Source organism: Synechococcus sp. LA31, from assembly GCF_018502385.1.
Lineage (GTDB): Bacteria > Cyanobacteriota > Cyanobacteriia > PCC-6307 > Cyanobiaceae > Vulcanococcus.
On sequence record NZ_CP075523.1, the window covers coordinates 926,901 to 1,144,483 of the forward strand.

The window sequence follows — 217,583 nt, forward strand, 5'->3', positions numbered from 1 at the left end:
GGATAAAGCTGGCGGCATGAGCCTGATGCACTGTCCTCTTTGCCTTGGTCTGGCGGTGTTATCCGTTGGCCGAGCTCTGGCACATCTGAGCCTTGTGGTGCTGACTCCCTTGAAGCTGCTGAGCTAAACGTGGAGATGGAGGATGAACCGCATGGCCCAGGTGGATGAGACGCGCGTGGTGGTGCGAACACCGCGGGGATCAAGCATCGAAGCTCTGGAGGGTGGTCTCTACCGCGTATGCACGCCGGAGGGGCAATGCCAGACCGTGACAGGCCTGCACCGAGCCAACGACCTCATGTATTGGAAGGAAAGCCAGCGCGGACACGATCAGCAGAGCTGATTGCGAGAGTGTGAGGATCGATCGAGGCCGCGGTGCTCACACTCAACTGGCAAGATTTTGAGCGAGCCGTGGAGGCGATCGTGGAACGCTGCCGCGGTCGCCAGTTCTGCGGCGTGCACGGCATACCCCGCGGAGGGTTGGTGCTGGCAGTGACCCTGAGCCACAGGCTGGATCTACCTCTGCTCAGCAGCGCAGAACCAGGCTGCCTGTTGGTGGACGATGTGTATGAAACCGGTCTCACCCTCGAGCCTTATCGACACCTGGAGAACAGCACAACGGTGGTTTGGATGAGCAAGGTGGAGCCGCTGTGGTGGCAGGCCGTGGATGTGACGCAGACCCATGAATGGATTGTGTTTCCCTGGGAGAACGCAGCCGCTGCAGAGCTGGATGAACAGCTGTATCGCGCCTCCCGCTGATGGGTCAGCTCAGGTTGTATCTGGCCTCGCCATACGGCTTTTCGCGCCATTGGCGGGAGCGCCTGTTGCCGGATTTCATCACGGCCTTGGAGCAGCTGGGTCTGGAGGTGTGGGAACCATTCAGCCGGAATGGTCAGGTCGATCTCGCCGAGCCGGGATGGGCTTGGCGAGTGGCACAGGCGGATCTGCAGGATGTGCGTGACGCCGATGGTCTCTTGGCGATCGTGAACGGAACACCGCCGGATGAAGGGGTGATGTTGGAACTAGGGGCTGCGATCGCTCTTGGAAAGCCCGTGTTTCTCTACCGCGATGACTTCCGCCGCTGCAGCGACTCAGAGGATTACCCGCTCAACCTGATGGTCTTCAGCGGGTTGCCGCAGGATGGCTGGCAGGAATGGTTCTATGGATCGATCGAGGAGCTCAGCAATCCCAGCAAAGCGTTGATGCGCTGGATCAATGGGAACTGAGCTGGTCAGTCGTCGAAGTCTTGGTCGTGCTTGTTCATAGCCTCCACCACAAGCCCCTTGAGCATCGTGCGGGTTTCATTGCGGCTGTGATGACCAGCCGTGCGTTGAATCGTGTAGTACACGATCAGCAGAATCGGCAGGATCGAGGTGCAGGCGATCAGAAACATAGGGGATGCGGTGATGAGGGGATGGCGAAGGTCTCACCGAGCGTTATTGTTCGCTTGATTCAATTCTCACCCATGCTCACCGGCTCTGAACTGCTGGCCAAGGTCAAAGAACTTGGCGACGTGTCCAAATCTGATCTGGTGCGCAGCTGCGGCTATGTGAGCACCAAGAAAGACGGTGGTGAGCGCCTGAACTTCACCGCCTTCTATGAAGCACTGCTCGAGGCCAAGGGTCTGAGCCTCGGCAATGATGGCGTCGGCCGCGGCAAGGGTGGTCGCAAGCTGAGCTACACCGCCACGGTGCAAGGCAATGGCAACCTGCTGATCGGCAAGGCTTACACCGCCATGCTCGACCTCAAACCCGGCGACGAGTTTGAAATCAAACTCGGGCGCAAGCAGATCAAGCTCATCCCCGTCGGTGGCGAAGAAGAGTGAGCAACCTCCAGGCTCCAACCTGGACTTGATCACAACGACCCCGGCGAGAGCCGGGGTTTTTTATTGACCATCTGCTGGCGTCCGCAATCGACGCCAACAGCTCGTTAACATGTTGTTACATTGCCAGGGCGTCGTGGATCAACTTCCTCTCAGCCGTCAGTTTGCGATTGCGATGCACGAACGCTCCATCGACAGCTGCGACGACATCGAGCAACTGCGCAGTGTGGCCAAAACCCTATTGCGGGCTTGGCAACTGCAGGCCTCATTCAGCGAAGACTATGCGGCTCAGCTCATGGGCATCAAGCCATAAAAAAGCCGCTCCCGAAGGAGCGGCTGCACGAACTGAAGACGCGGGTCACCAACGACCGCCACCACCGCCGGAAGCGGGGCGGGGCTCAGCTTTGTTGACGCGAATCATCCGGCCCATCCACTCCACGTTCTGGAGATCATCAATGGCCTTTTGCTCATCGCCTTCTGTGGCCATCTCCACAAAAGCGAATCCGCGCTTGCGGCCTGTGTCGCGGTCGAGGGGCAGGCTGCACTTACGCACAGCGCCGTACTCGGCGAACAGGCTCTGAAGGTCCTCCACTTCGGCATCGAAGGAGAGGTTGCCTACGTAAATCGTCATGTAATCCGGAAAGGTATGAACCTGATTCGTTGAATGCCCTGAAGAAAGTTGCTGGCCGAGAGGTGAAATCCTTGGAACCCGCCGCCTGGTGAAGAAACCCGCTGAAGAGTGATCGTTGAATCTTCACCATCATAGACCATGGCGGTGGACGGTATGGCAATCGCCCCACCTCAGGGGCCTCAGGCAGCTAGCAGGCTGGGATGGCGCAGGGTGCGCCATCCACCCGCGCGAGTGCTCACTTCGACCCCAATGGCCCGTTGAGAGGACGAAGCCTGCTCTCCCAGCCAGGCTGTTGCATCACTGAGGGCGTCTTCCAGGGAGTCGTAGATGGAATCAAGCTGGGGATGCGCCTCAAAACTGGCATTGATCAGCCGATAGCGCTTGGCAATGGGCTCACGCAACTGAGCAATAAGCGTCCGATGTGCCATCAACGGTCGTTCGAGTCTGATGAACCGTTGCAGAAATGTCAGACATGGATCTGTGTCAAGGGACACCCTGCAGGCATGTGATCGAACGCCCCCCCACCGCGTGTGATCAAGCCATGCGGCTCAGCTGGTAGTGGGCAGCACATGCAACCTGACCCCACACGCGCAACATTGAACCCAATGCCCTCAACCACTCATGGCCACCTACACGATCACACTGGAAGCCGGCATAAGCTTCAGCTGCGCCGATGACGCCTACATCCTCGATGCAGCGGATGAACAGGGAATCGACCTTCCATATTCTTGCCGCGCTGGAGCCTGCAGCAGCTGCGCAGGCAAATTGATCAGCGGCAAGGTGGATCAGCGCGACCAGTCTTACCTCGACGACGATCAGATCAGCCAGGGCTACGCGCTGTTGTGTGTGAGCTACCCACTGGGCGACTGCACCATTCGCCCCAATGCCGAAGAAGAGCTGATCTGAACAACACACGCTTCTGTAACGGTTGCTACGAGCGTTGGGATTAGTCGCTCCATAGGGTCAGTTTCATGCAGACACCCAAGGAACGCTCCCCGGCAGCCTTACCGCGGAGCATCGCCGTCGAAGTGGCACAGTTCATGCAGGCAACGGCCGAGGGGGAGGCCGCGATACGGCTACCGCAGCGGCGAACACACGACCCAAGCTTCGTGGGCTACCGCACAACCAGCTGGTAAGAGGCTGATCAGATTGCAAAGGGCAGCGCTCATCGCAGCAGGATTTAGCGCTCCAATCGACTTCAGTTGCACAAACACGCTGAGCTCGGTGCTAAAGCCAAAGGTCATCAGCACAGCGGTATCGAGCATGGTCATCACTGACGGCTCAGGCTTGACCGTTTGCTGAGCCAGTGCGGAGGAAATCTCCTTGAGCAAACCTTGAGCGTTGTCCACTGATGGACGTGACATGCATACGGTGATCAGAGGCATCGGAGCGAGGTTCTCTTGCTAAAGCTGCTATGAATCAACCGTTGCAGACGCTATTGGGTGTGATGTTGTTGGGCTGGGCACTCCCTCTACGGGCCGACAGCACGCAGGCCTACTGCCAGCTCAGCCGCCACGACCACACGCTCACGGTAGAAGCCGGCCCATGCAATTTCAGCCAGCGGCAAGGCAACGCATCGGTGATGTTGAACGGGATCACCTATCACTTTGCCTCCGATGTGCAAGGCAAAACCTACCAGCGGAGTGCAAGCACAGAAGGCATCCGCTTTAACCGCGAAGGGGAGTACACCCTGACTGTTCTGTGGCGGATCGGCTATGCCTGTGGTGAAGCGATCCAGAAACCTGTATCCGCGGTCTTTTTGAACAACACCCAACCCCCGCGCGTTGATCTAGCCGTGGGCGATCAGCATGTGTTGCTGTTGCGGGCGCTCTCTGGCAGCGGCGCCCGCTATACCGGCCAAGGGGTTGAACTCTGGGAGCACCAGGGCAGCACCCAGATTAACTGGTTTGGAACCAAACTCACCTGCACCAACTAGCAAGCTGGATTGGTGGTTCCTAGACGATTTACAAGGTGAATTCACCTCCCATGGCGAGGATGCTATCAACTGATCGGTCGCCGATGAACTCGAGGTGAGCCATGAACAACGATCCGGTTACCACGGAGTCAACGCCTTCCAGGTAAAGGAGATCTTCAGTGCCATAGAACTGCTGCAACCCCTTTGATGGTCTCGAAAGTTTGTAGTTAGCATCTGGCAGTAGCTCCAGTCGATCGCGTTGACCTGATCCAAAGTCAATCAGGCCATCGCCAGCAAAACTGCCCTGAATGGTGCACACATCAGCGCCCGCACCCAGGTCAATCCGGCCATCGTTACGCACTGCCAGAGCACCTGCAGGTGCCGCTGCTAATAGTTGATCACCCCCACCATTGAGATCGATACGACCGTTTTTCCGATTGATCAGACCGACGACATCAGCATCCGCTTGGTGCATGGAAGCCAACCCATCGCGCATCGCATCGATAAAGCTGCCATACCCAGGAAGGAATGAGAGGCCAGTGAGCTGAAGCTCCGTTGCTTCTGCGTTCGCCTGCAAGGCAGAGGCGATCAGTTGATCAGCGCTGTTGTTCCTGCTGATCAGCCTGCCGCGTTGATCCACTCCAACACGTCCGCCGGCTCCCCACACCAGCAAGCCATCACCAGCACTGCCATTGGAGTGAATCAAGCCTGTATTGAGCAGGCCGGTGACACCCGCAAAAGCCACCACTCGATCATCGACACCAGATCCCATGCTTATCCGACCACCGTTCTGAATGCCGACGCCACCAGCCAGGCCATACTGGCCGTCCGATCCGCCGTTATGACGAACAGAACCAGAAGCCGCTTGCACAAGGCCTGCGACATCGCCAAGGTCGATATAAATCTGGTTGCCATCACCTTCGCTAACCGAGCCACGGTTGAAAGCACCGACCAAAGGCGACTGTTGGGCAAGGGTGGTGCCAATCAAGTTGCCTTCTCCACCATTCAGTCGAAAAGACCTTGGATTGCGAACACCGAACTGAGGATGCTGGCTGTAAAGCTCAGTGGCATAGAGCACACCCAGACGATCAACGCTGCGGGGACTATTTGGATCTGCGTAATACTGGCGAAACTCCTCTGCACCTGCTGAAGCTGGTTGAAATGGCAGCTTGGCTGTCTTCAATCGACCGCCTGCAACTTTGAGTAACGGCATGACGGCAGGAGGCATGAGGTCATCTCAGTTAAGCAGCCGCAGACCGGTCCGGCACACCGGTGAATCTCACCTGGCTCTCCGCTCTGGCACAGGCTGAGTGGCTGAAGCTCAGTTAATCAAGCCGCGAAGCGCGAAATCTGACCAACCACCACCGCAGCGGCTAGCCAAGCCTGAAGCTGTTCAAGGCAATGCACAGCAATGGCTCAGATCCTTGTGGAGTGATGCACCGGTACGCCCCGCTTTTGGATGGATTCATGAGCGATCGCTTCAATCCAGAAGTGGCGTGTTGGCGGGGATGTGAACAGCGGCGGCCAGACTTGGGACAACTGGCCGCGTTCATCCGCGCAGCGAAACGGGTTCTTCAAGATGATGGGAGCAGCACCAGGGCCGAGCCCAATGCCAGCGCAAGCCACCACCAGCTTTGAAGCCTTCACGCAGCGGGTGGATTACTCGTTGCTGGAGTCACTTCGGCAAGATCCCCAAGCCACCACCGACGGCAACGATCACCAGCCTCGCCAGGTGTTCTCGGGCCACTACGTGCCGGTCACTCCCACCCCGCTGCCCGAGCCTGAATATGTCGCCCACAGCAGCAGTCTGTTCGCCGAGCTCGGCCTGAGCGACGACCTGGCCCATGACGAGGCCTTCCAACGCCTGTTTTCAGGTGACAGCACGGCTGCGTCTGGACCCATGCGGCCCTACGGCTGGGCTACCGGTTACGCCCTCTCGATTTATGGCACGGAATACATCCAACAGTGCCCGTTCCGCACCGGCAACGGCTATGGCGATGGACGCGCCATCTCGATCTTCGAGGGGGTGCTCAACGAGCAGCGGTGGGAAATGCAGCTCAAGGGCGGAGGGCCAACGCCCTATTGCCGAGGCGCCGATGGCCGTGCTGTGTTGCGCTCCAGCGTGCGTGAGTTCCTGGCGCAGGAGCTGATGCAGGCCCTGGGAGTGCCGACCTCCCGCTCACTCACGCTCTATATGTCGCGGGCCGAGGGAGTGATGCGGCCTTGGTACAGCGAAGGATCCCGCTCCTTTGATCCCGATGTGATGGTGAGCAACCCCGCGGCGATCACCACACGGGTGGCGCCGTCGTTTCTGCGGGTAGGCCAGCTGGAGCTGTTTGCGCGCCGGACCAGAAGCAACGCCCATGCCGGTGCGAAGCGCGAACTGCAGATGATCGTTGAGCATCTGATCGAGCGAAACTACCGATCCGAGATCAGTGCCGCACTGCCCTTCACTGACCAGGTGCTGGAGCTGGCACGCCTCTTTCGCGGCCGGCTCACATCGTTGGTGGCCCACTGGATGCGCGTGGGCTACTGCCAGGGCAACTTCAACAGCGATAACTGCGCCGCTGGCGGCTACACGCTCGACTATGGCCCCTTCGGCTTCTGCGAGCTGTTTGATCCACGCTTCCAGCCGTGGACCGGTGGTGGCGAACACTTCTGCTTCTTCAACCAGCCAGCGGCAGCAGAAGTGAATTACGGGATGTTCTGGCGATCGCTGCAAACGCTGCTGGAAAGCAACAGCGATGCCCTCGAGCAACTCAATGCCATCAAGGATCACTTTGCTGGGGCGATGGCTGAGGAGCTGGAAACGATGTGGAGCAGCAAGCTCGGGCTTCGCAGTTACGACGCGGAGCTGATGCAGGAGCTGCTGCAACTGCTGGTGAGTTCCAGAGCTGATTACACGATCTTTTTCCGGCGGCTCTCAACCATTCCCCAGAGCGTGGATGATCTTAAAACCAGCTTTTATCTACCGAGCTCCGAAGAGCTGGATCAGCGGTGGCAGGCCTGGCTGCAACGCTGGCGCCAGCAAATCACCAACCCAGCGGAAACAGCGGCGGCCATGCAGCGTGTCAATCCAGCGGTCACCTGGCGTGAATGGATGATTGCTCCGGCATACGAACAAGCAGCCGAAGGTAACTTCAGCCTGATCCGCGAATTGCAGACACTATTCCGCGATCCCTACAACACCCCAGCAGCTGACCTAGCAACCAAATACGACCGTTTGAAGCCGAGGGAATTTTTTAACGCCGGTGGGGTGTCACATTACAGCTGTTCCTCATGAGCAGATTTAGCCTGTGATGGCAGAACTGCTGCTCCGCGGACTTTTCTCATTGCGACTGACCCAATCGGGGACGTTCGAGTTAACGTCTTGGGTCCTGAGGTTAAGGCGAGCGCATAAGATCATCATTGATCTTAGAATCGGCTGTGGTTTTTAATCGCTCTCAAACCAGTTGAGCTGCCCTTGCACGAGCTTTGCGGGCTTCTCTAAACGCGTTGGCCAGATCAGGCTCTTTTCAAGACACGCAAAACCACCAGCAGAAGAACAGCACCAATCGTGGCCACAAGGATGCTGCCAATCAGCCCGCCGCCAAACAGGCTTCCGCCTATCAGCATGCCTCCGATCAAGGCTCCCAGGATGCCCACCACAAGATCACCGATCAGCCCGAAGCCAGCACCTTTAACCAGAAGGCCAGCTAACCATCCGGCGATCACACCAACAACGAGAAACCAGATCACATTCATTGGTGCACCTCTTGATCTTGAAACCATAGGAAGCTCGGGACACCTTGGCAACGAGAACAGCGCGGCTGTGCCAGTCACGATCGCAGCCGATCCGATCAAATAACTGACGCAACCAACAGCACACAAAGCAGCGAGGGTTGGCAATGGCTTCATCGCGCGAACTGACGTTGGCAAGGAGGCTCGAGAGATTCGACGCATCACCGGTTGCCATCACCAGACTCCCGCAGCAGCTGGACGAGAGGGATGGCGACGCAGCTGACCAAGCAGGGCTGAGGATCGCGTGCACCACAAGACGAGCGCGCACTCCTCTGGCTAGGCCGATCAAGACCCTGGAAACCAGGAGCCACAGGCCTCCACCCGACAGGCCCATAATGTTACGAATCCGTTACACAGCTCTCATGACACTGGGTGAGGTCTTTCTGGAATCCCTGACCACAGGGGTGATCACTGAACGGGAAATCGCCTGGATCGCGTCCCGGCAGGATGCCTTTGCACGCCATGAAGAAGCCGTGGCGATCCGGCTTGGGCGCCTCGTGGATGAGGGTGCGATCAACCTCGGCTGCCGACTCCCCACCCGTTTGAGTCGCCAGGGCCAGCAGTTGGCCGTGTGCATTTGAGCGAAACCCTGGAGAATGGAACGGCCTCACACGCCGGCTATGGATCATTCCCTGGTGTTTGTGGTGGCACCAGCCGCATGCCTTCCGGAAGCCAAGGCCACGTGGGAGGAACTCGCTGTAGCCCAGCGCCAGGGACCCGCCGGAGCCTTCGGCTTGCGCATTTACACGGCAGCCACCACAGCAGCGGGCGATCTGGCCAATCTCCCCTGGATCGGCCAGTTAGAGCCCGCAGCTGGTGTTCCAACGCGACGCTGCATTTGCGATGCAGTGATTCCGCAATTTGATCCCCGCAGCAACGCCATTGGCGTGTATCAAAGCGGGGCTGATCCCAACCTGTTCCATTGCCTGGATCGCTTCGAGCTCAGCGAGGCCAGCAACGAAACCTGCTGGTTTTACCCCACCCACGACGGCACCTTTCTGAGCTGGGAGCGTGCCCTCGCCATCGCGCTTGAGCCAGGCATGGTGCCGACAGACGCGCAAAGCCTGCTGCCCGGCTCCTATGAGCGCAACCAGCTCACGCTGCTCTGGAGTCTTCTAGCTGACGACGTAAGCCTCACCTGCGTTGGCCTCACCTACGGCGGACAACGCATCGAATGGCCCCAAGCCCAGAGCGAACCCGAACCCGTGGCCACTTGGAGCCTCTTTACGGTGGATACACAGGCTGATGTGAGCCTGACGGTGGAGGCAGCCCAATCGGTGTTTCCAAACGCATGAGCCAAGCTCCTGAGCATCAGCGTCTTGAGCTCCTGGAGCTGCTGCAACAGGAGCCGCGCGGCAGTGCCAATCGCCATCAAGAGCGGATCAAGACATTGATCTCCGCCCTCGAGCAGGCACAACCGGCGAATCTCTCCTCCACGGAGGACCTGATACGGCTGGAGGGAGTATGGGAGCTGCGCTGGAGCAGTAGCTCCCAGCCTTATCTGGCCGTGGCGCCTTGGCTGGAAAACCTGCAGTGCCTGGCTCCCTCCCAGGGGAGGGGCATGAATCTGTTGCGCCTGAGTGGCCCGATGGCCTCCCTGGCCGGGATCGCGGTAGAGGCGTCGATTGAGGTGATAGCAGCTGAGCAGACACCAACCCAACGGGTGCAAGTGTGCTTTAAACGCGGAGGCTGGCTGGGGCCGCCCTTGGGGGCCGGCCGTTTGCAATGGCTGCGCAGCGTGAACCAGAGCTTTCCTGCCTGGCTCGATATCACCGTGCTCGATCAGCACCTGCGCGTGTGCCGCGGCAATGCCGGCACGCTGTTTGCACTAACCCGCCGCAGCGACCTCAAGCTCGAGGAGCTCCTACTGCCCTGAAGCCGTGGGATCGAGCCGCTCAGCCACAGCAGCCACGGGAATCATCAACAGCATCGGCAGCGCACAAATGGCCAGGTGATGCAGGTCAAGTGGGCTCGTGCCAAAGAAGCTGTTCATCCAACCGCTCTGGCTGAACAGTGTTTGCACCAGCACGGTGGTGGCGATGCCAAGCGGTACCGCCGGGGCGGCCCGAAGGGCAGGCCAGTGCAGGCGGGTCTGGCGCCAGTGGCTGATTCGGCTGAGATACACAAGATGGGCGAGCACGAGCCCCTGCACCGCCATGGTGCGCGCCAGGGCCAGGTTGCCGTCGTGTTGGTTGCTCCAAAGGAATAGCCCAAAAATCACCGCCCAGTTGAACAGCGACACCACGGCCACACGACGGATCAAACCGGGGGTGAGCAAGGGCTGCTCCGGCGGCCGGGGCGGCTGGCGCATCAGGCTTGGATTCGGTGGCTCGAACGCCAACGCGATCGACATCGTGAGCGAGCAAATCATGTTGAGCCAAAGCACCTGCAGCGCCGTGACCGGCAGTGCGGTACCCAAGACGGCGCCGAGCAGGATCGTCATCGAAGCGCCGCCATTCACCGGCAGCACGAAGGCGAGCGTCTTGCGCAGATTCAGATACACAGTGCGGCCCTCTTCAACCGCCGCCTCGATCGTGGCGAAGTTGTCGTCGGTGAGGAGCATGTCGGCCGCTTGGCGTGCAACCTCCGTGCCGCCCTCACCCATCGCAATGCCGATATCGGCCTGCTTCAACGCTGGGGCATCGTTGACGCCATCCCCCGTCATCGCGACCACCTCGCCATTGGCCTGAAGCGCCTGCACCAGTTGCAACTTCTGAGCCGGTGCCACCCGAGCGAACACATCCACTTGGCCCACCAACGCAGCCACCGCGTCAGGGTTCAGCGCCGCCAGCTGCCGACCATCCACCCCCTGCGGCTCCGCTGAACCGATGCCCATCTGGCGAGCAATCGCCAGGGCCGTTTCCAGATGGTCGCCGGTAATCACCTTCACCTGAATCCCGGCAGCCCTACAGGCCGCCACGGCACGAATCGCCTCGGGTCTTGGTGGGTCCTGCATGCCTTGCAGGCCGATGAAACTGAGCGTTCCGGCGAGATGCTGAGGATCGAGCCGCTGTTGGTCTTCAGCGGCCTGGCCGATGGCAAACGCAAGCACCCGCTCTCCCTGCTCCGCCATCGCAGACACCGCGTGCTCAATGGCCTCACGATCCAAAGGCTGGGGCTGCCCTTGGGCATCCAAGGCGCTGCTGCAGCGCTGCAGCACTGCTTCCACCGATCCCTTCAGCAGAATCCGCTGGCTGCCATGCAAGGTGGCCATGAACTGCTGCTCGGACTCAAACGGAATCGCATCCCGGCGGGGATGTTGTTCATGCAAAGAGCGGTGATCTAGGCCCACCGAATGGGCTGCAGCAAGCAAAGCCGTTTCCGTGGGATCACCCACCAAGCCTTCCTGATCGCTGTGGCTGGCGTCATTGCAAAGCAGGCCCGCCAGGAGGGTTTCCTCCAGAGCAAGCGTCCAGCTAGCGCCAGCGCCGTTAGCAGGCCAGAGATCCTCCAGAGCGAGCATCGAGCCCGCGGCATAGAGGTGCTTCACCGTCATCCGGTTCTGGGTGAGGGTGCCGGTTTTGTCTGAACAGATCACCGTGGTACTACCAAGGGCTTCCACCGCTGGCAGCCGGCGGATGATGGCCCGCCGCCGTGCCATGCGATGCACTCCGATGGCAAGCGTGATGGTCACGATGGCGGGCAACTCTTCAGGAATCGCTCCCACCGCCAGTGCCACGGCTCCATCGAACATCTCTTCCACACCGCGGCCGCGGACCAGACCAACCGCAAAGGTGAGGCCCGCCAGTGCCACCACCACCTGCAGCAGCGTGCGGCTGAAGCGCGAAAACTTGCGCGTCAGCGGCGTGGAGAGTGTGGTCTGCTCCTGCAGCGAACTGGAGATCTGGCCGATTTCCGTGGCGTCAGCCGTGGCCACCACCACACCAAAGCCCTGACCCGCCGTCACGAACGTGCCCGCGTAGGCCATCCCGATGCGCTCAGCAAGCGGAGCATCGGCCTCAACCGCCGTGGTGCCCTTCGCCACCGGCAGAGATTCCCCGGTGAGGGCCGCCTCATCGATATGCAAGTTGCGCCCGCTGATCAAACGCAAATCAGCCGGAACCTTGGCGCCAGCCTCCAAGCGCACCAGATCACCGGGCACCAACGCCGTTGACGACAGGCGGTGCAGCACACCACCACGGATCACATCCACCTCGGTGCGCACGCTTTGAGCCAAGGCCGCAATCGCCTGCTCTGCCTTGCTCTCCTGCAGCGTGCCGATCACGGCATTGATCACGGTGACGCTGATGATCACCAGTGCGTCGCGGGGATACCCCAGCCCCGCTTTCACCGCACCCACCACCAACAGAGTGATGAGCAGCGGATTATTGAACTGCTGCAAAAAACGCAACGCCAACGGCAAACCCGGCTGCTCCTGAAGGCGGTTAAGGCCGTAGAGCTCCAACCGTTGGCGCGTCTGCAGCTCTGTGAGGCCAGAGGTCGCATCGCTCTCCAGCGCGCTCAACACCTGGGTAACGCCCTGGGTGTGAGCGGGGATGCGCAAAGGCTGCATGGCCTCAGATCTGGCGGGATCTGTTGATGGTGACGCAGGAATCAGGGCGTGCAGGGCCCATTGGCGGTGATCACCACTTCATCGCCCATTTTGACGGAGCTGAGCAGTGTTTTCAGCACCGGCTCCACCACATTCACGCAGCCACCCGTTACTTTCTTCCCAACACGCGCATCATTATTACTGCCGTGGATAGCAAAGCTATACCAACGGAATTTGCCGTCGTAAGTGTTAAACGCAAAGGGCTGCTTCACGCTGTTGAGCGGTGCCAGGCTCACATAGCCGATGCCATATTCACCAACTTCACCATCACCACTGAAGTCAATTGCGTTCATGTTGCTAAAGAGCATTGCCTTGAGCTCGGCTTCGCTCTTGCCGGATTGCTTAACCAGAGCCGGATCCATCTCGAAGCGATTCTTGCTGAGAATGGCATTCACCTTGAACGTGCCCAATGGCGTGTAGCCCTCTTCAAAGCGGCTGCCGGCGCAAGTGACGCCATAGCGGCCGAAGCCCACCTTGAAGATGGTGCGATCGTTGCCGCGGGGCAACACACCGAAGCTCCTGGATGGATCGTTCAGATCCAGCTCAATCTTGATCGGCCCGGTGATCCTGGAGGGGTCTTGACCCACAGGCTTTTTCGCCGTGCAACTGCTCAACAGCAGGCCAACACTCACCAGGGCAAGCAACGGCAGGCGGCGCATTGAGGCTGAGCAGAGTTGTACCCATGATGCCGAGATCTTCAGCGGTGGCCAGGTCAAGCACCACCTGCTGGAAAAGACCCACAGCCATGAGCCGGATTTTCAGCTCAGCGAGCGCCTGGCCGAGGCACACCCGCTCACCACCGCCAAAGGGCAACAGCGTGAGCCCCTCTCCGCCCTCGAGATGGCGTTCAGGACGCAGGCATCCAAATCAGTGGCTCCGCTACCGCAGCACCACAGCATCCAGTCGTGGGGTGGCTGGAGAGCCAGACGGAGGCCAGGCGAGCCTCAAAATCTCCACCCTCAAGGCCGAGCACTACGGAGGCAATCACGGCAAAGGCGAAACGGCGCATGCGATCCACCAACCGCACAGGATCTCGGGCCGCAAGCAACTCCGCGGCCAGCTGATGCACAATTTCAGGGCTGTAGCGACGCAGGGCCGCCGCGGACAAGAGCTACCCCGCCACCCAGCGCCGAGCCCGGTGATCGGCACCATTGCGATTGGCCAGCGAACGACTGCCCAACAACTGACGCACACTCCGAGGCCACGAGCCCTCGGTGGCATCGCTGCTACCGAGAAGATCGGTCATCGCCCGCTCACCGCGGATGAACACCAGTTGCTGCCTTAGCAGCTTGGTTTCGAACACATCGCCCAGCCGCTCGAACCGCCGCCGCGCACACTCGGGATCAAAAAAATGCCAGGGCCTCCGGCACCCCGCTTAAGGCTCCGCTGCTCGGCAACGGAGGCCCAACAGCAACGGTGAATCTGCCGCCATGGCACTGACCCTAAATGGGGGTAGTGGTAGCGAATGGCTTCAAGGGAGAGTGCACCCACAAGGAAAGGAGGGCCAGGCGATGACCTGCCTCAAACCGGAACATGCCAGAGCCAAATATCGCCAAACATGCCTGGGCTCCACCTGCATGAAGTGGGCGCCAAGCGGCGAACTCTCCGACGTGGACCTCAACATGATCCTCGAGAAGCTCGCCCGCGTGGATCCCAACCTTTCCGGCTCAAAAGATGCCGAGGGTCTTTTTCTTGCAGTAGCCAGCGCCGATATTCATCCAGCCTGATGGGCAAGCCTCACCATCCGTGGGCTGCACCTGGTAGTAGATCGGCGAGTAGCAGCTCTGCTTAAGATCGTTGACGTATCCAAGTGGACACTGGTCATAACCAGGCAGTTTGGGGATCCGGTTCTGCGCCATTGCCGACCCCATCGCGAGGAAAGGCATCGCCAGCCCAGCGGACACCGCAGCAAAAGAGAGTGCGTTCACAAGCGATCATGCAACTGAGTGAACCTTAAGCAGACATGCCGCACAGACCACCATTGCTGACATGAGTTTCAGCGTTTACAGCCATGACGCCTGGGGGACTGCCCATGTCGGTGAGTTCGCCACGCTGGAGCAGGCGCGAGAGGTGTTTACCGCGCTGTGCAGCGATCGGTGGTTTCTCGCCGATGGCACGGTGAAGGGCCTCTCCATCGTGGACAGCAGCAGCAGCGGAGAAGGCCGCACCGTTGAGCGGTTCAGCTTCGGCTCAAGTTAAAGAAGTCTGAAGCAATCCTTAAAACAGTTGGATCGAACACGGCCTTGGTCCAGTTGCTCAGCTGAACATGGCCATCTAGACGATGTTGAGGAGATGGCGATGCAACGGGCCTACAGACTGATCGACGCCTGTTTTGAACCGCATCGCCAGCTCGACGACTGCTACGCCAGCTTGGATGATGCAATCGGAGACGCGGTCGCCTGGTTGGAGCACACCGGCTCCGAGCCACAGCAGCAGTTGATCGGTGTGGAAGTTTGTGCAGCGAATGGAGACTGGCGCACCTACCGCCTGCCAATGCCGCTGCTTTGCCCTCTGCCCCACGAATCGAATCAGGCGGCATCGCTCTTGGTCCAGTAGCGGTAGAGCCACACACCGCCACCACCCCAAATCACTGTCCACACCACAAAAGTGGTTGCGGTGCCCAGCTGGCCTGTTTCTAATGAGTAGAGGCCTGCGTTGATCAGGCCGGCATCGATCAGGGAGCCACCGATGCCCCAACCCAGCACCCAGGTGAGCAGAAAACCGATCGCTTGTACGTTGCCGGTCATGCTGCAGCGTCGTAGCGACGGTTCACTTCGTTCCAGTTCACGAGATCCCACCAGGCCGTGATGTAGTCGGGCCGACGGTTCTGGTACTTGAGGTAGTAGGCGTGCTCCCAGACGTCAAGCCCAAGCAAGGGGGCGCCCCGCTCAACACCAGGCAGATCCATCAGAGGGTTGTCTTGATTCGCCGTGCTGGTGATGGCCAGAGCACCGTCATCGGTGCGGATCAGCCAGGCCCAACCTGAGCCAAAGCGAGCGGCAGCCGCCTGGCCGAACTGGGTCTGCATCGCCTGCAGCGAGCCGAAGCTGGCCTCGATCGCTGCCAACAGTGCAGCCGATGGCTCGCCGCCCTCGCCTGCCGGTGCCATCACTGCCCAGAACTGGGTGTGATTCCAGTGGCCGCCACCGTTGTTGCGCACCGCCACGGGAAAGCGTGAAATCTGCCCCTGAAGCGCGTCAAGGCTGAGCTTGGCTAGCGGCGGATTGCCCTTGATCTGGCCGTTGAGATTGGCCACGTAGGCGCCGTGGTGCTTGTCGTGGTGGATCGTCATCGTGGTGGCATCAATGACCGGCTCGAGCGCATCAGGGGCGTAGGGCAGCGGCGGCAACACGAATTCAGCCCAAGCCGGCACGGCAGAACCGAAGAGAAGCAACACGGTCGCCAGGACGCTGCACAGCAGACGCAGCATGGATGATCCAATCAAGTGGTCCCAGCCTGGCAGCCATCCGCAACCCGCCGCCAACTTCGACAGAGTGAAGAGGCAGACTCTGCGGCCATGCTTCTTCTGAATCCGTTTTGTCCGATCAGCGCAGCGAAGATCGCTGGCCTCAAAGCCACCGTGATGCTTCTGCTGGTGATGTTGATCAAATCCAAGCTGTTGCGCGTGAAGATGTCGCTGCTGGGCTCGTTGATCGGGCTGCTGCTGCTCACTGGCTTCCTGCTCAGCACCGGCATCCTCACGGTGGTGGCCGGAGGGGCCGTGCTCTACGCCGCCAACCAGAAACGCGCATGAGCAACCCCTCTCCCACTCCCCAGCAGATCCTGGCCTCCTCCGCCGGCTGGGTGGCAGCGCTGCTGAATGTGGTGCCCGGGCTGGGTGCCGGCTACCTCTATCAACGCCGCTGGAAGGCTTACTGGATCACATCGGCCCTCGCGACGGCCTGGTTTGTGGCCGGCGCCGCCCTAGGCCAGAACGCCGATGCCGAAACCGCAGTGCAAAACCAGCTGGTGGGCCTGATAGGGCTACTGGTGCTGTCCGCCGTGACCGCAACTGAAGCGGGACTGGCGGTGAAGCGGGTGCGCGAGGAGCGCTGAGCCCAGTCAGGGCTCATGCGCGCGCAGCGCTTCAGCTGGGAGTGTCTCCAACAGCTCAACCCCGCTGATGCCATGGGCCCACACATCAATGCGGCTGCCTGTGGGGCAATCGAAACACCAGCTCTCAAACGGAAAGATTACTTTTTCCTGGAAATGCTGATCAGCTCCCACGCAACGCAGCACCACAAGGCTTTCGCGGCAGTTGCGGTACTGACAGGTGGTCATGAAAACGGAGCCTGCGAAAGGTCCACACTCAACCTGCGGGCGACGCGGCATGGTCTCCGTTGCAACAGGTGAGCGCATTTCCGCCAAAGGGGATGCACAACAGCGCGCTAGGACAGTGACTCCTGCAAATCGCCGTGCTTCCCCCGATTTCCGGCCGGGAGGCCGAGCTGCTGGCCGTGATGCAACGCCCTCCAGTCACCGCAGGCCCGGAGCCTGGCTGGAGGCTCGAGGAGATCAACTCCTGCTTCTGCTGTGCGCTGCATATGCATCAGCCCACCATCCCTGCAGGCGGGGACGGTGGGTTGATCTCCCATCTGCAATACATGGTTGAACATCCCGGTGAGGGGGATAACCACAACGCTGAACCATTCGCCCACTGCTACAAACGCATGGCGGCGTTGATTCCGCAACTGATTCAAGATGGCTGTAGGCCGCGCATCATGCTGGATTACTCCGGCACTCTGCTCTGGGGATTCGAGCAGATGGGCCGGCGCGACATCCTTGATGCCCTGCGCTATCTGACCTGCGATGCAGTGATGCAGCGCCATGTGGAGTGGCTCGGGAGCTTCTGGGGTCATGCCGTGGCGCCCTCCACCCCCATTCCTGATCTCAAGCTACAGATCCAGGCCTGGCAACACCAATTTTCCGCCTTATTCGGCAGCGAAGCCCTCAGCCGCGTGCGGGGATTTTCCCCACCGGAAATGCATCTGCCCAACCACCCCGACACCCTTTATGCCTTCGTGAAGGCCCTGAAGGAGTGCGGTTACCAGTGGCTGCTCGTGCAGGAGCACAGCGTGGAAAACCTCGATGGTTCAGCCCTAAGCCACCAGCAGCGCTACCTCCCCAATCAGCTCGTGGCTCGCAACAGCGATGGGGAGCAGGTGAGCATCACCGCCTTGATCAAAACCCAGGGATCCGACACCAAATTGGTTGGTCAGATGCAACCCTGCTACGAAGCTTTGGGCATGGCCCCTCTGCCCTTGGCCGATCAGATGGTGCCGCCGCTGGTGGCACAGATTGCCGATGGAGAAAACGGAGGCGTGATGATGAATGAATTCCCATCAGCCTTCATCCAGGCCCATCACACGCTGCGCGATCAGCCGCTCACCGTTGCGATGAACGGCAGCGAGTATCTGGAGCTGTTGAACAATTCAGAAAGACACTGGCCTTCGATTCAGGCGGTGCGTCAGCATCAGCTCTGGCAGCAGTTGGAAGGGCGCCAAGGGGCGGCGGCAGTCGAAGCAGCAATCAAAACCTGTACCGCCGCCGACGCAGGCTTTTCCATGGAAGGTGCCTCCTGGACCAACAACCTCAGCTGGGTGGAGGGTTATGACAATGTGCTTGGGCCGATGCAGCAGCTCAGCGCTGCTTTTCATCAAAAATTTGATTCACTGGTCGCCGAGGACGCATCGATAACCCAAACACCCGCATACCAAGAAGCACTGCTACATCTCATGTTGCTAGAAACCAGCTGTTTCCGCTACTGGGGGCAGGGGGTTTGGACCGAGTACGCCCACGAACTTGATCAACGTGGCAGGCTCGCGTTAAGGCAATAGATTATTCACCACCGCCCAGAACCAAGCAATCGAGAGGACGTTTGCGGAAGCGCATTAAGCCCCAGCTGAGCCGGCCCGATTCCCCACCATCAATCCAATGCTGCAGACCAGCGGCCATGCGCTGCATGTAGTCGATGCTGATCACAACCTTCAGCTCAGACGTTCTGCGCAGAAGCTCTTCATGCACCCGTGTGTAATGACGAACCAGCATGGCGGTTTGTTCATCCCACACCTCCCTCTCCAATCCCACCGAAGCACCCCAGCTGCAGTAGCGATCCGGTGATCCCAGATCAGCCAGATGAATCCGCTGCAGAATGGCGGATAAATCCGTTGTGGTCACGCCATCGGCAGCCATCGGATCGGTGAAGACGAGCACCCCCCCCGGCTTGAGTAAGCGTGCAGCTTCACGGAGTACTTGCTGGCGATCCCCAGCATGAAGAATCGCATCCTGACTCCACACCACATCAGCGCAGCCATTCGGCAAAGGAACCGCTTCAAAGGAGGCGTCATGAACTCTAATGAGGCCTTGTAAGCCACTCCTGTGATTAAGCGTTCGGTGGCGATCATTTTCTACCGAGGAGATATTCACAGCTTCCACACGAAGCTGGTGTGTAGATGCCAAATAACGGGCTGCACCGCCATAACCAGATCCCAGATCCACGACCACACTGCCTGGCTCTAGCGGACCGATCAGCCTCGCAAGGGCCTCAACCGTGCGACGACTGGCCGCTGCAATGCACTCATGATCTCCCTCGTAGAGACCGATATGGATGTCCTCACCACCCCAAACGTGGGCATAGAACTGATCAGCATCATCGCTGTTGTAATAGGTGGCAGCTGTTTGCTCAGCCGCCGTGAGATCTGCTGCATCCAACATTCAAATCACCGTTGTGTCACCATCAAAGCGGTACTCCTTCTCAGCCACATGCACGTAGAAGTCTGGATCATCGTTTCCCAGCTGATAGTCTCCATAGCTCGTGATGCGCTGAAAACCAACTTCTCGCATCAGCCTTCTCACATAGCCGTAGCGCAAAGGGAACATATTTAAGTGATAGATACTTCCATCACTGAAGGAATAACGGAAACGCGCCAAACCTTCATCAACACAATCTGGGACAACGCACACATCTTCCCCACAGTAGACATTCCCTTTACCCTGGCGAACCGCAACGCCATTCTCAAGTAAGCGGTCATAATTACGGTGATCGATGATCAGCAAACCATTGTGCTTGAGCACTGCGTAGTACTCAGCAAGCGCCTTGCGCCGATCCCGCTCTCGAAATAAGTGGGTAAACGAATTACCCAAACAGATCACCGCATCAAAGGTGCCATGAATGTCCCTATTGAGAAATCGCCAGTCCGCCTGGGCTGTTCGCAGTAACTGATCACGCTGTCGTGCATTACGAAAGGCACGGGCCAACATGTTGGGGCTGCCGTCAGCACTCACCACATCAAAGCCTTCACTCAGCAAACGAACCGAGTGAAAACCGGTTCCCGTAGCCACATCAAGCACCGATTGAGCCCCATGCTCATGGAGCAGCCGAATAAAAAAGTCGCCTTCCGCCTCAGCCCTGGCTTCCCAATCGATTAATCGATCCCAGCGCTCAGCGAATTGCTCGACATACTCCTGTTGATAGTGGTCGGTCTCCCGCACACTCTCCGGAGCATCACCGAACTTCTGAATATCGCGCTGAGATGGCTGAGTGGATGTCATACATGAGCCCATTGATGCCAACCCTAGTCAGCAGAGCCAAAACGTCATCTCAGCGCCAACCACTATGGCTGCAAGCACATTTACCCAAGCAGCCACATCCAAATGAGAGCAACGGATCGAAGCAGATATATCAAAAACATAAAGCTTCTGATGTGCAACCAACTGCGCATGGCCAGTTCTCACCAACAGAAAGAGCGCTAGCTTGAGCTCAGATGAGACGCTTGCAGGTGAGTGCTGAGATCACACTCCAGGCGGTCTCCAAGGTGTTCCCGGGGGGCAACGCGGCTGTTCGCGAGGTTTCTCTCCAGATCGAAGCCGGTGAGGTCTTCGTGGTGATGGGGCTTTCCGGATCTGGCAAGTCCACGCTTTTGCGGATGATCAATGGTCTGATCCGTCCCAGCTCGGGTGCGGTGGTGGTGCGCGAGCAACCTCTAGATCAACTCTCATCACGCAACCTGCAGAAGCTGCGCCGTTCTGCGATGGCCATGGTGTTCCAGTCGTTTGCCCTATTCCCAAACCGCAACGTGCTCGACAACGCAGCCTTTGGACTGGAAGTGGCCGGCGTACCTCGGCAGGAACGGCAGGCCAAGGCGAAACAGGCGCTCGAGCGAGTGGGACTGGGCGATCAGCACGAGCGCTGGCCCCAACAACTTTCCGGTGGGATGCAACAGCGGGTAGGGCTAGCGAGAGCTCTTGCTTTAGACCCTCCGATCCTGCTGATGGATGAGGCTTTTTCAGCGCTCGATCCACTGATCCGCCGCGACATGCAGACCCTGCTACTCGAGCTGCAAAGCGAGCAACAGCGCACGATTGTCTTCATCTCCCACGACCTTGATGAGGCCATTCGCATCGGCGATCGCATCGCCCTGATGAAAGACGGACAGCTGCTGCAGTGCGGCACTGCCCAAGATCTGCTGCAACAGCCGGCCAATCCTCAGGTGCGTCACTTTTTTCAAGATGTTGATGCAGCCTCCGTGCTGCCAGTGGAACTGATCGTTGATCCAACTCCGCCGACACTGGCACTGCCAGAGGGGGCCAGTAGACCCGATGTGCAAGCCATCCCCAAGCTCAGCTATGTAGTGGATGGTCAGCGCAGATTCCACGGAGTGATCGCAGCTGAAGGTGGATGGATCCCAGCTTCACAGGCGGTCCATCTCCTGGAGGGAACATTGATTCGAGAGGCGATGGATCAGGTTGCCCAGACTCCCTACCCCACCCCTGTGCTGGACAGGGATCAGCGATTGCTTGGCGTGATCACTCCCAGACGATTACTCCAAGCACTCCAACAAGGTTGCCCATGTTGAGCACCCTTGCGGCTGTAAATCAGGCAGGCCCTCTGGGCTTGGCCGTAGATGCGATTGTTGCGTGGCTACTGGAACATGGACAGTGGTTCTTTGGTCTAGTTCAACTCACGGTTGAGCTGCTGGCATCGCTGTTCGAATCCGTACTGAGCCTGCCGCCCGCATGGGTGTTGGCTCCTGTGATCGCGCTGATCGGTTGGCGACTCGTGGGAGGCGGCTTCAGTTTGTTTGCTCTGCTGGGTCTCAACCTGGTTCTAGCCCTAGGGCTCTGGCAGCCCATGATCGCCACTCTGGCACTGGTACTCGCCTCAGCCCTGCTCGCCTTGTTGATCGGCTTACCGCTGGGAATTCTCTCGGCCCGCTTTCCAATGGTGTGGAGCGTGGTGAGGCCCGGCCTTGATCTGATGCAGACGATGCCGGCCTTTGTGTATCTCATTCCGGCGGTGATGCTGTTCAGCACAGGCGCCGTGCCCTCGATCATCGCGACGCTGATCTTCTCCATGCCCCCTGTGGTGCGCCTAACGCATCTCGGCATCACCCAGGTACCAGCAGATCTGATCGAAGCAGGACGCTCCTTTGGCTGCAGTGAACACCAGATGCTGTGGCTAGTGCAAATGCCGAATGCTCTGCCAACGGTGATGACCGGCGTGAATCAAACAATCATGCTGGCCCTTTCCATGGTGGTGATCGCCTCAATGATCGGTGGTGGCGGACTTGGCGATGTGGTGTTAAGAGGCATTCAGCAGCTGGATGTAGGCCTGGGATTTGAAGGTGGGATTGCGGTAGTGATCCTCGCAGTGATCCTCGATCGACTCACCCAAGGCCTCTCGAAAACCCCGCAAAGGAGAACTCGATGAGCAACGACAAACGCTGGAGCCGGCGTGCCGCACTGGTTGGGGGGCTGAGTCTGGCCGGTGCATCGATGGCCAGCATGGTGCAGCTGAGCCAGAAAGACCGGCGTGGTCGATCACAGGAGAACGATCACGGCATCGGTGGCCGCCCCAACGCCATGGGTACGCAAACGAACGACTCGATCCAAACCTTGCGACTCGGCTGGTCACCCTGGGCGGATGCGGATGTGATCAGCCTCATGGCCAAAGAACTGATCGAAACCCAGCTCGAACAACCCGTGCAGCGGGTCATGGCCGACATCGGAATCCAGTACGCCTCTGTCGCACGGGGCGATCTCGACCTCATGCTGATGGCATGGTTACCGCTCACCCATCGCGATTACTGGAAACGGGTTCGGGATCGAGTGGTGGATTTCGGGCCCATGTACTCAGGTCAGCTGGGATGGGTGGTGCCGGATTACGTCGATACCGACGCGGTAAAAAGCATCACCGACCTGCAGCGACCGGAGATCGCCGCACGGTTCAACAATCAGGTGCAGGGCATCGATCCTGGTTCTGGCCTGAACCAGTTATCGGAGGTCGCCCTGCGCGACTACACACTCAACGACATCAAATTGGTGGCCTCCAGCAGTGCGGCGATGACAGCTGTGCTCGATCAAGCGATCCGTGAGCGTCGCTGGATTGTTGTGACCAGCTGGATGCCGCATTGGATGTTTGCGCGCTACAACCTGCGCTTCCTCGATGATCCGCTGTTGGTCTTCGGAGGTGTCGAATGGATCCACGCGCTGGGGCGCAGTGGCCTCAGCAGCGCAGCCCCAAATGTGGCGAACTTTCTCACCCGTTTTCGAATTCCAGACGAGGAACTCACAGCTGTGCTGCTGCAAGCCCATCGCAGCACAGCTGAAGAAGCGGTGCAGACCTATCTCAACAGTCATGCAGAACGTGTGAAGTACTGGACAACGGGCTCAATCTCAGCAGGCTGAGGGGTAGCGAACGCCAGTGCCCAACCATGACCGAGCTCGGGAAGTGCCCCTTCAGCGGCCACAACGCTGCGCCCATGCCCGTGGCCGGCCGTGGGCCTTCAGCCCGCGACTGGTGGCCGCAACAAGTGAACCTGGCGATCCTGCATCAGCACAATCCGTCCGCCAGTCCCCTCGGCGATACGTTCAACTATCGCCAGGCTTTTCAGCAGCTCGACTACCAGGGCCTCAAGCAGGATCTGCTCGCCTTGATGACCGACTCCCAGGAGTGGTGGCCAGCCGACTGGGGCCATTACGGCGGCTTGTTCATCCGCATGGCCTGGCATAGCGCCGGTACCTATCGCACTGCCGATGGCCGTGGTGGTGGTGGCACCGGCAATCAACGCTTTGCCCCGCTCAACAGTTGGCCCGACAACGGCAATCTTGACAAAGCTCGCCGCCTGCTCTGGCCGATCAAGCAGAAGTACGGCAACCGCATTTCCTGGGCCGATCTGATGATCCTGGCCGGCACGTGCGCCCTCGAATCGATGGGCCTACCCACCTTTGGCTTCGCCGGTGGCCGCGCCGACATCTGGCAGCCGGAGGAAGACATCTACTGGGGCAACGAAACCACCTGGCTTGGCGATGAGCGCTACAGCGGCGATCGCCAGCTCGAGAACCCGCTGGCCGCTGTGCAGATGGGCCTCATCTATGTGAACCCTGAAGGCCCCAACGGCGAGCCCGACCCAGTGGCATCCGGCCGCGATGTGCGCGAAACCTTCGCACGCATGGCCATGAATGACGAAGAAACTGTGGCACTCACGGCCGGCGGCCACACCTTCGGCAAGGCCCATGGCGCCGGTCCTGAGGATCTGGTGGGTCCGGCGCCGGAGGGGGCTCCGATGGAGGAGATGGGCCTTGGTTGGCACAACCGCCATGGCAGCGGCAAAGGGGCCGACACCACCACCAGCGGCATCGAGGGGGCCTGGAAGCCCAACCCCACCCGCTGGGACATGGGCTATTTCGACATGCTCTTCGGCTACGAGTGGGAGCTAATCAAGAGCCCCACCGGCGCCTGGCAGTGGCAAGCCAAAGATTGCCGCGAAGAACACATGATCCCCGATGCCCACCGCCCGGGCATCAAGCATCCGCCGATGATGACCACAGCGGACTTGTCGCTGCGTTTCGATCCGATCTACGAGCCGATCTCGCGCCATTTCCATCAGAACCCCGAGGCCTTCGCCGAAGCCTTCTCGCGCGCCTGGTTCAAGCTCACCCATCGCGACATGGGCCCTCGCAGCCTCTACCTAGGGCCCGAGGCGCCCTCCGAGGAGCTGATCTGGCAGGACCCAATCTCCGCCCTCGATCACCCCGTGGTGGATGAGGCAGGCATCGCTGATCTCAAGCAGCGGATCCAGCGCAGCGGCCTGAGCCTGACAGAACTGGTGAGCACCGCTTGGGCCTCCGCTTCAACCTTCCGCGGCTCCGACAAACGCGGTGGTGCCAATGGTGCCAGGGTGCGCCTGGCACCGCAGAGCGCCTGGGCTGTGAACCAGCCACAGCAGCTTCACAAGGTGATCGGCTACCTCGAGAGCATCCAGCAGGCATTCAATGCCTCCTGCAAGGGAGGCATGCGTGTTTCGCTGGCCGACCTGATCGTGCTTGCCGGTGGTGTGGGCGTTGAAATGGCCGCCGCAGCCGCGGGCCATCCCGTGCTGGTGCCCTTCACAGCAGGGCGGATGGATGCCAGCCAGGAGCAGACCGACATCGCCTCCTTCGCCGTGATGGAGCCCCAGGCCGATGGCTTCCGCAACTGGCAGACAGGGCCAATGAGCGTGACCGCTGAGCACCTCCTGATCGACCGAGCCCAGCTGCTCGGCCTCAGTGCGCCGGAGATGACTGTGCTGGTGGGCGGTCTAAGAGTGCTGGGAGGCAACACCGATGGCGTTCGCCATGGCGTTTTCACGGAGCGGATTGGCGTGCTGAGCAACGACTTCTTTGTGAACTTGCTCGATATGGGCACCACCTGGGCACCCAGCGATGAGCACGGTGAGCTGTTTGAAGGGCGACGACGCAGCGATGGCAGCAAGCGCTGGACGGCCACACGCGCCGATCTGGTGTTTGGCTCGAACTCGCAGCTCCGAGCGATCGCCGAGGTGTACGCCCAAAGCGATGGGACTGGGCGATTTGTGGCCGACTTCACAGCAGCGTGGGTGAAGGTGATGAACGCCGATCGCTTTGATCTGTGCACCCCTTGAAGGCATGAACACACCGTTCGGGGTGTGGCTGCCGCAGGTCACGATCGTGCGCTGCCTCACCCTGGCCGATGCCCAACAAGCCGTGGAGGCCGTGCGTGCGCGGCATTGCGTGGTGCTGCAGCTGGAGCAAGTGGACCCAGCGGAAGCTCAGCGGGTGATTGACTTTCTGGCCGGTGCCACCAGCGCCCTTGATGGATCGATCGATCGCATCGGTGACCAGACCTACCTCTGCGCGCCCATGGGCGTGAGCGTGAGCCAGGGTTAAGTCCCAACCCAGCGCACAACACGTTCCTTAACGAGTGCGCAATCTTTCGTTACACTGCGGAAGTTGCTGCCGGGGATGCGTGGTCGCCTTCGTTGTGATCGATGTCGCCAGCCTCCTGTTTGGTTTGCCGCTGCGTCAGCTAGCCACAGGGATGAGGCTGATCACGTCGCTGGTGAGCGCTCCAAGCTTGGACCAGCTCATCCCTGGCTGAAGGCCCCTACGAGTGCCATCACCAGCAGAGCGATCGAACAGAGAAAACTGATCCCAAAACCAGGGCCGCGCTTGTTGGGCGCCAGCCGATAGCCCACGCCGTAGGCCACTCGGCCGCCTACCCAGATAAATCCCAACAACGCTGCCCATGTTTCGCTGCTCATCAGAGCCGCCAACCAGAACACCGGCAAGAAGAACACCAACTGTTCCAGCGTGTTCTGCTGAACCCGCAGTGCGCATTCAAACGGCTCCGGGCCCGTCATCGCCGGGGGCAACACCTTGTGCTTCACCCGCGCCTGACCCACTGCCATCGCTGTGCCCTGGTAGGTGATCAGCGCCACGAGGCTCACCACAGCTGGCAGTGCAGGAACGCTCATCAAGCTTCAGGTTGCAATCCCCCACGTCATAGCGCAGGTGCGATAGGGCTACGGTTTCTGGATCGATCCATTGGTTGTGTTGCTTAGAGCATCCGGCTTTGCCTTGTTGCTGCTGCTGGCTGGGGTGCTTCCGGCAGAAGCTGATATCGATCCTGAACTGCACAAACGGTGCATGGACGCCCGCGACTACGCCGGGTGCATTGAGATCCAACAGCGCCAGGGTTCAGCGCTGCTCAACGCATGTCCCGCAGGTCATGCCTACTCAGGGGCGGGCTACTGCACACGCGTGATCTGCCAATCCCCAAGCGGCGGTGTGCTCACCCGGATGATCCTCAGCTCCGACGGCCATGAACGAGATCTGGCTGGCAAAGGCAACAAGTGCCCCCGCACTGGTCTGTTCTCACGCACAGGATCGCTGCGCTGGGGAACAGATACCGTGCCTGCCTCTCATGATCCGGCTTGCCCCAACGAAAGCCTGGAGGTGGGGTGGCAGAACACCTGCCTGATGAGCTCAAACAACGTCACACCAGCAGCAACGAGCAATCAATAGGTCAAGTGGGATCCATCAGCGAGCGCAGGTCATGCGCATCTCTTGCCAGGCCTCTGTGGCCGTCTGTGGCTGGCGTGAAGTGGAACTGGCCGCGATCATCTCGGCCTCGGCCCCAAGCACGGCGGTGTAGCAACGCCACAGCTTGCGGGCCTCCGCCCAGTTTTTGAGCCGATGGGATTGATCGAGAGCGGCACGGCACGCCGCCGCGCCGCCCGTGTCACGGCATCGTTGCGCCTGCTGGGCAAAGCCAGAGAGGTCTTGTGCCGAGGCCGCAGAGCCAAGCAACAGCACACCCAACACAAGCAGCCGCATCGGCAACACACACGTGGCTAACCCCTAGGACAGAGCTCGAGGAAACACAACAAAGCCCGGAGCGTGCGCCCCGGGCTTTGTCTGCTCAGCTGATGGGCCCGCAGATGTGGGGCCAGCGTTGCGTGAATGATGCGATGAGAACAACCGTGATCCTTGGATCCGGTCTTCACTCTTCAGTTGTAGGGCGGAGCTGCCGGCGCTGGCACCTGGGGCCAGGTGTCGATGGGGACGTCCCACTGAATCCGGGGCACCTGAAACGGCGCGGTGGATGGCGCGAATCAATCGCGCACGGGGGGCGTCAGAGATCCGTTGAGAGTGTTGGAGCAGGGGCCGGATCGTCAGCGCGCTCCTAATTGGTGCTCAGGGGGGGTGTCGTCCATCAATGGCGCCTCCGAATCCCGTTGCCATCACGATGGATCGGCAAAAGGCCAGCGGCAAGGGGCAGCCGCGGATCGACATCGCTCTTCACCCAGCGCAATCGCTGTTCATGAAGTGAGCTTCATCTCGCTCAACCGATACACATCGCCTCGGCGCTGGAGGCTGGTGGGAATGGCCCGGCGCGCCAGGCCCACCTGGCTGAGATCCAGCTCGGCATCGAGCAGCTGCTCTCCCTCTCCAGCTTCAGCAATCACCGTTCCCCATGGATCCACCACCAGGGAATGGCCATAGCTGGGATAGCCATCACCAGCTGGCCTTGCACTGGAGCAGGCCATCACAAAGCACTGGGTATCCACTGCGCGGGCACGCATCACCAGATGCCAGTGGCGGGGGCCCGTGGTGGTGTTAAACGCAGCTGGAACAGCCAAAAGCGAGCAACCATGCCTCTGCTGCATCAGCAGAGCCAGCTCAGGGAAGCGGATGTCGTAACAGATCAGCAGCCCGAGAGCGGGCGGCTCCTCCACGCCGGTGCCAAGCGGATCGCCGCTGCCGCTGAGCACCGTGAGGGCATGCCCTGCCGTAAGGCTGTCGGATTCACGGAAGCAGATCCCGCCCGGCACATCCACATCAAAGAGGTGCAGCTTGCGGTGTTTGGCCAGCAACACACCCTGGGGGTTGATCAGCGTGGCCGTGTTGTAGATCCGCCCGTGCGATCCCTGCTCAGGAATCGAGCCGGCAATCACCGCCACCCCGTGACGCCGGGCGATGCGCGCTACCAGTGCGAGGGAGGGCGACGGGCTCTCCACCAGGTTGGCACCGGGCTGTGGAATCGGCTCGGCATAGGCCTCGAAGCGATCGGCCGCATAGGGCGCGTTCCACACCTCAGGCAGCATCACCAATCGTGGCTTCACGCGGCCTGGGGCGGGCTGCATGGCCCGCTCCAGCCACACTTCGGCTTGGCGGCGATTCAGCTCCGCATCCTCGGTGGCACAGAGCTGCACCAATGCCACCGGCAGGCCCATGTCAGCAACGCTCACGACTGATCCTCCAGCAGCGTCCGTAGGTAGGTGGTCAGGCGAAACGATGGTGCATTGGGGTAGATGATGTCGGCGATACGCCAACCAGCGCTGGGCGATTGGCGAAACACGTAGTGCAGCTGCATCGGCCGCTCAGCCCTGCGACCTACCAGCCCCGCCTGCACAGCCACGCGCGCAGAAAGCAGGTCTACCTGCTCTTGGCGGCACCCCTGCAAGGTGGCGCTGAAGGTGGTCACCTGGGAGCCGCTGAAAAGGTCGAAATCAACAAACCGACCATCGGCGGGCGTGAGGTCATAGGCACGCTGTAGCAGTCGGTAGAGCTGCGGCGTGAAGCGCTGGCGCTGGCTGAAGATCTGGATCGGGCCCGACTGCTGCTGGCGCTCAAGCTGCCAGCGATACAGCGCATCAATCTGGAAGCGAACCTGCTCTGGACATTCAGCGCCTTGTGCAGCCTCTGCCGTCGGCATCGGAAGGGCAACGCTGAACAGCGCCAGGCCTAAAAGCACGGTTGCCGATCCCTTGATCGCGGCGGAACCATTCATAGTGGAGATCTGAACGCTGCCGCCCGTGAAAGAGATCAGCCTGATGGAACTGGTGCTGCGCATGGCAGGTCGGGTGGCGGCCGTGTCCGGCGTGATCGCCCTGCTGGTGTGGCTCACCTGGGTGATGCTCGATTTCAAGAGCATGCAGTCGGGTTTCACCCTGCCCTACTGAGCCTCCTGCTCCAGCTGCTGGTGCTCTTGCCAGGCACGCTGAAGATCAGTGCGGGTGATCTGATAACCAAGGCGCCTAGCCGCCAGGATCAATTGCTTGCGCGACCGGCAGTGCCTAAGGGCCCGCCTACGCCTCTAACACCAGTCGTCCAGCTCAGACCAGCTCATGGGAACCAACGCCAGGGCCTCCCACCATGCCAAGAGCAAACGCCCTGCACCAAGTTCTGCAGAGCACATTCGCCCTGATCCAGCGCCACGCTGCAGGCATGAAGAAGGGGGCACTGGGTTCGCCCCCGTGCCCCTGACGACAGCTGGGATCGAACGCATCAGGCGCTAGATCCGTTGAATGGTTCAGCCCTCGAATGGCAACGAGGAGTGATGCAACACGATCCTGATCGAGCCATCAGGCTCCTTCATGAAGGCCCAGGTTTTATCCACTGTGGTGGTTTTGCCAGCGACATCCTTGAAGCTCACATTGCCCATGGTGTTGGCATAGCTCCCATTCAGTTGGATCACCTGATTGGTGACCTCGCAGGAGCGCCAGGGCTTGATTGCGAAACCCTTGTCGCCAGGGAAATCCGGATTGCCCCCTACGAAATAGGCCAGGGCGCCAGCGCGGGTCGCGCGGAAGGTGTGCGCTCCTGAAGCAAGGGTGGGCTTGAACGCCACAGGACCGAATTGGTAGGCATAGGCCTGATCGATTACAGCCTCTGCAGTGGCTTTAGCCTGGCTGAATCCACCGCTGGCATAGGCAGCACTAATCTTCAATAGGGCCTGGCACCAGCCCTTCTGGGCAGCCACCACTTCGGCCTGCGTGATGTTGCCATTGAGCACTTGAACCGTGGGGGCAGCCTGACCTTGAAGGCTCAGACCAAGCACCAAAGCGGGCGCAGCCTGAAGGAATCTGGAACGCAAAACGGTAACGCAGTTAACCCACCACACACTGAGCCCGCCTGGGTAGGCGGGCAACCAAGCCGCAAAACACCGTCATACCAGTACACTTGTACTTCGGCGCGAATGGCGAATGGATGACCCGCGATTTCTAGCGGTCCGTGTGGGCGATCTGGTTGCCGTGCGCAACACAGGCGACTGGTGGGCGGGCCAGGTGATCCACGCCGAGGGAGGCGCGCGCTGCAGCGCCAACTCGCTGTTTCAGATCGCCTGCGTCGATAGCGGAGCGATCCGCACCGTGAATGCCGACGCCGTGATCGACATCCTTTGTCCGCGCGAACAGCAGAGCTCAGGACCGCTCAAGACGGCGCACAATCACGGCCATCAAGCCGAGCGAACCGGCCAACGCGATCAGAAGAGCAATCGTCATGGAGCGAGCCGGAAACAGCGCTGATTCTGACGCCTTGGTGTTCGTGTACGGCAGCCTCAAACGCCACATGGCCAACCACCGTGAACTACAGGGTGCTGCCTGGCTCTGCGAGGCCCGCATAGAGGGCTTAACGCTGCACGACCTGGGCCCCTTCCCCATGGCGATCCGCAGCAGCGAAGCAGGCTGCACGATTACTGGTGAGGTCTACCGGGTGGGCCCGAAGCTCCTCGCGCACTTGGACCGCTTCGAAGGCGTGCCGAGGCTCTACGAGCGGCAGCTTCACCATCTGACCGATGGCATCGAGGCGTGGGTGTACGTGGGCCACGCGCGGCAGGTGCGTCACAGCCGCCGAATCGCATCAGGGGTGTGGAACGGTCCCGGAAACCGCTTCAAACGTACAACAACACAATCTGTGAAGTCGTCAGAGGATGATTGACAAAGCCCTGGGACATGAGAAAGCTATGGAGAGAAGCTGTCAGCCCCATGCCCAACACCCAATTGCGCGGGAACATCGGCGATGCAGGCATGCAGATCAAACCTTCCAAGGACGTGAAATCGGTCTATAAGCTGCTCCAACAAAAGCAGAGCAAGCTTAACGATCAGGATCTACTCCTAACAAAGGATTATATCAGTGTCGCCAAAGATATCGGCATTAAAACGCTTGATAGCAAAAAGGATATTCGCAGAGCTGCCCGCTCCATTCATCAATCCGAGGAGGCAACAGACCAGCCACAAAACCTTGTGATTTTCATCAGAGATCAGGTCAAACCAGAAGACCTATGGCTGCCGCGCAATTGGGCCAAGGAGAACCTGCCCACACGGCAATGGCTACTCGACAATGGCCTCTCATTCGAAAACTCCTTCACCAATACGGCGATGTGCTCGTCGGCGAGGGCGACTTTCTTTACAGGCAAATATCCAGCTCAGCACGAGCTTGACCTGCTGTTGAGCGATATAGAGAATCCAATTCTAGATTCTGAGGTTCAGCTGAATCCAGACCTACCAACACTCGGCACGGTTCTGGGTGACCTCGGTTATGACGTGTCATTCTTTGGCAAGACACATCTCAGCAAAACATTCACGACGGTTGACGACGAAGTCGTCTACCAGGACATGACTGAGTACGACTTTGAGGGCTGGCAAGGCCCCGATGCCGGGCAAGACATGGATCCGAAGAACGCTGGCGGCGGCTATGCCGATAACGACACGCGTTTCATCAGCGAAGCAACAAGCTGGCTCGATAACCGAATCAACTCTGGCAACACGAAACCGTTTGCCATGGTGGTGTCTCTTGTCAACCCGCACGACGTGCTCTCATACCCACTCAGCTGGGGTGAAGGAGATCCAGAGACCTATTTTGGCTACTCGGAAGACATCATCGAAGGAGATATCAACATCCTACCGCCAACAGTGGATGAACCGATCAGAGGATCAATGAGTGCTAACGGGTACGACTTTTCAGGCAACTACAAACCACAGATTCAGCGAGAGTGGCTGCTTGCTCAAGCGGGAGGGCAACCACTTCCTACCGACGAGCTGAAGCTCAACTATCTAAATTTCTACGGTAATCTGATGAAGATTGCCGACAGTCAGATGGGAGAAGTAATCAATACACTTGCCAAGCAAGGCGAAGTCAACAATACGATGTTTGTAAGCACTGCCGACCATGGCGAGATGGGGATGTCTCACGGCGGCATGGTGCAGAAGATGTTCAACGCCTATGAGGAGTCGATCCGGGTGCCCATGATCTGGTCCAATCCTCGTTATTTCAAAGGTGGGCAGAAATCGAAAGCACTAGTCTCGCTGGTCGATTTTCTGCCAACCGTAGCCAACTTCTACGGATCCAGCGAGGATCAGATCAACAATTATCAGCTGAGTGGCGTCGACTACTCATCCATTCTGAAGCGAGCATCCAGACGATCAAAACTCGATCATGAAGCCAAGGATGTTCAGTCGTCTGTTCTCTACACATACGACGATATTTATGCAGGGCAAGACCCTCGCAACTCCATCCCCCAAGGAGCCTGGGACCACGGACTCCTACCAGGCCCCAACAGACTGCAGGCCGTGCGCACCAAAGACTTTAAGTACGCTAGATATTACTCAGAAGACAAGACTTACGAACCCAAGAACTGGCAAGGGGAGCTTTATGACTTGCGCCCTGGTGGCGGCGACTACTACCCAAACATCGATCCGATTACAGGACAACTGAACCCCTTCAAAGCAGCTCCACTAGAGCTGAAGAATCTGGATCCAAAGGCAGAAGCCTTACGGGTGCTGCAAGGCGAAGAACCCATTGCAACGAGGCGACAGAAAAGGGCGTACAAACAGATGTCCAACCTGCTGGACAGCGAGATCAACGAGAAACTCCAACCGCTGTTGCCGCAAGAATCCAAGGAGCCAACCTTCTTCCGCTATCGCGGCGGTTCATCCCAGAATTCAGCCTACGACTTGGGAGATCCGATCATCAGGCTGATTCCAGCTACCAACGGCAGCCAGAATCTTGAAGTGGCGTTCAACACAAGGGCAGGACAGAGCTACAACATCGTGTCGATCGAACAAGCACTCAACAACGGCGCCGTGACGATTCAGGACACAGGCACGCTTCTCTCGAACATTGTTGGAACCAATGGCCCCACATACCACTACCTAACAGGACTCTCGGGCGATCTCAGCCTCGCGAATTTTGCCATTGAATGGATTGGCGGCTATGTGCCACTGGAGACGATCGGATGAGCGGAGAGGAACAACTCAGGCAGTTCATCACACGATCCAAACAAGATCCTGTGATCAGCCAAGAATTAGCCGATTGCGCCGTTGAGAAATGGGGAGATGCCCATTTACCCCTGGACATTGATCTCAACAAGGTGATTCAGCTAGCCGACCGGTATGGCTATCGCTTCGATCGCTCAGATGTGATCCGCAGTCAATGCCAGCACCTACAGGAGTTTTCCCTGTTCGAAATGAACAATGCATTTGTCGCGAGGCGCTACCTGGCAAGAATTCAATGCACAGTTGAACCAGCCAGCACACGCTGGGCTGCGATCGACTACTACCGGAGCTAGGCGAAGCGGGTCGATACTGGGCCGTTGCGCTGTCTTTCCTCGGATCCATGGCCCTCACCCTGTACGGCGGTGCCCGCAGCCGCGCCTCGATGCCGCGCTGGTACATGGAGGAAAAAGGGATTGCCTACAACTGGCAGCTGCTCGACATGGAAGCCGGAGAGCACCGCCAGGAAGCCTTCACAGCCATCAATCCCTTCGGCAAGGTGCCGGCCCTGGTCGACGACGACCCCGCCCTTCCCGGCGGCCGCCTGCAGCTGTTTGAAAGCGGAGCGATCCTGCTGTATCTGGCCGAGCGCTATGGCGGCGAATGCCAGAACGCGGCTGAGCGGGGGCTAGCGCAGCAGTGGGTGCTGTTTGCCAATGCCACCTTGGCCACGGCGCTGTTCGTGCCCTCCAACCGCGAGCGCGAATTTCCGCGGCTGATGGAGGTGCTGGATCGCAAGCTCGGCGAGGGGCCGCTGATGGGCAACAGCTGGAGCGTGGCCGACTGTGCCGTGAACGCCTACCTCGCCTACCTGCCGATCTTCTTCCCCCAGATCGACCTCAGCCCCTTCCCCCAGGTGCAGGCCACGATCGCGGCCACCCAGCAGCGCCCCGCGTACCAACACGTGATGGGTCAGCGCTGATGCAGCCCACAAGGCTGCACTGGCAAACCTCTGAGCTCGAGCTGTTGCCCCAGCGGGCGCTGTGGCAGGCCGCCACCGGCCTGCTGCTGGTGGCGGATCTGCATCTGGGCAAAGCCGAGAGCTTTCAGGCCAGCGGTATCCCGCTGCCCAGCGACGGAGACCTGAGCAATCTCAACCAACTGCTCGATCTGGCGGCGCAGCTGCAACCGCAGCGGGTGGTGGTGCTAGGGGATCTGATCCACAGCCGGCTGGGGCTCACCGCGGAATTGCGCAGCAAGATCCGGGCCCTACCGGAGTTGCTGGGCTGCCCGCTGGAGCTGATCGGCGGCAACCACGATCAGGGCAGCTGGCTGGAAGGGCTTGCGGCAGGGCCGCCGCGGCGCTGCGGCGATCTCTGGCTGAGCCACGAACCCTGCACCCCGCCGGAGGCCGACCTGCTGAATGTGGCGGGCCATGTGCATCCGGTGGCCGTGCTCGGCCAAGGGAGTGATCGCCTGCGCTTGCCCTGTTTCGCGTTGGAGCGCCAGCAGCGCCAGCTGTTGCTTCCCGCCTTCGGAAGCCTCACCGGCGGCTATGCCGTGTCGCCGGCTTACCAACGCTGGGTGATCGCCGATGCCCAGGTGCTGGCGGTGCCCTGAGGCCTGATCCGGCAACGGCCCGTAGATTTGCAGCAACGGGCCGCAAAACCTGGACACTGCTTCCACGCCACCTTCAGCCGCCCGTCGCAAGGACCCGCGGCCGCAGTGGCAGCGCAAGCGTTGGCTCACGATCGGCGTGCCACTGGCCGGGCTGGCGTTTCTGGTGGCCATTGCGCCGCCGCTGCCCGAACCCCAGCAAGGCTCCGAGATCAGCGTGCCCGCCTCTAGTGGCGAGGCCTTCCGCTACCTACCCAACGACGAGGTTTACGCCCTCGATGTCGATCCCCGCCAGGTGCAGCTCGACCTGCTGGAAGGCTGGGACCGCGAGCAGGACGCCTTTGAAGACAGCGCCGCCCTGGCCTACGTGTCGGGCCCGATGTACGAGCGGCACGTCAACGACAACGGCCAGGAGATCACCGTTCCACTGGGTGACATCAAGCTCGGCGCCCGTGTGTGGCGCGGGCGCAACCGCACCGCTGCCCGCCAGCGGGCGTTCATCGGCATCCGCCGCAACGGCCAGGTGGACTTCGGCTACGGCGAGCTGACCCCTGAACGCGCAGCTGAGTACGACAGCTTCATCGGCGGCCTGCACAGCATCTACAACGACCTCGAAGCCCCCCCCGCCAGCTACCGCGGTGCCTACAGCATCTCGATGGGGCAACAGATTCGCTACTACCTCCCCCGCATCCGCATGGTGATGGGGCTGCGGCGCGATGGACGGCTGGAGGTGTTGATGAGCCGCGATGGGCTCACCCTCGAACAAACCAAAGCGCTGGCGCGGCGGCGTGGCCTGCAGGCCGCCTACCTGCCCGATCATGCCTCTAAGAGCCGCCTGATCATCCCCGGGGTGAAGGGCTTCACCGAGGACGACGCCAACTGGATCAGCGGCGGCGCCACCAGTTTTGTGCACGTGCCCTACCTGCTGCGCATCAGCAAGCGCGCCATGCCGCTGCAGGGCAACCTGATGGAAGCGATCGCCAGCCGCAGCGCCAAACGCAGCTGCGGGAATCCGCTGGAGTGCGGCCAATCGCTGGGTACCCAAATCTTCGATCGCGCCCTGGCGGGCTTCAACCGCCTGATGGAACAGGGCGTCGAGCCCCTGGCGCGTTTGATCTGGGAACCGAAGGGCCAGCGCTCACCCAAACGCGACGGCCTGCAATCGCCGCTGCGGGAACCACCGATCACCGCCGATCCGATGGCACTGCGGCTTCAGGAGAACAACCCCGAAACCATCGCCCCCGACGACAGCGCTCCACTGGCACCCGATCTACCGCCGCCCCTGCTGCTGCAAGACGGCCAGGAACTCCCTGCCGATCCCGATGCCACCACCGCCGACCCCGCGCTGGTCCCCGCCCAGCCGCAGGCCGACGCACTCAACCCAGGGGTGAATCAACCGCCAGGTGCGATGCCCCAGGGGGCACCACCGCCCCCACCGTTACTGCCACCGCTGATGCCGCCGCCAGCGGCACCACCTCCGCTGCCTTAAGCGGCCGCGAGGGCACGCACCACATCCCCGCGGGTGAGCACGCCCACGGGCTTGTTCGCGGCATCGAGAACAAACAGCCGTTGGGTGCTGCGGTCGTGCAGCTGGCGCGCAGCTGCCGGCAGCTGCGTGTCGGGGCTGCAGTGGTGCGGGTGCTTGCTCATCAGCTCGCCCACGGTGCTGCCAAGCACCTGATGCACTTCCTTATCCCAGTTGAGGGGGTTGCGCAGGTAGATCACCGCATCAAGCAGCATCACGTAGGGGCCGGCATCAAAGCCGCTCTCGCGAACCATCAGGTCCTGCTCGGTGAGCTCGCCCACCAGGGCTCCGCTCTCATCCACCACGGGCAAACCACTGATGTGGTGCTCACTCATCAGTTGCACCGCCTCCTGAAGCGGTGTGGTGGTGGAGACACTGCGCACCGGCGTGGTCATCACTTCGGAGACGCGGCGTTCAACGACCATGGCAGGCTCGGGACTGGCGCCATTGTGACCCGCCATGAACGCAGCACAGAGCCGTCGCCTGGCGGATGGCCTCACCGTGGGTCGCGCCGCGATCGGCCTGCCGCTCATCGTGGCCCTCAGCCTTGGCCAGCCGGCCCTGGCCTGGTGGCTGCTGCTTGTGGGTGGCCTGAGCGACGCCGCCGATGGCTGGCTGGCCCGCCGCGCCGGTGGCGGCTCGGTGTGGGGCGCCCGGCTCGATCCCCTCACTGACAAGATCCTGATCCTGGCGCCGCTGCTCTGGCTGGGGGCGGCCGAAAGCCTGCCGCTGTGGGCCATCTGGTTGCTGCTGGCCCGCGAGCTGCTGATCTCCGGCTGGCGGGCAGGCCAGGGCAGCGGCGGGCCTGCCTCCTGGAGCGGCAAAGCGAAAACGATCCTGCAGTTCGCCTCGCTGCTGCTGTTGCTCTGGCCCGATGGCTGGGGTCCCGCCGGCGCAGTGGCTGCACTGCACCTGGCGGGGTTCGGGCTGTTCTGGCCCTCGCTGCTGCTGGCCCTGAGCTCCGCCTGGGGCTATTTGCGCAAGGCCTGAAGAGGCTCAGCCGATCAGGGCCTCATCGCCTGAGAAATCAGGGCTGGTGGGCATCTGCTTGGCGTAATCGTTGCTGTAGCTATCTACCAGGGCCTGCTCCACGCTGTAAGTGGGTGTCCAGGCCAGTTCGCGCTGCACACGGGTCACATCGGTGAGGAAGTGGGCTTGGCGCAGGGGGAAGGCTTTGCGGGCCTTCTTATCGAGCCCGGCGGGATCGAAGCTGCGAATCTCCACCGAGCCGGGATCTTTACCGCAGGCGCGAGCGGCGGCAGCCACCAGCCCTTTAAAGGTGATGCCCTGCACGCTGCTGCAGTTGTAGATGCGGTTGGCGGCGGCATCCACGCCCAGGCTCAAGGCCATGGCCGTGGCCAGGTCGTTCACATGGCCGAGCTGGGTGATCGTGCTGCCATCGCCGGGCAGGGGCACCGGCCGGCCGTGCACGATCCGATCGAAGAACCAGCTCTCCACAGGGTTGTAGTTGCCGGCGCCCACGATGTAGGTGGGGCGGAAACTGGTGAAGGGGATCTTCTCGGCCGTGAGCCAGGCCTCGGTGTCGAGCTTGCCGCTGTGGCGGCTCTGGGGATCGGTGGGGGAGTCTTCGTTGAGGGGCCAGAGCTCGCTATCGGCGTAAACGCCGGCGGAGCTCACATACAGAAAGCGGTGGCTGGGGGCACCGGTGCGCTCGATCACAGCGCGGGTGTCGTCGAGCGTGCGGCCCGAGCTATCCACGATCACATCGAAGCTGCGGCCCTGTAGGGCGGCCAGGCCTTCGGCGGTGCTGCGGTCACCGCAGAGGTGTTCCACACCAGCGGGCACGGGCTTGTTGCCGCGGGTGAACAGGGTGAGCGCATGACCCTCGCTCAGCAGCTGAGCCACCAGGGGCTTACCCACAAAGCGGGTGCCGCCCATCACGAGGATCTTCACGCGCGAACCGTTGAAACTGGCGGCCATTCAAAGCCTTGCCAGCCCACACTGGGGGCCTGGGATAGGGGCGGCCATGGGACGGTTCAACGAGGTGCTGCGGGCGCTCAACAACCTCAAACTGCTGGCCGCCATCGGCCGCAGCGGCGGCGACCTGGCCAGCATCGCTGACCTGGTGGACAGCTTCATCGACAGCCCCCAGATGGCCGATTGCATCCGCCGCTTCCGCGCCACCCCCGGCGGTGCTGAGTTGATGGATCAGCGCTATCCGCCCCTGCAGCCCGACATCGCGCGGCTCAGCCAACTACCCAGCGGCAGCCTCGGGGAGCGCTACGCACGCCTGATCACCAGCCTCGGCTACGACCCGGAGTTCTTCCGCCCGCGGCCCACCGACAGCGAAGCCCAATGGCTCACCCAGCGCATCGCCACCACCCACGACATCCATCACGTGGTGTGCGGGTTCGGCACGGAGCGCCAGGGTGAAAACGGCGTGCTGGCTGTGACCGCCGCCCAGATCGGCTTCCCGGCCTACGTGTTGCTCACCAGCGCTGGGCAACTGGCCAGCTTTCGGTTCCAAATCGAGCGCTTCGAGGCCATCAGTGATGCCGTCTGCCACGGCCAAGCCATCGCCCGCCAGGCCGCCTGCCTGGCGGCCGCCCGTTGGGAAGAGGGCTGGGAGAAACCCGTGAGCCAGTGGCGCAGCGAGCTGGGCATTCGCGATCCAGCCGATGCGAAGGCCTATGGCCTTGCCGCCCAGCTGCCATGAAGCTGCCCCAACGCTGGACCGCCCAACCCGCCAGCCTCGGCCTCACCCAGGGCTACCGCCATTTCCAGCTGCTGGGGGAGCAGGGCAAAGGGGTTGAGCGTGCCGCCCGGCTGGAGGCGGTGCTCGAGCGCAGCTGCCGCCTGCTGATCCCCCTGCGCCAGCTGCGCGATCGGGGCCTCTGGCAGCCTGGCTGGCAATCGTTGAGCCGCCCGGCCGCCATGCAGATCATCCCCGCCATCGACCTGCTCGACGGCCACTGCGTGCGCCTGCACCAGGGCGACTACGACCAGGTGACCCGCTTCAACAATGACCCCGTGGCCCAGGCGCTCGACTGGCAACGCCAGGGGGCCCAGCGGCTGCACCTGGTGGATCTCGATGGAGCCAAAACCGGCCAACCGGTGAACGATCAGGCGGTGAAGGCGATCACCGCAGCGCTCTCCATCCCGGTGCAACTCGGTGGAGGTGTGCGCAGCGCCGAGCGAGCCGAAGAGCTGTTGGCCTGCGGCCTCGACCGGGTGATCCTCGGCACCGTGGCGATCGAGAAGCCCGAGCTGGTGAAGGAGCTGGCAGCGCGGCACCTCGGCAAGGTGGTGGTGGGCATCGACGCCAAGGACGGCCTGGTGGCCACCCGCGGCTGGATTGAAACCAGCACGGTGAAGGCCACCGAGCTGGCCAAAAGCTTCGAGGGCTGCGGCGTGGCGGCGATCATCAGCACCGACATCGCCACCGATGGAACCCTGGCTGGTCCGAACCTGGAAGCCCTGCGGGCCATGGCGGAAGCCAGCTCGATTCCGGTGATTGCCTCAGGAGGCATCGGCAGGCTCGAAGACATCCTGTCGCTGCTCTCGATTGCACCCCTCGGCGTGGAAGGGGTGATCGTGGGCCGAGCCCTCTATGACGGCGCGGTGGATCTGGCCGAAGCGCTTGAAGCAATTGGTCCGGAACGCTTACAAGACGCACCCACTTCGCCTACGGGTTCTATAACGGTTTAAGCAACACACGCCTGTCTTGGCGGCGACAACCACGATTGAGTTAGGCCTTGACGGTGCGATCGCGCGCTGCCGCGATCTCGGCATGCGCTTGTCGCGCCAGCGTCGCATGGTGCTTGAGCTGCTCTGGGACGTGAAAGATCACCTCAGCGCCCGCGACATTTTCGAGAAGCTCAATGCCCGTGGCCGCAACATCGGCCACACCTCGGTGTATCAGAACCTCGAGGCCCTGCAGAGCGCCGGGGTAATCGAATGCCTCGATCGAGCCAGTGGCCGGCTCTACGGCTATCGCAGCGATCCCCACAGCCACATCACCTGCCTCAAAACCGGCGCAATTCAGGATCTGGATGTGGAGCTTCCCCCTGAGCTACTCCAGCGCATCGAGGAGCACACCGGCTACGCAATCGAGAGCTACACCCTCCATCTGAGCGGGCGCCCGCGCTGAGCTGGAGAAGCCTGGCCAGGCCCGTTAACGTGCGCCAAATTGCATCACCTGGCGCACGTGCCTGAGGCCAAGGCCGCACCCCAACTGCTGATCCTGGCCGAGCCATTGCTTCGCGAAGGTCTGATCCGCCTGCTCGAGCCCCAGCACCGCATCGCCACCCAGCCTGAGCAGTTCCAAGGCCGCCTTGGTTTGGTGATCTGGAGCTGCAGCGCAGACCTGCCGCTGGCCAACCTGCAAGGCGAACTCGAGCAACTGCAGGAGCGTTGGCAACCGGCACCGATCCTGCTGCTGCTCCCGGGACAAACTCCATACACCAGCGAAGATCTGCTGCGCTTGCCCTGCGACGGCGTGCTGCAGCAAGCCGAACCCGAAGAGATTCCAGCGGCGGTGGCCACGCTGCTCAGCGGCGGCCGGGTGTTTGAGCTCCGTCCGCTCAGCGCCTCGCTGCCCGCACCAGAGCCCATCGGATTCGGCCAGTGGCTCTTGCGCAGTGGCCTCAGCCAGATCCAGGCCGAACAGAAGCGCTGCCGCTTCTGGCTGGAGCAAAACCCCGGCGGCCTCAGCAGGCTGTTCCTGCTGGGACGGCTCAACGAACTCGCAGCGGCCCGCCGGTTGTTGCTCTGGTTGTGGGGCCCCATCTGCATGGCCCTCGTTGAAGCCAGCCCGCCGGCTGCACCACCACAAAGCACCCATCTCGCCATCACCCTGCGTCAGCGCACGGCCGAAGGGGTATGGCACGCGATCCAGGCGCGACTCACCGCTGCCATCGATTCTGGTGTCACCAACCAGAGCGGCCAGCTGCTGGCCCTTGAGGGCCTCACAGCAGTGCATCGCCGCGATCTGCTTCTGGCGCTGATCAGCCAGCTCGATCTCCTGGTGATCCGCCTCCGCCATGAACAGCTGCGGGGTGAGGCCCTGGAAGAGCGCTGGCTGCAACAGCAGCCCGAACTGCGACGATTGTCTTTGTGCGCCATGGCTGGCGATTACGTGCAATTGCCGCAGCAGGGAGGCTTGCTGCCGGTGGCTGAAAGCTTGAGCAGCGCCTGCCAGCTCAGCGGCTTCGACCCCGACTTACCAGCGGCGCTGCCGATGTTGGCAGCCCTGGTGCAGGCGCAACCTCTGTTGGTGGATGGCCGGCTGCTTGCGCCGGATGAACCCCAAGCTCTGCTCCATCTCGAGAGGCTGATCAGCAACTGGCTGATTCGCAGCGCCGAGCTGATCAGCGCCGAGGTTCTCAGCTGCTGCAGCAGCTGGCCAGAGCTACGCCGCTACCTGCTCAGACCTGATCTCCTAGCCACCCGCAATCTCGAGCGACTTCGCAATCAGCTCAATTCCCAGCAACGCTGGGGCAGCCTGTTTGAACGGCCAGTTCAGCTCTATGAAAGCCGCCGGCTGCTCTACAGCTTCACCGATGGTGCGATCACACCACTGCTGCTCACCGAGCCCCGTGATCAGGAGCTCCGCCAGCTGAGCTGGAGCCAGCAGCTGATCACCCTCAGCCTCGAAGCCCGCGATGCCCTGGCACCTCAAGTGCAGAGCTTTGTGAGCCGACTCGGGGATCTGGTGGTGGTCGTACTCACGCAGGTGATCGGCCGTGCCATCGGTCTGATTGGGCGGGGCATCCTGCAGGGCTTGGGCCGTTCGGTGAGTCGCGGCTGAGCTGGGCCTGAACGGCCGGGGCCGCGGGCCACAATGGCTTCAACCAATTCCCCTTCTGAATGCCCGGCCCCCTGGCCCGGTTGCTGAAACCCTTGGCAGCCCTGGTTCTCATCGCATGGCTGGCGCTCGGCCTGGCACCCGGTGCGGCCTTTGCGGCCCGCGACACCAACAGCTACGACGGCAACATCTATGCCCTTTACGCCGGCAACGGCTCCCTGGTGCCGCCGCGCAGCACCCTTGCCGATGCGATGGCCAACCATCGGCCGATCGTGCTGGGTTATTTCCTCGACGACAGCGCCGCCAGCAAGCAGTACGCCGTTGTGTTCAACGAATTGCAGCGCCTCTGGGGCCGCAGCGTGGAACTGATCCTGCTGTCCACCGATCCGCTCCAGAATCGAGAGACCCACGGCCCCAGCGATCCCGCCAGCTACTGGAAAGGCGTGGTTCCTCAAGTGGTGGTGTTCAACACCGAGGGCCAACCTGTGCTGGATGAGGGCGGCCCCGTGAGCATCGATGCGATCAATGCTGCGCTCACAGAGGTGACGGGCCTCAAGCCCCAGGGCGACGTGACCTTGAGCCTCAGCCGCGATGTGAACGAGCTGAACAGCGAAATCGTGGCCTCACGCTGATCCATCCCACACCGCGCCGCCGATGAGCACCCGCCAGGAAACCGACAGCATGGGCGCCATTGCGGTGCCCGCCGAGCGCTACTGGGGTGCCCAGACCCAGCGCTCGATCAGCAACTTCCCCTTCGGCCAGCGCATGCCTCTGGCGATCGTGCACGCCTTCGGGCAACTGAAGGCGGCCTGCGCGGAAGCGAACCGCGATCTGGGCAAGCTCGATCCACATCTCTGTGGCGCCATCGTGGCGGCGGCGGAGCAGGTGGCTGGCGGTGAGCTGGATGCGGAGTTCCCACTGAAGGTGTGGCAGACGGGCTCGGGCACCCAGAGCAACATGAACGCCAATGAGGTGATCGCTAATCGCGCGGTGGAAGCCCTAGGCGGTGAGCTCGGCAGCAAGAGCCCGGTTCACCCCAACGATCATGTGAACCTCAGCCAGTCGAGCAACGACACCTTCCCGGCGTCGATGCATGTGGCGGTGGTGCTCGAGGTGGAGCAACAGCTCCTGCCGGCGGTGGAGCAGCTCACCGCCGCACTGCAGGCCAAGGCCACCAGCTACGCCGGCCTGGTGAAGATCGGCCGCACCCATTTGCAGGATGCGGTGCCGTTGAGCCTGGGGCAGGAATTCGGCGGCTACGTGGCGCAGCTGCAGCTGGCGCTGGAGGCGATCCGCCAGAGCTTGCCGCGGGTGCGCGAACTCGCCATCGGCGGCACCGCGGTGGGCACCGGCCTCAATGCCCCGAAGGGCTTTGGAGAGGCGGTGGCCACACGGTTGAGCGAACGGCTGGGCACAGCCTTCAGCAGCGCCCCCAACAAATTCCAGGCCCTGGCCGGCCACGAAGCGCTGGCTTCAGCCCATGGCGCGCTCACGGTGCTGGCCGGCAGCCTGATGAAGATCGCCAATGACATCCGCTGGCTGGGCAGCGGCCCCCGCTGCGGCCTGGGCGAACTGGTGCTACCGGAAAACGAACCCGGCAGCTCGATCATGCCGGGCAAGGTGAACCCCACCCAGTGCGAAAGCCTCACGATGGTGGCCGTTCAGGTGATGGGCAACAACACCGCCGTGCAGATAGCGGCCAGCCAAGGCAATTTTGAACTCAACGTGTTCAAACCGCTGATCGCCCACAACGTGCTCGAGAGCATCGAACTGCTGGCCGGCGCCTGCAGGAGCTTCCGTGAGCACTGCATCGAAGGCCTCCGGGCCAACGAACAGCGCATCGAGCGCCTGCTCAACCAGAGCCTGATGCTGGTCACAGCGCTCACCCCCGCCATCGGCTATGACCGCGCCAGCGGCATCGCCAAACACGCCCACAAGCACGGCCTCAGCCTGCGGGAAGCCGCACTGGTGCTGGGCGAAATCAGCGGCGAAGAGTTCGACCAGTGGGTGCGGCCTGAGCGGATGGTGTGAGCCGCTCAAAGCAAGTTCGCCGCCAGCTCCGCCAGCTCGCTTCGCTCACCGCGGATCAAGGTCACGTGGCCGGCAAGGCGTTGCCCTTTAAAGCGCTCCACCAGCCAAGTGAGGCCGTTGCTCTCGGCATCCACATAGGGATTGTCGATCTGATAAGGGTCACCGGTGAACACGATCTTGGTGCCTTCGCCCACCCGGGTCACGATTGTTTTCACCTCATGGGGGGTGAGGTTCTGGGCCTCATCCACCACCATGAACTGCCGCGGAATCGATCGGCCGCGGATGTAGCTGATCGCTTCCACTTCCAGTAAGCCCATGCCCTTGAGGTCGGTCCAGTTGCTGCGGTTGCCACGCTGCGCCCCGGGGCGATTGCTGCCCCCGCTGGGTCGTGGCGAGCGTCCCTCATCGGCATCAGCACCACCAAGCAGGAAATCGAGGTTGTCGATGATCGGCTGCATCCAGGGGCCCATCTTTTCCTCGAGGCTTCCGGGCAGGAAGCCGATCTCTTTGCCCAGGGAAATCACCGGGCGTGTCACCAGCAGGCGCTCGTAGAGATGCTCATCGGCCACCTGGTGCAATCCGGCCGCCAGGGCGAGCAAGGTTTTGCCGGTGCCGGCCTTGCCCACCAGCGTGAGCAACTGCACCGAAGGATCCAGCAGTAAATCGAGGGCGAAGGTTTGCTCGCGGTTGCGGGCGCTCACCTTGCCGAGCCGCACTTTGCCGGCGCGCTGCAGGGGCAATAGGCGAGCACTTCCAGCGTCGAAACGGGCGAGCAGAGTGTGATTGGGCTGGGCTTGATCCACGAGGGTGACCCCCTCATTCGCCTGGAGAGCTGCCCCTTGCGCAGAGGGCAGCTCAACAAGCGCCAGCCCCCCCTCCCCCTTGAGCTGCTCCATCGCCGCAGCGCTGGCCATCAACTCGCACACCCCGGGGTAGAGGTCGGCGATATCGACCTTGTCGGTGGTGTAGTCCTGCGCCGTGAGGCCCACCGCATCGGCCTTGATGCGCAGGTTGGTGTCCTTCGTCACCAGCACCACCGGCGGCTGGTCGCTGATCAGGCCGGAGCGGAGCTGCTCGAGCGCCACCGCCAGGATGTTGTTGTCGCCATTGCCGCCCTTCAGTTCAGGCGGCAACTGAGCCAGGGTTTCACTGCGGCAGAACACCACCTGCAGGGTGCCGCCGCTGGCGTCGTCGATTGGCACGCCATCGGCCAGGTTCCCCTTCTCCCGCAGCGCATCCAGCAGCCGGGAGATCTGGCGGGCATTACGGCCCTTCTCGGAGGGGTCACGCTTGAAGCGGTCGATCTCCTCCACCACCTCGATGGGGATCACCACCGCATTGTCTTCAAAGCGGGTGAGCGCCTGCGGGTCGTGGAGCAACACATTCGTATCGAGAACGAAGGTCTTGCGCATCACGGCCCTCCCATGGAGATGCGCGCACGCTAAGCGGCTTTTTCAGCTGCAAGCTCTACGCTCCCGCAGAACTCAAAGCACTGGCGTTGTCTGCACTGTTGGCTGTCTTGTTGATCGCCGCCCTGGTTTTCGGGCTGGCACTGCTGTGGCTTGAGGCACGCCATCGGCTGCGGCCGGCCTCTCCACTGCGGCTGAGCAGCGCCAATTGGAGCGTGAAGCGCAAGGGCGACGAGCGCCTGGAGGTGAAAGGCACGATCGCGATCCGCAATCCCCATGCCCGCATGGAGGTGTTCGTGCCGGAGATCGAGCTCAAACCCACCCTGCTGGGGCGCGCCGATCTGGCCGATGTGCAGGTGACAACCAGCCTCAAGCCGCAGCACCCGGATGAAGAGGCCAGGGCCGATGGCTACTGGTTCGCCTACATCGTGAAAGGGCACAAAACCACCCAGGCCGAGGTGCGCATCAGCATCAGCGGCCCGGCTGGCTGTGATCTGCGCATGCTGGTTGACACCCTCTGGCTGGAGATCCTCTGGACCAACTACGGCCCCTTCGGCCGGCTCCAGAAGCGTGATGGCGTGCTGATCCCGCTGCGCCGCCCCGCAGCCGCCCAGCCAGATACCGCCAACTGGCGCCAGGGTGATCGCTGCTCGGTGTTGCCGATCCGCACCCATCTGCTCGGCACCCTCGACGATCCCGCCGAGGTGCTGCGCCACTACGCCGGCGCCGTGCTCCAACCGGGTGATGTGCTCACCATCGGCGAAACCCCTCTGGCGGTGATGCAGGGCCGCTACAACCACCCGGCGAATCTGCAGCCTTCGAGCCTGGCGCGGCTGCTCTGCCGGGTGTTCCACCCCACCAGCTCCCTGGCCACCGCCTGCGGCCTGCAAACCCTGATCGACAACGTGGGGCCCGCCCGCGTGCTCTGCGCCTGGCTGCTGGGTACGGCCCTGAAGCTCGTGGGCTCGAAGGGCTGGTTCTACCGCCTGGCGGGCGAACAGGCTCGCCTGATCGACGATGTGACCGGTACCACCCCGCCCTACGACCAGACCATCGTGCTCGGCCCTGCCGACAGTGCTGCCGTATGCAGCCAACTGGCAGCCGAGCTGGGAGTGGCCGTTGCCGTGGTGGATGTCAACGACCTTGGCCGCGTGAAGGTGCTGGCCTCCAGCCCCGGCTGCGATGAAGAGCTGCTGATGCGCGCCCTCAAGCCCAACCCCGCCGGCAATGCCAACGAGCGCACACCGCTGGTGCTGGTACGCCCATAACATTGAGACAGGCCCTGCTCAGGCCGAGCGCCGTGTCTCCAGCCGCCCCAGCCCAGCGATCCGCCCAGGCCAACTCCCTGCACGTACTTCCCCTGCGCGGCTGGCACCTACCGCTGCTGCAAGACCCTTGCTTCAGCGACTTGCTGCCCCTGTTGCAGCGGGCTGTGCTGTTGCAGGGGCCTGAACTGCTGCTCAGCACGCTTACGGCCCGACCGCCCCTCGCTCCTGATGTGCTGCTTGCCTATCGGGAACCCCATCTACCGCTGGGTCTGCTGATCAGCCAGCGGCTCAATCGCAGTGGCACGTGCTGGCAGCTGCTCCAGCTACGCAGCAGCGCGGCGTGTCTGGCCTCAGGAGAAGCAGGGCGGATGGCCATCGAAGCCGCCCTGGTGCGCGAGGCCATCCAACGCAGTCGTGGTGCCGCCAGCTGGATGGCCACCGCCTCCACGAACGACAGCGACCGGCTGGCCTTGCTACGCCAGCAGGGATTCCAGCCACTACGCCGGGAAACCATCTGGCACTGGGAACCCAGCCACGTCACCGCCAACAGAGAGCTCCCGGCCGATCTGCAGCTGCGCCCACTCAACCGGCGCACCGCAGCAGCGATGTGGCAGCTAGAGCAGGCGACCTTGCCGGCCCAGCTGCGCCAACTGCTCGATCGGCGCGTCGACGATCTGCTTGACCAAAGTGAGCAGCCCAGCCTGATGTTGTTTGACAGCAATCGACAGCAGGCGGTGGCCGGTGCGCGACGCCTCAGGCCGAGCAGCCGTGATCTGCCTGAGATCGAATTGAGTGTTCACCCTGGCTGGACGCATCTGCTCGGCGAACCGCTCCAGCTACTGCTCGAGCGCAGCGCCGCTAACTCCAGCGAACTGCTGGTACGCAGTGATGTGCTCGATGGTGAGCGCAGCGCCTGGCTGCAGAGCCTTGGCATGGCTCCCGAGGGCGAGGAGGTGGTGATGGCAAGAAGTGTGTGGCGGCGTCATGCCACCCAGCAAACGGCCCAAGTGGCGCAGCGCATCGAGGCAGTGCTTGGGCGCCTACAACCCGGCCAGCGGCCGATGCCCACCCCGCTTGGCCGCTGAGTGAGAGGTCCAACACCTCGCTCAGTGCTGGCCTTGGACGTCGGCCGCAAGCGCATCGGCCTGGCAGGCTGTGATGCCCTCGGGCTCACGGTGACCCCGCTCACGGCCCTGCGGCGCGGTCGCTATGCGGCGGATCTGGAGCAGCTGCGCACGGTGGTGGTTCAGCGGCGCATCACCGCGCTGGTGGTGGGGCTACCCCTCGATGCTCAGCAGCAGCCCACAGAGCAGGCTGAGCACTGCCGCCGCTACGGCGAACGACTGGCCAGGCACCTCAACCTGCCGCTCGCTCTGGTCAACGAATACGCCAGCAGCTGGGCGGCGGCCGAACGCCATGGCCTGCAAGGCGACCGCAGCGGTGCTCTCGACAGTGCCGCTGCAGCACTGCTGCTGGAGCAATGGTTACAGGAGGGGCCGGAACCGGCGCCGGTGAGCGCGCAGGACCCTGGTCTTGGCTCAGGGTCCGGTTCCCAGGCATCCTGAAAGCAACCAGGATTCACCCATGAGCTCAGACGGTCCCAGCGTGAACGGCGCCGGAGAAGTTCCCACCGTGCTGGTGCGCGACGGAGAGGGTCGTCAGCTGCTTTGTTTCCTCGAGCAGCTCATCCCGCTCGATGGCAACGACTACGCCCTGCTCACCCCTGTCGACACCCCGGTGTGCCTGGTGAAGATCGCCGCCGATGACGACAGCGACGATGAGGTGATCGATGAGCTCGATGGGGCTGAGCCGATCCTCTCGGTCGCGGAGGTGGTGCTGCAGGAGCACGACCTCACCCTGGTGCGCTCCGCCGTGACCCTCACCGTGAGCGGTGAACTGGAAGAGCCCGATCCTGAGGAGCTCGAAGAAGAGATCGCCGAAGAGATCGCCGAGGAGGCAGAAGACGACGAAAGCGACCTCTACGAAATGCTGATCCAGTTCCGCGCAGAAGGACAGGAATACGGCTTGTTCATCCCTCTGGATCCCTTCTTCGTGGTGGCACGCATGCAAAACGGCGAGGGAATCCTGGTGGAAGGTGAGGAATTCGAACGGGTGCAGCCCCGCATCGAAGCGGAACTCGACGAGCGCGAGCTCGGCGAAAGCTGAGCAGCTCCCCTGACCCCTGTGAGCAATCTCTCCTTCCCGAAACTGCTGCAGCCCGATCTGGTCGCTAACGGCACCCTGGCTGATCTGCCCTTGCACCAACTACTGGCCCAGGGCATTCGCGCCCTGGTGCTGGATGTGGATCGCACACTGCTGCCCCGACGCGGCAGCGAGTTGCCGCCCGCCGTGGAGACCTGGCTGCGTCGGGCTCAGCAGACCCTGCCGCTCCACCTGTTCAGCAACAACCCCTCCCGCAGCCGGATCGGGGGGGTAGCGGCTCAGCTCGGGGTTGACTTCACCACCAGCGCCGGCAAACCGCGCCGCGGGCCCCTGCGCAAGGTGGTGGAGCAGCTCGATTTGCCCCACAGCCAGGTGGCGATCGTGGGCGACCGGGTGTTTACCGATGTACTGGCCGGCAACCGCCTTGGCCTCTACACCGTGCTGGTGAAACCCGTGAATCCCCAGGGTGAGCCTTGCAGCCACGACCATTGGCAGCGACTAGAGGTGCACCTGGCCCGTTTAGCGGGAGCAACGCTGCGCTGAGATGACGATGCGGCGCGTGATCAAGGTGGGCACCAGCGTGCTGCGGGGCGATGGTGCCCGCTGCACCGAGCAGGTGATCGGAGATCTGGCCGCCAGCCTTTGCAACCTCTGGGCACGCCAAGAGCCAGTGGCACTGGTCACCAGTGGAGCCGTCGGTCTGGGGTGCACCGCCCTTGGGCAGCACCAGCGCCCAACTGAACTGGAGGGGCTGCAGGCAGCAGCAGCCGTAGGTCAGGGGCGGCTGATGACGCTCTACGACCAAGCTTTTGCCCGTGATGAGCGTTGCGTGGCCCAGGTCCTGCTCACCCGCGGTGATCTGGCGTCCCGCCGCCGCTATCAGAACGCCTGCCGCACCCTCGAGCAGCTGCTGGCTTGGGGTGTGACACCGATCATCAACGAAAACGACACCCTCGCCACCGACGAACTGCGCTTCGGCGACAACGACACCCTCTCCGCACTGGTGGCGGTAGCAGTGCAGGCCGATGAGCTGGTGCTCCTCACCGACATCGACAGCCTCTATTCCGGTGATCCACGCAGCGACGCTGACGCCCAGCCCATTTCCGAGGTGAACAACCTGGCGGAACTGGAAGCCCTCAGCGGCGTGGCCAAAGGCGGCGGCCGCTGGGGCACCGGCGGCATGACCACCAAGCTCTCGGCCGCGCGGATCGCCACCGCCAGCGGCATTCAGGTACGCCTGGCTGATGGCCGCGATCCTGCGGTGCTCAACGCCGTGCTCGCTGGCGAGCCCCGCGGAACCCTGTTCCGCCCCAGCACCACCCCCCTGAGCGATCGCAAGGGTTGGCTGGCCCACGCTCTGCTGCCCCAAGGCAGCATCACGGTGGATGCCGGGGCGGAGCGGGCTCTGCTGGTGCAGGGAGCATCGCTGTTAGCCGTGGGGGTGAAGTCTGTGGACGGCACCTTCTCGCGGCGGGATGCTGTGCGGCTGCTCAGCCTCGATGGACGAGAACTGGCCCGCGGCCTAACGGCCATGGACAGCCAAGAGCTACAGCAATGCAAAGGCCAGCGCGGTTTAGTGGTGCACCGCGACCACCTGGTGATCACCCCTGGAGCCGCCTCCAGCTGATCCACCTACGATCCGCGCGTTCCCGGTGTGTGCGGCTCCCATGCGCTTCAGCCAACTGCTCAGCAACCTGAGCGAAGTGCAAGCCGCAGGCGGCCTCCAGGGCCTCAGCCACCACCTGGCCGCAGATCCTGAACTCCTCGGCGCGGCGGCCCTTGATCAATCCGGCAGCGGCCAACTGAGCTTCTTAGAGCCTGGCAATGCCTTGGCAGCAGCCCTAGATGCCAGCGGTGCCAGCGCTGTGTTGCTGCCCGCCAAAGGAGATGAAGCCGAAGCCCTGCAGCAGCAGGCCAGCCAACGGGGCCAGGCCTGGATTGCCCTGAAGGATCCGCGCCTCGCCTTCGCGGAGTCGCTCGATGCCCTGCATCCGCGCCAGCCCAAACCCCCGGGAATCCATGCCAGTGCCGTGGTGGATCCGGAGGCCGTGGTGGGCATGGGCAGCCATGTGGGCGCCCATGTGGTGATCGGTGCCCAGGTGCAAATCGGCGCCAGCTGCACGATCCACCCCAACGTGGTGATCTACGACGACGTGCAGATTGGCGATGGCTGCGAACTGCATGCCGGAGCGGTGCTGCATCCCGGCTCTCGCCTCGGCCGCGCCTGCGTGGTGCACTCCAACGCCGTGGTTGGCAGCGAGGGCTTCGGCTTCGTGCCGACAGCCAGCGGCTGGCGCAAGATGCCCCAAACCGGCCTGGTGGTGCTCGAAGACGCCGTGGAAGTGGGCTGCGGCAGCACGATCGACCGCCCGTCGGTGGGCGAAACCCGTATCGGTGCCGGCACCAAGATCGACAACCTGGTGCATATCGGCCATGGCGTAACCACCGGCAAAGGTTGCGCCCTGGCGGCCCAGGTGGGCATCGCCGGCGGCGCCCGCCTCGGCAACGGCGTGATCCTGGCGGGCCAGGTGGGCCTGGCCAATAAAGCTGTGATGGGAGATCGCTCGATCGCCTCGTCCAAATCCGGCATCCATGGCGAGGTGGCTGCCGGCGAGGTAGTAAGCGGCTACCCGGCCATCCCCAACCGCCTCTGGCTGCGCTGCTCCGCCGCCTTTAACAAGCTGCCCGAGCTCACTAAGGCGATTCGCAGCCTTGAGAGACAAGCCAAGCCGTAGCCTCGCGCCCAGCACCAGCGCGGCCATGACCTCCAGCTACCGGATCACCCTGCTCCCCGGCGACGGCATCGGCCCGGAGATCACGGCCGTGGCCCGCCAGATGCTGGATGCCGTGAGCCGCAAGCACGGCTTTGAGCTCGTGTACAACGAGCAGCCGATGGGCGGAGCCGCCATCGATGCCACCGGTGAGCCCCTACCTGCCAGCACGCTCGAGGCCTGTAAGGCAGCCGATGCCGTGCTGCTGGCCGCCATCGGTTCCCCCCAATACGACACGCTGCCTCGCGAGAAGCGTCCCGAAACCGGGCTGCTGGGGCTGCGGGCCGGCATGGGCCTCTTCGCCAATCTGCGCCCGGTGAAGATCATCCCGGCCCTGATCGATGCCTCCACTCTCAAGCGCGAGGTCATCGAAGGGGTGGATCTGATGGTGGTGCGCGAGCTCACCGGCGGCGTGTACTTCGGCACACCCAAGGGCCGAGTGGAAGCTGAGGGCCGCGTGCGCGGCTTCAACACCATGGCCTACTTCGACGATGAGATCGATCGCATCGCCAAGGTGGGCTTCGATCTGGCCCAACAGCGCAACGGCCGCCTCTGCAGCGTTGACAAAGCCAACGTGCTCGATGTGAGCCAGCTCTGGCGCGACCAGGTGGAAGCTCTGCACGCCGCCAGCTATCCAGGCATTGAGCTCAGCCACATGTATGTGGATAACGCCGCGATGCAGCTGGTGCGCAACCCCCGCCAATTCGACGTGCTGCTCACCAGCAACCTCTTCGGCGACATCCTCAGCGACGAAGCCGCCATGCTCAGCGGTTCAATCGGGATGCTGCCATCGGCATCCTTGGGTGAAAGCGGCCCTGGCCTGTTTGAGCCCATCCATGGGTCTGCTCCCGACATCGCCCGCCAGGACAAAGCCAACCCAATGGCGATGGTGCTCAGCGCCGCGATGATGCTGCGGGTGGGCCTCGAGCAGGACGCCGCCGCCACAGACCTGGAGCAGGCGGTGGACCAGGTGCTCGCCGGCGGCTACCGCACCGGTGATCTGATGGCCGAAGGCTGCACCCAGCTGGGCTGCAAGGCCATGGGCGATCAGCTGATGGCCGCCCTTGAAGGCTGAACCAAACAAGCGCTGATCACGATTCCGGGGAGTTGGCACCACGACCTGCCAAACTCCCCCCAGTTCTGCTGTTCTCGCGCATGTCGAAGCGTCACCCGGTCGTGTCGGTCACCGGTTCCTCCGGCGCGGGAACCAGCACCGTGAAGCGCGCCTTCGAGCACATCTTTAAGCGCGAAGGCATTACCCCGGCCGTGGTGGAGGGCGACAGCTACCACCGCTACGAGCGTGGCCCCATGAAGGTGGCCATGGCCGATGCCATGGCGAAGGGCGAGAACTTCAGCCATTTCGGCCCTGAAGCCAACCTGTTCGACAAACTCGCCGCACTGTTCAAGAGCTACGGCGAAACCGGCAGCGGCGAGAAGCGCTACTACCTGCATTCCGTCGAGGAAGCCGCCGAGCACAACGCCCGCCTGGGCACCAACCTTGAGCCTGGTCAGTTCACCCCCTGGGAGCCCATCCCTGCCGGCACCGACCTGCTCTTCTACGAAGGCCTGCACGGCGGTGTGAAGGGTGACGGCTACGACGTGGCCGGCCTGGCCGACCTACTGGTGGGTGTGGTGCCGATCGTGAACCTGGAGTGGATCCAGAAGATCGCCCGCGACAACAAAGAACGCGGCTATTCGGCTGAGGCCACCGTGGACACAATCCTGCGCCGCATGCCGGATTACATCAACCACATCTGCCCGCAGTTCAGCCAGACGGACATCAACTTCCAGCGTATCCCCACTGTGGATACCTCGAACCCATTCATGATCCGCGACATCCCCACCCCGGATGAATCGTTCGTGATCATCCACTTCCGCAAGGGCGCCCGCGAGAAGTGGGGGATCGACTTCACCTACCTGCTGGACATGATCCACGACTCCTTCATGTCGAGCCCGACATCGATCGTGGTGGACGGCGGCAAGATGGGCTTCGCCATGGAGCTGATCCTCACGCCGATCATTCACCGGATGATCGAAGAGAAGAAACGACTGGCCTGAGCTTCTGCTCCACCTAGGCTGGATCGCAATTGGCGGACAAGGTCCTCCCATTTCGGTTGCTTCTCAGCCCAGCAACAACCCACCGGGCTCCCCATCCTTTGTGATCAAGGGGGCGGTGGGTTCTTCTGTGCCAGCGTCTAGCCAGCAACCGCGTTGGGACCGCATCAACAGCGCAGTGGTGATTGCCCAGGCCCGGCAGATCTACTTCCACTTCCTCGCACGATGCGCTAGCCAGAACGATCCTCTGGGCGTGGTGATCACCGAGCCGCGCAGCGGTCAAGGCCGGGTGGTGTTCGAACTGCCAGTGCTGCTACCTGAGGAACAGTTCATCCCCTTGGAGCTGGTGCGGGGCCGCTCCGGCCGCAGCCGCTCCGCACGCTCGCCCTACCGCGGCTGATGCTCACACCTCTCCAACCCCACCTGGCGCTACTGGCAGCCCTGCTCGGTGCCTGTGTGGGCAGTTTTCTCAACGTGGTGGCCTGGCGTCTACCGCGCCAGGAATCCATCGTGCGGCCCCGCAGCCACTGCCCCCGCTGCGGCACCACCCTGGCCTGGTTTGACAACCTGCCCGTGCTCAGCTGGCTCGTGCTGCGCGGCCGTTGTCGCCATTGCGGCGCAGCCATCAGCGGCCGCTATCCCGCTGTGGAACTGCTCTGCTCAGGGCTGTTCGTGGCAGCCCTCGCAGCACCGGGGTCCAGCCTGCCCGGTGCGCCGACCCTGCTGGTGGTCGTGGGCGGTTGGCTGTTGATCAGCCTGTTGCTGCCCATGGTGCTCATTGATCTCGATCAGCTCTGGCTGCCCGAACCCCTCTGCCGCTGGGGTGTGGTGTGCGGCATCGCGATCACTGTTGCCTCGGGATTCAGCCAGGGCGAAGGCATTGGCCGAGAGCTGCTGCTTTGGCACCTGCTGGCGGCCAGCGCCGGCCTGCTTGGCTTTGAAGCCACCAGCGCCATCGGCCAGAAAGCACTTGGCAAGCCCGCCCTGGGTCTGGGTGACGCGAAGCTGGCGGCCCTGCTGGGCGCCTGGCTGGGCCTCACAGGTCTGGGGCTCAGCGTGATGCTTGCGGTGTTTGGCGGTGCCCTGTTTGGGTTGATCGGCTTGCTGAGCGGCCGTCTCAAACGCGGCCAACCGTTCCCGTTTGGCCCTTACCTGGCCGGCGGTGGGCTGGCCGTGTGGTGCGCCGGCAATGGCTTCTGGCTGCAACGCTTCAGCGACTGGCTGGGCTGGGGCGCCCTTTAATGGATTGATGTGTAGTTGCGGACACCGCTGACTCGATGTCGCTGTTCGACTGGTTCGCCGACCGCCGCAAAACCGCACCGACGGTGCGGGTGGCCCAGGAGGTCAGCGAAGACGACGGCCTCTGGAGTAAGTGCCCAGAGTGCGGCTTGGTGGTGTATCGCAAGGATCTGGCCGCCAACGCCAGCGTGTGCAGCGGCTGTGGCTATCACCACCGCATCTTCAGTGAGGAGCGCATCCGACTGATCGCTGATGAAGGCAGCTTCGAAGCCCTCGACAGCGACCTCAGCCCCACCGACCCGTTGGCGTTCAAAGACCGCCGCAGCTACGCCGATCGCATCCGCGATACACAGCGGAGCACAGGCCTCAAAGATGGTGTGATCACTGGGCTCTGCCGGGTGGAGGGCCTGCCCCTCGCGCTGGGGGTCATGGATTTCCGCTTCATGGGCGGCTCCATGGGCTCGGTGGTGGGCGAGAAGCTGGCCCGTCTGATCGAGGAGGCCACCGCGCGTCGCTACCCGGTGATGGTCGTGTGTGCCTCGGGAGGTGCCCGCATGCAGGAAGGCATGCTCTCGCTGATGCAAATGGCCAAGATCTCCGGCGCCTTGGAGCGCCACCGCGAGGCAGAGTTGCTCTACCTACCGCTGCTTACCCACCCCACCACCGGTGGGGTCACGGCCAGCTTCGCGATGCTGGGCGATCTGATCCTGGCTGAGCCCAAGGCACTCATAGGCTTCGCCGGCCGTCGCGTGATTGAGCAGACCCTGCGCGAGAAGCTGCCCGACGATTTCCAGACCGCCGAATACCTGCGCGACCACGGGTTTGTGGATCACATCGTGCCCCGCACCAGGCTGCGCAGCACCCTGGTGAGCCTGCTCAAGATGCATGGCTGCACCAAAGCGGTGGCGGCTTGAACACCTCAACGCGATGACACGCTTCCTTCAAACAGCTCTCAGCGCCGCCATCGGCTTGTTGATCCTGCTCGGAGGAGCTGCCCCTCCCGCAGCCTGGGCTGGTCCCGTGGACTGGCATGAAGTGCAGGCCAGCAGCGATGGCCGCCAGTGGTGGGATTCGGGCAGCCTGCGGGTGAACCGCAACGGCAACCTCACCGTGCTCAGCCGCTTCCAGCCTGCGCCGCCGGCCGATCAGCAGCTGAACGCCGATGGCAGCGAGCCGCGCCCACCCGCCAGCGACCTTTACGTGATGGAGATCGACTGCGGGCAAAACCTTTACCGCGACACCTCGATTAACGGAATCCCGCAGTGGGGCAGTAGCTGGCAAGCGGCCAGCGGCGACGATCTGATCAGCTCCACCATCACGGAAGCCTGCTCAGCCGGGGAGGCTCTGCTGGCAGGCTTCTGAGGCATCACCAACCGCCCGTGACGGCAGCCCCCGCATCGCAACGTCCCCTTGGCGTGGCCCTGGTGGGCCTCGGCTTTGGCGAAAAGGTTCATTTGCCGGCCCTGCGCGACTGCCCCCTCACCGAACCGGTGGCCCTGTGGCACCACCGGCAGGAGCGGCTTGAGCAAGCCTGCGCCGCTACGGGGTTACCGGGCTTCAACAGCTTTGAAACGCTGCTGGCCGATCCCCGCATTGAGGCCCTGGTGATCGCCACACCGCCCGAACCACGCTTCGCACTGGCCCAGGCCGCGATTGCTGCTGGCAAGCACCTACTGCTGGAGAAACCAGTCGCCCTCGAGGCCCCGCAGATTGAGGAGCTGCAACGGCAGGCGCTCAGCGCTGGGGTGTGCGTTGGCGTGGATTTTGAATACCGCGCAGTGCCGGCCTTCATGCAGCTGGCGGCACTGCTTCAGCACGGTGCCATCGGCACGCCGTGGCTGGTGAAGCTTGATTGGCTAATGGGGAGCCGCGCCGATTCCAGCCGCCCATGGAACTGGTATTCCCAACGGGCTGCCGGCGGCGGCGTGCTCGGCTCCCTCGGCACCCACGCCTTCGACACCCTGCACTGGCTCTTGGGCCCCGCCCGCCAGGTGAGCTGCCTACGCAGCATGGCCATCCCCCATCGCCCGCTGGCCGACGGCAGGGGGCGGTTGGCCGCGGTAGACGCTGAAGACATCGCCCTGCTGCAGCTGGAGCTGGAAACCGCCCAGGGCCAGAGCGTTCCAGCCCAAGTGAGCCTGGCCTCGGTGACCCGGCAAGGGCGGGGCTATTGGATTGAGGTCTACGGCAGTGAAGGAACTCTGGTGCTGGGCTCGAGCAACCAGAGCGACTATGTGCATGGCTTCCAGCTGTGGCGCTCTAGCCAGGGGGGGCCGCTCGAAGAGATCGCACCCGATCCGCAGCTGGCCTTCAGTCACACGTGGCCCGATGGCCGGCTCGCACCGGTGAAGCGCCTGATCGGGTGGTGGGCACAGGCAGCGCGCGAAGGCCGGCCGATGCATCCGGGGCTCTTCGAAGCCATGCACAGCCAGCTGATCTGCGACCGGGCTCTGCAGGCTGCCGACAGCGGGATCCGCCAGTCGATTTAGGCGAAAAAGGGGCCAGTTAGGATCGCCGGCATTCACTCTCCCGGTGTCCCCATGGCGCTCGTCCCGCTTCGGCTGCTGCTCGACCATGCCGCTGAAAACGGCTACGGCATCCCTGCTTTCAACGTGAACAACCTGGAGCAGGTGCAGTCGATCATGGAGGCGGCTCACGAGACCGACTCCCCGGTGATCCTGCAGGCCTCCCGCGGCGCCCGTCAGTACGCCGGTGAGAACTTCCTGCGCCACCTGATCCTGGCCGCTGTCGAGACCTACCCCGACATCCCGGTGGTGATGCACCAGGACCACGGCAACAGCCCCGCCACCTGCTTCGGTGCTGCCGCTAACGGTTTCACCTCGGTGATGATGGACGGCTCGCTGATGGCCGACGCCAAGAGCCCCGCCAGCTACGAGTACAACGTGGCTGTCACCAAAGAAGTGGTGGACGTGGCCCACGCCATCGGCGTGAGCGTGGAAGGCGAGCTCGGTTGCCTGGGCTCCCTGGAGACCGGCATGGGTGAGGCTGAGGACGGCCACGGTTTCGAGGGCAAGCTCGACCACAGCCAGCTGCTCACCGATCCCGCTGAGGCTGCCGACTTCGTCGCCAAGACCAAAGTTGACGCCCTGGCCATCGCCATCGGCACCAGCCACGGCGCTTACAAGTTCACCCGCAAGCCCACCGGCGAAGTGCTGGCCATCAGCCGTATCGCTGAGATCCACAAGGCCATCCCCAACACCCACCTGGTGATGCACGGCTCCTCCTCCGTGCCCCAGGAGTGGCTGGACATGATCAACAAGTACGGCGGTGCCATCCCTGAGACCTACGGCGTGCCCGTGGAAGAAATCCAGGAAGGCATCCGCAATGGCGTGCGCAAGGTGAACATCGACACCGACAACCGCCTCGCCTTCACCGCCGCTGTGCGTGAAGCCGCCGCCAAGGATCCCGCCAACTTTGATCCCCGCCACTTCAACAAGCCCGCCCGGGCCTACATGAAGCAGGTGTGCCTGGATCGTTACCAGCAGTTCTGGTGCGCCGGCAACGCCAGCAAGATCAAGCAGCGCGACATCAACTACTACGCCGGTCTCTACGCCAAGGGCGAGCTCGACCCCAAGACCGCTGTGGCCGCCTGATTAGCACCAAACGCTCACAATCCCAGGGGCCATTCGGCCCCTTTTTTATTGGCCGCACGCCGCTGCTGCTCCGATCAGGGCAATGGAACTGCTGCTGCAGGATCAGGCAGGGTGAGGGCCTGAGGCAAAGGCCGGGGCCGAGCCGCTACCAGCTGCTCTAGCGCTGCATCAAGGTTGCGCTCCATCACGAAGCGGCGCCCATCAGTAACCACCACTCGCACCAGCGTGGGCAGTCCGTTGTTGTTGCTCTGGAGGTAGATAGGCTCCACATAGAGCAATCCCTTGCCCACCGGCATCACGAGCAAATTGCCGCGGATCAGCTTGGAACCATCGCGGTTCCAGAGGCCAAACTGATAGCTAATCGCCGGATCCTGCTCAATCAGGGCCGACACCTGTTGCGGACCCAACAGCAGGCGCTGCTGCGGGAAGCGTGCCAGCAGCAGCTCGCCGTAATTCGGCGTGTCGTTGCGGGCTGCCAGCCAGCCCACCATGTTGGCGCGGCGCAGCGGCGTGAACGGCAGCAGCAGCACGAACTCCGGTCGTGCTTCCCCGGGCAGCTGCATCGTCACGTGATAGGGCCGCACCGGCGCGGTGCTGTCGCCGTAAATCTCCTGAGGGATAGCCCACACGTCGTCACCGTTGTAGAAGGTGCGCACATCGGTGACGTGGTAGCGGAGCAAGCGCTCCGCCTGCACCTGAAACTGGCTCTGGGGCACCTGAATGTGAGCAAGCAGCTCCGGGGGCATCGCCGACAGCGGCTTGAACAGGTCCGGGAAGGCCCGCTTCCAAGTACGCAGCACCGGGTCGCTTGGATCGCTTACGTAGAGCCACACATGGCCGTTGTACGCATCCACGACCGCCTTCACCGGGTTACGGAAATAGCGGATACCACTGGGATTGGGGTCGGAGTAGGGATAACTGCGGCTCACTGTGAAACCATCCAGCAGCCAGTACTGGTGATGGTCGTTTTGAAAGCCCGGCACGTTGTTCACCCTGGCGGTGACCAGGTAGGGCTTGCTCTCGAAGCGCAGGAACGGAGCCAGAGCTGTAAGCCGTTCGTTCACCTGCCGGCGCATCAGCAGCCGTGAGGAGGTGGTGAGGGAGCCGGTGAACAGCAGCCTCGGTTCCCACAGATAGATCGCCGCCATCACCCGATCGATGGGGCCATGGATCGGCACACCGGCCAGGCCGTCGTAGTGGGAGTACACGTTCAGATCACCCTCCGGGTAATCGAATTCGCGCACCTGGGTGGGCGCGATCGCATAAGGCGCCCGGTCGGAAGCGAAGTAGAGCTTGGGGCGACCCACCGGCAAAGCCCGTTGGGCCTGCTCATTGCTGATGCCCAGTTGCGGAATGCCCTGCACCCTGCCGCTGCGGCCTAGGTCCTTCACGAAATACAGCGGCAAACCATCCGGCCCGGAGGCATTCACCGTCGACACGGTGAAGCCGTAGCCGTGGGTGAACACCAGGTGGCGGTTCAACCAGGTGCGGGAATTCTTGGCCAGAGCCGAGGTATCAAGCTCTCGGGCGGCGATCAACACCTGCTGCTTTCCCTGGCGCTCGGGGTCGTCATTGAGCGGGTAGCGATCCACTGCCGCCGAGGGAAAGCGGTAGTAGAGGCGCAGCTGCTGCAACTGACGATTCGCCTCCAGTAGCGGGCCGCTGTCCCAGAGACGCACATTGGCCAGGGTGCCGGGCGCCGCTTTGAGATCGTTGGGCGTGAGCTCCTGCCGCGGCTCCAGATCCACCTCACGCACAGCCTCCAGACCGAAGGCACGGCGGGTCGCCGCAATGGTTCGGCGCAGATAGGGGGTTTCAAGGGCAAGCTCGCGCGGTTGCACCCAAATGCGCTGCACCACCGGTGCCACCACCCATTCGGTGAACGGCACCAGCAAGGTGGTGGACAGCAGCGGCAGCAGAGCACCGCGGTGAAGCCAACGGCGGGGGATCGGCACCAGCAGGCCGATGCCCGTGAGCAAGAGCAACAGAGCCAGCAGCAGGCGCAGAGGAAGCCGCACATGCAGATCGACAAAGCCCGCACCGGCCGCCACCCCGCTGCCGTGCAGCATCAGGTTGAAGGGGGCAAGAGCATTGCTGAGGGATCCCGTCAGAGCCAGCACCGCCAACTGGGGCTGCAGCACCCGCTGCTGCTCACGGTTGAGCCCCGGGAAGCGAAGCTCCGAAAGGCTGTTGCCCTCACTAAAGGTGAGCCAGAGGCAGCCGGCCAAACCCACCAGGCCTTGCACCAACACCACACTCACCAGCAGGTGCAACGCCGGAAGCCGCAGTACCGTAAAACTCAAATCGAAGCCGGTGAGGGGATCGCGCTCACCGAATGGCACCGCCAGCAGAGCGGGCAACCAGAGGCTCCAACCACGAGCCACAGCGGTGGCCGACCCTGCCAAGGCTGCCGCCAAGGCCACCTGGAGGCTGGTGTAAGGCCAAATCAACAGCAGGGGCAGCAGCGCCACCGCCAACCCCAGAAACAACCAAGGCGGCAGATCCGCCAGCACCGGAATCCCTGTGATCACATCACCGCTGAACGGCTCAGCGATCAGATCACTGGCCTGAACCATCAAATAGGTGAGGCCACCGGCCAGCAAAATCAGCAGCGCCGCCAGCAATGCCAATAACAAGGGCGGGCCAAGCGGCACCAGCGGGTCAGCCGGCAGGGTTTTACGCGCGGCCCGCTGGCGCAGGCGCCAGCAGCGCTGGAGCTGATGCAACTGCAGGGGCACACCAAGGCCAAACACGAGGGCAAAGGCCACCAACTGCAAAGCCCAACGGCGCAACACCACCGATTGGCTGTTGAACTGCCCAAACCACTGGGCCTCGATCACCAGGCGGGGCACCAGCACCAGCACCCCCATGCCGATGGCCAGCCAACCCAGCCAGCGCAAAGCCCGCTTCAGGGCAGGAACGGAAAGCCGCAAGGAGTGAACCGAGCACTGGCCGAGGCTAAGCAGCCGCAACCCCCGGTCAAGCCGCAGAGGGCGCCCGCAACGCGACAAGCCAATACCCGAGCCAATAGATCGGCTTTTATCAAGCGATCTGAATTGCGCTGCTAGCGTCAGTCCACCTTGACGGTGTGAACGTGACAGCCACCCTCTCCCGCTCCACCCTGGGCCCCACCTTCACGGGCTTGAAGTGCAAGGAATGCGGCCATCCCTATGAAGCGGGCGCCCGCCACGTGTGCGAAGACGTCTGCTTCGGTCCGCTTGAGGTGGTCTACGACTATGAAGCGATCAAGAGCCGTGTCAGCCGCGCCACGATCGAAGCCGGCCCCGCCTCCATCTGGCGTTACCGCGAATTTCTGCCCATTGCGGGCGACCCCATCGATGTGGGTACTGGCTTTACCCCGTTGCTGAAGGCCAACAACCTGGCCAAGCGCCTGGGGCTGAAGAGCCTCTACATCAAGAACGACGGCGTGAACATGCCGACGCTCTCCTTCAAAGACCGGGTGGTGAGCGTGGCCCTCACCCGCGCCCGCGAGCTGGGCTTCACCACGGTGAGCTGCGCTTCCACTGGCAACCTGGCGAACTCCACAGCCGCCATTGCTGCCCACGCCGGATTGGAGTGCTGCGTCTTCATCCCCAGCGATCTGGAGCTGGGCAAGGTGCTCGGCACGCTGATTTACAACCCCACCCTGATGGCGGTGAAGGGCAACTACGACCAGGTGAACCGCCTGTGCTCGGAGGTAGCCAACACCTACGGCTGGGGCTTCGTGAACATCAACCTGCGCCCCTACTACTCCGAAGGCTCCAAGACCCTCGGCTATGAGGTGATCGAGCAGCTGGGCTGGGAGCTGCCCGATCACATCGTGGCGCCCCTGGCCTCCGGTTCCTTGTTCACCAAGATCCGCAAAGGTTTCGATGAATTCATCAAATGCGGCCTGGTGGAAGAGAAAGCCGTGCGCTTCAGTGGCGCGCAGGCCGAGGGCTGCAACCCCATCGCCACCGCCTTCCGCGAAGGTCGTGACTTCATTACACCGGTGAAACCCAACACCGTTGCCAAGTCGATCGCGATCGGCAATCCGGCCGATGGCCCCTATGCCATCGACATCGCCAACCGCACCGGCGGCAGCATCGCCGATGTGACGGATGCCGAAATCATCGATGGCATCAAGCTCCTGGCGGAAACGGAAGGTGTATTCACCGAAACCGCTGGCGGCACCACGATTGCGGTGCTGAAGAAGCTGGTGGAGCAGGGCAAAATCAACCCTGATGAGCGCACCGTGGCTTACATCACTGGCAATGGCCTCAAAACCACCGAGGCCGTGGCGGACGCCATCGGCAAGCCCTACACGATCGAAGCGCAACTCGACAGCTTCAACGCCGCGTGGCAGCAGGCTCAAGCCCCTGCCTGAGCCTGAGCACCCCATAGGTGCCTGCTCGTTCTCTGTTCAGTTTCGATCCATCCACGACCCATGCCCGTTCAGGTTCTGATCCCCACTCCCCTTCAGAAGTTCACCAACGACGAAGCCAGCGTTGCGCTCGACGCCACCAGCGTGGACAGCCTGATCGATGCCCTCGAAGGTCGCTATCCCGGCCTCAAAGCCCGCCTTTGCGACGAGGCCGGCAAGCTGCGCCGTTTTCTCAATGTGTATGTGAACAGCGAGGACATCCGCTTCCTCGACAACCAAGCCACCGCCCTCAACGACGGTGATGAAGTGAGCATCGTTCCTGCCGTAGCCGGCGGCTGAACATCCGCGTCTGTAGCCGATCCGGCAGTCGCCGCACCCACCACCCCGCCAGAGTGGTTCCATGACCCAGGCTCCTGAGCGCCAGCGCCAAGACGAGCAGTTGGCAGGCAAAGCGCTGCTGTTTGACTACCGCCAGGCAGCAAATCCCGTTCGATCTGGGCTCACCGAACCGATCCCTTACCGCTGCTGGGGACCTGAACTCCACAGCCAAGGACCAACGGCCGTTCTGCCGCTCGATCTCAGTGCTGAACTCGGGGTGAAGGGGCCAGCCACCAGCCCTGGACTGGCCGCCCATTTCATCCGGATCGCCGCAGAAGAAGGCGTTCGGGCTGCCGCAAACGCCACCAGTTCGCTGTTCTTCGTGCTCTCCGGCTCGGGCGTCTGCCGCTCCCGCCACTCCGGTGGAAGCGACCGCGAGATCCTGTGGCAGCAAGGCGATCTGTTTGTGTTGCCAGCCGGTGGCACACCTCTGCTGGAGGCCCACACCAACAGCGCTCTGTACTGGGTGCACGATGCACCCCTGCTGGATTACCTGGGCGTTACGCCTTCGGCGCCTCGCTTCCAGGCCACCCACTACGATGCCGCCTGGCTACAGGCCGAGCTCCTGGAGCTAGCCAACCAACCCGGCAGCAGCAACAGCAACCGGATCAGCCTGCTGCTGGCCAACCGGGATCTTCCCAGCACACGCACGGTGACCCACGTGCTCTGGGCGATGTTCGGCATCGTGCCTGCCGGCAGCACCCAGGCACCCCACCGCCATCAATCGGTCGCGCTCGATTTGATCATCACGTGTCAACCAGGGGTTTACACCCTTGTGGGCACTGAGCTCAATGCGGAGGGCGATATCCGCAACCCGAAACGCATCGACTGGCAATCAGGTGGAGCCTTCATCACACCCCCCGGCCACTGGCATTCCCACGTGAATGAGAGCGGGGAACCAGCATGGTTACTGCCCATCCAAGATGCCGGCTTGCAGACCTACCTGCGCAGCCTCGACATCCGCTTCACCTGATGTTCAGGACGTCACAGCCGTAACTGAGATCTCTGTTGCTGAGCTCTCAGTCGTTGGCTCGCTGCGTTCAACCAGTGCAGCAAACTCGGCACCTTCAATGGTTTCGCGCGCGATCAGCAGGTTGACAAGCTCATCCATCAACGCACGGCGGGGCTGGAGCAGCGCCACAGCTTGAGCGAGAGAGGCGCGAGCCAACTGCTGCACCTGGGCATCAATGCGATTACCCGTTTCCTGGGAATAGTGCGGCTCCGAGCGCAACCAGTCGCGCCCGAGGAACACTTCATGGCCTTCACCCTCAAGTGATACAGGGCCCAGTGATGAAAAGCCGTAGCGCGTCACCATCTCGCGGCCGATACGGCTCACCATCTCCAGATCACCAGCGGCACCCTGGGTGATCTCGCTTGGGCCGAACACCACAAGCTCAGCAGCTCGGCCCCCCATCGCCACCACCAGGCGCGCCTGCAGGTAAGCCTTGCTGATCAGCCCTGAATCAAGCACTTCCTCATCGGGCATGGTGCGCGCAAATCCACCCACACCGCCGGCTCGGGGCAGCAGGGTCACTTTGTCGAGCCGATCGGCCGCCGGCAGCAAGGTGGTGATCAAGGCGTGACCGATTTCGTGATAAGCAATCAGGCGTTTCTTGGCGCTGTCTTGCAGGGGAGCCGCCGTGAGCCCCATGGTGATGCGCTCCAGGGCGTCACCGAGGGCGGCGTCATCAATGCAGGAACGATCACGACGGGCGGTGAGAATGGCCGCCTCGTTGAGAAGATTCGAGAGATCAGCGCCAGAGAAGCCTGGGGTGCGGCTAGCCCAGTCGGCCAGGCACACCTTAGGATCCAGGGGCCGGCTGCGGGCATGCACCGCCAGGATGGCTTCGCGGCCGCGGCGATCAGGCAGATCCACGTGGATGCGCCGGTCGAAGCGGCCCGGACGCATCAGCGCCGTATCCAACACATCAGCGCGATTGGTGGCAGCGAGCAAGATCACGCCCGAATTCTCGGCAAAGCCATCCATCTCGGTGAGCAGCTGATTGAGGGTCTGCTCCCGCTCGTCGTTGCCACCACCGATGCCGGCACCGCGCTGCCGGCCCACTGCATCGATCTCGTCGATGAACACGATGCAGGGAGACTTCTCTTTGGCCTGCCGGAACAGATCACGCACACGGCTGGCACCAACACCAACAAACAGCTCCACAAACTCAGAGGCCGCCATCGAGAAAAACGGCACCCCGGCTTCTCCGGCAATCGCCTTGGCCAGCAGCGTCTTGCCGGTTCCCGGCGGGCCAACCAGCAGCACACCCTTGGGAATCCTTGCACCAACAGCGGTGAAACGCTCCGGTTCCTTCAGGAAGGCCACCACTTCCTGCAGCTCTTCCTTCGCCTCTTGAATGCCAGCCACATCCTCGAATCGCACCGACACGGCCGCTTCCGGTTGCACCATGCGGGCCTTACTGCGCCCGAAACCCATGGCACGGTTGGCCACCTGAGCCGAGCGGCGCAGCAAGAGAACAAGACCCCCGAAGAGCAGGAGCAACAGCAGACCGTTCGAGACCAGGCTGGCGGTGGCCTGGTCTTGGCGCTCATCACGCACGGTGAGAGGAACGCGCGCCTCCTGTGCGGTGCGTAGCAGCACCTGGTCGTTGCTGAAGACCGGAACGTTGACCCGCTTGCCATCGGCGTAGGTGACCTTCACCTCCCGCTGACCGGGCGAGAGCACCAGCTCTTTCACTTTGCCGGCGCGAAGCTGTTCCAGCAGTCGGCTGTAACTGGGCTGCGGAGCTCGGGCCAGCCCCAGATTTGCCGGCAGATCAGAGGATTCGCTGCTGCTCACACGGGCCTGAAGCTTGCAATCACCTTAGCGATTTGACGAAAGGGAAGGCGGCAATGGAAACTCTTGGTTTGGCTGAAACGAAGCGGGATGGCTGTTCCCAAGAAGAAAACCTCCAAGGGCAAGCGCAACCAGCGCCATGCCACCTGGAAAGGCAAGGCTGCCGTTGCCGCTCAGAAGGCTCTGTCGATTGGTAAGGCTGTCCTCAGCGGCCGCGCACAGGGCTTTGTGTACCCCGTGGCTGAAGACGAGGCCGATCAAGGCTGATCCAACCAGGCTGGGGCAGCACTGCCGCTGCCCTCCCACAGCGCGCGGCGCCTGCCGTCAAGCACCCGCACCCAGTTGGCCTTGGCCAGCACCGGGCGCTGGAACACCTCGGGTGGAAGCGAGTTCAAGCTGGCTCTCACGAGCTGTCTCACCTCAGCTGGAGCCATCCACCCGCCACCTGTGCGGCGCTGACGCGCCTCCGCTTGGATCCGCCACCGCAGCGGGTGGCTCCAACGCAGCGGCCAAAGCATCACCAAGCAATCAAGGGCCGCCCAGAGAGGCTGATAAGCCTCAAGCGCCTTGTTGCAACGCAGCATCCAGGCCTGCTCGGCGGCCTTGAGATCTCGACATGGCGCCAGACGTTGGATGCTTGTGAGATCCGCAATGGGCTGGCAACCCACCAGCCACCCCTCCAGGAGTAAAGCGTCTGCATCACCGCTCCAACCCGCCACGCGATCACCGACGCCCTGGTGAAGCGTCTTATCGAAGCGCGGCAGGTGCAGATGTCCCTCGGCGTTCCCGCGCCAGGCCCTGATCGGCTTGAGCAAAGCCTGCGGGTCATGGCTACCGGGCGGAACTCGGCTGACACCGAAGGGATTACCAGCCATGGCCTCGAGCCGTGCCTGCCAGGGCAGGTAGGCGTCATCGATGGAGGCCACAGCCAGCTTTAGGTCCGCCGCAGCGGCACGCTGCTGCAGCTGCAGCGCAAGGGTGCTCTTGCCCGCTCCCACGGGACCATTCAGACCAATCACCGGCCTGCTGCCAAGCCGACGCTGCTGATCCAGCCAAACGAGCAGATCGTCCTCGAAGCTCATGAACCGAGCTTGAAGGCTTCCAGAACAACCGCATACACCACACCAAGGCGCAGGTTGTCGGCCATCAACCAAGCCAAAGTCGGGCGCTCACCCACGAATCGGGTGCGCAACCGCACCAACAACTCAAGCCCAAGCACCATCACAAGCACCACCACCGGGCGCATCCCAACCTGCTCGAGCCACAGCGCTGTGAGGTTCTCGCCCGCATAGAACCCCAGCAGCAAAGCCAGCACCGAAAGGCTCCGCCGCCGCCAGCTTCCGCGAAAGCCTCCGAGCAGTTGCGTTCCCAAACGGCGCTGCACGCCATCGAGCCGCGTGCGCTGAAGCGGAAGACGCGTCATCAAGCCGGCAGCTGCTGCTGCAGATAGGACAGCGTGACCTGACCCTCAGGGCAAGCGGCACCGCGATGAACCTGCAACGGTCGATCGACATCGCCAAGGTGGTCGACCTCGGCAGCGGCAGCCGCGAAAGCCTCGGGGGGCTCGGTGGCACTGCAACCACTCCGGGTCACCACCGTGGTGATGCCAGCTCCGACGGCAGCCGCCAGGCCATTGGCGGAATCCTCAAGAGCCACCACGTGCTGCGGTGGTAGCGCCAGGCGTTCCAGAGCCAGCCGGTAAGCGGCAGGGTTGGGCTTCTTGCACTGCACATCCTCACCACACACCCAGAACAAAAAGCAGCTCTCGTGCTGCGGGAGCAACTGATCCAACAAGGCACGCACCGCCTGCCTGCCGCTGGTGGTCACGATCACCTGCGTGACACCGGCGGCAGCAGCGCTGCCAATCAAGCGCTCGACACCGGGCCGGAGCTGCAGACCACCGTTGGCCACGAGGTTGCGGTAATGGCACTGCTTGGCAGCCTGCAGACGCTCCACCTGCTGCGGTTCAGGTGAGCTCCCTTCCACCTGCCGCAGAAAGTGGGCGATGCGCTCGCGGCCGCCGCTAATTCGCACCAACTGCTGATAAAGCGGCACATCCCAATGCCAGGGAAGCCCCGCATCAGCAAAAGCGCGGTTGAAGGCCAGGCGATGGCCATCCAGCTCTGTTTCAGCGAGGGTGCCATCCACATCCCAGAGCAGTGCCGCAAGGCCAGCTCCCATCCCATTCGCCTGTGTAGGGCTTGCACATTACGGAGTAGACGCCGCCCTGGCGCCCTCCACAATGAAGGCCTTGCGATCCGCCTGCGTTGCTCCCTCAACCCTCCGAGCAGCGCTGGCAATTGCCCGCCCCAGTTCAGATCAACCCCGAGCTGCGCAGCAGCGGGTTAAGCGATCCCCTGCTCTCTGCGCTGCAGCGGCGGGGTTATGAGGATCCCGAAGCGATTGCTGTGCTGCTGGAGCCACCGGATGCACCGGATGCACGGCGCCATTTTCCCGATCTCGGCAAGGCAGTGCAGAGGCTGCGCCAGGCCTGCAAAGACCATGAACCCTTGGCCATCTGCGGCGACTACGACGCCGACGGCATGACCAGCACCGCCCTGCTGGTTGGTGTACTCCGCTTGCTGGGAGCCCAGCCGCAGGCCGCTATCCCCAGCAGGCAGGAGGATGGCTACGGGCTCAACAGCGGCATGGTGGAGCGGCTGGCAGCCGACGGCATCCGTTTGCTGGTCACCGTGGACAACGGTGTGGCCGCCCGCGAAGCTCTACTGCGGGCCAAAGAGCTGCAGGTGGACGTGATCGTGACCGATCACCACACCCTGCCCGAAGAGCTGCCACCCCTTCTGGCTCTGCTGCACCCGGCCTGCACACCTGATCGCTCGCCTTACCGCGGTCTTGCGGGCGTGGGTCTGGCCTACGTGCTGGCCATCGCCCTGGCGCGGAACTGCCGCTCCGAACAAGGGCTGGCGATGGCCCGCGACCTGTTCTGCATCGGGACCATCGCTGATATGGCTCCCCTGCAGGGTGTCAACCGGCGCTGGCTGATGGATGGGCTACCTGCCCTCAAGCGCAGTGGCCTGGTGGGCCTGCAGGCGCTGCAACAGGTCGCAGGCATCGACGATGCCCCTATAGACGCCACGGCGGTGGGATTTCAGATCGCCCCGCGGATCAACGCCGTAGGCCGACTGGGCGATCCGCAGCTGGTGGTGGATCTACTCACCACCAACGACCGCGAGGAAGCCCTGGAGCTGGCGCGCCAGTGCGAACAGCTCAACCGCCAACGCCGCGACCTCTGCGATGCCATCGAAGCGGAGGCACGGGCTCTGGTGGAAGCCGACGGCGAGCAGCGCAGTCCGTTTCTGCTGTTGGCCCAGAGCCATTGGCACCACGGGGTGATCGGCATCGTGGCCGCACGCCTGGTGGATCATTTCGGCCTGCCAGTGGCCTTGCTGGCTGCCGAGGGAGAGGGGCGTCTGCGGGCTTCGGTGCGGGCTCCGCGGGGGTTCGCTGTGGATACAGCACTGCAGGCCTGCAGCGACCTGCTGGAGCGCCATGGCGGCCACCCGGCCGCCGGAGGCTTCACCGTGCGAGCAGAGCAGCTCACCGCCTTACATGAGCGGCTAAATCAGCGCGCCCGCAGCTGGCTTGAGGAGCAGGGGGGGGTGAGGCTGGTGGAGCCTGAAGCCCTAGTGAATCTGGAGCAACTCACCTCCAGCTTCTGGCGAGAGTTGCAGAGGCTGGAGCCCTTTGGCAGCGGCCACCCGGCACCGCTGTTTTGGAGCAGCCGCTGCTGCATCAGCCAGCAGCGGCTACTGCGCGGCGGCCATCTTCAGCTCACCCTGCGCCAGGGTGAGGCCACGATGCGAGCGATCGCTTGGCGCTGGGGGGGCGGCGAGACTCTGCCCAAGGAGGTGGATGTGGCGTTCCAGCTGCGGCTCAACCGCTGGAATGGCACCGAACAACTGCAACTGGAGCTCGCCGCGTTGCGGGCCAGCTCAGGCGACACAGTGCTGCTCGAGCGCAGCAACCGCCACTACTGGGTCAGCCGCGATGGCGACGCACTGGTGATCCGCAATGCCGCCGGCGATGAACTACGCGGACAGCCGGATCTAGCCACCTCAGGCGGCTTCTACAGCAACCATCCCAATAACGATCATCCTTACGTGCAGGCCCTACTTCAAGACGCCGCCATGGCCATGGGGCTGGCGGCCTGAGACCAGTCATGACAAAGCCCCAGGGCGCAATGACGACCTGGGGCTTTGAAAAAGAAGACCTTGAAATGCGGAGGCTCAGAGAGCGCCGCGCCGATAGAACAGGATGAAGATCACAGCGGGGCCCGCAACGGTGATCAGGAACAGGGCCGCAAAGTTGGCGATCAGATGGAAATCGATTCCCATGGGAGGGCGGCTCTGCAGGGTGAATGTTCAAATCCCACATTACGGTCTGCACCCCTGGCGTAGCGACGCTCCTGCAAGCTGCTGTGACGGGTTGTCACAGCGAGGGCGATGAGCGATCAACTGCACTGGCGTTGCATCAGCGGCTGCGGATCGTGCTGCCGGCTCGACCCGGGCGAGCGGAATGAAGCACTGGAAGCCCTCAGCGCAGAGCAACAGCAGCAGTATCTAGAGATGGTGGGGCCTGACGGCTGGTGCATCCATTACGACACCGGCTCCAGCAGCTGCCGCATCTACGACGACCGCCCCTTCTTTTGCCGGGTCAACAATCTTGCCGGCTTGTTTGGGGTCGCAGACGAGGAGGCGAACGACTTCGCCATCGCCTGCTGCCGCCAGCAGATCCGCTGTGAGCACGGCGGTCGTGGCATGGTGATGAAGCGCTTCGAACAGGCGATCCGCCAGCCGGCTCCCTGAGACCCGCACCTCCCTCCGCCGAGCTGATGGCCGACCCCAGCGAGATTCCCCAGGCCGACATCGCCACAGATCAGACCACTGCCCCAACCTCCACAGCGGCCACCGACAACGACAGCCCCTCCAACGGCAAAGCGGGCAGTTTCGGAGCGGTGTTCCTCACCACCTTCACCACGGTGTTCCTGGCGGAACTGGGGGACAAAACGCAGCTGGCAGCCCTGCTGCTGTCAGCGGAATCAGGCAGGCCAGTCCTGGTGTTCGTGGGCGCCTCCCTAGCCCTGATCAGCTCCAGCCTGGTGGGGGTGCTGCTGGGCCGCTGGCTCTCGCGGGTCCTGCCTCCGCAGCAACTGGAGCGTCTGGCCGGAATCCTGATGATCGGCTTAGGTCTCTGGTTGGGCCGGCAAGCGGCCATGAGCATGTTCCCTCTCACGTGATCTGATGCAGCTCCCCTTGCTGGCTTCCACGTTCGCCACCGTGTTTCTGGCGGAACTGGGCGATAAGACCCAGCTTGCAATCGTGACGATCAGCGGCACATCCAGCCGCAGCGGTGCTGTGTTTGCCGGTAGCTCGGCCGCGCTTGTGCTCGCCAGCCTGCTGGGGGCCGGAGCAGGCGGATCGCTGTCAGCGGTGATCCCACCCGATGCCCTGCAGCTGGCCGCATCGGTGGGCTTCCTGGTGATCGGAACGCGCCTGCTGCTGAAGGCGGGAGGTGATGCCCCTGAAGCCGCCGATGAACCCAGGGGCGGGGCCTGAAGACGAGCGGCCGTTCGCTGTTTAGATTGATTCCAATCGTGCAGTTCCGGGGGCGTTGGCCGTCTCCAGAACCAGGCACCAAAACCGTCGGGGCGTTCTGCGTCACCCGTATGGCGTCACCGATGCACCCTGAACACCATGAATTTCACGGTCGCCAACCTGATCGACCAGCTCCCCGCTCAGGAGCAGCTCAGCCTCAGCACCCTTGAAAAGGCCCTGGGGCTGGGCAGCCCAAGCGAGCAGCAACAACTGCGCATTGCCCTGACGGCCCTGGTGCGGGTGGGCGTGCTTCAGGAAACGGATCAAGGCATCAGCCGCGTTGAGGATGAAGACCTAATCGAGGCTCGCCTGCGCTGCAGCAGCAAGGGCTTCTGCTTCGCCCTGCGTGAAGACGGCGGCGAAGACATCTACATCCGGGACAATCAGCTCAACCACGCCTGGAACGGCGATCGCGTGCTCGTGCGCATTACCCGCGAGGGCGGCCGCCGCCGCTCCCCCGAAGGTGGTGTGCAGTGCATCCTCGAACGCAACACCACCAGCCTGCTGGCCCAGGTGGAGCAGCACAACGAACGCCTGCTAGCGGTGCCCCTCGACGACCGCCTGCTCACGAACATCGAGCTTCCTTCCACCGACAGCCAATACCTCAAACCGGCCGATGAAGCCGTGGTGGAGGTGAGGGTTGACCGCTACCCGGTGGGTCAGCTCCCCTCCCAGGGCCATGTAGCCCGCAGCCTGGCGGTGAACGCCGGCCCCGAAGCGGATCTCGATCTGCTGATCACCAAGCATGGCCTACGCGAACGTCCTGCGGCCCCGAGAGCCACGCTCAAGAGCCCGGAGAGCAAAGACCGTGAGGATCTCACGGCCCTGCCAACCTTTCTGCTGCAGCCTTGGAGCAGCGCCGATGCCCCAATCCTGCCGGCTGTTTCTCTGGAAAGCAGCGAAACCGGTCACAAGCTTTGGGTGCATGCACCGGCCGTGGCGGAGCGCCTCGGTTTCGCTGGCGCCCTCGATCTGCATCTTCGCGATCAAGCAGAAGCCCTCTGCCTGGGCCGCAAATGGATTCCCTTGCTGCCAGCCAATCTCACCAAAGCCGCCGCATTTAAGGCAGGCAGCGCCGAAGCCGCCCTGTCTGTGGTGTTGGAGCTCAGCCCTGAGGGCGATCTCCAGCACTATCGCTTCTGCCGAAGCACGATTAAGCCCGATGGGCTGGTAGATGCCAAGGCACTCACGGCCCTGGCAGAACGCAAACCCAAGGCCCGCACGACCCCAGCGGCCCTGAAAGCCCTCAAAGACCAGTTGCCGCTGCTCGAGCAGTTGATTGCCCTGGCTGAGGTGTTGCGCCAGAAACGCCTGGCCAGCGGTTCGATTGATCTCGACCTGGCCATGCCAGCCATCGAAGGGCTGGGCGATCTGGCCGTGCCAGAGCCAGATGAAAGCCGCCAGGGCTGGCTGGTTCAGTTGGATCCGGCAACGGAACCAGCGGGCCTGCTGCGTGAGCTGGTGCTTCCGGCCCACCGGGCCCTCGGCCGCCACCTCTGCGCCCTCGAGCTGCCGGCCATCTATGCCGTGAATCCCGCCCCAGAGGCCGAAGCCCTCAATGATGTGGCCAAGGCAGCTCTTGCCCTCGAGATCCCCCTAGAGCTCTCGGCCGACGGCAATGCCACGGCCCAGGAACTCGCCCAGGCCTTTGCCGGCAGCGATCGCTGCCGCGTGCTCCAGCAACAACTGCGGGATCCCCTCAAGCCCGTGAGCTTCAGCGCTGAAGCCGGTGCCAACGCCCTAGCCGGTGAAACCACAGCCTTGGCGCCCTGGTGTTGCCCAGGCCTGCACTATGCCGACCTCTGGAACCAGCACGTGCTGTCGCTGCTCCTCAGCGAAGGCAAAGACAGACCCTCCGTTCGCCACAAGACACGCGTCGACATCGCTGGTGATAGCAGCCATGGCCTGATCGACTGGCCACTGCTGCCTCCCAGCCAGATCCAACCCCTGGAGGAAGGCCGAAGCATTGCCCTGCTGCATCGCCTCAACGGCCGCTGCCGCTTCACCGCCGACCTTCAGGCTGATGCACTGGCGATGGCCCAGGCCCGTCAAGCCGAGCCGCTGGTGGGCCAAACCCTCACCGGTGTGATCAGCGGTGTGCAGAGCTATGGCTTCTTCGTGGAGGTACCGCCCTCCCAAGTGGAGGGGCTTGTGCATGTGAGCTCCCTCAAAGACGACTGGTACGAGTACCGATCGCGTCAGAACCGCCTGGTGGGCCGTAAAAATCGCCGCAGCTACATGCTCGGTGATGCTGTGGAGGTCACCATCCAGAAGGTGGATGTGCTGCGCCACCAGATCGATCTAGCCGTGGTGCTGCCGGAGGGCTACGAGGAATACACCCCTGATGGCGCCGAGCAGGACGGACCAGATGAATCTGGGGATGGCGAGCTGAACGGCGGCGAGGAATGAGCCTTTGAACTCCAGCGCGGCAAACGGACCAGTGGTTCTGGCCGTATCAGGCGCCAGTGCCCAGCCACTGGCTCAACGGGCCGTGCAACTGCTGCTGCAGGCTGGTGAGCAGGTGGAGCTGGTCGTCAGCCGCGGGGCGATCGGCGTGTGGCAGGCAGAACTGGGCGTGCGCGTCCCGAGCGAACCCGAGGCACAGGAAGTGTTCTGGAGGGAGCGCACAGAGTGCAGCAACGGCAGCCTGCGTTGTCACCGCTGGAACGATCAGGCCACGGGCATCGCCAGTGGCAGCTACCGCACCCGCGGCATGGTGATCCTGCCCTGCTCGATGGGGGCGGTGGGTCGGATCGCTTCAGGGGTGGCCACAGATCTACTGGAGCGCTGCGCTGATGTGCACCTCAAAGAAGGGCGCCCCCTGGTGATCTGCCCGCGGGAAACTCCTTGGAATCTGGTGCACCTACGCAATCTCACGGCCCTTGCGGAAGCCGGCGCCCGCATCGCACCACCCGTGCCGGCCTGGTATCACCAACCCAGCAGCATCGAAGAGATGGTGGATTTTCTGGTGATCCGGGTGTTCGATTGCCTGGGTTATGACCTGGGCAATCTGAAGCGCTGGAGCGGTCCGATCCAGCCCTGAGCCAACGATCCTCCGTGGTGCTGCAACGCCTTCTGCTCCTGCCGCTGCTTTCACCGCTCCTCGCGGTGTTGCTGGTGGCGGCCATCAACCCGAAGCCATGGGTCAAGGTGCGACTGCTCACCTGGAGTTCAGCCAGCTTGCCGGTGGGTGGCTGGATGGCCGCCGCCGCCACCGTTGGCGCTGTCCTCAGCGGCGCCGGCACCGCCTTGGCCCTGCAAGAGCAAGGGTCGGGGCTGCTACCGCGCCGGCAGGTACGGCGCAGCCGTGGTAGCGAGCCGCCGATGGGGAGCGATGGGAGCACAGCAGCTCCGCATCAGAACGAGGGTTGGGGAGAAGAACAAGCAAGGCCATCGGCATGGGCTGGTCCAGCCCGTCGCGCCGGCGAACCGGCTCCAACGGTCTCGGTGCCGTTCCGCGTGATCCGAAAGGGATCAGCAACCCAGCCAGCCCAATCAGCCCAAAAGGCTCCCGCAGAGCCCGCCAGCACAACAAGTGCAGACGATTGGGGAACCTCCCAGAGCGATGACTGGTGAACCAGGCGCTTGGGGCGGTCTTTAAAGTCCGGTTGCGTATTGCCCGAGGCCTGCGACGGTGACCGATTCCGCCCAGCCCGCCCAGGCCAAACCGGCCAAACCTCCAGCACTAGAAGAGAAGCCCTTCGCCGACTTTGTGCCCAACCTGCTGATCCCGGCGATCGCCAAGGAGATCGAGGTCTATGGCGGACCCGCCTGCAGCATCCGCTTTGAGCAGGGACCGATGCCCGTGGTGGGCAGCGACTGCTGGATGGTGATCGGTGAACTCCCTGGTGCACGCCGCTTCTGGCTGTGCTTCACCAGTGACGCGATCACCTCGCCAAAGACCGTCGCCCTGGCCGAGGCAGGAGCCGAGCCCAGCCTGCTGGAATCATTCCTGATCGATGAGAAGAAGATGACGCTGGCGCTGCTGGTGTCGCGCCTGGTGCAACGGCTTAACGGCCAAAAGTGGCTCGGTGCCAACTAAGAAAGCCCGGTTGTGTTGGGTAGCAGCTGATGAAGCGGGGCCTCGGCCTTGCCGCAAGCCCCCTACGATGGGCTCTCGTCCAGCTCAGCAACCCGATGGTGCCTCCAGCCGTTGCCACACCCAACGCCGCAACTGCCATCGGCACACCCGAAGCCCCGGCGATCAAAGATCCGGTCAAGGACACGATCCTGACGCCGCGCTTCTACACAACAGATTTCGAGGCCATGGCGGCCATGGACCTCAGCCCCAACGAGGCTGAGCTCGAAGCCATCTGCGAGGAATTCCGCAAGGACTACAACCGCCATCACTTTGTGCGCAACGAAGAGTTCGAAGGCGCCGCCGACAAGCTCGACCCCGACACCCGCCGGGTGTTCGTGGAGTTTCTTGAGCAGAGCTGCACCTCCGAGTTCTCCGGCTTCCTCCTCTACAAAGAACTAAGCCGCCGGATCAAGCAAAAGAACCCGTTGTTGGCCGAGTGCTTTGCCCACATGGCACGGGATGAAGCACGTCATGCCGGCTTCTTGAACAAGTCGATGAGCGATTTCGGCCTCCAGCTGGATCTCGGCTTCCTCACTGCCAGCAAGGCTTACACCTACTTCAAACCTGAATACATCTTCTACGCCACCTACCTGAGCGAAAAGATTGGCTATTGGCGCTACATCGCTATTTTCCGCCATCTCCAGAAGAACCCTGACAGCAAGATCTTCCCGATCTTCAACTTCTTCGAAAACTGGTGCCAAGACGAGAATCGTCATGGTGATTTCTTTGATGCCCTGATGAAGGCACAACCCAAGAGCGTGACAGGCCTCAAGGCCCGCCTCTGGTGCCGCTTCTTCCTGCTTGCGGTGTTCGCCACCATGTACGTGCGTGACGTGGCCCGTAAGGAGTTTTACGAAGCCCTTGGCCTCGACGCCCGCGAATACGATAAGTATGTCATCGCGAAGACCAACGAAACATCAGCCCGTGTGTTCCCGGTGGTTCTCAACGTGGACCATCCCAAGTTCTATGAGGGCCTCGAGCAACTGGTTCGCAACAACGCCAAGCTCGCCGCTGCCGATGAGGACAACGCCATCGCACCGGTGAAGCTGCTGCGCAAGCTGCCCTACTGGATTGCCAATGGCGCCGAGATGGCCAAGCTCTTCTTCATGAGCCCGATTCGCAGCGAGCAGTTCCAGCCTGCTGTGCGCTGAGTCACCAAACTCATCGGCACACAAGTCAGGCCCCGACTGCGGTTGGGGCCTTTTTGCTAGGAAAACCACAGCATCAGCCCCCTGAGGGCCTCACCCTTACCTCCCGCCATCGCGTGATCGCTACCGCTCCGCCTGACACCGGCCGCCTCGACCATCGCTGGACTACGGCCCTGGAGGATCTGCTGGCCTGCGGTCGTGGAGCCGGCGCCGATCTGGTGGAGGTGTTCTTGGAGCGCACAGACCATCTCGGCGTACTGGCCGAGCAGGACACGATCACGAGCGTGACACCGGCCTTCGGCATGGGTGCCGGCATTCGGGTGTTCCGTGGACACCGCGACGGGTTTGTCAGCACCAACGACCTCAGCCCCACCGGGTTGCGCCGGGCACTGGAGCAAGCCCTTGGCATGCTCGGACTTGAGCCCAGCCTGCACGCAACCAGTGGCTTTGATGGCTTGCCAACCCTCCGGGATTTCGCCGCCACCAAGAGCGACTGGCTGCAGCGCTGCCCAGAGTTGCAGGAGGCGACCGCCCGTCTGCTGGAAGGCACAGATCAATTGCAGCGCCAGGGCAGCCATCTACAGGCGCGTCGGGGCAGCTATGCCCGTGACTGGCAGGAAGTGCTGGTGGCTGCCAGCGATGGCACCTTCGGCCGCGACATCCGCCTGCACCAGTCGGTGGGATTAAACGTGCTCGCGGCTGACGGGGAACACAGGGCCGGCGTAGGACGCCGCTATGGCACCTCCGATCAGCCCGATGATTTGCGCCGCTGGGATGCCACCTCCTCCGCTGCCGAAGTGTGCGGTAGCGCGGGCACAATGCTCTACGCCGACTACGTGGAAGCCGGCCAGATGCCTGCCGTGCTGGCCAACCGCTTCGGCGGCGTGATCTTCCACGAGGCCTGCGGACACCTGCTGGAAACCACCCAGGTGGAGCGCGGCACCACCCCGTTCGCTGAACGTGTGGGCGAATCCATCGCCCATGAAGCGGTGACCGCCATCGACGAGGGGCTCACCGGCGGCGCCTTCGGCTCTCTCTCGATGGACGACGAGGGGATGGAAGCCCAGCGCACGGTATTGATCCAAAACGGCGTACTGCAACGCTTTATTAGCGACCGCGCCGGCGAACTCCGCACCGGCCACAGCCGCACCGGCAGCGGCCGCCGCCAAAGCCACACCTTTGCGGCCGCCAGCCGCATGCGCAACACCTACATCGATGCAGGGCCGCACACACCGGAGCAGCTGATTGCCTCGGTAGAGAAGGGGCTCTATTGCAAGTCGATGGGTGGCGGCAGCGTGGGCCCCACTGGCCAGTTCAACTTCGCGGTTGAGGAGGCTTACCTGATCGAAAACGGGCAGCTCACGAAGCCCGTGAAAGGTGCCACCTTGATTGGCGAGGCGAAAGAAGTGATGCCGCGCATCTCCATGTGCGCCAATGACCTCGAACTCGCTGCGGGCTTCTGCGGATCCGTGAGCGGCAGCATTTTCGTGACTGTGGGCCAACCTCACATCAAGGTGGATTCGATCACCGTGGGAGGCCGTTGATGATGGCGAACAACACCAACGGCAACAACGGTCTTAACGCGAACGCGCTGCGCGCCAGCCTCGAGCAGATCGCAGCAGCCAACGGCATCCGCCGTTGGGACTTGGGAGCCGCTTGCTCAACCGACATCTCTGTGCAGGTGGACCGCGGTGAGGCCAAACAGATGAAAGGTGCGCAACGCAGCTCCATCACCGTGCGCGTGTGGAATGACGAAGGCCTAGTGGGTGTGACCAGCACCTCCGACCTCACCGCCACAGGACTCGAGCGGGCCCTCAGCGGCGCCAAGGAAGCCAGCGCCTTCGGCAACCCTGACGACATCCCCGCATTCTCACCGCTGGCCACAGCCCCCCTCGCGGAGCTGGACCAACCCATCCATCCTCCCCAGGGAATCCTGCGGCTACTCGAGACGCTCAAGGAAGCTGAAAGCGATCTGCTCAGTCGCCATGCTGCGATCAGCACTGTGCCCTACAACGGACTTGCTGAGCGCAACAGCGAGCGGCTCTACCTCAACAGTGATGGTGCCTGCCGCCAGCAACAACTGAGCACAGCCAGCCTCTATCTCTACGCCCGAGCTGAGCAAACCGGCCGCAAACCCCGCAGTGCCGGAGCTGTGCGCCTGGCCTATGGAGCCAACGATCTCGACATCGGCGGCTGCATTAGCGAAGCGGCCGAGCGAACCATCAGCCACCTCAACTACGAACCGATCAACACTGGGCGATACACCTGCGTGTTCAGCCCTGAGGCGTTTCTTGATCTGGTGGGGGCCTTCAGCAACCTGTTCAACGCCCGGGCGGTTCTCGATGGCGTCAGCCTGAGCAACCGCAACTCCATCGGTGAAACGGTGGCTGTGCCCTTCCTCGACATTCACGACAACGGTCTGCACCCAGCCAACATCGGCGCCTCGGCCTTTGATGGCGAAGGCACCCCCACCAAGCGTCTGGCACTGCTAGAGGGCGGTGTGCTCCGTCATTTCCTCCATTCCGAAGCCACTGCCCGAGCCTTCGGCGTTGCGCCCACTGGGCATGCGGGTCTCGGGGCGAAGGTGTCGGTCGGACCGGACTGGTTTGAGATCGGCGCCACGCCAGGAAGCGGGGGCGGCCAGAGCGGTCTGGATCGCTTCAAGGCTGCCGAGCCGATCGTGTGGATCGACTCCCTTTCAGCGCTGCATGCCGGCGTGAAGGCCAGCCAAGGATCGTTCTCACTGCCTTTTGATGGTTGGTTGATCCAAAACGGCGAGCCCCGCTCGATTGAAGCCGCCACCGTTGCAGGAGACATCCGCCAGGTGCTTAAGGCGATCATTGGCTTCGAAGGCGACGCCAAAGTGACGCCCGACGGGCTCTGCCCGATGGTTTGGGTGGAGGGCCTCTCCATCACCGGCGAGGCGTAAGACAGAGCGGGCGCGATGGCACGTCTGGCATGGGTCAGCCTGAATGTGGGGACGACACCATCCCCGCAAATCCAGGGGATGGAGCTGAGCTCGTTTAGAGGGCTGCAGCCGCTGCTGGACCAGCCGCAGCTGTTTGATGTGGTTGTGCTGGATGGCCCGGCAGAAGCAATGGGAGAAGCGGCGCTGCACTTGCGCAGCGATCGCCGCTACCACTTGGAGATCGTCTACATCTCGCGGCCGGGCGACACCTGGTGCGCTGCACTCACCGATGGCGAAATACCCGGAGACGGAACTGCAATCGAATCCGCCTGGCAGCAATGGCACGAACGCAAGCTTCTATTCAACCGAGGACAGACACCAGAACAACTCGATCACACCCTGCTCTGCTGGCTGTGGCTGAGACCTGGCAGCACGATCAAGCAAGTCCGGGCACCGGGCGATCGCCACATCTATCGCTACCCCCTTGTGGACGCGATCGCGAGCGATCAAGGCCTCAGCAGCTACGGCTGGCTGCAACAGAAACGCCAGGAGAATCTGCTTGATGCTGCTGATCTAATCGACCGGATCCGCCAGTGCACCGCCTGCAGCTCAAGCCGGTTGAACTACGTGGATGTATGCCCCGAGTGCCACAGCATCGACATCGTGCGTCAGCCATCGCTCCATTGCTTTGTCTGCGGGCATGTGGCACCCCAGCAAGACTTCCTCAAAGGCGATGCACTGGTGTGCCCAAACTGTCTGAGTCAGCTACGCCATATCGGCAGTGATTACGACAGGCCGATGGAGAACTATCGCTGCCGCAGCTGCGCTGCTTTCTTTGTGGATGCGGATGTAGATGTCCACTGCATCGACTGCTGCAAGGTGAACCGCCCTGATGAGCTGCGGGTGCGCGAGATCCACAGCTTCAAGCTCAGTGAAGCCGGTGCACTCGCATGCCGGCAGGGCCTCAAAAACAACGGCGATATGAATAGCTACTTCCGGCAGCTGAAACTGATGGATAGGGGTGCTTTCATCGAAGCACTGAACTGGCAGATGGCCATTGCCAAGCGATATGGAAAGGCCGGCAACACCGATGCCATCAGCTCGCTGCTCGGTGTACGGATCGAAAACATCCAACAGGTCTTCGCCGCTGTCGGGGAAGCGCGTGCCAGCGCCATGCTCGAGGGCCTACTGGAGCGACTGCAGCAGATCATTCGCGACACCGACCGCTGTACGCGAGGCCGGGAGGATACCCTTTGGCTTTTGCTCCCACATACGCCAGCCAACGGGTTAGATCGCGTGCGGGAACGTCTGGTTGAAGGGCTAAAAACAATCAATTCAGACGGTAGAGCCGAGCTCAACCTCCGTTTTGTCGGCTGTGTGTTTCCGGAGCAGATCCAAAACGAGGAGGATGGGGCGCTCATCTTGGCGCGACTGGCAGGAGATCTGAGCTGACTCCAGTGCGAACGTGATGGAACAGATCCTAGAACAAGCGCTTGATCTGCCAACGTTATTCGAGCAGTTGCAGGGCGTAGATGGCCTTGCTCTTCTGCTACTTCGGCTGTTCCCGCTTTTCCTGGTGGTGGAACTTCCACTCACAATGCTGGTGGTCTTCGGAGTGCTGCGTTGGTGGATCCGTGAGCAAACGCTACCTCCACGCAGATCTCTCTACAGGCCTCGCGTGTCATGCGTGATCACCTGCTACAGCGAAGGAGCAGACGTGCGGCGCACTCTCGAAACTCTATGCGAACAAACCTATGCCGGTGATATCGAGCTGATTCCTGTGGTCGATGGGGCTGCTGTCAATCGCGACACGCTCCAAGCCGTACGTGGGTTTGAACTGCGCAATGAGTTGCGCCGTAACCGCCGTGTTCGACCAATTGCGAAGTGGCAACGAGGTGGGCGTGTGTCATCGCTCAATGCAGGTCTGTCGATGTGTACCGGGAGCATTGTGATGGCTCTCGATGGCGATACGTCATTCGACAACACGATGGTGAGCATGATCGTGCGGCATTTCGAGGATCCAAACGTGCCGGCGGTGGCCGGCAGTTTGCGGGTGCGGAACACCTGGAGCTCCTTTGCCACAGCCATTCAGGCCATTGAATATCTGATCTCAATCCAGATGGCGAAGACCGGCTTGAGCGAGTGGAACCTGGTCAACAACATCTCAGGAGCCTTCGGTGCATTCCGTAGGGAGGTCATCGAGCAGCTTGGTGGCTGGGATACCCACAGCGCCGAAGATCTAGACATCACACTCAGGATCAAGAGTTACTTTGGCCGTCACCGCCGTCTTCGTATCCCATTTGAGCCCAAAGCGATCGGCCACACCGACGCACCCACAAGCATGGTGGATCTGCTGAAGCAACGCATGCGGTGGGACGGCGACCTGCTATTTCTCTATGCCCGCAAACATTCAGGCAGTATCACGCCAAGGTTAATGGGCTGGCCCAATTTCCTGCTGACTGTCGTCAGCGGACTGTTTATCCAGGTTGTGCTGCCCTTCATCATTGTGGGCTACACAATCGCAATGATGTTCACGTTGCCTTGGCAGACGGTCTTGGGGTTGGCGCTACTGGTGGAGATCGTTTACTTCGTGATTCTGGCGCTACAGTTTCTTCTCATGCTGCTACTGGTCTCAGAGCGGCCACGGCAAGACATACGTTTGCTGCCTCTACTGCCGTTATTTCCATTGGCGATGTTTGTCATTCGCTGCTGGAGTGCCATAGCTATTCTCAATGAGCTGCTGCGACGCAGCCATGAGGAAACGTCAATGGCGCCGTGGTGGGTGTTGCGCAAGGCCACTCGCTTCTGATCACGATGCATCAGCACCGCACTGCAACTGCTCTCCTGGTAAGCCTGCTCCTCGCTGCCACACCAAACACAGGGTGTGCGAGGCAAACAAGCGTTCCTGTATGGAATCAGGGCGCCTACATCTGGGATAGCACTGCCTTGTTGAGCAGCCAACAACGATCGAAAGAACTTCAACGCCTCCAAGATCAACAGATGAGACATCTCTTGATCGGGCTCTCCGCCACACAAGTACGCAGTGCAGACAGCAGTGCAGCCCTGCGCGACCTGATCCGTGAAGCCCATGCGCGCGGGCAGCAGGTGCTGCTACTGCTCGGTGACCCTGCCTGGATCAATCCGACGGATCGCCCCCAACTGATGGCATTGATCAGGCGCTTTCAAAACGTGCCCTTCGATGGACTGCACCTTGACTTGGAGGTGGAACAACTGGGGTGGCCTGTTCCCGCAGCACGACTTCAGGATTGGCTCAACACCGTGAAGGAAGCGAAGACGAGGAGCCCTTGGCCGTTGAGCATCTCAGCACACCCACGCTGGTTTGAGCCCAACACGACAGATCAGCCAGGGAAGCCTTGCGTACCTTGTGGGCTAACAGGGTTAGCAGCTGTCAATCTGATGCTGTACTCACGCAATGCAGAGCGTGTCACAGAGCGAACCCTCTCAATCGCCCAGCGCTGGCCTGAACTGCAATTCCGGCTCGCTCAGAGCGTAGAGGCTGGCATGGAACCGGGCCTGAGCTGGAACGGCAGCACAGCTGGCGCATTGCAGATACAGATGAAACGCTGGCGCGCTGTACTAGAGCCTAACGGCATCCAAGGGCTTGACTGGCAGGACTGGGCTTCTTACCCCAAGGAGCCGTAGGCAATGAAGGTGCGCTTCGCAAGCAGCAAGGAGCAAGCCCCTGATCAAGACAACGGACTGCGGGTGCTCTATGGACCCAGCAAGCGGGCTGCCTACAAACTTCGGTGGTACCTGATCGTGGCGCTGGTCAGCTCGCCTTTCTTGTATCTGGCCGGGCGATTGCTATTTGAAGCCCTACGCCCTGAGTTACCTGCGCAGCTCTCGATCCCCATCATCGAACTAAGAGCCAATGTGAGCGGCACCGTGGGAAAACTACCAGTGAAGACTGGCGAGCGGATTCAGGAGGGTCAGCTGCTGATGCAGCTCGACAACCCAGAGTGGCGTTTGCGTCTTCAGCAACTCAAACCGGGCAATCTGCAACGCGATGATGAACTTGGTCGCTCAGCCGAGACGATCGCCAACAACACCATCGGCTTGCAAGAGCAGATGGTCAAGCTCTACCGGGGACTGCAAAGGGAAGGCGGGCTGAGCTCAGCCGAGCTGCTGAAGTCAGAAGTTGAGCTGAACGCTCAAAAGCTTGCCCTGCTTGAGCTTGAGCGCCGACTTCGCCAGGATGACTTTCCTTACAAAGGAGAGCCGATTCAAAACCTTCGTGATGCAAGGGAGAGGAACTGGATTGATGGTCGCCTGAAACTGCTCAACCTGAGGGCTCTCAGCGATGGACGTGTGGCGGACGTGCTGGTGAATCAGGGCGAAAACGTTGGTTCGGGCACCCTGCTGATGAGGATCGAAGAGGATGAAGAACCACTCGTGTGGGTCTATCTGCCACCAAAGCAGGCCCGCCAGGCCCGGGCCGGCCAAGAGCTGGAAGTGGAAATGCCTGATGGCAGCTGGCTTGAAGCAATCGTGATCGACCAAGCAGACATGGCCAGGCGTCTGCCGCCGGGTTTGAACGGCAGTCCCGGCGCCAACAACCTGGCTCTGCAGGTGCCCGTGCGGTTTGTTGAGCCGCTGCCATCGATGTGGCGGGTTGACCAGCTGCCTCTGAGAGTGCGCTTCCCACTGCGCTGGCCGAGGCTGTTTACTCGTTAAAAAGCCCATCGAAAGACTAAACACGGGGCTGAACCCGATCTGGCCTGCCGTTCGGTGAAGACGGCATTGGCCTCGAGAATGGCCGAATGAAGATCCTGTTCTGGGGCACGCCGGCCTACGCCGTGCCCAGCCTTGATGCACTGGTGGCCAGTGGTCACCGGCTTGTGGGCGTGGTAAGCCAACCCGATCGGCGCCGGGGCCGTGGGAAAGCGCTCGTGCCTTCGCCGGTGAAGGCACGAGCCTTGGAACTGGGTTTGCCGGTGTTCACACCTGAACGCATCCGCCGTGAGCCTGATTGCCAACAGCAACTCGCGGATCTTGGGGCAGATGTCTACGTGGTGGTGGCATTTGGCCAAATCCTGCCGCCTGAGGTGCTAGCTCAACCCCCACTGGGCTGCTGGAATGGCCATGGCTCACTGCTACCGCGATGGCGCGGTGCAGGCCCAATCCAGTGGAGCCTGATTGAAGGCGATGGCCACACGGGGGTGGGGATCATGGCCATGGAGGCCGGCCTCGACACCGGACCTGTGCTGCTGGAGCAGCGCATCGAGATCGGCATCAATGAGAACGCCCAGCAGCTGGCTCGCCGCTTGGCGACCCTCACCGGCGAATTACTGGTGGCGGCGATGCCGCTGATCGAGGCAGCAGGCCCTGGTTCCGAAGCCGAACGGCTGAAACGTCTCGGTGTTCGCCTCCAAACCGATGAGGGCATGACCTACGCCCGCATGCTCACCAAAGACGATTACCAGATCGATTGGAATCAATCAGCCCTCGCGATCCATCGGCGGGTGATGGGGCTCTACCCAGGTGCGACCAGCAGTTGGAACGGCAAACGGCTCAAGCTGCTAAACACCGAACCGTTGGTGCGACGCCTTGCCGATCAGCTCACGCCAGAAGCGGCGCCACTGGCAAAGCGCTGGGGGTTACCTCCAGGCGCAGCGGCAATAGGCGATGCCCCGGAGCCTGGCATGGTGCTTGAGGTGGTGCCTGGGCTGGGATTGGTGGTCGCCAGCAACGGTTGCCCCCTGCTGCTGCGCGAAGCTCAGCTGGAAGGCAAAGCGGCAGCCGCCGGCACCCAACTGCTCCAACAACTGCAAGCCAAACCAGGCGATCAGCTCGGAAAGCCAGTTGATTAAGCGATCAGCAACTGATAAGCGGCATTCACCCGCCGAAATACCGCCGCGTCGCCGCCCATGTCTGGGTGATGCTGCTTCACCAGACGGCGGTGGGCCTGCTTAATCGCCTCGCGCGTCGCCCCCCAGGTCAGGCCTAACTGCCGGTAAGCCTCGGCTCGGCTGGGATCGTTCCATGCCTCTGCACCGCTGGTGTCACGCTCGGTACTGCGTCGATCAGTACTGCGTCGATCACTGCGGGTGCGGCGCTCACTTGTGCAGCGTTGACGCAGATCCGCCACCACCCGGCGCGGGTCATCGTCAAGCCATTCCCGGGCACTGACGCCGTAGAGCGCAAAGGCCGCCATCACAGCGAGCAGCTGCTTGCCTCGCAAGGCGCTCAGGGCGGCCTGCAGGTCGTGACCCAGGCCAGGGGCCAAGCGATCGAGGCGTTCCTCGAGGCTGAGCTGGGGCAGAAAACTGGCGCGATTGAGCTGATCGAGCAAGCCCTGCAGACCATGAGCGGCATCGCCAGCCCGCAGCGATGACCAACCGGGTTGCTGAGTGAGCTGCCGGGCCCACTGCTGCACCTGCTCGGGTGTGACCCAGACGGTGCGGTTGTGCGAGCGGGGATCGCGTTCCAGGCATTCATAGCGATCCAAGAGCCGCCGCAGCCGCAACACCTCCCGCTTCAGTGCAGCGTTTTCCTCCAAAAGGGCATCGACATTGCCGGTAATCGGCCGTGAGGAACGAGGACCAGCGGGCCATTGGCGCGGATCAAAGCCCATCGCTCACCGCAGTAGGCATCAACGCTGCCGCGGCCGTGCCGGCGCACTGCGGCCCTCACCTCTGGGACCACGCCCGCCGCCGCCGCGACGACCACCTCCCCCACTGCGACCGCGACCACCGCTGAGATCCAGCGGTGGGGCGGAATGAATGGTGCGCTCAAAGCCGGGGATTTCCTGACTGGGCAGGGGATTACCAATCAAGCGCTCGATGGCCCGCAGCAGCTCATGCTCCTCAGCCGCCACCAGCGACACGGCATGACCGTTACAGCCGGCACGGCCGGTACGGCCGATGCGATGCACATAATCTTCAGCCTGGTTGGGCAGATCGAGATTCACCACGTGCGGCAGCTGGTGGATATCGATCCCTCGGGCAGCGATGTCGGTGGCAACCAGCACACGCAGCTCACCACTCTTGAATCCCGCTAACGCGCGCGTACGGGCACCTTGGCTCTTGTTGCCGTGAATCGCGGCAGCCGCCATCCCTTCCTGAGTCAAGCGATCAGCGATCCGATTGGCGCCATGCTTGGTGCGGGAGAACACCAGCACCTGCTGCCAGTTGTTGCTGCGAATCAGATGGCAGAGCAAATCCGGCTTGCGCGCCATATCGCAGGGATGGAGCAGGTGCTCCACCGTGGTGGCCGTGCGGTTCTCAGGGGTGGCCTGCAGCTGCACCGGGTTGTGCAGCAAGCCGGTGGCCAACTTTTTGATTGAGGCTTCAAAAGTGGCTGAGAACAGCAGGTTTTGGCGCTTCGCCGGCAGCAACGCCAGGATTTTCTGGATGTCGCGGATGAAGCCCATATCGAGCATCCGATCGGCTTCATCGAGCACCAGGATTTCCACCCGGTTGAGCTTCACAGCGTGTTGCTGGGCCAGATCCATCAGCCGCCCTGGCGTGGCCACGAGCACATCTGCACCACCACGCAGCCGCATCATCTGCGGGTTGATTTTCACCCCGCCGAACACCACATCCGAGCGCAAATCAAGGTGGCGCGAATAGGCCGCCACGTTGTCCGCCACCTGGGCTGCCAGCTCGCGGGTAGGGGTTAGGACCAACGCCCGCACCACGTTGCTGCGGGCGTGGGGGCCGTGGCGCAGCCGCTCCAGCATCGGCAGGGTGAAGCCGGCGGTTTTGCCAGTGCCCGTTTGGGCAGCCGCCATCACGTCGCGGCCTTCAAGCACCGCCGGGATGCACTGGGCCTGAATCGGCGAGGGTTGGCTGTAACCCTTCTCGAGCACAGCCTGCACGATCGGTCGTCCTAGACCCAGATCCGTAAACGGCGAGCGAGCGAGCTCCTCCTCAGAGGGAGCTGGCAAAGACGGACCAGCGCTGCTGGCGGCGGCACCTGGGGCAAGGCGCCGGATGCGCTGCCGCGGCGAACGTCCGGCGCGCTGCTCCTGACCCGGAGCTGGGTGAGTGGAGGAGGAGATAGGGCGAGAGCTCGTTGGTTCTCACCCTACGGGCGAGCTGGTGGTGCCATTTCCGTGTAGAGGTGCCGCGCCTGCTCCAGGGTGAGCAGAAGATCGGCATCACTGAGGTCGCAGGCTTCAGGCCATTGGGCCTGCAACCAGCTCCGGAACGTCGCGATGCCGTCGTTGAAGAAGTCGTCCTGGGCGGCCAGCACCCGAAATTTGAGGAACTCCAGCAGGCGTGCCCGCAGCCTGGCTGGTTGAATCAAGCGACAGCGGCGCGGGTCAACCCACACCTCAAACGACTCTCCAGGGCTGAGCAGCCCGAGGGGAGGAGCGAGCAGTTCAAGCCACGAAGGCGGTTGGTGGTGGGCTTGCTTGGTTTCGGGGTGGGGGTAATAGATCAGTGCTTGCACCGGCGGGATGACACCGCTGGCGGGCTGGAGCTGGCATTGCCAGAACGAAAAGGTTTCAGGCGGGTGGCGATCGGTCCAAACCAGCTCCTCCACACGGTGATCGGGATCGGCTAGACGCCATTCCCCAGGGCTGAAGTCGAGATTGAGGGTGGCGAACTGGTAGGCGCTGAGATCAAGGCCACGTTTGGCGAACAGCGGCGCCTGAAGAGCAATCGTGCCTGCGGGATAAGGACTATCGCTTGCTTGGCCCGACGCAACCCCATGACCAGAAACGAGTCGTCCAATGTGAGCGGCTCTTGGCGACTGCTTTGCGTTGATCACGGCTCAGGTCCCGTGAGGCTGAAATGGGCACAGCGCTCACAGGGGCCCTCCGGTAAAACGGCACAGCGCAGCAAAGGGCTGCGGGCATTGAACCGGCAGCTGGGATCACCGATCACCCAGCCGCCCTGCCACCAACGGGCATCCGTTGGCTGCTTCTGAGCTTTCACCTGCAGAGCGATCGAGCTGAGTTCATAGCGGCCACCTCGCAGCTGATAGCGGTGGTGTCGCTGCAGCACCAAAAAACTGCGCTCCTCCACCACCAACCAACGGCCCGGCTGCGGGATGTCCTCGAGCTCGAGACGTTCAAGCAGGCGATTGGTCCCGGCCTGGCGCAGTTCCACATGCATGGTGTTCAGGGTGTGATCTCGCTGGGATCGGGGAGCGGATAGCGCCTGGAAAAGCCCCAGAGAAACAGCAGAGCCACCACCGCCAATAGCACCCACTCAGGCGGCACAAGGCTGGGCATGACCAAGCGCAGCAGCAAGCGCACGCCCACGAGACCGACGGCCAAATAGCCGGCGGTTTCCAGATGGCGGTACACCCCTAGCCAACGGATAAACAGAGCGGATGTGAGCCGAAGCGCCACCACACCGATCACACCGCCGGCCATCACCAGCAGCAGGTTGTCGCTCACAGCAACAGCAGCGGCCACGCTGTCGAGGGAAAACGCCAGATCAGTGAGGGCCAGGGTGCCCACCACCGTCAACAGGCCTCGATCGTGATGGGGAGTCCCAGGCTCCGGTGCATGCTCCTCGCCTGCGGCATCCTTTGAAGCGGCGGCAGGCCAGAGATTGCTCACGCACAACCACAGCAGATACAGCGAAGCCAGAAGCTGAAGGGGCCAGAAATCCAACACCCATCGGGCTACGGCGATCAGCGCCAGCCGAAATGCCAACGCCAGTCCCAAGCCAAGATTGAGCGCCCGCCCTTGCAGCTGGGGATCGCGCAACTGGCGTGAGATGGCCGCTAGAGCAATGGCATTATCGGCCGAGAGCACTGCCTCCAGCGCCACCAGCAGAGGCAGCAACAGCAACAACTCACCCCACTGATCCGCGGCCTGGATCAGTGGGGATAGTGAAGGAATCGACTCCGCTTCCATGCCGCTGTGCAGAGGATTCTTGAAGGAGCCACTCTAGAAACGCTTCCCTACCCATCAACGCCATGCAGACCACTCCGGTGCTGAAGGCGCGGCTACTCCACGCCGCACCCGGTGAGCGGGTGGTGCAGGTGAGCGCCTGGCAGGGAGAGCGCTGCCTGGGAAGCTGCCTTGGGGAGGCCAGCAACGCCGAGGAGGCCGAACAGCGGGCCACCACCCAGCTGCTGCAGCGGCTGGGTGGTTCAGCCTCAGCACCACCGGATGAGCCAACACCGCCAGCGGCGGCGGCACCGGTGCGTCATCCCGTGATCCGTCAGCCGGCAACACTTGAAAAGACGGCAACAGACCTGGCCACCCAAGAACCGCAAGCCCAGGGCGACCTCCTCAGCGCGATCCCCGAGACGGAACCAAGCGAAGCGACGGCTCTCCACGTGGAACCCGCGTCCGATCCAGACGACTGGAGCGATGAGCTGGCCGAGCTAGATGTGCAGCTGCAGCGCATTGGCTGGGACCGCGCCCAGGAGGGCACCTATTTGCAACGAGCCTTCGGCCACCCCAGCCGAAACCGCCTCACCACCTATGCGGATCTCGTGAGCTACCTGCGCTGCCTGCGCAACCTGCCGAGCGGCTGTGATGCTGGCAACGCGCCGGTGCCCCTGCGCCGCAAAGACCTCTTAGAGCAGTGCGATCAGCTGCTGCGCAGCCTCCAATGGGATGCCAGCCGTGGCCGGCAACTGCTGGAGCAGCAGTTCCAGCTCAGCAGCCGGCAACAACTGAGCGACGAGCAATTGCTGCAGTTCAACATGCTGCTGGAGGAAGCGCTGATCCAACCAACCCAGACAGCAGAGACCAGACACGAAAAGCGTTCTCACAGCTTCTCTGGAAACCCCTGAAGGGGACGAGCTGGCGCCATGGCGCCGACGGCCAGGGCGCGCCCCTGAGGCATCGGCGGAAATGCACAACGGGGACAAAACCTTAAGAAAAGAACCTGACCTGGAGAGCTTTTGCTACTAAACAAAGGTCATACAGACTCCAACAACGTGGCACATTCAAAGCTCGGGTCTTTCTACAAAAAGTCTCTTCAGCGAGCAGTTCGCTACCTACATCAATCAGACTGGGACGTTGAATTCTTCAACAATGAGATCGTCTACGGAGAAGGCTTCGATGGCCCCGGCGGAACCATTGCCACTGATCAGCTCGCTCCATTTCTTGAAGACTTTAGTTACATCCCAGAAGACAATATTATTAGCTACGAACTCAACGAAAAGGGCCTAGGACTTGTTGATTTCGAATTCGAAAGAAAAGGCAAAACTTCAGTCGCCACAAAACTGACCAACAAGGCAATGAATCCCGCCATCGAAGGAGAAGAGTACGAACTCTACGTCACAGCTCTTAGGCCTGAAGGCATCTCGCGAAAAAAGCTTGACCACAAACGATCAAACAAGTTCGCGATCACCATGGAATCCACAGACCCGCGAAATGACTCAGTTCAGTTATTCAACGGACATCTTGATATGGAATTAGGAATAATAACACTCAATGCTCTTACAAAACAGGCCGGACTCACGAGCTCCAAGGATATATTACTAGTGAACAGTGACTTGTTTTAATAGCAATGAGCTTGCAGACCAACCGCAAGCTCTGACGTCATCTCACTCCTGCTGATGAAGGCGTAATCCAGCCCATGCCCCGCTACGCCCTGCTCGAGCACACCGGCGCGCCAGACGATCCCAGTAGCTGTCATTACGACCTGCTGCTGGAAGACGGTGAGCACTGCCGAACTTGGCGATTGAGCCAGATCCCCATTGCTGGTGGTGGTGAACAAGAGGCAGTGCCTCTGGCGCCCCATCGGCTGGTGTGGCTCGAGCCACGCAGTGCAGCTGTTTCTGGCAACAGGGGCTGGGCCCGCGGCATCGCCCACGGCGACTACGCCGGTGCCTGGCCCGCGGCAGCCGATGGCCCAGTGGCGCTGGAGTTGCTGAATGGCCCCCTGCAAGGGCGCTTACGGCTGGCGAACGGGAGCTGCAGGTTGGAGGCGAGCCCTACGCCAACCGGCAATGGGCCTTGATCAGCTGAACGCCGAGCTGCAAGTTGTCTTGGTTGGCATAGGCCTCTTCCTCCAGGGCCCGCTCCAAAGCCGTGCTGTTGCGGTAGAGCGGTTCCTGGAGATGCCTTAACGCAGCCCCCTGCACCCGCCGCGATAGGCCCAACTGCCGGGGCTGAGCCGTGAGCGATCCCTGGCGGCAGCTCTGCGCCACATGAATCGCCTCATGGTTGAGCACCCGCGCGAATTCACGGCTTCCCTTGGCCGGTATGTCGGAGCGGATGCGCAACACAGCTCGGGCCGGATCCCACTCCCCCGCGGCGCCTTGCTTGCGCGGTGGCCCGAGCAGCACCGTCACCCCGGCTTGGCGAATCTGGCTGAGCAACAGACGAATCGCCGATCGCTCCGCCGCAAAGCTGGGGGGATGGCGCATCAGCGCCTTGATTTGCTCCAGCGACAGCGGTTGCTCGTCCGGCCGTTTTTTGTAGACATAGCGGGTACCGCCGCCCGGGATCGGTTCCGCCCGGGGCACCCAGGCCTGATCGCCTGCGCCCAGCTGGGCCATCAATCCCGGCTCACGTTCGGGCGTGAGCAGGTAATCAGCAGGACCCAGCGTTGCCATTGGCGCCGGACGCTTGGGCCCATCCGCCATCCGGCTGAGCACAGCCCCGCCAGCCAGCAACAGCACAAGCGGCAACAGCCTGATCAGGCAACCGGAGCGGTCAGGGGCGCTGGCCATCCACCCATTCTTGCGAGGATGGGACGCTGTGCCGATTGAGCTCCATGCCCCTCACCGCCCTGGTGCGCCAGCTGCAGCAGGCTCCGCTCACCGGTGAAGTGCTGCAGCGCAGCCAGCGCAACGAGCGGTTGCGGATGAGCGGAGCGGGACGAGGCGCGCGGGCCCTGGTGAGCAGTGCCCTGGCCACGGCCGCCGAGGCACCGCTGCTGGTGGTGGTGCCAACCCTGGAGGAGGCGGGCCGCTGGGCAGCGCTGTTGGAGCTGATGGGCTGGAGCAGCGCCCAGCTGTATCCCACCAGCGAAGGCAGCCCCTACGAACCGTTCGATCCCACAAGTGAAATCACCTGGGGGCAGCTGCAGGTGCTCAGCGAGCTGCTGGATGAGGAGCGTGCCTCGAAGATGGCCATCGTGGCCACCGAGCGGGCCCTGCAGCCGCATCTGCCGCCGCCAGCTGCACTAAATGCCCAGTGCCTAAGCCTGCGCAAGGGCGACACAGTGGACCTCGAAGAGCTGGGCGAAACCCTCACCCGCCTGGGCTACGAGCGCGTCACCGCGATCGAGCAAGAGGGCAGCTGGAGCCGCCGCGGCGACATCGTGGATGTGTTCCCGGTGAGTGCCGAGCTGCCGGTGCGGCTTGAGTTCTTCGGGGAAGAACTGGAGAAGCTGCGGGAATTCGATCCCGCCAGCCAGCGCTCCCTCGATCCGATCGAGGTGGTGCGCCTGACCCCCAGCGGTTATGGCCCCCTGATCGCCGATGGCCTGCGCGAGGGGATGCCGGATGGGCTGGATCAGCTGCTCAGCCCGGAGGCGTTGGAGCAGCTGCTCGAAGGTGGCACCCCCGAAGGCATGCGACGGCTGATGGGGTTGGCCTGGAGCGAGCCCGCTTCCCTACTCAGCTATCTGCCAGCCAACACCTTGATCGCGGTGGACGAGCGGCGCCATTGCCTGGCCCACGGCCAGCAATGGTTCGACCACGCCAGCGATCACCACAGTGAGGTGAGCGAAGAGCTGGGGGTGGCGTTGCCGGCCTCGCTCCACCAGGCTCCGGAGCTAGCGCTGGCCAGCACCGATGCCTTCGCGGGATTTGATCTAGCGGAGCTGCACGAAAGCGATCAGCACCCCAACAGTTTTGATCTGGCCAGCCGGCCGGTGCCGGCCTACCCCAATCAGTTCGGCAAGCTGGCCGAGCTGATCAAGGGCTTCCAGCGCGAGAAGGCACGGGTGTGGCTGCTGTCAGCCCAGCCCAGCCGCGCAGTGGCGCTGCTTGAGGAGCACGACTGCATCACCCGCTTCGTGCCCAATCCCGGCGATCAAGCCTCGATCGAGCGGCTGATCGAGCAGAACACGCCGGTGGCCCTCAAAACCAAGGGCACCGCTGAGCTCGAGGGCTTGCAGCTGCCGGCCTGGAAGCTGGCGCTGATCAGCGACCGCGAATTCTTCGGGCAGCAGTCGCTCACCGCCACGGGCTATGTGCGCCGGCGCCGCAAGGCCGCTAGCCGCACGGTGGATCCCAACAAGATGCGCCCCGGTGATTTTGTGGTGCACCGCAACCACGGCATCGGGAAGTTCATCAAGCTCGAAAAGCTGGCGATCAGCGGCGAATCGCGCGACTACCTGGTGGTGCAATACGCCGACGGCCTGCTGCGGGTCGCCGCAGACCAACTCGGCAGCCTCGGCCGCTACCGGGCCACCACCGAGCAACCGCCCGATCTCAACCGCATGGGCGGCACGGCCTGGAGCAAGGCCAAGGAGCGGGCCCGCAAAGCCGTGCGCAAGGTGGCGCTGGATCTGGTGAAGCTCTACGCCGAACGCCACCAGGCCGCGGGTTTTTGCTTCCCCGCCGATGGCCCCTGGCAAAGCGAACTGGAGGAGTCGTTCCCCTACGAACCCACGCCCGATCAGCTCAAGGCCATCGCCGATGTGAAGCGCGATATGGAAAAACACCAGCCGATGGACCGGCTGGTGTGTGGGGATGTGGGCTTCGGCAAAACCGAGGTAGCGATCCGCGCCATCTTCAAGGCGGTAACAGCGGGTAAGCAGGTGGCCATGCTGGCCCCCACCACGGTGCTGGCGCAGCAGCACTGGCGCTCACTGAGTGAGCGTTTTGCGCCCTATCCGATCAAGGTGAACCTGCTCAACCGCTTCCGCACCGCGAGCGAGCGCAAGGCGATTCAGGAGGGCCTGGGGGAAGGCACTGTCGATGTGGTGGTGGGGACCCACCAGCTGCTGAGCAAGAACACCACCTTCAAACAGCTGGGGTTACTGGTGGTGGATGAGGAGCAGCGCTTCGGCGTGAACCAGAAGGAAAAGATCAAGGCCCTGCGCAAAGACGTTGACGTGTTGACCCTGTCGGCAACGCCGATCCCACGCACCCTCTACATGAGCCTCTCCGGCGTGCGGGAAATGAGCCTGATCACCACGCCGCCGCCGCTGCGCCGACCGATCAAAACCCACCTGGCCGCCCTCGATGAAGAGGCCGTGCGCAGTGCCATCCGCCAGGAGCTCGATCGCGGCGGGCAGATCTTTTACGTGGTGCCACGGGTGGAGGGGATCGAGGATGTTGCCGCGGGGCTGCGGTCGATGATCCCCGGCCTACGCCTGCTGGTGGCGCACGGTCAGATGGCAGAAGGCGAACTGGAGAGCGCCATGGTGGCGTTCAATGCCGGCGAGGCCGACCTGATGCTTTGCACCACGATCGTGGAGAGCGGCCTCGACATTCCGCGCGTCAACACGATCCTGATCGAAGACGCCCACAAATTTGGCCTAGCCCAGCTGTATCAACTGCGGGGCCGGGTGGGCCGCAGCGGCATCCAGGCCCACGCCTGGCTCTTCTATCCCGGTGATGCCTCGCTCAGCGATGCGGCGCGGCAACGCCTGCGGGCCATCCAGGAATTTGCCCAACTCGGCAGTGGCTACCAGCTGGCCATGCGCGATATGGAAATCCGAGGTGTGGGCAACCTGTTGGGGGTGGAGCAGAGCGGCCAGATGGAAACCATCGGCTTCGATCTCTACATGGAGATGCTCCAGGAATCCCTGGCAGAGATCCAGGGGCAAGACATCCCAGCCGTCGACGACACCCAGATCGATCTGCCGATAACCGCCTTCATCCCCGGCGACTGGATCGCCGACAACGACGAGAAGATGGCGGCTTACCGCGCCGCGGCCGACTGCGGCAGCCCCGAGGCACTGCTGCAACTCGCCACCGACTGGGTGGATCGCTATGGCGCCATCCCGGCACCGGTGATCTCGCTGCTGCAATTGATGGAGCTAAAACTGCTGGCCAAGCGCTGCGGCTTCTCGCGCATCAAACCCGACAAACCAAACATCGCTTTGGAAACGCCGATGGAGGAGCCCGCTTTCCGCCTGTTGCGCCAGGGCCTACCCCAGCACCTGCATGGTCGGTTGGTGTATCAGGCGGGGTCCGGCAGCACTGCCAAGGTGCTGGCCCGAGGGCTTGGGGTCCTGCCAATGGAGAAACAGGTGGAGGAGCTGATGGCCTGGCTCAAGCAGATGGCCGAGCAGATCCCCGGTTCTGATGGGCTCACCGATGCTCAGCGCGCAGAGCAGATCAAGGCCAAAAATGAAGCCGTAGTTGCAGTGTGAGCCTGTCAAGACAAGCCGTCGACAACCTTCGCCAGCTCTCTCAGACGCGCAAAAATCCGTTACAATTCTGAGAAGTTGTGTAACGGGATCCGATGGGCGCTGGTCTGGGCGAGGTGATGGATCTGGGCTCAAGCTTTGGCAACGGTGGTCTCAGCCTGATCTCCTCCCTCGTGGGCCTGGTTGCCCTCGGCATCTATGTGCTGCTCAAGGGCGATACCGGCAATGACGATGACGACTCCACACCTGGTGGTGGTTTGATGCAGCCCGTGGGCAGCGCTGCCTGAGCTCAGCGGCTGCTGCCTGCTCCACTGAGAGCCGCCGGCACGTTGGCGCTGTTGGGGTTGTAGAGCTTGGCCTTGGTCAACCCATTGCTGCTCTTCACCTGCTTGAGCAGGCTTGATTCAGCCACGCGGTATTGGCTGTCTCTACTGGTACCCAGATCCTCAAGCCGTAGTTTCTGAGCCTCAGCAGCTGTGAGCTTGGCGCGGACATCGGGATCGATGCCGTGCTTGTGAATATCACGGCCGTTGGGGGTGAGGTATTTCGCAATGGTCACCGTCATGCCGGAACCATCGGAGAGCCCCCGAACCGACTGCACAAGGCCTTTGCCGAAGGTTTTCTCACCAACCACCACGGCACGGTGGTTGTCTTGAAGAGCACCCGAGAGGATTTCACTGGCACTGGCCGACCCCTCATTCACCAACACAACAAGTGGCTTCTGCGTCAGAGAGCGGCCGTTGGCGCGCTTGGTGTCTTCAATGCCGTCGCGGGTCTTGGTGGAAACAATCACTCCCTCATCCAGCCACTGACGCGCAATGGTGATGCTCGCCATCAACAAACCGCCGGGATTACTACGCAGATCCAGCACATAGCCCTGAACGTTCTCACCCTCAAGCTTTTTGAGGGCATCCGCCATGTCCTTGGCGGCATTGGCATTGAACTGCTTCAGGCGGATGTAACCGATACGCGTGCCATCCGCGGAGGTGTTCACCTGGCTGTCAACAGCATGCAGTTCAATGCGAGCACGCACCAAGGGCGTATCCACGACCTTGCCATCACGTCGCAGCTGAAGGGTCACGGTGCTACCGGCCTGACCGCGAATGAGCTTCACCGCATCCTCGGTGGACATCCCCTTGGTGCTCTTGCCGTCGATCGAAAGGATCACGTCCTTGGGCATCACCCCGGCACGGGAAGCGGGTGACCCCTCAATCGGGCTCACCACGACCAGCTCCTTGGTCTCCTTGTCGAGGCTTAGTTGGATGCCCACCCCGGTGAGTTCACCGGAGGTGTCGATCTGCATCTCCTTGAACTCACGCGGGTCCATGAACCGCGTGTAGGGATCATCAAGGCTGGCCAACATGCCACGAATCGCCTCATAGCTCTCCTTGGTGCTGCCATAGCTCTTGGAGAGCACCTGGCGGCGCAGGGTGCGCCAACGCTCCGGCGTGTACTTGCCGTTGATATCCAGGTAGTCACGGAAGACGATCTGCCAGGTCTGATCGATGACCTCCTTGGGACTATCACTAATCAGTGAAGCAGCACTTGGAGCGAGCAGAGGCGGAAGCGTCACCGCGCTCAATGCACCCACACCAACCAGTACCAAAAGGCGTTGGGGGCCAGCCTTGCTCATATCGCGCTCCCGATCTCTTGGAGTCTCCTCAAGCTAGCCCCTGAAACAGAAGCCGGAAGGAGGGAAAACCGGAGAAAGCGTCAGGGATCAACCCAGCGCCCGTCGTCCTTGATCAGAGCGATCAACGCCTCAACACCTTCGGCCTCCGGCACCCGGCGAATCTCCTCACGGCCGCGATAGAGAGAGATCACACCGGGGGTCTTACCGACATAGCCGTAGTCGGCATCAGCCATCTCACCGGGGCCATTCACGATGCAGCCCATCACGGCGATATCAAGACCCGTGAGATGGGCGGTGGCACTGCGCACCTTGTGAAGCACCTCCTCAAGGTTGAACAACGTGCGGCCGCAACTGGGGCAGCTCACGTATTCCACCATCGTTTTGCGTAGACCCAACGCTTGAAGGATCGAGTAGCAAACAGGAATCTCCTTCTCCGGCGCTTCGGTGAGGGACACCCGGATCGTGTCGCCCAAGCCCTCGCTCAACAAGGTGGCAATACCGGCGGTGCTTTTGATCCGGCCATAGTCGCCATCACCGGCTTCGGTCACACCGAGGTGCAGGGGGTAGTGGAACCCTTCGGCATCCATGCGGTCGGCCATCATCCGGTAAGCGGCCAACATCACTGGCGCCCGCGACGCCTTCATCGAAATCACGATGTTGTGGAAGTCGAGCCGGTCGCAAATGCGAATGAATTCCAAGGCGCTTTCCACCATCCCCAAGGGGGTATCGCCGTAGCGGAACAGCATCCGCTCCGCCAGCGAGCCATGGTTCACGCCGATGCGCAGGGCCTTGTCCTGCTGCTTGAGCAACTTCACGAGCGGCTCAAAGGTTTCCGTGATGCGATCGCCGATGGCGGCAATCTCGGCATCGGAGAACTCAGTGCGGTTGGGATCGGGTTTGTCGAACACGAACAAGCCCGGATTGATGCGGACCTTGTCCACATGCTGTGCCACCTCGAGGGCAATCTTCATGCCGTTGTGGTGCACGTCAGCCACTAGGGGCACCGGCTTGTAGCTGCTCTCCAGGCGTTGGCGGATCTCGCCCATGGCCTTGGCATGGGCGAGAGAGGGCACCGTGACCCGCACGATCTCGCAGCCCGCCTCATGCAGACGGCGGATACCGGCGGTAGCACCTTCGATGTCGAGGGTGTCTTCGTTGATCATCGATTGCACCACAACCGGGTGGTCGCTTCCCATCCAGAGATCGCCCACCCGCACACTGCGGGTTTTGCGCCGCCGGATCACCGTGTCGTAGCGGGGGTTGAGCGCAGCCTCGGTTGCTGGATCAGAAGCAAGGGAGGCTGTCATGGCAGCAGGGTGCTCAGAGGCCAAAGAGGTGGCGCAAGCCTGTCACAGCGGCGTGGTGATTTGGGCGAGGCGGCGTTGCACATCCTGCAGGTCGTGCCAGGTGAGCCACTTGGGAGAGCCCCTCTCCTTGGAGGCATTGCGCAAGAGATACGAGGGGTGAAAGATCGGCATCAACCAGCGACCCTGCAGCCCCCCCGCTTCGTCCTGACGCCACTGACCGCGCAACTTGCTAATTCCGCCCTTGATCCCCAGTAACCCCTCTACGGCCGTGGCACCGGCCAGGAGGATCACCGCCGGATTCACCAGCTGGATCTGCTGATCAAGCCAGGGACGGCAGGCCGCCATCTCCAAAGCCGTGGGCTTGCGGTTCTCCGGAGGCCGGCACTTCACGATGTTGCAGACATAGGCATCGCGGTTGCTGTTGATCCCCACACTGTCGAGCATGCGATCGAGCAGCTGGCCGGAGCGACCCACAAAGGGCGAACCCTGTTCATCCTCCTGGGCACCGGGGCCTTCGCCGATCACCATCAGTGGGGCTCGCGGATTCCCGCGACTCACCACCACCTGGCTGCGGCTGGCGCCAAGAGCGCAGCGCCGGCAGCCATCGCAGGCCGCAGCCAGCTGGTTCAGATCGTGCTCAAGATCAGGTGCAGCAGGGCCGGTGGGATCAACTGGAAGCAAGGTCATCGAGCGACTTTATGAATCGCTCACCAGCAGCAACAGGCCATTGCCCTCGGGATCCAGCATCCACACCTCAGAGCCAAAGGGTTCGATGCGTGGAGTATCCAATGGTTGAGCTCCCAGGCTGATCGCTTGAGCCAACCAAGCCTCAAGCGCTGATGGATGGCCACTGCACCGCAAACACACCGCCAGGCGACCGCGCTGCGGGGGTTGAGGCCGCGCCTGACTGGGCCGATAGAGCTCTAGCCAGCCCGCACCTGGCAGCAACACACGCCAGTGGGCGGCACTCAAGCCCGCCATCGGTGAAGCCCCGACAAGAGCGGCATAAAACGTCGCCAGGGCTTGGGGATCATCAGCAGCCAGCACCAGCGCCACCTCAAGGCCGTTGGTTTGGAGAGCGGAAGGGGCCATCGGCAGCCGCGTGCAGGCGCAATCTTGTCGCGCCGGTCGCCAAAGGGTGTGCGCTGAACGCTTGCCGGGAACGAGATACGGCAGGATGAGATCACACCGGCAAAGCCCTGCGGCGTTGCCCCTTTCGTCGCTGCGCCGATGCTGCGCCCGCCCTCTCAGCGCCCCCTGACGCTGTCCGCCCGGGCCGAGGCTCTTCAGCCTTCCCTCACCCTGGCCATCGCCGCCAAAGCCAAGGCACTCAAGGCCGAAGGCCACAACATCTGCAGCCTCAGTGCCGGCGAACCGGATTTCGATACGCCGGGCTTCATCCGCGATGCCGCGGCAGCTGCCCTGCAAAGTGGCCACACCCGCTACGGCCCCGCCGCCGGCGAACCAGCCCTCCGGGCTGCCATCGCCGCCAAGTTGAGCAGCGAGAACCAGGTGCTCACCCAGCCCGACCAGGTGCTGGTGACCAACGGCGGCAAGCAAGCGCTCTACAACCTCTTTCAGGTGCTGCTGGGTCCCGGCGATGAAGTGCTGCTTCCATCGCCCTATTGGCTGAGCTACCCAGAGATCGCGCGCCTGGCCGGGGCATCAGTGCAAGTGCTGCCGAGTTCGGCGGCCGATGGTTTCCGAATCGATCCGGCCCAGCTTGAGGCAGCGATCACTCCCGCCAGCAAGCTGCTGGTGCTCAACAGCCCCAGCAATCCCACGGGCATGGTGCTGAGCCGCAGTGATTTCGAGGCCATCGCCGCGGTGCTGCGCCGCCATCCCCAGGTGGCTGTTGTGTGCGACGAGATCTATGAGTTCCTACTGGAACCTGGCCTCCAACACCACAGCTTGGCGGCGGTGGCACCAGACCTAGCTGATCGGATCTTCAGCGTGAATGGTTTTGCGAAAGGCTGGGCGATGACGGGCTGGCGCATCGGCTGGTTGGCCGGCAACAGCGCGGTGCTCAAGGCAGCCATTGCCTTGCAAAGCCAGAGCACCAGCAATGTGTGCAGCTTTGCCCAATTCGGTGCCCTAGCAGCGATCGAGGCGTCGCGCGATTGCGTGCATGCCATGGCTGAACAGTTCAATACGCGACGGCGTCTGCTCAGCGATGGCCTGCAGGCCATCAGCGGTTTGCAGCTACACCCGCCTCAGGGCGCTTTCTATGCCTTCCCGGACATGCGCAGCAGCGGGCTCGATTCGATGAGCTTCTGCAACCGTCTGCTGGATGAACAGGGCTTGGCGGTGGTTCCCGGCGTGGCCTTCGGCGATGACCACTGCATCCGGCTGTCCTGCGCCGCAAACGAGGCCACGATCGAAGACGGCCTAGCCCGGCTAGAGCGGTTCCTGCGCAGCCTCTGAAACGGCGCTGCAGCAGCAGTGCCGAGCAGCGTGGACAATCAGCAAGCAACCGTTTGCGGACCGTTCCGCATCTGCACATGATCAAGCTCTCTCGAGGTGGCCGAGAACGTTCGGCCGCCGTGCTGGCCGGCATCAGCCTGGCCCTCGCTCCGGCGGCCCTTCCTGTTGTGATGCCAACACTGCAGCCCCTGCCGGCAGCCCAGGCTCAGCAGAACAGCAAACCCGTGCTGCGCATCAGCGCCATCCCCGATCAGAAGCCTGAGAAGCTGAACCGGCTCTATGGGCTGGTGGCCAATGAGCTGAGCAAGCAGCTTGGTGTTCGGGTGCAATACGTGCCCGTCACCAACTACGCCGCGGCCGTGAGCGCCTTCCGCACCGGCAACATCGATCTGGTCTGGTTCGGTGGCCTCACGGGTGTGCAAGCCCGCCTCCAGAAACCTGGATCGAAGGTGATCGCTCAGCGCGACATCGACGCCTCCTTCCACACCATCTTCATTGCCAACACCAGCAGCGGCCTGAAGCCGGTGAGCAGCCTGCAGGGCCTCAGCCAACTGAAAGGCAAGCGCTTCACCTTCGGCTCGGAGAGCTCAACCTCCGGCCGTCTGATGCCGCAGTATTTCCTGGGGCAGGCCGGCGTCAAGCCCAACCAATTCGCCGGCGGTGCTCCCGGCTTCAGTGGCAGCCATGACGCCACCATCGCTTTGGTGCAGAGCGGTGCCTATCAGGCCGGCGCCGTGAATGAGCAGGTATGGCGCAGCAACCTGAGCGAGGGCAAGGCCAACCCCGCCAAGGTGATGGCGATCTGGAAGACGCCGGGCTACCCCGATTACCACTGGATCGCCCAGCCTGATCTGGACCAACGCTTCGGCAAAGGCTTCACCACTCGCATCCAGAAGGCCATCCTCAGCTGGCGCAGCAGCAACCCTGAGCAGAAGCAGATTCTGAGCCTCTTCGGAGCCCAGAAGTTCATCGCTGCAAATGCCAGCGAGTACAGCCGCATCGAACAGGTAGGCCGGCAGATCGGGAAGATCCGTTGATCGCGGGCTGAGCAGAGCAGCAGGCAGCAGAATTGGGAGGTTCAGGCGCTTCGCTGCTCCCGATGACGCTGCTGCTCGATCTGGTGCTGGTGATGGCAGGGCTGCTGCTCTGGCAGCGCAGCTGCAGTGAGGGCGATGATGTGTGGGTGCTGTTTCTGCGCACCCTGGCGGCGATCGACCTAGCGGTGATCGCTTTGGGCAATGGTGTGCTCTGGTTGGAGATCCCACTGCTGGCCCTTGCCCTCACCCTGCCATCGGTGAAGCGAATCGAAGGGGAGGAAAGCCGCTGATGAACCCCCGCGGGCCCGATATCACCGAGCTGATGCTGGTGGGTTTGATCCTGGCCCTGATGGCCTTCCGATTCAGCAACCTCTGAAAACGCTGTTGCTAACAGGCACAGTGGGAAGCCATGGGGGAATCACAGCACCTGCGAGTTGAGCAACACGGCAGTCCCGTGTTGGAACTGCGCAACATCAGCGTGCCTGGCCGGGAGCTGCCACGGCTGGCCGATGTGAGTCTGCAGGTGGAGCCAGGCGAGCGCGTGGCGCTCCTCGGTGCCAGTGGGGCAGGCAAAAGCACCCTGCTGGCGGTGGCCAATGGCGTCCTGCAGCCCGCACAGGGCGAGGTGCTCTGGAGCGGAGAACCGCGCGCACGCCGCCAGCGGATCCTGCGCCGCCAACAGGCCAGGATCGGCACGCTCTGGCAAGACCTGCGCCTGATCGAAGAGCTGAGCGTGCAGCAGAACCTCAACAGCGGCCGACTGGCCAGCTGGGGATGGCCTCGAGCCGTGCTCAACCTGCTCATGCCGCTGGAGAGCGAAGCCTGCGCCCAGGCTTTACGCCAGCTGGATCTCGACCCCCAGCTACTCCAACAACCCGTTGGGAGGCTCTCCGGCGGACAGCGCCAGCGGGTCGCGATCGCCCGCCTGTTACGCCAGCAACCTCACCTGTTGCTCGCCGATGAACCGTTGGCGAGCCTTGATCCACGCCTGGCCAAGGACCTACTTCAGCTGCTGCTAGAGCAGGCCAGAGCGCCAAGAGCTCTGCTGCTCAGCCTGCACCGACCTGACCTACTGGCTGGATTTGATCGTGTGGTTGGGCTGCGTCAGGGACGCATCCAGTTCGATCGGCCGATCCATGCCCTCGCCCACAGAGAACTGGAGGCTCTTTATGCCGGACTTCCCCAGCCAGCGGCACGATGAAAGCCGCCGCACCCCTGCTGCCGTTGCTGCCGGCCTTGGTGCTGGTGCCAGTGCTGCTGTTGCTCCCTTGGCAGCTCCATGGCGGCGGCTGGGATCTCATCGGTCAGTTCTTCATGGCAGCTCTGCAGCCCTCCACCGATCCGGTGGTGCTGCAGTCGTTGCTGCGGGGGCTCGGCATCACTGCAGGCATGGCTCTACTGGGCTGGTTTTCCAGCCTGCTGCTTGGCGTTGTGGGGGGCCTGGCTAGCTCGCGGTTGCTGTGGCGCACCCTGATCGGCCACACCTGGCCGGCTGAGGCTTTACGTCGCGTGCTGGCGATCCCGCGCTCGATTCACGAATTGATCTGGGGCCTTTTGCTATTGCAAGTAGTGGGCCTACAACCCGCTGTCGCTGTGATCGCCATCGCCATTCCCTTCAGCGCCCTGGTGGCGCGGGTGGTGAGCGATCTCCTCGACAGCCTGCCGGACGCCAACCTGCAAGCCCTGCGCGCAGCAGGTAGTCCCGCCCCAGCGGCTCTGCTCACGGCCATGGGTCCGCCACTACTGCCAGGCCTGATCAGCTACGGGGGCTATCGGCTGGAATGCGCCCTGCGCAGCGCCACGCTTCTGGGGGTGTTTGGGCTGGGGGGTCTTGGCAATGAGCTGCTGCTCACACTCCAATCGCTGGAGTTCCAGGAGCTATGGAGCGGCCTTTGGCTCCTGCTGGCCGTGATGCTGAGCGTGGAGGCTTTGATTGGAGCCTTGCGCAAACGCTGGGGCATGCCGGCACGCTTGAGCTTGCGGAGCGCTGGGGTTGGGCAACGAGGGCGCGAGCTGGTGCTGACCCTTGTGGTCCTCGTACCAGTGCTGCTGGGAGTGGGGCGAGCCATGGCGATCGATCCAGCAGCGATCTTGCACTGGCATCCCCTGCCGCCCATCGCCCCCGGTGGTTGGGGGGAAGCCCTGGCCCTCCCCTGGCCAGCGCTCATCCTGAACACGGTGCTGCTCACCCTGCTGGCGGCAGCGCTGGCCGTGGGCGTCGCACCACTGCTCCTCCTGCTTGTGGCGCCTTGGTCCTGGGGTCAGCGGCTGCTGCAGCTTGTCTGGGCGATCGGCCGCCTCTGGCCGCCCCCGCTCACGGCCCTGCTGCTGTTGTTTGCACTCAAACCCGGGCTGATCACCGCTGCACTGGCCCTGGGATTTCACAACCTGGGGATCCTGGGACGCCTGCTGCTGGAAGGCACAGAAGCCGCAGAGCCTGGCCCTCAAGAAGCACTGCGCAACGCCGGTGCCGGGCCCCGTTTGGCCCTGCTTTACGGCCGTTTCAGTGGCTTGGCCCGCTCCTACCTCGCCTACGGGGCCTACCGGGCTGATGTGATCCTTCGAGAAACAGTGGTGGTGGGACTCGTAGCTGGCACCGGCCTGGGCAGCCAGCTCAATGAAAGCCTCAGCGCCTTCGCCTTTGATCAACTGCTGCTGCTGCTCGTGGCCTACGCGACGCTCACCCTGCTGGGGGAAGATCTCAGCGACCGCGCCCGCCACCGGTTGCTACAGCCATGAGCGTTCCGATCCCCCGCAAGTTGATCGTGTTGGGCGACAGCGGTGTGGTGGGCTGGGGTGACCCGGAAGAGGGTGGCTGGTGCGAGCGCCTGCGCCGCCACTGGATGGGGCTACCCAATGGGCCGGTGCTCTACCCGTTGGGGGTACGGGGCGATGGGCTGGAACGGGTGGCGGCAAGGCTGCACAACGAAGTGAGCTGCCGCGGCGAACTACGACGCCGGCAGCCCCAGGGGATCCTGCTGGCCATGGGTCTCAACGACTGCGCTCGTGTGGGACGCGCCGATGGCCGCCCTCAGCTCAATGCCGATGGCTTTCTGTTTGGCTTGCAGCAGTTACTAGCCCAGGCGAAAACGCTGGCACCGGTCCTGGTGGTCGGTCTCACGCCAGTGGATGAGGCGGTGATGCCCTACGCAGAGGTGCTCTGGTACCAGCTGGAGCAGGTGCGCCGGTATGAAGGCCTCCTGGAGGAGGCCTGTCTGGAGGCCGATGTGCCGTTCCTGCCGCTGCTGGAGCGGCTGCTGGAGGATCCAGGCTGGCTGCAATGGCTCTGCAGCGACGGAATCCATCTCAACAGCCACGGTCACCGGGAGGTGTACGAGCGGGTTCGTCAGTGGCCGGCTTTGCTGCGCTGGGCTGATCTCCAGCCGCTGGCGCTGGGCAGCACAAGCCACTAAGGAGACTCTGGAAAACCAGCGCCTTTCGCGGGACAATGGCCCTGTAATCGCAGACTGGGACTGGTTTGATGGGCGGCAAGCAGCTCGGCTTCTCTGATTATGAGCTCACCACCGCCAAAAAGCAGACCAAACGGGAGAAGTTTCTCTCTGAGATGGAGGCGGTGGTGCCCTGGCTGGCACTGATCGATCTGATTGAGCCCCACTACCCCAAAGCGAGTAAGAAAGGAGGCCGGCCTCCCTATCCGCTGGCCACAATGCTGCGTGTCCATCTCCTGCAGCAGTGGTATTCGCTCAGCGACCCGGCGATGGAAGAGGCCCTGATCGAGGTGCCGACCATGCGTCGCTTTGCCGGCATCGAACTGATCAGCGACCGGATTCCCGATGAGACCACGATCCTGACCTTTCGCCACCTGCTGGAGAAGCACGATCTGGGCGAGCAGATTATTCAGACCGTCAAAACCCACCTCAGCGCACGGGGCATGACGATGAGGCAGGGCACGATCGTTGATGCCACCTTGATCGCTGCGCCCAGCTCCACCAAAAACAAAGATGGGAAGCGGGATCCGGAGATGCACCAGACCAAGAAGGGAAACCAGTGGTATTTCGGGATGAAAGTCCATATCGGCGTCGACAAGGACTCCGGCCTGATCCATTCAGTCGTCACCACAGCCGCCAACGTGCACGACCTCACCCCAGCGGCTGAGCTGTTGCATGGCGATGAGGAGGTCGTCTACGGCGACGCCGGCTACCAGGGCATCACTAAACGACCTGAAATGGCGGGCCATTCACCAGTGTTTCGGGTGGCGATGCGACCAGGCAAACGCCGAGCGCTACCTGACACTCCAGAAGGAAGGCTTGAGGATCTGATCGAGGCTGCAAAGGCACACGTCCGCGCCAAGGTCGAGCACCCATTCAGGGTGATCAAACAACAGTTCGGCTTTGAAAAGACCCGACTGCGTGGCCTGGCCAAGAATCGATGCAAGATTAATGTGATGGCCGCACTGACCAATCTGTTTCTCGCTCGTGGCCATCTACTGGCCGCAGCATGAACACAGAACTGGTGTGGCTGTTGGGCTGAACAGGGTGCCAAAAGAGAAGGCAAAGAGCCCGTAATCAGCTATCCAGGGGCTGATTAAAGTCTCAATGCAACACAAAGGCCACGTCAGACAACTTTTGGCGGCCCCGCGCTGCTCAAACCGGCGTTGCCCAGAGCTTCCCTAATCCACACGCGTGAGCTGTGCCTCCCCCTCACGGGGGAGGCGCCATCGGGCGGCAGGGGGAGGGCCTAGGCAAGGCAGCCAGGCGAGCGTGAAATCACGCAACCCTTGAGAGCCGATGACCACCTTCCACGCTCGGGCCGACTACCGCCAACGCAATGCCGATCTCATCGCCACCTACCAGCGCTGCCGCAGCATCGCCAACCGCAATGCAGTGATCCACGCCAACTTGCCGCTGGTGTGGCGCGTGGCTCGCCAAGAAGCCAAGCGCAGCGGCCACAACTTCGACGACCTCACCCAGGAAGGATGCTTCGGTTTGGTTCAGGCGGTAGAGCGCTTCGATCCCAGCCGCGGCCACACCCTCAGCACGGCGGCCACGCCCTGGATTCGCGGCGCCATCCGCCACTACCTGCGCGACCGCAGCCATGCCGTGAGCGGTAGCCATCACCTGCTGGAGCTGCATCGCCGCGGCCAAGCCCTACAGGAGCTACGGCAGCGACAAGGGCTCCGAGCGCTGAGCAGTGATCAACTCGCAGAGGCTCTCGGGTGCAGCCCTGAGCGCTGGCAACTGGCTGTGGCGCGCAGGCGCAGCCTGCAGCTGGCCAGCCTGGAACAACCACAGTTCAATGCTGATGGTCAGAGCGCTTGCCTCGCCGAGCAGCTGCAGGCACCCGAGCCCCAGGAGCGCTACGCGAGCGCGATTCGCTGGGAACAGCGGCGACAGATCTGGCGTGTGCTGCAACGGTTGGAGCGGCAGCAACGACGCCTGCTGCTGGCGCGGCTCCTGCAGAACCGCACCTGGCGCGATCTGGCGCGCAGCAGCGGCCTTAGCCCCAAGGTGACGCAACGACACAGCGAACGGCTGCTGCTGGAGTTACGCCATCAGTTGATGCCGTTGCTCGGTAGCTGAGCCTCAGGCCAGCCCAAACCAGAGGCCGGCAACCATGGCCAGCACGGCAGCAATGGCGGTCTGCAAACCATTGACCAACTCATTGCTCAGCCAACGCCAACGCTGCTGCAAGCCAGCACCGATCAGACTCTCCAGGAGCGTGGCCACCAAGCCCACCGCGGTGACCAACAACCAGCTCGCGGCCCCGCTCAGCAGGCCAAGCTCCAGCATCAGCAAGGCCATCAGGCCGCTCCCCACCAAACTGGCAGCGGTTCCCTCCAGGGAGATCGCCCCCTCGGTGCCAGGCGGCACAGGCCGAAGCGTGGTGATTAACACCGTGTGGCGCCCCCAGCGCTTGCCGATCTCGCTGCCGAACGTATCCCCCAGTTTGGCGCTGAAGCTGGCAGCAAATCCAAGCTTCAGCAGCAGCACCGGCGCCGAAGGCCACACGCTGAACAGAGCTAGGGCTGCACCTGTAGCCGCCGAGCCCCACACATTTTCAGGGCCCCGCCGGCCGCCACGGGCCTCTGCCAACCCCTGTTCCTGTTTACGGCGGTAACCCAGGCGCGTGACCAAGGAGCCCAGGGCGAGGTAAAGCACCACGGCCCACCATCCGGGCCAATCCAGGCTGCCCAGCAGCAGTGTGCCGAGCACACCGGCATGCACCCAGCCAGCTCTGGTGAGCAGCGGCAAACGCTGTGCCAGGGCAATCAACATTGCGTTGATCAACAACGCGATCGCCCAATGCTGCAGACGATCGACACTCAGCAGCACCTGAAGTTCAAGCATCCGCAACAGATCCGGCCGGGCCAGGGACAGACAACACAGGCCCAGCTCAACACAGCGGCTATCGCTTCTGTTGCACTGCCCTAAGGGACGGAGCCTTCATGGCCTGTGGCAGCGGATAATCCAAGCATTCGCCTCACACCCGGCTCCATGGTGTTCAACCGCAAGGGCAGCTTCTTCCTCAATCTCGATGAGAAGGCGCCCGCGGCGCCCGCCACGATTGCCCCTGTGGCCCAACCGGAAGCCAAGCCGGCCAAAGCTGACCAAGGCACTCCCGCCACCACGCTCACCGTGTCAGCCTCCGCTGCTGCTGCACCGGCCAGCAGCCAGCCAGCCGCACCAGCAGGCCCGGTGTTGACCACTGCGGAAGCGATTGCCGCTGAACTGGCCGCGGAGCAGGCGGCAAAACCAGTTGCCACATTCTCCACCTTCGCGCCCGATTGCGTGACCGCTGGCGGTTCCCTGCCACTTGGCCGCCGCCGTGGTGGAGCCAACATGGCTGGTTTCCGCAGCATGGCCGGGGGCCTCTTCGGGAAAAAGCCAGCCGCCTGATCAATCCAGAGCCGCCCGCCAGCTGCTGAGCAGGGCTGCACCAGCTACACAAGCCGTGGAACTGCGCAGGATGGTTGGCCCCAACTGCACCGGCTGCCAGCCCTGAGCCTCAGCCGCAGTTTCCTCCTGCGGGCTCCAACCGCCCTCCGGCCCACAGGCCAGCCACACCTCCTCTGAACCGCGACTGCAGCCGGCCTTCAACGCTTGCTCTAGCAACGGCAGGCCAGGGTTTCGGGTCGTGGCCCAGAAGCGATGCGCCGCTGGTGATAACTGCACCATCTCCCCCAGGAGCATGGGCGCATCCAGTTGCGGCAACCACAGCCGCTCGCATTGCTCGGAGGCCTCTTCAGCGATGCTTTGCCAACGCGCGGGCCGCAACTGCCCTTGCACGGCGGTGCGCTCACAGAGGAGGGGCACGACTCGATCAACCCCCAGCTCCACCGCCATCCGCACCACCAGGTCGAAATCGCGCTTTACCACCGCCGCCGCCAACACCAGCGCAGGCCGTGGGGGAGGAGCGCTGCAGAGCGGCTGGGCTAGCGGCTGAAGCAACTGAGCCTGATGGCGATCCAGCAACTCCGCATCCCAGAGATGGCCAGCTCCGTCCACCACGGCGAAGCGTGCGCCTGGGCCATAACGCAACACCTTGATCAGGTAGCGGCTTTGGTCCGCGCTGAGCATCAATTGCCCATCCGCGGCCGTTTCAGCCAGTCGCTGGGGCGGAATCAATAGGCGCCGGCACTCCCGCGCCATGGTCAGGCGTTTGGATCCGAGAGTGTGGAGAAGAGGTTGTCGGGCTGATCCTCCACCGGCCAATCATCGTTGATGCCACCGATCAACAATTCCTCGATCTCCACCACATCTTTATTGAGCTGGCGCAGGGTGTTGATCAACACATCGAGGGCCAGTGCATCGCTCGTGCCGAGATCCAGCCAGCAGCGGGCCCACTCGCCGCGGTAGTCCATCTCGGCCATGTTGTGCATCAAGGCCGGCAAGGCCTGATCTGCGGTATCGATGTCGTAGGCCATGCCGCTCAATTCAGCCCCCTCGTCCTGCACCTGCAGGTTTTCGGCGTTGAATCCGCCAAGCTTGCCAAGGAAAAACCAGCTATCGAACACCGTATCGAGATAGCCGCGCTCCCCTTGACCAGGCGCATGCTTAAAACGAAGCCAGATCCAGCAATTGAAGGGATCAAACTCGCGGAAGCGAATCTCCATTGGCTCAGCAGACGATGCAGCTCCCCACCATCAAACATGCTGGTGGGGAGCTCGACCCCAAGGCGCCTTCAATGCTTGAGCTGAAGTCGCTGCGGTACCACCCGGCCACCGCCGCCGAACCGGTGCTGCGCGGCCTCGATTTAACGCTGCAGATTGGACAGCCCGCCCTGATCGCAGGGCGAAGTGGATCTGGCAAATCCACACTGCTGGAACTAATCTGCGGGCTGGCTGAGCCAAGCGGGGGCCGCAGTGGCGGAACCATCCATTGGAACGGCGAGCGCTTAAGCGCCCGCCAGCGGCGCTGGCTGTGCGGGCTGGTTTTTCAATTCCCTGAACGCCATTTCCTTGGCCTCAGCGTGGGACAGGAGCTGAAGCTGGGGCAACGGCGACTCCCCTCAGAGAAGGTTGAGGCAGTGCTCAAACAGGTGGGTCTTGAGGGCGTGTCGTTGCAGCAGGCACCGGAAGCCCTCAGTGGCGGGCAACAGCGGCGGCTAGCCCTAGCGGTGCAATTGCTTCGCAATCCGCGGGTGCTCCTGTTGGATGAACCCACCGCCGGGCTGGATTGGTCGGTGCGCCGTGAAATCCTCGAGCTACTGGCCGAGCTGGGACGCGAGCGGGTGCTGCTCGTGGTCACCCACGAACCGGATCTATTTGACGCCTGGGTGCAGCCTCAGCAGCGGTATCAGCTCCAACGCGGCCAACTGCTACCAGCGCAGCCGCCCGTCGCCGCCTGAATACAGTGCCCATTCCGGGTTGGTGTGGGTTTAGACGATGGCGGATCAGTTGGTGCGCGCAACGGCAGCCGGCGGCGGGATTCGTCTCGTGGCGGTGAGCACCAGCACCACCGTGCGCTACGCGCGGCGGCGGCACAAGCTGTCCTTCCTCACCACCGCACTCCTGGGGCGAGCGATCACCGCCGGCCTGCTGCTGGCCAGTTCGATGAAAGTGCGCCATGGCCGCGTGAATCTGCGCATCGCCTCTGATGGCCCCCTACGCGGCCTGATGGTGGATGCAGGCCGCGATGGCACTGTGCGCGGCTATGTGGGCGAACCAGGTCTGGAACTCGATCTGGTGGATGAACCCGATGGGCTGCATCACTTCGACTTCAAAACCGCCGCAGGCACCGGGTACCTCCACGTGGTGCGCGATCTAGGCGAAGGTGAACCCTTCAGCTCAACGGTGGAACTGGTCAGCGGCGGCATCGGTGATGACGTGGCCTCCTACCTGCTGCATTCCGAACAAACGCCCTCTGCCGTGTTCGTAGGCGAACAAATCGACAGCAGCGGCCTCAAACACGCCGGTGGTGTGCTGGTGCAAGTGCTACCCAAGGCCGCCCAGGAACCCGCCCTGGTGGCGCTGCTCGAGGAGCGCTGCAGAGAGATCAGCGGCTTCAGCCAGAAGCTGGCCGCCTGCGAGGGCAACCTGGAATCGCTGCTCCGTGAGATTTTCCCTGATCTCGATCCGCAACTGCTCGAAGACGCGGAAGCCAGCCAGGATGTGACCTTCCACTGCCCCTGTAGCCGCCGCAGAAGTGTGAATGCACTCAAGATGTTGGGCCAAGCTGAGTTGAGCGACATGCTCAACGAAGACGGAAAAGCCGAACTCACCTGCCACTTCTGCAATGAGGTGTATGAGGTGGGCAGCGGTGAGCTGCAGGAGCTCATCAACGAACTCAGCGCCGCATGAGCGAATCAGGCGATCAAGAGCGCTCCGAGCACCAGCAGCAACAGAGCCGGCAGGCTTTGCACTTGCTGAGATGCCAACGGCAAACCAAGGGGTAGCCCCGGATCAATCGCACTCACCAGCAATCCACCGAGAAGCAAACCAAGACTGAGCAACAGCACACTCCAGCCCACTGCTGGCAGCAAACGACCCTGACGGCGCTGCAGGTTCACCACGGTGAGCACCGTGGCAAAAGCAAGCACCAATTCCGCACTGGAGGCCGGTGTGAGCAACAGGATTGAAAGCAACACGCCACCACCGGCCAGGGGCAACCAGCGTTCGCGGCCTTCGGCCAAGGAGAAGCTGGGCAAGGCAGGCGCGCTGAACTTGAGGGTCGGCCGCGGCAGTGACGGAAGTGACGGCAGAACAGGCTTGGAAGCTGCGGAGCTGGGGGCCGTCGGGCGGGCTGCTTCGCGCTGGGACGCACTGAGAGCTGCGTTGCTGAGCTTCCCCTGCTGCCGCTCCTTAAGCCGATCCATCAGCACAGCGTCGTAGGCGGCCTCGATCCGAGCGCAAGCCTGGGGGTCATCACCCACCTCAGCCAAGCGACCACGCTTGGCGGCTTGCACATCGTCAAAGCTGGCATCGGGGCTGATGCCAAGCCGCTCGTACGGATTCATGGCGCCGGGCTGGGCAGGGCCTCCGGTTGGATCAGTTCCCTGGGTCATGCCGCGGCAGCAAGCTTCATTGCGATGGATACAGCCTAGAGAGCGAAAGCGATGACTCAGAAGAGTGGGTCGCTATGGCGATAGCCGCCTTCAACCTGTAGCCGTCGGCGTTGCTGCTCGGCTTCATCGTGCTGCAGCCAGCAACGCCGCTTGAGCAGAGGCATCTGAGGTGGCAAATGGCTGCCTTCGCGCATTTCAACGGCTGCCGAGTCGAGTGTGGAACCCGGCACGAAATTCACGTAGTCGCACCCGCCATCGTTGCGGGGCCTAATAAGCCAGAGGGGCCTCGCCATCGCCAGAACCGCCGTTGTGACCTTCCTTCGTAAAGATTCTGGCGGGGCCTGAGGGCGGCCGTGGCTGCAGGAGCCAGACCGCGGGTGATCCGTCCTGGATCAGAGGGCAATCGGTTCCACACCGCTCACCACCGGCGCCACAGCACTCAGTTCCAGATCGGGATGGTCTTCGCCCAGCTGGTTGAGGTTCCACTCGTTTTTGAACAGCAGCACAGGCCGATCCCAGGCATCGCGCACGGTCTTGCAATTGAAGATGCGGCCCACCGTCTCCAGGGCCGACCAACCACCCACCACCCAGCGGGCCACGGAAAAGCCGAGGGGCTCGAGGCGAGTCTGTACGCCGTATTCGTGCTCGAGGCGGTACTGCACCACCTCCAGCTGCAGTTGGCCCACTGCCGCCAAAATCGGATCACGTTTGCTCTGGTCGGTGTCGTAGAGGATCTGCACCGCACCTTCTTCCCGCAGCTCATTCACACCCTTGCGGAAGCTCTTGAACGCCGAGGGATTGGGATTGCGCAGCCAGGCAAAGATCTCGGGACTAAAGCAGGGGATGCCCTCGTATTCCACCTTGGGCCCCAGATACAGGGTGTCGCCGATGGCGAACATGCCGGGATTGTTGAGGCCGATCACATCACCGGGGTAGGCGTCTTCCACCACCTCACGGTCCTGGCCGAACAACTTCTGTGGGCGTGAGAGGCGGATGGTCTTGCCGGTGCGGGCGTGCTGCACCGTCATGTCCTTCTCAAATTTGCCGCTGCAGACCCGAATGAAGGCCACACGGTCACGGTGGCGAGGGTCCATGTTGGCCTGCAGCTTGAACACAAAGCCGCTGAACCCTGGCCGCACCGGCTCGATCTCACCGGCGCTGCTGCTGCGTGGGATGGGCTTTTGAGCGAGCTCCAGAAAGGCATCGAGGAAAGGACGCACGCCGAAGTTGGTCATGGCCGAGCCAAAGAACACCGGGCTGAGCTCACCGGCGTGCACCAGCTCCAGATCCAGCTCATTGCCGGCCGCCTCCAGCAACTCGAGCTCCTCCAGGGCTGCATCCAGCAGCTCGGGCTCAACCGCACCGCGACTGCGGGCTTCCTCCACGCTCAACACCTTCTCTTCTGAGGTGCGGCCGCGCTCGGCCCGCAGAAACAAAATCACTTGGTGGGTGCGGCGATCGATCACGCCGCGGAAACGATCACCGCTGCCGATCGGCCAGTTCACAGGCCAACAGGCAAGACCCAACTCCTGTTCGATCTCATCAAGCAGCTCGAGAGGCTCACGCCCCGGCCGATCCATCTTGTTGATGAAGGTGAAGATGGGGATGCGCCGCATGCGGCACACCTCAAACAGCTTGCGCGTCTGCGGCTCGAGGCCCTTAGCCGCGTCTTCAAGCATCACCGCGTTATCGGCGGCAGCGAGGGTGCGGTAGGTGTCTTCCGAGAAGTCCTGGTGCCCAGGGGTATCGAGCAGATTGATCGTGCTGCCGCTGTAGTCGAACTGCAGCACGGTGGAGGTGATCGAGATGCCGCGCTGCTTCTCGAGCTCCATCCAATCGGAGGTCACCTTGCGTTGCTCGCCCTTGGCCTTCACAGCGCCGGCCTGCTGGATCGCACCCCCGTACAGCAGCAACTTCTCGGTGAGGGTGGTCTTACCCGCGTCGGGGTGGGAGATGATCGCGAAATTGCGGCGCCGCGCCACAGCCTCGGCCAGGGCCTGGAGCTCGGGAGTGGCGGCGGGAGCAGAAGTGCTGGTCATCGGCCAAGCCTCTCAGAGCAGCTGCCCCCACACCTCTAAATAGCGATCCTCGAGGGCCGCCACCTGCAGCTGGCCGGCCAAACCGGCCTCCTGCAACTGCAGCATCACCTCCTCGGGCGTGAAGGCGGCATGCAGCGAGGCGAGGTAATCGCGTTGAAGCACTGGAGGCGCATCTCCCTGATAGCGGCGTTGCAGATCGATCGCCGCCTCCGGGGAAGCGGGCCGCCGCAGATCCTTCACATACACACGGGCATCGGGGCCAGCCAGCTGAAGCACGGCCTGCCAAAGCACCTGAGGATCATGAAGATGGTGCAGCAGGCTGTTGCTCACCAGAGCGCTGTAGCCACCAGCTAAACCCGGATCAGGCAAGCAACGCTGCTCGAAGCGCAGGCGCTGCTGCAACGCAGGCTCTGCGGCCAGGGCTTGTTCGGCCAGATGAAGCATGGCGGCCGCTCCATCCACACCAACCACCTGGGCGCCAGGGAACTGCCGCGCCAGCAGAAAGCTGATGTTGCCCGGGCCGCAGCCCAGATCCAACAGCCCATCACCCAAGCCTTGCGGGAACAGCTCCACCAAACGCTCGATCAGAGCCTGATCGCCGGCGCTGAAATCAGCGGCGGCATAGGCGAGAGCCTGCTCCGCGCCCTCCATCAATTCCGGCTCAGGAGTGCGTTGCATCAGCGGGGTTGAGCATCAAGGTCTGCGTGGGGAAGGGGATTTCTATGCCATGGGTCTCAAGGATCTTGATGATCCGCCGGTTGAGCTCATGCAGGCTGTCCTCGAAGTCATCGTGCTCGAGGTGGCTGGAGCGAAACTCCAGCACATGGTCATAACTGAAGGCACCGATACGGCCAAGCCTGCAGGCCTGAAACTGCAAGCAAGGGTCTTCCTCCACCACCTGTTGCATCAAGGCTGGTAGGCGCTTGAGCTGCTGAGCCGTTGTGCCGTAGGCAAGACCTAGAGCGATCTCAGAAAGCTCAGCACGCTCCACCAGCTCCTCGAGATGCACCAGCAATTGTTCGCGCAAGCGCAGATAGGCCTCCCAGCCATGCAGCTCCACCATGGCCACCACAACCAAGGCACAGCAGGCATCGTCGGAGCGACGATCGATCGACACCAGCGGCTCGTTCAGCGCCGGCACGCCGGCAAGAAAACGCCGGCTTTGATAGAGAACTTCTTCCAACTGATACGGCGAAAAATCTTCGCCCAGCTGGATCCGCATCTCCAGCACCTGCATGGGTGGCTGATCACTGCGCATGCCCCGACGTGAATAATTCACAATCGTGGCCTCATCGGCAACAGAATTCGGAATCGTGACGCGGCTTTCCAGGGTTTGCAGTTCAAGGGAGCGCAGGCCGATTTTGGTGATGTAGCCGAGGTTGTCACCAACACGGCAAAACTCACCAACCCGCAGCGGTCGATCGGTCTGGATGGAGAGGCCTGCAAAGAGGTTGCCGAGCAACTTGGATGCGCCCAGACCAATCGCTAGGCCGGGCACGGCCGAGAAAGCCAGCACCGTGTTGGAAGGCAGGCCCAGCTCGATCAAGAGCTGATAGCCCAAAGCGATCGCCGCTAACGTCCCGATCGCGCGGCAAAGGGGCATCACGAAATTCGTGATCCGCTGCAGCTGAAGCGTTGTGCCGCCTCCACGCAGGCGCACCACCATTTCAGCGCTACTGCGCCCTAAAGCTTCAAACAAATAGAAGAAGAAAAAGCCAGCCGCGACGTACCAAATAATAAAAAAGAAATAAGTAGACACTACAAACGGTAAACCGCTGAGATTCAGCACATCGTCAACAAAGAGTTTCACTGTGCGGGTGAGCGGAACCAGTGGCAGCACGATCAAGAACCGACGCCAAGCGATCGCATCACGCTTCCAATCAATGAGACCGGCACCCTTCTTCACATTCTCGCGATAGGTGTCCAACAGCAGGCTCACCAGCCAAACCAACACAACCAGAAACACCAGTAGACTGACCAGAACCGCAACGATTTGAAAGAGGGTTTGATCACCAAATGGAATCTCAAAGGTCTGGCGCAGCGTCTTTGGTAAAGCGAGATACCAGTCAGGAGGAACGAGATAGCCAGGTGTATAGACAAAGTCACTGAAGAAATCTGGTGTTGCGAAGGGCTGCTTCACCACGGGAAAGTCCCTGATCTCGCGATACATCTCCCCGATCGCCATTACGGTTGGCACGGAGAAGCGATAGTCCTCGTTATCAGGATCGCCGTCTTCCTCAGCTGTCAACGTGATGGCCGCACCCGGAAGACGCCAGGAATCCGTTGGCGTGGTGCGCAAGTCATTGATCGCCTTCATGCCGGCGGCATCGGGAATCCGAATCGGCTTGGCGCTATGGGTGAAGACGTAATCCAACACATGCTTGAGCTGAATGGCAGCTTCTTCTGCCATGTCGACGCGCACGCTCGCTGGGAAACCCGAGGCATCAAGCGCCTTCACGGCCAAACGAAACAACAACTCGGTGTCATCAATCTGCTCCTGGCGCTCAGCGGGAGTTAGTCGCTCCTGTCGCCATGACCCCGCCCGGCCGAGACGCTCCGAGCGATGCCCCACCTCAGCCATCACGGCGTAGAAGTTGAGGAGGGTGGCTTCGGGGCTACCGCCCACCACCTGATCCAGCACCACATCCGACCAAGCCTTGGCCGTGAGCTCCAACTCCCCATAGAAGGGTTGCTGCTCGATCGGAATGCGTGCTGTTGTGGCGTGCGACCGGGCGGATGTGGGCGACACGGGCGGAGCGGCCTGCAATGGCGCGAAGACCTGCAGGGCGACCACAACCGCAGCCACCACAGCCACCACAGCCACAAACACGCGGCGCCGACGCAGCCAAAAAAAGAAACGCATCGACGCCGCAGCCATCAGATCGAACCTGCAATCTGCCAAAACCCAATCCAGGCTGCAGCACATCGCCTCCCACCGCCAATGGTGGCAACGGCAGCTTGCAGACCCCATCGGTGGCGTTATGGTTCCAAGACGCTGAGACAACGCCGCACGTGACCTTGTCAGTTCCTGGACCAAGCACCACGCCGGTGGGTGAGGCCCTCAGAGCCCCCAGGCCTGACTTCCCCGCCACCGCCCCAGCGGCCAATCCGGTCTTCTACCGCACCTATTCCCGCAAGACCGCCAGCGGCCGTGAAAGCTGGCAGCAGGTAGCCGAGCGCAACCTGGGCGGCCTGCAAAAACTGGGCAACCTCAATGAAGACGAGGTCAACCTGCTGCGCCGTATGCAACTGGAGCAGAAAGCCCTGCCCTCCGGCCGGTGGCTCTGGATCGGTGGCACCCCCTGGATCGAGCAGAGCGAAAACTTCTCCGGCTCCTACAACTGCACCTCCACCAACCTGGTGGATTGGGAAGCCTTCGGTCTGATGATGGACCTGGCGATGATGGGCTGCGGCACCGGCGCCATCATCGAGCCGCACCTGATCAACCGCCTACCGGTGGTGCGCAATCAACTGGTGATCAAAGCCGTTACCGACATCGGCGCCACGCCAGCTGATCAGCGCCAAGACCACACCAGCCACCGCATCGATGGCCAGCAGGTGTTCATCAAGGTGGGCGACACCCGTCGCGGCTGGGTGGACAGCTACCAGCTACTGCTCGAGCTGTGCAGTGATGAGAGCTTCGAGGCCGGCACACCGATCGAGATCAGCGTGGATCTCTCCGACGTGCGACCCGTTGGCGAAACCCTCAAGGGCTTCGGCGGCATGGCCAACCCGGTCAAGCTGAAGGATCTCTACGGCCGGGTGGCCCAGATCCTGGGCAAGGCCCAGGGCCGCCAGCTCACCTCGGTGGAGTGCTGCTTGCTGATCGACGAAGCAGCCGTAACGATCGTGGCCGGCAACATCCGCCGCAGCGCCGGCATGCGCCAATTCGCCGCCGATGACCTGGCCGCCTCCAGCGCCAAGGACAACCTTTGGCAGCAGGACAGCGATGGCAATTGGCGCATCGACCCGGAGCGCGATTCCCTGCGCATGGCCAATCACACCCGTGTGTTCCACACCCGCCCCGATCGGGCCACGGTGCTGGAAGCGGTGACCAAGCAGTTCCACTCCGGTGAGGGCGCCATCCAGTTCGCCCCCGAGGCGATCGCCCGCTCCAACGCCGATCTGCTCAGCACACCGCAGCTGCGGGCTGAGTTCATCGAGATCTACTGCGACCAGGGCCGCGACGAAGCCGGCCGCTGGCTCACCAGCCATCACCCCGAGATCAGCACCGCTGAACTGGAGCACCGCCTAGGCCGCTATGGACTCAACCCCTGTGGTGAAATCCTCGGCGCCGATTTCCACTGCAACCTGGCGGAGATCCACCTCAACCGCATTGATCCCGAGGATCATGTGGCGCAAGATGACGCCTTCACCGCTGGCGGCCTCGCTGTGGCCTGCCTGCTCAACCACCGCTTCGCGGTGGAGCGCTACCGCCAGAGCCGCGCCTGGGATCCGATCGTGGGTGTGAGCTTCACCGGCCTGTTCGACTTCTTCGTGCACGCCTTCGGCACCCCCTGGCTCACCTGGTGGGAAGCCGGCCGCCCCGACACAGAAGAAGGTCGCGCCTTCAAGGCCAAAGAAGCGGCATACCTGAGCCGCTGGAAAGAGGTCGTGAATAAGGCGGTGTGGGATTACTGCGATCGCCACGGCCTACGCCGTCCGAACCGTTGCACCACCGTTCAGCCCGCTGGCACCAAGAGCCTGCTCACCGGCGCTTCCCCCGGCTGGCACCCCCCCAAGGCCCAGCGTTTCATCCGCCGCATCACCTTCCGTAAGAACGATCCGGTTGCCCTGGCCTGCATGGATTACGGCTACACGATCGTGCCGTCGCAGTCGGACAAAGATGAGGAAGGCCGCCTACTCAACGACCCCTTCGATCCACGCTGCACCGAGTGGCTGGTGGAAATCCCCACCGAGGTGAGCTGGGCCAACATTCCCGGTGCCGATGCGGTGGAGATCAACAACTTCTCCGCCATGGCCCAGTTCGACTTCTACATGCAGGTGCAGCAGCACTACACAGCCCATAACACCTCCGCCACGGTGGAGTTCAGGGAAGATGAGATCGAACCGCTCACCGATGCGATCCACGCCGCAATCGACAACGGCCAGGGCTACATCTCCGCAGCTCTCTTAGCTCGTTTCGATGCCAATGCCACCTTCCCGCGGCTGCCGTTCGAGCCCATCGATCACGCCACTTACGAGCAGTTACAGAGTGAAGTCGTCGGTCGCCGCCGCACCAGCGACTTCTTCGAAGCCCTGCAGCGCTACGACGGCGGTGAACTGGTGGAAGCCGGCCCCGCTGGCTGCGACTCTGACAAGTGCCTGCTGCCTCTGGCTAAGCCGAAGAGCTGAGCCCATCGATGGGATCGTTGATTCAGCGGGGGGCTGCGTTGCTGCTGGCCCTGCAGCTCCCCGTGGCTTCTGCGCTTGAGCCTCCAAACCAGCCCGGCGCAAGCTTGGCCTTCCAATTGCTGAGCCGCTGCGCCAACGAGCGCCAGCCGAGCATCTGCCTCGAGGCTGAGGGGGCACTCAAAGCCTTGATCCAACGCGAGGAAGCACCGGATCAGCGGCTAGCGCATCCCCGCTGCCTCGGGGCCTTGAGTCATGTGGAAACCGTTCTGGCGGTGTTTCGCTGGGAGCTCGAAACCAACGACAACCTGCAACGGGTGATTGAAGTAGCCCAGCAGCAGTGTCCGCCTGATTCAGCGCCCGTCGGCCAGTAGGTCGAGGGCGAGCGCCAACTGCTCCAGCAGCTCGCAGCAGCGCTCGTAGTGCATCTCAGGCGCCAGGCTCACCGGCAAGGTCTCAATCAGATCGGCCAGCTCGCGCGTGCGCAGAGCCAGCAGATTGGTGGAGAGAACAGCCATGACAGCAAGAACAACCCAACACGCGCCACCCCAAGCTTGCAAGGCGATCTCACGAGACCCAATCGAGACGGCGCCAGGGTTGGGGGTCATGGGAAACTATGGACAGGTCTTCGAGGCCGACCGCTGGAGAGGTGGTCGAGTGGTTGATGGCTCCGGTCTTGAAAACCGGCGAAGTGAAAGCTTCCGTGGGTTCGAATCCCACCCTCTCCGTTCCCAAACCAGCGCCCCGGCCAGGCCACAACCCTGGCCGGGGCGCTGCTGAGCATTCCAGAAACTTTTAACAAGCTCTCAAGCCGGCGGAACTGCAGCGCTCGACACACCACGGCCCTAGCGAGCACGGTTGCATAGGCGTGGTTCAAACTTTTGTATGGCTTACGAACCTGGGACCACTGACTGCCGCGTCTTGATCGACAGCAAGGCACAGATTGAGGCAATTCTGCTCAATCTCGCCAAGCTGGAGAACACGGAGCACATCCGCCAGCAGTTGGTCGCCGTGCACAACCAGCTGGAAGGCTTGCACGAGCTGCGCCGCCAAAAACGTGGTGCATCGCTCACGGCCGCATAACCAGCCGCTGAAGCCGCCTACAACCACCAGACGCGGATGTAGGCCGGCTAACGATCCGCAGACACCTGAGCAAGGCGCGATCGCCACCATTCTCCCAAGATGTCTCCTTAGCAATGCGGCAACGATGGCTTCCCATCAGGGGGGATCAGGACGGAGAATTGCCCTGACGCTGACCAAGACAGCCGTGTTCGAGAACAAGAATCGCCCTGCCTGGCTGAATTGGCTTTTCTTAGGGATCTTCCTCTGGTCAAGCTGGCAACTGGCCGGGATGTGGTTCAGCCAGCTTCACGGATAGGCGTTCGGCACGAAAAACTGCTCGTTGATCGGTGGGCGCTCGTAGCCCTTGGCCTTCCTGCGGGGCGGCAGTTTCTGGGCCGGGGGTGTCATGTCTTCGTAGGGCACCTTGCTGAGCAAGTGATGAATGCAATTGAGACGAGCCCGGCGCTTGTCGTCGGCTTCCACCGTGAACCAGGGGGCTTCCGGGATGTTGGTGTGGGCAAACATTTCATCTTTAGCCCGTGAGAACTCCACCCAGCGCTCCCGCGACTGCAAGTCCATCGGGCTGAGCTTCCAACGGCGGGCCGGGTCATCGATGCGGGCCTGGAAGCGGGCTTCCTGCTCGGCATCGCTCACCGAGAACCAATACTTGAGCAGCACAATCCCGGAGCGCACCAACATCCGCTCAAATTCCGGGCACGACTGCTCAAACTCCCGCAGCTCCGCATCGCTGCAAAATCCCATCACCCGCTCCACACCGGCGCGGTTGTACCAGCTGCGATCAAACAGCACGATCTCTCCGGCTGAGGGGAAGTGCTCCACGTAGCGCTGGAAATACCACTGGCTGCGCTGTTGATCGCTGGGGGTGCCCAGCGCCACCACGCGGCAGCCGCGGGGATTGAGAGGCTCGGTGATGCGTTTGATCGTGCCGCCCTTACCGGCAGCATCGCGCCCCTCAAACAACACGATCAGCCGAAAGCCAGTGGCTTTCACCCAGTACTGCATCTTCACAAGCTCCACCTGTAGGCGGGCCAGCTCCTGCTCATACAGCTTGCGATCGAGCCGCGTCTGGGCAACCGAATCGGCGTTGGTCTTGCGCTGACCCATCAACCCCTCAACGCTTGTGATTGGATTTTGGTTGGGCAGCGGGGCCTGCCAGTAACGCCCGCACGAAGCGAACCAAACCCGCCACGAGCAGCAGCAGCGCAAGCAGGGCCGATGCCACAAGCACCAACACCGCTAGCAGTTGCAACACCCCCATCAACAGCTGCGACAGCCCACCGATGAGATGGCCGATCGCCGTGCTGATCAACAGCAGGCTGTCGAGATCAATCAGCTCTGGAAGCTGGAGCAGCAGCACCAGCAAGCCCAGCCCCGCTGCAATCAACAGCATCGCCTCAAGCAGCCGGCGCGCCCGAGGTGGACGCCGGCGTTGGCGGAAGACGGCACGTTGGGTAACAGGGGGCTGATTGCCGCCGCCGCGCACCACCTGCAGTCCGCGGCGGCGGGTCATGACTCGAGCTGGTAGCCGGCACCGCGCATCCAGCGCTCAAACTCCACCAGCACCAGATCGTTGGGGCAGTCGACCAGGCTCAGATCACCCACGCTGCAATCGCCTTGACCGCCGTGGTGGAGCGAGAGATGGAAGCGATCACCACTGAGGCCGCACACCTCAGGGTCGCTGCGCACCACCACATCAAGGCAAGCGCCCAGGCGGGTCACACGGCGGCGCAGTTCAGACCAGCTCAAGTCGCTCATCGCGGTAGTGCAAGTGTGGGCAGGAAAGCTGCGGCGTCAACCACCCGAGGCGGGCGCGCTCACCGGCGTGGATGGCGGTCTGGGGGTGGGAGGCACCAGCGAGATCAAGGCTGCACTGATCAATAGGGCCGCAACGCCAGTGAGGGGAGCCGCGATGCGACGCGCCAGGGGTAAACGATGGCGGAGCTCAGAGCGGCGTAAGGGTTGCGGTTGCGGCCACTGCAGCGGCACAACCACAGACGGATCGAGCTGGAGGCGATCAAGACACCGCACCAAATCAGAGAGCTCGGCATCGTCCAGCGGTAGCTGTAGCGGTGGGGTGTTGGGCTGACTGCTGCGCAGTTCCAGCTCATGGCCGCCATCGGCAGGGCGGATCGCCACCGGCACCGTCTCGGTACCCACCGGTTTCGACACACCACTGAGGAGCTGGCGGGCATAGGGCAACACCGCATTCACCAGGGCCTGCAGGTGATCGCGCTGCCCCTCCATCTCGGTCTTGCCCGCCAGGGCCAAGGTGAAGCCGGTGAGGATGCCGATGGTTTGGCTGCTCTGGCCGGCAGAGAGATCAGGCAGACCCTCCAGCACAAGGCGGCAGCTGGTTTGTTCGTAGCGGCTGGTCAGTTTCATCGCAGGGTGTCGGTCATGCCGCGGTCAGGCCGCCGCGTCCAGCAGGCTGGCCTTGAGGCGGGAGAAACCACCGGGCCCGGCGCTGAGGGCCATGGTCTGAATCAAATCGCGGCAGAGGGCCGGGCCCTCCTGGGGATCCAGCAGTCGTTGTACGCCCCCACGGCGGGGGTTGAAGCGCTCTTGCAACAGCTCCTGTAGCCGGCCGCGGAACAGGGCCCAACGCTGTTCGCTCAGCTGGGGGGACTCCGCCGAAGAGAGCAGGCTGCGCAGCATCGGATAAAGCCGCTCCGCCAAGGCATTGAGGATGCGAATCAGGCCATCGGCCTCCGCTTCGGTGGGCAGATCGCGGCGGGTGGTGCGGCGAAGGGGATTGCTGCAGCGGCGCTTCCACAACTCCACCCGATTCGGGAACAGATCGGTGAGGCCCATCTCCTCACTGAGCCACACCATCGCCTCGCCGCCGTTGAGGTCGAGGGCTTCAGCACAGAGCAACAACAGATCAAGACGCTCCAGACCCCGCCGGGAGAGAGCGCGCTGGGGGTGTGGAGAAGCTTCTGCCATGGCTGCGATACTGCCAGTTGCGCAGCCAATCCGTCGACCATGAGCGCCATTGATCTGCGGGAGTTGGTGCGGGACATCCCCGATTTCCCCAAACCGGGCATCCTGTTTCGCGACATCACACCGCTGATGCGCAGCCCCCTGGCCTGGCAGGAAGTGATGCGTCAGATGGGGGCTGTCTGCGACCAGCTCGCACCCGATCTGATCGTGGGGATCGAGTCGCGGGGTTTCATCGTGGGTACCGCCCTGGCCACGGCCTGCAATATCGGCTTCAGCCCCGTGCGCAAGCCAGGCAAACTCCCCGGTGAGGTGATCGGGGTGGATTACACCCTCGAATACGGCAGCGACCGCCTCGAAATCATTCCCGACGGTTTTGAGCATCGCCCCCGGGTGCTGATCGTGGACGACCTGCTGGCGACCGGCGGCACCGCAGGGGCCTGCGCCGAACTGGTGCAGCAGGTGGGCGGCGAGCTGTGTGGCTTCGCCTTCATCGTGGAACTGGCAGATCTCGGCGGCAAGGCCAAGCTGCCCGAATCAGCGCCGGTGGAATCCCTGCTTGTGTACTGACCCTGCTGGTCAGCCAACTACTCCTGCAGGGTCTGCCAGCTGAGCACCTGGTCGAGCTGCTCCAGGCTGATCAGCCCGAAACGCCAAAGCACCACGGGCAAGGGCGCCTGCTCCTGATCGGATTGCTTGAGCCCCAGCTGCAGCGCGTTGTCGCTCAGCCCCAGCTCCTGACGCAGATAACGCAACAGAGCAGGGCTGGGCGGCGGCTGTGGCGAGCTGCTGATCACCATGACGCCATGGTGATCAACGCCAGCGCAGCCGGCAAGGGCCATCACTCATGGCACTGAGGCTGAGCCTGCGCAGCCAGGCCGCACGCGCTAGGAGCGTCATCGCCACGGCGCGTAGCGGTAGCAGCAGCGGGGAGCGGTTCGAGAACAAGCGCACTAGGGCGTCGGTGGCCAGCAGCACCAAAGCCACATCCAGGCAGCGATCGCGGGCATAGCGGGCCGGCAGATGCCTTAGCCGTAAACGGCCGGCCTTCACCTGTGCGGCCAACCTCTGCAACGTCGCCACGTCCCGCCAGCAGAGGTTGAGGCCCTGGCCTCCCACCGGATGGGAGCGATGCGCCGCTTCACCGACCAACACCAACCCCCGACGCCCAAGCGGCCAGGCGCATTCCAGGGCCACAGGGAAGGCCCTGGGCTGATCGAGCAGCACATCCGCCTGCAAGGCTTCGGGCAATGCGGCGCTCAAGGCATCGAGGAAAGCTGCGGGCTCCAGTGCCTCCAGCTGCTGAAGGCGTGGCAGCGGTGCACTCCACACCAACTGAAAGGCATCACCGCCGAGGGGCAGCACAGCGAATGGACCTTCGGGGCGAAACAATTCCCAGGCTTGGTCAACCGCGGAACCACGCAAGCGCACCTGCACCGTGAGGCAGCCCTGGCGGTAGGGCCGCCGCCAATGACGAACATCCGCCGCGCGGCGACGGGGAGATCCATGCCCATCGGCAGCCACCTCCAGATCCACCGGATCAACGTCGCTGAAGGTCTTGGCATCGCCCAGGCTCAGCTGGATGGCGGGATGCCGCTCCGCGGCCTGCAACAGCAGCTCCATCAGGGGCTGATGCTGCAGGATCCAGCCCACGGCATCAGCATCAGCCCGGCCGCTGCGGCCCGGCAGGTCAGCCACTTGAAAAGGAACCTGACGGTGCAAGGCACGATCACAGAGCTCCAGGCGGCGGAAGGGAGCCAGATAGGGCTGCAGCGGTTGCCAGAGCTCCAGCGCCTCCAGCAGCTCAGCGCTGGAATGGGTGAGGGCATAGGCACGGCTACGGGCGAGCAGTGCCTGAGCCGGTTGCGGGTCGCACAGCTCCACCTGCCAGCCGCTGCGCACCAACGCCAGGGCAGCCAGGCTGCCCGTGGGGCCAGCCCCGAACACACGGGCCCGCAACGCGCCAGCGCCGGGGACTGGTGATCGGCTTTGCATGGGCTGGGACACAAAAAAACCGCAGCACGATTCTGTGCTGCGGTTGATGGAGGCGTGAGCCTGGAGCCTCTCAGAGGCGATCAGCCGATGCCGAGCAGGCCACGGGTGAAGGATTCACCGCCGAGAGCCAATTCGGTAGCCAGCAGAGCAATGAAGCCCAGCATCGCCATACGGCCGTTGAGCTTTTCTGCACGCTCGTGGAAGCCCCAACCGTTTTCGGCTTCCACCACCTGCATGCGGGGCTCTGAGGCGAAGGCGTTGAGGCGACCGCCGTCTTCCTGCGTGACGGTGGCGCCGCGGATGACGGGGGTATTCGATTGGGTCATGTCGCGTCCTGATGTGTGATCAGATTGTAACGCAATGTTTCGCGTTCCTACGCAATGCAAAGGCGCTGCACTCGTGCACCCCTGCAGGCTTCAACGCAGGCGTTTGAGGCAGAGCTCTTCAAAAGCAGGACGAAGCAGGTAGGGGTAGTCGCCCACCCAGAGCTTGAGCTGGGGCAACCAGGCGTCACTGAGAGCGCCAATTCGCGAGAAATCCTTGCGCTCGCTGAGCACCAAACACCGCACCACCATGCCCCGGCGGATCAGCTTGTGCTTTTTGTCGTAGGGAAAGCGGATCGTGCCTAGATAGCCCTCGTCGTCCTCCAACTCCAAGCACAGCCAGGTACGCCGGTTTTCCACCATCTCGAGTCGGCCCTGACGGTCAGTGGTTTCCTGGCGTCCCTCCACCAATTCCTTGGTGAAATAGTCCGCTACTTCCCCCTCAAAGATCGCAGCAGCTGGATAGCGGCGCAGGGTGGCGTTCTTGCGGCCTGCCTCCACAATCGGGCCCCACAGCAGATAGAGCAGAAACACCACGCCGATCACCAGGAAGATCGGCCCCGCCTGGCTGGAGAACAGCAGCGTCTGGCTGATCAGCAGGGTGATCACGCCCCCGATCACGGAAATAAACACGCGCTGCAGCAGCTTTTGGGGGCTGCCAGAGCAGGCAGTGAACTGAGGGCCAGTGGCGACCGCCGGGATCAACCGCGGCAACTCTCCGGGACGCAGGGGAATGAGCATGGCGCCAGTGTCGAGGCGTGTGGGGCTCAGAGCAAGCGCTCGAGGCCGTACACCAGCCCTTGGAGCTGGCGCACCTTGCGCACACTCAGCAGCACGCCGGGCATGTAAGCGGAGCGATCGATCGTGTCGTGGCGGAGGGTGTAGGTCTCACCCGGAGCCCCAAACATCACCTCTTGATGGGCGACCAGACCCGGCAGGCGGATCGAATGCAAACGCAGGCCACTGGAGCGTTCACCGCCGCGGCAACCGGCCAGGGTTTCGTGCTCCTCCACCTGCTGGGGGTTGAAGCTCTTGCCCAGTTCCTCCATCAGCTCAGCGGTTTTGATGCAGGTGCCGCTGGGGGCATCGGCCTTGCGGTTGTGATGGAGCTCGGTGAGTTCGGCGAAGTCGTAGAAGCGAGCGGCGGCGGCGGCAGCCTGCTGCAGCAGCACCATACCCACGGAGAAATTGGGGATCACGGCGCCGCCCACCGAGGCCTTCTCAGCAAAGGTGGCCAGATCGGCCAACTGTTCAGGGCTGAGGCCAGTGGTGCCGATCACCGGATGCACGCCATAGGCGATCGCGCCGCGGGTGTGCTCGTACACAACAGAGGGATGGGTGAAATCCACCAACACCGCGCCGGCGCCAGGCCCGTCGTTGCGCACCGCTTGGCTGGCTTGGCAGAGACAACCTTCAAAATCAGCGGTGATGGCCACCTCCAGCTCAGCCAGACCCAGCTCAAGCCCCACATCCGCTCCTTCTTTGCCGGATGTGGTGTCGATCGCGCCCACCAAACGGCAATCAGGGGAGGCCGTCACCGCCTTCACCACTTCAGCGCCCATGCGGCCCAGAGCTCCAGCCACCACCACCGCAATCGGCTGGCTGGTGGCGGTGCTGGCGGAGGCAGGGCTGGCGGTCATCAACGGTTCAGGTGGCTAACGCAAGCGTTGAGCCTATGGGTCGCCCCGCGCAGGAGCTGTAACAGCTTGGAATCCCTGCTCGCACAGGCGCCCAGGCCTACGTAGGCTCCTTCACATTGCTCAATCAGCGCGCATGTTCACGCAGGTCCGCTCCGCTTCCCGCCGCGTCAGCCCCGCGGAGGCGAATGGCCGGGCCGTGATGAAGGCCGTGTATGTGGTGCTTGAGCCTCAGTACCAAAACGCCCTCACCCAGGCGGCGACCTCACTCAATGATCAAAACGGCCCGCTGGCTATTGACCTAAGCGGCTACCTGATCGAGGAATTGCGCGACCCTGGCAACTACGCCGATTTCTGCGCCGATGTGGCTGAAGCCGATGTGTTCATCGGCTCCTTGATCTTCCTCGAAGATCTGGCTCAGAAAGTGGTCGAAGCGGTAGCCCCCCACCGCGATCGCCTCAAAGCCGCAGTGGTGTTCCCCTCCATGCCGGAGGTGATGCGCCTGAACAAGCTCGGCACCTTCTCCATGGCCCAGTTGGGCCAGAGCAAGAGCGCCATCGCCGGCTTCATGAAAAAGCGCAAGGAGGCCGGCGGCGCTGGCTTCCAAGACGCGATGCTCAAGCTGCTCAACACCCTTCCAACGGTGTTGAAGTACCTCCCCGTGGAGAAGGCACAGGATGCCCGCTCCTTCATGCTCAGCTTCCAATATTGGCTCGGCGGCACGCCAGACAACCTGCGCAACTTCCTGTTGATGCTGGCGGACAAATATGTGTTCCCCCGCAGCGCAAATGATCGCCCTGAGCTGCAGGTTGCTGATCCAGTTGTGTTCCCTGATCTGGGCATCTGGCATCCCCTGGCACCAGGGATGTTTGAAGACCTCAAGGAATACCTGAACTGGAACGCCAGCCGCAAAGATCTCTCTGAGAAGGCGCGCCAGGGCCCAGTGATCGGCCTGGTGTTGCAACGAAGCCACATCGTCACTGGCGATGAGGCCCACTACGTGGCGGTGATTCAAGAGATGGAATTCCGCGGCGCCACGGTGATTCCGGTGTTCTGCGGCGGTCTCGACTTCACCAAGCCGGTGAACGCCTTCTTCTACGACCCAATCAATCCCGACATGCCGCTGGTCGACGGCGTGGTGTCACTGACCGGTTTTGCTCTGGTGGGCGGCCCGGCCCGTCAGGATCACCCCAAGGCGATCGAAGTGCTGAAGAAGCTCAATCGCCCCTACATGGTGGCGCTGCCTCTGGTGTTCCAAACCACCCAGGAGTGGGAGGAGAGCGATCTCGGTCTGCACCCAGTGCAGGTGGCCCTGCAAATCGCCATTCCCGAACTCGATGGTGCGATCGAACCGATCGTGCTCAGCGGCCGCGACGATGCCACCGGCAAAGCTCACACCCTCCAAGACCGGGTGGATGCCATCGCCGAGCGCGCCATCCGCTGGGCCTCACTGCGGGTCAAGCCCCGCAGTGAGAAGAAGCTGGCGATCACCGTGTTCAGCTTCCCGCCCGATAAGGGCAACGTGGGCACCGCGGCCTACCTCGATGTGTTCGGCTCGATCTACCGGGTGCTCGAGGAGATGCGCGCCAAGGGCTATGAGGTGAACGATCTGCCCGCAACGCCCAAGGCGCTCATGGAGGCGGTGCTCCAAGACCCCGAAGCGCTTGAGGGCGCACCAGAGCTGGCGATTGCCCACCGCATGAGCGTGGAGGAATACGAGCGCCTCACGCCCTATTCGGAGCGACTGGAGGAGAACTGGGGCAAGCCCCCCGGCACCCTCAACACCGATGGCACCAACCTGCTGATCTTCGGCCGCCACTTCGGCAACGTGTTCGTTGGCGTGCAGCCCACCTTCGGCTACGAAGGCGACCCGATGCGCCTGCTCTACTCCCGCAGCGCCAGCCCTCACCACGGCTTTGCGGCTTACTACACCTACCTGGAAAAGGTGTGGGGCGCTGACGCCGTACTGCACTTCGGCACCCACGGCTCGCTGGAGTTCATGCCTGGCAAACAGATGGGCATGAGCGAAACCTGCTATCCCGACTCCCTGATCGGCGCGCTGCCCAACCTCTATTACTACGCCGCCAACAACCCCTCAGAAGCCACGATCGCCAAGCGGCGCGGCTACGCCGAAACCATCTCCTACCTCACTCCGCCCGCTGAAAATGCTGGTCTTTACAAGGGTCTGAAGGAACTGGGCGAGCTGGTGGGCTCCTACCAGCAGCTGCGGGAAAGTTCCCGCGGTATTCAGATCGTGAACGCGGTGGTGGAAACAGCCCGCCAGTGCAACCTCGACAAAGACGTGCAGCTGCCCGAGGTGGATGGCTCTGAGCTCGATCAGGATGCGCGCGACGCCGTGATTGGCGCGGTCTACCGCCAGCTCATGGAGATCGAAAGCCGGCTGCTGCCCTGCGGCCTGCACACCATCGGCAAGCCCCCCACCGCCGAAGAAGCGATCGCCACCTTGGTGAACATCGCCGCCCTCGAGCGTGATGACGACGGACTCCGCTCCCTGCCCGCCCTGCTGGCCGAGAGCAAAGGCCGCACCATCACCGACGTGTATGCCGGCAACGACAACGGTGTGCTCGCCGATGTGGAACTCAACCGCGTCATCACCGAGACATCCCGCGCCGCCGTCGGTGCGATGGTGCAAGCCGTGACTGGCAGCGATGGGCGCGTCACCCTGCGGCGCAACTTCGCTTGGTTCTTCAACCTGCTCGAGCAGTTCGGCTTCAAGCTGCCCAGCCCCTGGCTGAGCGCCTGCCGCAGCGCTGGTTTCCCGGATGTCGACCAAGCCGAGCTCGACAAGCTGTTCGGTTATCTGCAGTTCTGCCTTGAACAGGTGTGCGCTGATCTCGAAATGGAGAGCCTGCTCCGCGCTCTCGATGGCGAGTACGTGCTGCCTGGTCCTGGCGGCGACCCGATTCGTAACCCTGGCGTGCTGCCCAGCGGCAAAAACTTGCACGCCCTCGATCCACAGGCCATCCCCACCAAAGCCGCCGTTGCTGCGGCCAAGGGCGTGGTTGACAAGCTGATTGAGCGCCAGAAGCAGGAGCAGGGCACCTGGCCCGAAACCATCGCCTGCGTGCTTTGGGGCACTGACAACATCAAGACCTACGGCGAATCCCTGGCACAGATTCTTTGGTTCATCGGCGTCAAGCCGGTGCCTGATTCCCTGGGACGCGTGAACAAGCTGGAGCTGCTCTCTCTCGAGGAGCTCGGTCGTCCTCGCATCGATGTTGTGGTGAACTGCAGCGGAGTGTTCCGTGATCTGTTCATCAACCAGATGGCGCTGATCGATCAAGGCGTGAAGATGGCCGCCGAGGCTGATGAGCCCCTTGAGATGAACTTCGTGCGCAAGCACGCTCAGGAGCAAGCTGAACAGGAAGGCATCTCCTTGCGTGATGCTGCCACCCGCGTGTTTTCCAATGCCAGCGGCAGCTATTCATCGAATGTGAACCTGGCGGTTGAGAACAGCACCTGGGAAGAAGAGAATGAACTGCAGGAGATGTATCTCTCCCGCAAAACCTTCGCCTTCAATGCCGATAACCCCGGCGAAATGAACCAGAAGCGCGATGTGTTCGAATCGGTGATGAAAACCGCCGACGTGACCTTCCAGAACCTGGATTCAGCCGAGATCTCACTCACCGATGTTAGCCATTACTTCGACAGCGACCCCACCAAGCTCATTCAGGGCCTGCGTGATGACGGCAAAGCTCCAACCAGCTACATCGCCGACACCACAACTGCCAACGCGCAGGTGCGCTCACTAAGCGAGACGATCCGCCTGGACTCGCGCACCAAGCTGCTCAACCCCAAGTGGTACGAAGGCATGCTGAACTCGGGCTACGAGGGTGTGCGCGAAGTGGCCAAGCGCCTCAACTTCACCCTGGGTTGGAGCGCCACCAGCGGCGCCGTTGACAACTTTGTCTACGAAGAAGCCAACGACACCTTCATTAATGACCCAGAGATGCGCAAGCGGTTGATGGAGCTGAACCCCCACAGCTTCCGCCGCATCGTGGGCACCCTGCTGGAGGTGAATGGGCGTGGCTACTGGGAGACCTCAGACGAGAACATCCAGCAATTGCAGGAGATCTACCAGGAGATTGAAGACAAGATCGAAGGTGTAGCCAACTAGGCCACCAGCGCATGACATCCGCCAATGCCATGCGCCTTAAGCTGCTGCTGAAGGATGATCGCCTCCTTCAGCAGCAGCTTTCCCAATGCGATAGCGCTGATCAAGTGATAGAAATTGCAGCCAAGTTGCAACTCGACCTGTGCATGCCTGATCTCTTGAGAATGGAGGCACTCATGACTCTCACTCTCAATGACGATCAGCTTGAAGAATGGTATTCAACGCCATACTGGAAGCGGGTCTTGATCAGCCTCGGTGCCATGCCAGAGCGATTCAGCTAACCGAATCAAACCCGAGCGATAACCATTCAACGTCAGACCTTGCCGGCGACGAATCGCAAAGAATTAGATTAACTTTAACGACTCGACGAATCCTCCCAGCACTGCTATACAGCAGTGGTGCAGTGAGCGCAGTGGAGTCAAAGCAGTCACCCGATCAGATGAACCGTCTGGGCGTGCAGCTAGGCAGCCTTCCTTGGCTTGTGCTGGTGACTGGGCTCTGCATCACCGGGCTATGGAGCCATCAGCAGCGCAGTTACCGGCAGCTGGAGCATGAGCGCGTCGAGCGGGATCTGGCAGGGGCGATTAGCCAGGCGTTGACCTCTCGGCTGCAGAGCACGATCGGCGTGCTCGATGCGGTGGTCGGCCTCTTTGATGCCTCTAGTGCAGTGACCAGGGCGGAGTTTCATGAGTTCTACATGGCACTCAACCGACGCGGCGACACCCTCAAAGGCATCCAGGGCATTGGCTACGCGGCTGTGGTGCCCAACAACAACGTGGAAGCTTTTCAGCAGCAGGTGCGGGCTTCAGGGCAACCCGACTTCACGGTGAAGCCAGCGGGAACGCGGGCCCTGACCACGGCCATTCTCTTTCTGCAACCGAACGATTGGCGCAATCAGCGCGCTCTCGGTTTTGACATGTACTCCGAGATCACGCGGCGCGATGCCATGCAGCTGGCAGCCAGCACCGGTGAGCCCACCTTGAGTGGACCGGTACGGCTCTTACAGGAAAACTCGATCCGGCCCCAGGTGGGGGCTCTGATTTATCAGGCCATCTATGGGCAGCCCGATCGAGCGTTTAACTCTGGTCAGGATCGGCGCAATCGCCTCAGGGGCTGGGCTTACTCCCCCTTGCGGATGGACGATCTGATCAACGGGGCGCTGGCGACCATCAACAACCCCGCCCTGATCGGCACCAGTGTGCTCGTGTACGACAGCGACCGCACCAAGCCCAACAATCTCCTCTTTGACAACCTCAACCTGGCGGGAAGCAACAAGCTCACGCATCCCACGTGGCTGGATGTGACGATCGCCAACCGCACCTGGGTGATCGGAATCCAGCTGGATCACCGCAGCCTCAACCCACAAGGCTGGAGCAATGCTCTGCTGCTTCAAGCATTGCTCGGAGCAAGCCTCAGTGTGCTGGCTTCTGTGATAACCCGACAGTTGATTAGCAACCACCAGGCCGTTCGTCTGGCCCTGTCGAAAGAACAAGAAGTGTCCAAAGAACGTGCACTAGCAGGCACAGTTTTTGATAGCAGTCCTCTGGCCATTGTAGTCACCGATCCCAACGGAGTGATCGTTCAGGTGAACCAAGCATTCTGTCAACTCACCGGATATTCCGAACTTGAGGCCCAGGGCAACAAAACAAACCTGCTGCGTTCTGGTCGTCATGACAGCAACTTCTACGAGCAGATGTGGGCTGCAATTTTGAACAAGGGGTATTGGACCGGTGAAATCTGGAACCGTCACCGCAACGGCCAGATCATTAGGCACGAACTCTCCATCACAGCCGTACTGGATCCCCAGAAGAACGTGAGCAATTTCGTGGGCTTACTGCGCGATGTGAGTGAGCGCTACGCCCAACAAGAACAGATGCGCTTCCTGGCTACACACGACCAGCTCACGGGCCTAGCCAACCGCACTCTGTTGATTGAGGAGCTCACGAGGAGCCTGGCCCTGGCCCGACGCCAGCGGCATGGCGTTGGCCTTCTATTCCTCGATCTCAACAACTTCAAACCCGTGAATGATCGCTATGGCCACAGCACCGGTGATGCGCTCCTCACCGCGGTAGGCCAGCGGCTGCTCAGCAGTGTGCGGGAAAGCGACACGCTCTGCCGTCAAGGTGGTGATGAATTTGTGCTGTTGGTTCCCGATGCACCAGAACTCAAGCAACTTGTGGCCATGGCTCACAAGCTGGTACAACTGCTGGAGCAACCCTTCAACGAACTAGCTAATGGCGCAGGCAGCATTCAGGTGAGCGCCAGCATCGGAGTTGCCCGCTGGCCCGATCATGCCCATGACGCCGATAGTTTGATTGAGGCTGCCGATACTGCGATGTACCAGGCGAAACACCAAGGCGGGGACGCCATCGCCACAGCAAGCAGCAACGCAACCCTTTAGTGAGATCCGCGCCACAGAGCATCCGCCATGCGCGCCACCTGCACGATCGGAGCCCCGTCGTGAACGCGCACAACATCGACCCCGGCTGAGACGCACTGGGCCACCACAGCGGCCGTGCCCCACAGCCGTGCCTTGGCGCGCGCTTCATTGAGCACAGCCCCGATGAAGCGCTTACGTGACGGCCCCACCAACAGGGGGATCCCCTCCGAGCGCAAACGGGGCAAACCGCGCAACAAGGCGATGTTTTGCTCCGTGCTCTTGGCGAAGCCCAAACCTGGATCCCAGATCAACTGCTCACGCCGAATCCCAGCGGACAAGGCTCGCTCACTCGCTCGCTGCAATTCCGTGAGCACACCATCCACAACGCCGTGTGCGCCGTAATCGGTGAGCGCGTCCATGGTCTGGCTGTCGCCGCGCGAATGCATCAGCACATAGGGACAGCCGGCGGCGGCCACGAGCGGCAACATCGCCGGGTCCTGACGTCCGCCGCTCACGTCATTGATCCAATCAGCACCGGCCTCGAGGGCTGCTTCCGCCACCGGAGCGCGAAAGGTGTCCACAGAGATCAGCGGCCGTTGCTCAAGATCAGCAAAAGCTTCACGGATTAACTGAAGCGCCGGCAACAGCCTTGCCACTTCCGCATCCGCGCCAACATCCTCAGCGCCGGGGCGTGTGCTCTGGGCACCCAAATCGAGAAGATCCACCCCCTGAGCCACCAGCATCCGTGCCTGGGCCAGGGCGCGCTCGGGCCGATCGAAGCGGCCACCATCACTGAAGGAATCGGGGGTGAGGTTGATCACCCCCATCACATGGGTGCGCTGACCCCAGCGCAGCTGCATCAGGCGGCCACCGGCACCTGGTAGTTGGCGATGCGGGCGAAGCCCTCAGGATCAAGCGAAGCCCCACCCACCAACACGCCATCAATGTCGCTCTGGGCCATCAGCTGATCGATCGTGGCGGGGTTCACCGAACCGCCGTACTGGATCACCACCTCGGGATATCCCACCCACTCGCGGATCAGGCCGCAGATGCGGTTGGCTTCGGCGGCCTCACAGGTTTTGCCGGTGCCGATCGCCCAGATCGGCTCATAGGCCACGATCAGCCGAGCCGGATCGAGGCCATCCACCCCTTGCTCCACCTGACGGCGGATCACGCGCTCGGCTTCACCGGCCTCGCGCTGGGAATCGCTCTCACCCACGCAAAGAATCGGGATGATGCCGTGCTTCTGGGCACTGCGGGCCCGCAAGTTGATCTGCTCGTCAGTCTCGCTGTAGTACTTGCGCGGCTCGCTGTGCCCCACGATTGCGTGGCTGACGCCGTGCTCCAGCAGCATCGGGGCGGAGACCATACCGGTGAAGGCACCCTTCTCCTGCCAGTGAATGTTCTGGGCAGCGATGTGGATGCCCGTGCCCGTCAAGCCAGTGCTCAAGGTGGGGATCGCCGTAAACGGAGGCGCCAGCACCACCTCGCGATCGGCCGGGAGGTTGGCCACCAGGGGCTTGAAGGCGTCTGCAAAGGCCTGCGCTTCGGCGCAAGTCATGTGCATCTTCCAGTTGCCTGCGATGACGGCCTTACCCACAGCGTCCCTTACGAATCGACCCACCAACCTAAAGGCTGCCCGGTTCAAGCCCGATTGGCCGTGTTCTGGGGCACCACATGCGTCTGTCCGCCGAACTCGACCCGATCGCCCGGCTTGAGCTTGCGGCCCCGCTGGGTTTCCTGAAAGCCATTCACCCGTGCCTCGCCGCCCTGGATGCGCTGCTTGGCCTCACCACCGGTGAACACCAGGCCTTGCCATTTGAGGAATTGATCGAGGCGAATGGGTTCGCTGCCATGGCCCGCAGGACCTGCACCTGGAGATGGGACCAAAAAAAAGCGCTGATAGCTTGCCCTGATGCTCGCACCTTCCTCGGCCGGCTTCCGGCGGCTGCTGCCGCTGCTGGTTCCCTACCGGTCTGCACTCCTGGCCGGCGGGGCGTGCATGCTCGTGTTTGTGGTCTGTTGGCCGCTTCTGGCCTGGCTGGCCGGTCAGCTCCTGCCGGCCATCGGCGCCGGTGATTTTGATCGGGTGCTGCAGGTCATCGGCCTGGCCCTGAGTGTGTTCATGCTGCAAAAACTGGCCCAGTTCGGCCAGGACACACTGCTGGCCGGCCCGGCCCTGCAGGTGAGCCAAGAGCTCAGGCGGCGGCTATTCGCCAGGTTGCAACGGCTGGATTTCGGCGTGCTGGAGAAACTCTCGGCCGGCGACCTCACCTATCGCCTCACCGAGGACGCCGACCGCGTCGGCGAGGTGATCTACAAAACAATCCAAGACACCACCCCCTCCGTTCTGCAGCTGGTGGTGGTGTTTGGCTACATGGTGTGGCTCGACTGGAAGCTGTCGCTGGGCACCCTGGTCCTCGCCCCGCTGGTGGCGGTGCTGGTGAGCGTGTTCGGCGCCAAGGTGATGGGGGCGGCCGAGAAAAGCCAGAAGCAGGTGAGTGAGCTGGCCGCCCTGCTCGGTGAAGCGATCGGCGGGCTGCCGCTGGTGCGCGCCTTTGCCGCCGAACCCTGGTTGCAGCAGCGCTTCGAAACGGAGATCGATCTGCACCGCCGCGCCCGTTACCGCACGCAGCGGCTGCTCGCTCTCCAATATCCGGTGGTGGGCTTTCTGGAAGCGGCCGGAATCCTGGCGGTGCTGCTGATGGGCGCGGCCCGCATCCAGAGCGGCGACCTCAACGGCCAGGGCTTCAGCAGCTATGTGGCGGCTCTGTTGATGCTGATCGATCCGATCAGCCACCTCACCACCAACTTCAACGAGTTTCAGCAGGGGCAGGCCTCACTGCGGCGCCTGCGGGAGATCGAGCAGCAAGCGATCGAGCCACCCGATAAGCCCCAGGCCCTAGCCCTCGATCACGTGGCCGGTGAACTCACCCTCGAGCAGGTGAGCTTCAGCTATGAGCCCGAGCAGCCGGTGCTGCGCAACCTCAGCCTGCGGGTGAAGCCCGGCCAGGTGGTGGCCTTGGTGGGCCCCTCCGGAGCTGGCAAAAGCACCCTGTTTTCGCTGCTGCTGCGCTTCAACACTGCCCAGAGCGGGCGGGTGCTGCTCGATGGGTGCGATCTGGCCGATCTCAAGGCCAGTGAACTGCGCAAAGCCGTGGCGCTGGTCCCTCAGCAGAGCGCTGTGTTCTCAGGCACGGTGGCGGATGCGATTGCCTTCGGCCGGCCAGCCAGCCTCGAACAGATTCGCAGCGCCGCCCGCCTCGCCAACGCCGATGGCTTCATCGAGGCGATGCCTGGTGGCTACCAGGCCAGGGTGGAAGAGCGGGGCAGCAACTTCTCCGGTGGCCAGCTTCAACGCTTGGCGATTGCCCGAGCCGTGCTCGGGGATCCAGCCGTGCTGTTGCTGGATGAAGCCACCAGCGCCCTCGATGCCGAATCCGAGGAGGCCGTGCAGCGCGGACTGGATCAAGCCATGGCCGGACGCACCGTGCTGGTGATCGCCCACCGTCTCTCCACGGTGCAGGAGGCCGATTCGATCGTGGTCTTGGAACACGGCCAGATCGTGGACGAGGGCAATCACGATGTGCTGATCAGCCGACCCGGCCGCTACCGCGACCTCTGCGAGCGCCAGCTGATTCGCGGGGCGTGAACGCCGCCAGCGCGATCACTCCATGCCCCATAAGCTGAACCCGACCGACACCAGCCCAGTGACCGACTCCGCCGCCCAGCAGCCCCCCGTTCTCACCTTCGAGGGCAAGCGTTACGACCTCAACACCCTGCCCGATGACCTCAAGGAGCTGGTGCGCGGCATGCAGGTGGCTGACGCCCAGCTGCGCATGCACGAAGACACCCTGAAGGTTCTCGCGGTGGGCCGGCAGTCGATGGCCATGCAACTCAACGAGCGGCTGAAAGGCGTCAGCCCGATAGCCGACTGAGCCCGCGGTGGGGTCAGCCCACCGGCAGGCCCCGCTCATTGAAGATGCCCTCAAACAGCACCGAGCTGAGGTAGCGCTCGCCGGAATCGGGCAGCACCACCACGATCGTTTTACCGGCCTGCTCAGGTTCGCGGGCAATGCGCAGCGCAGCCGCCGCGGCAGCACCGCAACTGATGCCGGCCAAAATGCCTTCCTCGCGCGCCAGGCGGCGGGCCATCGCAACGGCCTCCTCGTCACTCACCTGCTCCACGCGATCCACCATCGCCAGATCGAGGTTGCCGGGTACGAAGCCCGCTCCGATGCCTTGAATTTTGTGGGGGCCGGGCTGTAGCGGCTGCCCTGCCTTGGTCTGGCTGATCACTGGGCTGTTGCAGGGCTCTACCGCCACGCTGAGCAGTGGCTGACCCAGGGTCGTTTTGATGTAGCGGCTCACACCGGTGATGGTGCCGCCGGTGCCCACGCCCGACACGAGCACGTCGACAGCACCATCGGTGTCATCCCAGATCTCAGGGCCAGTGGTGTCGTGGTGGATCTGCGGGTTGGCAGGATTCACAAACTGCTGAAGCAGCACATAGCGATCGGGATCGCTGGCGGCGATGTCCTTGGCAAGGTTCACTGCGCCAGTCATCCCCAGGCGGCCTTCGGTGAGCTCCAGATGGGCGCCAAAGGCCGTGAGCAGCTTGCGCCGCTCCAAGCTCATCGTTTCCGGCATGGTGAGGGTGAGCCGGATGCCCTTACTGGCAGCCACAAACGCAAGGGCAATGCCGGTGTTACCGCTGGTGGGTTCAATCAGCTCCTTGCCGGGGCCGAGCAGCCCCTCGCGCTCGGCGGCCGCCACCATGGCAGCGCCAATGCGGCACTTCACCGAATACGCCGGATTACGGCCCTCGATCTTGGCCAGCACCCGTGCCACGCAGCCCTCGCTGATGCGGTTGAGCTGGACCAGGGGTGTGCGGCCGATGGTGAGGCTGTTGTCGCTGAAGATCGCGGCCATCAGTCGGCAGTTGAACACAGACGATGCCCGCACCCTAAGTAGGGCTCAGGCATCTGGACACAACCCATCTAACCTGTGGCGCTCACGCATCTCCCCGGTGAATCCCACAACCCTGCGCCGCCTGACAGCCGTGCTGCTGTTTCTTGCAGCCGCTGCCTCGATTGCGTTGCCGTTTCTCTCTGCCACAGCCCTCACCCTCAGCATCGGTGTGATCGCAGCCGTGGCGGGTGTGACCCAGCTACTGCGGATCGGCCAGGCGGAAGGCACCAAGGGCAAGATCTTCCGTGGCCTCTCCGGACTGTTCTATTTGGTGGCAGGAATCTGGGTGGTGGCCTACCCGATCGAAAGCGAAATCAGCCTCACCTTGTTTGTGGGCCTGCTGCTGATTTTCGAGGGGGTGATGGAACTGGCGGCAGCTGCTGCCAATCAAGGCGAGGCCCGCGGGCTGGTGCTGATCGATGGTGTTGTCACCGCCATCCTGGGCGGCCTGCTGGTGGCCGAATGGCCCAGCGACAGCCTCTGGGCCGTTGGAACCCTGTTCGGCATTTCGCTGTTCTTCAGCGGCTTCCGCCTGCTCAGCACCCCTGCTGAGAGCTGACCGCCTGCTTGAGCTCACTGCAGCTTCACCACATCCACCGGCTGGCCGAACACTTCAGCGATATCGCGGGCTGCGGCAACGGCCCGCTCATGGGTGTGAAACACCCAGGCTCTGCAGGGATCGGCCACCGGTTCAATCAAATCGTTCAAGGGCGTAATGCCCAAAAACAAGGCATCCCTCGTGGCCCGCAGCGCATAACGCTCCGGTTGCGCACCTTCGCCTCTACCGCTGGGATCAATCCAAGGACGCCAAAAATTGATAGCCATCTCGGCAGCATGAGAGCGACCCCCACGCTTTAGCCACGGCAAGACACAACCCCCAACAAGATGATGAGGTCCGCTGGCTTGCCCATGCCTCGCTTCGTTGTGGTGGGAGCTGGGCCCGCCGGCCTCGCTGTTGCTCTGCAGTTGGCGCAAGCGGGGCAGTCCGTCACCCTGATCGAGGCCAGCACTCGCTTCAGCCGGCAGTTCAGGGGCGATGCGCTGATGCCCTGCGGGCTGGAGGCCCTAGCCCACCTTGGCCTGGCTGAGCTGCACCGCCAGCTTCCGCACCGAACACTGCAAGGGTGGAGCGTTTGGGTGGAAGGGCGCCGCCTGTTTCAGGTGCGCGAACCGATGGGCACGCTTCAGCCCTGCACGCTGGTGGCCCAAGAGCACCTGTTGGAGCATCTTCTGGCGCTCGCTCGCGACCAATCCACCCTGGAATGGCTACCGGGCCAAGCCGTGCAGGGGTTGCTCTACAGCGATCAGCGCATCTGCGGTGTGACCTTGGCCAATGGCCGGCAGCAGCCGGCTGACCTGGTGATCGGCTGCGACGGCCGCCAATCACTGCTGCGCCGGCAGGCTGGACTCACCCTGCACACCAACGGGCAAGGGCTCGAGCTGCTTTGGTTTGAGCTTCCCGGCCCTCTACCAGCAGACCTCGATGGCGGTTTCACCACCTGGCTAGCGCAGGGCAAGATCGGCAGCGCCTGCATCAGTGCCAGCGGACACCTCCAGCTGGCTTGGTTACTCGAGCCCGGCGCATCCATGCCGCAACTCACCAGCAGGCAATGGGCCGAACAGCTGGCCGCGCACTTGCCGCCAACCTTCGCTGCAGTGGTGCGTGGGCGCGCCGAGCAGCTGAGTGCTCCACGGCGCGTGTCAGTTCAGGTGGGGCTGAGCTCCTCCTGGCAGCGGCCAGGTCTGCTGCTACTCGGGGATGCGGCCCATCCGATGAGTCCGGTGCGAGCGCAGGGGATCAACATGGCGCTGCGCGACAGCGTTGTAGCCGCCCACTGGCTGAGCCAGGCCCACAACGCGCGTGAACTTGATAGGGCAGCCACGCGGGTGGAGCAGCTGCGGTTGCCGGAAATCAAACGGATGCAGACGCTCCAAAGCACCGAAGCGAGCCAAGGTCACCGGCTCAGCCAGTTCGCCGCGGCCCGTTGGATCCTGGCTGGACTCTCGCCACTGATAGGCCCGATGGCCGGGGCAATCTGGCGTGCTCGGCAGGGGCCACTGCGGCAGGGGTTGGCGGGTGCCCTGCCAGCAGCAAACCTGGCGCCTCAACGCACGAACAGCATCTCCTGATAGGTGGGCAGCGGCCAAGCGGCGTCATCCACCAGGGCCTCGAGCCCATCCACGGCTTCGCGCAGTTCGCCCATACGCACCATCAGCTGATCAGCGCAATGGCGCATGTGGGCCTCGGCTCCGTGGGGAGCCGCAGCCATGGCCGCTTCCAAGCTGCCGGCGCGATCCAGCAACTGTTGATTGAGAGCTGCGATCTGTTGGGCCACAGCCTTGGAGGGGCTGAGACCAATGGCCTCTTGCTCCTGCAGGGAACCGGCCAGTTCGCCCAAATAGGCGCTCACCGCGGGGTAGATCACCGTGCGGGCCAAGCGCAGCGACAAACGAGCCTCCACCTCAATGGCCAGGATGTATTGCTCGGAATACACCTCAAAACGGCTCTCGAGCTCCACAGGGCTGAGCACGTTCTGCCGCTGGAACAGATCGCGAATCGCCTCGCGCTTGAGCACAGGCAGTGCATCAGCACTGGTGCGCAGGTTCTCGAGGCCGCGCTCTTTCACGGCCAGTTCATGCCACTGCGAGGAGTAACCATCGCCGCCGAAAATCACAGCGCCGTTCTCCTGGGTGATCCGCTGCAGCGCCGCGAAGCTGGCCTGTTCGATCGTTTCACCCTTGGCTAGGCGGCTTTCCAGCTGGTCAGCGATCCACCCGAGCGAATCCGCCAGCACGGTGTTCAGCACCACCAGCGGACCGGCCACCGATTGGCCAGAGCCCACAGCGCGGAACTCGAAGCGATTACCGGTGAACGCAAAGGGTGAGGTGCGATTGCGATCGCCAGCATCCTTGGGGAACTCCGGCAGGCTGTCGACCCCGAGTTGCATCACACCGCCACTGGTGGAGCTCTTCAGCTGGCCCGCCTTGATCTGGTTGAACACGTCCTCAAGCTGGCTGCCGAGGTAGACGGAGATGATCGCTGGGGGGGCCTCGTTGGCACCGAGGCGATGGTCATTACTAGCGGTGGCGATGGCCGCACGCATGAGCGGGCCGTATTGATGAACGCCACGGATCACAGCGCCGCAGAACAGCAGGAATTGCATGTTCTCGTGGGGGGTCTTGCCGGGATCGAGCAAGTTGCCCTGGGTGCTGTTGCCGATCGACCAGTTCACATGCTTACCGCTGCCGTTCACGCCGGCGAAGGGCTTCTCATGCAGCAAGCAGGTGAAGCCGTGGCGCTTCGCGGTGCTCTTGAGCACCGTCATGATCAGTTGCTGGTGATCGGTGGCCACGTTGGCGGCTTCATGCACCGGCGCGATCTCGAACTGACCTGGAGCAACTTCGTTGTGGCGGGTCTTGGCGGGCACACCCAGGCGGTAGAGCTGATCCTCCACGTCTTGCATGAACACCTGCACCCGCTCGGGGATGGCGCCGAAGTAGTGGTCATCGAACTGCTGCCCCTTGGCTGGCGGTGCACCAAACAGGCTGCGGCCGGAGAGCTGCAGGTCGGGGCGGAGCGCCATGAAGGCGTTGTCCACCAGGAAATACTCCTGCTCGGCGCCGCAGCTGGAGTTGATCGGAGCAACCTCCTTCTCCCCCAACAGCTTGAGCACGCGGCGCGCCTGGGCGTTCACGGCAGCGTTGGAGCGCAGCAGGGGGGTTTTCTTATCGAGGGCCTCGCCGGTCCACGACACAAACACCGTGGGGATGCACAGGGTGACGCCATTGGGGGTGCGCATCAGCCAGGCAGGGCTGGTCACATCCCAGGCCGTGTAGCCACGGGCCTCAAAGGTGGAGCGCAGACCACCATTGGGGAAGGATGAGCCATCGGGCTCGCCCTGCACCAGCAGCTTGCCGGTGAATTCGGTAATGGCACGACCGTCGCCCTTCGGCACGATGAAGCCGTCGTGCTTCTCAGCGCTGAGGTTGGTGAGCGGATAGAAAACGTGGGCGTAGTAGAGCGCTCCGCGGCTGGTGGCCCAGTCCTTCATGGCACTGGCCACGGCATCCGCCACGGTGGGATCCAGGCGTCCGCCCTCGCGGATCGTGGCCTGAATCGATTTGAACACCGAGCGAGGCAGCGCCTCTTTCATCCGATCCAGCGTGAACACATCGCTGGCCCAGATGTCCTGCAGGGCAGATGGGGCCTGAACCGCTGCGGGCTTGCGCCGCTGGATGGTCTGCAGGGCTGCGAAACGCTCGGCGCTAGGCATGGCCAGTGTGTATCAATTCAAACCATGCAAGGCGCGCACGGCAGGTTTATTGGTATCAGGTGATACCAATCTGAGATCTACTCCTGGCCTGCTCAGCGGCCTCGCCCCAGCCACCAGGGCCGCGGTAGGCACCAGTAGATCAACAGCAGCAGCTCCACCACCACCAGAACCCCAAGGGCCGATGCCGTCAGCGGACGCGCGAAGGGCACCAACACCAGCCACACCACGCCATAGCTCAGGGTGACGGCTAGGGACAACCCCAGCGCCACGATCGCCACCACGCGGCCCCAGCGCCGACGTTTCACCAGGGCAGCGCAAGCCACCACGCCGAGAACGAGGGCGGGCAAGATCGCGCTGGTGCCCACGGCCCAGTTAGCAGCCGCCATGGAGCCGCCGCTGGTGACCAGCTGCACCAGCCAAGGCAAGCCGGCGGCATTGAGCAGTAAACCTGCCCAGGCCAACCCTCGATCAAGACTTTCGTTCGCCCGCATCGATCGCATTAAGAACGCCATGCCATGAAACCCGCATGACGCAGCGTGCGCCAGCAACCACTGGGTGTACTCATCTCCACACCCACCTGGAGGGCCAGCTGCCGCTCCCGCTCCCGCTGATCAGCGCGGAGATCCACCAGCCCCTGCTGCTCCAGCCAAGCCATCGCGGCCTCAAGGGCTAGCTCAAGGCTCTCAAAACACTCATCCAGCACTGGATGGGGCAGACCCTGCCTGTCTGTGAGGCGGTACTGCCGCGTGGAGATTGCCGGCCGAGGGGCGTATGCCATCGAACAAGCCTGATCGGATCAGCCGCTAGCGCGGGTGCCCGGGAGCACATCAACCGGTGACCTGCGGCGGCCTCAATGCAGCGCAAACAGCAGCAGGTCAGCCCCGCCGGCTGTGGCCCTTAGGGGGGTACGAGCGGCATCGCCAGCGGTGCGCGTTGGCGACCAGCCGAGTCCATCTCCGCGTTGGAGCAACCAGGGCTGCTCGAGCGCTCCATCAATCATCTGCAACCAGGCCAAACCCGAGAGATCTGGCAGCTCCACACTCTCGCCAGCCAGAAGCTGCGTCCGCCACAGACGCACCGGACGCTGAATGGCCAGGGCACCGGCGTGGCGTTGGGGATCCAACAGTGGCGTCCAGCCCCGTTGCAGCGGGAAAGGTTTCTGCTCATAGGCCGGTGAGATGCCCGGCGCACTTGGCTCTATCCAGATCTGCAAGAGCCGGCAGGGCTGATCCGAACCATTGATCTCGCTGTGCACCACGCCAGTGCCAGCGCTCATCCGCTGCACCTCGCCAGCCCGCAACACCTCGGCATGGCCCATCGAATCGCGGTGATGCAACTCGCCCTGCACCATCACCGTGACGATCTCCATGTCGCGGTGGGGGTGCATGCCAAACCCCTGGCCAGCCGCGATCGTGTCGTCGTTGATCACCCGCAACGGCCCGAAGCCCATCCAGGCCGGGTCGTAGTGCGACGAGAAGGAGAAGCTATGCCAGCTATCAAGCCAATCGAGCTGGCTGTGGAAGCGTTGTGCCGCCAGGCGCAGCACGAGTGCATCAACAGCCAGGGCTTGAGCTAGGTCGCGGTGGCTGGCGGGAATGGCGGCGGTGGTGGGGGTCATGGCGGATCAATCGACTCAGGACTGGAGAGGTTGAAGCTGGATGAGGCGACGAATCAGATCGGCAATGGAGTCGTCTTTGGCGGCATTGCTGCTGTTACTCACCAACTGACGGCCGACGACGTGGGCGCCGAGATGGGCCAGCTGGAGGCGCAAGGCGGCCATCAAAGTGTGGCCACCGCCGCCGGAATGGGTGGCGATAGCCACGGGGCGCTCGTTAAACAGCGCACGAAAATCATCGCCCTGCACCGACAACCAGGCGATGGCACTGGTCAGCACCGGCGGAATCGACCCGTTGTATTCCGGCGCGCAGATCACCCATCGGGGTGCTGCCATCAGCGTTTGCTGGAGACCCGCAAGTGCAGGCGGCGTTCCAGCAGCAAGAGCCCGTGGCGTGAACAGCGGCAGTTCAACCAACGTGAGATCAAGCACCTCCACACTGAGGTTCTGGGCCTGTGCCAGAGCTGCAAAACGCTCAGACAGCTTGAGGTTCTCACCGTTGCTGCAGGCGATCACCAACAGATCTGGGGAAGGGGGTGTCGTCACAGTTGTGCTCAGCTCCAGAACGGCCACCAAGGGCGCTTCAACCTCCCCAGCTTGGCGTGGCTGCCGCTCGGGGGATCGTGCGCTTGGGTTGCTGCAGTTTGCTTCAAGCTCATCACAAGAACGCTCGTCAACCTGCGGCGTTGACCAAGACACAAAGCCTGAGTGGGGGGCACGCCGCGGGTTGATCAGCCCTACCAGCCTGAGGCGATCAGCGAACTGGGTAGACGCTTATCCAATCGCTGGATCATCCAATGACTCTCTTCTGATCTGTCCAACTGCGGATATCCATGGATATCCGCAGTTGGACAATCTCGCCGCAGCACCTGCCATCCACCCTGCGGAGAGCCGCAGACATCTGATCAGTGCTTCACGCCAGGGATGAAGCGCTTCTCGTGATCGGCGCCCTTGAGCATTCGGTTCCAGTACACCCACGGCAGGATGGTGGTCTTCATCACCCACATGCTCCAACGCTCCTTGGTGGGATCGAGCGGGAAGGAGGGTTCAGGCTGGGCGTCGTAATTGAACTCGGCCATGATCGTTTTGCCGTAACCGGTGATCAGCGGGCAGCAGCTGTAGCCGTTGTAAGAGCCATCGCCCTTGCCTCCATCGAGCTGGGCGAGCAGATTGGTAACCAGCGCGGGGGCCTGACCACGCACTGCAGCAGCGGTTTTGGAGTTCGGCATCCCGCTCACATCGCCGATGGCAAAGACGTTGGGGTAGCGCAGATGCTGGGTGGAATGCTTGTCCACCTCCACGAATCCGCTGGCTGCAGCGAGAGGGCTCTGGGCCACGACATCAGGAGCGGCCATTGGAGGAGTCACATGCAAAAGCCCGTAGGAGATCACCTCCTCTCGGGCTTCTTGTCCCTCCTTCGCCACCTTGAACACCGCCTCTTTGCGATCGGGGCGAACGGCGATCAAGGTATGGCTGTAGCGGGCATCAATGCCTTTACGCGCCACCACCTGCTTGAGCGGAGCGGCATAGGCCGGGATGCCGAAGATGCCGGGTGTGGCTGTCGCATAGATCACGCTGCTCTTGGCCGCTAGCGCTGGATCGCGCTTGATCGCGTCGTCAGCCATGTAGGCGATCTTCTGGGGAGCGCCTGGGCACTTGATCGGCATGGGCGCGCAGGTGAACACCGCATTGCCGCCCTTGAAATTCTGAATGCACTCCCAGGTGTAAGAGGCGTAGTCCTTCGAGTAATTGCTGCACACACCTCCCTTACCCAGGGCATCGGTGAGGCCATCAATCGCATCCCAGTTGAGCTTGAGGCCAACGGCTACCACCAGGGCGTCGTAGGTGAGGGTCTGCCCGCCACTGGTGCTAACGCTGTTGTGATCAGGATCGAAGCCGGCGGCTGCTTCACGAATCCAGGTAACACCCGCAGGAATCAACTCAGCTTCCTGGCGGCGGGTCTGCGCCAAGGTGAACACACCGCCACCCACCAGGGTCCAACCGGGTTGGTAGTAGTGCTCGAGCGATGGCTCAAGGATGGCCACATCAAGGCTGGGGCGGAAGCGCTTCAGCCGCGCCGCCACGGTGATACCTCCGGCACCGCCCCCCACGATCAAAACCTGGTGATGAGCCATGGCTCTGAAATCTCGAGATCTCACCCAGATCTAACGAGACCTGAGACAGCCGACCACAGCAGCTTTCAAAGCGAAGTCGGACCGACTACGGATAAGTGAGGTAAGATAACCGCACTGCAGCACGCAGGCCGATCACATCGCAGCCCATGGATCTCTCCAAGCCCAGCACCCAGGCCAACCTCGAAGCCGCTTTCGGCGGCGAGAGCATGGCTAATCGCAAATACCTGTTCTTTGCAGAGGTGGCCAAGCAACTTGGCAACAGCGAGCTGGCCAGGCTGTTCCGCGACACCGCCAATCAGGAAACAGAGCACGCTTTCGCCCATTTCCGCCTGATGCACCCGGAGCTGGTGGTGGACGACGGGGGGGCCCTCACCGACGACCAGAAGCAAGCGATCCTCAGCCGCTGCCTGGAGCTGGCCATCGAGGGCGAGACCTACGAGTACACAACGATGTACCCCGAGTTCGCCGCCCAAGCCCGCAGCGATCGCGACAGCGGCGCCGAAGCCGAGTTCAACGAGCAGATCAGCGAATCCAAGGAGCATGCTGGAGTCTTTCGCAGCGCTGCCCGCAACTTCGGCCTGCTAGCCCCGGTGGAGCACCACCACGCCGATCGCTACAGCGTGGCCTTGGCAGCCCTGCAAGGACAAGGCCAACCCAGCGAGGCCGCCATGCCGGTGCAGGGGCTGTGGATCTGCAAAGTGTGCGGCGTGATCTACAACCCGGCCGAGGGCGACCCCGACTCGGGCATCGCTGCCGGCACGCCCTTCGAAGCGATCCCCGACGACTGGAGCTGCCCAATCTGCGGGACCCGCAAGGCGAATTTCATCCCCTACCGCCCGGCAGAGCTGCATACAGCCTGATCAGCACCACCGCCTCAGGCGCCCCTGGCGGACTTAGTGTTGGTTTCAGCACATCAGTTGCGCATGGGCGCCGACCTTTCTCTCTCCAGCCAGGCCACACCCGAGAGCACCAGCCTCAAATGGGGACACGATGGGGAACTCTCACCGGTGGATCTGCAACGCGTGCTGGAGCGTCTCACCGATCCTTCACTAACCCAGTGCCGGCTGGAATCGGAAGCAGCCGCCGACTGAGCGAGGGCGCAAGGGGCACTCCGGTATCCGGCAACACAGGGGCTCCGGCCCACAATTGAGCCATGAGCCAGGTTGCCGAACCCACGCCCTCTGCCCGCCTCCTGGTGGTGGAGGACGACGACACTATCCGCGAGACCGTGGCCGAAGCCCTGGAAATGGAGGGCTTCGGCGTCACGGCCGCCACCAACGGACGGAGCGCCTGGGATCTGCTCAGCCGTGACAGCTACGACCTGGTGGTACTTGATCTCATGCTTCCGGGGATCAACGGGCTCGATCTTTGCCGCCAGTTGCGCGGCAGCAACACACCACCGTTGATTCTCGTAGTGAGCGCCCGCGACACCGAAACCGATCGCGTATTGGGCCTGGAGGTGGGTGCGGACGACTACTTAATTAAGCCGTTCGGGATGCGCGAGCTGGTGGCCCGCTGCAGGGCACTGCTGCGCCGTCAGCGCACTCCCTTGCCTACCGCAAGCACTCTTGACTATCTCGATCTGGAGCTGTATCCGGGCGAATGTCGCGTCACGCGCAGCGGCATCGAGATCCGACTCTCCCCCAAGGAATATCGATTACTGGAGCTGTTCATGCAGCATCCACGCCGGGTCTGGAGCCGCGAGCAGCTCATCGAACAGGTGTGGGGCGTGGATTACATCGGCGATAGCAAAACCGTGGATGTGCACATCCGCTGGCTACGCGAAAAAATCGAAGATGACCCCTCCCAGCCAGCCAAGTTGGTCACGGTGCGAGGGTTCGGCTATCGCTTCGGTTGATCGCGTGCCCAGCCGCCCCACAACCCGATGAGCGACGCGAGCCTGCTGGCCTTTGCCCTTGGCGCTGCTGCCGGCGGAGGCCTGGTTGTGTGGTTCAAGCGCAAGCCGCGGTTGAAGCGCCGCAGCCGCAAACACCTGCTCGATCCGCCGGAGCAACAGCTGCGCGACTGGCTGGAGGAGGTGGCCCAGGGCTGGCTGCTGATCAATGGCGACAACCTCATCGCCAGCCTCAACCCCCGCGCTGAAGTGTTGCTGGAGCTGGAAGATTCAGGCTTGGTGCTGCGGGGTGAGCCGCTGGCAAGCCTCGATCCCTCTGATGAACTGCTGCATCTGGTGAATCTGGCGCGGGAGAAGGGCCTTGCCCAGCGAGGAGCATGGCCACACAAGGCCGGCAACCTGGACGTGCGGATGATGCCCGGCAACAACGGCTGGGTGGCTGTGGTGCTGCAGGGGCGCAACCCGCTGGAGAGCCAGTTGGAGCAGCAGGAGCAATGGGTGAGCGACGTAGCGCACGAACTCAAAACCCCCCTCACAGCGCTGCGGTTGGTAGGTGACAGCCTGGCCATCAAGGCTGAAGGACGGCAGGCGGTTCTGGTGGGGCGGCTGCAACGGGAGCTGGAGCGGCTGCAGGTGCTGGTGAGTGATCTGCTCGATCTCTCACGGCTCGACAACACACCCTTCAACGACGCAGCAGCCCAGGCCGCTGTAGACCCCTTGGGGGTGCTCCACAACGTGTGGACCATCCTCGAACCCCTCGCTTCAGAGCGGGGTGTGCGGCTCCACATCCAAGGGGGAAGCTCCAACCAGGAGGAATCACCGCACCTGGCAGCGATTGACCCCTCTCGCTTTCACCAAGCCCTCCTGAATCTGCTCGATAACGCCCTGCGTTTCAGCCCTGAACAGAGCGTCATCGATGTCGATGTGGCTGCCCGCAATCGCTGGTGCCTGGTGGCCGTGCGCGACCGCGGCCCAGGCCTCAGTGAGACCGATCTAGAACGCATGTTTCAGCGCTTCTACCGCGGTGACCCCGCGAGAGCCCGCTCCCCCCGAAGCGGCAGCGGGCTGGGTCTAGCAATCGTGCAACAGATCGCCCTCTCGCAGGGGGGGATGGTGCGCGCCAGCAACCACCCTGAGGGGGGCGCATTGCTGGAGTTGTTGGTACCGCGCTCAAGAGCGCGGTAGGTGGCTCACCACCAGCTGGCGTTGGTCATCGAGCTGCAGCCACCCCTCCTCGCGCAGTAAGCCCAGCACCCGCGTCACGGTGACGCGGGTGGTGCTTAGAGCATTGGCGATGTCTTGATGCGTGAGGCGCAGATTGAGCAGCAGTCCCTGATCACAGGGCTGGCCGTAATCCTGAGCCAACAGCTCGAGGAACCCACGCACGCGCTCTTCAATGCGGCGCAAACCGAGCAAGGCAATCAGGGCTTCCGATTGACGCATGCGGCTGGTCATCGCCTTGACCAGGGTGATGGCCAGGTGGGGCGTGCCTTCAATCTCATCCATGGGCAAACACAGCAAATCGCTGTCGCCGATGGTGGTGGCTTCGTAGAGATCGATGTTGGTGAGGGGCTCACCGAAAATTTCATTCGGCCCAGCCAGGCCGAGCAGCAGATCATCGCCCTGCTCATTCATGCAGCTGAGCTTGACCATGCCGCGGGTCACCAGCCACACGTGATTGCGCAGCAGAGGAACTTTGCTGCCAGCTCCCAGGTGCACCAGATCACGGCGCTGATAAATCTCTTCCAGCGAGCTGCGCAAGCCCTGCTGACCACTTGGTGTGTAAACCATCGAGCGGTTGTGCCGACGGGACCAGCGGACTGTATGGAGCATCACCAGCGCCTGAGCAAAGCCCGGGTAGAGGGCTGGTTAAGGGTGGGTTAGGCCTTCAGTTGCAGCTGCAGCAACCCCTGGCGGCCCTCAACAGTGCGCAGGTCTGCCGCCAGTAACAGCCAGCGCTGCCAGGCCTGATCCTGGGCTTCAAGGATCAGGCTGCAGAGGCAAGGCATCACTGAATCCGGTGCCGCTTCAAGCAAGCGCTCCAGGGTGTGCACCAGCACCTGCAGATCCTGAAGATCGCCCAACACGGTCTGCATCGCCTTGAGCTGATCCACCCAGGGCTGGAACGCCTGGGGATCAAGGGCCGTGAGGTTATGAAATCCATAGCGCGCACGCTTGATGCGGCGGCGCAACTGATGCAGCTTCTGGGCGGATGGTTGATCGCGGGGATTGCCCACCCACCAACCCGGAAGGGTGAACAACCCCGCCAGGGCCACCTGTTGAAGTTCAGGGCACCAGGCCTCGATCGGCTCCTCACCCATCGGGGTGAAGCGGGGCTGACGCAGCCAGCCCTGCAGACGCTCGAGCAGCTTGAGGTAGCGGCGCCCTTTCAAGGTGCCGGTGAGCACGGTGAAGGCCAGCTTGCGTTCACGCTTCAACTGCTTCAGCAGCTTGCGCAGGGCCAACTGCTCAGCCTCCGGCAACAGGGGCTGCCAGTGATGCTCAAGCCGTTGGCGCAACACATCGAGATCGCGGCTCAGGCCGAGATCAGAACCAATCCGGGCCAGCCGCTGCGGCGACACTGGCTCTGGCAACACCAGGGCATCAGCAAACTGTTCCACCGTGCTGCGCAACTGCCGGCAGGTGACCCGCATCTGATGCAAAGGCTCGGGATCACGATCAGCAAGCACATCCAGCTGCGACGCAACCAGGTGCTTCACTCTCTGCGCGAGCAGTACAGCTGCAAAGACACCCGTGCTCTGCGCCCTGCTCGGTGCCGGAAGATCAGACGCGCCCACCAAGTGCCCCCCGGAGAAAGGATCACTCTGAACACAAGCAGGAGGTTAAGGAGTTAAGGGAGGGTTATGAATTGTTGCCTGCAATCGCGCTGCTAAGTTGCCAAAAAATTTCAGCGTGAAGCTGTCGACATTTACGGGCGAACCCACCAGCCAGGCCAGCACCAAACAGCATCTGCTCTGCCTCACTCAACAGGAAGCTTTGATGCTGTTTGGGCTGCTGCAGGCTGCACTACGGCACGAACCCACGCGACGCAGCCTGCTGAGCAGCGGTGATTACAAACACTTCCACAGGCAACTGAGCCAATCGTTGGCCCAGGGTCTTGCTCAACCGATCAAGGGCTGAGCGCCACTGCCTCACCCATCAAAAGAACATGCGGCTGGCTCCACTCGCCCGCTCTTGCATGCGAGGCTCCCAGCGCTGCTTGAGCTGCTCCAAGCTGAGGGACCATTCCTCCTGGGGCTGCTGAGCCTCCACCAGGCTCGCCAGCCAATCGCGAAACTGCTGCAAGCTCAGCAGATCCGCTTCGAAATCAGACGTCTTAGACACGGGGTTTCGGGCCCTTCATGTTCAAGGTAGGGGCATTGGCACCGCTGAACCGATGCAGATCCTGAAGATCGGAAGGCCCCAAACGCGGCTGCAGGGTGAACAAGGCACCTAGCCAGAAGCCCTGAATCGCCATACAGCAGGCCACAGGCGGGAACCAAACGGAAAGGCTCTGCATGCCAAGCAAGCAGCGGGCTAAACCATTCGAAATGATTTGCCCGGCCAAAGCTGTGGCAGGAAACACCAGGCCTCCGTGCCCGAGCTCACATCATTCGGTTCACGAGCGCTGGCTACCTTGCCGGTGACGGAGCAAGCAGGTGCATGCAGAGCCTCCCCCAGCTGAGGCCAACGCCAGGCTCTCTGGATTCACGCCGCCTTGAGGAGCGGCCAGGGCAGATGCCCAACAGCCTCTACCTGGCGGGCGGACGTGCCGCCAGCAGCTTGTCTGCCGTGATCCTCTGGCCGAGAGGCCCAGAGCGACGCCTGCTACGCAACCTCGGCGAACTGCAGGAGCTGAAGGAGCAGAACGTGCCGTTTTGGCTGCGGATCACCGGCATGGGCCAACCACATCTGATCCGGGATGCCTTGGAGCGCTGCCATATCCCCATGGTGTTTGCGCCCTTGGTGCTCGACACACCGCAATCCACCCGCGTGGATTCGATCGGCGATGTGATTGCAGTGGTGCTGCACCGGCTGCGCTTCTCACGTGATCCTCTCAATCTGGTGAGCGATCAAGTGAGCATGCTGCTCACCCACAACTGCTTGATCTCCATCGAGGAAGCGCCAAGCGGCGAACCCTTCGCCTCACTCACCGACTGGCTGCTGCACAAAACACCAATCGCCGGGGCCGACGATCTCGATGATTTGCTCCACTACATGGTGGACAACATTCTTGATGGCATTTTCCCAATGCTCGAGCAGATGGCCAACCGCCTCGATGATCTCGAGGAGGCCGCTCTGCGCGACCCGCGGCCGCGGGTGCTCACCCGGGCTTATCAACTCAGAGCCAACCTGCGCCGCATCCGCCAACAACTCTGGCCGCTGCGCCATCAAATTCTTCTCTTCCTGCGCCAGAACCAACCCGTGATGGGCCCCGACGGCCTGTTGGGATTTCAGGAGATGGCCCAGAACGTGGATCAGATCTTTGACAGCTGCGAAATCCTGCGGCATCAGTGCGATGCCGTCACCGAGGCGCACATGGCCAGCACGGGTAATCGCATGAACCAGATCATGAAGACCCTCACGATTGTGTCGACGATTTTTGCTCCGCTCACCTTCATCGCCGGCATTTATGGCATGAACTTCGACAACATGCCAGAGCTGCACTGGCGCTATGGCTATATCGCTTCGCTTGTGCTGATGGGAGCCATCGCCACCACGCAAGCCATCTATCTCTGGCGGCGGGGTTGGTTTGAAGACTGGACGGCCCCGCGCCGCTGAAGGCACTAGTCCTCGAGGCGCCGCAGACGGCGCTCAAGGCTGGCCATCAGCTCCAGCGCAAACATCGGGGTTTCTTGAACAGCAAATAGAAACTGCTCCCGGCCCATCTCGAGCAGCTCAGTCGCCACAACGGCTCGGGCGGTGCCGTGGCGGAGATGGTGATCACTCACCAGCGCACCAACACCCAGCACATCACCAGGGCCGAAGATCTCGAACGAGGCATCGCCCCAAGAGAGCTCAACCGAGCCGCTCAGCACACAGAAGATGCTGTTGCCGGGCTGACCCGCCTCAAACAGCACCTGCTCGGGCTGAAGAACGCGACTCGGCAGGCTTGCCGCAAGAGCCTGCATGGTGTGAAGCACACCGGAATTCATCAAGGGTGATGCAGATGATCATCATCCTTGCGTTTTTTGGTTTGGAAACGGTGAAGGCGGCCCCCTGGCCACCCCACTTACGCTGCACCACCAAAGAACGTGCGAGCCTTGTCGAGCAGCCCTGGCACGGTTGTTGTGTGCGGCCTGGGAGCCTTGGGGCAAGCCTGCCTAGAACGGCTGATGCCGTTCGGCGTGCCCCTCGTAGGTGTCGACTGCCGCCCGCCTCGCTGGCGCCGACAAGAGCTTGAGCTGAAAATCGGATCACGGGTGATCCAAGGAGACATGCGTCAGAGCCTGGTGCTGGAGCGCGCCGGCGTGCGCCACTGCCGGGCGGTTCTGTTATTGAGCTCAGACAGCCAGGTGAATCTGGAAGCAGCCCTACAGGTGCGGTTGTTGAACCCCCACGCGGAAATTGTTGTGCGCTCCAGTAGTGGTCAGATGGCCCTGGGTCGCCTCCTGGAACAACGCCTACCCAAGGTTGCCGTGGTGGATCCAATTGTGCTCACGGCCGGAGCTGTAGCCAACGCCATTCATCCCACAGAGGGACTGATTCCGCTCAATAGCAACGCCGGGGGCAACAACATTCGCCTTGTGAATTCCTCAGAGTGTTCGGCACAGAGGGGCCACCGACCAGTGCGACGACAGCCTTCCGAGCTCCACCCCCTCTGGCTCACGGTGGTGCAGCGCCACGCACAGGTGAAGCGGCGCCAACACACAACTCAACTGCGCGCGCAACGAGCTGCACGCTGGATCAAGCAAACGTGGCGAGGATTGCCCCGTAGCCAGATGTCTTGGTTGCTACCGATGAGCATCGGACTGATCACAGCCGGGGTTGTTCTATTTTCCGATCATGCCGACAACTGGCAGCTTGGCTTAATGATCACGTTTGGACTACTAAAAGGAGAATATGTCGATCCCGTAATGCTACTCAGTGGCTCTGAAATCTGGCGACTGCTACTAGGGATGAGCTACTCACTCATCGGCACATTAATCACATCTGCTTTCGTGGCTCTCATTCTAGAGAAACTGCTCTCTAACCGTCTAGGCCTGAGGCGCCGCGTCTACCTGCGCACGGGCAGCAGACAGGCCCTCATCGTCGATGGTCAGCAAGTTGTTGAGCCCATTCGAGACCTGCTGGCCAGTGAACAGATCGGCGTGCAGACCGCCACAATTCAAGAAGGTATGTCTGAACTGGAGACCCAGCTGGAGCGGCTTAGGCATACCGAACTTGTGGGCATCGGACTGTTGAGCAACAACCTACTCAGCAATGTTCATGCAGCCATGGCCCTGCAAAGCAGCCATCGACCATGCCGGATCGCTGTGCTTGCGCATGAAATGGAATCCAGCGATCAACTCGGCGCCCTGCTGGGTGGAATCACTGTTCTATCCGGGGTGGACCTTGCTGCGGATGCACTCGTCGCCACTGCATTTGGAGAAAGGGTGGAGCGCGTGCTGCAGATCAAGGGCATGAATCACATGGTGGTGCGCTATCAGCTCGAGGAGGGGGACACGCTCTGCGGCCTCAATATTTCAAGGCTTGAGAATGGCTACCAATTGAATGTGCTCACCCACAGTCGCACTGATCAGAGCAGCCCAGGGGTCCTACCACCGCTCGATTGCATGCTGATGGCAGGCGACGAGATCACAGTTCTAGCCGATCTCGAAAGCTTGCGACTCGTGGAAATCGGCGCCCTCCACCCCGCGCAATGGCGCGTGGATTTTCGTGTGATTCATCATTTTGATAACCACTTCATGGTGCAACAGTGTCTTGCCAAATTTCTAGGTTCTGTTCCCGGCCGGATGCACGATCTGGTGGATGGTCACTGGCACCACACTCCGCCACTCGACAATGACCTTGGAGAGATTCTCTGCGAGCAATTGCAGCGTATGGGAGTGGAGGCTCATCTGCGCCAGGTTCAGGCGGAGGCTGCATCGATGAGCTGTCATGCCTGACAGGTGGCCACAACTGCTGCTTGGGATGCTCCTGCCGTGTCCGTTGCAGCTGGAATGGATCAAAACCTTCGACATAGCCCTACCCGTAGCCCTAGCGAACGATGCCGACGGCGGTTACTCCGCCATCCACTACGACCAACCTGGCCATCGCCTCTGGCTGCTCAGTGATCTGCCCGGTGGCCATCTCAGCAGCACCACGCTGCCTTCTGCTCTCAGCAGGCCTCGGCACCTGAAGACCATCTCCCTCCAGGTGCCGGCTCCAATCAGCCAGCAGCTCGATGCCGAAGCCCTCGTGATCGACACCGATCAAGCTTGGGTTGCCAGTGAAGGGAGGCGCAGCCGCGAACGCCCGGCTCAGTTGCTGCGGTTCTCGCTTCCTCGCGGTGCGTTCCTCCAGGCGGTGCCGTTACCCGCTGCCTGGCAGCCAGGCCCTGGACAGGGGCTCGAGAGCAATGCTGGCCCCGAATCCCTGGCACGCCTGAGCCGGGCGGATCAACCCCTCGCGTTGTTGATGGCCGCCGAGCACCCCTTGCGGCAGGGCCCAGCGGATCAAGTCCCCCTGCTGCGCTGGCACTGGCCGCCCGGCCGGGATCCCCGTCGGGATGCACCCCTGGCCGCTCCCCAGGGAACCCTGCGCTCCCCTGCCGGCGGCAACTGGGGACTGACTGATCTCCTGGTGCTCCACCCCCCTGGTGGGGCAGGCGCCCCGCAACTGCTCAGCCTGTGGCGGCGCTACCGCGAGCCGCTGCAGTGGGATAACCAGCTGCGGCTTTACCCCCTACCCGCAGCTGGCAGAGTTGCCGAAGCGCTGCAGGTCTGGGATCTCCATGCCATCGGCATCACACCTGAAAACTGGGAGGGCCTGAGCTTGGGGCCGGAGCTGTCGCCTGGGCAACCAAGCCTGCTGCTGGTGAGCGACGACAATCGCAACCCCTTGCAATCCAGCCGCTTGGCGCAACTGCAGGCCCGGCGCTCACCGCGTTGTGAGCTGAACCGATGAATCGCCGCTCTCTGCTAGAGCTCCTCGGCCTGGCTGCAGCCAGTGCAACCGCTACGGCAACGATCCCCTCAGGCTCTGCCGCCCCTCAGAGACCCACGCGACGCTGGCCTTCGCTGCTGGGGCCGATCCCACTGCCCAGTGATGGGCTCACGGCCAAGCAGCAACAACACACCTACCGGCGCATCGCCCTACACGACCGGCTCGACGTGCCTACCGGTTATCGCTCCGATGTGTTGCTGAGTTGGGGCGATCGCCTCGGCAAGGGAGCCATGGGGTTCAATAACGACTACCTGGCTTTCAGCGCGCTCGATGCAGATCGAGCACTGCTCACGATCAATTTCGAATACATCAGTGCCCAAACCTGGTGCGCCGGCTACGCCGAAGCCCATGGGCGAACGTTGCCCTTTGCCGCCTTACAAGAAGCCCTTCAAACCACAGGGGGGCGTTTGGAGCCGAACACCGCAGAGACAAACGCCGCTTTGCAGGCGATGGCGGTGGCAGTGGCTGCAGCCGCTCTGGAGGATCTGGGGGTGGGAGTGGCTTGTCTGGTGCGTCAAAGCGATGGCAGCTGGCGACACCAGAGCGGAGCGCAGGAGCGGCGCATCCATGGTCTGAGCGGCCTGAAGGAGCCAGGCCAGCAGCTGCGCAGCTCCGGCCCGGCCGCTGCGGTGTTCCGCCGCACTGATCGCCAGGGCTACGACGATGGGCTCGGTGATCGGGTGATCGGCACCTTCGCCAACTGCGCCGGCGGGCAGACGCCCTGGGGCACGGTGCTCTCCGCCGAGGAAAACTTTCAGACCCATGTGGTGGAGGCCGTGTACGCCGATGGCAGTTCGCCGCCACCCTCCGAGCGTCCTTTTGAATTCAGCCGCAAGCGCATCGCAGGGCTGGGGGCACCGTTCGGCTTGGCGGGCAACAAATACGGCTGGATGGTGGAACTTGATCCCCGCCGGCCCGAACAAGCGGCTGTGAAGCACACCTGGCTGGGCCGCTTCCGCCATGAGGCCGTAGGGGTCAGGGCCAGGGCTGGCGAGCCGCTGGTGGTGTATTCCGCCTGTGATCGTCACAGCGGCCACCTCTATCGCTTTGTCAGCAGCGAGCGGGTAAGCGATCCAAGCGACCCGGCCAACTCACGCCTGCTGCACAACGGCCGCCTGGAAGTGGCGCAGCTGCAGGCCGATGGCAGTGGGCGTTGGTTGCTGCTGCACCCGCAAACCCCGCTCGCACCCCTGAGACCCAGCCACTACGAACGCTTCGGCAGTGCCGGCCTGATCGAAGTGCCCCACAGCGATCGGCGCCAAGCCGGAGCTGAGCGCCTCAGATCAGACGCAGAGCTGGAGCGCTATTGCCGGCGCTTTCCGCAGCTGGCTGATCTCTACCCAGGCCAAGGCGAGGAGCAAATGGGCGCGATCTTGATCGATGCCCACCTGGCGGCCAATGCAATCGGTGCCACTCCCACCGCACGCCCGGAAGACACCGAGATCGATCCGATCACAGGCGATCTCTTGATCAGCTTCACCATGGGCGGCTCCGATGAAACCGGCAGCCCCGATCCCGCCATCTTCCAAGGCCCAAACCAGCAAACCCCCTGGCCATTTGGCTGGATGATGCGACTCAGCGACAGCCCCGCCGATCCGGCAGAGGCCGGAGGCCATTTCAACTGGCGCATGGCGGCAACTGGTGGCACTCCCTGGGAGGGAGGCCTGGGCTTTGCCAACCCCGACAACCTGGCCATCGACCGCCAGGGCAATGTGTGGATGGTGACCGACCGCTCGAACAGCAAAGCCAGCACCGACATCTTCGGCAAGAACAGCTGCTGGCTCCTGCCGCGTGCAGCCAATCCAGGTGAAGAGGCTCTCCTCTTTGCCAGCGGACCGATGGAATGCGAGCTCTGTGGACCCTGTTTTGATCAAGAGGAGCACACTTTGTTTCTGGCCGTGCAGCACCCAGGCGAGCAATACGGTTGCCACAACCTCGGAGAGCAGGAACTGCAGGCCTTCGAGCTGATGGATCGCTCCGGCACGCGCTTCGAACAATTGCGCACGGTGCCCCTGGGCTCCAACTGGCCCTCAGGCGTTCCGGGCCGGAACCCCAGGCCAGCAGTCGTGATGATCCGCCGATCCCAGGGTGGGCCGTTGGTGCAAGCGAGCTAACTCAGGCCATCTCCGCCAGGAGTTCTCGGGCGCTGGGTCTGTTTAGCCACAGGCAGGGCAAGCAGGCCACCACCGCATGGGACCAGATGGAGGTTTCGGGGGATTCAAGCTCCAGAAACAAACGTTCTGGCACGGCCCAATCAAACAGATACCTAGAAAGTATTGAGGGCCTCAGTGTTGAACTGTGCTGTGCAATACACGCCCTCAGTAATGCATCAATGCACCAACACGGGTAAGGCTGAAGCCGGCACCTTGCGCACCTGATCCAATTCAACCTGTACGGCGGGATCCGCTTTGAACGCACGCCATTGGGGCGACTGAATTAGCTGGTTGGCCGCGGCAACACCGAGGCGCTGACCGGCCTCCACATCCGAGGGGTAATGCATCCCGCAGAGCACACGGCTGTTGCCGCCATGGCGGCCGAGCTCAAGCAACCTGGAGCGCCGCTCCGGCAACAGATCAGCCAAGAGCTCTGAGGCAGCGCGGTACCAAGTGGAATGCCCCGACGGGAACGACGCGCTCGCCTCCAAGGGCAAGCAGGGAATGATCTGGGGATGACTCACAAATGGACGAGGCCGATTAACGCGATCCTTGATTTGATCCTTGATGCCATCCACCGGCTTGAGAAAGGCTTTGAGTGCGGCATTGAGCCGAGGTGTGGTGCGCACCATGTCGACACCGAGTGCACGGCTGAAGGCGGTAGGGTTGCGCTCCAGCAGCGTCCAGCTGCTACTCACAATCTCAGGAGTACGCACCTGTTGCAGCCAGAGCAGAATCGCCAGATCCTGACCTGCTTCGGCACTCCTGGCAGCAGGTGGCGTGCCCACGACCCGCTCCAAGGGAGCAGGATTAAGGGACACGCCGGCGGCAGGGGATGGATCAGCGCGAACAGCGACCGGGGTGAACGCCAAGACGGAGAGAGCCAGAGCTTGAATGGCAGCCATCAGTTCGGTGCAACAACAGTGAATTGGGGGGCCGGCTGGCTGCAGGGCTGAGAGCCATCCAGGAGGGCCGTTTGGCTGAAGCGCGTCACTTGCGGCAGGGCTGAACCTGGGCAGTAGCTGAGTCGGTAGAGGGTGTCGAAGTCGTTGTCGTCGATCGGTGGCATCGCCGGCCAGCCCAAACCGGCAGCCAGTTGGGGCAAGTGGCGATGCTCCCAAAACACCACCAGCAAGCCACCGCTGTAGGTGGGGTTGCTGAGCATGCTCCGGCCGGACTCAACGGAATCGACGACAGACGATCGGTCGATGCGGATATTCACGCCGCTAGCTGTTGTGTCTCACCACGTTGATCAGCAGAGCAGCTCGTTGAGCCGCTGCTGAGGTGATCGGCCGCCGAGTGCTGTGTGCTTCCTGAGACGGTTATAGATCGACAGGTAGCGAGGCAGCCACTGATTGCGTTCTTCTGAGTTCTGGAACGGCATCCCGTAGGCCCATTCCCGGCACAGGGTCTGGATGAACCGTTCGGCTTTGCCGTTGGTCCTCGGCGTGTAGGGCCTGGTGCGGATGTGCCTGAGGCCCAGGACCTTGCACGCCTTGGCAAAGCTGCGTGAGACGTAGGCGGGACCGTTGTCAGACATGACCTGCCGGCACTCGACGCCCTGACTGTTGAACCAAGCCACAGCTCGGCTCATAAAGCCAATGGCCGTGGCCTGCTGCTCGTCCGCGAGCACCTCGACATAAGCAAGCCGTGTGGCGTCATCAATGGCGACGTGGACGCGGTCGTAGCCAACGCCCGTGGAGCGGCCCTGCTGGCGGTTGCCAGTGATGCGGTGACCGACTTTGCGAAAGCGGGCGAGCTTTTTGACGTCGATATGGATCAGCTCTCCGGGATGCTCCCGCTCGTAGCGCTGGACTGGAGGTTTGGGCTCGAGATTCCGCAACCGCCCCAGACCAAGGCGGTTGAGCACCCTGGCCACGGTGGAGAAGGGTGCGACCAGAAGCCTGGCGATGTGGCGGAGGTGGAGGCGTTGGTGACGGAGATCCACGGCCTGCTGCAGTTGCCGCGGATCGAGCGTCCGCCGCTGGGTGCGGCGAACACTCCGTCGATCAGCCAGAGAAGCAGCACCACCTGAGCGGTAGCGGGCCAGCCACTTGTAGGCGCAGCGGAGACTGATGCCTGCTTCTGCAGCCAGTTCAGCGAGGGGACGACGGTCTTGGAGGTGTTGATTGACGAGCCTGAGACGGCTCTTCTGTGTCAGTCGGGCATTGGGATGGCTATGCATGGGGCGTGAGGTCTGGGTTGCTGGGTCGCACCTCAACCCGTAGCGGCCTCACACCTTCTTGTCAGCTGACCAACCTGCTGAGACTGAACAGCTAGCGACAGCGAGTGGCACAGCCGTTTGGTAGCTGCGGGCGTTTTTACTGGTCTCAGGATCGAGAAAGTAGGTGACGATATGAGAAGGGGTGCCGTAACAGGCAGGGATCACACTGGCCAGTGCAATGGCCCGTTGAAAGCCAATGGCAGAGAGGTTGTAGTTGTTGGATGCGCTGCCTTTGTGCCCGTGGCGCATCAAGATCACTTGGGCCGGTTGTGCATCAGCCGGCTGGATTGACACGGCCAACCCACAAACACCCACCAAAGCAACAGCAGCGCGAAGAACGGAAATGGGTTGAGCCACGGCTTAACGCAGTGTGCCTGGACGTGCAGCGCGTGCGAGAACGCTGGCAACAATCGTCCGTGCAATGCAACACATCCAAACCCGCCTGCACCGGTAAAGAATGGCTGAGCAGGCCGGAGCATCCCCGTGCCGCAGCTGGGTTGGACAGCCAAGGTGCATCAGGCCAGCATCCTGCGGCTGCGGCCGTTGATTGCCAGCAGCCTTGATCTGGAGCTACAGAAGCGACAAAGCCGAGATGGTTATCTGTTGCTGAAGGAAACCGGCTTGCCTTGCCATTGCCAGGATGAGACCGTGGTGGTGGCGATGCACTGGAAGGATTCGCGCTCCAGCCTTTGCCACATCAGTGTCTCGAGCGAGGAGGCCGACCATCCTGAATCCACACGCTGCTGGGAGGTATCGGTGCGCTTACGCCGCCTGCTGAGGCCAACCGATCCATAACCTCAGCACAACCTCAGAGCCCTACAACAGAACCAGCGACGCGCCTGATCCATGGCCACAGCCGCCCTGCCCCACGAGCTCTATCTGAATCGGGAACTGAGCTGGATCCGATTCAACGAGCGGGTGTTAGCGCAGGCGCTCGACCCTCGCACCCCGTTGCTGGAGCAGGCCAAGTTCAGCGCGATCTTCAGCAACAACCTTGATGAATTCTTCATGGTGAGGGTGGCATCACTGCAGTCGCAGTTGCATGCCGGTGTGCAAACCCTCAGTGAAGACGGCTGCTCACCCAGAGAGCAGCTCGAAGCGATCCGCCGCCAGCTGGAACCACTACTCAAACAGCAGCAAGATCACTACCGTGGCAGCCTCAAAACCAACCTGGCTGAGCAGGGCATCCTGCTGCTCGATTACGAGCAACTCTCACGCAAACAGAAAGACTGGGCCAATAGCTATTTCCAGACATCGGTGTTTCCGGTGCTCACGCCGTTAGCGGTGGATCCGGCTCATCCCTTCCCCTTTATTAGCAATCTAAGCCTCAACGTCGCGGTGACCATCCGCGACCCGAAAACCCAGCAGCAGCAATTTGCGCGAATCAAGATTCCCCAGAAAAACCTGCCCCGCTTTGTCAGCCTGCCGCCCGAACTGCATGGGGGCCGCAGCCCCCAACCGCTGTACATGGGGTTACCACTGGAGCAGCTCGTGGCCTTCAACCTGCAGCGTCTGTTTCCGGGGATGCTGATCGAAGGCCATCACTTTTTCCGGGTGACCCGCGATGCCGACCTGGAATTGCGGGAACTGGAAGCCGACGATCTGATGGAGGCCCTGGAGCAAGGTCTGCGCAAACGGCGCATGGGTGGGGAAGTGGTGCGCCTCGAGGTCGCTGATGAGATGCCGCTGTCTCTGGTGGATCAGCTGATGCACGGCATGGAGGTGGACGACTTTGACGTGTACCGCATCAACGGCCCCCTAGGACTCGATGATCTGATGAGTCTGCTGGCCATCGCGGCTCCCCAACTCAAAGACAAACCATTCCGCGGCAAGACTCCATCGCAACTGCGCACCACTCAAAGCAGCCAGCTGGAAGATGGATCCCTTCAATACCAAGATTTCGAGAGCATCTTCCGGGTGATCCGCCGCGGTGATCGGCTACTGCATCATCCCTTTGATCTGTTCTCCACATCGGTGGAAGAGTTCATCAATCAGGCAGCCGACGATCCCCATGTGTTGGCCATCAAGATGACCCTGTATCGGGTATCAAAGGATTCACCGATCATCGCCGCGCTGATCCGCGCTGCAGAAAATGGAAAACAGGTGATGACCCTGGTGGAGCTGAAGGCCCGCTTCGATGAAGACAACAACATTCAATGGGCGCGCCAACTGGAGCGCTCCGGCGTACACGTGGTGTATGGTGTGCTGGGCCTAAAGACCCACACGAAGATCACACTGGTGGTGCGGCGTGAACAGGAGAAGTTGCAAGGCTATTGCCATATTGGCACCGGCAACTACAACTCAAAAACATCGAGTCTCTACACCGATCTTGGCATCCTCAGCTGCAACGAGGAACTGGTAAATGATCTCGTAGACCTATTCAACTACCTCACCGGATTCTCCAAACAGCAGGAGTTTCAACGGCTGCTCGTGGCGCCAGTGACCCTCAGACGCCGCATGCAGGAATTGATCAAGCGCGAGATCGAGTACGCCCGCGCCGGACAGCCGGCGGCGATCAAGGCGAAGATGAATGCCTTGGTAGATCCCAGCATCGTTGCGCTGCTGTATGAGGCCTCACAAGCGGGCGTGAGCATTGATCTAGTGGTGCGCGGGATGTGCAGTCTGCGGCCGGGCATCGAGGGCATCAGTGACAACATCCGGGTTTACAGCGTGATCGGCCGGTTGCTTGAGCATTCACGGCTGTTCTGGTTCGCCAACGGCGGAGACGCTGAGCTGTTTTTGGGCAGTGCCGACTGGATGCCCCGCAACCTGGATCGCCGGGTGGAAGCTGTGGTGCCCGTACTCGACCCACAGCTCTGTCTACAACTCGAATGGCTGATGCAGCTCTACCTTGATGATCAGCACGCCTGGCTGATGCACTCCGATGGCACCTATGTGGTGCGCAACCCAGAGGCTGAGGGCCCACTTGCGCAGCAGGAACTGATGGAACTCTGGTCGCTCAGAAGCGTTCAGGGCGTGGTTCGCTCCAGGTGGGACGCAGCCCCTGCCTCTGTTCCAGACCCTTGGCCCGCTTCGCCAGGCGCTGAAGATCCAGCCACCACAGCCCATAGCGCCCCTGCCGTTGGATCAGCGGGCTAATCAAAGACGCCCAGTGCTTGCGCTCAGCAAGGTTCAAAGGTGCCACGACAAGAATGTGACCTTGCCTCCCCTCGACGCGCACCCTGCTCTCTGAGCTAAGGCGGTCGTTGAGATTCACCAACGCCTGCACAGAGGTCCCCTCATAGGCCACCGGTGCTTCGGCGTAGAAATGAAAACTCGGCCGAATCACCCCCAGCATCGCGATGGGTTGCCGTGTGGCCTGAAGTTGACCGCTCAACGTTGCCAAGGTGCGGATCGGCCGGCTGCGCAGGTTGTCACCAATGCGTAGCAGGGGTAAGACCACCACAGGCAGCAGCAGGAACCAGCTGAACTGAAGGGCCACGATGGGCTTCACGGGAGAGCAGCAGACAGCAGATCGGCTCAACCAGAGCGCGACAAAAGCGCCGCCAAGAAGCGGAGCTACCGCCAAAGGCAGCAGGGCTGAGCCCTCGAGCAGTTGGGGCAACATGATCAGATCGGGATCACTGATCTGATTGATCCAAAAGGGAATGCAGGCCAGGGCTACAGCGCAGCTGAGGGCCGTGCAAGCACTCAGCCGTAGGGCCCAACGCATCCAACGATCAGGGCTAGTGAGCGCTAGGGCAGCCAGGATGGCCGCTGCCGGTGTGGCCGGCAACCAATAGCTGGGGAGCTTGGTAGCCGACAAACTGAAGAGCAGCAGCACCGCCAGGAGCCAACAAGCGGCAAAGCGCGCCAGGCTCAACGGGCTTGCAGGCAAAGCACGCCAGAGCCCAAGCAGCAACAGGGGCGACCAAGGCAGACTGGCAACCACCAAGATCACTCCGTAGAACCACCATGGCGACTGGTGGCGATTCACCACTTCAGTGAAACGCTGAAGATTGTGGTAGCCAAAGAAGCTCGCCAGAAACGGTTGGCCCTCCCGCAGGGCTGCTGCTGCATACCAAGGAATGGCAACAGCGAGGCTCACCAGCACTCCCAACCCCGGCCGCAAGCGCTCCCTGAACAAACGGGGCTGGCGCTCCAACAACACAAACAGTCCCCAGCTGAGGGCGAAGAGCACCAACGCCACCGGGCCTTTGGTGAGCGTGGCAAGGCCGAGGGCTACCCAGCTGAACCACCAGGGGATTCGGGCGTTCACCAGCCGCCACCAGGAGCTGATCATCGCCAGAGCCACCAAAGCAGTGAGCAGGCTGTCGCTTACGCCAATACGGCTCCACAGCATCACCAGCGGGCTCAGCCCGAAGCACAACACCGCCGGTAGCCATAACCCCTCAGGTCGCTGCAGATAGCGGCGCTCCCACCACGCCATCAGGAGAGCCAACAGCGCCACCACGCCGGTGGAGGCAACAGCAGACAGAAGGCAGAGCAGCAGCCCAGGATCCCAACGGATCCCAGCTGGTGTGGACGGGGAGGCTGTAGAGGACAGCCATCAACCAATACACCAAAGGGGGTTTGTCGTATCGGGGTAAACCGTTCACGTGCGGTATCAGCCAATCGCCGGTGCGCGCCATGGTTCGAGCCGATGCAGCAAACAGCGGCGGGGTTTCATCAACCAGGCCCACGGAGCCCAGATCAACGACAAACAAAACAACACCGATCGCTACCGCTGCGATCGTTACGGCCCAATAGGGCCAACACTTAGGGCTGCGCAACGATCAAAGGACGCAAACGAGAGTGAATGTCACCTGTGACCACGCTGGCAAAGCCAAATCCCTGGCTAAGTGCTACAGCATGAATCATGGCAGCAACAGATAACGCAACCAGCAGACGGCATGAATCTGACATGGGAGCTAATCCTAACGATTGGCCAGGCCAAGTTTGAGGCCAATCAACAGAAGCAACAACCACGGAAGGCTGTAGCCAGCCTTACATTCAATCAAACAGGGTTGAACGGCTGCCGCGTAACATCTTCCAGAGTTGCTTGATTTCATCATAAGCCGCTTCCTGGGAGATCTTGCCATTTCCCTGAAGCCCAACAATCAAGCCAACACGGTCGGCAAATTGCTCGAGGTTTTGATGAAAAGCAAGGCGCTCAGGCGACCAGTCGTCGCCTCGGTAATGGCTAAAGCCCTCGAGAGGAGACTGGGTACCTGCATCCCTCTCGGGGGAGGGATCAGAGGAATCGATCACTGCAGATTGTTGTACGGTTGAATAACGCTAGCGAGCACGACGGGAGCTTGAGGTTCAGAATGATCAACCAAACCGACCAGAGACATAGTCTTGAGTGGCTTGCTGACTGGGAGCATTAAAGATGGTCTCCGTTTCAGCAAATTCCTCAAGGCAGCCCACCTTGCCATCGCCATCAGCTTTGGGCGTCACATTAAAAAAGCCTGTCAGGTCGCTGACACGAACGGCCTGCTGCATGTTGTGGGTCACGATCACGATCGTGTAGCTCTTCTTGAGTTCATGCATCATCTCCTCGATTTTGAGTGTAGAGATGGGGTCAAGTGCCGAGCAGGGCTCGTCCATCAAGATCACCTCCGGCTCAATTGCAATGGCCCTCGCAATGCATAGGCGCTGTTGCTGGCCACCGGATAGGGCATAGCCACTTTCCTTGAGTTTGTCTTTGGTTTCATCCCAGATGGCGGCCTTGCGGAGAGAACGCTCGACCAATTCATCCATGTCACCGCGGTAGCCATTGATGCGAGCGCCAAAGGCGATGTTTTCGTAGATGCTCTTAGGGAAGGGGTTGGGCTTCTGAAACACCATGCCGATGCGCCTACGCACTTCCACCGGATCCACCTGGGGCGCGTAAAGGTCCTGACCATCAAAGATCACACGACCCTTGAGCGTGCAGCCATCGATCAAGTCATTCATGCGATTGAGCGCACGCAAGACAGTGCTCTTGCCGCAGCCGGATGGACCAATGAACGCTGTGACTTTGCCGCGAGGAATCTGCATGTAGACGCCCTTGACAGCTTCATTGCCGCCGTAGCTAATGCCCACATTCTCGAGTTCCATGCAGAAGCCTGGACTGGCTTGCTGCATGCGAGATGGGGAAGGCATGGAGGTGGTCATGATGAGTGATTGGTGAAGGAGCTCAGGAAACGGATAGACAAAGAATCAGGCGCGGGTAAAACGTCCCACCCAACGTGCAAAGAGGTTGGCGCCCAGGATCATCACCACCAGCACAAACGAAGCCGCCCATGCCAGAGCGTTCTGAGCTTCGTAAGGCATGATCGCGAAGTTAAAGATCAGCACCGACATGGTGGCGATCGGGTTGAACACTCCCTCAGGCCAGAAGGGTGAAAACAAGGCGGTGAAAATCAGTGGCGCCGTTTCACCAGCAGCTCGGGCGATACCGAGCACGACACCGGTCGCAATGGGAGTGAAGGCAGCGGGCAGGGTGATGCGCGTGATCGTGACAAATCTGGAGGCACCGATCCCGATAGCGCCCCAACGCAACTCTTGAGGCACAAGCTTGAGCGCCTCATCCGTGGTTTTGATCACCGTGGGCAGCATCAGGACCGACAGAGCAATTCCGCCGGCCATAGCGCTGTAACTCTGACCAAAAAAGATGCGGGTGCTCACCACCAGGCCGTAGATGAACACGCCACAAATGATCGATGGCACACCAGCCAACACGTTCGTGCCGAAACGCACGAACTGGGCGAACCAGCCCGACCTTGAATATTCAGCCAAGTAAATGCCGCCACCCACTCCAACGGGGATCGCCACAAGGCTGGCAATCAGGGTGACCACAACAGTGCCGAGGATGGCATTGCCAATGCCGCCGCCATCGAGACCGGGAGGAGGCGGCAGATCGGTGAGCAGCTGGGCACTAATCAGAGAGCCACCCTTAATGAGCACATAGGCCAACACAAGCACCAGAGGGATCACCGCTATCACGGCGAAGAAAGCAGCCAACAAGCTGAAGAAGCTGTTCCAGCGGTTGCGGGGCAAAGAGGCGCGGAAGTGGAGAGAGCGGCCGAGGCTGGTGGACCCAGGAGCGGGAGTTGCGGAGAGTGCCATCGGAGTCAGCTGTATTTGAGGCTCAGGCGGCGCACGATCCACTGCGCCAACACATTCACGAGCAAGGTGAGCAGCATCAGCACAAAGGCCGCATACATCAACGCCGATACCTGAAAACCATCGGCCTCGCCGAACTGGTTGGCCAACATCGATGAGATGGTGTTGCCCGGTGCCAACAGGCTCCAACTGAAGTTGTTGGAGTTGCCGATAATCATTGTGACAGCCATGGTTTCTCCCATGGCACGGCCCAGAGCCAACATCACACCACCGGTGATTCCTGAAACGGCCGCCGGCAACATCACCTGAAGAATCGCGCCCCAACGGGTGGTGCCAACGCCATAGGCGGCCTGGCGCAGCTCGGGGGGCACCTGCTGCAGCGAATCCCGGGAGATGGCCGTGATGATCGGCAGGATCATCACCACCAAGATCAAGATGGCTGGTGCCATGCCTGGCCCCAACGGCACCGTGGAGAAGAACGGCAGCCAGCCGAGGAACTGATGCAACACATCCAGACCGGGCCGAATAAAGGGCTCCATCACGAAGATGGCCCACAGGCCCAGGACCACAGAAGGTATGGCCGCCAGCAGCTCCACCATGATTCCGAGCACCTGACGCACCCGAAGGGGAATCAGGTTTTCGGTGATGAAGATGGCCGTACCCACACCGAGGGGCACCGCGATCACCAGGGCAAGAATCGACGTGACGATCGTGCCGTAGATGGCTGTGAAAGCTCCGTAGGTATCGCCGGCTGGATCCCAGTCGGAAATCACCAAAAAGCGGAGGCCGAAACGGGCCATCGCCTCACGCGATCCAGACAACACGGTGAGCAGGATGCCGAGCAGCACCAGGCCCACAAGCGAAGCCAAAACGATGGAGAGCTGGCGGAAGCCCTGATCCACCAGCTTTTCCTGAGGGGGTCGCCGCCTCAGCTCAAATAAATCTGTTGATTCAGAGGCCGCCATGGATCGGTAAACCCTTGACACCACGGTCTCACGCAATTCCGCGGAGTCGCTTAAGGCGTGGTTAAGGAGTCAGGCGGAAGCGTTTATGGTTCAGCCGCGATCAACCAAGCATTAACCAACGCTTAAACAGCGGCACCGTGGGTGGAAGCAAAGTGGGATCACATCAAGCGTGATCGATGTGATCGCCCGTCGCTTTGGCCCGATTGCTGCGCTCGTCCTTGCGCCCCTGCTCGTTGTTGGACAAGCTAACGCTCAGAGCAACAATCAACCCAGCAGCACGATCCTGATTTCGGGCTCAAGCACCGTTTATCCATTCAGCCAGGCGGCCATTAAGGCCTATGCCCCCCGAACCCGGAAGGGGGTGAGCTTCGCCGCAAAACCTATTGGCAGCAGTGCCGGCTTGCGCCAGTTCTGTGGCAAAAGCATTGTGATCGCTGCAGCATCCAGACCGATCAACAGCAAGGAGATCGCCAGCTGCAAAGCCAATGGGGTGAGCTTTCTCGAGCTGCCCATTGCTTTTGATGCGATCACGGTGGTGGTGAACCCAGCCAACAGCTTTGCCAAGAGCATCAGCACCGCACAGCTGCGAACGCTTTGGAGCAAGGCCGCTCAAGGCAACGTGATGCGCTGGAACCAGGTGAATCCAAGCTGGCCCAACAGGCCGATCCGGCTGTGCGGGCCAGGCAAGGATTCAGGCACCTACGACACCTTCAACAAGGCCATCAACGGCAGCGAGACCAATTCCAGGCAGGACTACACCGCCAGCGAAGACGACAATGTGCTGGTGAAGTGTGTCGCCAGCGATCCCAATGCCTTGGGCTACTTCGGTTTCGACTACTACCAAGCCAACCGTCAATCGCTACGGGCGCTAGCCGTGAGTGGCTTGCGCGGCAGCGTGATCCCAAGCGTGAGTGCCGTACAGGGCTCTCGCTACTTACCCCTGTCACGGCCTCTGTTTTTCTATGTGAATGACCAAGCCCTCAAAAGCAATCAGGCGCTGCGCTCAATGATCGTGGCCACCCTTGAGCAGGGTGTGAAGGTGTCGCAAAAAGCCGGTGTGATTCCTCTTCAGGATTCCACGTATCGGTTGGTGCTGAACAAGCTTTATCGCAATGTGCTCGGCAGCGCCTTTGGCGGCAACCTACCGATCGGGCTCACGGTTGGCCAAGTGCTGGAACGCAGCTTTGATGAACACAAGCGACCTCAATTCCGCTAGCCGGCTCTGCATGTGCCCTGCGCGACATTTCGACGCAGAACCGGGGCAATCTGTACCCATGGATACCAGCATCAACCATCGGCGCCCTAGGTTGTTCGAATTGACACGCAAGCAATGTTAGTGAAAACCGGTTTGGGGAGCATCAGCTTCGTGGCTGGTTGCTGTTGGGTGAATTCGGTAGTCCAGCCTCCTCCTTGCCAATCGCAATCCCATGACCAATCCAGAGCAAACGCCTCCAGCGCTGGTGCCAACCAGCGCTGGAGACCAGAACAACAGGGCTGAGCCGAAAGGCTCCGATCCTTGTGATGAAGCGATGATCTCCAGGCAGCGCCAGCGCTACTTGGCTTCACTGCTCAGCGATCAGGAGCCGCAAAGCGATAGCCAATACCGCGAACAGTAACGAACATCGAGGGCTTCCCTGGTTGATCCAGCTTGCGGCGCAACCAGAGCACATGCACATCCACACTTTTGTTGTTGCCGCCATAATCAGGCCCCCACACCTGCTCGATCAGCTGATCACGGCTTAGGGCTCGGCCCGGTTGAAGCATGAAACATTCCAGCAATCGGTATTCCCTGGGAGTGAGCGAGACCTCATTGCCATCGTTAACAACACGGCACTGATCGCGAAAGAGCTCAATCCGCCCGGCCCGCAGCACAGAACCAGTCTCGGCGGCGCGCGAGATCTGCTCCATGCGCTTCAACCGCCGCAGGATCGCCCGGCAGCGAGCCACGCATTCAGGGAGGCCGCAGGGACGGGCCAGAACATCATCGGCACCACCATCCAGCAGCTTGGCGCGTTCGTCTGCACTGGCCGCATCAGCAAGGAGCAGCAGCGGCGTGAGTGGATCACGGCGATTGAAGCCCTTGATGAAAGCCAATGTGGCTTCAAGATCATGGCGATCACTAGGAAGATGCAAAACCCACAGCGAGGGACGCTTGTCTTTGGGTGCATCGCTGAGCAATTGCCTCAGCTGCTGGGGCACCGGCTGCTGCTCCACACGAAATCCTTCCTGCTCCAAGGCGAGATGAAGCTGATCCCGCCAAGAGGGATCATCGGCAACAAGCCGGATTAACGCAGGCTGAGCGGCGGCAGCCATCGACACACGGTCAGAGTTGGGGGATTTGGGGACAAAAAAGGGGGGCTCATCAAGCCCCCGGGTAGGTTTCAGATGGATCGGTGATCAGGAACCGATCTTGGCCACCGCAGCCTTGGCACGGTTCAAGATGTCTCCCTTCAGCGGCACATAGCCCAGGCCACTGGCTTGGCTTTGAGCGGGGCCAAGCAGGTAAAGCATGGCTTCACGGATCTTGCCGGCTTTGGCTCCGTTGCCCTTCTGGTAGGCCAGGATCCAGGTGAGGGTGGAGATGGGATAGCTGGCTGCACCGGCGGGATTGGGATCCTCACCCGCGAGTTGGGCATTCAGCTTGATGTTGTTCAGCGCGGCAGCACCGCTGGCCTCAGTGGGAAGCACGTACTTGCCGGCTTTGTTTTGCAGAGCTGCGGCCTGCAGCTTGCCCTTCACATAGCTCTGGTTCACGTAGCCGATGGCACCAGGGGTGTTGTTGAGAACACCAGCGACACCCTCATTACCCTTGCCGCCCACACCGACAGGCCACTTCACACTCTTGCCCTCGCCCACCTTGCTCTTCCACTCAGGGGAGAACGCGCTCAGGGAGTTGGTGAAGGCGAAGGTGGTGCCAGAACCGTCAGAACGATGCGCCACGGTGATGGGGCCTTTGCCGCACTTGAGCTGATCCCAGGTTTTGATCTTGCCCAGGAAGATATCAACAGCCTGCTTCTGGCTCAGCTTGAGACCTTTGCAATCAGACTTGTTGTAAGCGATGGCGATGGTGCCGCCCACCGCAGGGAACTGCACCACACCACGGCTCACCTTGGCGGCTTCAGACGCTTTGATCGGCTCATCAGTGGCACCGAAATCCACAGTGCCGGCCACGTACTGACGGACGCCAGCGCCGGATCCCACCGACTGATAGTTCACTTTGACGCCCTTGGAGGCGGCACCGGCGAAAGCGCGCTGGTAGAAGGGGGCCGGGAAGGATGCACCGGCGCCATTGATCACACTTTGTGCTGAGGCTGCAGCAGCAACACCCAGCGTGGAAAGAACACCAATGGAGAGAACCTTCTTCGCGAAGGACATTGAAGGCAACCGAACAGGAGCTCCCAACGTCTAAGCAGCCGCTCGAGCCTGGCGGTTAGCAATGGGTTAAGAGACCATGAAGTGTTGGTTGTGAACCACACAACTTGGTGCGCAGGATTACCAGGAGGCGCACCCTGGGGCCATGCTGAGGCGAAATCCGGCCGCGCTTCCGTGCCAGCAAAGCCCTCGCGAACGGCAGGTTGCTAATGCAGCGGATTCAACAACAGGGCGCAGCAGGGATCGTGCAACGGGAGGCCAACCCTCCTAGCCAAGCCCGCAAGGCCTCCAGGGCTTTGGGCTCAAGGCTGTAGTAAACCCAGCGGCCATCTTCGCGGGCGTTGAGCAGGCCAGCCTCCTTCAGCACCTTGAGGTGAAACGACAACTTCGACTGCGCCATGGACAGCTCGGAAGTGAGCTCACACACACAACGCTCTCCGCCGCCAAGCACCTCGATCAATTGGAGCCGGATCGGCTCGGCCAATGCCTTCAACATCAAGCGCGCATGGTCTGCCGTGAGCGGCGCGAGGGCGACGGACACGTGAGCTGGAACACATGACTGATCAACCATAGTTGATTTAGCTTGAAGCCTCGCGCAGCCCTCATTCCAGCAGCCATGAAAATCGGCATCAATGGCTTTGGCCGCATCGGCCGCCTGGTGTTTCGGGCCCTGTGGGGCAGGCCCGGCATTGAGCTGGTGCACGTGAACGACAACGGTGGCGATGCAGCCACCGCTGCACACCTTCTGGCCTTCGATTCCGTGCATGGGCGCTGGCACGAGCAGGTGCAGGCCAACACGCATGGCTTCCTGGTGGGTAACCGGCCAGTCAGCACAAGCTGTGAAAGCGATCCAACGGCGGTGCCTTGGAAGAAAGCAGGGGTGGAGCTCGTGCTCGAGTGCAGCGGCAAGATCAAAACCCCGGACACACTTCAGCCCTATTTCGATGTGGTGGGGGTGAACCGGGTGCTTGTGGCCTGCCCGGTGAAAGGAAGCATCGCCGGCGCAGAAGCACTCAACATTGTTTATGGCGTGAACCATCACCTTTACGACCCCAATCAGCACCGGCTGATCACGGCCGCCTCGTGCACCACCAACTGCCTGGCACCGGTGGTGAAGGTGGTGCATGAAAACTTCGGCATCCGGCACGGCTCCATCACCACCCTGCACGATGTCACCAACACCCAGGTGGTGGTAGATGGCTTCAAGAGCGATCTACGCCGGGCGCGCTCCTGCATGCAGAGCCTGATCCCCACCACCACGGGATCAGCCAAAGCGATCGGGATGATCTTCCCCGAACTGCAGGGCAAGCTCAACGGCCATGCGGTGCGGGTGCCGCTGCTCAATGCCTCCCTCACCGATGCGGTGTTTGAACTGGAGCAAACGGTGAGCGCAGAGGAGGTGAATGCAGCCTTTGAAACCGCTGCTGGCGGAGATCTGCGGGGGATCCTCGGCTACGAAACCCGGCCGCTGGTGTCGGTGGATTATGTGAACGACAACCGCAGTGCAGTTGTCGATGCCCTGTCCACGATGGTGGTGAATGGCACGCAGCTCAAGGTCTACGCCTGGTACGACAACGAGTGGGGCTACAGCTCCCGCATGGCCGATCTTGCCTGCCATATCGCTCAGCTGGATGCCCGCTGATGCGCTTCCTGTCGTCGCTGCAGCAATACGCCATCGTGACGGCCAATTACTGGGCCTTCACGCTCACAGATGGTGCCCTACGCATGTTGGTGGTGTTCCACTTTCACGCCCTGGGGTATTCCACGCTTGAGATTGCGTTTCTCTTCCTCTTCTACGAGTTCTTCGGCATCCTCACCAATCTCTATGGCGGCTGGCTCGGAGCTCGCTTTGGCCTGAGGCTCACCCTCTGGAGCGGCACCTTGATGCAGGTGGCGGCCCTGCTGATGCTCATCCCGGTGGCCGACACCTGGCCGAAATGGTGGAGCGTGGCCTACGTGATGGTGGCGCAGGCGATCAGCGGCATTGCCAAAGACCTCAACAAGATGAGCGCCAAAAGCGCCATCAAAACCGTGGTGCCGGAAACCCCAGATGACCAAAGCCGCGGGGATGCACAACTGTTCAAGTGGGTGGCCATCCTCACGGGATCCAAGAACGCCCTCAAAGGGGTGGGCTTTTTTCTGGGTGGCCTTCTGCTCACCACAATCGGCTTTAACGCTGCTGTGGCTGCGATGGCCGCAGGCCTGTTCATGGCATTCCTACTCACCCTGGTGCTGCCTGCCGACATCGGCCGGATGAAGCAGAAGCCCACGTTCACAGCGCTCCTGTCCAAGTCCCGCGGAATCAACGTGCTGTCGCTGGCGCGCTTCTTTCTGTTCGGCGCCCGCGATGTGTGGTTTGTGGTGGCCCTACCGGTGTTCCTACAGGCCGCCCTGGGCTGGCGCTTCTGGGAGGTGGGGGGCTTTATGGGTCTGTGGGTGATCGGCTACGGGATCGTGCAGGCCTCAGCGCCAGCGCTGAGGCGCAGCTGGGGTCAAACCAAGCCGCCTGGAGTGTCTGCGGTGGAGTTCTGGAGCGGTGTGCTCACCGCCATTCCGGCACTGATCGCCATCGCTCTCTGGCGTGAGGTGGCCCATCCGGGGATCGCGATCGTGGTGGGCTTGGCAGCCTTCGGCGTGGTGTTTGCCATGAATTCCTCGATCCACAGCTACATGGTGCTGGCCTACACCGATACCGAATCGGTGAGCCTCAACGTGGGCTTCTATTACATGGCCAATGCCGCTGGTCGGCTTCTGGGCACCCTGCTCTCAGGCGCCCTGTTCCTGATGGGGGGAATGCAGGCCTGCCTGTGGATGTCGTGTCTCCTGGTGATCCTCGCCTTCGCGTCCAGCACCAGACTGCCAGCCGTGCATGCGCACTGAAATGCAGCAGCACTACCGTGAATCAATGCATGGAAGATTGCGTAGGATTCGAACACAAAGGGCATGCATTCCTCCTTTGCCAGTGCGATGCCGCGCATCACAATCGCCTTGAACGAGAAAGATCATCGTGCTTTAAAACTGCTTTCACTTCGCGACAGTCGGCGATTAAGCGAACTGATCGATGACGCCATCAAGATCTATCTCACCAGCGCAGGGGGCTACGGATTAAGCATCAGCGAGGCCACCCCTGAGCCAACCGATCGAGGACAGAGTTCGAATGGATAACACGGCACCATGGCCGCCTGATCCAGCCAGGGGGCCACAAAAACTCGAGCTGGAGATTTCATCAGAGCTCGCCGCGTGGCTGGCCAGACAAGCCGAGCAAACGGGTCGATCGGAAGAGGAGCTGATCCTCGAGCTCCTCGACAAGGGCCTGCAAAACTTTTAACGCTGAAGCACTACAGATCCCACCGTTGACCAGCCTGCAAGAAATGCCGACAGGCTCAGGCCAAAGCGAGACATATCAACTTGAAGCATCACAGAACGTGACGTACAAAGCATGGCCGCACCGAGAAAATGAAGACATACTGAAGTTGTTCACCAGTGGAGGGCTCCGTGGCATATGCGAACGAGGCACCAGACAGCCGTCAGGCTTATCGCAGCCGTTCTCCCAAGCGGCTAACCATCACCATTCCATTCACGGTCTTCAGCGCCCTAGAGCAGCGAAGCGCTGAGGAAGGGCGATCCCTCAGCAACCTGGCCGCCTTCCTGTTAGAGCAAGCGCTTCACCCACAGCCATCATCACCATCACCGTGAGACATCAGCGCCAGCCGCTGGGTTTTCGACCATGGCCCTGTTGTTGTTGCGATCGTTTCTCCCAGAGAGAGCATGTGGTGGCAGCGGCTTCAGCCGCTGTCATCGGCTTATGCCAGATCTGACACACTCCTTGCGGGCCGATGGGCGGATGAAAATGCCGACAGGTTTCACAGCTGGTCAATGCAACCTGTCAACACTCCATCCACCACTCTAGAGGCCATCTCGAAGGCTGGCTGCTGGCGCTGAATCATTCCTCAGAGGGCTTCTGAGCGTGTCGAGCGCATTCAGAATCCACTGCCGCAGTGATACAGCAATCTGGTAACAAATCTTGCGGGCCAGATGTATCGCCATAGGGTCTGCACGTGAACAGCATCACCTGCAACATCCAGGCACACGTCGATGCTCTGATCGAGCGGCTCACGGTTCACGAGAAGCTTGGCCTGATCAGCGGATCGACACCGTTTTGGCCAGGCATGGCTGCGATTGCCCTGCGTGATACACCCCATCACCACCCCTGGCCGGCTGGTGTGCTGCCGAGGCTTGGCTTGAAGGGGCTGTGGTTTGTGGATGGCCCACGCGGCGTGGTGCTCCACGGCGGCGCCACCACGTTTCCGGTGGCGATCGCTCGCGGTGCCAGTTGGGATCCAGCGCTGGAGCAGCAGATTGGCGAGGCGATTGGCCGCGAAGCACGCAGCTTCGGTGCCAACTGGGTGGCGGCGGTGTGCGTGAATCTGCTGCGCTTTCCCGGTTGGGGCCGCGCCCAAGAAACCTATGGAGAAGACCCCGTGCATGTGGGCTCCATGGGGGCAGCGATCACGCGCGGCCTGCAGCGCCACTGCGTGGCTTGCGTGAAACACCTGGCCCTCAACTCGATCGACAGCTCGCGCTTTGTGGTGGATGTGGAGATCAACCGCCGGGCCCTGCATGAGCTTTACCTGCCGCAGTTCAAGGCGTGCGTGGACGCCGGTGCCGGATCGGTGATGAGCGCCTACAACCGCGTGAATGGTGAATGGTGCGGCCAACACCACGAGCTACTGGATCAGATCCTCAAGCAGCGCTGGGGGTTTGAGGGGTTGGTAGTGAGCGATTTCATCTTCGGGATCCGCGATGGCGTGAAGGCCCTGCAAGCCGGCCAGGATCTGGAGATGCCCTTTCGCATGGTGTGGGAGAGCTGCCTGGAGCAAGCTCTTGCCGATGGCCGCGTGGCGCCGCAACGCCTGAACGACGCCGTGCGCCGCCAGCTGCAGTTGCAGCTCACGATGCCGCCAGGGGATGCGCCGAGCACCGTGCGCAACAGCCCAGCCCATCGCCGCCTGGCGCGCCAGGCGGCGACCGAATCCATCGTGCTGCTGCGCAACCAGGCCGAGGAGCTGCCCTGGCGAGACCTGCGCTCCTTAGCGGTGATCGGGCCACTGGCCCAAACGGCGAATCTCGGTGATCACGGCTCCTCCGATACCCGGCCGCAGCCAGGGCAGGTGATCACCCCCCTAGAGGGGCTGCGGCAGGCGGCACCGGATCTGCGCCTGCTCAGCAACACCAGTGACAACCCCACCAGCGCCGCTACCACCGCTGCGCAATGCGATGCGGCTCTGGTGGTGGCCGGCCTCGATTGGCGCTTGGAGGGCGAGCACATCCACCCCGGTGACATCGCACCGATCCTGGCGCTGGTGCCGCCGCCGCAGTGGCTGGTGAGACTCTTGGGCCGCAAGCGCCTCCAACCCTGGTGGCCGGCGGTGGGCCGCGCCATGGCCTGGATCACCAGCCACGCCTCGCCGCCGCCGGGGGGGAACTTCGCCAGCGGGGATCGCACTGATCTGCATCTGCCCCCCGATCAGATTGCTTTGATCGAGGCCGTCGCCGCCGCTAATCCCAACACCGTTGTGGCGCTGATGGGCGGCGGAGCGATCCTCACCCAGCCCTGGGATCAGCACGTGGCTGGGCTGCTTCTGCTCTGGTACCCCGGCCAGGAAGGCGGCCATGCCCTGGCAGATGTATTGCTTGGGCATCTGTCCCCCTCGGGGCACTTGCCCTTTGCCATGCCTGCTGATCCGGCGCATCTGCCGAACCTCGAACCGCGAGCCCTGCAGGTGCCCTACGACCTCTGGCATGGCTACCGGCGGTTGCAGCGCGACCAGCACAGCGCCGCATACCCCTTTGGCTTCGGGCTCTCCTACTGCCGCTTTGCCTGGTCTGAACTGAGCCTGAAGCAGAACCAATCGGCCGTGCAGGTGGCGCTGAAGCTGCACAACCAAGGCGCGATGCGTGCCGCTGCGGTGGTGCAGGTGTATCTCGAAGCGCCTGGGCTGCAGCTGGAGCGCCCACCGCGCACACTGGTGGCCTTCCAACGCCTGGAGCTCGCGCGTGGAGAGCAGCGCCGCCTGGAGCTGGTGATCCCCCTACGCCGGCTTGCGGTGTTTGATCCAGCTCAAGACGGCTGGGTGCTGGAGAGCGGCATGCATCGCCTGGTGGTAGCCGAGCACAGTGAGCACACGGCCCTCGCCGGCGAGCTCAGCTTGGAGGGCGGCTGGCTAGAGCGCTGAGGGCAGTCGCTCGACAGACCAGCAACTGCTGCAAACGCAGGCGGTTGTAACGCTGCAACAGCAGACAGGGCAGATTGAACACCGTGGCGAAGAGCAGGTTCAACACCACCCCCGGAGCCGGCAGCCAGAGAACAGTGAGCAGCCACAGGGGCCAAAGAGCCCAGTGCACCAATTCGGCCCTGCGGGTTTCAGCCACCAAGCGCAGCAGGGCCTGGTGATCGCGCCGCGCCAGGCTGGCCTTGGTGATGCCACCGGGCAGGGCATTGCCAGCGTCGGGGATCCAGCGCTTCCAGCGGCGAATCTGTAGGTAGCGCTGATACGCAGCCAACCGTGGGGCCAACGCGGCCGCTGAACCCGCTCCACATGCGGGGCTTAACCAGGCCAGCGGTAGCTGATTGGCGAGCGCTCCCACCAGCAGCGATCCGCCTAGCCAAAGGCCGGCAGAACTGAGCAGCGGCAGCAGGGATGCAGCGCCGACCACCGCCATCAGCGGGTGCTCACGGTGCGTCCCTTCCACTGAACCGAACCGCGCTCAAGATTCACGATCGCCAGCAGGAACACCCCCAGGAAAAACAACACCGGAATCGGAAACACCAGCGGGCTCCAGCGAAAACGTCCCACCCGCTGGGTGATCACGAGCAACTGCACGGCATAGGCCCCGTAGATCACCCCATGGCCCAGGGGATTGGGATCGCCGACCAGCGGCCAGCCCAGGAGCGACGCCGGCAGACACCAGGCCGCCCAGAACAGACCCGACAGCCACAACACCACGGCCAGCATCCAGGGCCAGCGCACTTCTCCAGCCGCCGTGGCGAAGTTTTTATCGAACCCCACCACCAAATCCCCCAACCCGCCGGGATACATGCGGTAAGCGATCTGGCCATCGCCGATGAACGCACTCACCGGCAGGCCTTCCTGCTCATAACAATGGGCCAAGAACCAGTCTTCCACCACCCTGCTGGCCACCGCCTGATGACCGCCGCTGCGCAGGTAGTGGGCGCGACTGGTGGCCATGGCTGGGCCAAAGGCAACGCCGCAGCGAGGCCCAAGTGGCACAGCCATCAACCCCACCAGGTTGAACAACATCGAAAGCTGTTCGTAGAGGCGCTCGGTGCGATGAAACGGCTGCACGGACACCAACCCCCCCAGCCGCTGCTGCTGGGCCACCAGGCTTTCCAACAAGCCAGCCGCCGGCTCGGTATCGGCATCGAGGAACACGAGCACCTCCCCCCCACTGCACTGCACGCCGTGATGCAAAGCCCAGGTTTTGCCGCACCAGCCGGGAGGGAGGGGAGGGGGCTGAACCAGCCGCAAAGGCAACCCGTTTGCGGAGGCTTGGGCAATGGCTGCGGTGCCATCACTGGAGTGATCGTCGATCACGATTACTTCCAGCGGTTGCAGGGTTTGCGCAGCCAAACCCTGCAACAGGTGATGCAGGGTGGCTTCTTCATTGCGGGCGGGGATCAACACCGACACAGACGGTGCGTGCTCCAGGCACAGTGCAGGCAACGGCAACAGATGCCGTGACAACCACCAGCCCAGCAACCAGCGCACCACCACAGAGACACCCAGCCAATCCACTGCGGTGAGCTCCAACCCGTGGACGCAAGTTATGCCCAGTGATCAAGCTGAATCAGGCCTGATTCAGCTCCGCAGCAATTCCTCGACCAAAGGCTGCAAAGCCGCTGGATCCCGCAGCAACTGTGGATGGGTGGCCACCGGCAGGGCGCGAGCTGAACCCACGGGCAGGACGGCACGCCAGCCCGGCAGCACGGCCAAATCAAGGGCCGAATAAAAGCTGTGGCACTCCACGCCGCGCAATCTCTCCAGGTCTGCGTTGAGCTCCTGCAGTAGCGCACTGCCGCATTTGAGATCTGCCAAACCTGGAAACAACCGGCCTGGCCAGGGCTGGGCTGTCCAGGTGCCCTGCTGCGGGCTGCCAAGGCTGATGAAACGGCGGGTCCGCCTCTGGCCACCCAGCTGCTGAATCCAAGTGCGAGCAATCACCCCGCCCATCGAGAAGCCCAGCACATCCACAGGAGCTGAACCCGGCGCCAACGCTTCGATGTGCTGCTGGAGCAGTAGCGCTGCCTCGCGCACCGGGGTGAGCCCGAAGCGCATGGGCAGGGCCGGAAGCAGCAGATCGGGCCGCCGACCAGCCAACAACTGCTGCAACGGGCGAAACACAGCCGGCGTGTCCAGCAGGCCATGCACCAGAACGAGGGGAGGACGCAGGGGCCCCGATCTCCAACTTGTGGTCTCAATTCAAGACCACTGAATCCAGCTGCGCTCGAGGCGCAGCGGTGCGGATCTCCGGCGGGCTGAACCTGTGTCAACGCAACAACATCAACATGCAGCGCTAATCACTATTTAATCGAGCCATAACGACGCATTGATCGATGCATAACCAACGCGGCGACGACTCCCCAGAGGATCCAGCGACGTTCACGCGGATTTGCTGGGATGACCTTCCTGCGACAGCCCAAATCAAGCCTGCAGCTCGGTGGCGCCGAGATCGTGGCCTATGACAAGCAGCGCAACATTGCGGCTGTGAGCACAGGCGGTTCGAGCCTGTCGCTGGTGAGCTACCGCAAAGGCTTCAGCGATCCCAAGGCGATCGCCGAACTGGAGCTTCCTGGCAATGCTCAGAGCGTGGCGATCAATGAAAACGGCCTGATCGCCGTAGCCCTCGCCGTGAATGAACGCAACGACGGCCGCATTCACTTCTATCAACTCGATGGCAAAAGCGCCTCGCCCAAGGGAAGCGTGGCGGTGGGCAACCTGCCCGATTCCATCAGCTTCACGCCCGATGGCAACACGCTGATCAGCGCCAACGAGGGTGAGCCCAACAAGTTCTACGGCACAGACGATGGGGTCGATCCCGAGGGCAGCATCTCGGTCGTGCGCATCGATGCACGCAAGCCGGGCCGCTCCAAGGTGAGCAACCTCGAGTTCGGAAACTACAGCACCGATGAGCTGCGCAGCCGGGGCGTTCGCATCAGCGGGGAGAACCCCACCCCGCTGCAAGACATCGAACCGGAATACGTGAGCATCAGCCCGAACGGCCGCGATGCTTTTATCACTCTCCAGGAAAACAACGCCATCGCCCGCGTTGACATCAAGCGGCGCAAGATCAAGGACATCTTCAGCCAAGGCCTCAAAGACTGGAGCGGCACAGACCTTGACACCACCGACGAAGACAGCACCTATGCCCCAGGCCCGCGCAATGTTGTTGGTCTGCGCATGGCCGACGGCATCGACACCTTCCGGCACAAGGGCAAGACCTACCTGATCACCGCCAATGAAGGGGATGGCCGTGTTCGGCCTGATGACGTGAATTTCGAAGCCCCTCTGGCTGACGGGACGATTTATTCCTACGGAGACAATCTCGCCGATGGCGTTCTAGCCGAAATCGAAGATGAACTCACTGGCGCCAACCTTTACGTCTACGCCGCCCCAGACATCGGCAACCGCGGCAACTTCGATGCCGACCAGGGCGATGAGTTCTTCATCACGTTGAACTATGGACCGGTCAGTGATGATGAATTTTATAGTGACGAAGTTCGCGCCGGCAAGCTGAGCACTGGCGATGGAACTCTGATCAATGAGGGCCGCCTTAAAACGGTGCAAGACGCCAATGATCCGATCACCGGGCTCAAGGGCTTCGGCGGCCGCAGCTTCACCATCTACGACGCCAAGGGCAATTTGGTGTACGACTCCGGCAATCTGCTGGATCAGATCACGAACGCTGCGGGCTTCTACGACGATGACCGCAGCGACGACAAGAGCATCGAACCCGAATCGGTCGTGACAGCCTCCATCCAGGGGCGCCGCTTTGCCTTCATTGGCCTGGAGCGCCCCTACAACCAGGGCGACGCCGATGCGCTGGGCACCTTCATCCCGGTGTTCGAGATCACCAAACCCAACAAGCCCAGCTATGTGGGCGCCTTCAGCTCAGCCGAGTCGCTGTCTCCAGAAGGGCTCAGCTGGGTCGCTGGCGGCAACCGTGGCGGCCATCTGCTGGCGGCCAATGAGGTGAGCGGCAGCCTCGACGCCTTCCGCTTCCATCTGGGAATGCTCTAAGGCGAACCTTGGATTAAGCCGGGTTGAAAAGCTGGCGGATCTCTGGGCTTTTGGCGGGGCAGAGCATGGGGGCGTAGTAGCGAACAGCTGCTGTTTCCACCTGCTCCGCTGTGATGCCGCGGAATTCAATGCCAGCTTGCTCGTATTGCTCGGCCAGCTGCTGCTCCATCAGCTCCGTGCTGCCCCGTTTCCCCACGGTGCTGCACAGGAGGCGGGCATACAGCCGGGCTGCACAACCGGTATGGCCGAAGCGAGTGACACAACTCTGGAGTTCGGGGCTCACCGTTGATGGTAGTGAAGGCAGCGGTGGAGGAAGTTGGGCCTGCGCCGGTGCGACCAAAACAGACACCAACGTCAGAGCCAGGCCCTGATCGGCGCGCAACGGCCCGGTGATCACCGAAAACGCTCCGGCTGGCAACTGCTGAAGCGAGCCACTTCAGCGCTGTTCAAACGGAGTGGGGTTCCGGGAAGCAACAGCTCTGGATGCACCTGGCGCAGGGCCTGGGCTGCCGCCTTGAAGGCTTGAACCGCATCGCGCTGCTTGGCGGCCTGCTCAGCCTCCCAACGCTCGCGCCGTTCGGCCTCCGTGCGGCGCCAGGCATCCACCTCCTGCTCGTACTGATCTTGTTCGCTCTGCTGGTCGTAAATGGTGAGGCGGCGCTGCTCCTCGGGATCCAGTGGCTTGGGAGCAGAGCTGGGCACATACGACTGCTCGCTCACCTGTGCCAACCCTTGCTGAGCGGCTTCAAAACGCCTGAGCAGCTCAGGCAACTGTTGTTGATGGCGCTGGCAAAGGAGCAGAAGCCGTTTCTGCTCAGCCAGACGCTCGCGCTCCTGAGGTGAAGGTGCGTTGGACGTACAGCTCGCCAACAACAGCACAGCCAATAGGGGCAGCAGCCGGAAACGGCGGATCACACGAACCCTTGGGCTTGGTCCACTTTGGCAGGCGACGCCGAACGCTGAGGGGGTTGCCCCCAAATGGGGGTATCGACAGCCTGGTGGCCGCACGTAGCTGTACGAGGCCGATCACACCGCAGTCTTGGAGAACATCGACTCCCACCTGAGCAAACTCAAGGCTGAGCTTGATCAGGCCCGCCAAAACGGCGACAGCGCTCGCATCAACCATCTGGAAGGGGAATTAAAGAACCTCGAGACCTACAAACAGCATCACCCGGACGAGCAGAAGGACCCCTCACCGCTCGAGGTGTACTGCGACCTCAATCCAGAAGCCCCCGAATGCCTCGTCTACGACGACTGAACCATGAGAAGCGAAGCGAGCATCACGATCGGCGAGCTTGAGGCTAACTATCAGCTTTATTGCAAAGCAATGAAGATGTTAATTGCCGAAAAACGCACGCTCAACAAAATTCAACGCACTGTGTGCTGGGCGCGGCTTGAGACGCTGCATCACTGCCTGCCACGTCATTACAAATCGCCGCAGTATCTCTACGCGCAGCTCACACGCCATGAGCAGAAGGTTGCGGCGTGAACCACCGATGACCGTCGTGGAGCGATGATGGCTCAAGCCACTGTCTGAGCGATGGACTTCACGCCCTATCTCGACAGCATGAGCAGCGGCAACCTCGACGAGGTGCTGCTCTCAGTGGCCGTGCAGGGCAAGGTGGCACTGGCGCTGAAAGGGCGTTTTTTCCTGCGTTGCCTCTGCGACAGTTTCAGCGATCCCTCGCGCATTGGCTGCGCCGTAACCGATGAGGAGAGCTGCCTGCGTTATCTGCAGCAGGAGAGCTACGAACTGCTGATCTGCACGGATTTTCTTGAGAGCGGCAACGGCTTTGAGCTGGCGCGTCGGGCGCGGCTAGCCCAACCGCAGCTCAAGGTGGTGGTGCTTGCCCTCGGTGATGCCATACCGGTGGAGTTCGCCGAGGCCAGTTGGCTCGAAGCGGTGGTCGCCGAAGCGGATTTGATCGAGGATCAGAAACCTCTGGAGGCGGCGATCATGGCGGTGATGGGCCATCACTCCTATCGAAGCCCGTCGTTGCGTTCCGGCCAGTTGCCCTATTTGAGCTGTCCGCGGCTCACTCCACGGGAATACGAAGTGCTCGACCATCTGGCCAGCGGCCTCACCGACCGCGAGATTGCTGAGCAGCTGGTGGTGAGTGAAGAAACAGCCCGCACCTACACCAAGCGCCTGTTGAAAACCCTCGACGTGAATAACCGCGTGCAGGCCGTGCTCAAAGGCATGCGTTGCGGCATGGTGCAGATCTGAAGAAAGCCTTCTCCAGTCCATGCACCAACGACGCGTCGCCCTGATCCCCCTGGCAGCGGTGGGCCTGGGCACTGTTATCGGTATGCAGGCTCCTCAGGCCCAGGCCGCGCAGCCCAACTGCCCGGCGCCAATGCTGGGGCGCTACGCCGTGATGGGGATGGGCGTGCAGCCCAGCCAGGCCGCTAACGCCACCAACACCCCCACGGCCCACCTGCTCGAGGAGCGCTGGCTGGCCGGCGGCCAGCTGCAGGGCAGCGTGATCGAGCGCGTGGGCCGCAGCGAGCGCCAGGCGAGCTACAGCGGTACGGCCCGGATGACAGAGAGCTGCGTGCTGCAACTGGAACGCCGGCTGCCCTGGGGCACCGAGCGTAGTGAGGTGATGCTCGACGGCAAAGGGCGCCCGCTCTACAGCCTTAACCGCAACAGCGGCAGCGTGATCACCAGCCGCTGGCTGCCCATGGCGCCGGGCAGCTGCAAGGCCGCCGATCTCAATGGCCTGGTGCTCAGCAGCCAGGTGGGCCTGAGCTGGAGCAACGGCGGCTGGAGCCCCAATGCCGTGGTGCAGCGCGAGCAGTGGCGCGATGGCAGCGTGCAGGGGTTGGCCCTCTCCAGCTATGGCGGTGTAGGTGAAACCGCCACTTACAACGGCAAGCTCAACCTGGATGCCAGCAGCTGCTGGGGCAGCCTGAACGAACGGGATGCGAAGGGAACCACCTACACCTACCGGGCCCTGCTGGTGAAAGGGCGCGCCGGTGCGCGGGGCTACTTCTACCTGCAACGCGATCCCAACGACCTCACCGCTGGCTGGCTGGTGCGCGACTGAGCCACCCGCCCCCCTCAAAGCACCCGGCCGATCAGGGCCGCCTGACTGAAGCCGGCGGCCCACACCGCCTGCAGCGCTGCCGCTGCGCGGTCAGCGGGCAAGGCTGCCAGCAGTGGGCCGCAGGTCTGCGGATCGATCCAGAGCTGCTGCTCGGCGGCCGTGGGCGTAGCCGTCACCGCCACAGGGCCAGTGGGCGCAAGCAACGCCAGTGCCCTGGCATTGGCGGGAGCAAGGCTGCTGGCCAGCCCCTGCTCAAGCACGGCCAGGGCACCAGGAAGCGCTGGGATCGCAGCTGGATCCAGCTCCACCCGCTGATGCGCTGCAAGCATCTCGCCCAGATGTCCCAACAACCCGAAACCCGTGACATCCGTGCAGGCCTGGCAGCCATGGGCCGCGAGTAACTCCACCAAGGGCGCCTGGCTCTGTTGCATCACCGCGAGGGCGGCATCGATCCAGGCCGGCTTGGCGGCACCGGCCATCGCCGCTGCAAACAGCACGCCACTACCGATCGGGCGGGTGAGCAGCAGCCTCTGGCCGCTGCATAGGGGCCCCTTGGGCCAGTGGCGCGCGGGCGGCACCACCCCATTCACCGCCAGGGTGAGGGCCAGGCCTGCTCCATCGCGCCCCTCCAGGGTGTGCCCCCCCAGCAACACGGCCTCCAGGGGATCCAGCACCGAGCGCACCCCCGCCAGGGTGTGAAACAACAACTCTTCCTGAAGCGGCGCTGCAGCCTCGGGCAGGGTGACTACCGCTTGCAGGCTGTGCACACTGGCCCCGCAGGCCCAGAGATCGCTGCAGGCATGCAGGGTGGTGAGGCGGGCGTTGAGCCAGGGGTCATCGAGCAGAGCCGGAAAGCCATCCACGCTTTGCAGCAGCAGCTCACCGTGCGCATTGAGATCCAGGCGGGCGGCATCCTGCGGCGGCGGCGCCACGCCCTGCGGATCGAGGCGCGTGAGTGCCGCCTCCAGGGGTGCAGCCGGCAGCTTGGCCGCGCAGCCGCGGCAGGCCATCGGCTCCGCTGAGGCCGTCATGGCCCGGGCGGGACGAAAGCCCTGCATGAACTGCCGATCGATGCGATCTTTCCAACGCCACAACCAGCGCGACGGGCCAACACTCCAAGGGCCGTAAAAAGCGAGGGCCCGGGGCGCCTCCAAGCCCAGGCAGCCGCCATCACCGAGCAGCTGCAGCGCCCAGCGCTGGGGCCGCCAGGGGCGAAGCGGCCGCTGGGGCCGGCCCAGCTGACGCCGCAGGTTCTCCGCCAGCAAGGGCGCAGCTCGCACGGCCCACACCCCCGCGGCAGGCCTGGGATCAACGGCGAGCACAGCGCAATCACCGCAGGCGAACAGCTGGGGCTGACCCTGCACCTGCAAGCTGGGCTCCGTGAGCACCCGGCCTGTGGCCGCCTGCACTGGCAATCCACTGGCGGCCAGCCAAGGCGGAGCCTCACTACCGGTGCAGGCCAGATCAGCGGGGATGCCATCCTCCACGCCCCAGCGAATGGGAATGTCGGCGCGGCGCAGCAGTTGCGCTGCGGCGGCGTTGGCCGCCGGCGATCCCAGCTGCAGCTGCCGAGCGCGCACCAGAAGTTCCGGTGCCAAGCCGCGGGCCCGCAACGCCATGGCCAACTCCACAGCCGCAGCCCCGCCGCCTCGGATCCGCAGTGGCTGATGGTTGCGGTGCTGCAGCCGCTGCTCCAACCAGCCCAGAAAAGGCTCCAGTGGCTTCACCAGCTGCGGAGCGCTCGAGCTGGGATCACGCCAGCGGGTCTGGCAGCCCACATTCAGGCTCAAGACGTCAAAGCGCAGCGGCGGGCGATCCGCCAACTGCAGCAGCTGGCCCTCGGGATCCACACCGGTGATCTCGGCCTGGAGAAAGGTCACGCCCGCACGGCGGCACAGATCCCGCAGATCAATCGCGCAGGCATCGCGCGGATAGAGGCCAGCGACCAACCCCGGCACCATTCCCGAATAGAGCGCAGTACTGGTGCGGTTCACCAGAAACACCGCCACCGCTTCAGGCTTCAGCCGCGGCCGCATGATCCAGCGGCGCAACAGCAAGGCATGGGTGTGGCCGCCACCGGCAAGCACCAGCAAGGCTCGAGCCGGTGGTTGCCGCTGCGGAGAGCGCAAGGCTCAGTCCACGTTCAGCTGACCGTCGTCATCCCAGCTGAGCAGGGAAGGCAACCCATCACGGCCATGGCACGAGCCCACCCGGGCCACCGTGGAGCGGCCATTCACCAAGGGAATCAAGCGGCCGAGCTGCTCGGTGATCCGCTCGCTGGCTGGCGGCGTAATGGGGGGCTGGGCCTGGTCAGTCATCACATCACTTTAAAGAGATGCGGGGGAGCCGCTCTCCGCAGCCGTGGTGCCGGTTTCCAGCTCTAAGCCAGCGCGGCTGAGATTCCAGCGGTGGATCGCCACCGCTTCGGCGGAGCGGGCCGCCTGGAGGTTGCGTTGCGCGATCAACAACTCGGTGATCGGAGCAACGCCAGCCCGGTAGCGCAGCAGTGCATCGCGCACAGCCTCGGCACCGGCAGCGGCGGCAGCCGCTGCGGCTCGCATTTGCGGCCCGGCGGCCTGGTGGCTGGCATAAAAGGTTTCCACCTGCTGAGTAATGGCCTGCTCCGCAATCTCGATCGCCAGCTCGCTCTGCTGAGCGCGGCGCTTGGCCAACGCAACGGCCTCGCGGGTGAGGCCGCCATCAAACAAAGGCTGGCGCAGCCCCAGCACCGCACCCCAGTCGTAGAAGCTGCCGGACACGCTGCCGCTGGTGTTCACGGTGGGGAGGTCAGGGCCTGCGGCGCCGTTCACCGAAACCCGGGGGCTGGTGTTGAGCACGGGCACGTTGAGCCAGTCGCCACTGATGCCCCCACCCAGCAACAGCCCGAGCTGGGGCATGCCCGAGGCACGGGCCACCTGGATGCGGGCGAGGTTGGCCTGGCGCTGCTGATCCAGGGCCTCAAGAGCCGGCCTGTCCTGCAACGCCCGTTGCAGCGTGGGATCTAAAGCGAGCGTCCAGGCCGGGCCGGGCCGTAGGGGGTCCTGAAGGATCACCTCCTTCTGCGGCGGCAGATCGAGCTGGCGAGCCAGGGCACTGAGGGCGATCGTGCGCTGCGAACGGGCTTCCGCCAAGCCCTGCCGGTCGGTTTCCACCAGGGCCTCGGCCTGGAGCGTGTCGATGCGCGCCGCCAAGCCTTCGCGGCGGATCGCGCGGGCATCGCTGAGCAGCCGCGTTGATACTTGCAGCGCGCTCTCCCACACGGGGATCAGCGCATCGGCGAGCTGGGCGTTGAGATAGGCGGTCTGGATGGCGAAGCGCGTGCGCCGTTGCTGTTCACTTCCCTGCGCTTCAGCGGCCGCCACACCAGCCCGCGCCGCCTTCTGCAACGGCCCACGGCTGAAATCGATCAGCGGAACCGTGAGGGCAAGGCCCACATTCACAAAGGTGTTCTGCACCACGGCGTAGCCGTCGCCGCCCAGCTCGAAGTTGAGGTCGCCGATGGCGGGCAGGTTGGAGATGAAGCCGATGTCGGTACCCACCTGGCCGTAGGTGCCCAAGCCCACCAGATCGAGCTTGGGCATGAAGCGGGCGCGCGCCAGCCCCTGCAAGGCCCGGCTCTCATCCACCACCAGCCCGCTGTTGCGCAACGCCAACGACTGGCCCATGCCGAGCGCGATGGCCTGATCAAGCGTGAGCGCCAAGGGCTGCTGTGGAGCCTCAGCCTTGGCGCTCGGCCTAGGTGCCGCCTGGGCTTGGAGCGGCATGGCGCCGGCTGGCCTCAGGGCCAGAGCCGCGAGCGGGCTGAGCACCAGGGCAAGACCGTTAAAGCGGTGGCGCGATCGGCGGCGCAAGCCTTGAAAAACTAAATTGGCCAGTACCCTACCCGCTGTAAATAGCGCTCCAAGCTGCGGGGCTCGATGGCGGTGGTGAGCGAACGCATCCCCCAGCTCCTACCGATCACCGCCGTCAGCGCGGTGTGTGTCGTGTGGGCGATCGCGCCATCCGTGCCGGTGAAGGTGGAGGGCAGCGCGGTATTGCTACCGCCTGAGAGCCGTGTGGGGATCTACGCACGCTCACCCGGGCAGGTGCAGGAACTGCACCGGCAGGTTGGCGATCAGGTGCGGCAAGGAGAGCTGCTGTTAAGCATCAACCGTATCGATCAGCAGGCAGCCGGTGGAGGCGCCGTGGGTCCCACCACCAACGCACTGCTCGATCAGATCGCTGCCCTGGATCGCCAAAAAAACACGATTGAGTCGCGCATTGGCACCCTGCGCGTCGCCAATCAGCCGGTGGGGCTCCAGCTCAAAGCCCTCGAAAACCTTCGGCGCGACGAAGTGATTCCCCGCTACAGCCCGCTTTGGGTGGGTGCCCAGGATCTGTATCTGCGCAACGAAAGCCTGATCAAGGAGCTGCAAGCCCAACTGGCGCAGCTGGATGCCACCAAGGCGGAACTGCAGGCCCAGCGCAACAGCCAATCGGTGCTGGCGCCTCGTGACGGGATGCTGCTGGGACTGAGCGTGAACCCAGGCCAGGCCGTGATTCCTGGCCAACGGCTCGGCACGGTGGGGCTCGGCCCGGAACCACGCGCCGGCGCCAAGGAACGCACGGCGATTGCCCTCTTCAGTGATGGCGACATCGCCCGGCTGCGCAAGGGCATGGCGATCCAGCTGGATCTGCAGCTGCAAACCCGCGACCGCTACGGCGGCAGCTCCCAGCGCTATGGCCTGGTGGAGGGGCGCATCGTGGACATCTCACCAGCAACCGCCGATCTAGCCGAGGTCTCGCGCACGGTGGGCGATCCCGCCCTGGCCAGCAGCCTGATCGCCCGCAGCCGCCAGGCCGCCTTCGGTGAAGGCGGTGATCCATTGGCGGTGCTCCCCGACAAAGCCACCTCACCGGTGCGGCTGGTCACCGTTGAACTGGAAACGGCGAACACCCCCTCCGGCCTGCGCTGGAGTGCCAGCCAAGGCCCAGACATCAGCCTAGAGAACGGCACCCCAGCCAAGGCCGAGGTGCAGGTGGAACGGCGCCGGCCCCTGAGTTTCGTGCTGCCATTCCTACGCTGGCTCGGGGGGACAGAACGATGAATCACACCGTGCAGCGCTGGCTCAAACCCTGGCGTCAGCCGGCCCCTTGGCTCGCGCTGATTCTGCTGATCATCACGGCCATGAGCCAGCCGCCCAGGCTTTGGTTCTGGCTGGCCCTGCTCCTGATCGTGCTGCTCGTGGGCTGGGTACAGGCCCTCAAACGCCCTGGCCATGGCGGCTGAAGCTCCCGCGGGGAGCCTGAGCCTGGATCTGCGAGCCGCACTGGTGATCGGCCTCGCGGCAGCGCTCAGTGATGCCGCCTGCCAAGGCATCGGGCTCAGTGGTGAATCGATCGCCTACGGCGCCCTGATCGCGGCCCTGGTGGTGCGGCCGGATTTCAGCCGTTGGCCGCTGTTGATCTATCCCGTGCTGATCGTTCTGGTGGGGATCTGCCTGGCGATCGGCGTGAGCCTTGGGCTGGGCCTTTCGGATGCACCGCAGGTCTTCGTGTTCGGCCTGGTGGCGGCCCTAATGCAACTGATCACGTTGCTTTTACCCAGCAAATTGCGTCTGCTGAGCGGCGTGGTGGCCTGCGCCGGAGTGCTGCCACTGCTGGGCACACCCAGCTGGGAGGGCTGGCGCGACGAGATGCTCGCCATCGTGATCGGCCTGCTCACAGGCACGCTCCTCCAACTCACCTTCACCCCGGCTGAGCTGAAGCAACCGCCCGAGGAGAGCCGTGCAGAGGCTGAGGATCCACCTCTGGCGGATCGCATCCGCGCAGGCCTTTCCTCACCCTTTTTCTGGCGCAAGCTGGTGTTCGCCAGCCTGGCCTATGCCATCGGCCTGGGTGTTGGAGCCGTCACCCCCAAATACCTCTACTTCGGGGTGGTGCTCCTGCTCAATGACAGCATCGGCGCCACCCTGGCGCGGGTGCGCGATCGCATGGTGGGCGTGAGCCTCGGTGTGCTGATGCCACTGCTCGTGTTCAACACGATCGGCCTGAGTGAGCTCTCGATCGGGCTGGTGATGGGCGGAACCGCCGCCCTGCTAGCCGCCCTCAACCGCCGCAGTTACCTGCGCACCGCTCTGATCTCGAGTGGTGTGGCCTTCATTGGCTACGGCCCCTTGGTGGCTTGGTACATCCCCCACCGCTGGATCGATTACCTGATGGGCTGCGCTCTGGCGCTGGCAGTGGGGCTGTTCCTGTTCCCGAATTCAGCGCTGCGCCGCTTTAATCAGCTCTCCCTTGCAGCGGGCAATCCCAGCGTGCAACCTCAACTGCAAGCCCTGCAGCCTGCCGCCGCCGAAGAAGCCCGTTGGCTGGGGTTGCCGGAGCCGCAGCTACCAGCACCATCGCGCCCATGAACGGTTTACGCACCCGGCACCTGCGGCGCTACGCGCCGGCTGTGGGGGGTCTGATCGCCCTGGCCATCCCCTTGGCCCAGCGTGCAGCCGCCGCGACCACAGCCGTGGCCTGCACGAGCCCCGGTGCCGGCCTGCAGTTGCTGATCAGCGCAGCAATGTTGATGCTCACAAGCTTGTTGCAGCTTTGGGTCACCACGTTGCTGATCGAGCTGAACCACCACCAGCCGCTGATGCGGTGGTGTGCCCCCAGGGCTGATCGGCGGTTGTTGATGGTGCTGATCGGTGTGGGCGTGATTGCCCTGGCCCTCCTGAGCGACATTGTGCTCTGGGCCGTGCTCTTTCACAGCCTGGAGCTCTTACCCACTCTGGAGGAGAGCTTCTACTTCAGTGGCATCACCTTCACCAGCGTGGGGTATGGCGATGTGATGTTGCCCCCCTGTTGGCGCTTGCTCAGCGTGGGGCTGGCGGTGAATGGGTTGCTGATGGCCGGCTGGAGCACAGCGCTGTTGGTTCACCTGGTGCAGAGCTCGATGGCGATGCGGATCCAGAACCACAACAAGCCCTAAGCGGGTTGCATGGTCCAACCCTTGGGGTGCGAACGCTCCAGGTCCATCACTTGGTTGCGCCCCTGATCCTTGGCCACATACAGGGCTGCATCGGCGGCCTGGAGCAGTTCCCCGAGCTGACGGCGGCCACCACTGCCGCACTCCACCATGCCGATCGAGAGGGAGAGCTGGGGCTCCCGGCCATCGGCCAGGGTCCAGCGATGGGAGGCCACCCGCTGGCGGAGGCGATCCAGCAGGTCGTAGGCCTGGGATGCGGAGGCCCCTACCAACAGGGCGAACTCATCACCCCCCAAACGCCCCACCAGATCGCCACGGCGCACGGCCGAATGGAGATAGTCGGCCATGCGACGGATCACCTCATCGCCGGCGGCATGGCCGTAGGTGTCGTTGATGGTTTTGAAGTGATCGATATCGATCAAGGCCACTACCCAGGCCTGCTCACCCACACCAGGCAGGGCAAGCCGTTGGCTAGCGGCCTCCAGAAAGGCCCGGCGGTTGAGCACCCCAGAGAGGCTGTCGGTCTGGGCGAGGCTGAGTAATTCCGGCAGCACCTGGCGGCGTACCACCAACACCAGAGCACCGGCGGTGAGAAAGAGCGGCAACAGCCCGGCGAGAAACACCAAACCAGTGAGGCGCGCCGCCTGCCCCACCAAGGGCTGCAGATCCATTTCGATCACCAGCAGGCCCTCTTGGCCAAAGGCCGGCAAGCCTTCCAGCGCCAACGGCGTGGGCAACACCCGAATCATGTGATCCCCCCCGATCAGCGGGAAGGGGCCATCCACAAGGCTGGTGGCCCGTTGTCCCTGGCAAAAACCGCGACTGACCCTGGCGCTGAAACACAGCTGCAGGTGTTGCGGCAGATCCCCTAACCCATCAGCGCTGGTGAGCTGCCGCACGTTGCGACCCACCACGGCGTTGTCGCTGGCGGCCAGTACGCGGCCTTTGCGATCGAGCAGCAACGCCGAGCGCAGTTCACGGGAGGAGGCCGCCATCTGCAGCTGCCGCTGCACTTCATAGATGGGCTGAAAGCTGGTGAGGCTGCCGGAGAGGTCGCGCTCGAGAGCGCTGGCGTGCTTTTCAGCGTCCTGGAGGGTGGCCTGCAAAACGAGCACACCGCTCACGCTGGCCAACACAGTGGATCCCAAAGCAGCCGCCGCCAGGGCCAGCCCGAACAAGCTGCGGTTCACGCGTTCACGCAGAAGCCCTTTCATTGCGCCAGCTCCGGTGAGAGCGTGGGCAGGGTGAGCTGGTCGGGCAGACGGTTGGCCTGACGCATCAGCTGCTCGAGCTGCACCAGGGTGCGCTGCACTGGCCCCTCGGCAGCCAGCAACACCGCCTGTTGCGCTGGATCGGGGTAGCGGATCAAGCGCTGGGAGCGCAGGAATTGCTGGGGTGTCGCCCCCTGGCGCTGGGCCATCAGCGCAACCGCCTCTTGGGGTTGCTTGGCCGCGAGCTCCCGGGCCGCCCACCAGGTTGCGACCAGAGCCCGCACCAATGCCGGATCATGGCTAGCGAGCTCCGGGCTCACCGCCAGCACATCCACCACCTCGCCTGGAATCTCGCGGGAACTGAACAGCACCCTCCAGCGGGGATCATCCAGCAAGCGATCGCTGTGGGGTGCGTAGGTGACGATCGCATCGAGCGAACCGCGCTCGAGCTGCGCCACCAACGCCTTGGGCCCCTCGTAGCGGAGCGTGAGATCGGACAAGCTGAGCCCATGGGGCTGCAAGGCGCGAAGCAACAGAAATTCGCCGAGCACACTGCGCTCCACCCCCACCCGCTGCCCTTTCAACTCCTTGCTCGTGCGCCAGCGGGCTGCCGCCACCAGCTGATCAGCTCCATAGGATTCATCGAGCACCAACACCAAGGCGGGACAGCGTGCCGGTGCCTCACGGCAGATGGCGATCGCCTCCGGAAGGGTGGTGGCGATCGCGTCCACATCACCACGGCTGAAGGCCTGGCGCTGATCCTGCAGCGAGCCAAATTGATCCACCTGCAGGCTGTAGCCGAGCGGCCGATCCAACCCCTTGCGGCTGGCGAGATAGAAGTATTCGTAGGCCGGCCAATCCACGATCGCCAATCGCACCTTCGGCTCGCGCCGGAACAGCCCACAGGCCGCCAGAGCGGCCACACCGGCCAAAGCTGCAACCGCCAGCAACCAACGGGCACGTGTCATTGGGCAGCCTTCACAAACCGAGCCGACACCGTTGGAATCGGCGCTTGCTCCGGCGTGAGCTTGAGCCGTTGCTGCACCGCTTGCACCGCCTGGAGATTGCGAGCCAACACACCCCCGGGCTGCAGCATCGGCAACTGCTGCTCCAGGCTGAAATAAACCAGCCCCTGCTCGGCCTGGCGGTATTCCTCTGGGCTGAGCTGCTCGCGTTGAGCAGCCAGGGCAATCGCCCGTTCGGGATCGCGCCGTGCTGCCTGGTGGGCCGCGGCCCAGGCGCGGATCAGGGCCGTCACCGTGTCGCCATGGCGGCGCAGAAAAGTGGGGTCCACCGCCAGCACGTCGAACACCTCGCCCGCAATGGCACTGCTATCGAACAGGGTGCGCGAGGCACCATCGCGCGCGGCGTAGTCGCTGTAGGGGGGGAAAAACACAGCCGCCTTCACCTCGCCACTGCGCAAGGCATCGGGCATCTTGGCCAAGGGGATATTGCGCAATTGCACGTCGGTGAGGGCCAGGCCCTGCTGCTCCAAGGCCCGGCTGAGCACATAGGGCCCCAGGGTGGAGAAGGTCACCGCCACCGATTGACCCTTCAGCGCCTTGATGGAGGGGATGGCGTTCGCTACAGCGATCTGATCACCACCACGGGATTCATTCAGGATCAGCACGATCTCGGGGCAACGGCTCGGTGCCCGCCCGCAGAGATCCACCGCCTCCACCGTGGTGAGCTGCGCCAGGGGCACTTCACCGCGCAGGTAGGCATGCACGATCGTCTGCGGATCGGGGAACTGCAGCGGCCTGATCGTGATGCCGGCCTGTTGATCCAATCCAAGCTTGTGGGCCAGATACATGTATTCGTATCCAGGCCAGTTGGACACCGGCACATCCACGCTGGGCCGGCCCCAACGACAAGCTCCCAAAACTCCCAACGCGGCAGTGATGCCTACCACCGCGAGGCCGGTCCGGCCAATCCGCCGCAGCGGTGCGGGAAGGGTGCTGAAGGCCATGTCCCAGGCTAGGGAGAAGCCCTCAAAAAACAACAGCCATTAACCCTGATACTCCCGGTCCAGACAGGGTTGATGCGCTGCCTATGCTCAGCCGCATGAGCCCTGAGGAGTGTTCAGAGCTGATCGAGCTGCTCAGCGAAGCGGAGCACTTGCAGCAATGCGGCAGCTGGCGCATTGATCACCGCAGCGGATCAATGCTGTGGTCTGCTCAGTTGCACCGTTTACTGCAGAGCGACCCCAGCCAGAGCGTGAGCTTCGAGCAACTGCTGGATGCCATCCACCCCGACGATCGCAACCTGGTGGCTGCCAGTGTGCGTCAGTCATGGTTGAGCGGTAGGCCTTACCAACTCGAGCACCGCCTGCTGCTCCCCGATGGCCGCATCAACTTGGTGCTGCACCGCGGCACCACAACGTGCGATGAGCGCGGTGCCGCGCTCTACACCCTCGGCACCCTCCAAAACCTCAACCATCAACGCAATCTGCAGCTGGAGCTGGAGCACGCCACCCAGACCGATGCGCTCACGGGGCTACCGAACAGGCTGGCTTCCATCCACTATCTGGAGCAGCGCATTCGTGAGCTTCCCTACAACCGCCAGGTAGCGATTCTCTGCATCGACCTCGACAATTTTCAAAGCATCAATGACAGCTTTGGGGTTGATGCTGGCAACCAGCTCCTGCACTGGTGCGGCGAACACCTACGCCTGCGCCTGCAAGCCAGTGATTGGCTTGCCCGCCTCGACAACGACACCTTCCTGGTGGTGCGCAGCGAGAACATCGGCAACCTCGCCGAAGCGATGGAGCTGGGCCGGCAGCTGCAGGACTGGCTGCACCAGGTGGTGCCGCGGCTGGAGACACCGATGCCAGTGCAGCTCAGCGCCTGCGTGGGAGTGAGCATCGCGCCTGACCACGGCAGTGATCCCTCCAGCCTGTTGCAATGGGCCAACACCGCTCTCACCGAAGCCAAGCGCCAGGGCAAGGGTGGGCTCAGGGCCTATTCCACAGCGATCAGCCAGGCGATCCGCGAAAGCCTGGATCTTGAGCAGCGCCTGGCCCGCGCCATCGATCGCAAGGAATTGCATCTGCACTACCAGCCTCAGTGGGATCGTGGGCGGCGGTTGATCGGCGCTGAAGCGCTGCTGCGCTGGCACACCCAGCGCGGCGAAGACATCCCGCCCCAACGCTTCATTCCTCTGGCAGAGCAAAGCGGATTGATCCGCAACATTGGTCGCTGGGTGATCGAGCAGGCCCTGGCGCAACTGCATTGCTGGCAGCGCTCAGGGGTACACCTGCCGCTGCTCGCGGTCAATGTGTCGGGCCAGCAGCTGGATCCAGAGGAAGAACCTCTCGATCAACTGTTGCTCGGGTTGTGCGAGCAGTGGGCGATCCCGCCAACGCAACTGGAGGTGGAAGTCACAGAAACAGCGTTGATCAGCAACCCCGATGCAGCCGCCAACACCCTTGCCGCTCTAGCTGAAGCGGGCGTACGCCTCGCAATCGACGACTTCGGCACCGGCTACTCCTCCCTGGCCAGCCTGCAGCGCCTGCCACTGCAACGGCTGAAGATCGACCGCTGCTTTGTGACCGACCTCCCCAACAACGCCTCTGATCGCAGCATCGTGAAGGCCACGATCCTGATGGCCCATGAGCTGCAGCTCAGCTGCCTGGCCGAAGGCGTGGAAACAGATCGCCAGCTCCAAGAGCTCCTGGCCCTTGGCTGCGACAGCTTTCAGGGCTTTCTGCTCGGCAAACCGATGCCGGCCGTCTCGCTGGAGGAGCTGATCAGGGGTGAAACGACAACCTCCCCAAATGGGGCCTGACAAAGATCTTCATCCTGCTTAGGGTTTCACCAAAGCTTGCGCTCTCCCTGCATCCATGTTGCAGGCCCCCATCCCCTCCAACGACGCGGCACGTCTGCAGGAACTGCGCAGTTACGGCGTGCTCGACAGCCCGGACGAGCAGGTTTTTGATGACATCGGCGCCCTCGTGCGCGACATCGCGCATACACCGATCGGCATCATCTCGCTCGTGGATGAGAACCGTCAGTGGTTCAAGAGCTGCATTGGCCTGGATGCCAAAGAAACCCCTCGCAACATCTCGTTCTGTGGCCACACGATCCTGCAGCGCACGCCGCTGATCATTGAAGACGCCCTCAACGACCCTCGCTTCTGCGATAACCCTCTGGTGCTGCAGGAACCGCACATCCGGTTTTATGCAGGCTTCCCGTTAATCGCCAGCAATGGCCTGGCCCTCGGCAGCTTGTGTGCGGTGGATCAGCAGCCCAGGCAACTACAGCCCCACCAGATCCAGGCCATGGAACGGCTGGCGAGGTTAGCCGTTCAGCAGATGGAGTTAAAGCGCCAAACTCGCCTCCTGGCCCAAGCCCATGAGGCACGCCAAGAGCAGGAGCCCCACAGCGAATCGCTGCGGCTCAGCAGCGATTTGTTCACCAGCAAAGAGCAACTGCTGAGCATGGTGGAGCTGATGCTCAGCCAGAGCAACCAGGCCTGCTTCGGCATCATCCGGCTTGAATTCAAAGACCTGCGGCGCATCGCTGGGGCCCTGGGGGAAGCGACAGCCGGCGTGTTACGCGAAGCGCAACGGGAACGCCTGGGCCAGGCGCTACCCGAGAACGCGAGCTGCTGCGAACTCACGGATCAAGAGTGGCTGGTGCTCGCTCCCTTCCTGGCGACAGAGGCCCAGTTGTGTGAGCTCGCCGCAGCCATCACCCAGCAACTGCATCCACCGGTGGGCATGGGACAGCAGCTGCTCAGCTCTCCGGTGGCGGTGGGTGCAGCTCTCGTTCAGGGAAATTACGGCAACGCCAACGATCTGCTCAGCGACGCCGCCATCGCCCTGCGCAATGCCGCACGGCGTCCGGGCAGCCATTACAGCTGCATTGATCTAGCCAGCCGCATTCAGGCTCAGCAGGATCTGGAGCTGGAATCCGAGCTGCGGCGGGGTTTACGCAACGGCCAGCTCGAGCCCCATTTTCAGCCGCTCTTTGATCTCAAAACCCAGCAGTTCAAAGGGGTGGAAGCGCTGGCGCGCTGGCGCCGCAGCCATGGAGAGCTGGTGATGCCAAGCCTGTTTTTGGCGGCTGCAGAACGGGCCGATCTTCTGGGCCAGCTTGATCTGCAGATGATCCGCCAATCGATCACAGCCAGCCACGCCATGGCGCGGGTGAAGCCTGACCAGGAGATGGTGCTCAGCCTCAACCTCTCCAGTGCCTTGCTCGAAAGTGCCGCGCTGCTCGAGGAGCTGTTTGCCCTGATCGACACACAACCGTTACCCCAGGGCTGGCGACTGCAACTGGAAATGCTCGAAGGCAGCCTGCAGCAAGCCGATGGAGACATCGCCCAGACGCTCAACCAGCTGCATGAGCGCGGCGTGCTGCTGGCGATCGACGATTTCGGCACCGGCTATTCCTCCCTCAGCCGCCTCAACCGCTTCCACTTCCACAGCCTCAAGGTGGACATGAGCTTTGTGAAGCTGCTCGATGCACCGGAGCAGCCCAGCAATCGCATCCTTGAGGTGATTCAGGCCATGGCCGAAGCCCTCGATCTGCACACCACCGCTGAAGGTGTGGAAACCGAAGGCCAGCGCCAATGGCTCGAGCGCCATGGCTTTCAGTGGGGGCAGGGCTACCTGGTAGCCAAGCCCATGCCCCTGCAAGACACCCTCAACCTGCTGCACACACACCAGGGCGCCGCCCTGCCGCTCTGAGGCACAGACTGGACACCAAACAGTTGCGGGGCCGATCAAGGCGATGGCAGTGAGCAGGCCAGGGCAGACCCTCACCATCCGCAGGCCCGACGACTGGCATGTACACCTGCGTGATGGCGACACGCTTCAGGCGGTGGTGGCCCACACAGCCCGGCCATTTGCACGGGCGATTGTGATGCCCAACCTCAAGCCGCCGATCACCACGGTGGAGCAGGCCAGGGCGTATCGCGAACGGATCCTGGCGGCCCTTGAGCGCAGCGCCGGCCCTGCGGTTGCTGCAGGCTTTACCCCCTTGATGACGGCCTACCTCACCGAAACCATCGCGCCCGAGGAGCTGGAGCGTGGTTTTGGTGAGGGCGTGTTCACCGCCGCCAAGCTCTATCCGGCAGGCGCCACCACCAACTCCGATGCGGGCGTGCGCGATCTGAACCACATCACGCCGGTGATCCACTGCATGGAGCGCATCGGCATGCCCCTGCTAATCCATGGCGAGGTCACCGATCCAGCGGTGGACATCTTCGATCGTGAAGCCGTATTCATTGAGCGGCATCTCAAGCCCCTGATCGACAACCACCCCGATTTGAAGGTGGTGTTGGAACACATCACCACCAGCGATGCGGTGCAGTTTGTGCAATCGGGCCCCGCCAACCTGGCCGCCACCATCACGCCCCATCACCTGCATATCAACCGCAACGCCTTGTTTCGGGGGGGGCTACGACCGGACATGTATTGCCTACCGGTGGCCAAACGCGAACAGCACCGGCTGGCCTTGCGTGCGGCTGCCACCTCGGGCAATGCCAAGTTTTTCCTGGGCACCGATTCAGCACCCCATCTGCGCCACGCCAAAGAGAGCAGCTGCGGCTGCGCCGGCATCTACAACGCCCCTTACGCGATCGAGAGCTACGCGCAGGTGTTCAGCGACGACGGCGCCCTCGAGCACCTCGAAGCCTTCGCCAGCCTGAATGGGCCGCGCTTTTATGGCTTGCCCCTCAACGAAGGCACCATCACGCTGGAGCGTTGTGAGCACGATCCAGCGGCAGCAGGCTTGCCCGCCATCCTTGAACTGGCCAATGGCACAGCCAAACCCACCCGCGTGGTGCCCTTCCATGCCGGCGAACAACTCGACTGGCGCCTCCAGGACGCGAACAACCCTTCAACAGCGTTTACGGTGTCTTAATCATTCGGTGCCGAAAAGCACTTGATGCAGCTCGCTGCACGCCGTTACCTTGACGGCAGCAACAGGCTTGCGATGGCGCTGTTTTCCTGGATTACCAGCGTGGAGAGCGACGCCCTGCTTGATGCCCTGGCTGAGCCTCTGCATCAGCTCGGCCTGGTGATTGATCCATCCGTGAGCAGTGCCAGCCAGGTGCTTGCCGCCGATCGCCCCAATTGCGGCCTGCCGATGGCCCAGCGGGTCACGGTGCTGGCCTCCTGGAACTGCAGCCGAAGCCGCGAGGCGCAGCTGGAGGTGCGCAGTTCAGAACCGCAACTGCGCCAAGGCACACGCTGCCAGCGCATCGCCGAGGAGCTGCAACGCGCCCAAGGCAGCTAGGCCTAAATCGGAAGAAATTCTGCGATTGGTAGCTGCTGCTACCTAGGACTGCCACCCCTGATCCATAGGGTCCGCCCAGTGGATTCACAGGGGCAGAGCTCCATGCAGACCCAGGTTTTGATGCAGGGCACCGACGGCAGCTGGAACACCAGCAAGACCTACCCCAACCCTTTGCTGGCCTATATCGCCGCCCGCAAACTGAGCCGCCAGCAACAGCGCTCCTGCCGCACGGTCTGCAGCAGCGGCCAGGTGCTCGATGAGATCCATCCGCTATGAGCCGACCTGCCCAGCGATGCCGTGCAGGCGCGTAAAGACCTCGCAATGGTCTGCTGACAGCATCGATCAACGCCTCTACGGTCCGGCCGGTTTCCCCTAGCGAGCCCGACCGTGATGTCTCTCGTTCAAGCACCTGCCCTGGGTATCGAGCGGTTTGCCGCCGGCCAACGCAAAGAAAGCCGGCCCCAAGCCTCCACTGACGACCAAAACGCGATCATCCGCGCGGTGTATCAGCAGGTGCTGGGCGGCCAATATCTGATGAGCAACGAGCGCCTGGAGGGCGCCGAATCGCTATTCCGCAACGGCGACCTAAATGTGCGCGAGCTAGTGCGCGCCGTGGCCAAGAGCGCGCTCTATCGCTCACGTTTCTTCGAGAACTGCAACCCCTACCGCTTCATCGAGCTCAACCACAAACACCTGCTGGGCCGCGCCCCTCAGAACAGAGAGGAGATGCTGCACCACTTCACGATCCTGCAAGAGCAGGGCTACGACGCCGAGATCGATTCCTACCTTGATAGCGCCGAATACAACCACACTTTCGGCAACGACAGCGTACCTCATCTGCACGGCTGGAGTTATTCGGCGGGCCATGAGGGTCGCCAGTTCTCCTGGCTGATGCAGCTGGCCTGCGGCGCCGCTGCATCGGTGAAAGGGGATGGCAGCGGCACCCAGTTCAAGCTCGGCCGAGCCCTGCACCAAAACCGCCCGGTGCCCGTGGCCGTGTCGGCCGCAAGCCGCTATGCCCACATCAGCACCGATGGGCCCTTCCGCGCCGCCACCTCCAGCAGCAGCGATCTGCCGCTGGCCGATCTGAGCAGCGACCGCCGCATCGATGGCACGCCCGCTTACGGATTCCGCAGCCAGGAGCTGCTGGTTTCCAGCCCCAGCGCTGGCGCCGCCGGCGAAGGAAGCCGGGTGGTCACCATCACCGCCACAGGTATCGCCAACAACCGCTTTGTGCGCCACGGCGCCTACACCACCCGCGTTCCCTTCAGCCGCATGAACGAAGCCCTGCAGCGGGTACTCCGCCAGGGCGGCCGCGTGGTGAGCGTGGTGGTGAGCGGCGAGGGTGAACTGGAACCTGTGACGGTGACGGAGCAGGCCGACAAGAAGCCTGCCGCCCCCACCCGCAAGGGCCGCAGCCGCCAGAAGAAGGCCTGATCCCGCCAGGCAACCGGCACCTCAACGTTGTTGCCACAACTGGCCACACGACAGATCCTGTGGCCACCCCGCACCCCCGCAGGCCATGCGCCAGCAGCCTCTACGAAGGCGTTTTCAAGCTGGGCTAGCGGATTCAGGTGAACCAACGCCTCCATCTTCAGCCCACCTTGCGATGGATCGTCAATCCCAGTGGTGCAGCCGAATCGGTGCTTGAACGTCTGGCGGCGGGAGTACAAGTGCCACTGAATTTCTAATCCGTTTACACGGCACGCCCTTGCCAATCTGCCGCCTGAGGCCAGAGCCTGGGCAGCAACGACCCGGCCGACATGCACCAGCTATGCCATCCAGGCCTGCTGAGCCGCCTGGCGCGCAGATTGGCTGCATCGGCCCTGCTACCCCTCACGGCACTAGCGCCACCAGCGCTCGCTGATCCCAGCACCCCAGCCTCTGGCGAGGTGGAGTTGATTGAGCTGAACAACTCCTGGCCCACGCTGCAAACGCTTTTGGATCTCCCGAACTGGATGGAGCTACAGGGCAGCTTCACCGCCGAACCGCTGTTCAATCCCATCGGTGGACTGCGCTCCGCGGGCAGCTGGATTCAGCAAACCTCCCTCGACCTAACGCTGGGCAGTGGACTGAACCAACCCACCGAACGCTGGGATGAATTCGACCATTGGCGCCTCAACCTCAATGTGAATCACGACGCGGGTGATGCCTACTACAACCAGCAGATCGGCGCCCTGTTTTCCCTGCAGACAGCCGCCAACCCTGTGGGGCTGTATTTCAGCGAAGCCTCCGTGGAACGCAAACGGGGGGATGGCTGGCTCGGGGTGAAAGCGGGGATCCTGCCGCTGGATCCTGAATTCGTGGCGGCACCGGTGCTGAATTTCTACGTGCACGCCTCGCTCAACGACACGCTCAACCTCTACACACCAAACCTGCCGATCGATCCCTTTGCCGCCCTGGGCGGTGTGCTCTCGATCCATCCCAGCGACAGCGTTACCGTGCGCTACGGCTTGTTTGATCTGAGCACCACCCAGGGAATCGGCAAGTGGCTCACCGACTTCCCCGATGGCGTACCCGATGGCAGCGGCAGCGCCCAGTTCCTGCAACTGACCCTCGAGCCAGACGGCTGGGGTGCAGCCACCGCAACCCCGATCGCGGCTTGCCGCACCCCGCAGGGCATCAGCCGGCACGGAGGCACCTGCTCTCAACCGGTGCAGGTGCAGAACCAGCTGCCCGCTGGCTCGATCAATCTGGGTGGGTTCATCACCTCCGAGAACGGTGATGGCGTGTACGGAACAGTGACCTGGCGCAGCGGGCTGCCCCTGGGCCTGGATGATCGCCTCTGGGTGGGCGGCTCCTACACGCCCGACAGTGCCCAGGTGATCGCCACCAGCTTCATCGCTGGTGGCGTGGTGATCCAGGGCCCGCTGCCGGGTCGGCCCCTGGATGTGGCACTGCTGGGCATCGGGCGCGGCGGCCTCAGCAACCAGCTCAGCACCAGCCCCTACGAGGGCATGCTCGAGCTGGGCTACAAGATCCAGCTCAATGAAAGCCTCAATCTGCAGCCCACCCTGCAGTGGATCTTCAACCCCAGCGGCGCCTCTGAACCAGTGCCTGGCATCCTTGCTGCCGGCATGCAGATCGAGCTGAATTTCTAGCCCTCAGCTGCTGAGCCGCCCCGAGGCCATGGCCTGTAGCAGGTGGCCGTGGTCGCTTTCTGCCTGATTGGCGTAAGCCACAGCATCAAGGCTGAGGGCTCGATCGATCGCGCTCTGCCCCTCCAGGGCATCGGCCAGGGCCAGGCGATCACCGGAGCGGGCATGGGCGCGTGCCAACACCGATGCGCACAGACGGCCATAGGCCTTGAGCGCATCGGGCTTCATCTCCTCCACCGCCAGCGAGGCTTTCCAATCACGCAACTGACGCCAATACACGTGATGCCCACCTGGGGTGGTGGTCCACCCCAGGAAGGGATCACTCACGCTCTGAAGCAAGCGCTGACCCTCCACCACCCGTTGGCCCTGATGGGCGGGGGCGCTGGCCTGCAGTGGATCCAGCGGCTCGGCCAGGGCCGACACCAGGGCTTGCTTGCTCTGCAGCAGCAACAGGTCGTCGGGATGGGGGCCTTGCAGCAACGTGATGCTGCATCGGGTGCCCACCGATCCCACACCCACAGCCTTGTAGGCGGTGTCGAGGATCCGATAACTGCTGATCAAGTGGCGCCGGTGGGCCTGCACGCTGGCCAGATACCCGTGAAGCAGCACAGCTAGAGCCTGATCGTGGTCGGGCTGCGTGAAGAAGCTTGGATCCACCTGCCGGTGGCGCCAAAGCAACGGCGGCTCATGGCGCAGCTGCCAGCGACCATCGGCCAGGCGCTCGCTGTAGCGGGCCACCGCCTGGCGACCGCTGCGCCGCCAGGCTGAAGCGGCGGCGGCGCGCAGGTGGCGGCGAAAGGAGCCACGGGGCTGCTCCTCCACAAACTGTTCCACGTGCAACAGGGTGGTCCACAGCTCCAGCGTGGGTATGGCCGCAAAGCCGGCGATCGCCTTGCGGTAACGGGTCGCCACCTTGCGAGCCAAGCCAAGCTGCTCCTCGCCATCGAGCCCCAATTGGCGGGCCACCAACACCAGGCTCACCAGCAGGCGTTTGAGATCCCACTCCCAGGGGCCGGGGAACGTCTCATCAAAGTCGTTGATGTCGAACACCAACGTGCGCTCCGGTGAGGCATAGAACCCGAAATTGAGCAGATGGGCATCACCGCAGAGCTGCACCAACTGATCACTGCGGGGCCTGCAGCCCAGATCCCGAGCCATCACCGCGGCACTGCCGCGAAACCAGGCAAACGGGCTTTTGGCCATGCGCCTGTGTCGCTCGGCGATAAGCCAGGGAAGGCGGTGGGCGTTCTGCTGCTCAAGCAGATCGATCGGATCCGAGCGCTCGGCGGGCGCCTGCCAGGTTTCCAGAGTGGCCTCCACGCCTGCCATCGCCTTAACCACACAGCTCTTCAACCTCTGCGTAGCAGCCAGATTGGTGGAGTGATGGATCAGCCCTGACATCCTTATGGCCCTGTCATTTCAGGAGCTGCAGGCTCAGCTCCAACCCGGCTGGGGCTGTGAGCAGAGCGGAGGGAGCGGCCAGTTCGATGTGCTGGTGGTGCCATCGCTGTCGATGGATCAGGCGCTGATGGCCCTGGTGACCGGGGCCCACCACTACGAGGAGCGACAGCTGTTTTCGCTGATCCGGCTGCGCGATCCAGGCGTGCGCGCCATCTACGTCACCAGCAAATTGCTGCCCGAGCTGGTGGTGGATGCGGTGCTCGAGCTGATGCCGGGCGTACCCACCTCCCACGCCCGCCGGCGCCTGCACCTGTTTGACACCGATGACGCCAGCAACAGGCCCCTCACCGAAAAGCTGCTAGAGCGGCCGGCACTGCTCAAGCGCATCAGAGATCTTCTACGCCCCGGCCGCAGCTTCATCAGCTGCTTCGTGGTGACGGACCTGGAGAAACGCCTTTCTGAACAGCTGCAGGTGCCGCTATTGGGCACCGATCCCGCCCTGGGGTACTGGGGCAGCAAAGCGGGTAGCCGTGCCCTGTTTGAGCGCTGCGGTGTACCCCATCCCCCCGGAAGTGCCCTGGTGCACAACCCCGAGGATCTGGCGGAGGCGGCGGCCGAGCTATGGGAGGCCCACCCCCAGCTACGGCGTTGTGTGGTGAAGCTCAACGAGGGTGTGAGCGGCGAGGGCAACGCCACCCTCAACCTCGAACCCCTGGCCCTGGCGGGCCGCAGCGCCCGGGAACGGCGCCAGGCGTTGGCCGCTGCCCTGGCACAACTGCCGATGCCGGCCGAGGGTTGGCGAGAACTCATGGCCCAGCAGGGCGCCTTGGTGGAAGCCTGGCTGGAGGGCGGCGATGCGCTCAGCTCCCCCAGCGTGCAGGGCACGATTCACCCTGGCGGCCGGGTGGAGCTGGTGTCGACCCACGAGCAGATCCTCGGCGGTGCCGCCGGGCAAACCTACCTGGGCTGTCGCTTTCCAGCCGATGACGGCTACCGGCTGGAGCTGATGCACCACGGCGAGGCGGTGGGGCAAGCCCTGGCCAGTGAGGGAGCGCTGGAGCGCTATGCGGTGGACTTCATTGCCCGCCGCATCGAGGGGCGCTGGGACCTACAGGCGATCGAGGTGAACCTGCGCCAGGGGGGCACCACCCACCCCACCATGGCCCTGCGGGCGATCACCACCGGCGAGCTGGATCCGGCCACCGGCCTGTTTCTCGCTCCCACAGGCCAGCCGGTGTACTACAGCGCCACCGACAACCTCACCCACCCGCAACTGCGAGGGCTGTTGCCAGCCGATCTGATCGACATCGTGGCCGAAGCCGACCTGCACTACGACCCGGCGCGACTGCGGGGCAGCGTGTTTCATCTGTTGGGCTGCCTCTCGGAATACGGCAAGCTCGGCATGACCTGTTTTGGCCGCAGCAGCGCTGAAGCCGAAGCCGTGTATCGCGCCACCGCCGATGGGCTGATCGCCCGCGCTAGCGATCTGCAGGCGGGATCACCAGCACCGGGCAGCGGGCCTGGGTGAGCACCCGCTGGGTTTCACTGCCGATCAACAGGCCCGCCAGACCGCGGCGACCATGGGAGGCCATCGCGATCAAATCGCACTTGAGGCGCTCGGCGGCCTCGAGGATGGCCTCATGCACCAGCGCACTCACGCAGGTGTCGCCACTGGCCTCCACCCCTGCGGCCCCGGCCTGCTCGAGGGCCTGATCCAGGATCGAGCGCGCCAAGCGGGCATTGGCCTGGCTGAATTGCTCACTCAAGGCCGGATCCAGCACCAAACCCTCGCCATAAATGGCCACATCCGGGCGGCCGTAGTAGCTGGGCTGCACATGAAAGAAGCTCACCCGCGCCCCGCACTGCTTGGCCAGGGCTAGGGCTTCGCTCACCGCCCCCGCCGTGAGATCCGAGCCATCGATAGGCACCAGTAGATGACGAACCATGGATCCCCCGATGCGGCTGCTGCCACAACGCTAGGCATTACGACGGGATCCAACCAGCCAGATGGGAGGCCGCCTGAGAGCGCACCAGCGCCCGCGCCGCGGGCAGGGCAGGTTCAAGCCGATCGGAGCTGAAATGGGGCAGGTTGCGGCTGCGCAGCCAGGCACCCCAGCGGAATTCGTGGAACGGAATCAAGGGAGCCGCTTCCACCAGCCCCTCGCGCTTGAGCTTCCACACCAGGCTGCGATAGGGATCGTCGTGCGTGCCGCTGAGGCTGGTGGGCAGGGCCATGGGGTGCAACGGTCCCAGGCCACGGCCGTCATAGAGATAGAGCCAGCCCCGCTGGTGCAACTGCTCAAGCACCGCATGGCGCTCCGCCACCGCCAACTGCAGCACCACATAGCCAAAGGCCATGGCGTTGGGGTCGAGCTCGAGCAGCGCCCGCAAGCGGTGGTGCCGGTCCACCATCCACAGCTCGCCGGCAGCACTGCGAACCAGCGGCGTGGGCTTGCGCTTCAAATAGCGGCGCCGCTGTTTGGGATCGTCGTTGGCGAAATCAAGCTGGCGGCTGCGAATCTCCGCCATGCCCACACACAGCTGGGTGGGCTGAAGCGCCTGCAGCGGCACCTCCAGCAGATCACCAGCGCTGCCTGATGGAGGCGGCAACGGTTGGAAAGGGGGCAGCCGCAATGCCATGGGCTGACCCTAAACCGATTCGATCGCTAGGCGCTGCGGACCAGATCCGGCGCCAGCGCATGCAGGAAGCGTTTGCTGCGGCAAGCCTCCTGGTGCTCGCGCACCGTGCAGCCATAGATCTGCAGAAATAGGTCACGATCAGCCAACGAGCCGTTGAGCCCACAACTGCCGTAGTGCACGCGCAAAGGTGTCCAGGGATGGCTGATCACGGCGTGGTGCAGTTGTTGCAACCGGAAGCGCCGCAACACCTTGAGAGGCGGCTCCCCGCAATGGGCATGGCAAAGGTTCTGCAGGGTGCGCACACTCACATGGCAGGCGCGAGCCACATCAGCAATGCGCAGCAGCGTGGCGTAGTGCTCGGCGATGTAAGCCGCCACCACGGCCATCGAATCTGCGTCGGCGGAGACTGGCTGGTCAGCAAGTGATCTCAGCGACACGCGCGCTATTGCAAGGCAACTTGAAAAAGTTACCCAGGTGTTGATCCCTCAACAGCCATCCACATCACAAGATGACGAGTTATGCAATTTTGGTATAGCTCGCAGCGCAATCAGACCGATGAGCACATGATCCAATCGCTATCAACGCATTACAGACGAATGCCATCAAAGATGGGCATCGTGGCGAAGCCCAGCGAGGCAGGCACGGGATTGGGCCCTGCTGGCAGTGCCTGCACCGCAAACATGTAGGTATCGGCCTGGAAGGGGTTGTTCCAGGGCTTGAGCGCCAGGGTGATCGTTTGCCCCGGCTGCGGTGGTTGGAGGAATTGCACCGTGACCCGGCGCTCCGTTTCGTCAAACTGGGCCTGCACCGGGATCGAGGCCCCCTCACGCCGCGGCCGCCCCACAAACGCCTTGGTGCGCTCGGGTGCGAACTGGAAGTTGCGATCAACCCCCCGGGTTTGCTGAATCACCAAACCGCCCAAACCGGCCCCAGCTTCCTCAGGCAGGGTCAGCGTGAAGTAGTAAGTCGCGCCGGTTTGCCCCACATAGGCGTAGTAGTTGGTGAAATCCACCTTCCAGGGCGGCCTGGTGAACCAGGTTTGCCCGTTGAGCTCCAGGGCTTGCACCGGCGCCGCCACCACCTGCAACGCCACCAGCGCCGGAAGCATCCATGGATTTCTCATGCGTTGACCACCAGCTGGACGAAAAATAGCGGTGGTTCAGGGCGTTGATAGGGTCGGAGGGCTTGTCTGTCTGATCGATGAACCGAGCCGAACTCGACGCCATCGATTTGATGCTGCGCGATCTCAACACCCGCCACGACGAGATCCGCCATCGGGCCGCCTTCCGAGGCTGCACCCGCGAACTGCTCACCCTCCAACAGGAGCTGGTGACTTATCTAATGACCAAGCGGGGCGAACTCAACGGCCGCTGATCCTCAGCTTGTTTGCACGAAGGGCAGAGGGTTCTGATCGCGGCGGTGCTGCACCGGCAGCGCTGGCCCCTGCTCCAGGCCTGCCAAAGCCGCTGTTGCTTCTAGGGCACAGCGCATGCGCCGCGCTGCGTGCAGGCTCATGTCGCGCGGCACGCTGATGCGATCGCGCCAGTAGCGCAAGCCTGCAGCGGTGCCGGCCGGGGGCGCCAGCAGGGGCTGGTGGGGCATGGCCAACAAGTTGGTCAGGGCGCAGCGCAGGGCCTGATCAAGAGCGAGCCCCCCCAGCGGATTCACCTGCAGCAAGCGATCGCGGTGGCGCAGCATTCGGGCCAGGGCCTCCAGAGCAGCACCGGCTGGTTCGCTCTGGCGGGTCTCCACCACAGCGGGGTGGGCGGGTTCGCCGGATGACGGCCAGGGGCCCTGATCAATCAACCGCGCCACCTGGCGTTGCTCAGCGCTGCCACTCGCCAAGCAACACCCCATCTGCGGGGGTAAATCGTGCGCATGGGTGTGCACATCACTCTGGGTGCCCAGGTAAGTGGTGCGCTGCTCGAGGGCCGCAAACCAACGATCGATGGCCGGATGCTGACTACGCAGGCCATAGCCCTTGTAATACGCGAGTGACGCGTTCATGCGCTCCATGTAAGGCACGAAGATCACATCGGCGGTGCCGAAGCTGGGCCGGAAGAACGGGCCCGATGTGGCCTCGAGGGCCTGCTCCACCAAGCCGGCCATGCGGATGAAGTGCTGTTCGGCTCGAGCCGTGTGCGGCCCCTCGCCTTCGCAGTAACAGAGCCACTGGCACCAGGCGCGAAACAGGCGCCGCTCCAGTTGGCGCAGTGCAAAAACATCCGGGTCCTGCAGACCCTCTGCCAGCGGGCCAAACGCCTCCTCGAGCGCCTGGAGAATCAGGTCGCTTTCGGTGATCAGGTGACCATCAAGCTCGAGGGCGGGCAGCATCCCGGAAGGAACGATCTGCTTAAACCAGCGCTCTTTCTCGCCGTAGCAGAACATCGTGACCTTGCGAACCCGATACGGGATCCGCTTCTCCTCCAGCCACAGCCACACTTTTTGGCAGTAGGGGCACCAGGCGTGGTGATCGCGGTAGAGGGTGACGCGCACCTCCGCCTCGGGCCGCCCGAACAGGCGCAGCCGCGCCTGGGCATTGGTGGGCCCCTCCACCCGCTGGTGCTGCAGCTCCGCCTCGCTGAGCGGCGTGAGCTGATCCTCCAGCTGCTGCCAACTCAGGGGCTCAGCCAGGGCCATCGCTTGGGAGGGTGCGTGCATCGGCCCAGCATCGCTTAGAAGCACTGGCCGCCGCGGCCTGCACGCTGCCTGGCCAAACGGTTGCCAGCTACTAGCCGCCTGATCAGGCTGAGGCCTGCAGGGCAGCCATCCCGTGATTCCTCCCCAGAAACAGATGACCGGCATGCTCGGCCATCCGGTGGCCGAGAACCCGATCGATCGGATGTTCGATGCGGTGTTTGCCCACTACGGGTTGCATTGGCAGTTCTGGAAGAACGACATCGCCTCGGAAGACGACCTCGCCCTGGCAATCGCCGCCCTACGACCTCTTGGCTACCAAGGCATGGCCATCACCGTGCCCTACAAAGTGGCGGTGATTCCGATGCTCGATGCCGTCGACGACGACGTGCGCGCCATCGGTGCCGCCAACTACATCACGATCGAACAGGGGCGACTGATCGGCCACAACAACGACGGCAAGGGCGTGGTGAAGGCGATTGAGAAGGTGGCTCCCCTCACAGGCCGAAGGGTGGTGATGCTCGGCGCTGGCGGTGCCGGCCGTGCCATGGCCGTGGAAATGGCCTGGGCCGGCGCCGAACAACTCACCCTGATCACCCGCCGCGAAACCCAGGGCCGCGAGGTGGCAGAGCTGGTGCAGCGAGCCAGCGGCGTGCCCTGCCACTGGCAGCCCTGGCAGGCACCCCTGCAGGTGCCCGGCGGCACGAACCTTCTGATGAACGCCACACACCTGGGCTGTGCGCCCGAACTGGAGCCGGTGCCGGTGGAGTGGTCGAGCGTGGGTCCCGGTTGCATGGCCGTGGATGTGATCACCAACCCGCGCATCACCCCTTTCCTGAGCGCCGCCCGCGCACACGGCTGCCCCGTGGTGGATGGCGTGGAGATGCTGGTGCAGCTGGCGATTCAGATCTTCGAGCGCTGGACCGGCATCAGCCCAGATGAGGCCGTGTTTCAACAGGCCGTCGCGGAGGCCCTGGGGGAATGATCCACGCGTCCGCATCCCTCGGAGAGAGCGCGTACGCCCAGAAAATCGGGCTATGCGGCAATCGTCATATTGTTACGCTGAACGACAGCCATTGGCCCTGCGCCGCCTTCTCGCATGAGTGAGCATTTCGACTTGGTGGTGATCGGCGCCGGCTCTGGTGGCCTCGCCGCGGCCAAGCGCGCCGCCAGTTATGGCGCCCGGGTGGCGATTGTGGAAGGGGATCGGGTGGGCGGCACCTGCGTGATTCGCGGCTGCGTGCCCAAAAAATTGATGGTGTACGGCTCGGCCATGCGCCATCACCTCCACGACGCCGCCAGCTACGGCTGGAGCGTGGGAGATGTGTCCCACAACAGCGCTGAGCTGCTGCAGCGTGTGCGCGCCGAGGTGGATCGGCTCAACCAGCTGCACATCGGTTTTCTGGAGAAAGCCGGCGTGGAGCTGATGCGCGGCTGGGGACGCTTCGCCGATGCCCACAGCGTGAGCGTGGTGGATCAGAACGGCAGCGAACAGCAACGCCTCCGCGGCGAGCGCATCCTCATCGCCGTGGGCGGCCGCCCCCATCGCCCCACCATCCCCGGCGCCGAGCTGGGTTGGATCAGCGATGACCTGTTCAACCTCGAACGCCTACCGGAGCGTGTGGTGGTGGTGGGCGCCGGCTTCATCGCCTGCGAATTTGCCTGCATCCTCAACGGCCTCGGCGTGCAGGTGACCCAGCTGGTGCGCGGCGATCACCTCTTGCGCGGCTTCGATCGCGAATCCAGCCGCGCCGTGCAAGAGGCGATGGAAGCCGATGGCATCGAGATCCGCTTCGCCCACAGCCCCGCTGCGATCGAGGGCAGCCCGGGCCATCTCTGCGTGATCAGCCAAAGCGGTGAACAGCTGCCATGCAACGGCGTGCTGCTGGCCACCGGCCGGCGCCCGTTTCTGCAGGGGCTCAACCTGGAGGCGGCTGGCGTGGCGATCGAAGGCCACCGCATCGCGGTGACCGCTGACCAAACCACCAACGTGCCCCACATCTACGCCGTGGGCGATGTGACCGATCGGGTCAACCTCACGCCCGTTGCCGTGGATGAAGGCCGCGCCCTGGCCGACACGATCTGGGGACACAAACCCCGCCAGGTGGATCACGAGCTGGTGGCCAGCGCCGTGTTCTCCCAGCCTGAGCTCTCAGGGGTAGGCCTCACCGAGGAAGCGGCGATCGAGCGCTTCGGGACCGGTGGGGTGAAGGTGCATCGCGCCCGCTTCCGGCCCATGAGCCAGGCCCTGCCGGCCCGTGATCCCAAAGTGCTGCTCAAGCTGGTGGTGGAGAGCGAGAGCGGCAAGGTGGTGGGCTGCCACATGGTGGGCGAGCACGCCGCCGAGATCATTCAAATGGCCGCGATTGCCATCGGCATGGGCGCCACCAAGGCCGATTTTGATCGCACCATGGCGTTGCACCCCACCGTGGCGGAAGAGTTCGTCACCATGCCGAACTGATGCCGCGCACGATCTTGATCAGTGGCGCCAGCCGTGGCATCGGCCGCGCCATCGCCGAGCGGCTTTTGGCGGATGGCCATCGGCTCAGCCTGGGTGTGCGCAACCCAGATGCCCTCAGCGGCACGCCCCTGGATCCAGCTCACGCCGGCGTGGATGAGGAAGGCCAGCCGCGCCTGATGCTGCACCCCTACAACGCCGAAGACCCTGCCGCGGCCGAAACCTGGGTGGCGGCAACCGTGAGCCAGTTCGGTGCAATCGACTCCGTCGTGCACAGCGCCGGTGTGTTTTCTCGGGTTTCCCTGCTGTTTGAACCCGGCCAAGAGCAGGAAATTCAGCAGCTTTGGGACGTGAATGTGATGGGGCCCTGGTGGCTCACCCGTGCCGCCTGGCCCCATCTGGCCGCCCATGGCGCAGGGAGAGTGATGGTGCTGGTGTCGATGAGTGGCAAACGCTCAAAGGGGCGTTTAGCTGGTTACACCGCCAGCAAATTTGCGCTGATGGGGCTCTGCCAAACCATGCGCAACGAAGGCTGGGCGCAGGGCATCCGCGTTACAGCCATCTGCCCCAGCTGGGTGAACACCGACATGGCCGCCGCCGTGAACGCCATGCCTCTTGAAGCGATGAGCCAACCAGGCGACATCGCTTCGCTCACCGCGCAGCTGCTGGAGCTCCCCAACAGCTGCGTGCCGTTTGAGCTGGCGCTGAGCTGCAACCTCGAGGCCTAGCTGCGCACCTCTTTGGCGTCTTTGATCACGGCCTCGGGAATGGTGACGCCGATGGCTTTGGCCGTAGCCAGGTTCACCAGCAAGTCAGTTTTGGTGAGCGGTTCAAAGGGCATGGTTGCCGGTGATTCGCCCTTCAGAACCCGCACCGCCAGTTGACCAGCGGCGTAGCCATCGTCGTAATACGACCAACCAATCGTGGCCAGACAACCCGGCAGATCGATATCAGAGGCATCCACGGAATACACCGGGATTTTGTTCTCCAAGCCAACCCGGGCAATCGAGCCAAAGCCCTGGATCGTGGCGTAATCACCGATTTTCACAAAGGCCTCGACCTTCTTAGCCGCCAGCACCTGGGCCGCCTGGAGCACCTCGCCGGAATTGGCCACCGACTGCTCCTCCACCGTGATGTTGCGCTTGGCTGCTTCCTCCTTGAGGATCTTGGCCTCATAGGAGGCATTGGGTTCGCCGGGGTTGAAGATCAAGCCCACCGTTTTGAGCTGTGGATTAACTTGCCTGGCCAAATCCAGCTCTTGGCCCACCGGATTGGTGCCGATGGTGCCCACCACATTGGGGCGATGTTGGCCAACGCCACCGGGCGGGGTACCGGCACCGGCTCCCCAGGGGTTGGAGCAGTAGCAGAAGATCACAGGGGTGGTTTCTGGCACCTCCCGCATCGCGGCCTGCAGGGGCGGCGTACCCACCGCAAGGATCATGTCGGCTTTCTCACCCACAAACTGCTTCATCACCAAGTTGGTGTTGGGCAGTTCACCGGCAGCATCCTTTTGGATGTAATTCACCGATTGACCGGAGACATAACCAGCCTCAGCCAGCGCCGCCTCAAAGCCCTTACGGGTTTCGTTCGGCGGCGGGGCATCCACCATTTGCAACATGCCGATGGTGGGGCCATCCACTTTGGCCGTTCCACCAAACTTGCCACATGCCGATAAGGCCACGGTGCTCACGACACCTCCGCCCATCAGGGTGAGAAATTCACGTCGCTGAAGGGCCATGCGTCAAGGGCTTGTGGCCCGCAACTTAGGCCGTGCCATACATGGCGCGCAAGGAATTGGGGTTGAGCTCAGCGCGTTCGGCTGCATTCCAGTCGCCGATCAAGCGACCTTGGTGCAACATCACCAGGCGATCACCATGGCCAAGAGCTTGCTCAAGGCTATGGGTGACCATCAAAGCGGTGGTGCCCAATTGACGGATCAAACGCTCTGTCAGCGCCATCACCGTGGCTTCCGCCCTGGGATCAAGCGCTGCGGTGTGTTCATCGAGCAGCAGTAGATCCGGAGAGCTCAGCGTGGCCATCACCAAACTGAGGGTTTGGCGCTGCCCGCCCGAGAGCTGCCCCACCGGCTCATCCAAGCGATCGGCCAGCGGCAAGCCGAGATCCGCGAGCAAGGCGCGGTAGCGGCGACGATCCGCACCATTGGGATGAATCGAGAAGCCGTCGTGCCACCAGGTGGCGGGCCGGTGACGCCGCTCTGCCAGACGCAGGTTTTCGGCCACACTCAACCCCGGACAGGTGCCCTCGAGCGGGTTTTGCATCACCCGACCAATCATGCGAGCGCGCTGATAATCCCGCAGGTTGTGGAGCGGCCTGCCCTCCAACTCAATGGTGCCGCCCTGCTGCTTGAGCGTGCCTGCCACCAGGTTGAGCAGGGTTGATTTACCCGACCCATTGCTACCGATCACCACCACAAACTGGCCTTGGCTGCAGCTCAGGCTGAAATTGCTGAACAGTTGACGCCAAGCTGATCCAGGCAATGGATGGCCCCAGGCCAACTGGTCGACGATCAGCGTCATCAGGCGTCTCCGTCCGGCTGGGAGAGCGCCGCTTGAGCAGGCCCCGCCGTTGACAAACCAGGCA

At 62.7% G+C, this 217,583-nt stretch carries 243 protein-coding genes, 1 tRNA gene and 2 pseudogenes (1 of these 246 only partly in view); 140 read left to right on the forward strand and 106 right to left on the reverse strand.

Annotated elements, in window-relative coordinates; translation table 11 throughout:
* Window positions 1-151 precede the first annotated feature (151 nt).
* From KJJ24_RS04950 to KJJ24_RS04960, 3 genes are read left to right on the forward strand one after another with little or no spacing between them, the layout of a single operon-like run.
* Window positions 152-340, forward strand: coding sequence for a hypothetical protein (locus KJJ24_RS04950; RefSeq protein ID WP_214341882.1), 189 nt, complete (start codon window positions 152-154; stop codon window positions 338-340).
* A 32-nt stretch (window positions 341-372) separates the two neighbouring features.
* The gene (locus KJJ24_RS04955; RefSeq protein WP_214341884.1) at window positions 373-756 is read left to right on the forward strand and encodes a phosphoribosyltransferase; all 384 of its coding nucleotides are present in this window, start codon (window positions 373-375) and stop codon (window positions 754-756) included.
* On the forward strand, window positions 756-1,223 hold the full coding sequence (locus KJJ24_RS04960; RefSeq protein ID WP_214341891.1) for a nucleoside 2-deoxyribosyltransferase: 468 nt from the start codon (window positions 756-758) through the stop codon (window positions 1,221-1,223). Before KJJ24_RS04955 ends, KJJ24_RS04960 begins: the two co-directional genes overlap by 1 nt.
* 5 nt (window positions 1,224-1,228) lie before the next feature.
* Here KJJ24_RS04960 and KJJ24_RS04965 read toward each other — a convergent pair whose 3' ends face one another.
* Window positions 1,229-1,390, reverse strand: coding sequence for a hypothetical protein (locus KJJ24_RS04965; RefSeq protein ID WP_214341893.1), 162 nt, complete (start codon window positions 1,388-1,390; stop codon window positions 1,229-1,231).
* Between the two features lie 72 nt (window positions 1,391-1,462).
* Between KJJ24_RS04965 and KJJ24_RS04970 the strand changes: the two genes are divergently transcribed.
* The gene (locus KJJ24_RS04970) at window positions 1,463-1,822 is read left to right on the forward strand and encodes an AbrB family transcriptional regulator (RefSeq protein WP_214341896.1); all 360 of its coding nucleotides are present in this window, start codon (window positions 1,463-1,465) and stop codon (window positions 1,820-1,822) included.
* Window positions 1,823-1,955: 133 nt separating this feature from the next.
* Window positions 1,956-2,132, forward strand: a complete 177-nt coding sequence (locus KJJ24_RS04975) for a hypothetical protein (protein WP_214343807.1) — start codon at window positions 1,956-1,958, stop codon at window positions 2,130-2,132.
* Window positions 2,133-2,177: 45 nt separating this feature from the next.
* Here KJJ24_RS04975 and KJJ24_RS04980 read toward each other — a convergent pair whose 3' ends face one another.
* Both KJJ24_RS04980 and KJJ24_RS04985 read right to left on the reverse strand, forming a co-directional pair.
* Window positions 2,178-2,450: an RNA-binding protein gene (locus KJJ24_RS04980; RefSeq protein ID WP_214341899.1), complete on the reverse strand. Its 273-nt coding sequence runs from the start codon at window positions 2,448-2,450 to the stop codon at window positions 2,178-2,180.
* A 179-nt stretch (window positions 2,451-2,629) separates the two neighbouring features.
* Window positions 2,630-2,878, reverse strand: a complete 249-nt coding sequence (locus KJJ24_RS04985; RefSeq protein WP_214341902.1) for a hypothetical protein — start codon at window positions 2,876-2,878, stop codon at window positions 2,630-2,632.
* A gap of 193 nt (window positions 2,879-3,071) precedes the next feature.
* On the opposite strand from KJJ24_RS04985, the gene KJJ24_RS04990 reads away from it, so the two are divergent.
* A complete protein-coding gene (locus KJJ24_RS04990) occupies window positions 3,072-3,356 on the forward strand; it encodes a 2Fe-2S iron-sulfur cluster-binding protein (RefSeq protein WP_214341905.1) in 285 nt (94 codons plus the stop codon).
* A gap of 170 nt (window positions 3,357-3,526) precedes the next feature.
* Here KJJ24_RS04990 and KJJ24_RS04995 read toward each other — a convergent pair whose 3' ends face one another.
* Complete coding sequence (locus tag KJJ24_RS04995; protein ID WP_214341908.1) at window positions 3,527-3,814, reverse strand: phenylpyruvate tautomerase MIF-related protein; 288 nt, start codon at window positions 3,812-3,814, stop codon at window positions 3,527-3,529.
* A gap of 62 nt (window positions 3,815-3,876) precedes the next feature.
* Between KJJ24_RS04995 and KJJ24_RS05000 the strand changes: the two genes are divergently transcribed.
* Window positions 3,877-4,386, forward strand: coding sequence for an MliC family protein (locus KJJ24_RS05000; RefSeq protein ID WP_250544928.1), 510 nt, complete (start codon window positions 3,877-3,879; stop codon window positions 4,384-4,386).
* 28 nt (window positions 4,387-4,414) lie between these two features.
* On the opposite strand, the gene KJJ24_RS05005 is transcribed toward KJJ24_RS05000, so the two are convergent.
* Window positions 4,415-5,593 carry a hypothetical protein gene (locus tag KJJ24_RS05005; protein ID WP_214341913.1) on the reverse strand — a complete coding sequence of 393 codons (1,179 nt, stop codon included), beginning with the start codon at window positions 5,591-5,593 and terminating at the stop codon, window positions 4,415-4,417.
* A gap of 381 nt (window positions 5,594-5,974) precedes the next feature.
* Between KJJ24_RS05005 and KJJ24_RS05010 the strand changes: the two genes are divergently transcribed.
* The gene (locus KJJ24_RS05010) at window positions 5,975-7,648 is read left to right on the forward strand and encodes a protein adenylyltransferase SelO family protein (protein ID WP_250544929.1); all 1,674 of its coding nucleotides are present in this window, start codon (window positions 5,975-5,977) and stop codon (window positions 7,646-7,648) included.
* A gap of 221 nt (window positions 7,649-7,869) precedes the next feature.
* Here the strand turns inward: KJJ24_RS05010 and KJJ24_RS14900 are convergent, their stop codons facing one another.
* Complete coding sequence (locus KJJ24_RS14900; RefSeq protein WP_250544930.1) at window positions 7,870-8,262, reverse strand: GlsB/YeaQ/YmgE family stress response membrane protein; 393 nt, start codon at window positions 8,260-8,262, stop codon at window positions 7,870-7,872.
* Window positions 8,263-8,507: 245 nt separating this feature from the next.
* On the opposite strand from KJJ24_RS14900, the gene KJJ24_RS05020 reads away from it, so the two are divergent.
* The 3 genes from KJJ24_RS05020 to KJJ24_RS05030 are packed head-to-tail and all read left to right on the forward strand — an operon-like array spanning window position 8,508 to window position 10,021.
* The gene (locus KJJ24_RS05020) at window positions 8,508-8,726 is read left to right on the forward strand and encodes a hypothetical protein (RefSeq protein ID WP_214341918.1); all 219 of its coding nucleotides are present in this window, start codon (window positions 8,508-8,510) and stop codon (window positions 8,724-8,726) included.
* A 39-nt stretch (window positions 8,727-8,765) separates the two neighbouring features.
* On the forward strand, window positions 8,766-9,440 hold the full coding sequence (locus KJJ24_RS05025) for a hypothetical protein (protein WP_214341919.1): 675 nt from the start codon (window positions 8,766-8,768) through the stop codon (window positions 9,438-9,440).
* The gene (locus KJJ24_RS05030) at window positions 9,437-10,021 is read left to right on the forward strand and encodes a PAP/fibrillin family protein (protein WP_214341922.1); all 585 of its coding nucleotides are present in this window, start codon (window positions 9,437-9,439) and stop codon (window positions 10,019-10,021) included. The genes KJJ24_RS05025 and KJJ24_RS05030 overlap by 4 nt, the downstream gene beginning before the upstream one ends.
* On the opposite strand, the gene KJJ24_RS05035 is transcribed toward KJJ24_RS05030, so the two are convergent.
* Genes KJJ24_RS05035 through KJJ24_RS15125 form a run of 5 tightly spaced genes read right to left on the reverse strand, consistent with a single transcriptional unit; the run spans window position 10,010 to window position 14,000 of the window.
* Window positions 10,010-12,658: an HAD-IC family P-type ATPase gene (locus KJJ24_RS05035; protein ID WP_214341925.1), complete on the reverse strand. Its 2,649-nt coding sequence runs from the start codon at window positions 12,656-12,658 to the stop codon at window positions 10,010-10,012. The two genes, KJJ24_RS05030 and KJJ24_RS05035, sit on opposite strands and share 12 nt — an antisense overlap.
* A 41-nt stretch (window positions 12,659-12,699) precedes the next feature.
* Window positions 12,700-13,356, reverse strand: a complete 657-nt coding sequence (locus KJJ24_RS05040; RefSeq protein ID WP_214341928.1) for a L,D-transpeptidase — start codon at window positions 13,354-13,356, stop codon at window positions 12,700-12,702.
* A complete protein-coding gene (locus tag KJJ24_RS15115) occupies window positions 13,241-13,486 on the reverse strand; it encodes a hypothetical protein (RefSeq protein WP_371811797.1) in 246 nt (81 codons plus the stop codon). The genes KJJ24_RS05040 and KJJ24_RS15115 overlap by 116 nt, the downstream gene beginning before the upstream one ends.
* Window positions 13,487-13,544: 58 nt before the next feature.
* Window positions 13,545-13,805 carry a hypothetical protein gene (locus KJJ24_RS15120; protein ID WP_371811780.1) on the reverse strand — a complete coding sequence of 87 codons (261 nt, stop codon included), beginning with the start codon at window positions 13,803-13,805 and terminating at the stop codon, window positions 13,545-13,547.
* A 3-nt stretch (window positions 13,806-13,808) separates the two neighbouring features.
* A complete protein-coding gene (locus KJJ24_RS15125; protein ID WP_371811781.1) occupies window positions 13,809-14,000 on the reverse strand; it encodes a hypothetical protein in 192 nt (63 codons plus the stop codon).
* 127 nt (window positions 14,001-14,127) lie between these two features.
* Between KJJ24_RS15125 and KJJ24_RS05050 the strand changes: the two genes are divergently transcribed.
* Window positions 14,128-14,424 carry a hypothetical protein gene (locus tag KJJ24_RS05050; RefSeq protein WP_214341929.1) on the forward strand — a complete coding sequence of 99 codons (297 nt, stop codon included), beginning with the start codon at window positions 14,128-14,130 and terminating at the stop codon, window positions 14,422-14,424.
* Here the strand turns inward: KJJ24_RS05050 and KJJ24_RS14905 are convergent.
* Entirely contained in the window at window positions 14,365-14,583 is a 219-nt protein-coding gene (locus tag KJJ24_RS14905) for a hypothetical protein (protein ID WP_250544994.1), read from the reverse strand. The two genes, KJJ24_RS05050 and KJJ24_RS14905, sit on opposite strands and share 60 nt — an antisense overlap.
* 103 nt (window positions 14,584-14,686) lie before the next feature.
* On the opposite strand from KJJ24_RS14905, the gene KJJ24_RS05055 reads away from it, so the two are divergent.
* Window positions 14,687-14,896, forward strand: a complete 210-nt coding sequence (locus KJJ24_RS05055) for a hypothetical protein (RefSeq protein WP_214341932.1) — start codon at window positions 14,687-14,689, stop codon at window positions 14,894-14,896.
* Between the two features lie 93 nt (window positions 14,897-14,989).
* On the forward strand, window positions 14,990-15,253 hold the full coding sequence (locus tag KJJ24_RS05060; protein ID WP_250544931.1) for a hypothetical protein: 264 nt from the start codon (window positions 14,990-14,992) through the stop codon (window positions 15,251-15,253).
* Here KJJ24_RS05060 and KJJ24_RS05065 read toward each other — a convergent pair.
* Both KJJ24_RS05065 and KJJ24_RS05070 read right to left on the reverse strand, forming a co-directional pair.
* A complete protein-coding gene (locus KJJ24_RS05065) occupies window positions 15,226-15,444 on the reverse strand; it encodes a hypothetical protein (protein WP_214341934.1) in 219 nt (72 codons plus the stop codon). The two genes, KJJ24_RS05060 and KJJ24_RS05065, sit on opposite strands and share 28 nt — an antisense overlap.
* On the reverse strand, window positions 15,441-16,127 hold the full coding sequence (locus KJJ24_RS05070) for a superoxide dismutase (protein ID WP_214341936.1): 687 nt from the start codon (window positions 16,125-16,127) through the stop codon (window positions 15,441-15,443). The genes KJJ24_RS05065 and KJJ24_RS05070 overlap by 4 nt, the downstream gene beginning before the upstream one ends.
* Window positions 16,128-16,214: 87 nt before the next feature.
* On the opposite strand from KJJ24_RS05070, the gene KJJ24_RS05075 reads away from it, so the two are divergent.
* Window positions 16,215-16,451, forward strand: a complete 237-nt coding sequence (locus tag KJJ24_RS05075; protein ID WP_214341940.1) for a hypothetical protein — start codon at window positions 16,215-16,217, stop codon at window positions 16,449-16,451.
* Window positions 16,448-16,753 carry a hypothetical protein gene (locus tag KJJ24_RS05080; protein WP_214341942.1) on the forward strand — a complete coding sequence of 102 codons (306 nt, stop codon included), beginning with the start codon at window positions 16,448-16,450 and terminating at the stop codon, window positions 16,751-16,753. The genes KJJ24_RS05075 and KJJ24_RS05080 overlap by 4 nt, the downstream gene beginning before the upstream one ends.
* 6 nt (window positions 16,754-16,759) lie before the next feature.
* Here KJJ24_RS05080 and KJJ24_RS05085 read toward each other — a convergent pair whose 3' ends face one another.
* Window positions 16,760-16,978 (reverse strand): DUF1830 domain-containing protein, encoded by a 219-nt coding sequence (locus KJJ24_RS05085; RefSeq protein ID WP_214341944.1) that lies wholly within the window; start codon window positions 16,976-16,978, stop codon window positions 16,760-16,762.
* A 179-nt stretch (window positions 16,979-17,157) separates the two neighbouring features.
* On the opposite strand from KJJ24_RS05085, the gene KJJ24_RS05090 reads away from it, so the two are divergent.
* A complete protein-coding gene (locus KJJ24_RS05090) occupies window positions 17,158-18,534 on the forward strand; it encodes a glycosyl hydrolase family 57 (RefSeq protein ID WP_214343330.1) in 1,377 nt (458 codons plus the stop codon).
* Between the two features lies 1 nt (window position 18,535).
* Here KJJ24_RS05090 and KJJ24_RS05095 read toward each other — a convergent pair whose 3' ends face one another.
* The gene (locus KJJ24_RS05095; protein ID WP_214341946.1) at window positions 18,536-19,411 is read right to left on the reverse strand and encodes a cyclopropane-fatty-acyl-phospholipid synthase family protein; all 876 of its coding nucleotides are present in this window, start codon (window positions 19,409-19,411) and stop codon (window positions 18,536-18,538) included.
* Window positions 19,412-20,248, reverse strand: coding sequence for a class I SAM-dependent methyltransferase (locus KJJ24_RS05100; RefSeq protein ID WP_214341948.1), 837 nt, complete (start codon window positions 20,246-20,248; stop codon window positions 19,412-19,414).
* A gap of 212 nt (window positions 20,249-20,460) precedes the next feature.
* Between KJJ24_RS05100 and KJJ24_RS05105 the strand changes: the two genes are divergently transcribed.
* The 5 genes from KJJ24_RS05105 to KJJ24_RS05125 are packed head-to-tail and all read left to right on the forward strand — an operon-like array spanning window position 20,461 to window position 25,882.
* Window positions 20,461-21,552 carry a glycine betaine/L-proline ABC transporter ATP-binding protein gene (locus tag KJJ24_RS05105; RefSeq protein WP_250544932.1) on the forward strand — a complete coding sequence of 364 codons (1,092 nt, stop codon included), beginning with the start codon at window positions 20,461-20,463 and terminating at the stop codon, window positions 21,550-21,552.
* Window positions 21,546-22,406 (forward strand): proline/glycine betaine ABC transporter permease, encoded by an 861-nt coding sequence (locus KJJ24_RS05110; protein ID WP_214341950.1) that lies wholly within the window; start codon window positions 21,546-21,548, stop codon window positions 22,404-22,406. Before KJJ24_RS05105 ends, KJJ24_RS05110 begins: the two co-directional genes overlap by 7 nt.
* Entirely contained in the window at window positions 22,403-23,383 is a 981-nt protein-coding gene (locus KJJ24_RS05115; RefSeq protein ID WP_214341951.1) for a glycine betaine ABC transporter substrate-binding protein, read from the forward strand. Before KJJ24_RS05110 ends, KJJ24_RS05115 begins: the two co-directional genes overlap by 4 nt.
* A 26-nt stretch (window positions 23,384-23,409) precedes the next feature.
* Window positions 23,410-25,617 (forward strand): catalase/peroxidase HPI, encoded by a 2,208-nt coding sequence (gene katG / locus KJJ24_RS05120; protein WP_214341954.1) that lies wholly within the window; start codon window positions 23,410-23,412, stop codon window positions 25,615-25,617.
* A 4-nt stretch (window positions 25,618-25,621) separates the two neighbouring features.
* On the forward strand, window positions 25,622-25,882 hold the full coding sequence (locus KJJ24_RS05125; protein WP_214341955.1) for a cell division protein SepF: 261 nt from the start codon (window positions 25,622-25,624) through the stop codon (window positions 25,880-25,882).
* Between the two features lie 197 nt (window positions 25,883-26,079).
* On the opposite strand, the gene KJJ24_RS05130 is transcribed toward KJJ24_RS05125, so the two are convergent.
* Entirely contained in the window at window positions 26,080-26,469 is a 390-nt protein-coding gene (locus KJJ24_RS05130) for an MAPEG family protein (protein ID WP_214341962.1), read from the reverse strand.
* A gap of 172 nt (window positions 26,470-26,641) precedes the next feature.
* Here KJJ24_RS05130 and KJJ24_RS05135 point away from each other — a divergent pair, with 172 nt between their 5' ends.
* The gene (locus KJJ24_RS05135; protein ID WP_214341964.1) at window positions 26,642-27,019 is read left to right on the forward strand and encodes a hypothetical protein; all 378 of its coding nucleotides are present in this window, start codon (window positions 26,642-26,644) and stop codon (window positions 27,017-27,019) included.
* Window positions 27,020-27,034: 15 nt separating this feature from the next.
* On the opposite strand, the gene KJJ24_RS05140 is transcribed toward KJJ24_RS05135, so the two are convergent.
* The 3 genes from KJJ24_RS05140 to KJJ24_RS05150 form a co-directional block, all read right to left on the reverse strand.
* Window positions 27,035-27,331: a hypothetical protein gene (locus KJJ24_RS05140; RefSeq protein WP_214341974.1), complete on the reverse strand. Its 297-nt coding sequence runs from the start codon at window positions 27,329-27,331 to the stop codon at window positions 27,035-27,037.
* Window positions 27,332-27,816: 485 nt separating this feature from the next.
* Window positions 27,817-28,746, reverse strand: a complete 930-nt coding sequence (locus KJJ24_RS05145) for a carbon-nitrogen hydrolase family protein (protein WP_250544933.1) — start codon at window positions 28,744-28,746, stop codon at window positions 27,817-27,819.
* A complete protein-coding gene (locus tag KJJ24_RS05150) occupies window positions 28,743-29,288 on the reverse strand; it encodes a hypothetical protein (RefSeq protein WP_250544934.1) in 546 nt (181 codons plus the stop codon). Before KJJ24_RS05150 ends, KJJ24_RS05145 begins: the two co-directional genes overlap by 4 nt.
* Window positions 29,289-29,313: 25 nt before the next feature.
* Between KJJ24_RS05150 and KJJ24_RS05155 the strand changes: the two genes are divergently transcribed.
* On the forward strand, window positions 29,314-29,460 hold the full coding sequence (locus tag KJJ24_RS05155) for a hypothetical protein (protein WP_214341977.1): 147 nt from the start codon (window positions 29,314-29,316) through the stop codon (window positions 29,458-29,460).
* A 350-nt stretch (window positions 29,461-29,810) separates the two neighbouring features.
* Here KJJ24_RS05155 and KJJ24_RS05160 read toward each other — a convergent pair whose 3' ends face one another.
* Window positions 29,811-30,374 carry a phosphoribosyl-AMP cyclohydrolase gene (locus KJJ24_RS05160; protein WP_250544935.1) on the reverse strand — a complete coding sequence of 188 codons (564 nt, stop codon included), beginning with the start codon at window positions 30,372-30,374 and terminating at the stop codon, window positions 29,811-29,813.
* A gap of 139 nt (window positions 30,375-30,513) precedes the next feature.
* Between KJJ24_RS05160 and KJJ24_RS05165 the strand changes: the two genes are divergently transcribed.
* The 7 genes from KJJ24_RS05165 to KJJ24_RS05195 all read left to right on the forward strand — a co-directional run bounded on the left by KJJ24_RS05165 (window position 30,514) and on the right by KJJ24_RS05195 (window position 36,595).
* Window positions 30,514-30,804, forward strand: coding sequence for a DUF3104 domain-containing protein (locus KJJ24_RS05165; protein WP_250544936.1), 291 nt, complete (start codon window positions 30,514-30,516; stop codon window positions 30,802-30,804).
* Between the two features lie 13 nt (window positions 30,805-30,817).
* Window positions 30,818-31,216 (forward strand): gamma-glutamylcyclotransferase, encoded by a 399-nt coding sequence (locus KJJ24_RS05170; RefSeq protein WP_250544996.1) that lies wholly within the window; start codon window positions 30,818-30,820, stop codon window positions 31,214-31,216.
* A gap of 47 nt (window positions 31,217-31,263) precedes the next feature.
* Window positions 31,264-33,516 (forward strand): sulfatase-like hydrolase/transferase, encoded by a 2,253-nt coding sequence (locus KJJ24_RS05175; protein ID WP_214341985.1) that lies wholly within the window; start codon window positions 31,264-31,266, stop codon window positions 33,514-33,516.
* Window positions 33,513-33,845 (forward strand): Nif11-like leader peptide family natural product precursor, encoded by a 333-nt coding sequence (locus tag KJJ24_RS05180; RefSeq protein WP_214341988.1) that lies wholly within the window; start codon window positions 33,513-33,515, stop codon window positions 33,843-33,845. Before KJJ24_RS05175 ends, KJJ24_RS05180 begins: the two co-directional genes overlap by 4 nt.
* A gap of 47 nt (window positions 33,846-33,892) precedes the next feature.
* Window positions 33,893-34,471, forward strand: a complete 579-nt coding sequence (locus KJJ24_RS05185; RefSeq protein ID WP_214341992.1) for a glutathione S-transferase family protein — start codon at window positions 33,893-33,895, stop codon at window positions 34,469-34,471.
* Window positions 34,471-35,109 (forward strand): ligase-associated DNA damage response endonuclease PdeM, encoded by a 639-nt coding sequence (pdeM, locus tag KJJ24_RS05190; RefSeq protein WP_214341995.1) that lies wholly within the window; start codon window positions 34,471-34,473, stop codon window positions 35,107-35,109. Before KJJ24_RS05185 ends, pdeM begins: the two co-directional genes overlap by 1 nt.
* Before the next feature lie 136 nt (window positions 35,110-35,245).
* Complete coding sequence (locus KJJ24_RS05195) at window positions 35,246-36,595, forward strand: hypothetical protein (RefSeq protein WP_214341998.1); 1,350 nt, start codon at window positions 35,246-35,248, stop codon at window positions 36,593-36,595.
* On the opposite strand, the gene KJJ24_RS05200 is transcribed toward KJJ24_RS05195, so the two are convergent.
* Window positions 36,592-37,056 carry a CBS domain-containing protein gene (locus tag KJJ24_RS05200; RefSeq protein ID WP_214342001.1) on the reverse strand — a complete coding sequence of 155 codons (465 nt, stop codon included), beginning with the start codon at window positions 37,054-37,056 and terminating at the stop codon, window positions 36,592-36,594. The genes KJJ24_RS05195 and KJJ24_RS05200 overlap by 4 nt on opposite strands.
* 34 nt (window positions 37,057-37,090) lie before the next feature.
* Here KJJ24_RS05200 and KJJ24_RS05205 point away from each other — a divergent pair, with 34 nt between their 5' ends.
* Window positions 37,091-37,621 carry a CDP-alcohol phosphatidyltransferase family protein gene (locus tag KJJ24_RS05205; protein ID WP_214342004.1) on the forward strand — a complete coding sequence of 177 codons (531 nt, stop codon included), beginning with the start codon at window positions 37,091-37,093 and terminating at the stop codon, window positions 37,619-37,621.
* Between the two features lie 6 nt (window positions 37,622-37,627).
* Here the strand turns inward: KJJ24_RS05205 and KJJ24_RS05210 are convergent, their stop codons facing one another.
* Window positions 37,628-38,572 (reverse strand): NAD-dependent epimerase/dehydratase family protein, encoded by a 945-nt coding sequence (locus tag KJJ24_RS05210; RefSeq protein WP_250544937.1) that lies wholly within the window; start codon window positions 38,570-38,572, stop codon window positions 37,628-37,630.
* Window positions 38,573-38,618: 46 nt separating this feature from the next.
* On the opposite strand from KJJ24_RS05210, the gene KJJ24_RS05215 reads away from it, so the two are divergent.
* From KJJ24_RS05215 to fumC, 7 genes and pseudogenes are all read left to right on the forward strand, one after another.
* Window positions 38,619-39,308 (forward strand): Coq4 family protein, encoded by a 690-nt coding sequence (locus tag KJJ24_RS05215; RefSeq protein ID WP_214342007.1) that lies wholly within the window; start codon window positions 38,619-38,621, stop codon window positions 39,306-39,308.
* Window positions 39,305-39,445: pseudogene (locus KJJ24_RS14910) on the forward strand (1-(5-phosphoribosyl)-5-((5-phosphoribosylamino)methylideneamino)imidazole-4-carboxamide isomerase); the annotation flags it as partial. The gene KJJ24_RS05215 and the pseudogene KJJ24_RS14910, both read left to right, overlap by 4 nt.
* Before the next feature lie 81 nt (window positions 39,446-39,526).
* Window positions 39,527-40,300, forward strand: a complete 774-nt coding sequence (gene hisA, locus KJJ24_RS05220; protein ID WP_250544998.1) for a 1-(5-phosphoribosyl)-5-[(5-phosphoribosylamino)methylideneamino]imidazole-4-carboxamide isomerase — start codon at window positions 39,527-39,529, stop codon at window positions 40,298-40,300.
* A gap of 82 nt (window positions 40,301-40,382) precedes the next feature.
* A complete protein-coding gene (locus KJJ24_RS05225; protein WP_214343345.1) occupies window positions 40,383-40,742 on the forward strand; it encodes a Fur family transcriptional regulator in 360 nt (119 codons plus the stop codon).
* A 57-nt stretch (window positions 40,743-40,799) separates the two neighbouring features.
* The gene (locus KJJ24_RS05230; RefSeq protein WP_214342012.1) at window positions 40,800-42,401 is read left to right on the forward strand and encodes a DUF3685 domain-containing protein; all 1,602 of its coding nucleotides are present in this window, start codon (window positions 40,800-40,802) and stop codon (window positions 42,399-42,401) included.
* A gap of 59 nt (window positions 42,402-42,460) precedes the next feature.
* Window positions 42,461-43,030: a thylakoid membrane photosystem I accumulation factor gene (locus KJJ24_RS05235; protein ID WP_214342015.1), complete on the forward strand. Its 570-nt coding sequence runs from the start codon at window positions 42,461-42,463 to the stop codon at window positions 43,028-43,030.
* A 22-nt stretch (window positions 43,031-43,052) separates the two neighbouring features.
* Window positions 43,053-44,429, forward strand: coding sequence for a class II fumarate hydratase (gene fumC, locus KJJ24_RS05240; RefSeq protein ID WP_214342018.1), 1,377 nt, complete (start codon window positions 43,053-43,055; stop codon window positions 44,427-44,429).
* A gap of 5 nt (window positions 44,430-44,434) precedes the next feature.
* On the opposite strand, the gene KJJ24_RS05245 is transcribed toward fumC, so the two are convergent.
* On the reverse strand, window positions 44,435-45,841 hold the full coding sequence (locus KJJ24_RS05245) for a PhoH family protein (protein ID WP_214342020.1): 1,407 nt from the start codon (window positions 45,839-45,841) through the stop codon (window positions 44,435-44,437).
* Window positions 45,842-45,939: 98 nt separating this feature from the next.
* On the opposite strand from KJJ24_RS05245, the gene KJJ24_RS05250 reads away from it, so the two are divergent.
* From KJJ24_RS05250 to fba, 15 genes are all read left to right on the forward strand, one after another.
* The gene (locus KJJ24_RS05250) at window positions 45,940-47,106 is read left to right on the forward strand and encodes a F420-0:Gamma-glutamyl ligase (RefSeq protein WP_214342028.1); all 1,167 of its coding nucleotides are present in this window, start codon (window positions 45,940-45,942) and stop codon (window positions 47,104-47,106) included.
* A 32-nt stretch (window positions 47,107-47,138) separates the two neighbouring features.
* Entirely contained in the window at window positions 47,139-48,191 is a 1,053-nt protein-coding gene (locus KJJ24_RS05255) for a hypothetical protein (RefSeq protein ID WP_250544938.1), read from the forward strand.
* A gap of 24 nt (window positions 48,192-48,215) precedes the next feature.
* The gene (gene ruvX, locus KJJ24_RS05260) at window positions 48,216-48,671 is read left to right on the forward strand and encodes a Holliday junction resolvase RuvX (RefSeq protein ID WP_250544939.1); all 456 of its coding nucleotides are present in this window, start codon (window positions 48,216-48,218) and stop codon (window positions 48,669-48,671) included.
* Window positions 48,672-48,690: 19 nt separating this feature from the next.
* Complete coding sequence (locus KJJ24_RS05265) at window positions 48,691-49,272, forward strand: DUF3727 domain-containing protein (RefSeq protein WP_214342034.1); 582 nt, start codon at window positions 48,691-48,693, stop codon at window positions 49,270-49,272.
* Window positions 49,273-49,290: 18 nt separating this feature from the next.
* A complete protein-coding gene (locus KJJ24_RS05270; protein ID WP_214342037.1) occupies window positions 49,291-49,812 on the forward strand; it encodes a YqeG family HAD IIIA-type phosphatase in 522 nt (173 codons plus the stop codon).
* Window position 49,813: 1 nt separating this feature from the next.
* Window positions 49,814-50,896 (forward strand): glutamate 5-kinase, encoded by a 1,083-nt coding sequence (proB, locus tag KJJ24_RS05275; RefSeq protein ID WP_214342040.1) that lies wholly within the window; start codon window positions 49,814-49,816, stop codon window positions 50,894-50,896.
* Window positions 50,897-50,936: 40 nt separating this feature from the next.
* Window positions 50,937-52,004, forward strand: coding sequence for a UDP-3-O-(3-hydroxymyristoyl)glucosamine N-acyltransferase (gene lpxD / locus KJJ24_RS05280; protein ID WP_214342043.1), 1,068 nt, complete (start codon window positions 50,937-50,939; stop codon window positions 52,002-52,004).
* Between the two features lie 25 nt (window positions 52,005-52,029).
* Window positions 52,030-53,115 (forward strand): 3-isopropylmalate dehydrogenase, encoded by a 1,086-nt coding sequence (gene leuB, locus KJJ24_RS05285; RefSeq protein ID WP_214342046.1) that lies wholly within the window; start codon window positions 52,030-52,032, stop codon window positions 53,113-53,115.
* Window positions 53,116-53,195: 80 nt separating this feature from the next.
* A complete protein-coding gene (locus tag KJJ24_RS05290; protein WP_214342049.1) occupies window positions 53,196-54,098 on the forward strand; it encodes a phosphoribulokinase in 903 nt (300 codons plus the stop codon).
* 127 nt (window positions 54,099-54,225) lie between these two features.
* Window positions 54,226-54,495: a hypothetical protein gene (locus KJJ24_RS05295; protein ID WP_214342052.1), complete on the forward strand. Its 270-nt coding sequence runs from the start codon at window positions 54,226-54,228 to the stop codon at window positions 54,493-54,495.
* Window positions 54,495-55,337, forward strand: a complete 843-nt coding sequence (locus tag KJJ24_RS05300) for an A24 family peptidase (protein ID WP_214342054.1) — start codon at window positions 54,495-54,497, stop codon at window positions 55,335-55,337. The genes KJJ24_RS05295 and KJJ24_RS05300 overlap by 1 nt, the downstream gene beginning before the upstream one ends.
* A 35-nt stretch (window positions 55,338-55,372) precedes the next feature.
* A complete protein-coding gene (gene accD / locus KJJ24_RS05305) occupies window positions 55,373-56,248 on the forward strand; it encodes an acetyl-CoA carboxylase, carboxyltransferase subunit beta (protein WP_214342056.1) in 876 nt (291 codons plus the stop codon).
* A gap of 13 nt (window positions 56,249-56,261) precedes the next feature.
* Window positions 56,262-56,696: a hypothetical protein gene (locus KJJ24_RS05310; RefSeq protein ID WP_214342057.1), complete on the forward strand. Its 435-nt coding sequence runs from the start codon at window positions 56,262-56,264 to the stop codon at window positions 56,694-56,696.
* Window positions 56,697-56,713: 17 nt separating this feature from the next.
* Complete coding sequence (locus tag KJJ24_RS05315) at window positions 56,714-57,823, forward strand: Gfo/Idh/MocA family protein (RefSeq protein ID WP_214342059.1); 1,110 nt, start codon at window positions 56,714-56,716, stop codon at window positions 57,821-57,823.
* A gap of 51 nt (window positions 57,824-57,874) precedes the next feature.
* A complete protein-coding gene (fba, locus tag KJJ24_RS05320) occupies window positions 57,875-58,948 on the forward strand; it encodes a class II fructose-bisphosphate aldolase (RefSeq protein WP_214342067.1) in 1,074 nt (357 codons plus the stop codon).
* Window positions 58,949-59,022: 74 nt separating this feature from the next.
* Here the strand turns inward: fba and KJJ24_RS05325 are convergent, their stop codons facing one another.
* Complete coding sequence (locus KJJ24_RS05325; protein WP_250544941.1) at window positions 59,023-61,881, reverse strand: UPF0182 family protein; 2,859 nt, start codon at window positions 61,879-61,881, stop codon at window positions 59,023-59,025.
* Window positions 61,882-62,042: 161 nt separating this feature from the next.
* Here KJJ24_RS05325 and thrC point away from each other — a divergent pair, with 161 nt between their 5' ends.
* The 3 genes from thrC (at window position 62,043) to KJJ24_RS05340 (ending at window position 64,662) form a co-directional block, all read left to right on the forward strand.
* The gene (thrC, locus tag KJJ24_RS05330; protein ID WP_214342068.1) at window positions 62,043-63,314 is read left to right on the forward strand and encodes a threonine synthase; all 1,272 of its coding nucleotides are present in this window, start codon (window positions 62,043-62,045) and stop codon (window positions 63,312-63,314) included.
* Window positions 63,315-63,374: 60 nt separating this feature from the next.
* On the forward strand, window positions 63,375-63,650 hold the full coding sequence (locus tag KJJ24_RS05335; RefSeq protein ID WP_214342071.1) for a MoaD/ThiS family protein: 276 nt from the start codon (window positions 63,375-63,377) through the stop codon (window positions 63,648-63,650).
* A 61-nt stretch (window positions 63,651-63,711) separates the two neighbouring features.
* Entirely contained in the window at window positions 63,712-64,662 is a 951-nt protein-coding gene (locus tag KJJ24_RS05340; protein WP_214342074.1) for a cupin, read from the forward strand.
* A 3-nt stretch (window positions 64,663-64,665) separates the two neighbouring features.
* Here the strand turns inward: KJJ24_RS05340 and ftsH are convergent, their stop codons facing one another.
* Window positions 64,666-66,492: an ATP-dependent zinc metalloprotease FtsH gene (gene ftsH / locus KJJ24_RS05345; protein ID WP_214342077.1), complete on the reverse strand. Its 1,827-nt coding sequence runs from the start codon at window positions 66,490-66,492 to the stop codon at window positions 64,666-64,668.
* An 87-nt stretch (window positions 66,493-66,579) separates the two neighbouring features.
* Here ftsH and rpmF point away from each other — a divergent pair, with 87 nt between their 5' ends.
* Window positions 66,580-66,756, forward strand: a complete 177-nt coding sequence (gene rpmF, locus KJJ24_RS05350) for a 50S ribosomal protein L32 (RefSeq protein ID WP_214342080.1) — start codon at window positions 66,580-66,582, stop codon at window positions 66,754-66,756.
* Here the strand turns inward: rpmF and KJJ24_RS05355 are convergent.
* The 3 genes from KJJ24_RS05355 to KJJ24_RS05365 are packed head-to-tail and all read right to left on the reverse strand — an operon-like array spanning window position 66,747 to window position 68,670.
* Window positions 66,747-67,571 carry a hypothetical protein gene (locus tag KJJ24_RS05355; RefSeq protein WP_214342083.1) on the reverse strand — a complete coding sequence of 275 codons (825 nt, stop codon included), beginning with the start codon at window positions 67,569-67,571 and terminating at the stop codon, window positions 66,747-66,749. The genes rpmF and KJJ24_RS05355 overlap by 10 nt on opposite strands.
* On the reverse strand, window positions 67,568-67,912 hold the full coding sequence (locus tag KJJ24_RS05360; RefSeq protein ID WP_214342086.1) for a DUF565 domain-containing protein: 345 nt from the start codon (window positions 67,910-67,912) through the stop codon (window positions 67,568-67,570). The genes KJJ24_RS05355 and KJJ24_RS05360 overlap by 4 nt, the downstream gene beginning before the upstream one ends.
* Complete coding sequence (locus tag KJJ24_RS05365) at window positions 67,912-68,670, reverse strand: HAD-IA family hydrolase (RefSeq protein ID WP_214342088.1); 759 nt, start codon at window positions 68,668-68,670, stop codon at window positions 67,912-67,914. Before KJJ24_RS05365 ends, KJJ24_RS05360 begins: the two co-directional genes overlap by 1 nt.
* Window positions 68,671-68,756: 86 nt before the next feature.
* Between KJJ24_RS05365 and recJ the strand changes: the two genes are divergently transcribed.
* Window positions 68,757-70,661, forward strand: a complete 1,905-nt coding sequence (recJ, locus tag KJJ24_RS05370) for a single-stranded-DNA-specific exonuclease RecJ (RefSeq protein WP_214342091.1) — start codon at window positions 68,757-68,759, stop codon at window positions 70,659-70,661.
* A 75-nt stretch (window positions 70,662-70,736) separates the two neighbouring features.
* On the opposite strand, the gene psb30 is transcribed toward recJ, so the two are convergent.
* Window positions 70,737-70,844 (reverse strand): photosystem II reaction center protein Ycf12/Psb30, encoded by a 108-nt coding sequence (gene psb30, locus KJJ24_RS05375; RefSeq protein WP_214342094.1) that lies wholly within the window; start codon window positions 70,842-70,844, stop codon window positions 70,737-70,739.
* Window positions 70,845-70,952: 108 nt separating this feature from the next.
* Here psb30 and KJJ24_RS05380 point away from each other — a divergent pair, with 108 nt between their 5' ends.
* From KJJ24_RS05380 to fmt, 14 genes are all read left to right on the forward strand, one after another.
* Window positions 70,953-71,315 (forward strand): YkgJ family cysteine cluster protein, encoded by a 363-nt coding sequence (locus KJJ24_RS05380; protein WP_214342096.1) that lies wholly within the window; start codon window positions 70,953-70,955, stop codon window positions 71,313-71,315.
* Window positions 71,316-71,341: 26 nt separating this feature from the next.
* On the forward strand, window positions 71,342-71,746 hold the full coding sequence (locus KJJ24_RS05385; RefSeq protein ID WP_250544942.1) for a TMEM165/GDT1 family protein: 405 nt from the start codon (window positions 71,342-71,344) through the stop codon (window positions 71,744-71,746).
* A gap of 4 nt (window positions 71,747-71,750) precedes the next feature.
* Window positions 71,751-72,065: a TMEM165/GDT1 family protein gene (locus KJJ24_RS05390; RefSeq protein ID WP_214342098.1), complete on the forward strand. Its 315-nt coding sequence runs from the start codon at window positions 71,751-71,753 to the stop codon at window positions 72,063-72,065.
* 138 nt (window positions 72,066-72,203) lie between these two features.
* Window positions 72,204-74,513: a ribonuclease R family protein gene (locus KJJ24_RS05395; RefSeq protein WP_214342100.1), complete on the forward strand. Its 2,310-nt coding sequence runs from the start codon at window positions 72,204-72,206 to the stop codon at window positions 74,511-74,513.
* Between the two features lie 4 nt (window positions 74,514-74,517).
* Window positions 74,518-75,147, forward strand: a complete 630-nt coding sequence (locus KJJ24_RS05400; protein WP_214342102.1) for a flavin prenyltransferase UbiX — start codon at window positions 74,518-74,520, stop codon at window positions 75,145-75,147.
* Window positions 75,148-75,161: 14 nt separating this feature from the next.
* Window positions 75,162-75,680, forward strand: a complete 519-nt coding sequence (locus tag KJJ24_RS05405; RefSeq protein ID WP_214342104.1) for a hypothetical protein — start codon at window positions 75,162-75,164, stop codon at window positions 75,678-75,680.
* 58 nt (window positions 75,681-75,738) lie between these two features.
* Window positions 75,739-76,146: a DUF2996 domain-containing protein gene (locus KJJ24_RS05410; protein WP_214342106.1), complete on the forward strand. Its 408-nt coding sequence runs from the start codon at window positions 75,739-75,741 to the stop codon at window positions 76,144-76,146.
* Between the two features lie 95 nt (window positions 76,147-76,241).
* The gene (gene acsF, locus KJJ24_RS05415) at window positions 76,242-77,336 is read left to right on the forward strand and encodes a magnesium-protoporphyrin IX monomethyl ester (oxidative) cyclase (protein ID WP_214342109.1); all 1,095 of its coding nucleotides are present in this window, start codon (window positions 76,242-76,244) and stop codon (window positions 77,334-77,336) included.
* 113 nt (window positions 77,337-77,449) lie between these two features.
* Entirely contained in the window at window positions 77,450-78,877 is a 1,428-nt protein-coding gene (locus KJJ24_RS05420) for a TldD/PmbA family protein (RefSeq protein WP_214342111.1), read from the forward strand.
* Window positions 78,878-78,879: 2 nt separating this feature from the next.
* Window positions 78,880-80,262, forward strand: coding sequence for a TldD/PmbA family protein (locus KJJ24_RS05425; RefSeq protein WP_214342113.1), 1,383 nt, complete (start codon window positions 78,880-78,882; stop codon window positions 80,260-80,262).
* A gap of 15 nt (window positions 80,263-80,277) precedes the next feature.
* Window positions 80,278-81,693 (forward strand): diguanylate cyclase domain-containing protein, encoded by a 1,416-nt coding sequence (locus tag KJJ24_RS05430; protein ID WP_214342131.1) that lies wholly within the window; start codon window positions 80,278-80,280, stop codon window positions 81,691-81,693.
* A 16-nt stretch (window positions 81,694-81,709) separates the two neighbouring features.
* A complete protein-coding gene (locus KJJ24_RS05435; RefSeq protein WP_214342134.1) occupies window positions 81,710-83,050 on the forward strand; it encodes a glycosyltransferase family 2 protein in 1,341 nt (446 codons plus the stop codon).
* A gap of 863 nt (window positions 83,051-83,913) precedes the next feature.
* Window positions 83,914-84,936: an HlyD family secretion protein gene (locus KJJ24_RS05440; RefSeq protein ID WP_214342137.1), complete on the forward strand. Its 1,023-nt coding sequence runs from the start codon at window positions 83,914-83,916 to the stop codon at window positions 84,934-84,936.
* A gap of 86 nt (window positions 84,937-85,022) precedes the next feature.
* Window positions 85,023-86,072 (forward strand): methionyl-tRNA formyltransferase, encoded by a 1,050-nt coding sequence (gene fmt, locus KJJ24_RS05445; RefSeq protein ID WP_214342139.1) that lies wholly within the window; start codon window positions 85,023-85,025, stop codon window positions 86,070-86,072.
* On the opposite strand, the gene KJJ24_RS05450 is transcribed toward fmt, so the two are convergent.
* The 5 genes from KJJ24_RS05450 to KJJ24_RS05470 all read right to left on the reverse strand — a co-directional run bounded on the left by KJJ24_RS05450 (window position 86,069) and on the right by KJJ24_RS05470 (window position 90,079).
* The gene (locus KJJ24_RS05450) at window positions 86,069-86,836 is read right to left on the reverse strand and encodes a J domain-containing protein (protein ID WP_214342141.1); all 768 of its coding nucleotides are present in this window, start codon (window positions 86,834-86,836) and stop codon (window positions 86,069-86,071) included. The genes fmt and KJJ24_RS05450 overlap by 4 nt on opposite strands.
* A gap of 18 nt (window positions 86,837-86,854) precedes the next feature.
* Window positions 86,855-88,072: a DEAD/DEAH box helicase gene (locus KJJ24_RS05455; RefSeq protein WP_250544999.1), complete on the reverse strand. Its 1,218-nt coding sequence runs from the start codon at window positions 88,070-88,072 to the stop codon at window positions 86,855-86,857.
* Window positions 88,073-88,290: 218 nt separating this feature from the next.
* Entirely contained in the window at window positions 88,291-88,980 is a 690-nt protein-coding gene (locus KJJ24_RS05460) for a hypothetical protein (RefSeq protein WP_250544943.1), read from the reverse strand.
* Complete coding sequence (locus KJJ24_RS05465) at window positions 88,977-89,327, reverse strand: DUF6464 family protein (RefSeq protein WP_214342143.1); 351 nt, start codon at window positions 89,325-89,327, stop codon at window positions 88,977-88,979. The genes KJJ24_RS05460 and KJJ24_RS05465 overlap by 4 nt, the downstream gene beginning before the upstream one ends.
* Before the next feature lie 5 nt (window positions 89,328-89,332).
* The gene (locus KJJ24_RS05470) at window positions 89,333-90,079 is read right to left on the reverse strand and encodes a hypothetical protein (protein WP_214342146.1); all 747 of its coding nucleotides are present in this window, start codon (window positions 90,077-90,079) and stop codon (window positions 89,333-89,335) included.
* A 62-nt stretch (window positions 90,080-90,141) separates the two neighbouring features.
* Between KJJ24_RS05470 and KJJ24_RS05475 the strand changes: the two genes are divergently transcribed.
* The 3 genes from KJJ24_RS05475 (at window position 90,142) to KJJ24_RS05485 (ending at window position 92,144) form a co-directional block, all read left to right on the forward strand.
* Window positions 90,142-90,969: a hypothetical protein gene (locus KJJ24_RS05475; RefSeq protein WP_214342149.1), complete on the forward strand. Its 828-nt coding sequence runs from the start codon at window positions 90,142-90,144 to the stop codon at window positions 90,967-90,969.
* 147 nt (window positions 90,970-91,116) lie between these two features.
* Window positions 91,117-91,686: a hypothetical protein gene (locus KJJ24_RS05480; RefSeq protein WP_214342152.1), complete on the forward strand. Its 570-nt coding sequence runs from the start codon at window positions 91,117-91,119 to the stop codon at window positions 91,684-91,686.
* Window positions 91,687-91,760: 74 nt separating this feature from the next.
* Window positions 91,761-92,144 carry a hypothetical protein gene (locus tag KJJ24_RS05485; RefSeq protein WP_214342155.1) on the forward strand — a complete coding sequence of 128 codons (384 nt, stop codon included), beginning with the start codon at window positions 91,761-91,763 and terminating at the stop codon, window positions 92,142-92,144.
* Here the strand turns inward: KJJ24_RS05485 and KJJ24_RS05490 are convergent.
* Window positions 92,119-92,859, reverse strand: coding sequence for a hypothetical protein (locus tag KJJ24_RS05490; RefSeq protein ID WP_214342158.1), 741 nt, complete (start codon window positions 92,857-92,859; stop codon window positions 92,119-92,121). The two genes, KJJ24_RS05485 and KJJ24_RS05490, sit on opposite strands and share 26 nt — an antisense overlap.
* 44 nt (window positions 92,860-92,903) lie before the next feature.
* On the opposite strand from KJJ24_RS05490, the gene mfd reads away from it, so the two are divergent.
* A complete protein-coding gene (gene mfd / locus KJJ24_RS05495) occupies window positions 92,904-96,461 on the forward strand; it encodes a transcription-repair coupling factor (RefSeq protein ID WP_214342161.1) in 3,558 nt (1,185 codons plus the stop codon).
* Window positions 96,462-96,553: 92 nt separating this feature from the next.
* Complete coding sequence (locus tag KJJ24_RS05500) at window positions 96,554-96,745, forward strand: hypothetical protein (RefSeq protein WP_214342164.1); 192 nt, start codon at window positions 96,554-96,556, stop codon at window positions 96,743-96,745.
* A gap of 2 nt (window positions 96,746-96,747) precedes the next feature.
* Here KJJ24_RS05500 and KJJ24_RS05505 read toward each other — a convergent pair whose 3' ends face one another.
* The 4 genes from KJJ24_RS05505 to KJJ24_RS05520 all read right to left on the reverse strand — a co-directional run bounded on the left by KJJ24_RS05505 (window position 96,748) and on the right by KJJ24_RS05520 (window position 100,490).
* Window positions 96,748-98,091 (reverse strand): S41 family peptidase, encoded by a 1,344-nt coding sequence (locus KJJ24_RS05505; RefSeq protein ID WP_214342167.1) that lies wholly within the window; start codon window positions 98,089-98,091, stop codon window positions 96,748-96,750.
* Window positions 98,092-98,171: 80 nt separating this feature from the next.
* Entirely contained in the window at window positions 98,172-99,398 is a 1,227-nt protein-coding gene (ispG, locus tag KJJ24_RS05510; protein ID WP_214342170.1) for a (E)-4-hydroxy-3-methylbut-2-enyl-diphosphate synthase, read from the reverse strand.
* Window positions 99,399-99,440: 42 nt separating this feature from the next.
* Complete coding sequence (locus KJJ24_RS05515; protein WP_214342172.1) at window positions 99,441-100,085, reverse strand: uracil-DNA glycosylase family protein; 645 nt, start codon at window positions 100,083-100,085, stop codon at window positions 99,441-99,443.
* A gap of 9 nt (window positions 100,086-100,094) precedes the next feature.
* Window positions 100,095-100,490, reverse strand: coding sequence for a VOC family protein (locus KJJ24_RS05520; protein WP_214342175.1), 396 nt, complete (start codon window positions 100,488-100,490; stop codon window positions 100,095-100,097).
* Window positions 100,491-100,628: 138 nt separating this feature from the next.
* On the opposite strand from KJJ24_RS05520, the gene KJJ24_RS05525 reads away from it, so the two are divergent.
* The 8 genes from KJJ24_RS05525 to KJJ24_RS05560 all read left to right on the forward strand — a co-directional run bounded on the left by KJJ24_RS05525 (window position 100,629) and on the right by KJJ24_RS05560 (window position 108,399).
* The gene (locus KJJ24_RS05525; RefSeq protein ID WP_214342178.1) at window positions 100,629-101,822 is read left to right on the forward strand and encodes a pyridoxal phosphate-dependent aminotransferase; all 1,194 of its coding nucleotides are present in this window, start codon (window positions 100,629-100,631) and stop codon (window positions 101,820-101,822) included.
* Between the two features lie 77 nt (window positions 101,823-101,899).
* Window positions 101,900-102,859 (forward strand): putative selenate ABC transporter substrate-binding protein, encoded by a 960-nt coding sequence (locus KJJ24_RS05530; protein ID WP_214342183.1) that lies wholly within the window; start codon window positions 101,900-101,902, stop codon window positions 102,857-102,859.
* A 62-nt stretch (window positions 102,860-102,921) separates the two neighbouring features.
* Window positions 102,922-103,149, forward strand: a complete 228-nt coding sequence (locus tag KJJ24_RS05535; RefSeq protein ID WP_214342186.1) for a hypothetical protein — start codon at window positions 102,922-102,924, stop codon at window positions 103,147-103,149.
* A 119-nt stretch (window positions 103,150-103,268) separates the two neighbouring features.
* Entirely contained in the window at window positions 103,269-104,060 is a 792-nt protein-coding gene (locus KJJ24_RS05540) for a phosphonate ABC transporter ATP-binding protein (RefSeq protein ID WP_214342187.1), read from the forward strand.
* Window positions 104,057-105,598, forward strand: a complete 1,542-nt coding sequence (locus KJJ24_RS05545; protein ID WP_214342190.1) for an ABC transporter permease — start codon at window positions 104,057-104,059, stop codon at window positions 105,596-105,598. Before KJJ24_RS05540 ends, KJJ24_RS05545 begins: the two co-directional genes overlap by 4 nt.
* Window positions 105,595-106,272 (forward strand): GDSL-type esterase/lipase family protein, encoded by a 678-nt coding sequence (locus KJJ24_RS05550; protein WP_214342192.1) that lies wholly within the window; start codon window positions 105,595-105,597, stop codon window positions 106,270-106,272. The genes KJJ24_RS05545 and KJJ24_RS05550 overlap by 4 nt, the downstream gene beginning before the upstream one ends.
* Before the next feature lie 68 nt (window positions 106,273-106,340).
* Entirely contained in the window at window positions 106,341-107,321 is a 981-nt protein-coding gene (locus KJJ24_RS05555) for an IS5 family transposase (protein WP_214342194.1), read from the forward strand.
* Window positions 107,322-107,607: 286 nt separating this feature from the next.
* Window positions 107,608-108,399 (forward strand): sigma-70 family RNA polymerase sigma factor, encoded by a 792-nt coding sequence (locus KJJ24_RS05560; RefSeq protein WP_214342196.1) that lies wholly within the window; start codon window positions 107,608-107,610, stop codon window positions 108,397-108,399.
* A 3-nt stretch (window positions 108,400-108,402) separates the two neighbouring features.
* Here KJJ24_RS05560 and KJJ24_RS05565 read toward each other — a convergent pair whose 3' ends face one another.
* Entirely contained in the window at window positions 108,403-109,167 is a 765-nt protein-coding gene (locus KJJ24_RS05565) for a TIGR00297 family protein (protein WP_214342198.1), read from the reverse strand.
* 105 nt (window positions 109,168-109,272) lie between these two features.
* On the opposite strand from KJJ24_RS05565, the gene KJJ24_RS05570 reads away from it, so the two are divergent.
* The gene (locus KJJ24_RS05570) at window positions 109,273-109,716 is read left to right on the forward strand and encodes a hypothetical protein (RefSeq protein WP_371811783.1); all 444 of its coding nucleotides are present in this window, start codon (window positions 109,273-109,275) and stop codon (window positions 109,714-109,716) included.
* Here the strand turns inward: KJJ24_RS05570 and KJJ24_RS05575 are convergent, their stop codons facing one another.
* Both KJJ24_RS05575 and KJJ24_RS05580 read right to left on the reverse strand, forming a co-directional pair.
* Complete coding sequence (locus KJJ24_RS05575; protein ID WP_214342200.1) at window positions 109,717-110,469, reverse strand: 16S rRNA (uracil(1498)-N(3))-methyltransferase; 753 nt, start codon at window positions 110,467-110,469, stop codon at window positions 109,717-109,719.
* A 2-nt stretch (window positions 110,470-110,471) separates the two neighbouring features.
* A complete protein-coding gene (locus KJJ24_RS05580) occupies window positions 110,472-110,933 on the reverse strand; it encodes a DUF3531 family protein (protein WP_214342201.1) in 462 nt (153 codons plus the stop codon).
* A 71-nt stretch (window positions 110,934-111,004) separates the two neighbouring features.
* On the opposite strand from KJJ24_RS05580, the gene KJJ24_RS05585 reads away from it, so the two are divergent.
* Together KJJ24_RS05585 and hslO are read left to right on the forward strand one after the other, a co-directional pair.
* On the forward strand, window positions 111,005-111,667 hold the full coding sequence (locus KJJ24_RS05585; protein ID WP_214343354.1) for an ABC transporter ATP-binding protein: 663 nt from the start codon (window positions 111,005-111,007) through the stop codon (window positions 111,665-111,667).
* 37 nt (window positions 111,668-111,704) lie between these two features.
* Window positions 111,705-112,619 carry an Hsp33 family molecular chaperone HslO gene (hslO, locus tag KJJ24_RS05590; RefSeq protein ID WP_214342204.1) on the forward strand — a complete coding sequence of 305 codons (915 nt, stop codon included), beginning with the start codon at window positions 111,705-111,707 and terminating at the stop codon, window positions 112,617-112,619.
* 5 nt (window positions 112,620-112,624) lie between these two features.
* On the opposite strand, the gene KJJ24_RS05595 is transcribed toward hslO, so the two are convergent.
* From KJJ24_RS05595 to KJJ24_RS05615, 5 genes are all read right to left on the reverse strand, one after another.
* Window positions 112,625-113,323 (reverse strand): CPP1-like family protein, encoded by a 699-nt coding sequence (locus KJJ24_RS05595; protein WP_214342207.1) that lies wholly within the window; start codon window positions 113,321-113,323, stop codon window positions 112,625-112,627.
* Between the two features lie 56 nt (window positions 113,324-113,379).
* Window positions 113,380-113,616, reverse strand: coding sequence for a hypothetical protein (locus tag KJJ24_RS05600; RefSeq protein ID WP_214342210.1), 237 nt, complete (start codon window positions 113,614-113,616; stop codon window positions 113,380-113,382).
* A gap of 99 nt (window positions 113,617-113,715) precedes the next feature.
* Window positions 113,716-115,362: a peptide chain release factor 3 gene (locus KJJ24_RS05605; protein ID WP_214342213.1), complete on the reverse strand. Its 1,647-nt coding sequence runs from the start codon at window positions 115,360-115,362 to the stop codon at window positions 113,716-113,718.
* 12 nt (window positions 115,363-115,374) lie between these two features.
* Window positions 115,375-116,040 (reverse strand): trans-aconitate 2-methyltransferase, encoded by a 666-nt coding sequence (locus KJJ24_RS05610; RefSeq protein WP_214342216.1) that lies wholly within the window; start codon window positions 116,038-116,040, stop codon window positions 115,375-115,377.
* The gene (locus KJJ24_RS05615) at window positions 116,024-118,225 is read right to left on the reverse strand and encodes a mechanosensitive ion channel family protein (RefSeq protein ID WP_214342219.1); all 2,202 of its coding nucleotides are present in this window, start codon (window positions 118,223-118,225) and stop codon (window positions 116,024-116,026) included. Before KJJ24_RS05615 ends, KJJ24_RS05610 begins: the two co-directional genes overlap by 17 nt.
* Window positions 118,226-118,410: 185 nt before the next feature.
* Here KJJ24_RS05615 and nrdJ point away from each other — a divergent pair, with 185 nt between their 5' ends.
* Both nrdJ and KJJ24_RS05625 read left to right on the forward strand, forming a co-directional pair.
* Window positions 118,411-120,717 carry a ribonucleoside-triphosphate reductase, adenosylcobalamin-dependent gene (gene nrdJ / locus KJJ24_RS05620; RefSeq protein ID WP_214343355.1) on the forward strand — a complete coding sequence of 769 codons (2,307 nt, stop codon included), beginning with the start codon at window positions 118,411-118,413 and terminating at the stop codon, window positions 120,715-120,717.
* An 8-nt stretch (window positions 120,718-120,725) separates the two neighbouring features.
* Entirely contained in the window at window positions 120,726-121,088 is a 363-nt protein-coding gene (locus KJJ24_RS05625) for a hypothetical protein (protein ID WP_214342222.1), read from the forward strand.
* On the opposite strand, the gene KJJ24_RS05630 is transcribed toward KJJ24_RS05625, so the two are convergent.
* Window positions 121,068-121,232 carry a hypothetical protein gene (locus tag KJJ24_RS05630; RefSeq protein ID WP_214342225.1) on the reverse strand — a complete coding sequence of 55 codons (165 nt, stop codon included), beginning with the start codon at window positions 121,230-121,232 and terminating at the stop codon, window positions 121,068-121,070. The two genes, KJJ24_RS05625 and KJJ24_RS05630, sit on opposite strands and share 21 nt — an antisense overlap.
* Before the next feature lie 125 nt (window positions 121,233-121,357).
* Between KJJ24_RS05630 and KJJ24_RS05635 the strand changes: the two genes are divergently transcribed.
* Both KJJ24_RS05635 and KJJ24_RS05640 read left to right on the forward strand, forming a co-directional pair.
* Window positions 121,358-121,442 (forward strand) — tRNA-Ser (locus KJJ24_RS05635).
* Window positions 121,443-121,599: 157 nt separating this feature from the next.
* Window positions 121,600-121,797 carry a hypothetical protein gene (locus KJJ24_RS05640; protein WP_214342228.1) on the forward strand — a complete coding sequence of 66 codons (198 nt, stop codon included), beginning with the start codon at window positions 121,600-121,602 and terminating at the stop codon, window positions 121,795-121,797.
* 285 nt (window positions 121,798-122,082) lie between these two features.
* On the opposite strand, the gene ppk2 is transcribed toward KJJ24_RS05640, so the two are convergent.
* The 5 genes from ppk2 to KJJ24_RS05665 are packed head-to-tail and all read right to left on the reverse strand — an operon-like array spanning window position 122,083 to window position 124,740.
* Window positions 122,083-122,901: a polyphosphate kinase 2 gene (ppk2, locus tag KJJ24_RS05645; RefSeq protein ID WP_214342231.1), complete on the reverse strand. Its 819-nt coding sequence runs from the start codon at window positions 122,899-122,901 to the stop codon at window positions 122,083-122,085.
* Window positions 122,902-122,908: 7 nt separating this feature from the next.
* Window positions 122,909-123,307, reverse strand: a complete 399-nt coding sequence (locus tag KJJ24_RS05650) for a hypothetical protein (protein ID WP_214342234.1) — start codon at window positions 123,305-123,307, stop codon at window positions 122,909-122,911.
* On the reverse strand, window positions 123,304-123,552 hold the full coding sequence (locus KJJ24_RS05655) for a hypothetical protein (RefSeq protein WP_214342236.1): 249 nt from the start codon (window positions 123,550-123,552) through the stop codon (window positions 123,304-123,306). The genes KJJ24_RS05650 and KJJ24_RS05655 overlap by 4 nt, the downstream gene beginning before the upstream one ends.
* A 36-nt stretch (window positions 123,553-123,588) precedes the next feature.
* Complete coding sequence (locus tag KJJ24_RS05660) at window positions 123,589-124,179, reverse strand: DUF4335 domain-containing protein (protein WP_214342239.1); 591 nt, start codon at window positions 124,177-124,179, stop codon at window positions 123,589-123,591.
* Window positions 124,180-124,203: 24 nt separating this feature from the next.
* Window positions 124,204-124,740 carry a DUF3038 domain-containing protein gene (locus KJJ24_RS05665; RefSeq protein WP_214342242.1) on the reverse strand — a complete coding sequence of 179 codons (537 nt, stop codon included), beginning with the start codon at window positions 124,738-124,740 and terminating at the stop codon, window positions 124,204-124,206.
* Between the two features lie 39 nt (window positions 124,741-124,779).
* Here KJJ24_RS05665 and KJJ24_RS05670 point away from each other — a divergent pair, with 39 nt between their 5' ends.
* A complete protein-coding gene (locus tag KJJ24_RS05670; protein ID WP_214342244.1) occupies window positions 124,780-125,304 on the forward strand; it encodes an adenine phosphoribosyltransferase in 525 nt (174 codons plus the stop codon).
* Between the two features lie 17 nt (window positions 125,305-125,321).
* Here KJJ24_RS05670 and KJJ24_RS05675 read toward each other — a convergent pair whose 3' ends face one another.
* From KJJ24_RS05675 to dapB, 5 genes are all read right to left on the reverse strand, one after another.
* The gene (locus KJJ24_RS05675) at window positions 125,322-125,534 is read right to left on the reverse strand and encodes a DUF2949 domain-containing protein (RefSeq protein ID WP_214343356.1); all 213 of its coding nucleotides are present in this window, start codon (window positions 125,532-125,534) and stop codon (window positions 125,322-125,324) included.
* Window positions 125,535-125,547: 13 nt separating this feature from the next.
* On the reverse strand, window positions 125,548-126,729 hold the full coding sequence (locus KJJ24_RS05680; RefSeq protein ID WP_214342247.1) for an FAD-dependent monooxygenase: 1,182 nt from the start codon (window positions 126,727-126,729) through the stop codon (window positions 125,548-125,550).
* 80 nt (window positions 126,730-126,809) lie between these two features.
* Complete coding sequence (locus tag KJJ24_RS05685; RefSeq protein ID WP_214342249.1) at window positions 126,810-127,055, reverse strand: high light inducible protein; 246 nt, start codon at window positions 127,053-127,055, stop codon at window positions 126,810-126,812.
* Window positions 127,056-127,145: 90 nt separating this feature from the next.
* Complete coding sequence (locus tag KJJ24_RS05690) at window positions 127,146-127,793, reverse strand: hypothetical protein (RefSeq protein WP_214342252.1); 648 nt, start codon at window positions 127,791-127,793, stop codon at window positions 127,146-127,148.
* A 26-nt stretch (window positions 127,794-127,819) separates the two neighbouring features.
* Window positions 127,820-128,692 (reverse strand): 4-hydroxy-tetrahydrodipicolinate reductase, encoded by an 873-nt coding sequence (gene dapB / locus KJJ24_RS05695; RefSeq protein ID WP_214342254.1) that lies wholly within the window; start codon window positions 128,690-128,692, stop codon window positions 127,820-127,822.
* A gap of 133 nt (window positions 128,693-128,825) precedes the next feature.
* On the opposite strand from dapB, the gene KJJ24_RS05700 reads away from it, so the two are divergent.
* The 3 genes from KJJ24_RS05700 (at window position 128,826) to KJJ24_RS05710 (ending at window position 135,225) form a co-directional block, all read left to right on the forward strand.
* On the forward strand, window positions 128,826-132,827 hold the full coding sequence (locus KJJ24_RS05700; RefSeq protein ID WP_214342257.1) for a magnesium chelatase subunit H: 4,002 nt from the start codon (window positions 128,826-128,828) through the stop codon (window positions 132,825-132,827).
* Window positions 132,828-132,838: 11 nt separating this feature from the next.
* Entirely contained in the window at window positions 132,839-133,105 is a 267-nt protein-coding gene (locus KJJ24_RS05705) for a hypothetical protein (protein WP_214342259.1), read from the forward strand.
* Window positions 133,106-133,263: 158 nt separating this feature from the next.
* Window positions 133,264-135,225, forward strand: coding sequence for a CHASE domain-containing protein (locus KJJ24_RS05710; RefSeq protein ID WP_214342267.1), 1,962 nt, complete (start codon window positions 133,264-133,266; stop codon window positions 135,223-135,225).
* Here the strand turns inward: KJJ24_RS05710 and folP are convergent.
* The 3 genes from folP to KJJ24_RS05725 all read right to left on the reverse strand — a co-directional run bounded on the left by folP (window position 135,222) and on the right by KJJ24_RS05725 (window position 137,094).
* The gene (folP, locus tag KJJ24_RS05715; protein WP_214342269.1) at window positions 135,222-136,064 is read right to left on the reverse strand and encodes a dihydropteroate synthase; all 843 of its coding nucleotides are present in this window, start codon (window positions 136,062-136,064) and stop codon (window positions 135,222-135,224) included. The genes KJJ24_RS05710 and folP overlap by 4 nt on opposite strands.
* Window positions 136,064-136,765, reverse strand: a complete 702-nt coding sequence (tpiA, locus tag KJJ24_RS05720) for a triose-phosphate isomerase (RefSeq protein WP_250544944.1) — start codon at window positions 136,763-136,765, stop codon at window positions 136,064-136,066. The genes folP and tpiA overlap by 1 nt, the downstream gene beginning before the upstream one ends.
* An 83-nt stretch (window positions 136,766-136,848) precedes the next feature.
* Complete coding sequence (locus KJJ24_RS05725) at window positions 136,849-137,094, reverse strand: RNA-binding S4 domain-containing protein (protein WP_371811784.1); 246 nt, start codon at window positions 137,092-137,094, stop codon at window positions 136,849-136,851.
* A 25-nt stretch (window positions 137,095-137,119) separates the two neighbouring features.
* On the opposite strand from KJJ24_RS05725, the gene KJJ24_RS05730 reads away from it, so the two are divergent.
* Both KJJ24_RS05730 and KJJ24_RS05735 read left to right on the forward strand, forming a co-directional pair.
* Window positions 137,120-138,856: an ABC transporter ATP-binding protein gene (locus KJJ24_RS05730; protein ID WP_214342275.1), complete on the forward strand. Its 1,737-nt coding sequence runs from the start codon at window positions 137,120-137,122 to the stop codon at window positions 138,854-138,856.
* Window positions 138,857-138,914: 58 nt separating this feature from the next.
* Window positions 138,915-139,142, forward strand: coding sequence for a DUF6447 family protein (locus tag KJJ24_RS05735; protein WP_214342278.1), 228 nt, complete (start codon window positions 138,915-138,917; stop codon window positions 139,140-139,142).
* A gap of 13 nt (window positions 139,143-139,155) precedes the next feature.
* On the opposite strand, the gene cysK is transcribed toward KJJ24_RS05735, so the two are convergent.
* Complete coding sequence (gene cysK, locus KJJ24_RS05740; protein WP_214343359.1) at window positions 139,156-140,136, reverse strand: cysteine synthase A; 981 nt, start codon at window positions 140,134-140,136, stop codon at window positions 139,156-139,158.
* A 97-nt stretch (window positions 140,137-140,233) separates the two neighbouring features.
* Here cysK and KJJ24_RS05745 point away from each other — a divergent pair, with 97 nt between their 5' ends.
* On the forward strand, window positions 140,234-140,734 hold the full coding sequence (locus tag KJJ24_RS05745) for an HdeD family acid-resistance protein (protein ID WP_214342281.1): 501 nt from the start codon (window positions 140,234-140,236) through the stop codon (window positions 140,732-140,734).
* A gap of 14 nt (window positions 140,735-140,748) precedes the next feature.
* Here the strand turns inward: KJJ24_RS05745 and KJJ24_RS05750 are convergent, their stop codons facing one another.
* Window positions 140,749-141,000 (reverse strand): hypothetical protein, encoded by a 252-nt coding sequence (locus tag KJJ24_RS05750; protein WP_214342284.1) that lies wholly within the window; start codon window positions 140,998-141,000, stop codon window positions 140,749-140,751.
* A gap of 84 nt (window positions 141,001-141,084) precedes the next feature.
* Between KJJ24_RS05750 and KJJ24_RS05755 the strand changes: the two genes are divergently transcribed.
* Window positions 141,085-142,305: an FAD-dependent oxidoreductase gene (locus tag KJJ24_RS05755; protein ID WP_214342287.1), complete on the forward strand. Its 1,221-nt coding sequence runs from the start codon at window positions 141,085-141,087 to the stop codon at window positions 142,303-142,305.
* Here the strand turns inward: KJJ24_RS05755 and KJJ24_RS05760 are convergent.
* From KJJ24_RS05760 to KJJ24_RS05785, 6 genes are all read right to left on the reverse strand, one after another.
* Complete coding sequence (locus KJJ24_RS05760) at window positions 142,281-144,449, reverse strand: glutamine synthetase III (RefSeq protein ID WP_214342289.1); 2,169 nt, start codon at window positions 144,447-144,449, stop codon at window positions 142,281-142,283. The two genes, KJJ24_RS05755 and KJJ24_RS05760, sit on opposite strands and share 25 nt — an antisense overlap.
* A gap of 92 nt (window positions 144,450-144,541) precedes the next feature.
* The gene (locus KJJ24_RS05765) at window positions 144,542-144,940 is read right to left on the reverse strand and encodes a Hepatitis C virus core protein (protein ID WP_214342291.1); all 399 of its coding nucleotides are present in this window, start codon (window positions 144,938-144,940) and stop codon (window positions 144,542-144,544) included.
* 8 nt (window positions 144,941-144,948) lie between these two features.
* On the reverse strand, window positions 144,949-145,227 hold the full coding sequence (locus KJJ24_RS05770; RefSeq protein WP_214342292.1) for a hypothetical protein: 279 nt from the start codon (window positions 145,225-145,227) through the stop codon (window positions 144,949-144,951).
* 72 nt (window positions 145,228-145,299) lie between these two features.
* Window positions 145,300-146,067 (reverse strand): pirin-like bicupin family protein, encoded by a 768-nt coding sequence (locus tag KJJ24_RS05775; protein WP_214342302.1) that lies wholly within the window; start codon window positions 146,065-146,067, stop codon window positions 145,300-145,302.
* Between the two features lie 15 nt (window positions 146,068-146,082).
* A complete protein-coding gene (locus tag KJJ24_RS05780; protein WP_214342304.1) occupies window positions 146,083-146,610 on the reverse strand; it encodes an NADPH-dependent FMN reductase in 528 nt (175 codons plus the stop codon).
* Between the two features lie 359 nt (window positions 146,611-146,969).
* The gene (locus tag KJJ24_RS05785) at window positions 146,970-148,199 is read right to left on the reverse strand and encodes an FAD/NAD(P)-binding oxidoreductase (RefSeq protein WP_214342312.1); all 1,230 of its coding nucleotides are present in this window, start codon (window positions 148,197-148,199) and stop codon (window positions 146,970-146,972) included.
* Between the two features lie 146 nt (window positions 148,200-148,345).
* Here KJJ24_RS05785 and KJJ24_RS15070 point away from each other — a divergent pair, with 146 nt between their 5' ends.
* From KJJ24_RS15070 to KJJ24_RS05805, 4 genes are all read left to right on the forward strand, one after another.
* Window positions 148,346-149,059, forward strand: coding sequence for a rubrerythrin family protein (locus KJJ24_RS15070; RefSeq protein ID WP_214342315.1), 714 nt, complete (start codon window positions 148,346-148,348; stop codon window positions 149,057-149,059).
* 63 nt (window positions 149,060-149,122) lie between these two features.
* A complete protein-coding gene (locus KJJ24_RS05795) occupies window positions 149,123-149,290 on the forward strand; it encodes a hypothetical protein (RefSeq protein ID WP_214342318.1) in 168 nt (55 codons plus the stop codon).
* Window positions 149,291-149,352: 62 nt separating this feature from the next.
* A complete protein-coding gene (locus KJJ24_RS05800; protein WP_214342321.1) occupies window positions 149,353-150,057 on the forward strand; it encodes a response regulator transcription factor in 705 nt (234 codons plus the stop codon).
* Window positions 150,058-150,084: 27 nt separating this feature from the next.
* Window positions 150,085-151,239 (forward strand): cell wall metabolism sensor histidine kinase WalK, encoded by a 1,155-nt coding sequence (locus KJJ24_RS05805; RefSeq protein ID WP_214342324.1) that lies wholly within the window; start codon window positions 150,085-150,087, stop codon window positions 151,237-151,239.
* On the opposite strand, the gene KJJ24_RS05810 is transcribed toward KJJ24_RS05805, so the two are convergent.
* Together KJJ24_RS05810 and KJJ24_RS05815 are read right to left on the reverse strand one after the other, a co-directional pair.
* Window positions 151,225-151,845 carry a Crp/Fnr family transcriptional regulator gene (locus tag KJJ24_RS05810; RefSeq protein ID WP_214342338.1) on the reverse strand — a complete coding sequence of 207 codons (621 nt, stop codon included), beginning with the start codon at window positions 151,843-151,845 and terminating at the stop codon, window positions 151,225-151,227. The genes KJJ24_RS05805 and KJJ24_RS05810 overlap by 15 nt on opposite strands.
* 89 nt (window positions 151,846-151,934) lie before the next feature.
* On the reverse strand, window positions 151,935-152,774 hold the full coding sequence (locus KJJ24_RS05815; RefSeq protein ID WP_214342341.1) for a CHAD domain-containing protein: 840 nt from the start codon (window positions 152,772-152,774) through the stop codon (window positions 151,935-151,937).
* Between the two features lie 193 nt (window positions 152,775-152,967).
* Between KJJ24_RS05815 and KJJ24_RS05820 the strand changes: the two genes are divergently transcribed.
* A complete protein-coding gene (locus tag KJJ24_RS05820) occupies window positions 152,968-153,195 on the forward strand; it encodes a hypothetical protein (protein WP_214342344.1) in 228 nt (75 codons plus the stop codon).
* Window positions 153,196-153,213: 18 nt separating this feature from the next.
* Here the strand turns inward: KJJ24_RS05820 and KJJ24_RS05825 are convergent, their stop codons facing one another.
* Complete coding sequence (locus KJJ24_RS05825) at window positions 153,214-153,399, reverse strand: hypothetical protein (RefSeq protein ID WP_214342346.1); 186 nt, start codon at window positions 153,397-153,399, stop codon at window positions 153,214-153,216.
* Window positions 153,400-153,717: 318 nt separating this feature from the next.
* Between KJJ24_RS05825 and corA the strand changes: the two genes are divergently transcribed.
* Window positions 153,718-154,836, forward strand: coding sequence for a magnesium/cobalt transporter CorA (gene corA / locus KJJ24_RS05830; RefSeq protein ID WP_250544945.1), 1,119 nt, complete (start codon window positions 153,718-153,720; stop codon window positions 154,834-154,836).
* A gap of 5 nt (window positions 154,837-154,841) precedes the next feature.
* Here the strand turns inward: corA and KJJ24_RS05835 are convergent, their stop codons facing one another.
* Entirely contained in the window at window positions 154,842-155,210 is a 369-nt protein-coding gene (locus KJJ24_RS05835) for a Crp/Fnr family transcriptional regulator (RefSeq protein WP_214342348.1), read from the reverse strand.
* Window positions 155,211-155,390: 180 nt separating this feature from the next.
* Between KJJ24_RS05835 and KJJ24_RS15130 the strand changes: the two are divergent.
* From KJJ24_RS15130 to KJJ24_RS05850, 4 genes and pseudogenes are all read left to right on the forward strand, one after another.
* A pseudogene (locus KJJ24_RS15130) lies at window positions 155,391-155,582 on the forward strand (NAD-binding protein); the annotation flags it as partial.
* A gap of 432 nt (window positions 155,583-156,014) precedes the next feature.
* Window positions 156,015-157,163: a hypothetical protein gene (locus tag KJJ24_RS14925; RefSeq protein ID WP_250544946.1), complete on the forward strand. Its 1,149-nt coding sequence runs from the start codon at window positions 156,015-156,017 to the stop codon at window positions 157,161-157,163.
* Window positions 157,156-158,163 (forward strand): esterase-like activity of phytase family protein, encoded by a 1,008-nt coding sequence (locus KJJ24_RS05845; protein ID WP_214342352.1) that lies wholly within the window; start codon window positions 157,156-157,158, stop codon window positions 158,161-158,163. The genes KJJ24_RS14925 and KJJ24_RS05845 overlap by 8 nt, the downstream gene beginning before the upstream one ends.
* A complete protein-coding gene (locus KJJ24_RS05850; protein WP_214342362.1) occupies window positions 158,160-160,316 on the forward strand; it encodes a PhoX family phosphatase in 2,157 nt (718 codons plus the stop codon). Before KJJ24_RS05845 ends, KJJ24_RS05850 begins: the two co-directional genes overlap by 4 nt.
* 215 nt (window positions 160,317-160,531) lie before the next feature.
* Here the strand turns inward: KJJ24_RS05850 and KJJ24_RS05855 are convergent, their stop codons facing one another.
* The 4 genes from KJJ24_RS05855 to KJJ24_RS05870 form a co-directional block, all read right to left on the reverse strand.
* Entirely contained in the window at window positions 160,532-161,260 is a 729-nt protein-coding gene (locus KJJ24_RS05855) for a phosphatase PAP2 family protein (RefSeq protein WP_250544947.1), read from the reverse strand.
* Window positions 161,260-161,520, reverse strand: coding sequence for a hypothetical protein (locus tag KJJ24_RS05860; RefSeq protein WP_214342365.1), 261 nt, complete (start codon window positions 161,518-161,520; stop codon window positions 161,260-161,262). The genes KJJ24_RS05855 and KJJ24_RS05860 overlap by 1 nt, the downstream gene beginning before the upstream one ends.
* 87 nt (window positions 161,521-161,607) lie before the next feature.
* A complete protein-coding gene (locus KJJ24_RS05865; RefSeq protein WP_214340046.1) occupies window positions 161,608-162,540 on the reverse strand; it encodes an IS481 family transposase in 933 nt (310 codons plus the stop codon).
* A 48-nt stretch (window positions 162,541-162,588) separates the two neighbouring features.
* A complete protein-coding gene (locus KJJ24_RS05870) occupies window positions 162,589-162,837 on the reverse strand; it encodes a hypothetical protein (protein WP_214342368.1) in 249 nt (82 codons plus the stop codon).
* A gap of 225 nt (window positions 162,838-163,062) precedes the next feature.
* Between KJJ24_RS05870 and KJJ24_RS05875 the strand changes: the two genes are divergently transcribed.
* Window positions 163,063-163,374: a hypothetical protein gene (locus KJJ24_RS05875; protein WP_214342371.1), complete on the forward strand. Its 312-nt coding sequence runs from the start codon at window positions 163,063-163,065 to the stop codon at window positions 163,372-163,374.
* A gap of 51 nt (window positions 163,375-163,425) precedes the next feature.
* A complete protein-coding gene (gene ppk1 / locus KJJ24_RS05880; protein ID WP_214342375.1) occupies window positions 163,426-165,678 on the forward strand; it encodes a polyphosphate kinase 1 in 2,253 nt (750 codons plus the stop codon).
* Window positions 165,679-167,532: 1,854 nt separating this feature from the next.
* Here ppk1 and KJJ24_RS05885 read toward each other — a convergent pair.
* From KJJ24_RS05885 to pstC, 4 genes are all read right to left on the reverse strand, one after another.
* Window positions 167,533-167,790 (reverse strand): hypothetical protein, encoded by a 258-nt coding sequence (locus tag KJJ24_RS05885; RefSeq protein ID WP_250544948.1) that lies wholly within the window; start codon window positions 167,788-167,790, stop codon window positions 167,533-167,535.
* A gap of 63 nt (window positions 167,791-167,853) precedes the next feature.
* Window positions 167,854-168,678, reverse strand: a complete 825-nt coding sequence (gene pstB, locus KJJ24_RS05890; RefSeq protein WP_214342378.1) for a phosphate ABC transporter ATP-binding protein PstB — start codon at window positions 168,676-168,678, stop codon at window positions 167,854-167,856.
* 45 nt (window positions 168,679-168,723) lie between these two features.
* Complete coding sequence (gene pstA, locus KJJ24_RS05895) at window positions 168,724-169,632, reverse strand: phosphate ABC transporter permease PstA (RefSeq protein WP_214342382.1); 909 nt, start codon at window positions 169,630-169,632, stop codon at window positions 168,724-168,726.
* A gap of 5 nt (window positions 169,633-169,637) precedes the next feature.
* Entirely contained in the window at window positions 169,638-170,594 is a 957-nt protein-coding gene (gene pstC, locus KJJ24_RS05900; RefSeq protein WP_214342385.1) for a phosphate ABC transporter permease subunit PstC, read from the reverse strand.
* Window positions 170,595-170,772: 178 nt separating this feature from the next.
* Here pstC and KJJ24_RS05905 point away from each other — a divergent pair, with 178 nt between their 5' ends.
* Window positions 170,773-171,810, forward strand: a complete 1,038-nt coding sequence (locus KJJ24_RS05905; protein WP_250545001.1) for a PstS family phosphate ABC transporter substrate-binding protein — start codon at window positions 170,773-170,775, stop codon at window positions 171,808-171,810.
* Between the two features lie 353 nt (window positions 171,811-172,163).
* Here KJJ24_RS05905 and KJJ24_RS05910 read toward each other — a convergent pair whose 3' ends face one another.
* The 3 genes from KJJ24_RS05910 to KJJ24_RS05920 form a co-directional block, all read right to left on the reverse strand.
* Entirely contained in the window at window positions 172,164-172,907 is a 744-nt protein-coding gene (locus KJJ24_RS05910) for a winged helix-turn-helix domain-containing protein (RefSeq protein ID WP_214342388.1), read from the reverse strand.
* Between the two features lie 84 nt (window positions 172,908-172,991).
* On the reverse strand, window positions 172,992-173,969 hold the full coding sequence (gene pstS, locus KJJ24_RS05915) for a phosphate ABC transporter substrate-binding protein PstS (protein ID WP_214342391.1): 978 nt from the start codon (window positions 173,967-173,969) through the stop codon (window positions 172,992-172,994).
* A 217-nt stretch (window positions 173,970-174,186) separates the two neighbouring features.
* On the reverse strand, window positions 174,187-174,537 hold the full coding sequence (locus KJJ24_RS05920; protein WP_214342394.1) for a helix-turn-helix transcriptional regulator: 351 nt from the start codon (window positions 174,535-174,537) through the stop codon (window positions 174,187-174,189).
* 45 nt (window positions 174,538-174,582) lie between these two features.
* On the opposite strand from KJJ24_RS05920, the gene KJJ24_RS05925 reads away from it, so the two are divergent.
* From KJJ24_RS05925 to KJJ24_RS05945, 5 genes are all read left to right on the forward strand, one after another.
* On the forward strand, window positions 174,583-175,608 hold the full coding sequence (locus KJJ24_RS05925; RefSeq protein WP_214342403.1) for an ArsJ-associated glyceraldehyde-3-phosphate dehydrogenase: 1,026 nt from the start codon (window positions 174,583-174,585) through the stop codon (window positions 175,606-175,608).
* On the forward strand, window positions 175,608-176,846 hold the full coding sequence (arsJ, locus tag KJJ24_RS05930) for an organoarsenical effux MFS transporter ArsJ (RefSeq protein WP_214342405.1): 1,239 nt from the start codon (window positions 175,608-175,610) through the stop codon (window positions 176,844-176,846). Before KJJ24_RS05925 ends, arsJ begins: the two co-directional genes overlap by 1 nt.
* A gap of 63 nt (window positions 176,847-176,909) precedes the next feature.
* On the forward strand, window positions 176,910-177,131 hold the full coding sequence (locus KJJ24_RS05935; RefSeq protein ID WP_214342408.1) for a hypothetical protein: 222 nt from the start codon (window positions 176,910-176,912) through the stop codon (window positions 177,129-177,131).
* 330 nt (window positions 177,132-177,461) lie between these two features.
* Window positions 177,462-177,662, forward strand: a complete 201-nt coding sequence (locus tag KJJ24_RS05940; protein ID WP_250544949.1) for a hypothetical protein — start codon at window positions 177,462-177,464, stop codon at window positions 177,660-177,662.
* Window positions 177,663-178,024: 362 nt separating this feature from the next.
* Window positions 178,025-180,202 carry a beta-glucosidase gene (locus KJJ24_RS05945; RefSeq protein WP_250544950.1) on the forward strand — a complete coding sequence of 726 codons (2,178 nt, stop codon included), beginning with the start codon at window positions 178,025-178,027 and terminating at the stop codon, window positions 180,200-180,202.
* On the opposite strand, the gene KJJ24_RS05950 is transcribed toward KJJ24_RS05945, so the two are convergent.
* The 3 genes from KJJ24_RS05950 to KJJ24_RS05960 are packed head-to-tail and all read right to left on the reverse strand — an operon-like array spanning window position 180,171 to window position 182,419.
* Window positions 180,171-180,689, reverse strand: a complete 519-nt coding sequence (locus KJJ24_RS05950) for a hypothetical protein (RefSeq protein WP_214342414.1) — start codon at window positions 180,687-180,689, stop codon at window positions 180,171-180,173. The two genes, KJJ24_RS05945 and KJJ24_RS05950, sit on opposite strands and share 32 nt — an antisense overlap.
* Window positions 180,689-181,798: a glycosyltransferase family 2 protein gene (locus KJJ24_RS05955; protein ID WP_250544952.1), complete on the reverse strand. Its 1,110-nt coding sequence runs from the start codon at window positions 181,796-181,798 to the stop codon at window positions 180,689-180,691. The genes KJJ24_RS05950 and KJJ24_RS05955 overlap by 1 nt, the downstream gene beginning before the upstream one ends.
* Window positions 181,799-181,846: 48 nt before the next feature.
* On the reverse strand, window positions 181,847-182,419 hold the full coding sequence (locus KJJ24_RS05960) for an alpha/beta hydrolase (RefSeq protein WP_214343379.1): 573 nt from the start codon (window positions 182,417-182,419) through the stop codon (window positions 181,847-181,849).
* A gap of 246 nt (window positions 182,420-182,665) precedes the next feature.
* On the opposite strand from KJJ24_RS05960, the gene KJJ24_RS05965 reads away from it, so the two are divergent.
* On the forward strand, window positions 182,666-184,285 hold the full coding sequence (locus tag KJJ24_RS05965; RefSeq protein WP_214342416.1) for a hypothetical protein: 1,620 nt from the start codon (window positions 182,666-182,668) through the stop codon (window positions 184,283-184,285).
* Window positions 184,286-184,298: 13 nt separating this feature from the next.
* Here the strand turns inward: KJJ24_RS05965 and KJJ24_RS05970 are convergent, their stop codons facing one another.
* Window positions 184,299-184,634 (reverse strand): hypothetical protein, encoded by a 336-nt coding sequence (locus KJJ24_RS05970; protein WP_250544953.1) that lies wholly within the window; start codon window positions 184,632-184,634, stop codon window positions 184,299-184,301.
* A gap of 44 nt (window positions 184,635-184,678) precedes the next feature.
* On the reverse strand, window positions 184,679-185,200 hold the full coding sequence (locus KJJ24_RS05975; protein ID WP_214342420.1) for a hypothetical protein: 522 nt from the start codon (window positions 185,198-185,200) through the stop codon (window positions 184,679-184,681).
* 124 nt (window positions 185,201-185,324) lie between these two features.
* Here KJJ24_RS05975 and KJJ24_RS05980 point away from each other — a divergent pair, with 124 nt between their 5' ends.
* The 4 genes from KJJ24_RS05980 to KJJ24_RS05995 are packed head-to-tail and all read left to right on the forward strand — an operon-like array spanning window position 185,325 to window position 187,335.
* Window positions 185,325-185,543, forward strand: a complete 219-nt coding sequence (locus KJJ24_RS05980; RefSeq protein ID WP_214342423.1) for a CP12 domain-containing protein — start codon at window positions 185,325-185,327, stop codon at window positions 185,541-185,543.
* A 3-nt stretch (window positions 185,544-185,546) separates the two neighbouring features.
* A complete protein-coding gene (locus KJJ24_RS05985; protein WP_214342426.1) occupies window positions 185,547-185,774 on the forward strand; it encodes a DUF3136 domain-containing protein in 228 nt (75 codons plus the stop codon).
* Window positions 185,775-185,825: 51 nt separating this feature from the next.
* The gene (locus KJJ24_RS05990) at window positions 185,826-186,512 is read left to right on the forward strand and encodes a response regulator transcription factor (RefSeq protein WP_214342429.1); all 687 of its coding nucleotides are present in this window, start codon (window positions 185,826-185,828) and stop codon (window positions 186,510-186,512) included.
* 19 nt (window positions 186,513-186,531) lie between these two features.
* On the forward strand, window positions 186,532-187,335 hold the full coding sequence (locus KJJ24_RS05995) for a hypothetical protein (RefSeq protein WP_214342432.1): 804 nt from the start codon (window positions 186,532-186,534) through the stop codon (window positions 187,333-187,335).
* A gap of 14 nt (window positions 187,336-187,349) precedes the next feature.
* On the opposite strand, the gene selD is transcribed toward KJJ24_RS05995, so the two are convergent.
* Genes selD through KJJ24_RS06010 form a run of 3 tightly spaced genes read right to left on the reverse strand, consistent with a single transcriptional unit; the run spans window position 187,350 to window position 191,186 of the window.
* Window positions 187,350-189,464: a selenide, water dikinase SelD gene (gene selD / locus KJJ24_RS06000; protein WP_250544954.1), complete on the reverse strand. Its 2,115-nt coding sequence runs from the start codon at window positions 189,462-189,464 to the stop codon at window positions 187,350-187,352.
* A 3-nt stretch (window positions 189,465-189,467) separates the two neighbouring features.
* Complete coding sequence (locus tag KJJ24_RS06005) at window positions 189,468-189,653, reverse strand: hypothetical protein (RefSeq protein ID WP_214342435.1); 186 nt, start codon at window positions 189,651-189,653, stop codon at window positions 189,468-189,470.
* A 9-nt stretch (window positions 189,654-189,662) separates the two neighbouring features.
* Window positions 189,663-191,186 carry a TolC family protein gene (locus KJJ24_RS06010; RefSeq protein WP_214342438.1) on the reverse strand — a complete coding sequence of 508 codons (1,524 nt, stop codon included), beginning with the start codon at window positions 191,184-191,186 and terminating at the stop codon, window positions 189,663-189,665.
* A gap of 66 nt (window positions 191,187-191,252) precedes the next feature.
* Between KJJ24_RS06010 and KJJ24_RS06015 the strand changes: the two genes are divergently transcribed.
* Genes KJJ24_RS06015 through KJJ24_RS06030 form a run of 4 tightly spaced genes read left to right on the forward strand, consistent with a single transcriptional unit; the run spans window position 191,253 to window position 194,296 of the window.
* On the forward strand, window positions 191,253-192,422 hold the full coding sequence (locus tag KJJ24_RS06015) for a hypothetical protein (protein ID WP_214342440.1): 1,170 nt from the start codon (window positions 191,253-191,255) through the stop codon (window positions 192,420-192,422).
* Window positions 192,419-192,604, forward strand: coding sequence for a hypothetical protein (locus KJJ24_RS06020; RefSeq protein WP_214342443.1), 186 nt, complete (start codon window positions 192,419-192,421; stop codon window positions 192,602-192,604). The genes KJJ24_RS06015 and KJJ24_RS06020 overlap by 4 nt, the downstream gene beginning before the upstream one ends.
* Window positions 192,594-193,730: an FUSC family protein gene (locus KJJ24_RS06025; RefSeq protein WP_214342446.1), complete on the forward strand. Its 1,137-nt coding sequence runs from the start codon at window positions 192,594-192,596 to the stop codon at window positions 193,728-193,730. The genes KJJ24_RS06020 and KJJ24_RS06025 overlap by 11 nt, the downstream gene beginning before the upstream one ends.
* Window positions 193,727-194,296 (forward strand): potassium channel family protein, encoded by a 570-nt coding sequence (locus KJJ24_RS06030; RefSeq protein ID WP_214342449.1) that lies wholly within the window; start codon window positions 193,727-193,729, stop codon window positions 194,294-194,296. Before KJJ24_RS06025 ends, KJJ24_RS06030 begins: the two co-directional genes overlap by 4 nt.
* On the opposite strand, the gene KJJ24_RS06035 is transcribed toward KJJ24_RS06030, so the two are convergent.
* The 3 genes from KJJ24_RS06035 to KJJ24_RS06045 are packed head-to-tail and all read right to left on the reverse strand — an operon-like array spanning window position 194,293 to window position 197,473.
* Window positions 194,293-195,507, reverse strand: a complete 1,215-nt coding sequence (locus KJJ24_RS06035; protein WP_214342458.1) for a diguanylate cyclase — start codon at window positions 195,505-195,507, stop codon at window positions 194,293-194,295. The two genes, KJJ24_RS06030 and KJJ24_RS06035, sit on opposite strands and share 4 nt — an antisense overlap.
* Window positions 195,504-196,472, reverse strand: a complete 969-nt coding sequence (locus tag KJJ24_RS06040; RefSeq protein WP_214342462.1) for an ABC transporter substrate-binding protein — start codon at window positions 196,470-196,472, stop codon at window positions 195,504-195,506. The genes KJJ24_RS06035 and KJJ24_RS06040 overlap by 4 nt, the downstream gene beginning before the upstream one ends.
* A complete protein-coding gene (locus KJJ24_RS06045) occupies window positions 196,469-197,473 on the reverse strand; it encodes an ABC transporter substrate-binding protein (RefSeq protein WP_214342465.1) in 1,005 nt (334 codons plus the stop codon). The genes KJJ24_RS06040 and KJJ24_RS06045 overlap by 4 nt, the downstream gene beginning before the upstream one ends.
* Before the next feature lie 83 nt (window positions 197,474-197,556).
* Here KJJ24_RS06045 and KJJ24_RS06050 point away from each other — a divergent pair, with 83 nt between their 5' ends.
* The 7 genes from KJJ24_RS06050 to KJJ24_RS06080 all read left to right on the forward strand — a co-directional run bounded on the left by KJJ24_RS06050 (window position 197,557) and on the right by KJJ24_RS06080 (window position 205,849).
* Window positions 197,557-199,290: a bifunctional diguanylate cyclase/phosphodiesterase gene (locus tag KJJ24_RS06050; protein WP_214342468.1), complete on the forward strand. Its 1,734-nt coding sequence runs from the start codon at window positions 197,557-197,559 to the stop codon at window positions 199,288-199,290.
* Between the two features lie 55 nt (window positions 199,291-199,345).
* Complete coding sequence (locus KJJ24_RS06055) at window positions 199,346-201,196, forward strand: EAL domain-containing protein (protein ID WP_214342470.1); 1,851 nt, start codon at window positions 199,346-199,348, stop codon at window positions 201,194-201,196.
* A 43-nt stretch (window positions 201,197-201,239) separates the two neighbouring features.
* Window positions 201,240-202,373 (forward strand): dihydroorotase, encoded by a 1,134-nt coding sequence (gene pyrC / locus KJJ24_RS06060; RefSeq protein WP_214342472.1) that lies wholly within the window; start codon window positions 201,240-201,242, stop codon window positions 202,371-202,373.
* Between the two features lie 72 nt (window positions 202,374-202,445).
* Complete coding sequence (locus tag KJJ24_RS06065) at window positions 202,446-202,748, forward strand: hypothetical protein (protein WP_214342475.1); 303 nt, start codon at window positions 202,446-202,448, stop codon at window positions 202,746-202,748.
* A 102-nt stretch (window positions 202,749-202,850) separates the two neighbouring features.
* On the forward strand, window positions 202,851-203,024 hold the full coding sequence (locus KJJ24_RS06070; RefSeq protein ID WP_214342478.1) for a hypothetical protein: 174 nt from the start codon (window positions 202,851-202,853) through the stop codon (window positions 203,022-203,024).
* Between the two features lie 114 nt (window positions 203,025-203,138).
* On the forward strand, window positions 203,139-204,185 hold the full coding sequence (locus KJJ24_RS06075; RefSeq protein ID WP_214342481.1) for a phycobilisome rod-core linker polypeptide: 1,047 nt from the start codon (window positions 203,139-203,141) through the stop codon (window positions 204,183-204,185).
* 326 nt (window positions 204,186-204,511) lie between these two features.
* Window positions 204,512-205,849 carry a carbohydrate porin gene (locus tag KJJ24_RS06080; protein WP_214342484.1) on the forward strand — a complete coding sequence of 446 codons (1,338 nt, stop codon included), beginning with the start codon at window positions 204,512-204,514 and terminating at the stop codon, window positions 205,847-205,849.
* 3 nt (window positions 205,850-205,852) lie between these two features.
* On the opposite strand, the gene KJJ24_RS06085 is transcribed toward KJJ24_RS06080, so the two are convergent.
* Window positions 205,853-207,175 (reverse strand): DUF2252 domain-containing protein, encoded by a 1,323-nt coding sequence (locus KJJ24_RS06085; protein WP_214342487.1) that lies wholly within the window; start codon window positions 207,173-207,175, stop codon window positions 205,853-205,855.
* Between the two features lie 76 nt (window positions 207,176-207,251).
* Between KJJ24_RS06085 and KJJ24_RS06090 the strand changes: the two genes are divergently transcribed.
* Entirely contained in the window at window positions 207,252-208,775 is a 1,524-nt protein-coding gene (locus KJJ24_RS06090) for a peptide ligase PGM1-related protein (RefSeq protein WP_214342490.1), read from the forward strand.
* Here KJJ24_RS06090 and KJJ24_RS06095 read toward each other — a convergent pair.
* The 4 genes from KJJ24_RS06095 to KJJ24_RS06110 form a co-directional block, all read right to left on the reverse strand.
* Complete coding sequence (locus KJJ24_RS06095) at window positions 208,726-209,193, reverse strand: universal stress protein (RefSeq protein WP_214342493.1); 468 nt, start codon at window positions 209,191-209,193, stop codon at window positions 208,726-208,728. The genes KJJ24_RS06090 and KJJ24_RS06095 overlap by 50 nt on opposite strands.
* Window positions 209,194-209,230: 37 nt before the next feature.
* A complete protein-coding gene (locus tag KJJ24_RS06100) occupies window positions 209,231-209,887 on the reverse strand; it encodes a ParB-like protein (protein WP_214342497.1) in 657 nt (218 codons plus the stop codon).
* Between the two features lie 26 nt (window positions 209,888-209,913).
* The gene (locus KJJ24_RS06105; RefSeq protein WP_214342500.1) at window positions 209,914-210,273 is read right to left on the reverse strand and encodes an AraC family transcriptional regulator; all 360 of its coding nucleotides are present in this window, start codon (window positions 210,271-210,273) and stop codon (window positions 209,914-209,916) included.
* 200 nt (window positions 210,274-210,473) lie between these two features.
* Window positions 210,474-211,010 (reverse strand): DUF2808 domain-containing protein, encoded by a 537-nt coding sequence (locus KJJ24_RS06110; RefSeq protein ID WP_214342503.1) that lies wholly within the window; start codon window positions 211,008-211,010, stop codon window positions 210,474-210,476.
* Window positions 211,011-211,087: 77 nt separating this feature from the next.
* Between KJJ24_RS06110 and KJJ24_RS06115 the strand changes: the two genes are divergently transcribed.
* Window positions 211,088-211,261: a hypothetical protein gene (locus KJJ24_RS06115; protein ID WP_214342506.1), complete on the forward strand. Its 174-nt coding sequence runs from the start codon at window positions 211,088-211,090 to the stop codon at window positions 211,259-211,261.
* Between the two features lie 3 nt (window positions 211,262-211,264).
* On the opposite strand, the gene KJJ24_RS06120 is transcribed toward KJJ24_RS06115, so the two are convergent.
* Complete coding sequence (locus tag KJJ24_RS06120; RefSeq protein WP_250544955.1) at window positions 211,265-212,548, reverse strand: glutathione S-transferase family protein; 1,284 nt, start codon at window positions 212,546-212,548, stop codon at window positions 211,265-211,267.
* A gap of 112 nt (window positions 212,549-212,660) precedes the next feature.
* Here KJJ24_RS06120 and KJJ24_RS06125 point away from each other — a divergent pair, with 112 nt between their 5' ends.
* From KJJ24_RS06125 to KJJ24_RS06135, 3 genes are all read left to right on the forward strand, one after another.
* Window positions 212,661-213,509 carry a shikimate dehydrogenase gene (locus KJJ24_RS06125; RefSeq protein ID WP_250544956.1) on the forward strand — a complete coding sequence of 283 codons (849 nt, stop codon included), beginning with the start codon at window positions 212,661-212,663 and terminating at the stop codon, window positions 213,507-213,509.
* 114 nt (window positions 213,510-213,623) lie between these two features.
* On the forward strand, window positions 213,624-214,985 hold the full coding sequence (gene gorA, locus KJJ24_RS06130) for a glutathione-disulfide reductase (RefSeq protein WP_214342508.1): 1,362 nt from the start codon (window positions 213,624-213,626) through the stop codon (window positions 214,983-214,985).
* Window positions 214,985-215,710, forward strand: a complete 726-nt coding sequence (locus tag KJJ24_RS06135) for an SDR family NAD(P)-dependent oxidoreductase (RefSeq protein ID WP_214342510.1) — start codon at window positions 214,985-214,987, stop codon at window positions 215,708-215,710. Before gorA ends, KJJ24_RS06135 begins: the two co-directional genes overlap by 1 nt.
* On the opposite strand, the gene KJJ24_RS06140 is transcribed toward KJJ24_RS06135, so the two are convergent.
* The 3 genes in view from KJJ24_RS06140 to KJJ24_RS06150 are tightly spaced (at most 25 nt apart) and all read right to left on the reverse strand, a layout consistent with a single transcriptional unit that may run on beyond the window.
* Complete coding sequence (locus KJJ24_RS06140; protein ID WP_214342512.1) at window positions 215,707-216,720, reverse strand: ABC transporter substrate-binding protein; 1,014 nt, start codon at window positions 216,718-216,720, stop codon at window positions 215,707-215,709. The genes KJJ24_RS06135 and KJJ24_RS06140 overlap by 4 nt on opposite strands.
* 25 nt (window positions 216,721-216,745) lie before the next feature.
* Window positions 216,746-217,519 (reverse strand): ABC transporter ATP-binding protein, encoded by a 774-nt coding sequence (locus KJJ24_RS06145; RefSeq protein WP_214342513.1) that lies wholly within the window; start codon window positions 217,517-217,519, stop codon window positions 216,746-216,748.
* Window positions 217,519-217,583, reverse strand: partial view of an ABC transporter permease gene (locus KJJ24_RS06150; RefSeq protein ID WP_214342515.1) — the 3' end only. 850 nt of this gene lie beyond the right edge of the window; the window shows 65 of its 915 coding nt (coding positions 851-915); its start codon lies off the right edge, out of view — the gene reads right to left on this strand; it ends in the stop codon at window positions 217,519-217,521. The genes KJJ24_RS06145 and KJJ24_RS06150 overlap by 1 nt, the downstream gene beginning before the upstream one ends.

What these genes read in the sequence shown, in the direction of transcription:
- KJJ24_RS06040 (WP_214342462.1), bottom strand. Translation starts at nt 196,472, where the DNA reads ATGACACGTGCCCGTTGGTTGCTGGCGGTTGCAGCTTTGGCCGGTGTG.
- KJJ24_RS05730 (WP_214342275.1), top strand. Translation starts at nt 137,120, where the DNA reads ATGCTCGCACCTTCCTCGGCCGGCTTCCGGCGGCTGCTGCCGCTGCTG.
- KJJ24_RS05425 (WP_214342113.1), top strand. Translation starts at nt 78,880, where the DNA reads ATGGCGAACAACACCAACGGCAACAACGGTCTTAACGCGAACGCGCTG.
- KJJ24_RS06055 (WP_214342470.1), top strand. Translation starts at nt 199,346, where the DNA reads ATGTTGCAGGCCCCCATCCCCTCCAACGACGCGGCACGTCTGCAGGAA.
- KJJ24_RS05580 (WP_214342201.1), bottom strand. Translation starts at nt 110,933, where the DNA reads ATGGAGATTCGCTTCCGCGAGTTTGATCCCTTCAATTGCTGGATCTGG.
- KJJ24_RS05660 (WP_214342239.1), bottom strand. Translation starts at nt 124,179, where the DNA reads ATGAAACTGACCAGCCGCTACGAACAAACCAGCTGCCGCCTTGTGCTG.
- KJJ24_RS05205 (WP_214342004.1), top strand. Translation starts at nt 37,091, where the DNA reads ATGAACGCAGCACAGAGCCGTCGCCTGGCGGATGGCCTCACCGTGGGT.
- KJJ24_RS06100 (WP_214342497.1), bottom strand. Translation starts at nt 209,887, where the DNA reads ATGGCATTGCGGCTGCCCCCTTTCCAACCGTTGCCGCCTCCATCAGGC.
- KJJ24_RS05100 (WP_214341948.1), bottom strand. Translation starts at nt 20,248, where the DNA reads ATGACATCCACTCAGCCATCTCAGCGCGATATTCAGAAGTTCGGTGAT.
- pstB (WP_214342378.1), bottom strand. Translation starts at nt 168,678, where the DNA reads ATGACCACCTCCATGCCTTCCCCATCTCGCATGCAGCAAGCCAGTCCA.
- pstA (WP_214342382.1), bottom strand. Translation starts at nt 169,632, where the DNA reads ATGGCACTCTCCGCAACTCCCGCTCCTGGGTCCACCAGCCTCGGCCGC.
- ppk2 (WP_214342231.1), bottom strand. Translation starts at nt 122,901, where the DNA reads ATGGGTCAGCGCAAGACCAACGCCGATTCGGTTGCCCAGACGCGGCTC.
- KJJ24_RS05665 (WP_214342242.1), bottom strand. Translation starts at nt 124,740, where the DNA reads ATGGCAGAAGCTTCTCCACACCCCCAGCGCGCTCTCTCCCGGCGGGGT.
- KJJ24_RS14905 (WP_250544994.1), bottom strand. Translation starts at nt 14,583, where the DNA reads ATGCCTTTCCTCGCGATGGGGTCGGCAATGGCGCAGAACCGGATCCCC.
- KJJ24_RS05485 (WP_214342155.1), top strand. Translation starts at nt 91,761, where the DNA reads ATGCCCCGCTACGCCCTGCTCGAGCACACCGGCGCGCCAGACGATCCC.
- cysK (WP_214343359.1), bottom strand. Translation starts at nt 140,136, where the DNA reads ATGGCCGCGATCTTCAGCGACAACAGCCTCACCATCGGCCGCACACCC.
- arsJ (WP_214342405.1), top strand. Translation starts at nt 175,608, where the DNA reads ATGCGCTTCCTGTCGTCGCTGCAGCAATACGCCATCGTGACGGCCAAT.
- katG (WP_214341954.1), top strand. Translation starts at nt 23,410, where the DNA reads ATGACCGAGCTCGGGAAGTGCCCCTTCAGCGGCCACAACGCTGCGCCC.
- KJJ24_RS06065 (WP_214342475.1), top strand. Translation starts at nt 202,446, where the DNA reads ATGGCGCTGTTTTCCTGGATTACCAGCGTGGAGAGCGACGCCCTGCTT.
- KJJ24_RS05935 (WP_214342408.1), top strand. Translation starts at nt 176,910, where the DNA reads ATGCATTCCTCCTTTGCCAGTGCGATGCCGCGCATCACAATCGCCTTG.
- KJJ24_RS05795 (WP_214342318.1), top strand. Translation starts at nt 149,123, where the DNA reads ATGGGCGCCGACCTTTCTCTCTCCAGCCAGGCCACACCCGAGAGCACC.
- folP (WP_214342269.1), bottom strand. Translation starts at nt 136,064, where the DNA reads ATGCAGCTGCGCTGGGGTCAGCGCACCCATGTGATGGGGGTGATCAAC.
- KJJ24_RS06095 (WP_214342493.1), bottom strand. Translation starts at nt 209,193, where the DNA reads ATGGTTCGTCATCTACTGGTGCCTATCGATGGCTCGGATCTCACGGCG.
- KJJ24_RS05595 (WP_214342207.1), bottom strand. Translation starts at nt 113,323, where the DNA reads ATGACCCAGGGAACTGATCCAACCGGAGGCCCTGCCCAGCCCGGCGCC.
- KJJ24_RS05115 (WP_214341951.1), top strand. Translation starts at nt 22,403, where the DNA reads ATGAGCAACGACAAACGCTGGAGCCGGCGTGCCGCACTGGTTGGGGGG.
- KJJ24_RS05245 (WP_214342020.1), bottom strand. Translation starts at nt 45,841, where the DNA reads ATGCGCAAGACCTTCGTTCTCGATACGAATGTGTTGCTCCACGACCCG.
- KJJ24_RS05910 (WP_214342388.1), bottom strand. Translation starts at nt 172,907, where the DNA reads ATGGCTGCCGCCGCTCAGCCTGCGTTAATCCGGCTTGTTGCCGATGAT.
- KJJ24_RS06080 (WP_214342484.1), top strand. Translation starts at nt 204,512, where the DNA reads ATGCACCAGCTATGCCATCCAGGCCTGCTGAGCCGCCTGGCGCGCAGA.
- KJJ24_RS05520 (WP_214342175.1), bottom strand. Translation starts at nt 100,490, where the DNA reads ATGGCCCCTTCCGCTCTCCAAACCAACGGCCTTGAGGTGGCGCTGGTG.
- KJJ24_RS06110 (WP_214342503.1), bottom strand. Translation starts at nt 211,010, where the DNA reads ATGAGAAATCCATGGATGCTTCCGGCGCTGGTGGCGTTGCAGGTGGTG.
- KJJ24_RS05770 (WP_214342292.1), bottom strand. Translation starts at nt 145,227, where the DNA reads ATGGCATACGCCCCTCGGCCGGCAATCTCCACGCGGCAGTACCGCCTC.
- KJJ24_RS05380 (WP_214342096.1), top strand. Translation starts at nt 70,953, where the DNA reads ATGAGCGATCAACTGCACTGGCGTTGCATCAGCGGCTGCGGATCGTGC.
- fmt (WP_214342139.1), top strand. Translation starts at nt 85,023, where the DNA reads ATGAAGATCCTGTTCTGGGGCACGCCGGCCTACGCCGTGCCCAGCCTT.
- hisA (WP_250544998.1), top strand. Translation starts at nt 39,527, where the DNA reads ATGCAGATCATCCCCGCCATCGACCTGCTCGACGGCCACTGCGTGCGC.
- KJJ24_RS05530 (WP_214342183.1), top strand. Translation starts at nt 101,900, where the DNA reads ATGATCAAGCTCTCTCGAGGTGGCCGAGAACGTTCGGCCGCCGTGCTG.
- KJJ24_RS05035 (WP_214341925.1), bottom strand. Translation starts at nt 12,658, where the DNA reads ATGCAGCCTTTGCGCATCCCCGCTCACACCCAGGGCGTTACCCAGGTG.
- KJJ24_RS05125 (WP_214341955.1), top strand. Translation starts at nt 25,622, where the DNA reads ATGAACACACCGTTCGGGGTGTGGCTGCCGCAGGTCACGATCGTGCGC.
- KJJ24_RS05515 (WP_214342172.1), bottom strand. Translation starts at nt 100,085, where the DNA reads ATGACCTTGCTTCCAGTTGATCCCACCGGCCCTGCTGCACCTGATCTT.
- KJJ24_RS04950 (WP_214341882.1), top strand. Translation starts at nt 152, where the DNA reads ATGGCCCAGGTGGATGAGACGCGCGTGGTGGTGCGAACACCGCGGGGA.
- KJJ24_RS05090 (WP_214343330.1), top strand. Translation starts at nt 17,158, where the DNA reads ATGCAACGCCCTCCAGTCACCGCAGGCCCGGAGCCTGGCTGGAGGCTC.
- KJJ24_RS05005 (WP_214341913.1), bottom strand. Translation starts at nt 5,593, where the DNA reads ATGCCTCCTGCCGTCATGCCGTTACTCAAAGTTGCAGGCGGTCGATTG.
- KJJ24_RS05670 (WP_214342244.1), top strand. Translation starts at nt 124,780, where the DNA reads ATGAGCGCCATTGATCTGCGGGAGTTGGTGCGGGACATCCCCGATTTC.
- KJJ24_RS04960 (WP_214341891.1), top strand. Translation starts at nt 756, where the DNA reads ATGGGTCAGCTCAGGTTGTATCTGGCCTCGCCATACGGCTTTTCGCGC.
- KJJ24_RS05490 (WP_214342158.1), bottom strand. Translation starts at nt 92,859, where the DNA reads ATGGCCAGCGCCCCTGACCGCTCCGGTTGCCTGATCAGGCTGTTGCCG.
- KJJ24_RS05130 (WP_214341962.1), bottom strand. Translation starts at nt 26,469, where the DNA reads ATGAGCGTTCCTGCACTGCCAGCTGTGGTGAGCCTCGTGGCGCTGATC.
- lpxD (WP_214342043.1), top strand. Translation starts at nt 50,937, where the DNA reads ATGCGCTTCAGCCAACTGCTCAGCAACCTGAGCGAAGTGCAAGCCGCA.
- KJJ24_RS05065 (WP_214341934.1), bottom strand. Translation starts at nt 15,444, where the DNA reads ATGACCGGCAACGTACAAGCGATCGGTTTTCTGCTCACCTGGGTGCTG.
- ppk1 (WP_214342375.1), top strand. Translation starts at nt 163,426, where the DNA reads ATGGCCACAGCCGCCCTGCCCCACGAGCTCTATCTGAATCGGGAACTG.
- KJJ24_RS05390 (WP_214342098.1), top strand. Translation starts at nt 71,751, where the DNA reads ATGCAGCTCCCCTTGCTGGCTTCCACGTTCGCCACCGTGTTTCTGGCG.
- KJJ24_RS05385 (WP_250544942.1), top strand. Translation starts at nt 71,342, where the DNA reads ATGGCCGACCCCAGCGAGATTCCCCAGGCCGACATCGCCACAGATCAG.
- KJJ24_RS05675 (WP_214343356.1), bottom strand. Translation starts at nt 125,534, where the DNA reads ATGGTGATCAGCAGCTCGCCACAGCCGCCGCCCAGCCCTGCTCTGTTG.
- KJJ24_RS05545 (WP_214342190.1), top strand. Translation starts at nt 104,057, where the DNA reads ATGAAAGCCGCCGCACCCCTGCTGCCGTTGCTGCCGGCCTTGGTGCTG.
- mfd (WP_214342161.1), top strand. Translation starts at nt 92,904, where the DNA reads ATGCCCCTCACCGCCCTGGTGCGCCAGCTGCAGCAGGCTCCGCTCACC.
- KJJ24_RS14900 (WP_250544930.1), bottom strand. Translation starts at nt 8,262, where the DNA reads ATGAAGCCATTGCCAACCCTCGCTGCTTTGTGTGCTGTTGGTTGCGTC.
- KJJ24_RS05650 (WP_214342234.1), bottom strand. Translation starts at nt 123,307, where the DNA reads ATGACCCGCCGCCGCGGACTGCAGGTGGTGCGCGGCGGCGGCAATCAG.
- KJJ24_RS05500 (WP_214342164.1), top strand. Translation starts at nt 96,554, where the DNA reads ATGGGCGCTGGTCTGGGCGAGGTGATGGATCTGGGCTCAAGCTTTGGC.
- KJJ24_RS05340 (WP_214342074.1), top strand. Translation starts at nt 63,712, where the DNA reads ATGACCCAGGCTCCTGAGCGCCAGCGCCAAGACGAGCAGTTGGCAGGC.
- KJJ24_RS05655 (WP_214342236.1), bottom strand. Translation starts at nt 123,552, where the DNA reads ATGAGCGACTTGAGCTGGTCTGAACTGCGCCGCCGTGTGACCCGCCTG.
- KJJ24_RS05140 (WP_214341974.1), bottom strand. Translation starts at nt 27,331, where the DNA reads ATGCGGCTGCTTGTGTTGGGTGTGCTGTTGCTTGGCTCTGCGGCCTCG.
- KJJ24_RS05710 (WP_214342267.1), top strand. Translation starts at nt 133,264, where the DNA reads ATGAACCGTCTGGGCGTGCAGCTAGGCAGCCTTCCTTGGCTTGTGCTG.
- KJJ24_RS05785 (WP_214342312.1), bottom strand. Translation starts at nt 148,199, where the DNA reads ATGGCTCATCACCAGGTTTTGATCGTGGGGGGCGGTGCCGGAGGTATC.
- KJJ24_RS05995 (WP_214342432.1), top strand. Translation starts at nt 186,532, where the DNA reads ATGCACCAACGACGCGTCGCCCTGATCCCCCTGGCAGCGGTGGGCCTG.
- KJJ24_RS05180 (WP_214341988.1), top strand. Translation starts at nt 33,513, where the DNA reads ATGAGCGGAGAGGAACAACTCAGGCAGTTCATCACACGATCCAAACAA.
- pstC (WP_214342385.1), bottom strand. Translation starts at nt 170,594, where the DNA reads ATGGCGGCCTCTGAATCAACAGATTTATTTGAGCTGAGGCGGCGACCC.
- KJJ24_RS06015 (WP_214342440.1), top strand. Translation starts at nt 191,253, where the DNA reads ATGGCGGTGGTGAGCGAACGCATCCCCCAGCTCCTACCGATCACCGCC.
- pstS (WP_214342391.1), bottom strand. Translation starts at nt 173,969, where the DNA reads ATGTCCTTCGCGAAGAAGGTTCTCTCCATTGGTGTTCTTTCCACGCTG.
- KJJ24_RS05450 (WP_214342141.1), bottom strand. Translation starts at nt 86,836, where the DNA reads ATGGGCTTTGATCCGCGCCAATGGCCCGCTGGTCCTCGTTCCTCACGG.
- KJJ24_RS05030 (WP_214341922.1), top strand. Translation starts at nt 9,437, where the DNA reads ATGAGCCAAGCTCCTGAGCATCAGCGTCTTGAGCTCCTGGAGCTGCTG.
- KJJ24_RS04995 (WP_214341908.1), bottom strand. Translation starts at nt 3,814, where the DNA reads ATGTCACGTCCATCAGTGGACAACGCTCAAGGTTTGCTCAAGGAGATT.
- KJJ24_RS06145 (WP_214342513.1), bottom strand. Translation starts at nt 217,519, where the DNA reads ATGACGCTGATCGTCGACCAGTTGGCCTGGGGCCATCCATTGCCTGGA.
- KJJ24_RS05990 (WP_214342429.1), top strand. Translation starts at nt 185,826, where the DNA reads ATGGACTTCACGCCCTATCTCGACAGCATGAGCAGCGGCAACCTCGAC.
- KJJ24_RS04965 (WP_214341893.1), bottom strand. Translation starts at nt 1,390, where the DNA reads ATGTTTCTGATCGCCTGCACCTCGATCCTGCCGATTCTGCTGATCGTG.
- KJJ24_RS05845 (WP_214342352.1), top strand. Translation starts at nt 157,156, where the DNA reads ATGCCTGACAGGTGGCCACAACTGCTGCTTGGGATGCTCCTGCCGTGT.
- KJJ24_RS05550 (WP_214342192.1), top strand. Translation starts at nt 105,595, where the DNA reads ATGAGCGTTCCGATCCCCCGCAAGTTGATCGTGTTGGGCGACAGCGGT.
- KJJ24_RS05235 (WP_214342015.1), top strand. Translation starts at nt 42,461, where the DNA reads ATGCCCGGCCCCCTGGCCCGGTTGCTGAAACCCTTGGCAGCCCTGGTT.
- KJJ24_RS06030 (WP_214342449.1), top strand. Translation starts at nt 193,727, where the DNA reads ATGAACGGTTTACGCACCCGGCACCTGCGGCGCTACGCGCCGGCTGTG.
- KJJ24_RS05225 (WP_214343345.1), top strand. Translation starts at nt 40,383, where the DNA reads ATGCGCTTGTCGCGCCAGCGTCGCATGGTGCTTGAGCTGCTCTGGGAC.
- KJJ24_RS05860 (WP_214342365.1), bottom strand. Translation starts at nt 161,520, where the DNA reads ATGCTCAGCAACCCCACCTACAGCGGTGGCTTGCTGGTGGTGTTTTGG.
- KJJ24_RS05755 (WP_214342287.1), top strand. Translation starts at nt 141,085, where the DNA reads ATGCCTCGCTTCGTTGTGGTGGGAGCTGGGCCCGCCGGCCTCGCTGTT.
- gorA (WP_214342508.1), top strand. Translation starts at nt 213,624, where the DNA reads ATGAGTGAGCATTTCGACTTGGTGGTGATCGGCGCCGGCTCTGGTGGC.
- KJJ24_RS06115 (WP_214342506.1), top strand. Translation starts at nt 211,088, where the DNA reads ATGAACCGAGCCGAACTCGACGCCATCGATTTGATGCTGCGCGATCTC.
- KJJ24_RS05135 (WP_214341964.1), top strand. Translation starts at nt 26,642, where the DNA reads ATGGACGCCCGCGACTACGCCGGGTGCATTGAGATCCAACAGCGCCAG.
- acsF (WP_214342109.1), top strand. Translation starts at nt 76,242, where the DNA reads ATGGTGCCTCCAGCCGTTGCCACACCCAACGCCGCAACTGCCATCGGC.
- KJJ24_RS04990 (WP_214341905.1), top strand. Translation starts at nt 3,072, where the DNA reads ATGGCCACCTACACGATCACACTGGAAGCCGGCATAAGCTTCAGCTGC.
- KJJ24_RS05555 (WP_214342194.1), top strand. Translation starts at nt 106,341, where the DNA reads ATGGGCGGCAAGCAGCTCGGCTTCTCTGATTATGAGCTCACCACCGCC.
- KJJ24_RS05625 (WP_214342222.1), top strand. Translation starts at nt 120,726, where the DNA reads ATGGGATCGTTGATTCAGCGGGGGGCTGCGTTGCTGCTGGCCCTGCAG.
- KJJ24_RS05800 (WP_214342321.1), top strand. Translation starts at nt 149,353, where the DNA reads ATGAGCCAGGTTGCCGAACCCACGCCCTCTGCCCGCCTCCTGGTGGTG.
- KJJ24_RS05010 (WP_250544929.1), top strand. Translation starts at nt 5,975, where the DNA reads ATGCCAGCGCAAGCCACCACCAGCTTTGAAGCCTTCACGCAGCGGGTG.
- KJJ24_RS05585 (WP_214343354.1), top strand. Translation starts at nt 111,005, where the DNA reads ATGCTTGAGCTGAAGTCGCTGCGGTACCACCCGGCCACCGCCGCCGAA.
- ispG (WP_214342170.1), bottom strand. Translation starts at nt 99,398, where the DNA reads ATGACAGCCTCCCTTGCTTCTGATCCAGCAACCGAGGCTGCGCTCAAC.
- KJJ24_RS05435 (WP_214342134.1), top strand. Translation starts at nt 81,710, where the DNA reads ATGGAACAGATCCTAGAACAAGCGCTTGATCTGCCAACGTTATTCGAG.
- KJJ24_RS05925 (WP_214342403.1), top strand. Translation starts at nt 174,583, where the DNA reads ATGAAAATCGGCATCAATGGCTTTGGCCGCATCGGCCGCCTGGTGTTT.
- KJJ24_RS05470 (WP_214342146.1), bottom strand. Translation starts at nt 90,079, where the DNA reads ATGGAAGCGGAGTCGATTCCTTCACTATCCCCACTGATCCAGGCCGCG.
- KJJ24_RS05700 (WP_214342257.1), top strand. Translation starts at nt 128,826, where the DNA reads ATGTTCACGCAGGTCCGCTCCGCTTCCCGCCGCGTCAGCCCCGCGGAG.
- KJJ24_RS05085 (WP_214341944.1), bottom strand. Translation starts at nt 16,978, where the DNA reads ATGACCACCTGTCAGTACCGCAACTGCCGCGAAAGCCTTGTGGTGCTG.
- KJJ24_RS05540 (WP_214342187.1), top strand. Translation starts at nt 103,269, where the DNA reads ATGGGGGAATCACAGCACCTGCGAGTTGAGCAACACGGCAGTCCCGTG.
- fumC (WP_214342018.1), top strand. Translation starts at nt 43,053, where the DNA reads ATGAGCACCCGCCAGGAAACCGACAGCATGGGCGCCATTGCGGTGCCC.
- KJJ24_RS05765 (WP_214342291.1), bottom strand. Translation starts at nt 144,940, where the DNA reads ATGCGGGCGAACGAAAGTCTTGATCGAGGGTTGGCCTGGGCAGGTTTA.
- tpiA (WP_250544944.1), bottom strand. Translation starts at nt 136,765, where the DNA reads ATGACTTGCGCCGAAGCGCAGGCCTTTGCAGACGCCTTCAAGCCCCTG.
- KJJ24_RS05200 (WP_214342001.1), bottom strand. Translation starts at nt 37,056, where the DNA reads ATGGTCGTTGAACGCCGCGTCTCCGAAGTGATGACCACGCCGGTGCGC.
- KJJ24_RS14925 (WP_250544946.1), top strand. Translation starts at nt 156,015, where the DNA reads ATGAGCATCGGACTGATCACAGCCGGGGTTGTTCTATTTTCCGATCAT.
- KJJ24_RS05215 (WP_214342007.1), top strand. Translation starts at nt 38,619, where the DNA reads ATGGGACGGTTCAACGAGGTGCTGCGGGCGCTCAACAACCTCAAACTG.
- fba (WP_214342067.1), top strand. Translation starts at nt 57,875, where the DNA reads ATGGCGCTCGTCCCGCTTCGGCTGCTGCTCGACCATGCCGCTGAAAAC.
- KJJ24_RS05630 (WP_214342225.1), bottom strand. Translation starts at nt 121,232, where the DNA reads ATGGCTGTTCTCTCCACCAATCTGCTGGCTCTGCGCACGCGCGAGCTG.
- KJJ24_RS05465 (WP_214342143.1), bottom strand. Translation starts at nt 89,327, where the DNA reads ATGCATGTGGAACTGCGCCAGGCCGGGACCAATCGCCTGCTTGAACGT.
- KJJ24_RS05365 (WP_214342088.1), bottom strand. Translation starts at nt 68,670, where the DNA reads ATGGGAGCTGGCCTTGCGGCACTGCTCTGGGATGTGGATGGCACCCTC.
- KJJ24_RS06035 (WP_214342458.1), bottom strand. Translation starts at nt 195,507, where the DNA reads ATGAAAGGGCTTCTGCGTGAACGCGTGAACCGCAGCTTGTTCGGGCTG.
- KJJ24_RS05430 (WP_214342131.1), top strand. Translation starts at nt 80,278, where the DNA reads ATGGCACGTCTGGCATGGGTCAGCCTGAATGTGGGGACGACACCATCC.
- KJJ24_RS06120 (WP_250544955.1), bottom strand. Translation starts at nt 212,548, where the DNA reads ATGCACGCACCCTCCCAAGCGATGGCCCTGGCTGAGCCCCTGAGTTGG.
- KJJ24_RS15070 (WP_214342315.1), top strand. Translation starts at nt 148,346, where the DNA reads ATGGATCTCTCCAAGCCCAGCACCCAGGCCAACCTCGAAGCCGCTTTC.
- KJJ24_RS04985 (WP_214341902.1), bottom strand. Translation starts at nt 2,878, where the DNA reads ATGGCACATCGGACGCTTATTGCTCAGTTGCGTGAGCCCATTGCCAAG.
- KJJ24_RS05475 (WP_214342149.1), top strand. Translation starts at nt 90,142, where the DNA reads ATGCAGACCACTCCGGTGCTGAAGGCGCGGCTACTCCACGCCGCACCC.
- pdeM (WP_214341995.1), top strand. Translation starts at nt 34,471, where the DNA reads ATGCAGCCCACAAGGCTGCACTGGCAAACCTCTGAGCTCGAGCTGTTG.
- KJJ24_RS05965 (WP_214342416.1), top strand. Translation starts at nt 182,666, where the DNA reads ATGACCTTCCTGCGACAGCCCAAATCAAGCCTGCAGCTCGGTGGCGCC.
- KJJ24_RS05050 (WP_214341929.1), top strand. Translation starts at nt 14,128, where the DNA reads ATGGCACTGACCCTAAATGGGGGTAGTGGTAGCGAATGGCTTCAAGGG.
- KJJ24_RS05335 (WP_214342071.1), top strand. Translation starts at nt 63,375, where the DNA reads ATGCCCGTTCAGGTTCTGATCCCCACTCCCCTTCAGAAGTTCACCAAC.
- KJJ24_RS05040 (WP_214341928.1), bottom strand. Translation starts at nt 13,356, where the DNA reads ATGCGCCGCCTGCCGTTGCTTGCCCTGGTGAGTGTTGGCCTGCTGTTG.
- KJJ24_RS05265 (WP_214342034.1), top strand. Translation starts at nt 48,691, where the DNA reads ATGAGCTCAGACGGTCCCAGCGTGAACGGCGCCGGAGAAGTTCCCACC.
- KJJ24_RS05805 (WP_214342324.1), top strand. Translation starts at nt 150,085, where the DNA reads ATGAGCGACGCGAGCCTGCTGGCCTTTGCCCTTGGCGCTGCTGCCGGC.
- KJJ24_RS05560 (WP_214342196.1), top strand. Translation starts at nt 107,608, where the DNA reads ATGACCACCTTCCACGCTCGGGCCGACTACCGCCAACGCAATGCCGAT.
- KJJ24_RS05685 (WP_214342249.1), bottom strand. Translation starts at nt 127,055, where the DNA reads ATGACCCAATCGAATACCCCCGTCATCCGCGGCGCCACCGTCACGCAG.
- pyrC (WP_214342472.1), top strand. Translation starts at nt 201,240, where the DNA reads ATGGCAGTGAGCAGGCCAGGGCAGACCCTCACCATCCGCAGGCCCGAC.
- KJJ24_RS05525 (WP_214342178.1), top strand. Translation starts at nt 100,629, where the DNA reads ATGCTGCGCCCGCCCTCTCAGCGCCCCCTGACGCTGTCCGCCCGGGCC.
- KJJ24_RS06005 (WP_214342435.1), bottom strand. Translation starts at nt 189,653, where the DNA reads ATGACTGACCAGGCCCAGCCCCCCATTACGCCGCCAGCCAGCGAGCGG.
- accD (WP_214342056.1), top strand. Translation starts at nt 55,373, where the DNA reads ATGTCGCTGTTCGACTGGTTCGCCGACCGCCGCAAAACCGCACCGACG.
- KJJ24_RS05865 (WP_214340046.1), bottom strand. Translation starts at nt 162,540, where the DNA reads ATGCATAGCCATCCCAATGCCCGACTGACACAGAAGAGCCGTCTCAGG.
- KJJ24_RS05185 (WP_214341992.1), top strand. Translation starts at nt 33,893, where the DNA reads ATGGCCCTCACCCTGTACGGCGGTGCCCGCAGCCGCGCCTCGATGCCG.
- KJJ24_RS05360 (WP_214342086.1), bottom strand. Translation starts at nt 67,912, where the DNA reads ATGACGCGTCTTCCGCTTCAGCGCACGCGGCTCGATGGCGTGCAGCGC.
- KJJ24_RS05095 (WP_214341946.1), bottom strand. Translation starts at nt 19,411, where the DNA reads ATGTTGGATGCAGCAGATCTCACGGCGGCTGAGCAAACAGCTGCCACC.
- KJJ24_RS06135 (WP_214342510.1), top strand. Translation starts at nt 214,985, where the DNA reads ATGCCGCGCACGATCTTGATCAGTGGCGCCAGCCGTGGCATCGGCCGC.
- KJJ24_RS06070 (WP_214342478.1), top strand. Translation starts at nt 202,851, where the DNA reads ATGCAGACCCAGGTTTTGATGCAGGGCACCGACGGCAGCTGGAACACC.
- KJJ24_RS05020 (WP_214341918.1), top strand. Translation starts at nt 8,508, where the DNA reads ATGACACTGGGTGAGGTCTTTCTGGAATCCCTGACCACAGGGGTGATC.
- KJJ24_RS04970 (WP_214341896.1), top strand. Translation starts at nt 1,463, where the DNA reads ATGCTCACCGGCTCTGAACTGCTGGCCAAGGTCAAAGAACTTGGCGAC.
- KJJ24_RS06050 (WP_214342468.1), top strand. Translation starts at nt 197,557, where the DNA reads ATGCTCAGCCGCATGAGCCCTGAGGAGTGTTCAGAGCTGATCGAGCTG.
- KJJ24_RS05605 (WP_214342213.1), bottom strand. Translation starts at nt 115,362, where the DNA reads ATGACCAGCACTTCTGCTCCCGCCGCCACTCCCGAGCTCCAGGCCCTG.
- KJJ24_RS05290 (WP_214342049.1), top strand. Translation starts at nt 53,196, where the DNA reads ATGTCGAAGCGTCACCCGGTCGTGTCGGTCACCGGTTCCTCCGGCGCG.
- KJJ24_RS05850 (WP_214342362.1), top strand. Translation starts at nt 158,160, where the DNA reads ATGAATCGCCGCTCTCTGCTAGAGCTCCTCGGCCTGGCTGCAGCCAGT.
- KJJ24_RS05680 (WP_214342247.1), bottom strand. Translation starts at nt 126,729, where the DNA reads ATGCAAAGCCGATCACCAGTCCCCGGCGCTGGCGCGTTGCGGGCCCGT.
- KJJ24_RS05775 (WP_214342302.1), bottom strand. Translation starts at nt 146,067, where the DNA reads ATGACCCCCACCACCGCCGCCATTCCCGCCAGCCACCGCGACCTAGCT.
- KJJ24_RS06140 (WP_214342512.1), bottom strand. Translation starts at nt 216,720, where the DNA reads ATGGCCCTTCAGCGACGTGAATTTCTCACCCTGATGGGCGGAGGTGTC.
- KJJ24_RS05300 (WP_214342054.1), top strand. Translation starts at nt 54,495, where the DNA reads ATGCTCACACCTCTCCAACCCCACCTGGCGCTACTGGCAGCCCTGCTC.
- leuB (WP_214342046.1), top strand. Translation starts at nt 52,030, where the DNA reads ATGACCTCCAGCTACCGGATCACCCTGCTCCCCGGCGACGGCATCGGC.
- rpmF (WP_214342080.1), top strand. Translation starts at nt 66,580, where the DNA reads ATGGCTGTTCCCAAGAAGAAAACCTCCAAGGGCAAGCGCAACCAGCGC.
- hslO (WP_214342204.1), top strand. Translation starts at nt 111,705, where the DNA reads ATGGCGGATCAGTTGGTGCGCGCAACGGCAGCCGGCGGCGGGATTCGT.
- KJJ24_RS06025 (WP_214342446.1), top strand. Translation starts at nt 192,594, where the DNA reads ATGGCGGCTGAAGCTCCCGCGGGGAGCCTGAGCCTGGATCTGCGAGCC.
- KJJ24_RS05075 (WP_214341940.1), top strand. Translation starts at nt 16,215, where the DNA reads ATGCTTCTTCTGAATCCGTTTTGTCCGATCAGCGCAGCGAAGATCGCT.
- KJJ24_RS06105 (WP_214342500.1), bottom strand. Translation starts at nt 210,273, where the DNA reads ATGGCCGTGGTGGCGGCTTACATCGCCGAGCACTACGCCACGCTGCTG.
- KJJ24_RS05690 (WP_214342252.1), bottom strand. Translation starts at nt 127,793, where the DNA reads ATGCTCATTCCCCTGCGTCCCGGAGAGTTGCCGCGGTTGATCCCGGCG.
- KJJ24_RS05070 (WP_214341936.1), bottom strand. Translation starts at nt 16,127, where the DNA reads ATGCTGCGTCTGCTGTGCAGCGTCCTGGCGACCGTGTTGCTTCTCTTC.
- KJJ24_RS05810 (WP_214342338.1), bottom strand. Translation starts at nt 151,845, where the DNA reads ATGGTTTACACACCAAGTGGTCAGCAGGGCTTGCGCAGCTCGCTGGAA.
- KJJ24_RS05855 (WP_250544947.1), bottom strand. Translation starts at nt 161,260, where the DNA reads ATGGCTGCCATTCAAGCTCTGGCTCTCTCCGTCTTGGCGTTCACCCCG.
- KJJ24_RS06085 (WP_214342487.1), bottom strand. Translation starts at nt 207,175, where the DNA reads ATGGCAGGCGTGGAGGCCACTCTGGAAACCTGGCAGGCGCCCGCCGAG.
- KJJ24_RS06090 (WP_214342490.1), top strand. Translation starts at nt 207,252, where the DNA reads ATGGCCCTGTCATTTCAGGAGCTGCAGGCTCAGCTCCAACCCGGCTGG.
- KJJ24_RS05150 (WP_250544934.1), bottom strand. Translation starts at nt 29,288, where the DNA reads ATGAATGGTTCCGCCGCGATCAAGGGATCGGCAACCGTGCTTTTAGGC.
- KJJ24_RS05950 (WP_214342414.1), bottom strand. Translation starts at nt 180,689, where the DNA reads ATGGCGGTGGTCGGCGCTGCATCCCTGCTGCCGCTGCTCAGTTCTGCC.
- KJJ24_RS05110 (WP_214341950.1), top strand. Translation starts at nt 21,546, where the DNA reads ATGTTGAGCACCCTTGCGGCTGTAAATCAGGCAGGCCCTCTGGGCTTG.
- KJJ24_RS05575 (WP_214342200.1), bottom strand. Translation starts at nt 110,469, where the DNA reads ATGGCGCGGGAGTGCCGGCGCCTATTGATTCCGCCCCAGCGACTGGCT.
- KJJ24_RS05055 (WP_214341932.1), top strand. Translation starts at nt 14,687, where the DNA reads ATGAGTTTCAGCGTTTACAGCCATGACGCCTGGGGGACTGCCCATGTC.
- KJJ24_RS05565 (WP_214342198.1), bottom strand. Translation starts at nt 109,167, where the DNA reads ATGCTTGAACTTCAGGTGCTGCTGAGTGTCGATCGTCTGCAGCATTGG.
- KJJ24_RS05750 (WP_214342284.1), bottom strand. Translation starts at nt 141,000, where the DNA reads ATGGCTATCAATTTTTGGCGTCCTTGGATTGATCCCAGCGGTAGAGGC.
- KJJ24_RS05355 (WP_214342083.1), bottom strand. Translation starts at nt 67,571, where the DNA reads ATGAGCTTCGAGGACGATCTGCTCGTTTGGCTGGATCAGCAGCGTCGG.
- KJJ24_RS05310 (WP_214342057.1), top strand. Translation starts at nt 56,262, where the DNA reads ATGACACGCTTCCTTCAAACAGCTCTCAGCGCCGCCATCGGCTTGTTG.
- KJJ24_RS05600 (WP_214342210.1), bottom strand. Translation starts at nt 113,616, where the DNA reads ATGGCGAGGCCCCTCTGGCTTATTAGGCCCCGCAACGATGGCGGGTGC.
- corA (WP_250544945.1), top strand. Translation starts at nt 153,718, where the DNA reads ATGCAGAGCCTCCCCCAGCTGAGGCCAACGCCAGGCTCTCTGGATTCA.
- proB (WP_214342040.1), top strand. Translation starts at nt 49,814, where the DNA reads ATGACGATGCGGCGCGTGATCAAGGTGGGCACCAGCGTGCTGCGGGGC.
- KJJ24_RS05705 (WP_214342259.1), top strand. Translation starts at nt 132,839, where the DNA reads ATGACATCCGCCAATGCCATGCGCCTTAAGCTGCTGCTGAAGGATGAT.
- KJJ24_RS04980 (WP_214341899.1), bottom strand. Translation starts at nt 2,450, where the DNA reads ATGACGATTTACGTAGGCAACCTCTCCTTCGATGCCGAAGTGGAGGAC.
- KJJ24_RS05105 (WP_250544932.1), top strand. Translation starts at nt 20,461, where the DNA reads ATGAGACGCTTGCAGGTGAGTGCTGAGATCACACTCCAGGCGGTCTCC.
- KJJ24_RS05505 (WP_214342167.1), bottom strand. Translation starts at nt 98,091, where the DNA reads ATGAGCAAGGCTGGCCCCCAACGCCTTTTGGTACTGGTTGGTGTGGGT.
- KJJ24_RS05210 (WP_250544937.1), bottom strand. Translation starts at nt 38,572, where the DNA reads ATGGCCGCCAGTTTCAACGGTTCGCGCGTGAAGATCCTCGTGATGGGC.
- KJJ24_RS05760 (WP_214342289.1), bottom strand. Translation starts at nt 144,449, where the DNA reads ATGCCTAGCGCCGAGCGTTTCGCAGCCCTGCAGACCATCCAGCGGCGC.
- KJJ24_RS05985 (WP_214342426.1), top strand. Translation starts at nt 185,547, where the DNA reads ATGAGAAGCGAAGCGAGCATCACGATCGGCGAGCTTGAGGCTAACTAT.
- KJJ24_RS05060 (WP_250544931.1), top strand. Translation starts at nt 14,990, where the DNA reads ATGGCGATGCAACGGGCCTACAGACTGATCGACGCCTGTTTTGAACCG.
- KJJ24_RS05025 (WP_214341919.1), top strand. Translation starts at nt 8,766, where the DNA reads ATGGATCATTCCCTGGTGTTTGTGGTGGCACCAGCCGCATGCCTTCCG.
- KJJ24_RS05615 (WP_214342219.1), bottom strand. Translation starts at nt 118,225, where the DNA reads ATGCGTTTCTTTTTTTGGCTGCGTCGGCGCCGCGTGTTTGTGGCTGTG.
- KJJ24_RS05640 (WP_214342228.1), top strand. Translation starts at nt 121,600, where the DNA reads ATGGCTTACGAACCTGGGACCACTGACTGCCGCGTCTTGATCGACAGC.
- dapB (WP_214342254.1), bottom strand. Translation starts at nt 128,692, where the DNA reads ATGACCGCCAGCCCTGCCTCCGCCAGCACCGCCACCAGCCAGCCGATT.
- KJJ24_RS05080 (WP_214341942.1), top strand. Translation starts at nt 16,448, where the DNA reads ATGAGCAACCCCTCTCCCACTCCCCAGCAGATCCTGGCCTCCTCCGCC.
- KJJ24_RS06020 (WP_214342443.1), top strand. Translation starts at nt 192,419, where the DNA reads ATGAATCACACCGTGCAGCGCTGGCTCAAACCCTGGCGTCAGCCGGCC.
- KJJ24_RS05395 (WP_214342100.1), top strand. Translation starts at nt 72,204, where the DNA reads ATGAATTTCACGGTCGCCAACCTGATCGACCAGCTCCCCGCTCAGGAG.
- psb30 (WP_214342094.1), bottom strand. Translation starts at nt 70,844, where the DNA reads ATGGGAATCGATTTCCATCTGATCGCCAACTTTGCGGCCCTGTTCCTG.
- KJJ24_RS05920 (WP_214342394.1), bottom strand. Translation starts at nt 174,537, where the DNA reads ATGGTTGATCAGTCATGTGTTCCAGCTCACGTGTCCGTCGCCCTCGCG.
- KJJ24_RS05535 (WP_214342186.1), top strand. Translation starts at nt 102,922, where the DNA reads ATGACGCTGCTGCTCGATCTGGTGCTGGTGATGGCAGGGCTGCTGCTC.
- KJJ24_RS06075 (WP_214342481.1), top strand. Translation starts at nt 203,139, where the DNA reads ATGTCTCTCGTTCAAGCACCTGCCCTGGGTATCGAGCGGTTTGCCGCC.
- KJJ24_RS05835 (WP_214342348.1), bottom strand. Translation starts at nt 155,210, where the DNA reads ATGAATTCCGGTGTGCTTCACACCATGCAGGCTCTTGCGGCAAGCCTG.
- KJJ24_RS05610 (WP_214342216.1), bottom strand. Translation starts at nt 116,040, where the DNA reads ATGCAACGCACTCCTGAGCCGGAATTGATGGAGGGCGCGGAGCAGGCT.
- KJJ24_RS06045 (WP_214342465.1), bottom strand. Translation starts at nt 197,473, where the DNA reads ATGGCCTTCAGCACCCTTCCCGCACCGCTGCGGCGGATTGGCCGGACC.
- KJJ24_RS05175 (WP_214341985.1), top strand. Translation starts at nt 31,264, where the DNA reads ATGCCCAACACCCAATTGCGCGGGAACATCGGCGATGCAGGCATGCAG.